Annotated in this window: 220 protein-coding genes, 2 tRNA genes, 1 other RNA gene, 13 pseudogenes and 1 other annotated feature (2 of these 237 running past the window's edge); of the genes and pseudogenes, 128 read left to right on the top strand and 108 right to left on the bottom strand. The window is 55.8% G+C overall.

All coding sequences use genetic code 11. The features are described from left to right. On the bottom strand, positions 1-590 hold the 5' end (the start) of the coding sequence (locus HWQ14_RS17145; RefSeq protein WP_176610432.1) for an efflux RND transporter periplasmic adaptor subunit. 598 nt of this gene lie to the left of the window's left edge; only the first 590 of its 1,188 coding nucleotides appear in the window; its start codon is at positions 588-590; the stop codon falls past the left edge of the window. Between the two features lie 391 nt (positions 591-981). On the opposite strand from HWQ14_RS17145, the gene HWQ14_RS17150 reads away from it, so the two are divergent. After that, complete coding sequence (locus HWQ14_RS17150; RefSeq protein ID WP_176610433.1) at positions 982-1,788, top strand: DUF1460 domain-containing protein; 807 nt, start codon at positions 982-984, stop codon at positions 1,786-1,788. A gap of 536 nt (positions 1,789-2,324) precedes the next feature. Here HWQ14_RS17150 and HWQ14_RS17155 read toward each other — a convergent pair. Continuing rightward, on the bottom strand, positions 2,325-3,209 hold the full coding sequence (locus tag HWQ14_RS17155; protein ID WP_148419416.1) for a LysR family transcriptional regulator: 885 nt from the start codon (positions 3,207-3,209) through the stop codon (positions 2,325-2,327). A 198-nt stretch (positions 3,210-3,407) separates the two neighbouring features. On the opposite strand from HWQ14_RS17155, the gene HWQ14_RS17160 reads away from it, so the two are divergent. Further along, a complete protein-coding gene (locus tag HWQ14_RS17160; protein WP_148419415.1) occupies positions 3,408-4,388 on the top strand; it encodes an NAD(P)H-dependent flavin oxidoreductase in 981 nt (326 codons plus the stop codon). Positions 4,389-4,496: 108 nt separating this feature from the next. On the opposite strand, the gene HWQ14_RS17165 is transcribed toward HWQ14_RS17160, so the two are convergent. After that, on the bottom strand, positions 4,497-5,765 hold the full coding sequence (locus HWQ14_RS17165) for a Y-family DNA polymerase (protein WP_176610434.1): 1,269 nt from the start codon (positions 5,763-5,765) through the stop codon (positions 4,497-4,499). A 1-nt stretch (position 5,766) separates the two neighbouring features. Next, complete coding sequence (locus HWQ14_RS17170) at positions 5,767-6,186, bottom strand: translesion error-prone DNA polymerase V autoproteolytic subunit (protein WP_148419413.1); 420 nt, start codon at positions 6,184-6,186, stop codon at positions 5,767-5,769. A gap of 324 nt (positions 6,187-6,510) precedes the next feature. Here HWQ14_RS17170 and HWQ14_RS17175 point away from each other — a divergent pair, with 324 nt between their 5' ends. Beyond that, positions 6,511-6,750 (top strand): DinI family protein, encoded by a 240-nt coding sequence (locus HWQ14_RS17175; protein WP_148419412.1) that lies wholly within the window; start codon positions 6,511-6,513, stop codon positions 6,748-6,750. 963 nt (positions 6,751-7,713) lie between these two features. Here HWQ14_RS17175 and HWQ14_RS17180 read toward each other — a convergent pair. The 5 genes and pseudogenes from HWQ14_RS17180 to HWQ14_RS17200 form a co-directional block, all read right to left on the bottom strand. Then, positions 7,714-7,914, bottom strand: a complete 201-nt coding sequence (locus tag HWQ14_RS17180; RefSeq protein ID WP_071957454.1) for a hypothetical protein — start codon at positions 7,912-7,914, stop codon at positions 7,714-7,716. A gap of 5 nt (positions 7,915-7,919) precedes the next feature. Further along, positions 7,920-8,523, bottom strand: a pseudogene (locus tag HWQ14_RS17185) (DUF1367 family protein). Between the two features lie 388 nt (positions 8,524-8,911). Then, on the bottom strand, positions 8,912-9,136 hold the full coding sequence (locus HWQ14_RS17190; protein WP_176610435.1) for a DinI-like family protein: 225 nt from the start codon (positions 9,134-9,136) through the stop codon (positions 8,912-8,914). A gap of 254 nt (positions 9,137-9,390) precedes the next feature. Beyond that, entirely contained in the window at positions 9,391-9,882 is a 492-nt protein-coding gene (locus HWQ14_RS17195) for a hypothetical protein (RefSeq protein WP_176610436.1), read from the bottom strand. After that, positions 9,866-10,675 (bottom strand): winged helix-turn-helix domain-containing protein, encoded by an 810-nt coding sequence (locus tag HWQ14_RS17200; RefSeq protein ID WP_176610437.1) that lies wholly within the window; start codon positions 10,673-10,675, stop codon positions 9,866-9,868. Before HWQ14_RS17200 ends, HWQ14_RS17195 begins: the two co-directional genes overlap by 17 nt. Positions 10,676-11,017: 342 nt before the next feature. Between HWQ14_RS17200 and HWQ14_RS17205 the strand changes: the two genes are divergently transcribed. The 7 genes from HWQ14_RS17205 (at position 11,018) to HWQ14_RS17235 (ending at position 17,930) form a co-directional block, all read left to right on the top strand. Then, entirely contained in the window at positions 11,018-11,827 is an 810-nt protein-coding gene (locus HWQ14_RS17205; protein WP_176610438.1) for an EAL domain-containing protein, read from the top strand. Positions 11,828-11,888: 61 nt separating this feature from the next. Then, the gene (locus HWQ14_RS17210; protein ID WP_176610439.1) at positions 11,889-12,416 is read left to right on the top strand and encodes a hypothetical protein; all 528 of its coding nucleotides are present in this window, start codon (positions 11,889-11,891) and stop codon (positions 12,414-12,416) included. 135 nt (positions 12,417-12,551) lie between these two features. After that, positions 12,552-13,085 (top strand): fimbrial protein, encoded by a 534-nt coding sequence (locus tag HWQ14_RS17215; protein WP_148421111.1) that lies wholly within the window; start codon positions 12,552-12,554, stop codon positions 13,083-13,085. A gap of 68 nt (positions 13,086-13,153) precedes the next feature. Continuing rightward, positions 13,154-13,849: a fimbria/pilus periplasmic chaperone gene (locus tag HWQ14_RS17220; protein ID WP_176610440.1), complete on the top strand. Its 696-nt coding sequence runs from the start codon at positions 13,154-13,156 to the stop codon at positions 13,847-13,849. Between the two features lie 49 nt (positions 13,850-13,898). Then, positions 13,899-16,499 carry a fimbrial biogenesis usher protein gene (locus HWQ14_RS17225; protein ID WP_148421107.1) on the top strand — a complete coding sequence of 867 codons (2,601 nt, stop codon included), beginning with the start codon at positions 13,899-13,901 and terminating at the stop codon, positions 16,497-16,499. A 29-nt stretch (positions 16,500-16,528) separates the two neighbouring features. Next, entirely contained in the window at positions 16,529-17,062 is a 534-nt protein-coding gene (locus HWQ14_RS17230) for a fimbrial protein (protein WP_148421105.1), read from the top strand. A gap of 25 nt (positions 17,063-17,087) precedes the next feature. After that, positions 17,088-17,930: a hypothetical protein gene (locus tag HWQ14_RS17235; RefSeq protein WP_176610441.1), complete on the top strand. Its 843-nt coding sequence runs from the start codon at positions 17,088-17,090 to the stop codon at positions 17,928-17,930. 27 nt (positions 17,931-17,957) lie between these two features. Here the strand turns inward: HWQ14_RS17235 and HWQ14_RS23465 are convergent. Then, positions 17,958-18,236, bottom strand: a pseudogene (locus HWQ14_RS23465) (replication protein P); the annotation flags it as partial. A 160-nt stretch (positions 18,237-18,396) separates the two neighbouring features. Between HWQ14_RS23465 and HWQ14_RS17245 the strand changes: the two are divergent. Then, positions 18,397-18,867 carry a tyrosine-type recombinase/integrase gene (locus tag HWQ14_RS17245; RefSeq protein ID WP_245166416.1) on the top strand — a complete coding sequence of 157 codons (471 nt, stop codon included), beginning with the start codon at positions 18,397-18,399 and terminating at the stop codon, positions 18,865-18,867. A 176-nt stretch (positions 18,868-19,043) separates the two neighbouring features. Here the strand turns inward: HWQ14_RS17245 and dcp are convergent, their stop codons facing one another. Next, a complete protein-coding gene (gene dcp / locus HWQ14_RS17250) occupies positions 19,044-21,077 on the bottom strand; it encodes a peptidyl-dipeptidase Dcp (RefSeq protein WP_176610442.1) in 2,034 nt (677 codons plus the stop codon). Positions 21,078-21,220: 143 nt separating this feature from the next. Between dcp and ydfG the strand changes: the two genes are divergently transcribed. Both ydfG and HWQ14_RS17260 read left to right on the top strand, forming a co-directional pair. Further along, positions 21,221-21,967, top strand: coding sequence for a bifunctional NADP-dependent 3-hydroxy acid dehydrogenase/3-hydroxypropionate dehydrogenase YdfG (gene ydfG, locus HWQ14_RS17255; protein ID WP_148421099.1), 747 nt, complete (start codon positions 21,221-21,223; stop codon positions 21,965-21,967). Positions 21,968-22,057: 90 nt separating this feature from the next. After that, positions 22,058-22,744: a GntR family transcriptional regulator gene (locus HWQ14_RS17260; RefSeq protein WP_176610443.1), complete on the top strand. Its 687-nt coding sequence runs from the start codon at positions 22,058-22,060 to the stop codon at positions 22,742-22,744. 35 nt (positions 22,745-22,779) lie between these two features. On the opposite strand, the gene HWQ14_RS17265 is transcribed toward HWQ14_RS17260, so the two are convergent. Continuing rightward, entirely contained in the window at positions 22,780-23,211 is a 432-nt protein-coding gene (locus HWQ14_RS17265; protein WP_148421095.1) for a universal stress protein, read from the bottom strand. Positions 23,212-23,498: 287 nt separating this feature from the next. Between HWQ14_RS17265 and ydfZ the strand changes: the two genes are divergently transcribed. Then, a complete protein-coding gene (ydfZ, locus tag HWQ14_RS17270; RefSeq protein ID WP_148421092.1) occupies positions 23,499-23,702 on the top strand; it encodes a putative selenium delivery protein YdfZ in 204 nt (67 codons plus the stop codon). 44 nt (positions 23,703-23,746) lie between these two features. On the opposite strand, the gene HWQ14_RS17275 is transcribed toward ydfZ, so the two are convergent. The 7 genes from HWQ14_RS17275 to HWQ14_RS17305 all read right to left on the bottom strand — a co-directional run bounded on the left by HWQ14_RS17275 (position 23,747) and on the right by HWQ14_RS17305 (position 32,550). Further along, a complete protein-coding gene (locus HWQ14_RS17275; RefSeq protein ID WP_176610444.1) occupies positions 23,747-25,210 on the bottom strand; it encodes a mannitol dehydrogenase family protein in 1,464 nt (487 codons plus the stop codon). Between the two features lie 224 nt (positions 25,211-25,434). Then, positions 25,435-26,973, bottom strand: coding sequence for an MFS transporter (locus HWQ14_RS17280; RefSeq protein WP_176610445.1), 1,539 nt, complete (start codon positions 26,971-26,973; stop codon positions 25,435-25,437). Positions 26,974-27,000: 27 nt separating this feature from the next. Continuing rightward, positions 27,001-28,407, bottom strand: coding sequence for a glucuronate isomerase (uxaC, locus tag HWQ14_RS17285; RefSeq protein WP_176610446.1), 1,407 nt, complete (start codon positions 28,405-28,407; stop codon positions 27,001-27,003). Continuing rightward, positions 28,404-29,789, bottom strand: a complete 1,386-nt coding sequence (locus HWQ14_RS17290) for an MFS transporter (protein ID WP_148421084.1) — start codon at positions 29,787-29,789, stop codon at positions 28,404-28,406. Before HWQ14_RS17290 ends, uxaC begins: the two co-directional genes overlap by 4 nt. 73 nt (positions 29,790-29,862) lie before the next feature. Then, a complete protein-coding gene (locus HWQ14_RS17295; protein WP_176610447.1) occupies positions 29,863-30,882 on the bottom strand; it encodes a Zn-dependent oxidoreductase in 1,020 nt (339 codons plus the stop codon). A gap of 14 nt (positions 30,883-30,896) precedes the next feature. After that, complete coding sequence (gene rspA, locus HWQ14_RS17300) at positions 30,897-32,111, bottom strand: starvation-sensing protein RspA (protein WP_148421080.1); 1,215 nt, start codon at positions 32,109-32,111, stop codon at positions 30,897-30,899. 112 nt (positions 32,112-32,223) lie between these two features. Continuing rightward, positions 32,224-32,550, bottom strand: coding sequence for a YnfA family protein (locus tag HWQ14_RS17305; protein ID WP_148421078.1), 327 nt, complete (start codon positions 32,548-32,550; stop codon positions 32,224-32,226). Between the two features lie 149 nt (positions 32,551-32,699). On the opposite strand from HWQ14_RS17305, the gene HWQ14_RS17310 reads away from it, so the two are divergent. Further along, positions 32,700-33,038, top strand: coding sequence for a DUF1283 family protein (locus HWQ14_RS17310; RefSeq protein WP_176610448.1), 339 nt, complete (start codon positions 32,700-32,702; stop codon positions 33,036-33,038). Continuing rightward, positions 33,038-33,598 (top strand): spermidine N1-acetyltransferase, encoded by a 561-nt coding sequence (gene speG, locus HWQ14_RS17315; protein ID WP_148421074.1) that lies wholly within the window; start codon positions 33,038-33,040, stop codon positions 33,596-33,598. The genes HWQ14_RS17310 and speG overlap by 1 nt, the downstream gene beginning before the upstream one ends. Positions 33,599-33,615: 17 nt before the next feature. Here the strand turns inward: speG and HWQ14_RS17320 are convergent, their stop codons facing one another. Beyond that, positions 33,616-34,326, bottom strand: coding sequence for a YnfC family lipoprotein (locus tag HWQ14_RS17320; protein ID WP_148421072.1), 711 nt, complete (start codon positions 34,324-34,326; stop codon positions 33,616-33,618). Between the two features lie 105 nt (positions 34,327-34,431). Here HWQ14_RS17320 and HWQ14_RS17325 point away from each other — a divergent pair, with 105 nt between their 5' ends. From HWQ14_RS17325 to HWQ14_RS17350, 6 genes are all read left to right on the top strand, one after another. Then, a complete protein-coding gene (locus tag HWQ14_RS17325) occupies positions 34,432-34,737 on the top strand; it encodes a DUF1161 domain-containing protein (protein ID WP_176610449.1) in 306 nt (101 codons plus the stop codon). A 132-nt stretch (positions 34,738-34,869) separates the two neighbouring features. Continuing rightward, on the top strand, positions 34,870-37,308 hold the full coding sequence (gene ynfE, locus HWQ14_RS17330) for a selenate/tellurate reductase subunit YnfE (protein ID WP_176610450.1): 2,439 nt from the start codon (positions 34,870-34,872) through the stop codon (positions 37,306-37,308). 10 nt (positions 37,309-37,318) lie between these two features. Next, on the top strand, positions 37,319-37,936 hold the full coding sequence (locus tag HWQ14_RS17335; RefSeq protein ID WP_148421066.1) for a DMSO/selenate family reductase complex B subunit: 618 nt from the start codon (positions 37,319-37,321) through the stop codon (positions 37,934-37,936). Position 37,937: 1 nt separating this feature from the next. Beyond that, a complete protein-coding gene (locus tag HWQ14_RS17340) occupies positions 37,938-38,798 on the top strand; it encodes a dimethyl sulfoxide reductase anchor subunit family protein (RefSeq protein ID WP_176610451.1) in 861 nt (286 codons plus the stop codon). A gap of 44 nt (positions 38,799-38,842) precedes the next feature. After that, positions 38,843-39,457 carry a Tat proofreading chaperone DmsD gene (gene dmsD, locus HWQ14_RS17345; RefSeq protein ID WP_176610452.1) on the top strand — a complete coding sequence of 205 codons (615 nt, stop codon included), beginning with the start codon at positions 38,843-38,845 and terminating at the stop codon, positions 39,455-39,457. Positions 39,458-39,565: 108 nt separating this feature from the next. Beyond that, a complete protein-coding gene (locus tag HWQ14_RS17350; RefSeq protein WP_176610453.1) occupies positions 39,566-39,883 on the top strand; it encodes a YebG family protein in 318 nt (105 codons plus the stop codon). Between the two features lie 177 nt (positions 39,884-40,060). On the opposite strand, the gene catA is transcribed toward HWQ14_RS17350, so the two are convergent. After that, on the bottom strand, positions 40,061-40,738 hold the full coding sequence (gene catA / locus HWQ14_RS17355; RefSeq protein ID WP_176610454.1) for a type A chloramphenicol O-acetyltransferase: 678 nt from the start codon (positions 40,736-40,738) through the stop codon (positions 40,061-40,063). Positions 40,739-40,823: 85 nt separating this feature from the next. Then, complete coding sequence (locus tag HWQ14_RS17360; RefSeq protein WP_176610455.1) at positions 40,824-41,708, bottom strand: LysR family transcriptional regulator; 885 nt, start codon at positions 41,706-41,708, stop codon at positions 40,824-40,826. A 112-nt stretch (positions 41,709-41,820) separates the two neighbouring features. Here HWQ14_RS17360 and HWQ14_RS17365 point away from each other — a divergent pair, with 112 nt between their 5' ends. From HWQ14_RS17365 to clcB, 8 genes are all read left to right on the top strand, one after another. Then, positions 41,821-42,948, top strand: a complete 1,128-nt coding sequence (locus tag HWQ14_RS17365; protein WP_176610456.1) for an alpha/beta hydrolase — start codon at positions 41,821-41,823, stop codon at positions 42,946-42,948. A 58-nt stretch (positions 42,949-43,006) separates the two neighbouring features. After that, positions 43,007-44,191 carry an MFS transporter gene (locus tag HWQ14_RS17370; protein ID WP_176610457.1) on the top strand — a complete coding sequence of 395 codons (1,185 nt, stop codon included), beginning with the start codon at positions 43,007-43,009 and terminating at the stop codon, positions 44,189-44,191. A 146-nt stretch (positions 44,192-44,337) separates the two neighbouring features. Next, on the top strand, positions 44,338-45,081 hold the full coding sequence (locus HWQ14_RS17375) for a YoaK family protein (protein ID WP_176610458.1): 744 nt from the start codon (positions 44,338-44,340) through the stop codon (positions 45,079-45,081). 254 nt (positions 45,082-45,335) lie between these two features. Then, positions 45,336-46,046 carry an osmoprotectant ABC transporter permease OsmY gene (gene osmY / locus HWQ14_RS17380; protein WP_176610459.1) on the top strand — a complete coding sequence of 237 codons (711 nt, stop codon included), beginning with the start codon at positions 45,336-45,338 and terminating at the stop codon, positions 46,044-46,046. Positions 46,047-46,064: 18 nt separating this feature from the next. After that, entirely contained in the window at positions 46,065-46,964 is a 900-nt protein-coding gene (gene osmX, locus HWQ14_RS17385) for an osmoprotectant ABC transporter substrate-binding protein OsmX (RefSeq protein WP_176610460.1), read from the top strand. Between the two features lie 8 nt (positions 46,965-46,972). Next, the gene (osmW, locus tag HWQ14_RS17390) at positions 46,973-47,620 is read left to right on the top strand and encodes an osmoprotectant ABC transporter permease OsmW (RefSeq protein WP_045332238.1); all 648 of its coding nucleotides are present in this window, start codon (positions 46,973-46,975) and stop codon (positions 47,618-47,620) included. Then, the gene (gene osmV, locus HWQ14_RS17395; protein ID WP_176610461.1) at positions 47,620-48,768 is read left to right on the top strand and encodes an osmoprotectant ABC transporter ATP-binding protein OsmV; all 1,149 of its coding nucleotides are present in this window, start codon (positions 47,620-47,622) and stop codon (positions 48,766-48,768) included. The genes osmW and osmV overlap by 1 nt, the downstream gene beginning before the upstream one ends. Before the next feature lie 104 nt (positions 48,769-48,872). Further along, positions 48,873-50,183 (top strand): voltage-gated ClC-type chloride channel ClcB, encoded by a 1,311-nt coding sequence (gene clcB / locus HWQ14_RS17400; RefSeq protein WP_176610462.1) that lies wholly within the window; start codon positions 48,873-48,875, stop codon positions 50,181-50,183. Here the strand turns inward: clcB and bioD are convergent. The 3 genes from bioD to HWQ14_RS17415 all read right to left on the bottom strand — a co-directional run bounded on the left by bioD (position 50,118) and on the right by HWQ14_RS17415 (position 53,192). Then, positions 50,118-50,813, bottom strand: a complete 696-nt coding sequence (gene bioD, locus HWQ14_RS17405; protein ID WP_148418784.1) for a dethiobiotin synthase — start codon at positions 50,811-50,813, stop codon at positions 50,118-50,120. The two genes, clcB and bioD, sit on opposite strands and share 66 nt — an antisense overlap. 131 nt (positions 50,814-50,944) lie before the next feature. Continuing rightward, positions 50,945-52,165 carry a sugar metabolism global transcriptional regulator Mlc gene (gene mlc / locus HWQ14_RS17410; protein WP_176610463.1) on the bottom strand — a complete coding sequence of 407 codons (1,221 nt, stop codon included), beginning with the start codon at positions 52,163-52,165 and terminating at the stop codon, positions 50,945-50,947. Positions 52,166-52,286: 121 nt separating this feature from the next. Beyond that, a complete protein-coding gene (locus HWQ14_RS17415; protein ID WP_176610464.1) occupies positions 52,287-53,192 on the bottom strand; it encodes a LysR family transcriptional regulator in 906 nt (301 codons plus the stop codon). A 121-nt stretch (positions 53,193-53,313) separates the two neighbouring features. On the opposite strand from HWQ14_RS17415, the gene HWQ14_RS17420 reads away from it, so the two are divergent. From HWQ14_RS17420 to HWQ14_RS17440, 5 genes are all read left to right on the top strand, one after another. Further along, positions 53,314-54,567, top strand: coding sequence for an MFS transporter (locus HWQ14_RS17420; RefSeq protein WP_176610465.1), 1,254 nt, complete (start codon positions 53,314-53,316; stop codon positions 54,565-54,567). Between the two features lie 74 nt (positions 54,568-54,641). Then, positions 54,642-56,126, top strand: a complete 1,485-nt coding sequence (locus tag HWQ14_RS17425) for a carboxypeptidase M32 (RefSeq protein WP_176610466.1) — start codon at positions 54,642-54,644, stop codon at positions 56,124-56,126. 147 nt (positions 56,127-56,273) lie between these two features. Beyond that, positions 56,274-56,579: an acid resistance repetitive basic protein Asr gene (gene asr / locus HWQ14_RS17430; protein WP_176610467.1), complete on the top strand. Its 306-nt coding sequence runs from the start codon at positions 56,274-56,276 to the stop codon at positions 56,577-56,579. A 91-nt stretch (positions 56,580-56,670) separates the two neighbouring features. Then, positions 56,671-56,754 (top strand): hypothetical protein, encoded by an 84-nt coding sequence (locus tag HWQ14_RS23520; RefSeq protein WP_148419184.1) that lies wholly within the window; start codon positions 56,671-56,673, stop codon positions 56,752-56,754. Between the two features lie 101 nt (positions 56,755-56,855). Then, on the top strand, positions 56,856-57,671 hold the full coding sequence (locus HWQ14_RS17440; RefSeq protein WP_176610468.1) for a trypsin-like serine peptidase: 816 nt from the start codon (positions 56,856-56,858) through the stop codon (positions 57,669-57,671). Between the two features lie 5 nt (positions 57,672-57,676). Here HWQ14_RS17440 and mdtI read toward each other — a convergent pair whose 3' ends face one another. From mdtI to HWQ14_RS23525, 3 genes and pseudogenes are all read right to left on the bottom strand, one after another. Next, positions 57,677-58,006 (bottom strand): multidrug/spermidine efflux SMR transporter subunit MdtI, encoded by a 330-nt coding sequence (mdtI, locus tag HWQ14_RS17445; RefSeq protein ID WP_176610469.1) that lies wholly within the window; start codon positions 58,004-58,006, stop codon positions 57,677-57,679. Then, complete coding sequence (gene mdtJ / locus HWQ14_RS17450; protein ID WP_176610470.1) at positions 57,993-58,355, bottom strand: multidrug/spermidine efflux SMR transporter subunit MdtJ; 363 nt, start codon at positions 58,353-58,355, stop codon at positions 57,993-57,995. Before mdtJ ends, mdtI begins: the two co-directional genes overlap by 14 nt. 119 nt (positions 58,356-58,474) lie before the next feature. Continuing rightward, a pseudogene (locus HWQ14_RS23525) lies at positions 58,475-58,645 on the bottom strand (hypothetical protein). Positions 58,646-58,776: 131 nt separating this feature from the next. Here HWQ14_RS23525 and HWQ14_RS17455 point away from each other — a divergent pair. Further along, positions 58,777-59,817, top strand: coding sequence for an AI-2E family transporter (locus tag HWQ14_RS17455; protein WP_148418793.1), 1,041 nt, complete (start codon positions 58,777-58,779; stop codon positions 59,815-59,817). Here HWQ14_RS17455 and HWQ14_RS17460 read toward each other — a convergent pair. Both HWQ14_RS17460 and HWQ14_RS17465 read right to left on the bottom strand, forming a co-directional pair. Beyond that, positions 59,814-60,761, bottom strand: a complete 948-nt coding sequence (locus tag HWQ14_RS17460; RefSeq protein ID WP_176610471.1) for a zinc-dependent alcohol dehydrogenase family protein — start codon at positions 60,759-60,761, stop codon at positions 59,814-59,816. The genes HWQ14_RS17455 and HWQ14_RS17460 overlap by 4 nt on opposite strands. Then, positions 60,754-61,788, bottom strand: a complete 1,035-nt coding sequence (locus HWQ14_RS17465) for an LLM class flavin-dependent oxidoreductase (RefSeq protein ID WP_176610472.1) — start codon at positions 61,786-61,788, stop codon at positions 60,754-60,756. Before HWQ14_RS17465 ends, HWQ14_RS17460 begins: the two co-directional genes overlap by 8 nt. Before the next feature lie 206 nt (positions 61,789-61,994). On the opposite strand from HWQ14_RS17465, the gene yajD reads away from it, so the two are divergent. Beyond that, positions 61,995-62,342, top strand: coding sequence for an HNH nuclease YajD (yajD, locus tag HWQ14_RS17470; RefSeq protein ID WP_006808895.1), 348 nt, complete (start codon positions 61,995-61,997; stop codon positions 62,340-62,342). A 67-nt stretch (positions 62,343-62,409) separates the two neighbouring features. Here yajD and HWQ14_RS17475 read toward each other — a convergent pair whose 3' ends face one another. After that, positions 62,410-62,856, bottom strand: coding sequence for a hypothetical protein (locus tag HWQ14_RS17475; protein ID WP_176610473.1), 447 nt, complete (start codon positions 62,854-62,856; stop codon positions 62,410-62,412). Positions 62,857-63,109: 253 nt separating this feature from the next. Between HWQ14_RS17475 and HWQ14_RS17480 the strand changes: the two genes are divergently transcribed. The 7 genes and pseudogenes from HWQ14_RS17480 (at position 63,110) to pqqF (ending at position 69,760) form a co-directional block, all read left to right on the top strand. Further along, a complete protein-coding gene (locus tag HWQ14_RS17480) occupies positions 63,110-64,129 on the top strand; it encodes a dipeptidase (RefSeq protein WP_176610474.1) in 1,020 nt (339 codons plus the stop codon). A 138-nt stretch (positions 64,130-64,267) separates the two neighbouring features. After that, positions 64,268-64,339: a pyrroloquinoline quinone precursor peptide PqqA gene (gene pqqA, locus HWQ14_RS17485; protein WP_002905689.1), complete on the top strand. Its 72-nt coding sequence runs from the start codon at positions 64,268-64,270 to the stop codon at positions 64,337-64,339. A gap of 55 nt (positions 64,340-64,394) precedes the next feature. Further along, positions 64,395-65,313, top strand: a pseudogene (pqqB, locus tag HWQ14_RS17490) (pyrroloquinoline quinone biosynthesis protein PqqB). A gap of 2 nt (positions 65,314-65,315) precedes the next feature. Continuing rightward, entirely contained in the window at positions 65,316-66,071 is a 756-nt protein-coding gene (gene pqqC, locus HWQ14_RS17495; protein ID WP_176610475.1) for a pyrroloquinoline-quinone synthase PqqC, read from the top strand. A 2-nt stretch (positions 66,072-66,073) separates the two neighbouring features. Beyond that, positions 66,074-66,352, top strand: coding sequence for a pyrroloquinoline quinone biosynthesis peptide chaperone PqqD (pqqD, locus tag HWQ14_RS17500; protein ID WP_148418805.1), 279 nt, complete (start codon positions 66,074-66,076; stop codon positions 66,350-66,352). Next, complete coding sequence (gene pqqE / locus HWQ14_RS17505; protein WP_176610476.1) at positions 66,339-67,481, top strand: pyrroloquinoline quinone biosynthesis protein PqqE; 1,143 nt, start codon at positions 66,339-66,341, stop codon at positions 67,479-67,481. The genes pqqD and pqqE overlap by 14 nt, the downstream gene beginning before the upstream one ends. Before the next feature lie 5 nt (positions 67,482-67,486). Beyond that, positions 67,487-69,760 carry a pyrroloquinoline quinone biosynthesis protein PqqF gene (gene pqqF / locus HWQ14_RS17510; RefSeq protein WP_176610477.1) on the top strand — a complete coding sequence of 758 codons (2,274 nt, stop codon included), beginning with the start codon at positions 67,487-67,489 and terminating at the stop codon, positions 69,758-69,760. An 84-nt stretch (positions 69,761-69,844) separates the two neighbouring features. Here the strand turns inward: pqqF and HWQ14_RS17515 are convergent, their stop codons facing one another. Then, positions 69,845-72,274 (bottom strand): membrane-bound PQQ-dependent dehydrogenase, glucose/quinate/shikimate family, encoded by a 2,430-nt coding sequence (locus tag HWQ14_RS17515; RefSeq protein WP_176610478.1) that lies wholly within the window; start codon positions 72,272-72,274, stop codon positions 69,845-69,847. Positions 72,275-72,909: 635 nt separating this feature from the next. On the opposite strand from HWQ14_RS17515, the gene HWQ14_RS17520 reads away from it, so the two are divergent. Continuing rightward, positions 72,910-73,110 carry a hypothetical protein gene (locus tag HWQ14_RS17520; protein WP_148418813.1) on the top strand — a complete coding sequence of 67 codons (201 nt, stop codon included), beginning with the start codon at positions 72,910-72,912 and terminating at the stop codon, positions 73,108-73,110. A gap of 40 nt (positions 73,111-73,150) precedes the next feature. Here HWQ14_RS17520 and HWQ14_RS17525 read toward each other — a convergent pair whose 3' ends face one another. Continuing rightward, on the bottom strand, positions 73,151-74,017 hold the full coding sequence (locus tag HWQ14_RS17525) for an aldo/keto reductase family oxidoreductase (RefSeq protein ID WP_176610479.1): 867 nt from the start codon (positions 74,015-74,017) through the stop codon (positions 73,151-73,153). Between the two features lie 144 nt (positions 74,018-74,161). Between HWQ14_RS17525 and tcp the strand changes: the two genes are divergently transcribed. Continuing rightward, on the top strand, positions 74,162-75,823 hold the full coding sequence (gene tcp / locus HWQ14_RS17530; protein ID WP_148418817.1) for a methyl-accepting chemotaxis citrate transducer: 1,662 nt from the start codon (positions 74,162-74,164) through the stop codon (positions 75,821-75,823). A gap of 36 nt (positions 75,824-75,859) precedes the next feature. On the opposite strand, the gene smrA is transcribed toward tcp, so the two are convergent. Next, entirely contained in the window at positions 75,860-76,423 is a 564-nt protein-coding gene (gene smrA, locus HWQ14_RS17535; RefSeq protein WP_176610480.1) for a DNA endonuclease SmrA, read from the bottom strand. Between the two features lie 348 nt (positions 76,424-76,771). Continuing rightward, positions 76,772-77,680, bottom strand: coding sequence for a LysR family transcriptional regulator (locus HWQ14_RS17540; protein WP_148418821.1), 909 nt, complete (start codon positions 77,678-77,680; stop codon positions 76,772-76,774). A 175-nt stretch (positions 77,681-77,855) separates the two neighbouring features. Between HWQ14_RS17540 and HWQ14_RS17545 the strand changes: the two genes are divergently transcribed. The 6 genes from HWQ14_RS17545 to uspE all read left to right on the top strand — a co-directional run bounded on the left by HWQ14_RS17545 (position 77,856) and on the right by uspE (position 84,732). Continuing rightward, complete coding sequence (locus tag HWQ14_RS17545) at positions 77,856-79,166, top strand: M20 family metallo-hydrolase (RefSeq protein WP_176610481.1); 1,311 nt, start codon at positions 77,856-77,858, stop codon at positions 79,164-79,166. Further along, entirely contained in the window at positions 79,166-80,611 is a 1,446-nt protein-coding gene (locus HWQ14_RS17550) for a M20 family metallopeptidase (protein ID WP_176610482.1), read from the top strand. The genes HWQ14_RS17545 and HWQ14_RS17550 overlap by 1 nt, the downstream gene beginning before the upstream one ends. A 44-nt stretch (positions 80,612-80,655) precedes the next feature. Then, complete coding sequence (gene abgT, locus HWQ14_RS17555; protein ID WP_148418827.1) at positions 80,656-82,182, top strand: p-aminobenzoyl-glutamate transporter; 1,527 nt, start codon at positions 80,656-80,658, stop codon at positions 82,180-82,182. 10 nt (positions 82,183-82,192) lie between these two features. Continuing rightward, positions 82,193-82,708, top strand: a complete 516-nt coding sequence (gene ogt / locus HWQ14_RS17560; protein WP_176610483.1) for a methylated-DNA--[protein]-cysteine S-methyltransferase — start codon at positions 82,193-82,195, stop codon at positions 82,706-82,708. A gap of 183 nt (positions 82,709-82,891) precedes the next feature. Further along, positions 82,892-83,644: a fumarate/nitrate reduction transcriptional regulator Fnr gene (fnr, locus tag HWQ14_RS17565; RefSeq protein WP_176610484.1), complete on the top strand. Its 753-nt coding sequence runs from the start codon at positions 82,892-82,894 to the stop codon at positions 83,642-83,644. Positions 83,645-83,781: 137 nt separating this feature from the next. Continuing rightward, the gene (gene uspE / locus HWQ14_RS17570; protein WP_148418830.1) at positions 83,782-84,732 is read left to right on the top strand and encodes a universal stress protein UspE; all 951 of its coding nucleotides are present in this window, start codon (positions 83,782-83,784) and stop codon (positions 84,730-84,732) included. A gap of 38 nt (positions 84,733-84,770) precedes the next feature. On the opposite strand, the gene HWQ14_RS17575 is transcribed toward uspE, so the two are convergent. The 3 genes from HWQ14_RS17575 to pntA all read right to left on the bottom strand — a co-directional run bounded on the left by HWQ14_RS17575 (position 84,771) and on the right by pntA (position 88,919). Continuing rightward, the gene (locus HWQ14_RS17575) at positions 84,771-85,883 is read right to left on the bottom strand and encodes a mechanosensitive ion channel family protein (RefSeq protein WP_176610485.1); all 1,113 of its coding nucleotides are present in this window, start codon (positions 85,881-85,883) and stop codon (positions 84,771-84,773) included. Positions 85,884-85,990: 107 nt separating this feature from the next. Beyond that, on the bottom strand, positions 85,991-87,379 hold the full coding sequence (pntB, locus tag HWQ14_RS17580) for a Re/Si-specific NAD(P)(+) transhydrogenase subunit beta (RefSeq protein WP_148418834.1): 1,389 nt from the start codon (positions 87,377-87,379) through the stop codon (positions 85,991-85,993). A gap of 10 nt (positions 87,380-87,389) precedes the next feature. Next, positions 87,390-88,919 carry a Re/Si-specific NAD(P)(+) transhydrogenase subunit alpha gene (pntA, locus tag HWQ14_RS17585; protein ID WP_176610486.1) on the bottom strand — a complete coding sequence of 510 codons (1,530 nt, stop codon included), beginning with the start codon at positions 88,917-88,919 and terminating at the stop codon, positions 87,390-87,392. A gap of 535 nt (positions 88,920-89,454) precedes the next feature. On the opposite strand from pntA, the gene ydgH reads away from it, so the two are divergent. The 3 genes from ydgH to folM all read left to right on the top strand — a co-directional run bounded on the left by ydgH (position 89,455) and on the right by folM (position 92,729). Then, complete coding sequence (gene ydgH / locus HWQ14_RS17590; RefSeq protein ID WP_176610487.1) at positions 89,455-90,399, top strand: DUF1471 family protein YdgH; 945 nt, start codon at positions 89,455-89,457, stop codon at positions 90,397-90,399. A 185-nt stretch (positions 90,400-90,584) separates the two neighbouring features. Continuing rightward, entirely contained in the window at positions 90,585-91,967 is a 1,383-nt protein-coding gene (locus HWQ14_RS17595) for an amino acid permease (RefSeq protein ID WP_176610488.1), read from the top strand. A 39-nt stretch (positions 91,968-92,006) separates the two neighbouring features. Next, a complete protein-coding gene (gene folM, locus HWQ14_RS17600) occupies positions 92,007-92,729 on the top strand; it encodes a dihydromonapterin reductase (protein WP_176610489.1) in 723 nt (240 codons plus the stop codon). Here folM and HWQ14_RS17605 read toward each other — a convergent pair. Further along, positions 92,726-93,061, bottom strand: coding sequence for a GlpM family protein (locus HWQ14_RS17605; protein ID WP_176610490.1), 336 nt, complete (start codon positions 93,059-93,061; stop codon positions 92,726-92,728). The genes folM and HWQ14_RS17605 overlap by 4 nt on opposite strands. A 129-nt stretch (positions 93,062-93,190) precedes the next feature. On the opposite strand from HWQ14_RS17605, the gene rstA reads away from it, so the two are divergent. The 5 genes from rstA (at position 93,191) to tus (ending at position 97,690) form a co-directional block, all read left to right on the top strand. Further along, the gene (rstA, locus tag HWQ14_RS17610) at positions 93,191-93,907 is read left to right on the top strand and encodes a two-component system response regulator RstA (RefSeq protein WP_176610491.1); all 717 of its coding nucleotides are present in this window, start codon (positions 93,191-93,193) and stop codon (positions 93,905-93,907) included. Between the two features lie 335 nt (positions 93,908-94,242). Then, positions 94,243-94,503, top strand: a complete 261-nt coding sequence (locus HWQ14_RS17615; protein ID WP_176610492.1) for a hypothetical protein — start codon at positions 94,243-94,245, stop codon at positions 94,501-94,503. A gap of 308 nt (positions 94,504-94,811) precedes the next feature. Continuing rightward, positions 94,812-95,180, top strand: a complete 369-nt coding sequence (gene iraM / locus HWQ14_RS17620; RefSeq protein WP_176610493.1) for an anti-adapter protein IraM — start codon at positions 94,812-94,814, stop codon at positions 95,178-95,180. Positions 95,181-95,387: 207 nt separating this feature from the next. Next, positions 95,388-96,686 (top strand): two-component system sensor histidine kinase RstB, encoded by a 1,299-nt coding sequence (gene rstB, locus HWQ14_RS17625; protein ID WP_176610494.1) that lies wholly within the window; start codon positions 95,388-95,390, stop codon positions 96,684-96,686. Between the two features lie 74 nt (positions 96,687-96,760). After that, positions 96,761-97,690 (top strand): DNA replication terminus site-binding protein, encoded by a 930-nt coding sequence (tus, locus tag HWQ14_RS17630; protein WP_176610495.1) that lies wholly within the window; start codon positions 96,761-96,763, stop codon positions 97,688-97,690. On the opposite strand, the gene fumC is transcribed toward tus, so the two are convergent. Together fumC and fumA are read right to left on the bottom strand one after the other, a co-directional pair. Next, a complete protein-coding gene (gene fumC, locus HWQ14_RS17635; protein WP_176610496.1) occupies positions 97,691-99,085 on the bottom strand; it encodes a class II fumarate hydratase in 1,395 nt (464 codons plus the stop codon). Positions 99,086-99,230: 145 nt separating this feature from the next. Further along, the gene (gene fumA / locus HWQ14_RS17640; RefSeq protein ID WP_176610497.1) at positions 99,231-100,877 is read right to left on the bottom strand and encodes a class I fumarate hydratase FumA; all 1,647 of its coding nucleotides are present in this window, start codon (positions 100,875-100,877) and stop codon (positions 99,231-99,233) included. A gap of 199 nt (positions 100,878-101,076) precedes the next feature. Here fumA and manA point away from each other — a divergent pair, with 199 nt between their 5' ends. Together manA and HWQ14_RS17650 are read left to right on the top strand one after the other, a co-directional pair. Next, on the top strand, positions 101,077-102,252 hold the full coding sequence (manA, locus tag HWQ14_RS17645) for a mannose-6-phosphate isomerase (RefSeq protein WP_176610498.1): 1,176 nt from the start codon (positions 101,077-101,079) through the stop codon (positions 102,250-102,252). 99 nt (positions 102,253-102,351) lie between these two features. Then, on the top strand, positions 102,352-103,878 hold the full coding sequence (locus HWQ14_RS17650) for a YdgA family protein (RefSeq protein WP_176610499.1): 1,527 nt from the start codon (positions 102,352-102,354) through the stop codon (positions 103,876-103,878). 39 nt (positions 103,879-103,917) lie between these two features. On the opposite strand, the gene HWQ14_RS17655 is transcribed toward HWQ14_RS17650, so the two are convergent. Further along, complete coding sequence (locus HWQ14_RS17655; RefSeq protein WP_176610500.1) at positions 103,918-104,772, bottom strand: alpha/beta fold hydrolase; 855 nt, start codon at positions 104,770-104,772, stop codon at positions 103,918-103,920. Between the two features lie 12 nt (positions 104,773-104,784). After that, complete coding sequence (locus HWQ14_RS17660; RefSeq protein WP_176610501.1) at positions 104,785-105,765, bottom strand: MBL fold metallo-hydrolase; 981 nt, start codon at positions 105,763-105,765, stop codon at positions 104,785-104,787. 108 nt (positions 105,766-105,873) lie between these two features. Between HWQ14_RS17660 and HWQ14_RS17665 the strand changes: the two genes are divergently transcribed. Beyond that, complete coding sequence (locus HWQ14_RS17665; protein WP_176610502.1) at positions 105,874-106,761, top strand: LysR family transcriptional regulator; 888 nt, start codon at positions 105,874-105,876, stop codon at positions 106,759-106,761. A gap of 10 nt (positions 106,762-106,771) precedes the next feature. Here HWQ14_RS17665 and HWQ14_RS17670 read toward each other — a convergent pair whose 3' ends face one another. Next, positions 106,772-107,800: a Mal regulon transcriptional regulator MalI gene (locus tag HWQ14_RS17670; RefSeq protein WP_148418865.1), complete on the bottom strand. Its 1,029-nt coding sequence runs from the start codon at positions 107,798-107,800 to the stop codon at positions 106,772-106,774. Between the two features lie 179 nt (positions 107,801-107,979). On the opposite strand from HWQ14_RS17670, the gene malX reads away from it, so the two are divergent. From malX to add, 3 genes are all read left to right on the top strand, one after another. Beyond that, positions 107,980-109,572 (top strand): maltose/glucose-specific PTS transporter subunit IIBC, encoded by a 1,593-nt coding sequence (malX, locus tag HWQ14_RS17675; protein WP_148418867.1) that lies wholly within the window; start codon positions 107,980-107,982, stop codon positions 109,570-109,572. 48 nt (positions 109,573-109,620) lie between these two features. Continuing rightward, positions 109,621-110,793 carry a MalY/PatB family protein gene (locus HWQ14_RS17680; protein WP_176610503.1) on the top strand — a complete coding sequence of 391 codons (1,173 nt, stop codon included), beginning with the start codon at positions 109,621-109,623 and terminating at the stop codon, positions 110,791-110,793. Between the two features lie 96 nt (positions 110,794-110,889). Beyond that, positions 110,890-111,891 (top strand): adenosine deaminase, encoded by a 1,002-nt coding sequence (add, locus tag HWQ14_RS17685; RefSeq protein ID WP_176610504.1) that lies wholly within the window; start codon positions 110,890-110,892, stop codon positions 111,889-111,891. 39 nt (positions 111,892-111,930) lie between these two features. Here add and HWQ14_RS17690 read toward each other — a convergent pair whose 3' ends face one another. Next, the gene (locus HWQ14_RS17690; protein WP_176610505.1) at positions 111,931-112,971 is read right to left on the bottom strand and encodes an oxidoreductase; all 1,041 of its coding nucleotides are present in this window, start codon (positions 112,969-112,971) and stop codon (positions 111,931-111,933) included. Between the two features lie 239 nt (positions 112,972-113,210). Here HWQ14_RS17690 and blr point away from each other — a divergent pair, with 239 nt between their 5' ends. From blr to gstA, 12 genes and pseudogenes are all read left to right on the top strand, one after another. Further along, positions 113,211-113,336: a division septum protein Blr gene (blr, locus tag HWQ14_RS17695; protein ID WP_176611222.1), complete on the top strand. Its 126-nt coding sequence runs from the start codon at positions 113,211-113,213 to the stop codon at positions 113,334-113,336. A 231-nt stretch (positions 113,337-113,567) separates the two neighbouring features. Continuing rightward, positions 113,568-113,783, top strand: coding sequence for a transcription modulator YdgT (gene ydgT / locus HWQ14_RS17700; protein WP_000217941.1), 216 nt, complete (start codon positions 113,568-113,570; stop codon positions 113,781-113,783). Between the two features lie 85 nt (positions 113,784-113,868). Further along, the gene (locus HWQ14_RS17705) at positions 113,869-114,309 is read left to right on the top strand and encodes a DUF2569 domain-containing protein (protein WP_148418877.1); all 441 of its coding nucleotides are present in this window, start codon (positions 113,869-113,871) and stop codon (positions 114,307-114,309) included. A gap of 76 nt (positions 114,310-114,385) precedes the next feature. Continuing rightward, positions 114,386-114,967: an electron transport complex subunit RsxA gene (rsxA, locus tag HWQ14_RS17710; RefSeq protein ID WP_022647920.1), complete on the top strand. Its 582-nt coding sequence runs from the start codon at positions 114,386-114,388 to the stop codon at positions 114,965-114,967. Continuing rightward, the gene (gene rsxB / locus HWQ14_RS17715; protein ID WP_148418879.1) at positions 114,967-115,545 is read left to right on the top strand and encodes an electron transport complex subunit RsxB; all 579 of its coding nucleotides are present in this window, start codon (positions 114,967-114,969) and stop codon (positions 115,543-115,545) included. The genes rsxA and rsxB overlap by 1 nt, the downstream gene beginning before the upstream one ends. Then, positions 115,538-117,653 (top strand): annotated as a pseudogene (gene rsxC / locus HWQ14_RS17720) (electron transport complex subunit RsxC). Before rsxB ends, rsxC begins: the two are co-directional and overlap by 8 nt. After that, on the top strand, positions 117,654-118,706 hold the full coding sequence (gene rsxD, locus HWQ14_RS17725) for an electron transport complex subunit RsxD (RefSeq protein WP_176610506.1): 1,053 nt from the start codon (positions 117,654-117,656) through the stop codon (positions 118,704-118,706). 10 nt (positions 118,707-118,716) lie between these two features. Continuing rightward, positions 118,717-119,337, top strand: coding sequence for an electron transport complex subunit RsxG (gene rsxG, locus HWQ14_RS17730; protein WP_176610507.1), 621 nt, complete (start codon positions 118,717-118,719; stop codon positions 119,335-119,337). Between the two features lie 2 nt (positions 119,338-119,339). Then, positions 119,340-120,026 (top strand): electron transport complex subunit E, encoded by a 687-nt coding sequence (locus HWQ14_RS17735; RefSeq protein ID WP_176610508.1) that lies wholly within the window; start codon positions 119,340-119,342, stop codon positions 120,024-120,026. Beyond that, on the top strand, positions 120,023-120,658 hold the full coding sequence (gene nth, locus HWQ14_RS17740) for an endonuclease III (protein ID WP_148418888.1): 636 nt from the start codon (positions 120,023-120,025) through the stop codon (positions 120,656-120,658). Before HWQ14_RS17735 ends, nth begins: the two co-directional genes overlap by 4 nt. A 608-nt stretch (positions 120,659-121,266) precedes the next feature. Continuing rightward, on the top strand, positions 121,267-122,775 hold the full coding sequence (dtpA, locus tag HWQ14_RS17745; protein ID WP_176610509.1) for a dipeptide/tripeptide permease DtpA: 1,509 nt from the start codon (positions 121,267-121,269) through the stop codon (positions 122,773-122,775). 105 nt (positions 122,776-122,880) lie between these two features. Further along, a complete protein-coding gene (gene gstA / locus HWQ14_RS17750) occupies positions 122,881-123,486 on the top strand; it encodes a glutathione transferase GstA (RefSeq protein WP_176610510.1) in 606 nt (201 codons plus the stop codon). 61 nt (positions 123,487-123,547) lie between these two features. Here gstA and pdxY read toward each other — a convergent pair. The 5 genes and pseudogenes from pdxY to anmK all read right to left on the bottom strand — a co-directional run bounded on the left by pdxY (position 123,548) and on the right by anmK (position 128,132). After that, a pseudogene (pdxY, locus tag HWQ14_RS17755) lies at positions 123,548-124,409 on the bottom strand (pyridoxal kinase PdxY). Between the two features lie 66 nt (positions 124,410-124,475). Further along, positions 124,476-125,750, bottom strand: a complete 1,275-nt coding sequence (gene tyrS / locus HWQ14_RS17760) for a tyrosine--tRNA ligase (protein ID WP_148418896.1) — start codon at positions 125,748-125,750, stop codon at positions 124,476-124,478. A gap of 125 nt (positions 125,751-125,875) precedes the next feature. Next, complete coding sequence (pdxH, locus tag HWQ14_RS17765; protein WP_176611223.1) at positions 125,876-126,532, bottom strand: pyridoxamine 5'-phosphate oxidase; 657 nt, start codon at positions 126,530-126,532, stop codon at positions 125,876-125,878. 57 nt (positions 126,533-126,589) lie between these two features. Next, positions 126,590-126,919 carry a C-type lysozyme inhibitor gene (gene mliC / locus HWQ14_RS17770; RefSeq protein WP_176610511.1) on the bottom strand — a complete coding sequence of 110 codons (330 nt, stop codon included), beginning with the start codon at positions 126,917-126,919 and terminating at the stop codon, positions 126,590-126,592. An 87-nt stretch (positions 126,920-127,006) separates the two neighbouring features. Beyond that, positions 127,007-128,132, bottom strand: a pseudogene (gene anmK / locus HWQ14_RS17775) (anhydro-N-acetylmuramic acid kinase). A gap of 255 nt (positions 128,133-128,387) precedes the next feature. On the opposite strand from anmK, the gene slyB reads away from it, so the two are divergent. Both slyB and HWQ14_RS17785 read left to right on the top strand, forming a co-directional pair. Beyond that, positions 128,388-128,855, top strand: a complete 468-nt coding sequence (slyB, locus tag HWQ14_RS17780) for an outer membrane lipoprotein SlyB (protein WP_063448917.1) — start codon at positions 128,388-128,390, stop codon at positions 128,853-128,855. A gap of 191 nt (positions 128,856-129,046) precedes the next feature. Further along, a complete protein-coding gene (locus HWQ14_RS17785) occupies positions 129,047-130,408 on the top strand; it encodes a GGDEF domain-containing protein (RefSeq protein WP_176610512.1) in 1,362 nt (453 codons plus the stop codon). A 38-nt stretch (positions 130,409-130,446) separates the two neighbouring features. Here the strand turns inward: HWQ14_RS17785 and slyA are convergent, their stop codons facing one another. Continuing rightward, positions 130,447-130,887 (bottom strand): transcriptional regulator SlyA, encoded by a 441-nt coding sequence (gene slyA, locus HWQ14_RS17790; protein ID WP_176610513.1) that lies wholly within the window; start codon positions 130,885-130,887, stop codon positions 130,447-130,449. 187 nt (positions 130,888-131,074) lie between these two features. On the opposite strand from slyA, the gene HWQ14_RS17795 reads away from it, so the two are divergent. The 3 genes from HWQ14_RS17795 to HWQ14_RS17805 are packed head-to-tail and all read left to right on the top strand — an operon-like array spanning position 131,075 to position 134,207. Then, positions 131,075-131,311 (top strand): DUF1656 domain-containing protein, encoded by a 237-nt coding sequence (locus HWQ14_RS17795; RefSeq protein ID WP_148418908.1) that lies wholly within the window; start codon positions 131,075-131,077, stop codon positions 131,309-131,311. 2 nt (positions 131,312-131,313) lie between these two features. Further along, positions 131,314-132,174, top strand: a complete 861-nt coding sequence (locus tag HWQ14_RS17800) for an efflux RND transporter periplasmic adaptor subunit (protein WP_176610514.1) — start codon at positions 131,314-131,316, stop codon at positions 132,172-132,174. Beyond that, positions 132,174-134,207 carry an FUSC family protein gene (locus tag HWQ14_RS17805; RefSeq protein WP_176611224.1) on the top strand — a complete coding sequence of 678 codons (2,034 nt, stop codon included), beginning with the start codon at positions 132,174-132,176 and terminating at the stop codon, positions 134,205-134,207. The genes HWQ14_RS17800 and HWQ14_RS17805 overlap by 1 nt, the downstream gene beginning before the upstream one ends. Here the strand turns inward: HWQ14_RS17805 and sodC are convergent. The 3 genes and pseudogenes from sodC to HWQ14_RS17820 form a co-directional block, all read right to left on the bottom strand. Beyond that, positions 134,186-134,705: pseudogene (gene sodC, locus HWQ14_RS17810) on the bottom strand (superoxide dismutase [Cu-Zn] SodC). The gene HWQ14_RS17805 and the pseudogene sodC sit on opposite strands and share 22 nt — an antisense overlap. An 81-nt stretch (positions 134,706-134,786) precedes the next feature. Continuing rightward, positions 134,787-135,683, bottom strand: a complete 897-nt coding sequence (locus HWQ14_RS17815) for an aldo/keto reductase (protein WP_176610515.1) — start codon at positions 135,681-135,683, stop codon at positions 134,787-134,789. A 48-nt stretch (positions 135,684-135,731) separates the two neighbouring features. Next, positions 135,732-135,971: a DUF1289 domain-containing protein gene (locus tag HWQ14_RS17820; RefSeq protein ID WP_148418916.1), complete on the bottom strand. Its 240-nt coding sequence runs from the start codon at positions 135,969-135,971 to the stop codon at positions 135,732-135,734. Positions 135,972-136,119: 148 nt separating this feature from the next. Here HWQ14_RS17820 and eptA point away from each other — a divergent pair, with 148 nt between their 5' ends. From eptA to rnt, 5 genes are all read left to right on the top strand, one after another. Continuing rightward, a complete protein-coding gene (gene eptA / locus HWQ14_RS17825; protein WP_176610516.1) occupies positions 136,120-137,760 on the top strand; it encodes a phosphoethanolamine transferase EptA in 1,641 nt (546 codons plus the stop codon). Positions 137,761-137,786: 26 nt separating this feature from the next. Next, positions 137,787-138,386, top strand: a complete 600-nt coding sequence (locus tag HWQ14_RS17830; protein ID WP_176610517.1) for a TetR/AcrR family transcriptional regulator — start codon at positions 137,787-137,789, stop codon at positions 138,384-138,386. A 53-nt stretch (positions 138,387-138,439) separates the two neighbouring features. Further along, positions 138,440-139,537, top strand: coding sequence for an alkene reductase (locus HWQ14_RS17835; RefSeq protein ID WP_148418922.1), 1,098 nt, complete (start codon positions 138,440-138,442; stop codon positions 139,535-139,537). Between the two features lie 89 nt (positions 139,538-139,626). Next, positions 139,627-140,034 (top strand): lactoylglutathione lyase, encoded by a 408-nt coding sequence (gene gloA, locus HWQ14_RS17840; RefSeq protein ID WP_148418923.1) that lies wholly within the window; start codon positions 139,627-139,629, stop codon positions 140,032-140,034. 96 nt (positions 140,035-140,130) lie between these two features. Continuing rightward, entirely contained in the window at positions 140,131-140,787 is a 657-nt protein-coding gene (gene rnt, locus HWQ14_RS17845; RefSeq protein ID WP_176610518.1) for a ribonuclease T, read from the top strand. 44 nt (positions 140,788-140,831) lie between these two features. On the opposite strand, the gene grxD is transcribed toward rnt, so the two are convergent. Further along, positions 140,832-141,179, bottom strand: coding sequence for a monothiol glutaredoxin 4 (gene grxD / locus HWQ14_RS17850; RefSeq protein WP_003832760.1), 348 nt, complete (start codon positions 141,177-141,179; stop codon positions 140,832-140,834). A 338-nt stretch (positions 141,180-141,517) separates the two neighbouring features. Between grxD and HWQ14_RS17855 the strand changes: the two genes are divergently transcribed. Next, the gene (locus tag HWQ14_RS17855; protein ID WP_176610519.1) at positions 141,518-142,276 is read left to right on the top strand and encodes a C40 family peptidase; all 759 of its coding nucleotides are present in this window, start codon (positions 141,518-141,520) and stop codon (positions 142,274-142,276) included. A gap of 122 nt (positions 142,277-142,398) precedes the next feature. Further along, positions 142,399-142,980, top strand: coding sequence for a superoxide dismutase [Fe] (sodB, locus tag HWQ14_RS17860; protein WP_148418929.1), 582 nt, complete (start codon positions 142,399-142,401; stop codon positions 142,978-142,980). A 37-nt stretch (positions 142,981-143,017) separates the two neighbouring features. Here sodB and HWQ14_RS17865 read toward each other — a convergent pair. Both HWQ14_RS17865 and HWQ14_RS17870 read right to left on the bottom strand, forming a co-directional pair. Continuing rightward, positions 143,018-144,186 (bottom strand): annotated as a pseudogene (locus tag HWQ14_RS17865) (MFS transporter). Between the two features lie 160 nt (positions 144,187-144,346). Continuing rightward, a complete protein-coding gene (locus HWQ14_RS17870) occupies positions 144,347-144,436 on the bottom strand; it encodes a YnhF family membrane protein (RefSeq protein ID WP_003857632.1) in 90 nt (29 codons plus the stop codon). A 297-nt stretch (positions 144,437-144,733) separates the two neighbouring features. Between HWQ14_RS17870 and purR the strand changes: the two genes are divergently transcribed. Next, positions 144,734-145,759 (top strand): HTH-type transcriptional repressor PurR, encoded by a 1,026-nt coding sequence (gene purR, locus HWQ14_RS17875; protein WP_148418933.1) that lies wholly within the window; start codon positions 144,734-144,736, stop codon positions 145,757-145,759. A gap of 17 nt (positions 145,760-145,776) precedes the next feature. Here the strand turns inward: purR and punR are convergent, their stop codons facing one another. Beyond that, on the bottom strand, positions 145,777-146,688 hold the full coding sequence (gene punR / locus HWQ14_RS17880) for a DNA-binding transcriptional activator PunR (RefSeq protein ID WP_176610520.1): 912 nt from the start codon (positions 146,686-146,688) through the stop codon (positions 145,777-145,779). A gap of 113 nt (positions 146,689-146,801) precedes the next feature. On the opposite strand from punR, the gene punC reads away from it, so the two are divergent. Beyond that, complete coding sequence (punC, locus tag HWQ14_RS17885; protein ID WP_176610521.1) at positions 146,802-148,001, top strand: purine nucleoside transporter PunC; 1,200 nt, start codon at positions 146,802-146,804, stop codon at positions 147,999-148,001. A gap of 299 nt (positions 148,002-148,300) precedes the next feature. Next, positions 148,301-149,449, top strand: coding sequence for a cyclopropane fatty acyl phospholipid synthase (gene cfa, locus HWQ14_RS17890; RefSeq protein ID WP_176610522.1), 1,149 nt, complete (start codon positions 148,301-148,303; stop codon positions 149,447-149,449). Positions 149,450-149,480: 31 nt separating this feature from the next. On the opposite strand, the gene HWQ14_RS17895 is transcribed toward cfa, so the two are convergent. Continuing rightward, the gene (locus tag HWQ14_RS17895) at positions 149,481-150,122 is read right to left on the bottom strand and encodes a riboflavin synthase subunit alpha (protein WP_148418941.1); all 642 of its coding nucleotides are present in this window, start codon (positions 150,120-150,122) and stop codon (positions 149,481-149,483) included. A gap of 225 nt (positions 150,123-150,347) precedes the next feature. On the opposite strand from HWQ14_RS17895, the gene mdtK reads away from it, so the two are divergent. The 4 genes from mdtK (at position 150,348) to HWQ14_RS17915 (ending at position 153,750) form a co-directional block, all read left to right on the top strand. Then, the gene (mdtK, locus tag HWQ14_RS17900) at positions 150,348-151,721 is read left to right on the top strand and encodes an MdtK family multidrug efflux MATE transporter (RefSeq protein ID WP_176610523.1); all 1,374 of its coding nucleotides are present in this window, start codon (positions 150,348-150,350) and stop codon (positions 151,719-151,721) included. A gap of 153 nt (positions 151,722-151,874) precedes the next feature. Next, positions 151,875-151,951, top strand: a tRNA-Val gene (locus HWQ14_RS17905). Between the two features lie 4 nt (positions 151,952-151,955). Beyond that, a tRNA-Val gene (locus HWQ14_RS17910) sits at positions 151,956-152,032 on the top strand. A 122-nt stretch (positions 152,033-152,154) separates the two neighbouring features. Further along, on the top strand, positions 152,155-153,750 hold the full coding sequence (locus tag HWQ14_RS17915; protein ID WP_176610524.1) for an FAD-NAD(P)-binding protein: 1,596 nt from the start codon (positions 152,155-152,157) through the stop codon (positions 153,748-153,750). A gap of 27 nt (positions 153,751-153,777) precedes the next feature. Here HWQ14_RS17915 and HWQ14_RS17920 read toward each other — a convergent pair whose 3' ends face one another. Continuing rightward, positions 153,778-154,413, bottom strand: a complete 636-nt coding sequence (locus HWQ14_RS17920; protein ID WP_148418947.1) for a carbonic anhydrase — start codon at positions 154,411-154,413, stop codon at positions 153,778-153,780. A 72-nt stretch (positions 154,414-154,485) separates the two neighbouring features. After that, the gene (locus HWQ14_RS17925) at positions 154,486-155,268 is read right to left on the bottom strand and encodes an MBL fold metallo-hydrolase (protein WP_176610525.1); all 783 of its coding nucleotides are present in this window, start codon (positions 155,266-155,268) and stop codon (positions 154,486-154,488) included. 124 nt (positions 155,269-155,392) lie between these two features. Between HWQ14_RS17925 and HWQ14_RS17930 the strand changes: the two genes are divergently transcribed. Then, positions 155,393-155,533, top strand: a complete 141-nt coding sequence (locus HWQ14_RS17930; RefSeq protein WP_003857665.1) for a hypothetical protein — start codon at positions 155,393-155,395, stop codon at positions 155,531-155,533. Positions 155,534-155,571: 38 nt separating this feature from the next. On the opposite strand, the gene HWQ14_RS17935 is transcribed toward HWQ14_RS17930, so the two are convergent. The 9 genes and pseudogenes from HWQ14_RS17935 to HWQ14_RS17975 all read right to left on the bottom strand — a co-directional run bounded on the left by HWQ14_RS17935 (position 155,572) and on the right by HWQ14_RS17975 (position 162,825). After that, positions 155,572-156,051 (bottom strand): GlcG/HbpS family heme-binding protein, encoded by a 480-nt coding sequence (locus HWQ14_RS17935; protein ID WP_176610526.1) that lies wholly within the window; start codon positions 156,049-156,051, stop codon positions 155,572-155,574. An 89-nt stretch (positions 156,052-156,140) separates the two neighbouring features. Next, entirely contained in the window at positions 156,141-156,752 is a 612-nt protein-coding gene (locus HWQ14_RS17940; protein WP_176610527.1) for a response regulator transcription factor, read from the bottom strand. Further along, positions 156,745-158,093, bottom strand: a pseudogene (locus HWQ14_RS23530) (sensor histidine kinase). The gene HWQ14_RS17940 and the pseudogene HWQ14_RS23530 overlap by 8 nt, the downstream one beginning before the upstream one ends. Before the next feature lie 56 nt (positions 158,094-158,149). Next, positions 158,150-159,556 carry a DUF1996 domain-containing protein gene (locus tag HWQ14_RS17950; RefSeq protein WP_176610528.1) on the bottom strand — a complete coding sequence of 469 codons (1,407 nt, stop codon included), beginning with the start codon at positions 159,554-159,556 and terminating at the stop codon, positions 158,150-158,152. 144 nt (positions 159,557-159,700) lie between these two features. Next, positions 159,701-159,868 (bottom strand): hypothetical protein, encoded by a 168-nt coding sequence (locus HWQ14_RS17955; protein ID WP_176610529.1) that lies wholly within the window; start codon positions 159,866-159,868, stop codon positions 159,701-159,703. Positions 159,869-159,968: 100 nt separating this feature from the next. Beyond that, positions 159,969-160,196, bottom strand: a complete 228-nt coding sequence (gene fumD, locus HWQ14_RS17960) for a fumarate hydratase FumD (protein WP_176611225.1) — start codon at positions 160,194-160,196, stop codon at positions 159,969-159,971. Between the two features lie 108 nt (positions 160,197-160,304). Then, on the bottom strand, positions 160,305-161,117 hold the full coding sequence (locus HWQ14_RS17965; RefSeq protein ID WP_176610530.1) for a MetQ/NlpA family ABC transporter substrate-binding protein: 813 nt from the start codon (positions 161,115-161,117) through the stop codon (positions 160,305-160,307). A 24-nt stretch (positions 161,118-161,141) separates the two neighbouring features. After that, on the bottom strand, positions 161,142-161,810 hold the full coding sequence (locus tag HWQ14_RS17970; protein ID WP_176610531.1) for a methionine ABC transporter permease: 669 nt from the start codon (positions 161,808-161,810) through the stop codon (positions 161,142-161,144). Beyond that, on the bottom strand, positions 161,803-162,825 hold the full coding sequence (locus HWQ14_RS17975; RefSeq protein ID WP_176610532.1) for a methionine ABC transporter ATP-binding protein: 1,023 nt from the start codon (positions 162,823-162,825) through the stop codon (positions 161,803-161,805). Before HWQ14_RS17975 ends, HWQ14_RS17970 begins: the two co-directional genes overlap by 8 nt. Before the next feature lie 399 nt (positions 162,826-163,224). Between HWQ14_RS17975 and HWQ14_RS17980 the strand changes: the two genes are divergently transcribed. From HWQ14_RS17980 to lpp, 5 genes are all read left to right on the top strand, one after another. Then, positions 163,225-164,595 (top strand): pyridoxal-phosphate dependent enzyme, encoded by a 1,371-nt coding sequence (locus HWQ14_RS17980; protein WP_176610533.1) that lies wholly within the window; start codon positions 163,225-163,227, stop codon positions 164,593-164,595. 11 nt (positions 164,596-164,606) lie between these two features. After that, on the top strand, positions 164,607-165,752 hold the full coding sequence (locus HWQ14_RS17985; protein ID WP_176610534.1) for a trans-sulfuration enzyme family protein: 1,146 nt from the start codon (positions 164,607-164,609) through the stop codon (positions 165,750-165,752). A 73-nt stretch (positions 165,753-165,825) separates the two neighbouring features. Continuing rightward, positions 165,826-166,122 (top strand): hypothetical protein, encoded by a 297-nt coding sequence (locus HWQ14_RS23535; RefSeq protein ID WP_420712926.1) that lies wholly within the window; start codon positions 165,826-165,828, stop codon positions 166,120-166,122. Between the two features lie 7 nt (positions 166,123-166,129). Further along, positions 166,130-167,551 (top strand): pyruvate kinase PykF, encoded by a 1,422-nt coding sequence (pykF, locus tag HWQ14_RS17990; RefSeq protein ID WP_176610535.1) that lies wholly within the window; start codon positions 166,130-166,132, stop codon positions 167,549-167,551. 312 nt (positions 167,552-167,863) lie between these two features. Next, positions 167,864-168,100, top strand: coding sequence for a murein lipoprotein Lpp (lpp, locus tag HWQ14_RS17995; RefSeq protein WP_001082307.1), 237 nt, complete (start codon positions 167,864-167,866; stop codon positions 168,098-168,100). A gap of 62 nt (positions 168,101-168,162) precedes the next feature. Here lpp and ldtE read toward each other — a convergent pair whose 3' ends face one another. From ldtE to HWQ14_RS18040, 9 genes and pseudogenes are all read right to left on the bottom strand, one after another. Beyond that, the gene (ldtE, locus tag HWQ14_RS18000; RefSeq protein WP_176610536.1) at positions 168,163-169,176 is read right to left on the bottom strand and encodes a L,D-transpeptidase LdtE; all 1,014 of its coding nucleotides are present in this window, start codon (positions 169,174-169,176) and stop codon (positions 168,163-168,165) included. Between the two features lie 97 nt (positions 169,177-169,273). After that, positions 169,274-169,690, bottom strand: a complete 417-nt coding sequence (sufE, locus tag HWQ14_RS18005; protein ID WP_176610537.1) for a cysteine desulfuration protein SufE — start codon at positions 169,688-169,690, stop codon at positions 169,274-169,276. A gap of 14 nt (positions 169,691-169,704) precedes the next feature. Beyond that, on the bottom strand, positions 169,705-170,925 hold the full coding sequence (sufS, locus tag HWQ14_RS18010) for a cysteine desulfurase SufS (RefSeq protein ID WP_176610538.1): 1,221 nt from the start codon (positions 170,923-170,925) through the stop codon (positions 169,705-169,707). Then, positions 170,922-172,193 (bottom strand): Fe-S cluster assembly protein SufD, encoded by a 1,272-nt coding sequence (sufD, locus tag HWQ14_RS18015; protein WP_176610539.1) that lies wholly within the window; start codon positions 172,191-172,193, stop codon positions 170,922-170,924. Before sufD ends, sufS begins: the two co-directional genes overlap by 4 nt. After that, positions 172,168-172,914 (bottom strand): Fe-S cluster assembly ATPase SufC, encoded by a 747-nt coding sequence (sufC, locus tag HWQ14_RS18020; RefSeq protein ID WP_176610540.1) that lies wholly within the window; start codon positions 172,912-172,914, stop codon positions 172,168-172,170. The genes sufD and sufC overlap by 26 nt, the downstream gene beginning before the upstream one ends. A gap of 9 nt (positions 172,915-172,923) precedes the next feature. After that, positions 172,924-174,414: a Fe-S cluster assembly protein SufB gene (sufB, locus tag HWQ14_RS18025; protein WP_148418981.1), complete on the bottom strand. Its 1,491-nt coding sequence runs from the start codon at positions 174,412-174,414 to the stop codon at positions 172,924-172,926. A gap of 8 nt (positions 174,415-174,422) precedes the next feature. Beyond that, positions 174,423-174,791 carry a Fe-S cluster assembly scaffold SufA gene (sufA, locus tag HWQ14_RS18030; protein ID WP_148418983.1) on the bottom strand — a complete coding sequence of 123 codons (369 nt, stop codon included), beginning with the start codon at positions 174,789-174,791 and terminating at the stop codon, positions 174,423-174,425. Positions 174,792-175,114: 323 nt separating this feature from the next. Next, entirely contained in the window at positions 175,115-175,843 is a 729-nt protein-coding gene (locus HWQ14_RS18035) for a MerR family transcriptional regulator (RefSeq protein ID WP_148418987.1), read from the bottom strand. Between the two features lie 187 nt (positions 175,844-176,030). Then, positions 176,031-177,252: pseudogene (locus tag HWQ14_RS18040) on the bottom strand (diguanylate phosphodiesterase). Positions 177,253-177,590: 338 nt separating this feature from the next. On the opposite strand from HWQ14_RS18040, the gene ycgZ reads away from it, so the two are divergent. The 3 genes from ycgZ to HWQ14_RS18055 are packed head-to-tail and all read left to right on the top strand — an operon-like array spanning position 177,591 to position 178,463. Next, positions 177,591-177,830: a regulatory protein YcgZ gene (gene ycgZ / locus HWQ14_RS18045; protein WP_148418990.1), complete on the top strand. Its 240-nt coding sequence runs from the start codon at positions 177,591-177,593 to the stop codon at positions 177,828-177,830. Between the two features lie 4 nt (positions 177,831-177,834). Beyond that, a complete protein-coding gene (locus HWQ14_RS18050) occupies positions 177,835-178,155 on the top strand; it encodes a hypothetical protein (protein ID WP_176610541.1) in 321 nt (106 codons plus the stop codon). 29 nt (positions 178,156-178,184) lie between these two features. After that, on the top strand, positions 178,185-178,463 hold the full coding sequence (locus HWQ14_RS18055) for a biofilm/acid-resistance regulator YmgB/AriR (RefSeq protein ID WP_022647868.1): 279 nt from the start codon (positions 178,185-178,187) through the stop codon (positions 178,461-178,463). 116 nt (positions 178,464-178,579) lie between these two features. Here the strand turns inward: HWQ14_RS18055 and HWQ14_RS18060 are convergent, their stop codons facing one another. The 6 genes and pseudogenes from HWQ14_RS18060 to HWQ14_RS18085 all read right to left on the bottom strand — a co-directional run bounded on the left by HWQ14_RS18060 (position 178,580) and on the right by HWQ14_RS18085 (position 184,592). Next, on the bottom strand, positions 178,580-179,221 hold the full coding sequence (locus HWQ14_RS18060) for a helix-turn-helix transcriptional regulator (RefSeq protein WP_176610542.1): 642 nt from the start codon (positions 179,219-179,221) through the stop codon (positions 178,580-178,582). 40 nt (positions 179,222-179,261) lie between these two features. Next, positions 179,262-179,774 (bottom strand): fimbrial protein, encoded by a 513-nt coding sequence (locus HWQ14_RS18065; RefSeq protein WP_176610543.1) that lies wholly within the window; start codon positions 179,772-179,774, stop codon positions 179,262-179,264. A gap of 11 nt (positions 179,775-179,785) precedes the next feature. Further along, the gene (locus HWQ14_RS18070) at positions 179,786-180,745 is read right to left on the bottom strand and encodes a fimbrial protein (RefSeq protein WP_176610544.1); all 960 of its coding nucleotides are present in this window, start codon (positions 180,743-180,745) and stop codon (positions 179,786-179,788) included. 9 nt (positions 180,746-180,754) lie between these two features. Then, a pseudogene (locus tag HWQ14_RS18075) lies at positions 180,755-183,273 on the bottom strand (fimbria/pilus outer membrane usher protein). A 48-nt stretch (positions 183,274-183,321) separates the two neighbouring features. Then, a complete protein-coding gene (locus tag HWQ14_RS18080; protein WP_176610545.1) occupies positions 183,322-183,999 on the bottom strand; it encodes a fimbrial biogenesis chaperone in 678 nt (225 codons plus the stop codon). 62 nt (positions 184,000-184,061) lie between these two features. Next, positions 184,062-184,592 (bottom strand): fimbrial protein, encoded by a 531-nt coding sequence (locus HWQ14_RS18085; protein ID WP_176610546.1) that lies wholly within the window; start codon positions 184,590-184,592, stop codon positions 184,062-184,064. Between the two features lie 355 nt (positions 184,593-184,947). Between HWQ14_RS18085 and HWQ14_RS18090 the strand changes: the two genes are divergently transcribed. Together HWQ14_RS18090 and HWQ14_RS18095 are read left to right on the top strand one after the other, a co-directional pair. Next, complete coding sequence (locus tag HWQ14_RS18090; RefSeq protein ID WP_176610547.1) at positions 184,948-185,607, top strand: winged helix-turn-helix transcriptional regulator; 660 nt, start codon at positions 184,948-184,950, stop codon at positions 185,605-185,607. A gap of 77 nt (positions 185,608-185,684) precedes the next feature. After that, positions 185,685-186,314 (top strand): helix-turn-helix domain-containing protein, encoded by a 630-nt coding sequence (locus HWQ14_RS18095; RefSeq protein ID WP_176610548.1) that lies wholly within the window; start codon positions 185,685-185,687, stop codon positions 186,312-186,314. 45 nt (positions 186,315-186,359) lie between these two features. On the opposite strand, the gene HWQ14_RS18100 is transcribed toward HWQ14_RS18095, so the two are convergent. The 3 genes from HWQ14_RS18100 to ydiJ all read right to left on the bottom strand — a co-directional run bounded on the left by HWQ14_RS18100 (position 186,360) and on the right by ydiJ (position 190,103). Then, positions 186,360-186,554: a YdiH family protein gene (locus tag HWQ14_RS18100; protein ID WP_148419009.1), complete on the bottom strand. Its 195-nt coding sequence runs from the start codon at positions 186,552-186,554 to the stop codon at positions 186,360-186,362. A gap of 85 nt (positions 186,555-186,639) precedes the next feature. After that, on the bottom strand, positions 186,640-187,050 hold the full coding sequence (gene menI, locus HWQ14_RS18105; RefSeq protein WP_176610549.1) for a 1,4-dihydroxy-2-naphthoyl-CoA hydrolase: 411 nt from the start codon (positions 187,048-187,050) through the stop codon (positions 186,640-186,642). After that, positions 187,047-190,103 carry a D-2-hydroxyglutarate dehydrogenase YdiJ gene (gene ydiJ, locus HWQ14_RS18110; RefSeq protein ID WP_176610550.1) on the bottom strand — a complete coding sequence of 1,019 codons (3,057 nt, stop codon included), beginning with the start codon at positions 190,101-190,103 and terminating at the stop codon, positions 187,047-187,049. Before ydiJ ends, menI begins: the two co-directional genes overlap by 4 nt. 197 nt (positions 190,104-190,300) lie before the next feature. Between ydiJ and ydiK the strand changes: the two are divergent. Both ydiK and rprA read left to right on the top strand, forming a co-directional pair. Next, positions 190,301-191,415, top strand: a pseudogene (ydiK, locus tag HWQ14_RS18115) (AI-2E family transporter YdiK). A gap of 206 nt (positions 191,416-191,621) precedes the next feature. Continuing rightward, an RNA gene (gene rprA / locus HWQ14_RS18120) (antisense sRNA RprA) lies at positions 191,622-191,729 on the top strand. A gap of 11 nt (positions 191,730-191,740) precedes the next feature. Here rprA and HWQ14_RS18125 read toward each other — a convergent pair. The 3 genes from HWQ14_RS18125 to ppsA form a co-directional block, all read right to left on the bottom strand. Continuing rightward, positions 191,741-194,116 carry a glycoside hydrolase family 3 N-terminal domain-containing protein gene (locus tag HWQ14_RS18125; protein WP_176610551.1) on the bottom strand — a complete coding sequence of 792 codons (2,376 nt, stop codon included), beginning with the start codon at positions 194,114-194,116 and terminating at the stop codon, positions 191,741-191,743. Between the two features lie 3 nt (positions 194,117-194,119). Further along, positions 194,120-195,520, bottom strand: a complete 1,401-nt coding sequence (locus HWQ14_RS18130; protein WP_176610552.1) for an MFS transporter — start codon at positions 195,518-195,520, stop codon at positions 194,120-194,122. A 234-nt stretch (positions 195,521-195,754) separates the two neighbouring features. Next, the gene (gene ppsA, locus HWQ14_RS18135) at positions 195,755-198,133 is read right to left on the bottom strand and encodes a phosphoenolpyruvate synthase (RefSeq protein ID WP_176610553.1); all 2,379 of its coding nucleotides are present in this window, start codon (positions 198,131-198,133) and stop codon (positions 195,755-195,757) included. 335 nt (positions 198,134-198,468) lie between these two features. Between ppsA and ppsR the strand changes: the two genes are divergently transcribed. The 8 genes from ppsR (at position 198,469) to HWQ14_RS18175 (ending at position 206,586) form a co-directional block, all read left to right on the top strand. Then, positions 198,469-199,302 carry a posphoenolpyruvate synthetase regulatory kinase/phosphorylase PpsR gene (gene ppsR / locus HWQ14_RS18140; protein ID WP_023620693.1) on the top strand — a complete coding sequence of 278 codons (834 nt, stop codon included), beginning with the start codon at positions 198,469-198,471 and terminating at the stop codon, positions 199,300-199,302. 151 nt (positions 199,303-199,453) lie between these two features. Next, positions 199,454-200,500 (top strand): 3-deoxy-7-phosphoheptulonate synthase AroH, encoded by a 1,047-nt coding sequence (aroH, locus tag HWQ14_RS18145; RefSeq protein ID WP_176610554.1) that lies wholly within the window; start codon positions 199,454-199,456, stop codon positions 200,498-200,500. A 196-nt stretch (positions 200,501-200,696) separates the two neighbouring features. Beyond that, entirely contained in the window at positions 200,697-200,885 is a 189-nt protein-coding gene (gene hemP, locus HWQ14_RS18150) for a hemin uptake protein HemP (RefSeq protein ID WP_148419024.1), read from the top strand. Between the two features lie 75 nt (positions 200,886-200,960). Then, entirely contained in the window at positions 200,961-202,943 is a 1,983-nt protein-coding gene (locus HWQ14_RS18155; protein ID WP_176610555.1) for a TonB-dependent hemoglobin/transferrin/lactoferrin family receptor, read from the top strand. Between the two features lie 35 nt (positions 202,944-202,978). Then, positions 202,979-204,007, top strand: a complete 1,029-nt coding sequence (gene chuS, locus HWQ14_RS18160; RefSeq protein WP_176610556.1) for a hematinate-forming heme oxygenase ChuS — start codon at positions 202,979-202,981, stop codon at positions 204,005-204,007. Then, positions 204,004-204,822, top strand: coding sequence for a heme/hemin ABC transporter substrate-binding protein (locus HWQ14_RS18165; protein WP_148419030.1), 819 nt, complete (start codon positions 204,004-204,006; stop codon positions 204,820-204,822). The genes chuS and HWQ14_RS18165 overlap by 4 nt, the downstream gene beginning before the upstream one ends. Further along, entirely contained in the window at positions 204,822-205,814 is a 993-nt protein-coding gene (locus HWQ14_RS18170) for a FecCD family ABC transporter permease (RefSeq protein ID WP_176610557.1), read from the top strand. The genes HWQ14_RS18165 and HWQ14_RS18170 overlap by 1 nt, the downstream gene beginning before the upstream one ends. After that, positions 205,807-206,586: a heme ABC transporter ATP-binding protein gene (locus HWQ14_RS18175; RefSeq protein ID WP_176610558.1), complete on the top strand. Its 780-nt coding sequence runs from the start codon at positions 205,807-205,809 to the stop codon at positions 206,584-206,586. The genes HWQ14_RS18170 and HWQ14_RS18175 overlap by 8 nt, the downstream gene beginning before the upstream one ends. On the opposite strand, the gene selO is transcribed toward HWQ14_RS18175, so the two are convergent. The 5 genes from selO to HWQ14_RS18200 all read right to left on the bottom strand — a co-directional run bounded on the left by selO (position 206,583) and on the right by HWQ14_RS18200 (position 210,936). Next, a complete protein-coding gene (gene selO, locus HWQ14_RS18180; protein ID WP_176610559.1) occupies positions 206,583-208,025 on the bottom strand; it encodes a protein adenylyltransferase SelO in 1,443 nt (480 codons plus the stop codon). The two genes, HWQ14_RS18175 and selO, sit on opposite strands and share 4 nt — an antisense overlap. 61 nt (positions 208,026-208,086) lie before the next feature. Further along, a complete protein-coding gene (locus tag HWQ14_RS18185; protein ID WP_176610560.1) occupies positions 208,087-208,800 on the bottom strand; it encodes an EAL domain-containing protein in 714 nt (237 codons plus the stop codon). Positions 208,801-209,092: 292 nt separating this feature from the next. Then, the gene (locus HWQ14_RS18190) at positions 209,093-209,557 is read right to left on the bottom strand and encodes a C40 family peptidase (protein WP_148419040.1); all 465 of its coding nucleotides are present in this window, start codon (positions 209,555-209,557) and stop codon (positions 209,093-209,095) included. A gap of 72 nt (positions 209,558-209,629) precedes the next feature. Then, on the bottom strand, positions 209,630-210,385 hold the full coding sequence (gene btuD / locus HWQ14_RS18195) for a vitamin B12 ABC transporter ATP-binding protein BtuD (protein ID WP_176610561.1): 756 nt from the start codon (positions 210,383-210,385) through the stop codon (positions 209,630-209,632). Beyond that, positions 210,385-210,936 (bottom strand): glutathione peroxidase, encoded by a 552-nt coding sequence (locus HWQ14_RS18200; protein WP_176610562.1) that lies wholly within the window; start codon positions 210,934-210,936, stop codon positions 210,385-210,387. Before HWQ14_RS18200 ends, btuD begins: the two co-directional genes overlap by 1 nt. 226 nt (positions 210,937-211,162) lie before the next feature. Here HWQ14_RS18200 and HWQ14_RS18205 point away from each other — a divergent pair, with 226 nt between their 5' ends. Next, a complete protein-coding gene (locus tag HWQ14_RS18205) occupies positions 211,163-211,489 on the top strand; it encodes a nitroreductase (protein ID WP_176610563.1) in 327 nt (108 codons plus the stop codon). A 21-nt stretch (positions 211,490-211,510) separates the two neighbouring features. On the opposite strand, the gene btuC is transcribed toward HWQ14_RS18205, so the two are convergent. From btuC to thrS, 9 genes are all read right to left on the bottom strand, one after another. Beyond that, complete coding sequence (gene btuC, locus HWQ14_RS18210) at positions 211,511-212,491, bottom strand: vitamin B12 ABC transporter permease BtuC (RefSeq protein ID WP_176611226.1); 981 nt, start codon at positions 212,489-212,491, stop codon at positions 211,511-211,513. Between the two features lie 103 nt (positions 212,492-212,594). Next, entirely contained in the window at positions 212,595-212,894 is a 300-nt protein-coding gene (ihfA, locus tag HWQ14_RS18215; protein WP_003857805.1) for an integration host factor subunit alpha, read from the bottom strand. A 4-nt stretch (positions 212,895-212,898) separates the two neighbouring features. After that, a complete protein-coding gene (pheT, locus tag HWQ14_RS18220; protein WP_176610564.1) occupies positions 212,899-215,286 on the bottom strand; it encodes a phenylalanine--tRNA ligase subunit beta in 2,388 nt (795 codons plus the stop codon). 15 nt (positions 215,287-215,301) lie between these two features. Further along, a complete protein-coding gene (pheS, locus tag HWQ14_RS18225) occupies positions 215,302-216,285 on the bottom strand; it encodes a phenylalanine--tRNA ligase subunit alpha (protein WP_033145275.1) in 984 nt (327 codons plus the stop codon). A gap of 62 nt (positions 216,286-216,347) precedes the next feature. Beyond that, positions 216,348-216,472, bottom strand: a sequence feature (Phe leader region). Further along, positions 216,423-216,467 carry a pheST operon leader peptide PheM gene (gene pheM, locus HWQ14_RS18230; protein WP_001386830.1) on the bottom strand — a complete coding sequence of 15 codons (45 nt, stop codon included), beginning with the start codon at positions 216,465-216,467 and terminating at the stop codon, positions 216,423-216,425. Its footprint overlaps the feature before it by 45 nt. Positions 216,473-216,588: 116 nt before the next feature. Beyond that, positions 216,589-216,945, bottom strand: a complete 357-nt coding sequence (gene rplT / locus HWQ14_RS18235) for a 50S ribosomal protein L20 (RefSeq protein ID WP_000124850.1) — start codon at positions 216,943-216,945, stop codon at positions 216,589-216,591. 50 nt (positions 216,946-216,995) lie between these two features. Beyond that, the gene (gene rpmI, locus HWQ14_RS18240; RefSeq protein WP_001124225.1) at positions 216,996-217,193 is read right to left on the bottom strand and encodes a 50S ribosomal protein L35; all 198 of its coding nucleotides are present in this window, start codon (positions 217,191-217,193) and stop codon (positions 216,996-216,998) included. Positions 217,194-217,290: 97 nt separating this feature from the next. After that, entirely contained in the window at positions 217,291-217,833 is a 543-nt protein-coding gene (infC, locus tag HWQ14_RS18245) for a translation initiation factor IF-3 (RefSeq protein ID WP_023616141.1), read from the bottom strand. A 3-nt stretch (positions 217,834-217,836) separates the two neighbouring features. Then, a complete protein-coding gene (thrS, locus tag HWQ14_RS18250; RefSeq protein WP_148419051.1) occupies positions 217,837-219,765 on the bottom strand; it encodes a threonine--tRNA ligase in 1,929 nt (642 codons plus the stop codon). Between the two features lie 323 nt (positions 219,766-220,088). On the opposite strand from thrS, the gene yncL reads away from it, so the two are divergent. Both yncL and yniD read left to right on the top strand, forming a co-directional pair. Continuing rightward, the gene (yncL, locus tag HWQ14_RS18255; protein ID WP_071785204.1) at positions 220,089-220,181 is read left to right on the top strand and encodes a stress response membrane protein YncL; all 93 of its coding nucleotides are present in this window, start codon (positions 220,089-220,091) and stop codon (positions 220,179-220,181) included. Between the two features lie 98 nt (positions 220,182-220,279). Continuing rightward, positions 220,280-220,387: a small membrane protein YniD gene (gene yniD / locus HWQ14_RS18260; protein WP_003857815.1), complete on the top strand. Its 108-nt coding sequence runs from the start codon at positions 220,280-220,282 to the stop codon at positions 220,385-220,387. 188 nt (positions 220,388-220,575) lie between these two features. On the opposite strand, the gene HWQ14_RS18265 is transcribed toward yniD, so the two are convergent. Next, entirely contained in the window at positions 220,576-220,800 is a 225-nt protein-coding gene (locus HWQ14_RS18265) for a hypothetical protein (protein WP_176610565.1), read from the bottom strand. A gap of 259 nt (positions 220,801-221,059) precedes the next feature. Continuing rightward, positions 221,060-221,818, bottom strand: coding sequence for a DUF481 domain-containing protein (locus HWQ14_RS18270; RefSeq protein ID WP_148419055.1), 759 nt, complete (start codon positions 221,816-221,818; stop codon positions 221,060-221,062). Between the two features lie 296 nt (positions 221,819-222,114). Here HWQ14_RS18270 and pfkB point away from each other — a divergent pair, with 296 nt between their 5' ends. From pfkB to HWQ14_RS18285, 3 genes are all read left to right on the top strand, one after another. Then, positions 222,115-223,047, top strand: a complete 933-nt coding sequence (gene pfkB, locus HWQ14_RS18275) for a 6-phosphofructokinase II (protein ID WP_148419188.1) — start codon at positions 222,115-222,117, stop codon at positions 223,045-223,047. Positions 223,048-223,139: 92 nt separating this feature from the next. Next, a complete protein-coding gene (ghoS, locus tag HWQ14_RS18280; RefSeq protein WP_176610566.1) occupies positions 223,140-223,430 on the top strand; it encodes a type V toxin-antitoxin system endoribonuclease antitoxin GhoS in 291 nt (96 codons plus the stop codon). Positions 223,431-223,535: 105 nt separating this feature from the next. Beyond that, on the top strand, positions 223,536-224,396 hold the full coding sequence (locus HWQ14_RS18285; RefSeq protein ID WP_148419059.1) for a fructosamine kinase family protein: 861 nt from the start codon (positions 223,536-223,538) through the stop codon (positions 224,394-224,396). A 36-nt stretch (positions 224,397-224,432) separates the two neighbouring features. On the opposite strand, the gene HWQ14_RS18290 is transcribed toward HWQ14_RS18285, so the two are convergent. Continuing rightward, a complete protein-coding gene (locus HWQ14_RS18290) occupies positions 224,433-224,969 on the bottom strand; it encodes a YniB family protein (RefSeq protein ID WP_148419061.1) in 537 nt (178 codons plus the stop codon). Positions 224,970-225,111: 142 nt separating this feature from the next. Here HWQ14_RS18290 and hxpB point away from each other — a divergent pair, with 142 nt between their 5' ends. The 4 genes from hxpB to HWQ14_RS18310 form a co-directional block, all read left to right on the top strand. Beyond that, positions 225,112-225,783: a hexitol phosphatase HxpB gene (gene hxpB, locus HWQ14_RS18295; RefSeq protein ID WP_148419063.1), complete on the top strand. Its 672-nt coding sequence runs from the start codon at positions 225,112-225,114 to the stop codon at positions 225,781-225,783. Between the two features lie 129 nt (positions 225,784-225,912). Continuing rightward, complete coding sequence (gene kduD, locus HWQ14_RS18300) at positions 225,913-226,674, top strand: 2-dehydro-3-deoxy-D-gluconate 5-dehydrogenase KduD (protein ID WP_176610567.1); 762 nt, start codon at positions 225,913-225,915, stop codon at positions 226,672-226,674. 95 nt (positions 226,675-226,769) lie between these two features. Further along, positions 226,770-227,360: a metal-dependent hydrolase gene (locus HWQ14_RS18305; RefSeq protein WP_148419067.1), complete on the top strand. Its 591-nt coding sequence runs from the start codon at positions 226,770-226,772 to the stop codon at positions 227,358-227,360. A 127-nt stretch (positions 227,361-227,487) separates the two neighbouring features. Continuing rightward, a protein-coding gene (locus HWQ14_RS18310) for an L-cystine transporter (protein ID WP_176610568.1) crosses the window boundary here: on the top strand, positions 227,488-227,739 show its start. It continues 1,140 nt past the right edge of the window; the window shows 252 of its 1,392 coding nt (coding positions 1-252); the start codon lies at positions 227,488-227,490; its stop codon lies off the right edge, out of view.

The raw sequence follows: 227,739 nt of genomic DNA on the forward strand, positions 1-227,739 counted from the left end.
GCAATAACAATGCCGTCCATTGGAGCAACAACTTTTGTATAACCCAGATCGACCTTTTTCTTATCGACATCAATTTGCGACTGGACGAGTTTGGCGTTCAATGCCGATAGCTCAGCGCGAGTAGTCGCCAGCGTGGTTTCAGCCGTTTCGAAATCTTCCCTCGAGCTGGCATCCTCGTTTAGCATCTGGCGCTGGCGCTTAAAACGCAAAGAGGCTTGCTTCAACTGCGCCTGCTTAGCCTGAAGCTCTGCTTTGACCACGTTGAGAGCGGCCTCGGCGTTGCGTAAATCATTACGCTGCGGTACGTCATCAATTTCAGCGATTAGCTGCCCTTTCGTGACGCGATCGCCTAACTTCACTTTCAGCGACTTAACCTGGCCAGAAACCTGTGCCCCAACGTTGACCCGCTCAATCGCATCAATCCGACCGGTAGCAAGTACGGCGTTTTCAATATCGCCGAGGCGTACTGGAGCGGTAACATAATCAGGAACCTGTGGGCTTTTCAGGAAGAAGAACAAGGCGATGCTAAAAACAATTAGCAGAGCCGCAGCACAGGCCAATACGCGACGGGGTGGGGATTTTATTAACATGGCGCAGGTTTTCCATAACGATAAAACATTGAATCAGGCATCATCGTAACATCGCCAGTATTTACCGGAGGTAAACGCTACGCTATTTGTCGAAATAGCGTAATCGGGCTCCTCCACCCCGCAATCAATTACGTAGCCGCCAGTAAACCGCCGCCAGATTGGAGTTCTGCGCCGGAATCGACAAAATTTCCGACAACCATTTGCATTCAGACATCACCGAGCGATCGGCCCCCACACGATAATCCTGCTGAGTCAGGTCGTATGATGGCCTTCACATTTTTCACTTTCCAGTTCCTGATTTTTCAATCGGGAATCAACCAGTAGCGGTTTTTTATATCAATTACGTTCGTCTTTCTTAAAGGTAAAAATCTCACCTGCACCTTTAAGGAATATGATTGTGAACGTAAAAGCATGGACAGTTTTACTGATGTCGGTATGTCTGACTTCCTGTGCCACACCCCGTACAGAGAAATATCAGACCATCATGGACAGCGTGACGGCGGAAAAAGTCAGCCGGATAATCCGGTCGGACGTCATCCCTTCTTCAGGTCAAAAACACGGGGAAATTATCAGCCGCGTGTCGGCTGCTTTTCTCGGTACGCCTTACCAGGCTGACACGCTCATCGGAGGGCCCGACACTCCCGAAGCGCTTGTCGCGAATTTCAACGGCGTGGACTGCTTTACGTTGGCAGATTACGTCGAGGCGCTGACGCGCAGCCATGACAAGACAACATTTCTGCATAATCTGGCGGAGGTTCGTTACACCCAGGGGAATGTAGACTATCTCAGCCGCCGGCACTTCTTCTCTGACTGGTTCGCCACGCAACCACGCAATGCCCGGGACGTTACGCCGGAGATAAGCCCTGACTATGCTGTCGTCGACAAGCAGCTTAACCGCAAACCGGATGGGGGTGAGTACATCTCCGGCCTGGGCATACATCCCCGTAAAATTAATTATATTCCTGGAAACGCCATCACTCAGCAGGTACTGGACCGCTTGAAAACCGGAGATTATGTCGGCGTCTATTCTCCGCTTGAGGGGCTGGACGTTTCGCATGTGGGGATAGTAGTCCGCCACGACGGTCGGGTATGGTTCAGAAATGCCTCCTCGCTGGCCGCAAACAGAAAAGTGGTGGATTCGGCGTTTCTGGAATATATGCGCGCGAAACCGGGCATCGTCGTTCTGCGCGCTGAGTGACCAGCCCATCATCGTAAGTGTGGTATTAAACGAGTTTTCGTTTGCTGTATAGACGCTTTAAGGAGTAGCAGTACACAGCAATCCTTTTTGATGATCGCCCTCTCGCGCGTCTGATCATTTTTGGCCTGCTGGAGTAATGATTCCAGTTTACGGATAGAGTTTTATGTTCGGATAATGCCCAGTGATTTTGTCATAGAGTTTCACCGAAACTGAGAACTACAACGACTTTCTGCCTGGCTTTGCCAGAGGGTACCCCTGATTCAAGTTATGCTATTCACTTCGTTGCGCGTAACGCTTGCTTATAACACGCAGTTTTCCCTCCTGGCGTGATGCATACAGTTACCATCCGCCCGTTACCCATACCACCATATGAAAGGCCGATAGCAGGCTCATTGTGCATGTTTTGGAAGTCTGATGTGAGCGAGAAGCGGACATGGATCACTGAGAAGACTCACCTTTAATTTGGAACGTTTCCTCGCTTTTCAAATTATTCAGTTTACCGGCAGTTTATGTGGCGTCTGGCCGCAAAAAATTTTTTACAATAAGCTTTCTAACCATTCAGTAAATATACGTACCCTGCGTGAAAGGTGGCGGTGTGGATAAAGAAGTGACAAGTTGCGGTCAGGAGAGGGATAGTCGGGCAATACCTCAACAAGCTGCCCGCTATCAAGATAGGGCTTTAAAAAGACGTTCATTCCCTGAAGTAACCCCAGACCAGCAAGGCCCGCAGACACGTATGCCTCGGAGTTATCTACGACAAGTTTACCTGGCAGGGTTATTTCCTCGATCCCCTTTGGCGTCGCAAAGGTCCACGGCATAATTTGCCTACTGCTGCTGTTAACCCAGTTGATGGCCTTGTGATTTTTCAAATCCTCCAGCGTTTCCGGCTTGCCATATAGCGCAATATAGCCACGACTGGCACAGGTCGTCATTTTGATATCGCCCATCCTGTGAGCAATGTAATCACCATCTTCCAGTTCTCCCACCCGGAGTATGCAATCCAGACCATCCCGCAACATATCCCGACGGCGGTCTGAACTACTCAGAATGATTTCAATTCCCGGATACGTTTTATAAAAGTCGGGCAACCGGGGGATGACCAGCAGCGCTGCAAGCGCGATAGGCATATCTACACGTAGCTGGCCGTGCAACACTTTGTCGCTGCTGAAGGACTCCAGCAATTCATCTGCCTGTGCCAGCAGGGGTTTACTACGACGATAAAACTCTTCCCCGTCGGGCGTAAGATTGATACGGCGCGTAGTTCGCTGCATCAGACGCGTGCCGCTGTGCCGTTCAAGCAACTGTAGCGCTTTGGTAACGGCGGGACGATGAATGCCCAAATTCTCTGCCGCCTGAGTAAAGCTTCCAGACTCAACTATTTCTATAAAAATTCTAATAGATTCAAATAGATTTATTTGCATAAGGTTATCGTTCTTCTGCCACCCGTCAGGGCATGCGGGTTAGATTGTTACTGATTTTATAACAGTGATGAATAATTTTAGCTATTTTTCTAAATAATATTCCTGCTTACACTTCCCTTCATTCGTTACGCCGTTTCGAAAAAGTAAATATCAGGCCGCCCGATCGGAGCGGCAAGCTAATATGAAGGAAATTTCATCATGAAAGATAACCGTGTCTGCCAAATCCTTGGCATAGAAAAACCTGTCATCCAGGGACCTTTATCATGGCTGACCGATGCTCGTTTAGTTGCGGCCGTAAGCAACGCTGGCGGGCTGGGCGTGCTGGGTCCGAATGCTGGCTTAACCGCGGAAACCGCCGTTTCCACCCCTGAAGAAACGGCAGAAAAAATGCGTGCAGAAATTCGCAAAACCAAAAAGCTCACCGAAAAGCCATTCGGCGTAAACCTGATACCCACGCCTGAAAATGACATCTGGACTCAACCTATTTTGCAGGTGATAAAAGAAGAAGGCATCAGGGCTGTGGTATACACCGGGTATGGTGAAGGGGCGGTGATACCCGAATTATTCGACGAATTAAAAGCGGCGGGTATTGCCGTAATTTACAGGGATATCAACCCAACGCCTGAAAATACCCGGCTTGCTGAAGAAGCCGGAGCCGATATCATCGTTGCTACAGGTTTTGACGAAGGTGGGACTCTTCCGGGTACTGCACTGGGTACCTTTTCAATCGTGCCACTGATTGCCGATTCCGTGGTGAATATTCCCGTAATGGCTGCTGGCGGTATTACCGACAGCCGCACCGCAAAAGCGGCGCATGCGCTCGGCGCCGAAGGGGTCTTTGCCGGTTCGGTCTTTATCGGCACCGAAGAAAGCCGCGTACCAAAATCTGTCAAGGATAAAATCATTGATTCAAACGGGCTGGACCTGTTGCTGTTCCGTACTCTGCCTCACTATTACCGCTCGCTACCGGGCAGGCTGTCAACAACGCTGGTATCAATGGATAAAGCCGGAGCAAGTAATGAGGAGTTAGGAAAAACGATGGGAGGGCTGCGCGGCCTGCGTATAGGTATGCTGGAAGGTAACACCGATGAAGGTTATATCTCACTCGGGACGGGCATCGGCAATATTCGCAGCGTTAAAAGCGTAGCGGAGGTAGTGGACGAGTTAACCGTAGGGTGAATGCGGTAACACCTATAAAATAAAAGAAACAGGCAGTTCGTCGTCTACCCGAACTGCCTGTCTCTTTGTATGTAATGTCCGCTTCTGGCACAAAACAGCCATTAACATTCATCGAATCCTCAGTAAATCTGAATAGCGGGTCGTGTATCGCGGCGAAAGCATTTCACGCTTCATCTGCCATTGCTGCTGTATGCCCTGCCCGGCAAAATAAAGCGTACCCTTTCCATCCTTCGCGTTCAGACGATCCAGCACTTCCATCAGCTTTTCGCTTCCGGCACGCGGCGCGCTGTTGTCAAACAAATTGAGCTGGGCAACGCCCTGGCTGAAGAAGTCCCCGAGCATAATGCCGGTTTTCTGGTAGCGGTGGCCCTCCTTCCAGATTTTATCGAGGCACTTTACCGCAGCGTTGATAATGTCGCGGGAATCCTGAGTGGGCGTGAGAAGCGTCATTGAGGCACTCTTGCCGTAATAGGGCTCGTTCAGCGCGAATGGGGAGGTCTTAACGAACGCCGAGATAAAGCGGCAATACTGGTGCTCGCCGCGTAACTTCTCAGCGCCGCGGGCCGCATAGCTGCATATAGCCTGACGCACCTGCTCATATTCTGTAGCGCGTTCACCGAATGACCGGCTACAGACGATCTCCTGCTTTGTCGGTGCAAACTCTTCCAGATCGAGGCATGGCTCGCCGCGAAGCTCCCGGACCGTTCGCTCCAGCACCACATTGAAGTGCTTGCGGATAATCCACGTGCTCTGCTCTGAGAGATCCAGCGCCGTTTTGATGCCCATCGCGTTGAGCCTCTTGCTGATGCGCCTGCCCACGCCCCACACGTCCTCTACCGGCACGATAGCCAACAGCCGGCGCTGGCGGTCGATATTGGATAAATCCACCACCCCACCCGTCTGGTGCTGCCATTTCTTCGCCGCGTGATTTGCCAGCTTCGCCAGCGTCTTCGTCTGGGCGATGCCAACGCCGACCCTCAGGTGCGTACGCTTCAAAACCGTGTCGCGGATCTCCTTGCCAAAGTCAGTCAGATCCCGGCAGTTTCGAACCCCGGTGAGGTCACAAAAGGCCTCGTCAATGGAATATATTTCGACGCGAGGGCTTATTTCTTCCAGCGTGGTCATTACCCGGTTGGACATGTCAGCGTAAAGTTCGTAGTTGCTGCTGAAGCAAACCACGCCGGCGCGCCGGAACAGCTCCTTCTGCTTAAAGTATGGCGCCCCCATCGTCACGCCAGCGGCTTTGGCCTCTGCGCTGCGCGCTATCACACAACCGTCGTTATTTGAGAGGACAACCACCGGTCGGCCTCTCAAATCTGGCCTGAATACCGTCTCGCATGATGAGTAGAATGAGTTCACATCACAGAGCGCAAACATATCAGCTGGCCGATTTAACAATAAATGTAACCACGCCGAAGACGTCCAGCGTGTCTTCGCTGCCAACGATAATCGGCGAATAAGCGCTGTTCATCGGATTGAGCTGAACGGTAGGCCGCAGCTGCAGGCGCTTAACGGTAAATTCCCCTTCCACCGCGGCGATGACGATATCTCCATGCTCGGCCGTTCGGGAGCTATCCACTACCAGCAAATCGCCGTCGCTTATTCCCCCCTCAATCATCGAATCACCAGCGGCTTTCACGAAATACGTCGAGCTGGGATGAGCAACGAGAAGCTCATTCAGATCGATGCGCTGTTCCACATAGTCGGCAGCCGGGCTTGGGAATCCGCACTGAACTAAATCGCTGAAAAGTGGAAGCGCGATAATCTCACGCAGTTCTGCAGGTCTGATAAATTCCATTACGCATACCTCTACTACTGTTTTTATATACAGTAGTTTTGTTTTGAAGCACGCGCAAGGCAGCTGAACCGCAGCGACTGTTTAAACCTTCACCGTTTCGCTTGTAAGTTTCTCTCTGGCTTCGAATTATGGTTTTTGTAAATTTTACGCTTAAACGCTTCGACTGCTCGTTTTAAAGACTAAATGAATAGATTGTCATCAACGCGACAAGCTGAAGGACGGCATGGCACTTCTTTAGCCGGAATGTCGTTTGACTGTACTAATATACAGTAGTATTTTTACGTTCAGACTGACTCGCATAATTAATATTCATAAGGAAAAAAGATGTTTGTTGAACTGGTTTATGACAAGCGCAACGTACAGGGGCTGGAGGGAGCCAGGGAGATAATTCTGGCTGAACTGACAAAACGCGTGCACCGAATTTTTCCTGATGCCAGCGTTAAGGTTAAACCGATGCAGGCGAACGGCCTGAATAGCGATGCCAGCAAAAGCGACCGGGAAAAGCTGAACCGTATGCTTGAGGAAATGTTTGAAGAGTCAGACATGTGGCTGACGCATGAGTAACAGGCGTTTAGTGACAGGGAAACCCGCCATGGCGTATGCCGGAGTTTCCCTGTCATCGACGTAAAATAAAGGTGGGACAGGTATTTATTAATATCGCTTCATTGTGTTGACTGGTGCCCTTTCTGACCAGTCGGGCCTTTCACCAGCCATAATGGCACGCTGTTGTGATGGCGTCACAGACTGGGTTATTTCAGGCATTGATTTATATTCAGGTTGTTCAGGAGGGCTGAGAACCAGATCGGCACTACAGCCTGACAGAAGAAATAAAACGAATACAGATGAATTAAGCTTAAGCACTTCAACCCCTTCCAGTGGGACAAACTTTGCAGACAGAATGTGGTGTCTCCCGGTGACGTTGCCCCTGTCAGCAAAGACATGCGCATACCCGCAGAGGGCAGTTAACCGGAATGCCCTTGTCACAAAAACATTCACCACAAGAATAAATTATGCCGAATTCACCTCCCCAGTCAATGCATCTTTACAGCGCGCTAACTTAGCGCGAGGGGGTAAAAAAAGACGGCCAGATGGCAGTCTTGTAAATTCAGATCATCCCCAATACACCGAGTCATATCGATAGGGGGCAAAATCAATATGTAAAAACCCTCTGACAAATTCGTAGTCATTTGCAAAGATATTTAGCTGAACGGCTGCCATAGCAATAACGAACACCATATAAGCAATAAATAGCGGGTATTTATGGAGCCTGTTAACTTTTAACTTTCCCAGGTAAAGCAGTAAAAAAATCGCAACAGACACAACAAAAATAGACCCCGGCAGGCCAGACAGGTTGGACAATCTCCATGATTTATCTCCAAAGCCGGACGTTTCTATCCTTATTGTGTTCTTGGGTAAAACAAATTCAGGCAAAAAACCGGGCTTTACGCCCGGTTCTGTCTTCAGCCCGTAATGCCTTTACGCACTCAATCCACGATTCTCCAGAAGTGATTTGATATGTCTTCACGTTCACCCCCACATCCGGTTTCGCCAGCGGCTGTCCGGGCGCGCTGGAGTGTTAGATGTCGGAAGGAATGCACTTACAGTCCAGGTCACGTAATCCGGGTTAAGGCTACGCTCAACACGGACGCCGCGCGCTTTGTAACGCTTAACCAGCTCGTCGGCCTGTTCGGTGCTGCAATCGGTGTGGTGGAACCAAGAATATTTCATACCCGTCACCCCACGAAGCCAAGCAGCTGCGCGGCGACATTTTCGGCCTCATCGCGACTGCGGAATGAACGGGACAGGACCCAGCGCCAAAGAACATCGAGCGCGGCCTTATAGAGTTGCTGAAACTCGAGCTCGTCCATGTTGGCGAATGAAATGCTGCGAGGATGCTTTTTGAGTGTTCCGTCGGGTAACTGAATGGCATCAAAGTGCCCAGCCTCGACTATCACCCGTGAGCGGTAAGCATCGAAGGATTTGCAAAGGCTAATGCCATTCGTGACGCGCCGGTGTGCAACCTGCTCAAGATACTGCCCAGCAGCATCGATCAGCGCCCCCCTCATTTCCGCCATAAGAAGCCAGGAACTTGGCGTAGCCGGTGATGAGCTTCCGCTCGTTGCTAGAGATAGCCCCGCCGGTTGGTTCCCAATATTCAAAACCGAGATTGAGAAGCGCGAAAAAGCGCCGATGAAATGCCGGGTTTCGTACCCGTCTGAACTCGGCAACAAGAACATCGCCGAGCCGGGTTTTGGATTGCAGGATATCGCTGGTCTCGGGCGTAGCCGGGATCAGTATTCCTGAGTGGTGTTTAATAAGTTGTAATTCTAGCGCCATGGTTCTCTCCGTGGCGCATCAGGTATAGGGTGTTCAGGTCTATGAAAGAATAATATCAGACGGTGGTGTAACTCAGCACCCAAGCCGTTTTGCAAATTGCATGAACCCGTTGAGAGTGAAGATTTCTTCCTCTTCGAGTAACGGTCGTAATGAAACTATTCCATTTACTCGATAAACCAGATATTTCTCTTCCGCCAGGAAGCTATAGATAACTGCTTTATCGGCCCTTCTGACCACGTCGTACCATTTATCATCTGCATTAAAGGCATCTGCACTACACACTATTTCCCCCAGAGCGACTTATAGACGCGGTAAACAGTAATCGGGAACAGCCAGGGGAACGCAAACAGCGATACTCTTTGAAACTGCTCCAGTGAAATTCACGCGATTAATAAAACCACTCGTCCGCGCTTTCCCAGGTCTCCTGCACGATATGTTCGACCTCATTCTTGTCGCCCCCGAAAACAGTCAAACCGTCATTACTGGTACGCTTGATTGTTAGCAGGCAATCATCAAACTGCTTGCTGAGTCTTTTGAGCAGTTCTGACTCGAGCGCAGGTATAGCTCCATCAGGAAGTTTCTTCATGCGATCAATGGTTAGCTCGATTTTCATTTATCCCTCCGCAATGAATTACTGTATGTGCATACAGTATATTTATAAACATATCTCACTGATTTTGCAACGCTTTAAGGGCACCTAACCCAAAACACCATGATGATGAAATCGCCTGACAAACTACAGACAGCTTCTTACCGTGGACATAATGGAGGCTTAAGGTTCTTGAGGATTGGAAATCAGGGTGAAATCAGAATGGTTTGTGGCACTGCTGCGGGCGGGGAATCTACCCACAGCAGAAATGAATTGTTTTATCCTTCTCTGTTCACGCACAGAGCAAACGGCGACTGTAAGTTTCCTATCAACCAACCATTATTGGAAGGCTCAACTCTCAGCTGGCGAACCGTTCCATCCGGGACATAAAAGAAACTGCTTTTGAAGCTCTCTTCATCAGCCGTGTCGCGGTGAGTTTTCACGTAACGTGTATCCATTATGGAGATCTCGCCAGGCCTATTCATTTCATAACTGAACAATACTGTTCTTGAGATAATATTAGACCCTTTGTCAGAGTGTATATTTCCAGACAAGACAGCTTGGCCGTCATGGTTTTCATCTAAACGAAAGACCAGGTCCAACGTCGCAACGAAATCAGGATCCTGATGGTTATAGCGTAGAATCGTTGAGCAGTTAACTTTTAGAAAATTTTGATTCTGCCGTTTGTGTACATAGAACCAAACAGATAACACCAGCACAACGAGTAGAAGTATAGCAATCAACCCTGTTTTTTTATTGAGTGCGTTCATAACCATTCCAATAGTTATTCAGACATGAAATGTATTTATCGTTTCTTGACGTACATCGACTGATGAAAGCTCGTCCTTTGTTGCCATAGAGATATGACTCAGAAACCTGATACAAGAATGAGGTTCCATCCAGACAGTCAATTCCATTGGCCTTTGCCAACTCGATGAACAAATCTTTTTTTTGTTCAGAAAGCGATGCGGAATTTCTTTGTACAGTGTATACAGGGCACGATCCATAGTTAAAGAGAAAATAAGTCTTCAGTTCTCTTACCTGAGCCAAATCTTTTGATGGAACCCTAAGCCCTAACGCAATCAAGGTCGCGCTTATTAAAAAGACTATCAATGCCAGAGCGATCGGTAATTTTCTATATTTAACTCGCATGGTCGAGCATTCTTTTACTACTTGCGCATCATTTTTTTCATCTTCTAACCGAGACTCATCCTCAATAGTGGATTGAGTCAGAACCCTTACCTCGACATCACTATTAAACATAAAACCAACGCGAGGCACCGTAGTAATACACTCCTCGACAATCCCAAACTGTACGAAATGTTTTCTAAGTTCGGAGATGTATTTGTTTAGCGTGTGACTAGAAGAACGGAGACCATGAGCATCCCATACGCTATCCAGAAGTTCATTTCGCGTCAGAACCTGACCATGCTTTTTCAGAAGACATGCAAGAAGTCTGTTCATTGTCAGGGTAAGAATGACAGTAGAGCCTTCATCTCCGGATGGCCATATTGCACCATCTTCCGAGCGATAGAAAACCCTATTATCAATCACGAAAACCATCTCTGACTCCTTATCCATGATGGTAATTGAATGGTTTCTCTCGTTTCTCCAACTTACGGAAACCCATCAGCTTCTTTGTTTCATCCTAGCACAGCTAGGCGCGACAAAAGCTTTCCCAGTCTCATTGCTTGTAAACTCACACACTATCAGCATATTGATTTGTATTTTAACAAATCCACAATACATCTATCTACATGGCGTTTTTGGTTGATAGGATTATTCGCAGAAGTGAATGAGCAGGTTCTTAATCTTCAGGAGCAGTCTTCCGTTCTACCGCCATTCACAGTCCGGGGAAAGAAGTGATATCCCGGGTAGCGAATCCAGTAGATAAGGAGCGACAAAATGATAAGCACCAAAGTGCTCATGAAGGCCATGAAGGCAGAACGTTTCTTCATCAAAGCACGCACATTGATTAGAGAAACGATCTTATCAGCGGAACTTAGTGGCGCTGAATTTGTGCCTTATGTTCAGCCGGTGTACAAGGATGATGTGATTGTTGGTGGAGAGGTGTTACTGAGAGTTCTAAAAGATGGTGTTCTTCACACCCCAGAAAAATACCTTTCTGCCATGGAATCCTGTGAGGTCATTAATGATGTCACATGTTCTCTGCTTTCGGGGGTTAAAAGCTTTTTTGAAGGATATGTCGGAGCTTTACCAAACGACTTCTATCTTTCTTTCAATATTTGTGCAAAGCAACTGAACGCGCCAAAAGTAATTGAAGCGGTCACAGAGTTTAATGAAACATTTGAAGGCCGTATAGCTGTAGTGTTGGAAATTGTTGAACGCGGAACCATGAACTTCGATGATTTTGCTCTTGAATCTATGCAACAATTGACCGCGTCAGGTGTGCGTTTTGCTATTGATGACTTTGGAAGTGGAAGCTCATGTCTCAAGTACATTGAGCATGCTGGGTTTTCCACAATAAAAATCGACAGATGTCTTACAGTCATCAGCAATGGCTCTCTGGTTTACTCAAACGTACTCGATGCAATCTTATTGCTATCTAAGAGTCTCGGTATACAACTTATTGCTGAAGGAGTAGAGACCAAAGAACAATACCAACTGCTTAAAGAGAAAGGTGTTCTCACTTTTCAGGGATATTTATTCTCTCGCCCAGTATGTATTGAACACTTTGCCATTAAGTATCTTTAACAAAAAATTGAGAATATGCATTATTCGCATTAGATTCTCATCAATAGGTTTAAGTCTTTAAATGCGACACAGAATTTTTACAAAGAACAACTATATCAAAATTGCATTCATTCATTTGCTCAGGGAAATCATTCCTAAAACACATGCTTGCATTGTTGACATTGACTCCTATACATCTCTTTCAGAAATACTGGATGAAATAGATGGTATCGAACTCAAAGCCAACCAGTATATATATATATTAAAAGGAATTAATGTTCATTCAAAAGTGTTAGGTCCATTAGCTACATTCGGACGTGATGACAACTTGATTGACATTATACACTTGCTGAAAACTGGAGAGCCTATTGACTGGTCAGATTTAAAGCAACACTTAATTATGATGTCGGAACTATCAGTACTATCCAGACAAGATAAAGAAGTCGCTTGGTCAGTAGCTCAACACTCAGATGTATCGAGCGTTGCGAAACTAGCCAATGTCAATAACAAAACAATTTACACTCGCATAGCAATCATAGCTAGAAAATTAAACTTGAGGCATTTGAATGAAGTAAGAACGTTTGTTGCCAGCGAGATTAATTATTCATAGTGATTTTTGTGATCACGCATTCACTATGCAAATAATAGTCATTGCGAGCAGTATGTATCATTCACTACCCGCAGTGCATTCCACCCTATTAATTCTGAAAGCAGAATTAATATTTTTGAAACTAAGGATATCTCAATGAAAAATATTTTCTCTATAGCATCTATTGCTTCCATTGTTATGGTTTCTGCGTCCGCGTATGCAGCATCAGAAGGGCAACGTAGCACAGTAGAATTTACCGGTTCAATAAAAGAAAACACCTGCGTACTCAATAGTTCATCCGTCGGACAAGTGGTACCTCTAGGAGAGGTTGAGTCCAGCGTGTTGTCAACGCAGGGCTCTGTATCGCAACACAAAACATTCAGAATCATACTAGATCAATGCAATCTAGCTAGCGCCTCCATCACCTTCCAGGGAATTGCTGAGGCTGCTGACGTACTTCGGGTCACTGGTACCGGCACAGTGGCTGATGGAGTAGGTATTCAGATTTTAGATATGGATAACAATGCCACTCCGTTAAAAATTGACGGTTCATCTCCAACAGCACTTAAAACCGTCGGAACAGGTGGTTCTGATGAATTCTTTTTTGCTGCTCGATACATCGCGTTTAAAAATAACATAACAGCTGGCGAAGCAAACGGCACTGTTAATTTTAGAGTGAATTACGAGTAATCAAATCGCCCCCGGGCACATGAAGCTCGGGGTAATTAACTATTAGTTCTATCCAAAAGGAGTATCTAATGTTTTATAATTTATTCGGCAAAGCACTGCCGGGCTTATTCTTAAGCGTTACGATTCTTTTTTCGCAACTCGCTTTAGCAGAAGGAATAGTTCTGGGCGGAACACGACTTGTTTATCCCTTAGAAGCCAAACAATCAACGTTGTCTGTTCGTAATTCGTCAAAAGAAACCAGCTATCTTGTTCAGTCCTGGGCGGAGAATGCACAGGGTAACAAATCCACTGACTTTATTATTACTCCTCCGCTATATGTAAGTAACCCTGGCGACCAAAATATGTTACGTGTAATTTTCAGTGGTCCTTCCCTACCACAAGACAGAGAAACGTTGTACTACTTCAACGCGAAGGCAATTCCGTCAGTTGACAAATCAAAGATGGAAGGGAAAAACACACTTATGCTCGCAGCTGTTACGCGCATCAAAATGTTTGTACGCCCCTCTGGTCTCGATGTTCCTGTCGAAAAGGCACCATCGATGCTGACCTTTAAACGGAGCGGGAACCAAGTGCAAATCAGCAATCCTTCCCCCTATCACATAACTATGGTTCAGGTCGCACTCGATGGTCGCAAGGTTGCTGACATAATGGTGGCGCCATTTAGTACTGAATCCCTGTCAGTATCAGGAAATCCTCGAATGCTGACCTACAGCACAATAAACGACTACGGTGCGGTTTCTGCTCAGCAAAAGCAAAGTCTGTAAAACACATAACGCATTTGTTCCTCTAATAGTTCTGCCTCTGGTTAAGATTATGAAGAAGTCTACTTTATCGATAGCCCTGACAGGTTTATTTATTCAAGCCGGTTTCGCCGCTAATGCCTCAGGGCTCTATTTCCCGCCAGAATTTTTGGGGGTGGATGCTGATGCTGCTGCCGATCTGAGTATTTTCCAGGCTTCTGGCTCGCAGCGGCCTGGAGAATATCTGGTTGAGGTGTTTTTGAATGACAGAAGCCTGGGTCAACAAACGCTAACGTTTAAAAAACGAGAAGAAGAAACTGAACAGCAGCGCAGTAGAGATAATACAGGGCTCTCAGCATGCCTAACACGGGAAATGCTGGCTTCATTCGGCGTGAAAGTCGCTCTTTTTCCGAAGCTCAATTCTCTTGAAGAGGCAGAATGTGTAACGCCGGAGAAAGTCATACCGGATGCATTTACTCGCTTTGATTTCACTAAAATGCAGCTTTTTATCAGCATCCCGCAGGCTTCACTACATAATCAGGCACGCGGATATATTGACCCTTCTCTCTGGGATGAAGGTATTAATGCCGTTTTACTAAATTATAACTTCAGCGGTGGCAACACCTTTGCCGGCAAATCGGACAGTGATAATTACTTCCTTAACCTGAATAGCGGCATCAATCTTGGAGCCTGGCGGTTGCGTGATTTTCGAACCTGGAGTTACTACAGCAACAAATACCAAACCCAGCATTCATGGCAACGCTTAAAGACTTATATCGAACGTTCTGTCATCCCCCTGCGCAGCAATCTGGTGATTGGTGAGAGTTCGACATCAAATCAGATTTTTGACTCACTGGGTTTCAAAGGCATCAGCCTGTCGACAAATGACAACATGTATCCGGACACCATGAGGGGATTCGCCCCGGTGATCCGCGGCGTAGCTGAAAGCAACGCGCAGGTACTGGTTCGCCAGAATGGTTATAGCATTTACCAGACTAACGTATCTCCTGGCGCATTCGAGATAACAGATCTCTACCCCATGTATAGCAGTGGCGATCTGGAAGTGAGCGTAAAAGAAGCCAGCGGTAATACACACGTGTTTACTATGCCCTATTCCTCTGTTCCGTTACTACAGCGTGAAGGCAGGATGACATACAGCATGACTGCAGGACGCTTTACGGGTAATAGCGACCGTTACGACGATCCTGCTTTTGGTGAGGCAACTCTCTTATGGGGACTTCCACACAATGTAACCCTATATGGTGGCGCACAATATTCAGATAAATACCTGGCGGAGCAACTGGGGCTGGGCATCAACATGGGTGCAATCGGAGCATTATCTGCAGACGTAACGCATGCGGACAGTACTCTGGCGGATGGTTCGAGCCACAAAGGGCAATCGGTCAGATTCCTCTATGCGCATTCATTTAATCCTACTGGTACGAATCTCCGTTTAACAGGATATCGATATTCGACGAAGGGATTCCATACCCTTGACGAAACAGCGCTGAAAACCATGAGTGGGCGCTTATACGATCACGAAGAGTATGATGAATATGGTAACCGTGTTCAGGACACATATTCCGACTATTACAATCTGTACAACACCAAACGCGCCAGGTTGGAAGCGAATATCTCGCAGAGTCTTGGTACTGCGGGCTCTATCTACATAACTGGTGTTAAGCAGACCTATTGGAATTCCGGTAGCTCTAACACATCGCTACAAAGTGGCTATAGCAGTACCCTGGGGCCTGTTAACTACTCGCTTTCTTATAGCTTTAATAAGCAGAAGAATGAAGGAAATCCGTCCTGGACGGATAAGATTTTCAACTTTTCGCTGTCGGTCCCGTTAGACCAGCTATTTTCATGGAAAAAAGAATCACGATCTGTCCACGCTACGTTTTATGGCAGCAGGGATAATCATGGCAACCTGAGTCAGCAAGCTGGATTGAGCGGTACGGCTCTGGAAGGCAATACCCTTAACTGGAATGTTTCACAAGGATATAGTCACAGCGGAAATGGTGGCAGCCGCGGCGGTACCGGAAACGCTGGATTAAATCATCGCGGCGGTTATGGCAACTCGTCACTAGGATACAGTTACAGCGATGATTACCAGCGTGTGAACTACGGCTTAAGTGGTGCCCTTATAGCGCACCGAAATGGTCTGACTCAGGGACAGCAAGTGATGGAAAGTGCAGTGCTAGTTGCTGCACCGGGAGCCAGCGGTGCAGACGTTAAAGGTGCAACTGGTGTCACAACTGATTGGCGCGGATATGCCATCAAGCCTTATGCCACTGCCTATCGTGAAAATAACATTTCTTTGGATACCAGTACGCTCGATGACAAAACTGAAATTGACAGCGGTGTAGCTCGAGTTGTGCCGACTAAAGGCGCAATCGTTCGAGCAAGTTTTGATGTTCAGCGTGGTCACCGCGCCATCATGAACATTACTCGCAACGGTAAACCACTTCCATTTGGTGCCATGGTAAGCAGCGATAAGATCAGTGGAATTGTAGGAGACGGTGGACAAGTTTATTTGTCTGGTCTTCAGAATAAAGGTTCCTTAACAGCAAAATGGGGTGAACAACAACATCAGCGATGTACGATTCAGTACCGTATAAATGATAAAGAGCAAGAGGCTGCTATCGCGCGAATAAGTTCAGTCTGCCGTTGATTCGCCCTCCAACAAAAGGACATATATACATGCAAAGTTATGAGACTCTCCGAAGAATTATTTACGGAATGGTTATGGGATACACTTTTTTAAGTTCCCCTTTAAATGCAGCTAACATTACATCGACGCAATTTACTATAACTGGAGTTCTGGAGGCGAAGACATGTGCATTTAATGAAACATCTTCTTCGGTTACCCTTCCTGAAGTGGATACGCTCAGTTTGAATAGCAGTAATTCCATTCAAGGAAGTACATTTTTCCCATTATCATTTAATTGCAACGGCGGTGTAACATCGATAAGCATCAAACCATATGGCTCTGCTGTTTCAAACGGTGACAAAACATTATTCTTAAACACCAACTCAGCGAAAAACGTTGGACTTAGACTATTAGATAAATATGGGAACATTCTCACACCAGATGGACAGACAGAGGTGACATTTAATTACCAAGGGTCCAGCGATAAATATACATTCACCGCGGGATATGCGGCTACAGGCAGTGGTCGCGTCAGTGGCGGAACTTTTCAATCCATGGTGATCTTCACCATGACTTATAGTTAATGCCTAATAAAAATAGGTTATGAAAATGAAAAAATTTTTTTTATTAATTTATATTGTAACTCAATATGCCAATGCAGCGACGCTTCAATGTGAAAACTATAAAGCTTCCCGCATGAATAGCCCTTTTGTTTCAAGCTCCGTCAATGCCCTCACAAATGTTGAGGTCAAGACTATCGCGGTGGGAACCCCCAAGGTCAAAAATTTCCACATAACTATTACTTACCCGGATGCCAATGTTGGTTTGGCCCTCGCTGGAAACTACGTACATATATATCCTAATATAGATGATAAACAGTCTGCACCGCTAATTATCGGAGAAAGGCTTACAGGTTTAACTGGCCAGACAATAAGCATTCCATGTACATCACCCGATTCAAACGGTTGCGCTATATTAAAACACAACTGGGCCCCAATAGTTTCTGCTAGCCCTTCCTCTGCCACCCTTGCTTCAATTGATCGTAACGTAACTGTACCCGAGAGATTAAATAGAATGTCAACGGAATTAACAATCACCTCAAACAATGTTCAGGTACCAAGCACGACCGTTACAGGAAACCAATCTGTTTTGTTTGGTGAATTGACCGTAGAAGATTCATTAACCATTCCAGATAAAATAGATATTGGCTCGCTGACTGCAGGTGAAAACAAAAATGCAGGCATATTTATAGACTATACAACTAACACAAACAATTTAGATGTACGTCTAAGCCCGTCGTATGACATATCAGCCCCACTTACAGTAAACGAGAAGCAGGTCTACGGTCCAACATCTTTCAAGCCACCGTTTTCCATAGGTTTATATGTTATGACATCAGCCCAGCCCGGTACCAAATCTGCCAATGTAATCGCGTCCTGGACATGTCCATGAAAGACATATAAATGCTATAGTGCACCATTATACCCTCCCACCAGCTTTCATCCGCTCATATTTGGCTTTCAAAAGCTCTGCCGGTGTCGGCCCATTCGGCGATACCGGTGCGGCCAACGCTCTACAAACAGGCGGGATCGGTTTCTCGGCCAGCACACGCTTTTCCCACATATCCAGAATATCGCTAGCTTCACGCTCAAGCTCTTTGTGGCTCAGTTGGCCATCGGTTCCGCGGCGACGCAGCTCGAGGCAGATGTGGTAATAAACCGGCTTCGGCCACGGGTACTGCTCACTGCTCGGATACCGACGCCATTCGCAAGGTGTTCAGCCAGGAGAGGCGCAACACGCTGGCGAAGTTGAGCCCGGATATAACCCGGCTCTGGCCACACGAAAAGTCGTTGTTCGGGTGAGTCGTTCCCGACTGAACCTTGAGATGTGGAAGGCGATATTTGAAGCAGCGGGCAAAATGGCACCCTACGTCCAGAACTCCATGCTTCTGGCAGTTGTTACCGGGCAACGGCGCGGCGATATCGCCAAAATGAAGTTCTCTGATGTCTGGGACGGTCATCTCCACGTTGAGCAGCAAAAGACCGGGGCGAAACTGGCTATACCGCTCTCGCTACGCTGTGAGATGTTGGATATTACACTGGCGCAGTTGATCAAGCGATGCAGGGATCGGGTCGTAAGCCCCTGGCTTCTCCATCACGTGATCTCTAGCGGTAATGTGAAAGCAGGCGATCAGGTTGGCGAGAACAGCCTTAGCGTCTCCTTCAAACTCGCGTTCGATAGTACTGGCATTTCCGTAGAGGATGGGAAAACAATGCCGACTTTTCACGAGCAGCGTTCTCTATCGGAGCGTCTGTATGAAGGGGCAAGGCATCAATACCCAGCAGCTACCAGGTCACTCATCAGACAGGATGACAGCGCAGTATCATAACGATCGCGGTCTCGAATGGGTGAAAGTGAAGGTGTAGCTACGTGAATAATTGGACCGTATCCCCCTGCAAATTTCGCAGAATTTTAGAATTCATTTTGGGGAGGAGTTTTGGGGAAGAAAAAATCGAGCAAAAACCGGGCACCGCGCCCGGTTCTGCTTCCAGCCTGAAAAAGCCCTTACGAACTCAACCCGCGGTTATCCAGCATCGGTTCGATCTTCGGATCGTGCCCGCGCCACTGGCGATAAAGTTCAGCTAAATCAGTACTATTGCCGCGCGACAAAATCGCCTCGCGGAATTTCTGCCCGTTTTCACGCGTCAGGCCGCCCTGCTCGACAAACCACTGGTAGCCATCGTCCGCCAGCATCTGCGTCCACAGGTAAGCGTAATACCCCGCCGCATAGCCGCCGCCGAAGATATGGGCGAAGTAGCTGCTGCGATAGCGCGGCGGTACGGCAGGTAGATCCAGCCCCTCTTTTTTCAACGCGGCGGCTTCGAAGGCCTCTACGTCCTCAACCGGCTCCTGAATGCCGTGCCAGTTCATATCCAGCAGCGCGGCGCTCAGCAGCTCCGTCATGTCATAACCCTTGTTAAACTGGGTCGCGTTGAGCATTTTTTCCCGCAGCGCATCCGGCATTGGCTCACCGGTTTGATAGTGACGGGCAAAGTGCGCAAACACCTGCGGATGGCTGGCCCAGTGTTCATTGATCTGCGACGGAAATTCAACGAAATCACGCGGCGTATTGGTACCAGAAAGCGTGGCATACCGCTGGCTGGCAAACAGGCCATGCAGCGTGTGGCCAAACTCGTGGAACAGGGTAATCACATCATCCCAGGAGAGCAGCGCGGTCTGCCCGCTCGCTGGTTTTTGATAGTTGCAGACGTTGTAGATAACCGGGCGCGCGGCAAATTCGTAAGACTGCTCAACGAAATCCCCCATCCACGCGCCGCCCGCTTTGGAATCACGCGCGAAGAAGTCGCCGTAAAACAGCGCCATGCCTTCACCGGTGCAATCGAAAATCTCCCATACGCGAACGTCCGGGTGGTAAACCGGTATATCAAAACGCTCGACAAAACGGATGCCGAACAGCTGCGTGGCGGTCCAGAACACGCCCTCTTCCAGCACCGTATTGAGCGCGAAATAGGGTTTGATTTGCGACTCGTCCAGCGCATATTTTGCCGAGCGCACGCGTTCGGCATAATATGCCCAGTCCCAGGCCTGCACCGCAAAGCCGCCCTGCTCGTCGTCAATCACCTTCTGAATATCCGCCTGCTCCAGCGCGGCCCTGCTGCGCGCCGCGGGGACAATCCCGCGCATAAACCCGAGCGCGGCGTCCGGCGTTTTCGCCATCTGATCGGCAATGCTCCAGCTGGCATAGTTTTCAAAACCGAGCAGCTGCGCCTGCCTTGCCCGTAAGGCGGTCAGCCGACTGATCAGGCCGCGCGTATCGTTTTCGTCGCCTTGCTGAGTGCGTTCCCAGCCCGCATAAAATAACTTTTTGCGCGTCTCGCGCTGCGCCAGCGCCGCCAGCGCGGGCTGTTGCGTGGTATTCAAAAGCGGGATCAGCCAGCGATCCTTCAGCCCTTTTTCCGCGGCAGCGTGGGCCGCGGTGGCAATCTCCTCCGCGCTGAGTCCATCAAGCTGGCGAACATCGTCCACCACCAGCCCTCCCGCCCTGTTCGCGGCCAGCAGGCGCTGGTTGAACTGGCTGGTCAGGGTGGCAGATTCGGTATTCAGGGCTTTCAGCTCTGCTTTTTCATCGGCATTCAGGCGCGCGCCCGCGAGAACAAAGTGCTGATACGTCTCCTCTACCAGGCGGCGGGATTCGGCGTCCAGCGCGTCGCGATCCTGCCAGACGGCTTCCACGCGGGCGAAAAGCGTATCGTTAAGCCAGATATCGTTCGCCAGATTGGCCAGTTCGGCCGAGAACTGCTCGTCCAGCGCCTGGAGGTCATCGTTGGTGTGTGCGGACGTCATGGCGAAAAACACGCTGCTGACGCGCGACAGCATGGCCCCGCTTTTTTCCAGCGCGAGCACGGTGTTATCGAAGTCCGGCGCGGCGCTCTGCGCGATAATCGCATCAATTTTCGCGCGCTTAAGGCGCATTGCCTCATCAAAGGCCGGACGATAGTGGCTGTCGTTGATCGCATCAAAACGTGGTGCCTGATAGGGCAACAGGCTACTTTCAAAAAACGGATTGTTGACCGACATCGTTTACTCCTGAGCACGGTATTTCTCCCCAGAGTAGGCCAGCCTGCGCCGGCCTGCAACGGTGTCATACAAATGTTGCCTTAACGACGTGCCGGAGAGCGTGCTATGTTAGTACCACACAAAAAGCGTTGAGGAACAGTGAGATGATTATTTTAGTTACCGGGGCGACAGCGGGTTTTGGTGAAAGCATCACGCGTCGCTTCGTCGCCAACGGACACAAAGTGATTGCAACGGGCCGTCGTCAGGAGCGCCTTCAGGAGCTGAAGGACGAACTGGGCGACAGCATCCTGACCGCACAGCTGGACGTGCGCAACCGCGCCGCCATTGAAGAGATGATTGCTCACCTGCCTGCCGAATGGCGCGAAATTGATGTTCTGGTCAATAACGCCGGCCTGGCGCTGGGCATGGAGCCTGCTCATAAAGCCAGCGTGGAAGACTGGGAAAACATGATCGACACCAACAACAAAGGGCTGGTGTACATGACCCGCGCCGTGCTGCCGGGCATGGTTGAGCGCAACCGTGGGCACATCATTAACATCGGTTCCACCGCCGGCAGCTGGCCTTACGCGGGCGGCAACGTGTATGGCGCAACCAAAGCCTTCGTCCGCCAGTTCAGCCTGAACCTGCGCACCGACCTGCACGGCACCGCCATCCGCGTGACCGACGTTGAGCCAGGCCTGGTCGGCGGAACCGAGTTCTCCAACGTGCGCTTCAAGGGCGATGATGCGAAGGCGGATAAAACCTATGAAAATGCCAACGCGCTTACGCCGGAAGACATCACCGAAACCGTGTGGTGGGTTGCCACCCTGCCGAAGCACGTCAACATCAATACCGTTGAAATGATGCCGGTTAGCCAAAGCTATGCCGGGCTGAACGTGCATCGCGGCTAAACTGCCCTTCCCGGCCTGCGGGCCGGGTATGTGACGGCGTGCAAAAGAATGGTAGTATGTTCAGGTTAACTCTCTGAGAAATCACAATCCATGGCCGCTGAATCGCAACTTAATCCTACCCAGCCCGTTAATCAGCAAATTTATCGCATATTACGACGCGATATTGTTCGCTGCCTGATCCCGCCGGGTACGCCGCTCTCAGAAAAAGAGGTTTCGGTACGTTTTGACGTTTCCCGTCAGCCCGTGCGCGAGGCGTTTATTAAGCTTGCGGAAAACGGCCTGATTCAGATCCGCCCCCAGCGCGGCAGCTACGTCAATAAAATTTCGCTTTCGCAGGTGCGTAACGGCTGTTTCGTACGCCAGGCCATTGAGTGCGCCGTTGTGCGCCGCGCCGCGACGCTCATCAACGACAACCAGTGCTACCTGCTGGAGCAAAACCTGCATCAGCAACGTATTGCCATCGATCGCAAACAGCTAAATGACTTTTTCCAGCTGGACGATGAATTTCATCAGAAGCTGGCGCAGATTGCCGAGTGCCAGTTAGCCTGGGATACCGTCGAGAATATTAAAGCCACCATTGACCGCGTGCGCTATATGAGCCTCGACCACGTGTCTCCGCCAGAAATGCTGCTGCGCCAGCATCACGATATTTTCAGCGCGCTGGAAAAACGCGACGCGGAGGCCGTAGAAAAAGCGATGACGCTGCACCTCCAGGAAATTAGCGAGTCGGTACAGTTAATTCGTCAGGAAAACAGCGAGTGGTTTAGCGAAGAATAAAGCCTCGCCGCCCCCTTTCGGTTGCGGCGACGCGTTTAACGGACCACTAATACCGGAATAGTGGCGTAGCGCAGGATAGTTTCGGCATTTGAACCAAGCAAATGCGTCGTGATGCTCGGATTTTTTGACCCGATGACGATGACGTCATATTCCCCCTCTTTGCTGAGCTTGATTATTTCGTCGCGTACGTTGCCGAAGCGTACCTCGCAATCAATATTCTCCGGGGCCATATCAAACAGGCGTTTCAACGCCTTCATTTTCTTGTCGGACTCGGCGGTCATATACTCTTCGAACTTCTTAATATCCGCGTTGAAGCCCCGAAGTAGCGAACGGCTGCTGTTGGGCAGAATGTTGACCAGCGTAATTGTCGCACCTTCCGCCTTCGCGAGGTTGACCGCGTGGCGTACCGCTTTGTCGCTTAAATCCATTTCAAACACGTCAACAGGCATCAAAATTTTCTTGTACATAAGCCTGACTCCTTTTCCGGTGAAGGGTTATTTCCTGCTTCAAGAATGGCATTACGGATATAAACGAACCCTAAACGCTTACGCGTCGAAACTATCAGTTTAGTAAAAGAACTGTCCGCTTTGTAAAGGGATGTGCTGAACCGTCAACGCCGCTCTCAAATAAGAAAAAAGTGTGAGCTTGATCAAAAACAAATAATTTTGGCGAAGAGAGGCGTATTAATAGTGCCCCGTGAACGGCAGCCGCTGGAATAGCGCCGTAACGGATAAGTGAGAGAGGAGAAAATACCATGATGACATACGACCGTAACCGAAATGCAATCACCACCGGCAGCCGCGTCATGATTAGCGGTACAGGCCAGTTCGGCGTGATTAAAGCGATCCACAGCGACGGCCTTAACGCCGAGCAGGTGCGTCGTAGCAAAACGGTTGAAGTGGAAGGATGCGAAGGTAAGTTCGAGCCGATTGAGCTGATTCGCCTGGGGATGCACTAAGCTATGCCCCGACATGCCGCCGCGAACGGCGGCATGTCATAGCATTAAAGCCGGGCGGCGTATTCAGCAACCGTGGCTTTCGCCCCTTTTTGCAGTAACGTTTGATAGGCCTGCATAACAGCCCCCACAAAAACCGCGTCCTGCGGCAGTTCGTTACCAAAAACAGACTCAATGCCCAACAGCGCGTTAACGCGGCTTTCGCCCTCGGTGCTACCGTTTACCGCCGCCTGAATCGCCGCCAGCTGCGGGTCGCTCACCTCGATGGCGTTGCCCTGCTCATCCACCCCGCCGACATAACGCATCCAGCCCGCCACGCCCAGCGCCAGCAGCGGGAAAGGCGTCTGGTGAGCCAGGTGCCAGCGCACGGGATCCAGCATGCGCTGCGGCAGTTTCTGGCTGCCGTCCATGGCGATTTGCCAGGTGCGGTGACGCAGCGCCGGATTGCTGTAGCGCGCGATAAGCAGGTCGGCATAGTGAGCTAAATCAACGCCCTTCACCTTCAGCGTCGGGGCCTGCTCGTTTAGCATCAGCGCGCGGGCGGCGGCGCGGTAGTTTTCGTCTTCCATGCAGTCGTTAATGTGCTGATAGCCCGCCAGATACCCGAGATACGCCAGGAACGAGTGGCTGCCGTTTAGCATACGCAGCTTCATCTCTTCAAACGGAATAACGTCAGAAACCAGCTCCGCCCCCGCCTCTTCCCACTGCGGACGTCCGGCAACGAAATTATCTTCAATGACCCACTGGCGGAACGGCTCGCAGGCCACGCCTGCCGGGTCGCGTACGCCGGTCAGCTGCTCGATTTTATCCAGCGTATCGGCCGTGACGGCGGGCACGATGCGATCCACCATGGTGGACGGGAAGGTGACGTTAGCTTCAATCCAGTCTGCCAGCTCGCCATCAACAGCGCGCGCGTAGGCGCAGGTAACATTGCGCATCACGTGGCCGTTCTCCGGCATGTTATCGCACGACATCACGCTGAATGCCGGTAATCCCGCCGCCTTACGACGCGCCAGCGCTTCAACCACGACGCCAGGTGCAGATTTGGGCTGCTGCGGGTTTTGCAGGTCTGCAACGATTAACGGATGATCGAGCATCAGTTTTCCGGTTGCCGGGGAGTGGCAATACCCTTTCTCGGTGATGGTCAGTGAAACGATGGCAACCTGCGGCTCGCACAGCGCCGCCAGCACGGCTTCCAGCCCGTCGACCTGCGCATGCAGCGCGCTTTTGACGACGCCAACCACGCGCGCCGTCCACGCATCGGCAGACATTTCTGCCACGGTATAGAGGTTATCCTGCGCCTTAAGATCGGCTATCTGCTGTTCGCCGCCAATCAGGTTAATTTCACAATAACCCCAGTCGCTGCCGCGATCGGCGGCAAGAATATCGGCATACACCGCCTGATGCGCGCGATGAAACGCGCCGAATCCAAGGTGAACAATGCGGGCCTTAAGCGCGTCGCGATTGTACTGAGGAAGCGTGGCTTTAGCCTGTAATAACCGGTTTTCCATGATTGTGACTCGTTTGATAAAGGAAGCTGAGAACCGCTGCCGCTCTCCGTTAGAGCGACAGCGCCTGTTGACTACACCAACTAGAATGGCAGCGTCATTATTGTGTCTTGCCGATCACCATACTGGTTACGCTGCCGTGAACATTGATTTACATTAACTTTCGGCTAACTGGTGTGATATAAGAATCAAGTTGTGTGACATCCGGCAAAAGATATAAACCAAAATCATACCGAGGTGCGCACCGGCTCCTCGCCAGGCCGCACCGTCGGCTCGCGCCACAACCTGTCGTAGGGATAGCCGGTTAAATCTTCCACGACCCGGCGAGCCTCGGCGGACACGCGCTGAGGAGACCCGTTTGCCTTCAGACGATCGAGCTCATCTACAAAGATTTTGTGCGTACGCTTGTTCAGGTTGAACGTCAGGGCCTGCCACAGGGCCAGAATAAGCAGGCCAGCGGTACCGATGAACATAAGCATTGCGATGGTGTGGATGGCTTCCGCTGGCTGCGTCTGGCTCCCTTTAACAAAGCCGCCGCTTTGTAGCAGAAGGCCCACGATAAAGGTGGCGATGGCGACCGTGGTTTTCCGGGAGAAGGTCATTACCGCGGCAAACAGCCCCTCACGACGCTGACGGCTCACCATCTCATCGATATCCGGAATGAACGGAAACACGTTCCACGGCGTAAATTCAAGCACGCAGCGCCCCACCTGATACACTCCGGCCAGAATGACCAGCGTCGCGACGGTATTCAGCGCGGGGATCTGGTACACGGCAAAGAAGCCACCCAGACAAAGCAACATCAGTGAATAGGCAAATACGTACAGCTTCGATGGCCCATATTTGATGATCCCTACGCCTGCGATTAGCGTGACGGGCAGCCCCACGATGCTCATCGACAGCAGCGTGCCGGCCAGCGAGGATGAGACATGCAGACAGTAGACGCAGAAAAAGACAAACACGGTGTTGTAAACGTCTTTGCCGGTAAACGACAGCAGATAGATGGCGAGATGTTTTCTGAAGGCCCGGATTTTCAGGGTTGAGCCATACTCCTTAAAAAGTCGGCCAAAGGCGACCAGCTTCTCCAGTGCCGTTTGCGGGTGCCTGCTTTTTTCAAGCCCGGCGAGCATTTCCGGCGTCAGCTCGCGCTCCCAGGTCACTTTCCACGAGATAAATACGCACACCATAAACAGGACGGCAAAAATAACGCCGTTAATGAGATAGGCATGGGCGCTGTTTTCACCGAAATAGCCAATCAGCAATCCGGGAATGAATGTCGCCAGAAACGTCCCCGATGCCGAAAGAAACATGCGGCAGGTAGAAAGCTTGGTCCGCTGGTTAAAGTCTTTCGTCATTTCTGATGGTAACGTTTCCCAGGGGATCAGCACCATTGCAGCAATAATTTCAAACGCCAGATAGACCGCGAGATAAAAGCCGTATGTCATGCCGTCAAGCCACAGCAGCGCGTAGACCAGCATTAGCGGTGCGCCGATGAGCAAAAAGAAGCGCCGACGGCCAAATTTTTTACCAAAATAGTTTTTGTAAAAATGGTCCGTGAAGCTCCCCATAAACAAACTTACAACAGCATCGACAATACGCGCGATGGCGACAATAGACGCCGCTTCAACCGGAGATAGCCCGACAAATGTTGTATAGAAAAATAATAGCCAGGCGCCGATAACGGTAAATGCACCGCCGCCCATAATATCCGTTAGCCCGTAGCCGATACTAACCGGAATGGTAATTTTTTTTACAGTCCGAGACATGTTTCATCCCCACTCAGCGAGTAGAATTTAAAATCTGAAATAGTTTTCAGCATTATCGTGGCAAATATTTTTAACCATCTTCGTGAGGATGGCGTTATTATCCGGAACCTCCCCGCGCTCCACCCAGCCACCGATGAGATTGCACAAAATGCGGCGGAAATAATCGTGTCGGGTATACGAAACCAGGCTGCGCGAATCGGTCAGCATACCGACAAAATTCATTAGCAGCCCCTGATCCGCAAGGCTGTTCAGCTGGTTTTCCATTCCGCGTCGGGTGTCGTTAAACCACCACCCGGAGCCAAACTGTATCGGGGATTTAACGCCCAACTCCGCAGACTGAAAGTTGGCGATAGTCGTCGCGACGATATCGTTATAGCTGGCGTTGAGGTTATACAGGATGGTTTTGGGCAAGGCCTCAGCCTGCGCCATGGCATCCAGAAGCTGGTTGAGGTTGGCCGCAAGATTCGACTGGTCGGTCAGCGAGTCAAAACCGGTATTACTGCCAAGAGAATGGTACATGCGGGAATTATTGTTGCGAATCGCACCGAAGTGTATCTGCATTGCCCAGCCGTGCTGCCTGTAATAACGCGCCAGCATAATAAAAATGGCGCTGTCGAGAATCGCGTTATCACGTGCGTCCAGATTTTCGCCCCGGCGTTTTCGGGCAAATACGGATTCAACCTGGCCTTCATCCGCTGCCTGAAAAGGGATCTCCACGGGGCCATGATCGGAAATTCGGCACCCCATGTCGTGGAACCAGGCAATACGCTGGCTCATCCCTCTGGCAAAATCGTCGAAGGTCTGAATTGCCGCCCCGGTCTTCTCTCCTAACCGATCGACAAAGGCAGCAAACTGACGTGCGTCTGGTGAAAAAGCATCGTCCGGGCGGAAGGTCGGTAATACCTTCACGCTGAACGTCGCGTCATCACGCAACAGCTGATGGTAACGTAAATCATCAAGCGGCGCGTCCGTGGTGCAAATAACCTCTACCCTTGAGCGCTTAATAAGTTCCCGCGGCGTAAAATCAGGCTGTTGTAATAGCCGATTACAGTGTTCCATTATTTCACGCCAGTTATGGCTGCCCAGCGGTTCGTCACAGGAAAAATAGTGGTGAAGCTCTAAATGCGTCCAGTGATAAAGCGGATTGCCATAGCTCGCTTCGACCGTTTCGGCCCACGCCGCAAACTTCTCCTCCGCCGGGGCATTGCCCGTAATGTATTTTTCGTCAATACCGTTGGCGCGCATGGCGCGCCATTTATAGTGATCGCCTGCCAGCCAGAGTTCGGTAATATTCTCGAGGTTTTTATTTTCGAAGATATCTTTCGCGTCCAGGTGGCAGTGATAGTCAATAATGGGCAGCGCTTTTGCGACGTCACGATAGAGCTCGACGCCTCTGGCATTGCCAATCATAAAGTTATCGTTAATGAAGCTCATGACAGGGCTCCATATTTCTGCTGCTCCGCGGCGGCAGCGTTCTGACGCAGGGGGTCAGCCGCGTCTTCCGCCAGGCTTAAATCGCGGTCGCGAACTTCAGGCATCATCAACGCAGAAATTAACCCAATCAGCGAGTACGCCACCAGCATGACAACGATCGGCCACCAGGACCCGGTCATGTTGCAGAAGATCCCCGCCAGCACCGGACCAAAGCCTACGGCTACCAGGCCGCCCGCCTCTTTCGAAATCGCCATGCGGGTAAAGCGGTTTCGCGAACCAAACATCTCCGCCATGGTGATGTTTTCCAGCGCAAACAGCCCGAGCACCGCAAAGTTATGGATAACGATGATAGAGAGCATAATCACGCCCGGCGCGTAGCTCTTGTCGACGATAATCGACAGCATCGGGTAAGCCAGAATGATGGCTGAAATGTTAAGGATGATATAAGGCAGGCGACGCCCCACCTTATCGGACAGCCAGCCCAGCAGCGGGATGGAGAGGAAGCCGAGAATCGAGCTGATCATCAGCGCATCGGTTGGGATCGCCTTATCAAATAACAGCGTCTGCACCAGATACCCGGCCAGGAAGGTCTGGATCAGACCTGAGTTCCCCGCCTGACCAAAGCGCAGCCCCGTCGCCAGCCAGAAGGATTTGCTCTTAAACATCGCGCCTAATGAGGTATCCTGCACGGCGACCGGCGCAACGGTTTCGGCGTCGTTAACCTTCTCAAACACCGGGCTCTCTTTCAGATTCATGCGCAGCCAGATGGCGAAAATCATCACCACCACGCTGGCGAGGAACGGCACGCGCCAGCCCCAGGCGACGAGCGCTTCGCGGTCGAGGGCAAAGAACATCACGGCCCAGATAGCCGTGGCGCTCAGCGTCCCGCAGTTGGTGCCCATTGCCACCAGCGAGGAGATGATGCCGCGTTTACCCTTCGGCGCGTACTCCGCCAGCATGGTACCCGCGCCGGAGATTTCCGCCCCCGCGCCCAGCCCCTGAATAATACGCAGCGTCACCAGCAGCACCGGCGCAAAAATCCCGATCTGCGCGTAGGTCGGCAATACGCCAATCAGGGTGGTGCAGATCCCCATCATGGTGATGGTGATAAACAGCACCTTTTTACGGCCAATCCTGTCCCCCATTCTGCCGAAGATAAACGCTCCGACGATGCGCGCGATATAGCCAGCGCCATAGGTGCCCATCGCCAGGATCAGCGCCATGGCGGCGGACTGTTCAGGGAAGAAAATTTCATGGAATACCAGCGCGGCGCCAAGGGAGTAGAGCTGAAAATCCATAAACTCCAGGGCGGTGCCCAGCCAGCCGGATACGGCGGCTTTCACCAGATCCGACGTCGTTCTTTGAGGTTGTACATGAGTCATAATGGCTATCTCTGAAAGGTAAGATGCGTACCACTTAGAGCCTGTCTTCGCAGGCTCTTAACCGCATGAATTGTTATTGGTCGAACGTGAGCAAGACCTTGCAGCACCGCCGCTGGTCTTTTTCAAACAGCTCGATTGCGTCCGTAACGTGGTGATAGTCAAAGGTATGGGTGACCAGTTTTTCAGGGTCGATCAGCCCCTTTTCCAGCCAGTCAATGACGACCGGGAACTTGTTGGCGTTCAGGCGCGAAGAGAAAATCGACAGCTCTTTGCCGGTGATCCCCTGCTGCACGATCTGGCTCGGGTCGCTGGAGAAGCCCATCAGCACGATACGCGCGGCCGGAGAAGCCAGCGCGATCGCCTCCTGCAAAATCGTCGGATGACAGGCGGCATCAATGATTAACGTCGGCTTGATACCTTTTTCGTCCAGCGCGGCCGGTAACGGCTGCTCGCCGTTGTTGATTACCCAGTCCGCACCGCTGCGCTGCGCCATCGCCAGCCGCTCGTCGATACGATCGACCACGATGACCTGCTTCACCTTATAAACGCCCTTCAGCGCCTGCACGGTGACGAGCCCCATCGGACCTGCGCCATAGATCAGAGCCACGTCCTGTTCGGTTGGTTTTGCCTGCCCCGTCACGTTGGCGGCAATGGTGAACGGCTCCACCATAACGGCATGTTTGTCAGATATCGCATCCGGAATGCGCCACGCATTTTTAGCCGGTACGACGGCGTATTCGCTGAAGCCTCCGTCGCGATGCACGCCCAGCACCACCAGCGAGGTGCAAACGTTCGGTTTACCCACAGAACAGGGGTAGCAGTGCCCGCAGCTGATCACCGGATCAACGGAAACGCGCTGGCCCAGACGGCTGTTCTCCACGCCCTCGCCTACGGCGTCTATCACGCCAAAGAACTCGTGACCGATCACGCGCGGGTATTTCGCAAACGGGTTATGCCCCCGATAGATATGGCTGTCTGAACCACAGATCCCGGCGAGCTTAATTTTGACGCGGACTTCATCAGCGCCCGGCAGCGGGAGGGAACGTTCTTCAATCACCAGCGCATTTGGCTGTTGGATTACTACGCTTTTCATTATTCGCTCCTCGTTTACCAGTTCCAGAGGGTGCCATCTTCCAGACGGGCCACCGGCAGATAGGCCGGATCGTACGGATATTTCGCCGCCAGCTTTTCGTCAAACTCAATGCCCAGCCCTGGCTTATCGCCCGGATGCATATAGCCGTTATCAAAACGCCAGCTGTGCGGGAAGACTTCCAGCATCTGCTCCGAGTAGCCCATGTACTCCTGCACGCCAAAGTTAGGCACCCACAGGTCGAAATGCAGCGCCGCCGCATGGCAGACTGGCGACAGATCCGAAGGACCGTGTGAGCCGGTGCGCACCTGGTAGAGTGAGGCAAAGTCCGCAATTCGACGCATCCCGGTGATGCCGCCCGCATGGGTAATAGTGGTGCGGATGTAGTCAATGAGCTGCTCTTCAATCAGCTGCTTGCAGTCCCAGATGCTGTTAAACACCTCGCCTACGGCAATCGGGGTGACGGTGTGCTGGCGGATCAGGCGGAAGCACGCCTGGTTTTCTGCGGGGGTAGGATCTTCCATCCAGAACATGCGGTACTCTTCGATGCTCTTGCCGAAGCGCGCGGCTTCAATTGGCGTCAGGCGGTGGTGCATGTCGTGCAGCAGATGTTCGTTAAATCCAAATTTACTGCGTACCGCGTCGAACAGTTTTGGTGTGAAGTCGAGGTATTTTTCAGTAGACCACAGCTGTTCTTCCGGCCAGTCCCCTTTGGTCGCTGGCTCATATGCCAGCCCTTTCCCCTTGGACATGCCGTAGGTGGTTTTCATCCCCGGCACGCCGCACTGAACGCGGATCGCCCTGAAGCCCATCTCCTTATGGCGGGCATAGTCTTCCAGCACGTCGTCGATGGTATGGCCGGTGGTATGACAGTAGACCATCACCCCTTCACGGGATGCCCCGCCTAACAGCTGATACAGCGGCATGTTAGCGGCTTTCGCTTTGATGTCCCAAAGGGCCATATCCACGGCGGAGATTGCCGACATGGTGACCGGGCCACGGCGCCAGTAAGCCCCTTTGTAGAAGAACTGCCAGATATCTTCGATGCGATGCGCATCGCGGCCTATCAGCTGAGGGCACAGGTGGTCTTTCAGGTAGGAGGCAACGGAGAGTTCACGTCCGTTCAGCGTGGCATCCCCCAGGCCGACAATACCGTCGTCGGTGGTGATTTTAAGGGTGACAAAGTTACGCCCCGGGCAGGTTACAAATACTTCAGCCCCGACAATCTTCATAATCCATTTCCTTACATCGCTCGTTGTGATGCAGGAAATTTACGCAACTACACTACTACCATACAAGTATAATGATCGTAAAATTGGCGGGCGATCACATTATGGGGGGCGCCTAGGCGCGCCCCCAGCCAGCGACGATGATCAGCATGCCGCACAGGGCAACTGCTGCTCCGGCCCAGTCATATACGCTGAGCCTGACGCCATCGACAACGCGCAGCCACAGCAGCGCGGTACAGACGTAAACCCCGCCGTAGGCGGCATAAACCCGCCCGCTGGCGGCCGGATGCAGGGTGAGAAGCCAGACAAAAAGGGCCAGCGCCACCCCAGCCGGAATCAGCAGCAGCGCGGGCGCGCCCCGCTTTAGCCAAAGCCACGGCAAAAAGCATCCGATGATTTCGCACAGCGCGGTCGCGAAAAAAAGCAGCGTCGTTTTCAACATTTTTTTCATTTCGTGAGGATTGATTTAGGCATGATACGCGATAATGGTCTCAACGTTCCCATACCTGCGGCGCGGGTATGACACCCTTCTGGATTGGTGTAGAATCCAGCGGGGAATCCGATTATCTGCACCCGTTTAAAGGAAACGCTATGACTACATTAAGCAAACGCCTTTGTCTGACAGCCGTACTGGCGCTGCCATCGTTCACCTTTGCCGCAACGGCGACTGCCGAAACCAGCAAGCTCATCATTGAGTCTGGTGACAGCGCGCAAAGCCGTCAGAACGCCGCCATGGACAAAGAACAATGGAATGACACCCGCAGCCTGCGTCAGAAAGTGAACAAGCGCGCGGAAAAAGAGTGGGATAAAGAAGACGTCGCGTTTGATGCGCGCGATAAGTGTCAGCAAAGTGCCAACGTCAACGCTTACTGGGAACCTAACACCCTGCGCTGTCTGGATCGTCGCACTGGACGCACGGTTGCACCGTAATGACGAACCTGTGTGACGTTAAGCTCCGCCCGCTGGAGCGCGAAGATTTACGCTTTGTCCATCAGCTCGACAACAACGCCAGCGTGATGCGCTACTGGTTTGAAGAGCCTTACGAGGCGTTTGTTGAGCTGTCGGATCTTTACGATAAGCACATCCACGACCAGAGCGAGCGCCGGTTTGTGGTGGAGTGCGAAGGCGAGAAGGCCGGGCTGGTTGAACTGGTTGAGATCAACCACGTTCACCGCCGGGCCGAGTTTCAGATCATTATCTCACCGGAACATCAGGGGAAAGGCCTTGCGTCGCGGGCGGCAAAGCTGGCGATGGATTACGGCTTTAACGTTCTGAATCTCTATAAGCTTTATCTCATCGTCGATAAAGAGAACGAAAAAGCGATCCATATCTACCGTAAGCTGGGCTTTATGGTGGAGGGCGAGCTGATCCATGAGTTCTTTATCAACGGCGAGTACCGTAACACCATCCGCATGTGTATTTTCCAGCATCAGCATCTGGCCGGGCACAAATCTTCCGCCGCCAGCCTGCTTAAACCTACCGCGCAGTAACCTGCGCGGTTTTCATTTCAGTAATATTCAATACTGTTTTTGATGGTGTACTTGCGCTCAACGGCAGGTTTGACGCTGTCATCGACGATCGCCAGCTCGCAGCTCACCGGGTTATCGTGGCGATCGTAGTCGCAGGTCTGCTTCACGCTGCCCATTGGCTTATCGTTCAACAGGCTTACCGCCGTGTAATCCAGGCGCTTGCGCAGATCGTTTGACGGCGTCGACTGAACTGCCAGCTTTTGGTCGCCGGACACGGTGGTTTTACCCAGCGGATAGCCGTCGGCGTCATACCGGTACTTCACCTCCATCTCTTTGCTGTGCGCGGCAACCACGAACCCGTTATCGTCGGTGTCCCACTTCACGCCGGCAGAGGGCAGCTCCGCCAGCTGGCATTTACCCTGTAACTTTACCTTCTGCTGCTGGGTCTCTGCGTCGAGGTAGAAGTTAGCGTCCAGCACCAGCGCAACGCCCGTATTGGCCTCCAGGTCGTGCAGCTCAAGCGTATCGAAACACCCTTCTGTCGACATCGTACCGGTCACGCGTTTAGAGACCTCACCCTTTTCGTTGAAGAGCGTCTGGGTGAAATCTTTCACCGGGCCGCGCAGAGGATCGAAATCAAACTCGTTCGAAAAGCTCGCCATCTCCGGCGTAAAGGACAGCGGCGCGCTGTTGTTGTCGCATCCCACCAGTACCGTTGCCAGTAGCGTTATCGCTGCGTAATTCTTCACATCATTTACCCGTCAAAAGACAATATTCTCAATCATATTAGCAAATACAGTTATTTACACGGTTCCTGCTAAAATTAACTCATACACACTGAAAAGGAGCAACAGATGAAACAGTTACCCTGGATTACCGCCCTGCTGTTAATGAGTGCTTCACCTGCGATCCTCGCCGCCCCGGATTCCTGCGAGCGCGTGAAAAGCGACATTCAGCAGAAGATTATCAACAACGGCGTGCCGGAGTCTGGATTTACGCTTAATATCGTCCCCAACGATCAGGCCGACCAGCCGGATGCGCAGGTCGTTGGGCATTGTGCCAACGATACCTTCAAAATTTTGTACACCCGCACCAGCAGCGGTAACTACCCGGTAAGCGGCGCGGGTACGCAGGATAATGCGCCCGCTGAGCCGCAATGATTTTTATGCACTCAATCCCCCTGATTTGACGAGGATTAATATTTAATACCTCCAAATAAGTAACACTCCCCCCATCATTAGCCCGGTTGTAATCACGGGTGAAAATAAATACTAACAATGATGGGGTGAGTCATGTCCGAAGTTGAACATCACGGCGGGATTAGCCGCCGAGCTCTGGTTAAATCTACCGCCATAGGATCCCTGGCGCTTGCCGCCGGTGGGATCGCGTTACCTTTTGGTCTGAAAAGCGCCGCCGCTGCGGTGCAGGCCGCCATCCAGCCCGCGCAAGATAGAGTTGTATGGGGTGCCTGCTCGGTGAACTGCGGCAGCCGCTGCGCGCTGCGTCTGCACGTCCGCGACGACGAAGTTTACTGGGTCGAAACGGATAACACCGGTGAGGATATCTACGGCAACCACCAGGTTCGCGCCTGTCTGCGAGGCCGCTCCATTCGCCGCCGCATTAACCATCCTGACCGTCTGAACTACCCGATGAAACGCGTGGGAAAACGCGGTGAAGGCAAGTTCGAGCGAATCACCTGGGAAGAGGCGCTGGACACCATCGCCGCGAACCTGAAAAGCGTGGTCGAAAAATACGGTAATGAAGCGGTCTATATTAACTACTCCTCCGGGATCGTTGGCGGCAATATTACCCGCTCCTCCCCTTACGCCTCGCTGGTCGCACGCCTGATGAACTGCTACGGCGGCTTCCTCAGCCACTACGGCACCTACAGCACCGCACAAATCTCCTGCGCAATGCCCTACACCTACGGCAGCAACGACGGCAACAGCACTTCGGATATCGAAAACAGCAAGCTGGTGGTGATGTTCGGCAATAACCCGGCGGAAACGCGCATGAGCGGCGGCGGGATCACCTACTACCTCGAGCAGGCTCGCGAACGCTCCAACGCGCGCATGATCGTTATCGATCCGCGCTACACCGACACCGCCGCAGGGCGCGAGGACGAGTGGATCCCAATCCGTCCGGGCACCGATGCGGCGCTGGTGGCGGGTATTGCGTGGGTATTGATTGATGAAAATCTCGTCGACCAGCCCTTCCTCGATAACTACTGCGTTGGCTATGACGAAAAAACGCTGCCGGAAGGCGCGCCCGCCAACGGCCATTACAAGGCCTATATCCTCGGCCAGGGTGACGATCGGACGGCGAAAACCCCGGAGTGGGCGTCGCGGATTACCGGCATTCCTGCCGATCGGATTATCAAGCTTGCCCGCGAAATCGGCTCTGCAAAGCCGGCCTATATTTGTCAGGGCTGGGGGCCGCAGCGCCAGGCGAACGGCGAGCAAACCTCCCGCGCCATCGCCATGCTGCCGATCCTCACCGGCAACGTCGGCATTAACGGCGGCAACAGCGGCGCGCGCGAATCGACCTACACCATCACCATTGAGCGTATGCCGCTGCCGGAAAACCCGGTGAAAACGCAAATCTCCTGCTTCTGCTGGACGGACGCCATCGCCCGTGGCCCGGAGATGACCGCCCTGCGCGACGGGGTACGCGGTAAAGACAAGCTAGATGTGCCGATCAAGTTCATCTGGAACTACGCCGGTAACACCATCATCAACCAGCACTCTGACATCAACAAAACCCACGACATTTTGCAGGATGAGAGCAAGTGCGAAACGATCGTCGCTATCGATAACTTCATGACCTCATCGGCGAAGTATGCCGATATCATCCTGCCGGACCTGATGACCGTCGAACAGGAAGATATCATTCCTAACGATTACGCCGGGAACATGGGCTACCTGATTTTCCTCCAGCCGGTTACCGCGCCGAAGTTTGAGCGCAGGCCAATCTACTGGATCATGAGCGAGGTGGCGAAGCGCCTTGGGCCGGATATTTATCAGAAATTCACCGAGGGTCGTACGCAGGAACAGTGGCTGCAATATCTGTACGCCAAAATGGTCGCTAAAGATCCTCAGCTGCCCTCCTACGATGAGCTCAAAAAAATGGGCATCTATAAGCGCAAAGATCCGAATGGACACTTTGTGGCCTATAAAAAATTCCGCGACGATCCGCACGCCAACCCGCTGAAAACGCCGTCGGGAAAAATCGAGATCTACTCCAGCAGGCTGGCGGATATCGCTGCAACCTGGGAGCTGCAAAAAGACGAAACCATCACCCCGCTGCCGGTTTATACCCCCACCTTCGAAGGCTGGGATGCGCCCGAGCGCAGCAAATTCCCGCTGCAGCTGTTCGGTTTTCACTTCAAAGCCCGTACCCACTCCAGCTACGGCAACGTGGATGTGCTTCAGGCCGCCTGTCGCCAGGAGGTATGGCTAAACCCCGTGGATGCCGATAAACGCGGCATTAAAAACGGGGATATGGTGCGCGTGTTTAACGACCGCGGTGAAGTGCGCATTGCCGCGAAAGTCACGCCGCGCATCATGCCCGGCGTGAGCGCAATGGGCCAGGGCGCCTGGCACGACGCCAGCATGAACGGCGATCGGGTCGATCACGGTTCCTGTATCAATACGCTGACCACGCACCGCCCGTCACCGCTGGCGAAAGGAAACCCGCAGCACACTAACCTGGTGCAGATCGAGAAGGCCTAAGGAGTAACCGATGACAACCCAGTACGGATTTTTTATTGATTCCAGCCGGTGCACCGGGTGCAAAACCTGCGAGCTGGCCTGTAAGGACTACAAAGACTTAACCCCGGACGTCAGCTTCCGCCGGATTTACGAATACGCGGGCGGCGACTGGCAGGAGGATAACGGCGTCTGGCATCAGAACGTCTTTGCCTACTATCTGTCGATTGCCTGCAACCACTGCGAGGATCCGGCCTGCACCAAGGTCTGCCCGAGCGGGGCGATGCACAAGCGCGACGACGGTTTTGTGGTGGTGGACGAGGATGTCTGCATCGGCTGCCGCTACTGCCACATGGCCTGCCCGTACGGCGCGCCGCAGTACAATGCCGCCAAAGGCCACATGACCAAGTGCGACGGCTGCCACAGCCGCGTGGCGGACGGCAAAAAGCCGATCTGCGTCGAGTCCTGCCCGCTGCGCGCGCTGGACTTCGGCCCGATTGAGGAGCTGCGCAAAAAGCACGGCCAGCTTGCCGCGGTCGCGCCGCTGCCGTCTGCACACTTCACGAAGCCGAGCATTGCGATCAAACCTAACGCCAACAGCCGTCCGACGGGTGACACCACCGGCTACCTGGCAAATCCGAAGGAGGTGTGAGATGGGAAGTGGATGGCATGAATGGCCGCTGGTAATCTTCACGGTCTTTGGGCAGTGCGTGGCCGGGGCGTTAATCGTGATGGGTTTCGCCTGGCTCAGGGCAGAAGACGATGCGGCTAAAAAACGTATCGTGCGCAGCATGTTTTTTCTCTGGGTCGTGATGGGTGTTGGGTTTATGGCCTCGGTACTGCACCTTGGCTCACCGCTGCGCGCCTTTAACTCGCTTAACCGGGTTGGCTCTTCTGCCCTGAGTAATGAAATCGCGGCTGGTTCGCTTTTCTTTGCCGTGGGCGGTTTCTGGTGGCTGGTGTCGGTTATCGGTAAAATGCCCCCTGCTTTAGGTAAAGTGTGGCTGGCCGTCAGTCAGATACTGGGGCTCGTCTTTGTCTGGGCGATGACCCGGGTCTATCAGATTGATACCGTTCCGACCTGGTACACGGGCTATACCACGCTGGCCTTCTTCCTGACGCTGGCTCTTGCTGGTCCACTGCTGGCCGTGCTGCTGCTTCGCGCCGCAAACGTCGCGTTCAGAGGGACTTTTGCCGCCTCCGTCAGCGCGCTGGCGCTGGCGCTGCTGGTCAGCGTGGGTGCGATCGTGCTGCAAAGCAACGCGCTGGCGACTATCCACAGCGCCATCCAGCAGGCCAGCGCTCTGCTGCCTGATTATGGCTCGCTTCAGGTGTGGCGCATCGCGCTGCTGGCGGCGGGTTTAGGCTGCTGGATCTGCCCTCTTATTCGTCGGCAGGAACCAAAAACGCTCGGCCTGTTCGCCGGCTTCGTGCTGGTGGTGCTGGGTGAACTTATTGGCCGTGGGCTATTCTATGGTCTGCATATGACCGCTGGACTGGCGATTGCCGGTTAACACAGGCGCGCGGGGCAGCCCGCGCGCAAGTAAGGAATGTTGTAATGAATGACCTCTTACATCGCGAATCGTTCGCGTTCAGCGCCCGGGTACTGGGTGCGCTATTTTATTTTGCCCCGGACAGCGAACAGACCGCGCCGCTGGTGAGCGCCCTTACCGCAGGTGACTGGGTTCAGGACTGGCCGCTGGCGCAGGAAAGCCTGCTGCCCGTCGCCGATATGTTTAAGGCTCAAACAGATGAAGCGTTGAAGGACGCCTGGCAGCGTCTGTTTATTGGCCCGTATGCCTTACCCGCTCCACCGTGGGGCTCCGTCTGGCTGGATCGCGAGTCCGTGCTGTTTGGCGATTCGACCCTTGCGCTGCGCCAGTGGATGCGTGAAAACAATATCGCTTTTGAGATGCAGCAGAATGAGCCGGAAGATCACGTCGGCACGCTGCTGATGCTGGCGGCATGGCTCGCCGAAAACGGACGCGTAGCAGAGCGCGACCAGCTTCTGGCCTGGCATCTGCTGCCGTGGAGCACGCGTTTTCTCTCCGTATTTGTTGAAAACGCGGCGCATCCTTTCTACGTCGCGCTGGGTAAACTGGCTCAGCTGACGCTGGCAGACTGGCAATCCACCCTGCTCATCCCCGTTGCCGAAAAAACGCTGTACCGGTAGACGCTTCTGGCTTGCGCATCCTTTGGGCAAGCCATCTATGTACATTTTTGCTGCAACGCGGATCCGGACCTGCTATACTGTATATAATTACAGTACCGGAGGCGCAAAATGGCTGTTGAAACAAAATTCGTTGTCGTAAGAAAAGGTGAAGAGAAAATGACTTTTGCCAGTAAGAAAGAGGCTGACGCTCACGACAAACTGCTCGACATGGCAGAAGCGTTCACCGACTGGCTGCTGCAAAGCGGAATGCAGATGGATGAAACGCAGGCGGAAAACCTTGGGCTCTATCTCGCCGAGCAGAAAGAGGCCGTGCAGCATATTCTGCGTACTAGCAGGCTTCCCGATCTTAATGCCGCTCCTGTTGCCGATAAGACAGACGCAGAGGCGGATGGCGGTAAGAAAATCAGAGCCGTTAAGGCTGCCTGATCGCCAGAACGCTTCATCACCGATCCTTACGCCGCAGGCTGGAAACAGCTCGCGGCGTTTTTATATGTATGGATTTATAACGGATTATTGTTACGTCAATGCATGATGAAGTGAATAGCACCGCGGGCAATCCAGAACACGATCCCTCAATTCATCCGCCTCAACATTTACGCTAACTTAAACCTTCAGCTCTTCTGAATAGCACGCTACGTCATCACACATTTCCTGCAGCTCATTGATCAGTCTTGCCACATGGAAACCATCGCATACCGAGTGATGAACCTGAACGGCGAAAGGCAGCAAGACTTTCCCGTCCTGCGCGTAATATTTCCCGAAGGTGAACATGGGTGCAAAAAAGTTCCGCATGTTAGCGACGTTGACATTAAAAGTGGTGAAACTCACCCAGGGAATATTCGATATGAAAAAAACATTTTCCCGGGACTCTTCCTTAGGCCAGTAGGCAAGGTTATCACCATAGCGAGAAACGTCTTCTGCATAAACATTCTGAAAGTGACTAATATTCCCGTCAAAGTGGCTCCATAATGATGAAAACGTCTCCGTCTCTTTATGGAAAAGGGTGTACCCTGGATGCACCTCGTTCCATATTATAAGCTCATCATCCTTCATGGCCATGCGGAATTCCGGATGCCGGTTAACGGCTTTAGAAATAAGGGCAATAATCGCAGGATAAAATTTCCAGCCTGCCTGTTTAATATGTTTTAGCAGCGCGGTAATGTCCAGCTGAACCGTTTGGTTAAACGTGGATTGAGCAAAGCCCTGAAATACCGAAAAGTGCTCCTTTCTTGCCCAACGGGATAGATCAACAGTCGTATATTCTGCCGTTATTTTTGTCATTTCTTAGCCTTAGTTGAGCAGCGCAATATAAAATAGTAGCGTATCACAACCATACTGGCTGTATAGGCCGTAGCGTAGATGGCCCTTAAATTTTCAGCGTATCAATCACGGCTCTCAGCGCCGGCGACACGTTACGGTGCGGATAATAGAGATATAGCCCGTCCATCCGCAGGCTGTAGCGCTGCAAAACGCGTATCAGCGTGCCGCGCTCCAGATCGTCAGCCACCAGCTCAACCGGAACGTAGGCCAGCCCAAGCCCCAGGCGCGCCGCTTCGGCCTCCATATAGCTGTCCGAAAAGGCCCACTGGCCCTCGGGGCGATGCGTAAAACGCTTTTCGTCCTGCACCAGTTCCCACTGATAGTGGCTACCGTCGGCAAACTGATAGGCAATGCACGGATGGGCAACTAAATCTGCGGGCGTCTGCGGAAAACCGTAGCGACGAAAATGTTCCGGGGCGGCCACCACGACCATTTCCATATCGGGCGTGATGCGTACGGCAATCATTCCCTGCCCCACCTCCGGCCCCAGCCGGACGCCCGCATCAAACCGTTCGGCGATAATGTCCACGAAGCGGCTTTCATTCATCAGCTCCAGCCGAATATCCGGGTAGCGCTGTTTGAATACGGCAAGCTTTGGCAGCAGGCATTTTTCGATGGCGTGCTGGCTGGCATTGATGCGCACGGTTCCGGCAGGCGTCTGGCGGTAATGCGCCAGCCGGGTAAGGCCGGAATCGAGCGAGTCAAAGGCCGCGCCCGCGGTCTGATAAAGCTGTTCCCCGGCGTGGGTCAGCGACAGTTTACGCGTGGTCCGCACCAGAAGCTGAACGCCCAGCCGCTCTTCCAGCTCCCGGACCGAGCGGCTGATCCCGGATTGTGCAAGCCCGAGCCGCTGTGCGGCTGCCGTAAAGCTTCCCTCGCGCACCACCTGAATAAAAAGGTACAGCTCGTTGTAGTTTTCCCGCTTCGCCATCGCCCCTCCATTTATAACAATATGATATTAATTTTAGCATCTTTCGGCCTCTAATCATCACTATTACTGCTAACTATAATGACCCCCATCACAACAACACGCGGTACCTCTTATGAAAATATTCACCCAAAAATTGTCCGTAGCGATGCTGCTTTGCGCATCATTAAGTGGAGTGACGACAATGAGTTATGCAGAAACAACGAATCCAAACGCGCCCGTTTCGATGGTGACCACCTGGGATAAAACGTTCGCCGAGAGCGATAAAGTCGACCATCGCAAGGTGACGTTCCAGAACCGGTACGGGATCGCCCTGGTTGGGGATCTCTACATTCCTAAAAACCGCGGCGACCACAAGCTGGCAGCGATTGCCGTCAGCGGGCCTTTTGGCGCGGTCAAAGAACAATCCAGCGGACTGTACGCCCAGACTCTGGCTGAACAGGGTTTCGTTACCCTGGCGTTCGACCCGTCTTATACCGGTGAAAGTGGCGGCCAGCCGCGCAACGTCGCCTCTCCTGATATCAACACCGAAGACTTTAGCGCCGCGGTAGATTTCCTGGGATTACAGAAAGAAGTTGACCGTAACCGTATTGGCATTCTCGGCATCTGCGGCTGGGGCGGCATGGCGCTGAACGCGGCATCCATGGATACCCGCGCGAAGGCGGTTGCCACCAGCGTCATGTATGACATGAGCCGCGCGATGGGTCAGGGCGTGGGCGACGGGAAAGATCGTTACACGACGGCCGATCGCCGGGCCGTATTGCAGTATCTGAACGCACAGCGCTGGAAAGATGCCGAAAGCGGCACCTTCGCCCACGGCGGCCATGACATTTATGTTGATGAAAACGGTAAGGTGACGGCGGCCGAACGGATCCTGCCGGAAGCGTTACCCGCCGATCCGCATCCGGTACTGAAAGAATTTTATGACTACTACCGAATGCCGCGCGGCTTCCACGCCCGTTCCGTTAACTCCACCGGCGCGTGGACCGCGACCATGCCGTTATCCTTTATGAATATGCCGCTGCTGAGCTATGCCGGGGAGATCGCCATTCCTACGCTGATTGTGACCGGTGAAAACGCGCACTCTCGCTATTTTGCGGAAGACGCGTTTAAGGCCGTCGGCAGTAAACAGAAAGAGCTGGTGATTGTCCCGGGCGCAAACCACGTCGATCTCTACGACAACGTCGCGGGGAAAATCCCGTTCGCGCAGTTTGCGCAGTTCTTCAAAACCAGCCTGAAATAATACGCACAGCCCCCGAGTCTCAAGGGGGCTTCTCTTCTCTCCGCTGTGAATTACGACTATGTCTACGCTGAACCCCATCACATCACGTAATACTGAACCTGCGCGCTGGGGAGGTATTTTTGCCATGACCCTGTGCGTATTCGTTCTGATTGCCTCGGAATTTATGCCCGTCAGCCTGCTCACGCCCCTTGCCCGGGATTTAGGCGTGACGGAGGGGCTGGCAGGCCAGGGCATCGCCATTTCCGGTGCGCTGGCGGTCCTGACCAGCCTTTTTCTTTCCCAACTTGCCGGGAATATGAACCGTAAATATCTTCTGCTGGGCATGACCATGCTGATGGCGCTATCGGGGATCGTCATCGCTTTCGCCCCGAACTATCTGATCTATATGACGGGCCGGGCGCTGATCGGCATTGCCATCGGCGGGTTCTGGTCGATGTCTGCCGCAACGGCCATCCGTCTGGTGCCGCAGCATCAGGTCTCCCGAGCGCTGGCGATTTTCAACGGCGGCAACGCGCTGGCGACGGTTGTCGCCGCGCCGCTGGGCAGCTATCTTGGATCGACCATCGGCTGGCGAGGCGCGTTTCTCTGCCTGGTTCCCGTAGCGATAGCGGCGTTCGTCTGGCAATGGTTTAGCCTGCCCGCTATGAACGCAAACCAGGGCCAGGGGTCACGCAAAAGCGTATTTCGCCTGATTCGCCAGCCCGCGGTTTCCGTTGGTCTGATGGCGTGTGGTCTGTTCTTTATGGGCCAGTTTGCGTTATTTACCTATGTTCGTCCCTTCCTCGAAACCGTCACGCAGGTGAGCGCCTCCGGCCTGTCGCTGATCCTGCTGGCTATCGGAATAGCGGGTTTTGTCGGCACGACGATCGTGGCCCTGGTACTGAATGCCGCCTTTTACCGGACATTAATGGCCATACCTTTGCTGATGGCGATAATTGCCGGCGTGCTGATCCTGGCCGGGCATAGCCTGTGGATCGTTGCCCTGCTGTTTGGGTTCTGGGGCATGCTGGCAACGGCGGCGCCCACGGGCTGGTGGACGTGGCTCGCCCGGACGCTCCCGGAAGATGCCGAGGCGGGCGGCGGGCTGATGGTCGCGGTGATCCAGCTCTCCATCGCGCTCGGCTCGACGGCAGGTGGCCTGATGTTTGACTCCCTTGGATGGCAGAGCACCTTCGGGCTGAGCGGCATATTACTGCTGAGCGCGGTGGGGCTGACCTTTAAGGCGTCGCGCTACGCAAGATAAGGCATTATATTAACAGGGTTATTTTATTTAATTACAAAACCACGAACACCTCCCGATGAAATAATAATTAAGCAATATCCTGGTCAGCCAGCGATATCGCTTTGTTAGCTTGAAGAATCAGGCAAAGCTCAAACGGGAGGTATTCTTTGCTGATTAAATTAAAGAAAGAACGAACGCATCAGGAGGATCGCCGTCTTGCTCTGTGGCTGGCGACCTCCGCGGGTCTGCTGAATGCCATTGCGCTGGGCGCGTTTGGCTTTTTTCCCTCCCACATGACGGGTAACACCTCGCAGCTATCCAGCGAAGTTTCCTCCACCGATCTTAACGATATCCTTTTCTTCGGCGCTATTATTCTGTCGTTTGTGACGGGCGCCATTGTCGCCAGAATAATTGTTATCTGGGGCATTATCCATAACGTCAGGCTGGTATTTAGCCAGGTTCTGCTGGTGGAAGGTTTTTTGCTGGCCGGGGTCTCTCTCTACGAACTCTATTTCCACTCCTTCGCTACAAACAAGGAAATTATTCTTTTCCTGTGTGGACTGATGGGGATCCATAATTCCACCTCCACGCAGCTTTCTGGCGGTCGGGTGAGATCAACCCATATTACCGGCACGCTAACCGATGCGGGCATTTCGCTGGCCTCCGTCATGGTCGCCATGCTGCGCCGGGATTACTCAAAAGACACGGCGGCGCAAAAAAGCCAGCTAAAAACCCATTTAACCACCCTGTTCTCGTTTATCACCGGCGGTATTGCGGGGCTGATCCTCTTTCGCTGGTTTGGATTTAACGCGATGCTGGCGCTGGGGCTGATCCTGGTACTCATGGCTGGCTTCTCGATTGTTCGCATCTCATGGCGTGTTCGAAAGGTTCGTTCCGCGCTGAGCCGATAGCCCGTCGCTATGCCTTAGGTGACGTTGTCACTTAAGGCGCTCTTCTTTAAGACTATTCTGCCTTCCCGCTGACAGCCCTTATCGCATAAGGCTTAGTCCAGGTTGTCACTAATTTCATAGGGTTACTGTTTTACCCCCTTCGCTGGAACCCGTCCCATTCGCTTGCTATAGGTGAAGTACCCCTGCCGAAACATGGCATAACAACAGGCAACCGGTGGTTGCTATAACGCATGCGCACAGGGAGACACACCGCAATGCACCCATTACTCAAACGATCGCTGCTTTTTATCGGCGCCATTATCGTGGTTCTCGCCCTCCTCGTCTGGGGAATTGGGCCTGAGACGATTAAGGCGCGCCAGGTTGACCTGCTCTATCTCGGACGGCAGCACCTGATTCTGGTCTTTTCATCGATGTTCTTTGCCCTGCTGGTCGGTATTCCAAGCGGCATTCTGCTGAGCCGGCCGGCCGCGCGAGGTATCGCTGAATACGTGATGCAAATCTTCAGCGTGGGCAATACCCTACCTCCGCTGGCGGTGCTGGCGCTGGCGATGGTGGTGATTGGCATTGGCGATAAGCCGGCCATTATCGCCCTGTTCCTCGCCTCGCTGCTGCCGATTGTGCGTAATACCTATGCCGGGCTGTGCTCCGTTCCCTCATCGTTGCTGGAAGCGGCGAACGGTATTGGCATGACCAAATGGCAGCGCCTGCGCCAGGTGGAGATCCCCAACGCCTGGCCGGTGATGCTCTCCGGGATCCGCATAGCCACCGCGATTAACGTCGGCACCGCACCGCTGGCGTTCCTGATTGGTGCCAGCAGCTACGGCGAGCTGATATTCCCCGGCATTTATCTGAATGACTTCCCGACGCTGATCCTGGGCGCGGCGGCTACCGCCCTGTTCGCCCTGATCCTGGATACCCTGCTGGCCGCGCTGGGCCGCGTGATGAGCCCACATCTCGCTCGATAACAATAACAAGGAGCTTCTATGAGACCGTTTTCCCGCCTGGCGGCGCTGTGTGCCGCCGCGCTCTTCTCCAGCCACGCTCTGGCGGCCCCGCTGATCCTGGCGACCAAGAGCTTTACCGAGCAGCACATCCTGTCGGCCATGACCGTACAGTACCTGCAAAAGAAAGGCTTTCAGGTGCAGCCGCAAACCAATATTGCAACGGTAATTTCCCGTAACGCGATGATCAACAAGCAGATCGATATGACGTGGGAGTATACCGGTACGTCGCTAATCATCTTTAACCACATCAACAAGCGCATGTCGCCGCAGGAGTCTTACGAGACGGTGAAACGCCTGGACGCAAAGCACGGCCTGGTGTGGCTTAAACCTGCCGATATGAACAACACCTACGCCTTCGCCATGCAGCGCAAGCGCGCCGAGGCGGAACATATCAACACCATGTCTGAGATGGTGGCAAAGATTGAGCACGTCCGTAAAACCGACCCGGATAACAACTGGATGCTGGGTCTTGACCTGGAGTTTGCCGGACGCAGCGACGGGATGAAACCGCTGCAGGCGGCCTACGGCATGGAGCTCGACCGCCCGCAGATCCGCCAGATGGATCCCGGTCTGGTCTATAACGCGGTGCGCGACGGCTTTGTCGATGCGGGGCTGATTTACACCACCGACGGGCGGGTAAAAGGTTTCGATCTCAAAGTACTGGAAGATGATAAAGGCTTCTTCCCGAGCTACGCGGTGACGCCGGTCGTGCGTAAAGACACGCTGGAGGCCAACCCGGGGCTGGAAGAGGCGCTTAACACCCTCTCAGCCCAGCTTAACAACGACGTTATCACCGAGCTGAACAAGAAGGTGGATATCGACCATCAGTCACCGCAGCAGGTCGCCCGTGATTTCCTGCGTAGCAAACGGCTGCTGTAGGAGGCGCTATGGAGACCATTCACTACATTTTCGACAACTGGGACTATCTGCTCACCCTGACGCTTCAGCATCTGTGGCTGGTGGCCCTGGCCGTGGGGCTGGCGATTATTATTGGCGTTCCGCTGGGCATTCTGATCGTTCGCCACAAATGGCTGGCTACGCCGGTGCTGGGGATTGCCACCATCGTGCTCACCATCCCGTCTATCGCGCTTTTCGGCCTGATGATCCCGCTCTTTTCGCTGATTGGTCAGGGCATTGGCGCCCTGCCCGCCATTACGGCGGTGTTCCTCTACTCGCTGCTGCCGATAGTGCGTAATACCCATACCGCGCTCGACAGCCTGCCTCCCGGGCTGCGCGAAGCGGGACGCGGTATCGGCATGACCTTCTGGCAGCGCCTGCGCTGGGTGGAAATCCCGATGGCGCTGCCGGTGATCTTTGGCGGGATCCGCACCGCCGTGGTGATGAACATCGGCGTTATGGCGATTGCCGCCGTGATCGGCGCGGGCGGGCTCGGCCTGCTGCTGCTTAACGGCATTGGCGGAAGCGATATTCGCATGTTGATTGCGGGCGCGCTGATGATCTGTCTTTTAGCGATTGTGCTCGACTGGCTGCTGCACCGTTTGCAGGTAGTACTGACTCCGAAGGGGATTCGATAATGATAAAACTGGAAAACCTCACCAAACAATTTTCACAGAAGCACGGCCAGACCGTTAAGGCCGTCGACAACGTTAACCTGAACGTGCCCGAAGGGGAAATGTGCGTGCTGCTCGGCCCGTCCGGCTGCGGGAAAACCACTACCCTGAAGATGATTAACCGGCTTATCGCCCCCAGCAGCGGTAAGATCCTGATTAACGGCGAAGACACCAGCGGAATGGACACCGTTACCCTGCGCCGCAACATTGGCTACGTGATCCAGCAGATTGGCCTGTTCCCGAACATGACCATCGAAGAGAACATCACCGTTGTGCCGCGCATGCTGGGCTGGGACAAAGCCCGCTGTAAATCCCGTGCCGAAGAGCTGATGGATATGGTGGCGATGGATCCGCACAAGTTCCTGAACCGCTATCCGCGCGAGATGTCCGGCGGCCAGCAGCAGCGTATCGGCGTGATCCGCGCGCTGGCGGCGGATCCGCCGGTACTGCTGATGGATGAGCCATTTGGCGCGGTGGACCCGATCAACCGTGAGGTGATCCAGAACCAGTTTCTGGAAATGCAGCGCAAGCTGAAAAAGACCGTCATGCTGGTGAGCCACGATATTGACGAAGCGCTCAAGCTGGGCGATCGCATCGCCGTTTTCCGCCAGGGGCGTATCGTCCAGTGCGCCAGCCCGGACGAGCTGCTGGCGAAGCCGGCCAACGAGTTTGTCGGCTCTTTCGTGGGCCAGGATCGCACGCTGAAACGCCTGCTGCTGGTTTCCGCGGGTGACGTGACCGATCGGCAGCCTACCCTCACGGTGCGCGAATCCACGCCGCTGCCGGAGGCCTTTGCCATCATGGACGATAACGATATTCGCGCCATTACCGTGGTTGACGAACAGGGCAAACCGCTGGGCTTTGTGAAGCGCCGCGAAGCGCGTAATGCCGACGGCGCCTGCGTCGACATCCTCCATCCGTTCCGCATGACCGGTAAGGCCGAGGACAACCTGCGCGTGGTGCTTTCTCGCCTGTATGAGAGCAACACCAGCTGGATGCCGATCGTGGACGAAGACGGACGCTACAATGGCGAAATTTCTCAGGATTATATTGCGGAGTATTTGAGTTCGGGGCGCACGCGCCGGGCGCTGAATATTCATAGCGACAGTTAAACACCCACGCCGGGCTATGCCCGGCCTCTTTTCGCACGCATACCTTTTGCTAACCCCTCGTTTTCCTATCACAATATCCTATCGTCTCCGTTTAATTCTGCCCCATGCAACGACTTCACGCTTACCCCGACATTCGCGCCATGTTCCGCCGGCTCCTGATCGCCACCGTGACCGGCGTGCTGGCGGCGCTGGCCGTAGCGGCATTTCGCCACAGCATGTATCTGCTGGAGTGGCTGTTTCTCAGCAACGTAAGCGGTAGCCTGGTGAACGCCGCCGCCGCGTTATCTCCCTGGCGTCGGGCGCTGACGCCCGCGTTGGGCGGCCTGGCCGCAGGCATCCTGCTGTGGGGATGGCAGCGCATGACGGCACAGCGCCCCCACGCGCCAACGGATTATATGGAAGCGCTGGAAACGGGTGACGGCCAGTTTGATTACGGCGCCAGCCTGGTGAAATCCCTCGCGTCGCTGCTGGTGGTCTCCAGCGGGAGCGCCATCGGCCGTGAGGGCGCCATGATCCTGCTCGCGGCCCTCGCAGCCTCCTTTTTTGCACAGCGTTTTACGCCGAAATCTGAATGGAAACTGTGGATAGCCTGCGGTGCCGCCGCCGGGATGGCCAGCGCCTATCACGCGCCGCTGGCCGGGAGCCTGTTTATCGCTGAGATCCTGTTCGGCACCCTCATGCTGGCCTCGCTCGGCCCGGTAGTGATTGCCGCCGTGGTGGCGCTGCTCACCACGCGCCTGTTAAGCCCCGGCGCAAACACGCTCTATGCGGTGCACCTGAGCGAAGCCTTAACGGCCGCAGATTATGCGCTGATGGTTGGCGTCGGCTTGCTGGCAGGGGTTTGCGGCCCGCTGCTGATGTGGCTGATGGGGTTTAGCCATACGCTGTTTCTGCGTCTGAAGCTTTCGCCGCCGTGGCAGCTGGCGCTGGGTGGGCTGATCGTCGGGCTGCTGTCGCTGCTAACGCCTAAGGTTTGGGGTAATGGCTACAGCGTGGTTCAGGCATTTTTGCAGTCGCCACCGCTGTTGTCGATAATTGCGGGCGTCTTTATCTGCAAGCTGCTGGCGGTGCTCGCGAGCAGCGGCTCCGGTGCGCCCGGTGGGGTATTCACGCCAACGCTGTTTGTCGGTATGGCGACGGGCATGCTGTTTGCGCAGCTATTTGCCCTGTGGTTTCCCGGCGCTGAGACGGCGATTTTGCTCGGGCTGGCGGGGATGGCGACGTTGCTCGCCGCCACTACGCACGCGCCGATCATGTCGGCCCTGATGGTATGTGAAATGACCGGGCAGTATGTCTTACTCCCCGGCTTGCTGGTTGCCTGCGTGGTGGCGTCCGTACTGTCGAGGACGTTACGCCACGACTCGATCTACGGGCAGCATACCGCCGAAAGCAGAGAGATCGACGTAGTGCGCTAGGTCGCGTTGTTCGGCGCGGGGCAGATAAGGCAGTTCACCCACCAGCGGACCAGGCAGTTTTTTGCTCAGCACGTCGATGATTTCAGCGTAGTGCGCAAGGCCCGGGTTAATCCGGTTCGCCACCCATCCAATCAGCGGCAGGCCGTCATTCGCAATAGCCTGCGCCGTCAGCAAGGCGTGATTGATGCACCCTTCCTGAATACCCACCACCATCACCACCGGCAGTTGCTCCTGCACCACCCACTCGGATAGCGGACGCAAATCGTTCATCAGGCTGCGCCAGCCGCCGGTACCTTCAACGACAACGTGGTCAACCTGCTCACTCAGGTTTGCCAGGCCATCAGAAAGCAGGCTGTAGTTAATCAGCCCGCTGTGGGCGACGCTGCTCTCCTCCTCGCTCAGGGCGATGGGATTAACGGCGTCATAGGGCAGCTCCAGAGACGAGACGCTTTGCAGAACCAGGGCGTCTTTATTACGCAGCCCTTCTGGCGTCTCTTTACTGCCTTTTGCAACCGGCTTGTATCCTGCAACGCGTTCACCCCTTGCCGCCAGGGCCTGCAACAACGCGCGGGATACCACTGTCTTCCCGACAGAAGTATCAGTACCAGTAATAAAGAAACGCTTAAGCATGACTCATTCCACCTCTTGGGTATGCTTCAAAAATATAAACCAGGTAAATAATTCAGTGGGGGAAAGTCTACGGGATGCGTGCGCTACCCGGCTTGAGATAGCGCAATTTTTCGTACATCAGTGGAAAAGAGTTAGCCCTGCAGTAAACGAATCAGCAGCGAGCCGTTGTACATCGCATCTTTAACCAGCGCGGCGCCCGCCATCGTTCCCTGGTTGGAGAACTGGGTGCTTTCGACCACGATATTTTTGCTGTAAGCGGGAAGCGCCTGCTGGCTGATACAGGCGGAGATCGCCGGAAAGAGGATTTCTGCCGCCTGGCTGAGCGGCGAGCCAATCAGGATTTTTTGCGGATTGAACAGGTTCACCATTATGGCCAGAATGCGCCCGACGTTATTGCCCACGCCAGTAATGATGTCCTTCGCCAGCAGATCGCCCTGCCTTGCCGCCGCGCACAGCGCGTCTACGCTCAGCGGCTGCCCATGCAGCGTGGAGCTCATCGACTGGCTGAGCCGCACCTGCGCCAGCTCCAGCACGCTTTCGACGCTGGCGATCGTCTCCAGGCAGCCGTGGTTGCCGCAGTAGCAGCGTTTGCCGTAGGGATCGACCTGCGTATGGCCGATCTCCACCAGACTGCTGCTGCCGGCGTGTAAAAGACGCCCGTCGGTGATCACCCCCGCCCCGACGTTGTGGTCAATCACAACCTGAATCACGTCTCGTGCGCCGCGGGAAGCACCAAACAGCGCCTCGGCCATCGTCCAGGCGCTGATATCATGCTGAATGTAGACCGGCACGCCGGTATGGCTTTCCAGCACTTCTCCCAGCGGCATCTCTTTGACGTTTTCATAAAACGGCATGCGGTGCACAATGCCATTTTCGGTATCAATAATTCCCGGCAGGGTAATTGCAATTGCCGTCAGGCGTTCGAGGCGCTGCTGATGGCGAATAAAGAACTGGTCGATATGGATCAGAATGGCGTCAAGAAGAGGTTGTTCTGCGTCGAGCGGGAGTTCCAGCCGGTCTTCCACCACCAGCTTGCTGCTCAAATCTCGCAGGGCGAGAAAGATTTCCCCGCGGCTAATGCGCAGCGACAGGTAGTGCCATGCCTCGGTTTCGACCACCAGCCCTACCGCCGGACGGCCGCGGCTGCCCGGCTCCTGAATTTCCGTCTCCTGAACCAGATGGGCTTCCAGCATTTCGCGGACGATCTTGGTGATACTGGCGGGTGCCAGCTGTGCCAGGCGCGAAAGATCGATACGCGAAACCGGACCGAGCTGATCAATCAGGCGATAAACGGCGCCCGCGTTGGTCTGCTTTATCTGATCGATATGCCCTGGCTGACTATCAGCAACCACCTCGTACTCCCTTATTTTCGAGCTTCGAAATAAACTGAGGGCTATGGTGAAGCACTTCAATGGCCGACGTCAAATTTTTACTTAGCCATGTGATTAACTGCACATTTTTGCCCACTTTTCCCTATAAATAGCGCCCGTGAGAGGCGGTAATTAGCGCTGCTTTGAAACGCTGTGCCGCGTGGCTTTGTTCATGATGTTTAGACCACACCAGCCACATCTCCGACACCGCATCCGGCTCGGTAATAGTTACCCAGCGCATTTCCGGCAGCTGCACCCGCTTGAACGAGGCCGGAAGAATCGAAACGCCAAGCCCTGCGGCAACGAGACCAATGATCGTCATTGCTTCTCCTACCTCCTGGGCGATGGTCGGAACAAGCCCATAGCGCCGCATCAGGCCGAGAATATCGTCGTACAGCCCGGTCCCCACCTGCGGGTCAAAAAAGACAAACGGCTCTTTCGCCAGCTCAGCCAGCGTGACGCTGTGCTTAGCGGCAAGAGGATGGTCGCGGGGGATCATCGCCATCAGCGGTTCCCGCAGGATCACCTGCCACGCCAGGGTATCAGGCAACCGCGTGTTGCGCATCAGCCCCAGGTCGAGCGAGCCTTCATTGAGCGGCGATATTTGTTCCCGGGTATTTATTTCGCGAGTCTGAATATGCACGTCGGGAAAGTTGCGGCGAAACGATGACAGCGTTTGTGAAACGGCGCTGATAAAGGGAGCCGACGAGGTAAACCCGATGCGCAACTCCCCCGTTTCGCCAAGATAGAGCCGCTCCGCTCTGGCCGCGGCGTCATCCACCATGCTCAGGATTTGTCGGCTGTCGGCGAGAAACTGCTTCCCTGCCGCCGTCAGGCTCACGCTGCGGTTGGTTCGCGCCAGCAGGCGCGCCCCCACCTGCTGCTCAAGGATCTGGATCTGCTGGCTTAGCGGCGGCTGGGAGATGTTCAGCCTTGCCGCGGCGCGGCCAAAATGCAGTTCTTCGGCGACGGCAACAAAATAACGCAAATGGCGCAGTTCGATATTCATATTTATAAAGTATCATTTGAGATTATTAATATATTAGACAGAATATTTACATTTTCCTACCCTGATCCTGTGGTCATACCCGTCACCAGAAATCACGGGGATGTTTAAGCAAGGATTACGTGTGAGTCGTACAACAGCTGTTGATGTCGCGCCGGCAAGCGACATTGATGCCTTACCCGCAGCACCGCAGCCGGTTCAGTTTATTAAGCGTGGAACACCGCAGTTTATGCGCGTCACCCTGGCGCTCTTTTCCGCAGGTCTCGCCACCTTTGCCCTGCTCTACTGCGTACAGCCTATTCTGCCGGTCCTGTCGCATGAGTTTGGCGTGTCGCCGGCCAGCAGCAGTATTTCTCTCTCCATCTCAACCGGGATGCTGGCGATTGGCCTGCTGTTTACCGGGCCACTGTCGGACGCTATCGGCCGCAAGCAGGTCATGGTAACGGCGTTAATGCTGGCCTCCGTCTGTACCCTGCTGTCCACTATGATGACCAGCTGGCACGGCATTCTGATCGCGCGCGCGCTGATTGGCCTCTCCCTCAGCGGCGTGGCGGCGGTGGGGATGACCTACCTCAGCGAAGAGATCCACCCGAGTTTTGTGGCCTTTTCCATGGGGCTGTACATCAGCGGGAACTCTATCGGCGGGATGAGCGGACGCCTGCTGAGCGGCGTGTTTACGGATTTCTTTAACTGGCGCATTGCCCTGGCGGTTATCGGCTGCTTCGCGCTCGCCTCGGCGCTGATGTTCTGGAAAATACTGCCGGAATCGCGCCATTTCCGCCCTACCTCCCTGCGCCCGAAAACGCTGTTTATCAACTTCCGCCTGCACTGGCGCGATAAGGGATTGCCGCGTTTGTTCCTGACCGGTTTCCTGCTGATGGGCTCTTTCGTGACGCTGTTCAACTATATTGGCTATCGTCTGATGCTCTCTCCGTGGCATCTCAGCCAGGCGCTGGTGGGTTTGCTCTCCGTTGCGTATCTCACCGGAACCTGGAGTTCGCCAAAAGCCGGGGCCATGACGGCTCGCTACGGCCGCGGCCCGGTGATGCTGGCTTCTACTGCCGTGATGCTGTTCGGGCTGCTGATGACGCTTTTCTCCTCCCTTTGGCTGATTTTTGCCGGCATGCTGCTCTTCTCCGCCGGATTCTTTGCCGCGCACTCCGTTGCCAGCAGCTGGATTGGCCCGCGCGCGCGCCGCGCCAAAGGCCAGGCGTCGTCGCTGTATCTGTTTAGCTATTACCTCGGTTCCAGCATTGCCGGTACGCTCGGCGGCGTGTTCTGGCATCACTACGGCTGGAACGGCGTAGGCGGGTTTATTGCCCTGATGCTGTGCGCTGCGCTGCTGGTGGGCGCCAGCCTGCATAAACGTCTGCATTAACATTCCTCCCTCTTCGTGTTTAAATCGAGCCGATGCTAATTTTTGTCATCGGCTGATTCAGACACGAGGACTTCATGAAAAACAATAACTATCAACAGCTCACCCGCACCTTCCAGCGCCTCTCACGCTTCTCTCACCTCACCTCTATCGCCAGCTGGGACATGTTCACCATGATGCCGCCAGGCGGCAGCGCCGCGCGGGGTGAAGCGCTGGCGGAGATGAGCGTCCTGCAACATCAGATCCTGACCGATAAAAAAGTGGGCGAATGGCTGGCCGCGGCGGCAGAAGAAGATCTGAACGACGTTGAGCAGGCCAACCTGCGTGAAATGACGCGTCACTACCAGCAGGCGACGCTGCTGCCGGAATCGCTGGTGGAGGCCAAATCGCTGGCAGGCAGCAGGTGCGAGCACGCCTGGCGCACCCAGCGTCCGGCCAACGACTGGCAGGGCTTTTCTGCCAACCTGAAGGAGGTGGTGAAACTCAGTCGTGAAGAAGCCCGCCTGCGTGCCGATGCCAAAGGCTGCACGCCTTACGACGCGCTGCTGGATATTTTTGAGCCGGACATGACCAGCGCCCGCCTGGACGTGCTGTTTGGCGACATGAAGTCGTGGCTGCCGGATCTGCTGGCAAAGGTGGTGGAAAAGCAGGCCCAGCATTCGTTCGTTCCGCCACAGGGCCCCTTCCCGACCGCAACCCAGCGCGAGCTGGGTCTGGAAGCGATGAAAATGCTTGGCTTCGATTTTAACGGCGGTCGTCTGGACGTCAGCGCCCATCCGTTCTGCGGCGGCGTGCCGGAGGACGTGCGAATCACCACGCGTTACGATGAAGATGAGCTGCTCAGCGCGCTTTTCGGGGTGATCCACGAAACGGGACATGCCCGCTACGAGCAAAACCTTCCCCGGGCATGGGCCGGTCAGCCCGTTGCGCTGGCGCGCTCTACGGCGATACACGAATCCCAGAGCCTGTTTTTCGAGATGCAGCTTGGCCGCAGCGACGCGTTCCTGAAGCATCTGCTTCCGGCGGTACATGCCCGCTTCGGCAGCCAGGCGGCATTCAGCGAAGAGAACTTCATTGCCTGGAACCAGCGCGTGAAGCCGGGATACATTCGCGTTGACGCGGATGAAGTAAGCTACCCGGCGCATGTGGTGCTGCGCTACGAGATTGAGCGCGCGCTGATCAACGGCGAAATTGAGGTCGATGATATTCCCGCCCTGTGGGATGAAAAAATGCAGGCCTGGCTTGGGCTGTCCACCAAAGACAACTACCGCAACGGCTGCATGCAGGATATCCACTGGACCGACGGCGGTTTCGGCTACTTCCCGTCCTATACGCTGGGGGCAATGTATGCGGCACAGCTGTTCCATGCCGCGAAAACCGCGCTGCCAGGGTTGCAGGACTCCATTGCCGGCGGCGATTTCGCGGCGCTCTTTGAGTGGCTGCGTCAGAACATCTGGCAGCACGGCAGCCGCTTCAGCACCTCGCAGTTAATTACCCAGGCGACGGGCGAAGATCTGAACAGTCGATACTTCCGCGAACATCTGACGTCCCGCTACCTGTAACCGCCCGCGCCGGGGGCAACCCCGGCGTGTACATACGGTTACACGCCGATACCAATCACTCACGGAAACCCCGGGTTTACAGGGATATAGTTATTTCAACGGCCCCGCAGTGGGGTTAAATGAAAAACCAAATTCGAGGGTATGAAAATGAAAAAAGTATTAGCTCTGGTTGTTGCCGCTGCTATGGGTCTGTCTTCTGCTGCATTCGCGGCGGAAACTACCGCCACCGCAGCACCTGCGGCAGCCACCGCCGCTCCGGCCAAAGCGGTTCACCATAAAAAACACCACAAAGCAGCAAAACCTGCGGCAGAACAGAAGGCTCAGGCGGCGAAAAAGCACCACAAAAAGGCAACTAAACCTGCGGCAGAGCAGAAAGCCCAGGCCGCTAAAAAGCATCACAAGAAAGCGGCAAAACACGAAGCGGCTAAACCTGCTGCACAGCCGGCAGCGTAAGGTACAGGCTTAACCGTGCCCTTCTGGGCACGCTGGTAAACCGGCGCTGAACGGGAAACAGGTCAGCGCCGTTTTTTTATCCGGAGGGCGTATGCTGCGGCGCTATCGGTTTGAGTTCATTCTTATCCTGCTAATTTTATGCGCACTCGTTGCCAGCCGTTTTTATCTTTCCTGAATGTAGCACGCTGATTTTACTCCCACTTTCCCGCTGTCCCGTCTATAGTATTTTCATAGGGTTCACTTTTAATAATCATAATTACCCCACCAGAGTGTGATATGCGTAAATCTGTTGTGCTGTTACTGGGAACGTTTAGCCTATTTGCGGGCTTTTCACATGCGGATGATGGCGACGCCATTAGCGCTAAAGAGGTTAAGACGCTGTTTTTTGGTCATGACGACCGCACGCGTGTCACCGATCCTACCGACTCCCCCTGGGATGCCATCGGGCAGCTGGAAACCGCCAGCGGCAATTTATGTACAGCAACGCTCATTACGCCACACCTGGCGCTGACGGCGGGACACTGCCTGTTAATGCCGCCCGAGGGCAAGCCGGACAAGGCGATCGCCCTGCGCTTTGTGTCGCAAAAAGGGATATGGCGTTATGAAATTCACGGTATCGAGGGCCGGGTGGATGCGTCGCTCGGTAAACGGTTAAAAGCGGACGGTGACGGCTGGATTGTGCCGCCGGGCGCGGCATCCTGGGATCTCGGCCTCATTGCCTTACGCTATCCGCCGTCCGGGATCGCCCCGCTGCCGCTTTTTGATGGCGACAAAGCCGCACTTACTGAAGCCCTGAAGGCCGCCGATCGAAAAGTGACGCAGGCAGGCTATCCTGTCGATCACCTCGATTCGCTGTACACCCATACGGACTGCGTGGTAACGGGCTGGGCGCAAAGCAGCGTGCTGTCGCATCAGTGCGATACGCTGCCGGGTGACAGCGGATCGCCGCTGATGCTAAAAACCGATAAGGGCTGGCAGCTGATTGGCGTTCAAAGCTCGGCGCCGGCAGCGAAAGATCGCTGGCGGGCCGATAACCGGGCGCTGTCAGTGACCGGATTCCGCGACAGGCTGGAGGCGCTGGCGCAGCAGTAGATTGCTCAGGCGAGCTTAATCATGATCATGCCTGCGAGCAGCAGTACCAGCCCAATCCAGCCTTTATTGTTTAAACGCTGGCCAAACATAATCCAGCCTGCTGCCAGGGTGGCGGCAATACCAAAACCACCCCACAGCGCATAGGCGACGGAAAGATCGATGCCTTTTACCGCCTGTGACAGGGCGCTGAATGCCCCCAGCACCGCGGCAATCGATAACAGGCCGTAGGCTTTACGACGGAAACCGTCAGAAAACTTCAGAAAGACGTTAGCCATTATTTCCAGAACGATCGCGAACCCCAGCCAGGCCGCGTGGATCCATTCAAACTGCTGCATGGGTCTGCTCCTTCTGCTGTTTAGCCGGCTTGCGGGTACCCGATTTAATCAGCACGATACCTGCTACCAGGGTCGTCAGACCGGCAATTTTCATCGTCGTCAGGGTTTCGTCAAATAACAGCACGCTGAACAGCGTAATCAGCAAAATACCGGTACCTTCCCACAATGCGTAGGCCACGCCGAGCGCGATTTTTTTAACCGCGAAAGAGAGGAAAATATAGGAAAGCGTAATCATCACCAGCATCAAAATAAAACCGGTGCTACCGTCACTGACGCTCGCCCATTTCATCGACAAGGTGCCGGTAATTTCAGCGACGATAGCCAGAGCTAATAAAATCCAGTAAAACATGTTTTTCTCCTGCTTGAGAATATAATCCATCGAGGCTCGCTGCGGGCAGCAAACCAAAAAAAATAGCGAATTAAATCAGATAGCTAAGCGCATAGCACCAGCTCAGGCAGAAGACGTGACTATAGCGCGGAACGCCAGTGTTGCTCACCGGAGAGAAGGCAGAGGGAGGTAGAAAACAGAGCAGAGTTGTTTGAAAAATACGTCCTGAACAAATTGTCCATAAAATTACAATTATCCGCGGTCTTGCTTCTCGTCTTTGCGGATGAAAATTGTCCTCAGTAGTTGAACACGCCTGATTTGTATCATAAGCCAGGAAATTACTCAAAGTCTTTTCACTTCTTTACCCACTCCGTTTGATTTTGGTTAGTTTATTGCAACCGCTTTACCCTCTATTATTAATAAAAACTTTTTGGGAACGTTCATGGCTAAACCCATTATTACCCTCAACGGGCTTAAGATCGTCATCATGCTGGGCATGCTGACGATCGTTTTAACCGGGGTCCGCTTCGCGGCCGATATCATCGTGCCCTTTATCCTGGCGCTGTTTATCGCGGTGATCCTCAACCCGCTGGTGCAGCGGATGGTGCGGCTGCGCATTCCTCGCGTGCTGGCGATAAGCCTGCTTATCAGCATAATTATCGTCGCGATGGTGCTGCTGGTGGCCTATCTGGGAACGTCCCTGAACGAGCTGGCGCGAACGTTGCCGAAGTATCGCTCCTCGCTGGCGATCCCGCTGCTGCAAATTGAGCCCTGGCTGCAGCGGGCAGGCATCGAAGTTTCTGTTGAGGAGCTGCTTAAGTACATCGATCCGAATGCCGCCATGACGATTGTGACCAGCCTGCTGGCGCAGCTGTCTAACGCGATGACCTCCATTTTCCTGCTGTTCCTGACGGTAGTATTTATGCTGCTGGAAGTCCCGCAACTGCCCGCAAAGCTTCAGCACCTTATGGTTCGTCCGGTTGAAGGAATGGGCGCCATTCAGCGCGCGCTCGACAGCGTCTCACGCTATCTGGTGCTGAAAACGGCCATCAGCCTGGTGACGGGGATCGTGGTCTGGGGGATGCTCGTCGCGCTGGACGTGCGTTTTGCCTTCGTCTGGGGGCTGCTGGCCTTTGCGCTTAACTACATCCCCAACATCGGCTCCGTGCTGGCGGCGATTCCCCCTATCCTTCAGACTCTGGTTTTTAGCGGATTATACGACGCGCTGATCCTGCTGGCGGGCTATCTGGTGATTAACCTCGTCTTCGGGAACATTCTTGAGCCACGAATGATGGGACGCGGGCTGGGGCTTTCCACCCTCGTTGTTTTCCTGTCCCTGATATTCTGGGGCTGGCTGCTCGGGCCTGTCGGCATGCTGCTCTCCGTTCCGTTGACCATTATCGTCAAAATTGGCCTTGAGCAGACGGCTGGTGGGCAAAGTATCGCGGTTCTGCTGAGCGATATGAGCCACAGGGCCGATTAATCCTCCATCGACAGCACGGGCTTGCCCGCTCTTCCCGCTTCGCGATAGTAACCCAGTGCCCTCTGCCATTCTGGCAGAGGGTAAAGGGCGACATCGCTGCACCGGCTGGCGCGCAGTTCAGGCCAGATACGCTGAAACTCCGCCTGCCACGCCTCTGCGCTGAGGCTGTCCAGATAGTTGCGGATATGAAACCAGGCCACGCGCGGCAACGCCCGCTGCTGCCGGAAGGTCTGCCCGGAGAGCAGCCCGTAGCAGACAAACGTCCCCCTTTCAGGCATCACGCTCAGAATCGTCTCCGCCAGGCTACCGCCCGTGGCGTCGTACACCACGTCCGCCTTGGAGGCGGCGGCGTTGACCGCCTCCCCGTCGTGCTGTGCAATCGGGACGATCCCCATCTCAGCCAGGCGCCCGGCGTGCACCGCTGAACGATGGATGCCGTAGACGGCTTCTGCACCCGCCCGGCGCGCCCACTGGCCAAGGAGGATGGCGCAGTCCGATCCGGCGGCGGTGAGCAGCACCGTTTTCCCGCTCGCAGGATAGCGGTCCAGCATCATCTGCGCGGCAAGCGGGTTGATATAGGCGCGCGCGGCAAGCAGCGAGTCGACGTCGTCCGGAACGGGAACGGCATATTCTGCCGGGCAGTCGACGTAGCGCTGCCAGGTTCCCTGCCCGCGCAGCGGCAGCACCCGCTTACCGAGCAGCGCCGCGTAAGCCGCGGGCGCTTCAGCTACCACGCCGACGCCTTCATAGCCGGCGACCGCAGGCAGCGGCGTGCGGTGGCGATACGCTCCGGTAACGGGGATGAGGTCGGAGGCGTTGACCGGAGCAAAAAGCATGCGCACCCGGAGATCTCCCGGCTTTAGCGCACAAAGCGCGGCGGATTCTGCCTGGAGTACCGATTCAGGCTCGCCAAAACGGCGATACCAGAGAGACAGGTTATGCATTGCCGTCCCGCCAGCCCATTTCAGGAGCGACGTGCTTCAGGATGGACTCAATAACGTGCGCGTTGTACTCCACGCCGAGCTGATTGGGCACCGTGAGCAACAGCGTATCCGCTTCCGCGATCGCTTCATCCTGCTTCAGCTGTTCAATCAGCCTGTCTGGCTCCGCGGCGTAGCTGCGGCCAAAGATTGCCCGCGTTTTTTCATCCAGATAGCCTACGCTGTCGCTCTCATTGCGGCCTGAACCGAAATACATCCGGTCGCGATCGTCCATCAGAGCAAAAATGCTGCGGCTGACCGAAACGCGTGGCTGTCGCGCGTGCCCCGCATCAGCCCAGGCCTGCCGGTAGGCGCGGATCTGTTTTGCCTGCTGGATGTGGAACGGCTCGCCGGTTTCATCGTCTTTCAGCGTTGAGCTTTGCAGATTCATCTCCAGCTTTGCCGCCCATACTGCTGTTGCATTTGAGCCCGCGCCCCACCAGATACGTTCACGCAGGCCGTCCGAGTGCGGCTCGAGTCGCAGCAGCCCCGGCGGATTCGGAAACATCGGCTGTGGATTCGGTTTTGCAAACCCCTCACCGCGCAGGACGTCAAGCAGTACCTCCGTGTGGCGGCGCGCCATATCGGATTCGTTTTCACCTTCCTGCGGCACATAGCCAAAATGCCGCCAGCCGTCAATGACCTGCTCCGGAGAGCCGCGGCTGATGCCAAGCTGTAGCCGTCCGCCAGAGATCAGATCGGCCGCACCGGCATCCTCCGCCATATACAGCGGATTTTCATAGCGCATGTCGATCACGCCCGTACCGATTTCGATACGCCTGGTTTTTGCGCCTATCGCAGCCAGCAGCGGGAACGGCGAGCCGAGCTGGCGGGCAAAGTGATGCACCCTGAAATACGCCCCGTCCGCCCCCAGCTCCTCGGCTGCAACCGCCAGGTCGATAGACTGCAACAGCGCGTCTGCCGCGCTTCGCGTGGCGGACTGGGAGGACGGCGTCCAGTGGCCAAACGACAAAAATCCGATCTTTTTCATAATGACGTATCCTGATGAAGCATTGCGTAATCCCTACTCTACGCATTCACGGATGAGAATAAATGGTGATTATTTAACGGAATGGTTCAAATAAACTGACTAAAAACGCCGTTTGTATCCATCCCTCCATGCGAGGATGGCATTCTCCCGTCATAACATAATGCGATATAGTGTGACGTATTCTCATGTTAACAGGTACTTCAGCAATGGCTCTTATCCCCAAAAACTACGCACGGCTGGAAAGCGGCTACCGTGAAAAAGCGCTAAAAATCTACCCATGGGTTTGCGGACGCTGCTCGCGCGAGTTTGTTTATTCGAATCTTCGTGAACTTACGGTTCACCATATCGACCACGATCACACCAACAACCCAGAAGACGGCAGTAACTGGGAACTGCTGTGTCTGTTTTGCCACGATCACGAGCACTCGAAGTACACCGAGGCGGACCAGTATGGCACCACCGTTGTCGCGGGTGAGGATGCGCAAAAAGACGTGGGCGTCGCCACGTTTAACCCCTTCGCCGATTTAAAAGCGATGATGAACAAGAAGAAATAATATCGACGGCTTCACTGCCCATACCTGCCGTATGGGCAGTCAGAAAAAGAAAGTTGATGTATTCCAGTCACAGGTTGAACAAGGAGACGGCCTTAATATCGGCTTCAGGATTCACGCGTTTTACAGTCTCTAAAAAAGCAGCGAAGTTTTGATTAAACACCGTCAGATTATTATAAAACTGTACCTGTTTTTCACCGGCTCCCTCAAGATAGCTCACAGACCAGAGCCGCCTGTTATTTACCACTATCGAGCCCGGCTTAATTTTTACGATAGCCGCCAGCTCAATTTTACGGGCATCTCCCTTTATAACCTCGTATAAATACTGCTCATCATAAAAGTAGGTTTTACCTGACGATCCGCCAAACCAGAAAGGATGGGTAGAGATTTTTTTCAATCCCCGACTGTCGGCAACGATACGCTTTGGATGCCGAATACGCCTGACGAAAAAGCGCATCAGCATAATCAGTGCCGCAAAAGACAGCACCACGAAAAGTAAGTTAATGCTCTCCCGCATATTTCGTTACCTGCCACGCATAATGCTAAGTGGCGGAGTATAGCGTAGGCCGGTAGCTCAGGGAACGTATGCGCTGCAATGGCGGATGGAATCGGAAATACTTTTGCCCCGACACGCAACGCGATGTGCCGATCTCCTTACTGTTAAGTGATATTAATAATTGCCGCCAGGTTGTAAATTTCTCCTTGCCGGACGGGACAAATCGGTTATCGTGCCGGGCAACTTTCTTAGCAACAACACAGTGGGATGCGCTATGGCGATTTTTGATGGTCACAACGACCTGTTGCTTAATCTTTGGCTTCACCATCGCCAGGATCCGGTCACGGCCTTCTTTTCGGGTATCGGGAACGGACATCTCGATTATCCGCGCATGCAGCAGGGCGGATTTTCCGGCGGGCTGTTTGCCCTCTTTGTGCCGCCGCAGGCGTATATCGCCCGCATGGCACCGCAGCACGCCAACGAGCCGTGGCAGCCGGTCGACATTCTCTGGCAGCAGCTGGCGATCCTTAAGCAGATCGTCGCGCAATCTGCTGGCCGCGCGCGACTGTGCCTGAGCGCGGCGGATATTGAACGCTGCCGTCAGGACAAGGTGCTGGCGATGGTGGCGCATATTGAGGGCGCGGGCGGTTTCGACAGTGACGGAGACGACCTGCAGGCTTTTTATGCCGCCGGCGTGCGCAGCATTGGTCCATTCTGGAATATTGCTAACCGCTTTGGCACCGGCGTAAACGGCGCCTTTCCCGGCAGCCCGGACAGCGGTCCTGGACTCACCCCGGAAGGTATCGCCTTCATCAGGCAGGCTAACGCCCTGAACATGCTGATTGACGTCTCGCATATGAATGAAAAGGCGTTCTGGGATACCGCCCGCCATTCATCGGCGCCGCTGGTCGCCACCCACTCCAACGCCCACACGCTGTGCCCGCAGCCGCGTAATTTAACCGATCGGCAGCTGCTGGCTATCCGCAACAGCGGCGGCGTGGTGGGCGTGAACTTCGGCAATGCCTTTCTGCGCGCCGACGGTAAACGCGATAGCGACACCCCGCTGAGCGCTATTGTCCGCCATATCGACTATCTTATTAACATCATGGGTGACGATTGCGTCGCGCTGGGATCGGACTTTGACGGCATTACGCTGCCTGATGAGTTAGGCGACGTGAGTGGTTTACCCCGGCTAATCAGCGCGTTGCGCGCTAGCGGCTATGATCAATTAATGCTGGATAAGCTGCTGTGGGGCAACTGGCAAAAGGTATTAAAAAATGTTTGGCAACAATAGGTTGTATTGTAAACATTAAGTTAATTCCTTACATTTTGCGGGTTGAGCTTTACCCCTCTGTAGCGCATTATTTGATGGCTATCACAAAACCGGCACAAACGATGGTGTTAGTGCCGTATTTTTATAGAGGAAAAAACGATGTGGAAGAAACCTGCTTTTATTGATTTACGTCTTGGCCTGGAAGTGACGCTGTACATTTCCAACCGCTAATCGCTCTGCCCGCCATCCGTGCGGGCATTTTCGTTTGACTACCTGGTCCATCTCCATGTTTATTAAAGTCCTCGGCTCCGCCGCCGGCGGCGGTTTCCCCCAGTGGAACTGTAACTGCGCCAACTGTCAGGGTTTACGCAACGGCACCATCCAGGCTACCCCCCCGCACCCAGTCGTCCATCATCGTCAGCGATAACGGCAAAGAGTGGGTGCTGTGTAACGCCTCCCCCGATATCGCCCAGCAGATCGCGCATACGCCGGAACTGAATAAGAAAGACGTTCTGCGCGGGACGCATATCGGCAGCATTATCCTTACCGATAGCCAGATTGACCACACCACCGGGCTGCTCAGCCTGCGCGAGGGATGCCCGCATCACGTATGGTGTACGCCGGAGGTGCATGAGGATCTTTCCAGCGGTTTTCCGATTTTTACCATGCTAAAGCACTGGAACGGCGGCCTGATTCATCATCCCATCGCCCCGCTCAGCCCGTTTAGCGTGGAAGCCTGCCCGGACCTGGAGTTTACCGCTGTCCCCATTGCCAGTAACGCGCCGCCCTATTCCCCGTGGCGCGACCGCCCGCTGCCGGGCCATAACGTGGCGCTGTTTATCAAAAACCGCCGTAACGGCCAGACGCTGTTCTACGCCCCGGGACTCGGCGAACCCGACGATGCCATCCTGCCGTGGCTAAACAAGGCGGACTGTCTGCTGATTGACGGTACCGTCTGGCAGGACGATGAGCTTCAGGCCGCCGGCGTCGGGCGCAATACCGGTCGCGACATGGGCCACCTGGCGCTCGGGGATGAACACGGCATGATGGCGCTGCTGGCCTCCCTGCCGGCCAGGCGCAAAATTCTGATTCACATTAATAACACCAACCCGATCCTTAACGAGCAATCGCCGCAGCGTCACGCCCTTGCAGAGCAGGGAATAGAGGTGAGCTGGGACGGGATGAACATTACGCTTCAGGACTAACTATGCACATTCGCGAAACGCTGTCGCCGCAAGAGTTTGAACACGCCCTGCGGGCGAAAGGCGCCTACTATCATATTCACCATCCTTACCATATCGCGATGCACAACGGCGAGGCCAGCCGCGAGCAGATCCAGGGTTGGGTGGCGAACCGCTTTTACTACCAGACTACCATTCCGCTGAAAGACGCGGCAATCATGGCAAACTGCCCCGATCCGCACACGCGTGGCAAGTGGGTGCAGCGGATCCTCGACCATGACGGCAGCAACGGCCATGACGGCGGTATCGAAGCCTGGCTTCAGCTGGGCGAAGCCGTAGGGCTCAGCCGCGACGACTTAATCAGCGAACGCCACGTGCTGCCCGGCGTCCGTTTCGCCGTTGACGCTTACGTTAACTTCGCCCGCCGCGCCTGCTGGCAGGAGGCGGCCTGCAGCTCGCTGACCGAGCTGTTTGCCCCGCAAATTCACCAGTCGCGTCTCGACAGCTGGCCGCAACACTATCCGTGGATCAAAGAGGAAGGCTATTTTTATTTCCGCAGCCGCCTCAGCCAGGCCCGCCGCGACGTTGAGCATGGTCTGGAACTGGCGAAGACCTACTGCGATAGCGCAGAGAAGCAGAATCGGATGCTGGAGATCCTGCAGTTCAAGCTCGATATCCTGTGGACGATGCTCGACGCGATGACCATGGCCTACGCGCTGAAGCGCCCTCCCTATCACACGGTCACCGACAAAGCGGCCTGGCACACAACCCGATTGGTATAAGCATGAAAAAGAACGCAATCGTCGCCTTTCGTCGTGGCTATCGCCTGCAGTGGGAAGCCGCTCAGGACAGCCATGTGATCCTCTATCCGGAAGGGATGGCTAAACTTAATGAAACCGCGGCCGCGATCCTCGAGCTGGTTGACGGCCAGCGCGATGCGGCAGCGATTATTGCCGAACTCAACGAGCGGTTCCCGGAAGCCGGCGGCGTCGATGACGACGTCGTTGAATTCCTGCAAATTGCTTACCAACAGAAGTGGATAATTTTCCGTGAGCCAGAATAAAACCGCCGTCAATCCACCGCTCTGGCTGCTGGCGGAGCTGACCTACCGCTGCCCGCTACAGTGCCCCTACTGCTCTAACCCGCTGGATTTTGCCCGGCAGGATCGGGAGCTCACCACCGAACAGTGGATCGAGGTTTTCCGCCAGGCGCGGGCAATGGGCAGCGTGCAGATGGGCTTCTCCGGCGGCGAACCGCTCACGCGTAAAGACCTGCCTGAGCTGATTCGCGCCGCCCGCGATCTGGGTTTTTATACCAACCTGATTACCTCGGGAATTGGCCTGACGGAAAGCAAGCTTGACGCGTTCAGCGAGGCCGGTCTCGATCATATCCAGATAAGCTTCCAGGCCAGCGATGAGGTGCTCAACGCCGCGCTGGCGGGGAATAAAAAAGCCTTTCAGCAGAAGCTGGCGATGGCCAAAGCGGTTAAGGCGCGCGATTACCCGATGGTGCTCAACTTCGTCCTCCACCGGCATAACATCGATCAGATCGATAAAATCATCGAGCTGTGCATCGAACTGGACGCCGACGACGTTGAGCTTGCCACCTGCCAGTTCTACGGCTGGGCGTTCCTTAATCGCCAGGGTCTCCTGCCGACGCGGGAACAGATTGCCCGCGCTGAACGTGTGGTTGCCGAATACCGACAGAAAATGGCTGCCGCGGGCAATCTGACCAACCTGCTGTTCGTCACGCCCGATTATTATGAGGAACGGCCGAAAGGCTGCATGGGCGGCTGGGGCTCGGTTTTCCTCAGCGTCACCCCGGAAGGGACGGCGCTGCCCTGCCACAGCGCGCGCCAGCTGCCGGTGGAGTTCCCCTCGGTGCTTGAGCAGAGCCTGGAATCCATCTGGTATGACTCCTTCGGCTTTAACCGCTATCGCGGCTTTGACTGGATGCCGGAGCCGTGTCGTTCCTGCGATGAAAAGGAGAAGGACTTCGGCGGCTGCCGCTGCCAGGCCTTTATGCTTACCGGCAGCGCGGACAACGCCGATCCGGTGTGCAGCAAATCGCCGCATCACCATAAAATCCTCGAGGCGCGGCGCGAAGCGGCCTGTAGCGACATGAAAATCGGCCAGCTACAGTTCCGCAACCGTACCCGCTCCCAGCTCATCTACAAAACCCGGGAACTCTGAGGTCCATGGATACCCGCATCGTCGAGCTGGCAGGCGGCATCCGGGCGACGCTGGTTCATCAACCGCAGGCGACGCGCGCGGCGGCGCTGGCGCGAGTGAGCGCCGGAAGCCATCACGAGCCACAGCGCTTCGCCGGGCTGGCGCATTTACTTGAGCACCTGCTGTTCCGCGGCGGTCAGGGCTATCAGGACGACGAGCGGCTAATGGCCTGGGTCCAGCGCCAGGGCGGCAGCGTTAATGCCACCACGCTGGCACGCCACTGCGCCTTTTTCTTCGACGTTGCCGCCGATAGCCTGTCCGACGGCGTCGCGCGGCTGCGCGATATGCTGCAGTCGCCGCTGCTTTCTCTCCATGACGTTCAGCGTGAAGTCGCGGTCATTGATGCGGAAAACCGGCTCATCCAGCAACACGATGGCGCAAGGCGTGAAGCCGCGGCGCGCCACGCGATGGATGCACCGGCGGCGTTTCGCCGCTTTCAGGTGGGCAGCCAGGACTCCCTGGGCCATGATGCGAAAGCGCTTCAGGCCGCCCTGCGCGACTTTCACCGCCGCTACTATGGGGCCGGGCGGCTGCAGCTGTGGCTACAGGGGCCGCAGGCGCTGGATGATTTAGCCGGGCTTGCCCATACCTTTGCGGCAGGTTTTGCTTCAGGTGAAGCGCCTGAAGCCGCGCCGCCGCTGCGCCTTAGCGCCCCAGCGGAGTATGAGCTGGCGGTGGCGGAGCGCCCCGCCCTGTGGCGCTGCCCGGCGATCCGGTTAAATGACAACGTCGCTCTGTTTCGGGAATTTTTACTCGACGACGCCCCCGGCAGCCTGATAGCCGGACTACGGGCGCGCGGGCTGGCCGAGGACGTAGGGTTAGACTGGCTTTATCAGGATGACGAGTGCGTCTGGCTGGCGATTACGCTTGGCGGCGAGCAGCATGAAGCCATAAACGAGCAGGTTACGCACTGGCTGCGGGCGCTACAGCAAACGACGGCGGAGCAGCAGCGGCACTACTACCGGCTGGCGCAGCAGCGTTTTAGCGCCCTGTCGGCGCTGGAGCAGCTGCGCCAGCGGGCGTTTGGCTTTGCGCCCGGCGCGTCGCCCGCCGGTTTTTCCGCCTTCTGTGCCGATCTGCTGGCGGCGCCAGCCTCTTATCTGGCCTGCAAAAAAATGGACGTCGATGAAGCTATCGTCAGCCAGGGTTTTGCCCTGCCGCTTCGCCGCTGGCGGCGTCAGCGGGCTTCGGATAAGCCCATCGCGTTTACGTTTTACCCGCAGAAAGCGTCAGGCTCGGCGCCACCGCTGCCCGCCGAAGCCGTTCCGCTGCTGCATGTGTCCCCGCAGACGCAGCCGCCAGCGCTTGTCCTGCGCAGGCCTTTTTATTCTCGCGTTGGCTGGTCTGAAGGGGTGGCGATCGGCAGTCAGTTACGCCCTCACCTTTCCGGGCTACGCCATGTCGGCGGCAGCGGCGAGTGGCAAACGGTCGACGGCAGCTGGCAGCTTACCCTGCGGCTGCCTGACTCCCTCGCTGTGGCGGAACGCATCATCAGAAAAATAGCAGAGTGCCTCTCGCGTCCCGCACCGGCTATTACGCCAGCGGCGGAAGGCATTGCGATCCGTCAGCTCCTTCAGCAGCTACCTGAACGCCTGGCCCCGGCTTCGCCACCGGAAGGCTGGCTGGCGGCGTTAGCCGGCGGCAGCGCCGGGGACGCACGCCGGGCAGGCCGGCTGCTTGCCCTGCTTGACGCGCCGGTTAACGCTGACGGCACGCCGCCTGGCGGTTTTCCGCGCGGGATCGAACGAATCCCGCATGCCAGCGCGGATTCGGCGCTGCTGGTGTTTATCCCCCTGCCGCCGGGCGCGTCGCTCGCCGCGCTGCGGCTGCTGGCGCTGTGGTGCGAGCCGCAGTTTTTCCAGCGCCTGCGCGTGGAGGAGCAGATTGGCTACGTGGTCAGCTGTCGCTATCAGCGCGTTGCCGACCGGGACGGCCTGCTGCTGGCGTTACAGTCGCCTGACCGCTCGCCCCTGAATCTGCTGGGCTGCTGTAAACGCTTTTTGCGTGAGCTGACGCAGTGTGATGAGGCGACGTTCGGCGCATTGCGCCAGAAGCTGGCGGCGGAGACCCGGTCGGCGGGGGATGCCAGCGCCAAGGCACTGGCTGCCCTGCGCCAGCGCTATGGTTTACCGGTACTGACCCCGCAGGCCATTGACGCTCTGCAACACGACGAGGCGATCGCGCTGGGCCGCGAGATGGCCCGCCGTCGCCGCAGCTGGCGGGTGCTTTTCACTGGCTGACCTGAACCGTTCCCTTCTTCATCTTCATGGTGCTTACGCCAAAAAAAAGCCCCGTACTGAGACGGGGCCTGGCTGCTTTCGCGGTTAGTTATCCAGCGCGTAGGCAATCACGTAGTCTCCACGATCCGGCGACTGGCGCGCGCCGCCGGCGGAAATCAGGATGTACTGCTTGCCGGTTTTCGGTGAAACATAGCTGATAGGGCCGCCCTGGCTACCCACAGGCAGTCGCGCTTTCCACACTTCTTCACCCGTAGACGAATCGAACGCGCGCAGGTAGTAATCCTGGGTTCCGGCAATGAACACCAGACCGCCCTGCGTGGCCAGCGTACCGCCCAGCGTCGGCATACCGACGGGCATCGGCATACGCATTTTAATCCCAAACGGCCCGGTATCCTGGACGGTACCGACCGGCACCTGCCAGACGATTTTCTGCGTTTTCAGATCGATGGCGGACAGGGAGCCAAACGGTGGTTTCTGGCACGGAATGCCCAGCGGTGACATGAAACGGTTTTTGTTAACCGAGTACGGCGTCCCCTTCATAGGAACGGCGCCCATCCCGGCGTTCACGGCTTCACCGCCTGTGTTGGCCACCGCGCTTTGCGGATCCTGCTTAATCAGCTGAACCCACAGGCCCAGGCGCATGTCGTTGACGAAGATATACTGGTTGTTCGGATCCGTGGACAGACTGCCCCAGTTCATCCCACCCAGAGAGCCCGGGAAGCTAAGGGAAACATCGGTTCCCGGCATCGTGTACAGGCCGTCATAACGCATTGATTTGAAGCTGATACGACAGGCCAGCTGGTCGAACGGCGTTGCCCCCCACATATCAGATTCCTTCAGGGTCTCCGCGCCAATCTGCGGCATACCCACGGAGCGTGGCTGCGTTGCCGGATACTGTTCGCGCGGAATATCGGCCGGTTTTACCGGAACCTCTTTCACTTCCGTAAGCGGTTTACCCGTCAGGCGATCGAGGACGTAAATTTGCCCCGCTTTGGTACCCACCACCACCGCCGGCTTGTTGCCCTCTTTGGTCGGGAAATCAACCAGGCTCGGCTGCATCGGAATATCGAAATCCCAGAGGTCGTTATGCACGGTCTGGTATACCCACTTCTCTTTCCCGGTAGTCGCATCCAGCGCCAGGATTGAGGTGGCGTATTTGTGATCTTCCGGAATACGGTCAGCGCCCCACAGGTCGACGGAGGAACTTCCCATCGGAATAAACACGGTATTCATCGACGCATCCCAGGACATAGGGGCCCAGGAGTTGGCGGAGCTACGTTTGTAGTGTTCGCCCGGCTTCAGAACGTAGTTCGGATCCGGGTTACGCGGATCGAACGCCCAGCGCAGCTGGCCCGTGATCACGTCATAACCGCGCACCACCCCGCCCGGCATATCGGTGCTAACGTTATCCGCAACGCGTCCGCCAACCACAATAGTGGTCCCGGCCAGGGTTGGGGCCGACGTTAATACATAGGTTGGATCTGACGCGTCGCCCATCCCTTCATGCAGGTTGACGCTGCCGTTAGTGCCGAAATCAGGGCAGAACTTCCCATTGTCGGCGTCTAAGGCCATCAGCTTACCGTCAATGGTATTCATCAGGATGCGACGCTGGCACGCTGCGCCCGGCGCGACCTGCGCCGGAAGAACCGGCGTGGAGCCAGCCACGGTCGGCTGCGCCAGCGGTTTAGTGGCATCAAAGTACGCCAAGCCACGGCAGCGCATCCAGATTGCAGACTTAGCGTTGATTTCCGCTTTCCAGATCTCTTTGCCGCTATCGGCATCCACGGCAATCACGTTGTTATGCGGCGTACACAGGAAAACGCGGTCGCCTACCTGCAGCGGCGTCTGCTGATCTTCTGCGCCATTGCCGTCCGGGCTTTCCGGAACGTCGCCGGTGTGGTACGTCCAGACCGGCTTCAGGTTTTTCACGTTGTCGCGGGTTATCTGGTCCAGCGCGACAAAGCGGCTGCCGCCGGCAGTGTAGCCGTAGTGATCCCAGTTTTGCTGTTTCGCATCTTCTTTGACCGGCACCAGCGGGCGTTTTTCGCCGCTAAAGGCCACGGTCGGATGGGGTTGAAACATCTGAACAAAAGTGACGCCCATGGCGATGATAATAACCGCGCAGACTCCCCACGCCCCTTTTGCACAGGAAGATTTACCTTCACGTTTACGCAAGGCAGGCCAGGTTGCTGCAGCCAGCAGCATCAGCCCGGCGGGCAACATTAAGCGGGAAACCAGCGGCCAGAAGTCTGTGCCAGCATCGGAAAATGCCCAGATCAGGGTGCCAAGAAACACCAGGGCGAACAGCAGCACGGCGGAGGACTTCCGGCGGAAAAACTGAATTGCCGAGAGCAGGATGAAAATACCGGCAATGAGAAAGTACCAGCTGCCCCCAAGGGTAACGAGCTTAAAGCCGCCGACGGCAAAAAACAGCCCCGTCACAAGAAGTATCACACCGACCAGCAGGCACCACAGCCCCAGCCAGCCGGATGTGCGGGGATTATTGTCTGACATAAAAATGAATCTCCTGATTTCTTTATAAAACAAGGCTAAATTGACAGCTACGATGCTTTAGCCCTGCACAACACAAATTGTTCGTATGCGAAGCATAAATTAAAAATAGCGCGCAGACAAAATGTATTACGTCGAAAGAAAAGAAAACCAGCGAAATAGCAGGGGCTTATCGGGGTGAAATAATTGAATATTGCTAAATAACTCCCCTGCTCTGGAATATTTGACCGGCCAACAGTTGCTTATTCGAAGAATATCAGGGATCCACGGCGGAGCGGGCATCATCACATCAGATTTTTACACCCTGGCGCTCAGCCAGCAGATTTAATTCGATAATACCCTTACCCCGGCACGGGAATAGAGATGAAATAAGTTTCAGTAAGAAATTATTAATCATTTTATAGAATGCAGCGCGCTGCAAATTCGCTCATTATCAAAACGGAAAATATTATTTTATGCATAAAAGCGAATTCACGGCGTCGACAACAGAAACACTATCTGAACACTTACTTAAGACTTAATACGTAAAAACCATAAAAACAACATCACTGCACGCTCACTATGCGTTGACTTTCAAACAAGACTAGCGCATATTTTACAGCACAAATTAACAAGACAATTTCTGGAGAACGTTTTCTATGCCAGCCCGTGATTATCCCGATAAGCGCGTAGCTCGCGGTTTAGCAAAGGAGGCAGAGCTGAGGATGTTAAGCGCCCGTATCGATCCGGCGCTGATGGAGTACATCCGCATTACGGCGTATGAAACACGTAAAAGTAAGCAGGAGATCGTGGCGGAAGCGTTAGCGCTTCACCGTCAGAAAAGCCAGATGGGCTCATAAAAAAGCCCGGAAGGATGCCGGGCTTTAGTTGATGCCGGGACTAATCCACCAGCGTATTTAACGTCTCCAGCGCCTCAGGCGGAAGCACCAGTTCCGCTGCCGCCAGGTTTTGCCGCAGATGCGCCAGCGACGAGGTACCTGGGATCAGCAGGATATTTGGCGAACGTTGCAGCAGCCACGCCAGCGCCACCTGCATCGGCGTTGCATCGAGTGAATCCGCCACCGCCTGTAGCCCGGAAGACTGCAGCGGGGTAAAGCCTCCCAATGGGAAGAACGGCACCCATGCAATCCCCTGCTGCGCCAGCGAATCGACTAACGCGTCGTCGCCGCGATGCACAACGTTGTACATGTTTTGTACGCACACCACGGAAACCATCTTTTGCGCTTCGGCAACCTGCGAAGCGGTGACGTTACTTAACCCGATATGACGAACCAGCCCCTGCTGCTGCAGCTCCGCGAGGGTGCTCAGCGGCGCGGCGATTGATCCCTCCGCCGGCCCGTGGGCGCTGAACATGATCCGCAGGTTAACCACGTCCAGCACGTCCAGCTTCAGGTTTCGCAGGTTGTCATGCACCGCCTGCGTCAGCTCCTTGGCGGAAAACGCCGGTAGCCAGGAGGCGTCATCCCCGCGCCGGGCTCCAATCTTGGTCACGATAGTGAGGTCATCCCGATACGGGTGAAGCGCCTCGCAGATGAGCTGGTTGGTCACATGTGGACCGTAAAAGTCGCTGGTATCAATGTGATTTACCCCCGACTCCACCGCCTCACGCAGCACCGCCAGCGCCGCCTGTTTGTCTTTTGGCGGACCAAATACGCCAGGCCCGGCAAGCTGCATTGCGCCATAGCCAAATCGTTTAACCGTACGCGTTCCGAGCGTGAACGTTCCGCTTTTATCAATGCTGCTCATGCTGACCTTCCTCGTGAAAATGATCCGGATTTACAACAGGTTCCGCAACGAAACCATTAGTTAAGCAATAGTATAATTAAAGTTTAAATTCGCTACGACGATAGTATTGATGTAACCCTGCACCTTCTCTTACGGACGACCGCTATGCTGAAAAATCTGCACGTGATTACCGGTATTATCTTTGCACTCACCATATTCTGTCTGATGCAAGTTGTCACGGGAGGGTTGTTCTACTCTGCCGTGAATAACGATCGACATAACTTCCAGAACTCCGGGGTGCTCAATGCCCAACAGGAGAGCCTGAGCGACAGCGTAAACACGCTGGTTAAAACGCGCGTCACCGTTACCCGGGTGGCGATCCGCTACCTGAAAAACCAGCGCGATCCCGCGTCCCTTGCGGCAATTAATACCTTGCTCGGCACCGCGAACGCCTCGCTGACCAGGGCCGAAACCTATTATAAAAACTGGCAGGACATACCGCAGGTTAACGGCCAGAATGCCGCGCTCACCGCAGAGATGCAGAAAGCGTGGAATCACATGCACGAGGTGATGCGCCTGTCGATTGAGTATCTGCGCGCCGATAACTATCAGGCCTATGGCGACCTGGATGCCCAGCAGGCGCAGGACGATATGGAAGCGGTGTACGCCCGCTGGCGCGCCGAAAACAACGTCCTGCTGAAAGCCGCCGCTGAAGAGAACCAGAGCAGCTTCACCCAGATGCAGTGGACGCTGGCGACGATCTTCCTGACCGTCATCGCCGTGCTGGTGGTGATCTGGCAGGGTTTGCAGCACCTGCTGGTAAAACCGCTTAAGACCATCATGAACCATATTCGCACCATCGCGAGCGGCGATCTGACGCAAAACGTCGATATTTCCGGACGCAACGAAATGGGCCAGCTGGCCGCCGGTCTGCACGAGATGCAGCGGTCGCTGGCGCGCACCGTCAGCGCCGTGCGCGGCAGCACGGACTCCATCTACACGGGCGCAGGCGAAATAGCCGCCGGGAGTAACGACCTGTCTGCACGAACCGAACAGCAGGCCGCCTCGCTGGAAGAGACCGCCGCCAGCATGGAAGAGCTGACAGCCACGGTCAGGCAGAACTCCGACAACGCCCGTCAGGCCACGCTGCTGGCGAAGAACGCCTCCGAAACGGCCGCGCGCGGCGGCCAGGTGGTGGATAACGTGGTGCGCACCATGAACGATATTGCCGACAGTTCGCGGCAAATCGCGCATATTACCGGCGTGATCGACAGCATTGCCTTCCAGACCAACATTCTGGCGCTCAACGCGGCGGTTGAGGCCGCTCGTGCGGGAGAACAGGGCCGCGGCTTTGCGGTCGTGGCAGGCGAAGTGCGCACGCTGGCCAGCCGCAGCGCGCAGGCGGCAAAAGAGATCAAGGGGCTTATCGAGAACTCCGTCAGCCGGGTAAATACGGGCTCTGAACAGGTGAGCGAGGCGGGTGCGACCATGCAGGAGATCGTCGCCGCCGTAACCCGCGTCACCGATATTATGGGTGAAATCTCGTCGGCGTCTGACGAGCAGAGCCGGGGTATTGAGCAGGTCAGCCTGGCGGTCTCGCAGATGGACAGCGTAACGCAGCAAAACGCCGCGCTGGTACAGGAGTCGGCAACCGCGGCAGCGGCGCTGGAGGATCAGTCTGAACAGCTGCGCCAGGCGGTGGCGGCATTCAGGCTGAACGCCCAGGAAGCCACTGCATCTCGCCCTAAAAACGTTAAAACGCCCGTTCTGCTGCGCCCGTCAACGGCAGGGGCGAACGCGTCAGACGCTAACTGGGAAACCTTCTGAGTCACGGGCGGGCGGGCATATCGCTCGCCTGCCCGATCAGCGGCTGCGCTTGGCGTGGCGCTCCCAGTTCTCCCGCTTCGCGTCATCTGACTTACGCAGCGAGACGTAGCATGCTCCACTGCCGCCGTGGTGCGGCTGCGCTTCGCAAAATGCCTGCACCTCGTCAAACTCGGTCAGCCAGCGCGCAAGATAGCTGCGCACCACGTTCGGGTGAGACTTCTGCTCTCGCCCTTTACCATGCACGACGATCAGATTGCGTAAACCGTCGCGTCCGGCCTGGCGAATAAAGGAATACACCATCTGGCGGCACTGCTCCACAGGCTGGCGCAGCAGCGTTAAGCTGGCCTGGCGGGAATATTTGCCGGAACGCAATTTTTCAAAGACTCCCTGCTGCACCCCTTCACGCTGGAACATCAGCGGTTCTTCAAGCGGCAGCAGTTCCAGAAATCCCAGCGTCAGAAAATTGTCGAGCTGCTCAGTATCGATCTCCTGACGCGCCCGCGCGTTGCGGCTCTGCTGCCAGTGAATATCCGCGCAGCGTTTGAGCGGCTGGACATCCTCCATGGCGTCAAGAAAAAGTGATTTGTCGTCAGGGTTCATGGAAATCCTCCGGCTGCATCTGAGCCTGTACTATACCTGCGCCCGATACGGGTCTCAACAACCCCGGGTAAGGGCAAATATTTACCCGATGAATATATATAAATATAACCCGAAAAATATTTAATCGAAACTTAACGTAAATTTTAGCCTTAATGAATAAAATAATTTACGTTAAAAATTCGTGAAACCAGTCACCCAATGCCCTTCTCTTTTAAACAAAACCTGTTATAACTAATTAAACCTGCCAAAGGAATAATACATGTAGGATCCCCGAAAGGATGCACGGCCGTATGTACTGTAGGGTCTGTCTGATGTCGGGCAGACTCTATTTTTTTATTGTCGATATTATCAGCAAATAATATTTCTGGCTTCCCTTCTGAATAGCGTTATTAACGATTCGGCAAGCGGGGTCTGGCGCGAATCTCGTCGCTGAATTAAATAATATGCCGCTTTGGGAAGGGATTCGGCAACCGGCAGCATCACCAGACGGTGCGCCAGCAGCGGGTCACAGCCCAGCTCCTGCGGCAAAATGCTGATAAAGTCACTTTGCGCCACCAGGCTAATACAGGAAGAAAAGGTCTCACAGACTACGCCAATTCGCGGTATTTGCGCGCGGTGGGTAAAGGTATCCTGCAGCTGCTTATAATAACTTCCGCGAGGGGTTGGCATTGTCCAGCTATATTGCAGAAGTTCATTAATGGAGGTTGCTCCCGTCGCCGGATGCCCTTCCCGACAAAAAACGGCAAACGGTTTTTCAAACAGCTTTTCAAACGTAAATTCGTGATCGTACGGCCCCTGATAATAGGTGTTGATGGTAAAATCCAGTTCACCCTGGCGTAACTCATTTATCATCGATACCAGCTGGCCTTCCATAATTCGCACGTTGACCTGAGGATGCCGCGCGTGAAAGCGCGTAATCACTCTCGGCATCAGGCTGCGTGAAATGCTTGCCCCCATGCCTATGCTGATCTGCCCCGCAAGCTCGCCCTGACGCTGACGTATGTCATCCTGCGCGGCGCGCAGCTCTTCAAGAATCAAACTGGCGCGGTGGTAAAACCCTTCCCCGCACTCGGTCAGGGCGACGCCTTTGCTCCGGCGCACAAACAGCTGCGCCGCCATCCCCTCCTCCAGCTCTTTGATGGATTTGGTCAGCGCGGGCTGCGAGAGGTTAAGCGTCCTGCTGGCGCCGCGAATGCTGCCCTGGCGCGCCACTTCAACAAACGCCCTGATTTGATGAAATTTAATCTGAAATGACATATCGCGACCGATAACCGTTGTTTATCAGAGTAAAGAAACTGTCATCTACTTTAATGGAAAGGGATGTGCGAGGGTAATTCCTGAACGGTTAAAACTGTGAAAAATCGGTTAGTGATAAGTAAAAACTATCACAGCGTGAAGCAGTTCACATATTTTAATGATGACAGGAACAGATATGGACACACTGGCGCAGTACATCCAGACGTTAACCCCGCAGTTGAGCGCGTGGCGTCGCGATTTTCACCATTTTGCGGAATCCGGCTGGGTAGAGTTTCGTACCGCGGCGAAAGTTGCGGAAATCCTCAACTCGCTGGGTTACGAACTGGCGATGGGCCGCGACGTGGTGGACGCCGAAAGCCGAATGGGGTTGCCCGACGATGCCACCCTTTCGCGAGAGTTTGACCGGGCCCGCGCGCAGGGCGCGCCCGAGAAATGGCTCGCCCCGTTCGAGGGGGGATTCACCGGCATCGTCGCTACCCTGAATACCGGCCGTCCCGGCCCGACCCTGGCCTTTCGCGTGGACATGGACGCGCTTGATCTGAGCGAGGCGCTTGACGATAGTCATCGCCCGTTCCGCGAGGGTTTTGCCTCCTGCAACCCCGGCATGATGCACGCCTGCGGCCACGACGGGCACACCACCATCGGCCTGGGTCTGGCGCGGGTGCTTAAGCAGAATGAAGCGCGGCTCAACGGCACCGTCAGGCTGATCTTCCAGCCCGCCGAAGAGGGCACGCGCGGCGCGCGCGCCATGGTAGCCGCAGGCGCGCTGGACGGCGTGGACTATTTTACCGCCATCCACATAGGGACCGGCGTGCCTGCCGGAACGGCGATCTGCGGCAGCGATAACTTTATGGCGACCACCAAATTTGACGCGCGCTTTACCGGCGTCGCCGCACACGCGGGCGGTAAGCCGGAGGATGGCCGTAACGCCCTGCTCGCGGCGGCCCAGGCCGCTATCGCGCTGCACGGCATTGCGCCCCACAGCGAAGGCGCGTCCCGCGTCAACGTGGGGGTGATGCAGGCGGGCAGCGGACGCAACGTGGTGCCCGCCAGCGCGCTGCTTAAGGTTGAAACCCGCGGCGAAAGCGACGCAATTAACCAGTACGTCTTTGACCGCGCGCAGGCGGTAATTCACGGCGCAGCGGCGCTTTACGGCGTATCGGCTGAGATAAGCCTGATGGGGGCGGCGACCTCCAGCGCCCCCTCTCCGGCCTGGGTCGACTACCTTCGCGAACAGGCAGGCCAGGTTTCCGGCATTGCTCGCGCCATTGACAGGGTCAACGCGCCTGCCGGATCCGAAGATGCGACGCTGATGATGGCCCGCGTGCAGCAGAACGGCGGAATGGCCTCCTACATGGTGTTCGGCACCGGGCTGAGCGCCGGACATCACAACGAAAAATTCGATTTCGATGAGCAGGTGATGAACGTTGCCATCGAAACGCTGGCGCGAGCTGCGCTTAATTTCCCGTGGACGCGAGGTGTGTAATGCAGGAGAACTACGCTTTTATCGCTGATGCCATCGACACGCGATGTCGGACGTTTACCGATATTGCCGACGACATCTGGGATCATCCCGAAACGCGTTTTGAAGAGTTCTGGTCAGCCGAACGGCTTGCCGGCGCGCTGGAGGCCGAGGGCTTTACCCTGACGCGGGAAGCCGGCGGCATTCCCAACGCCTTTATTGCCAGCTACGGCAGCGGCAGGCCCGTTGTTGCCCTGCTGGGCGAGTACGACGCGCTGGCAGGATTAAGCCAGCAGGCACATTGCGCGACGGCGCAATCCGCCACGCCGGGGGCGAACGGCCACGGCTGCGGGCATAACCTGTTAGGTACCGCTGCCGTCGCCGCCGCGGTGGCGGTGAAAAGCTGGCTGGAGCAGCACGGCGGCGGCGGAACGGTGCGTTTTTACGGCTGCCCGGGCGAGGAAGGCGGCTCAGGTAAAACCTTCATGGTGCGTGAAGGGTTATTTGACGATGTGGACGCCGCCGTCACCTGGCACCCGGAAGCCTTCGCCGGGATGTTTAACGTCAGCACGCTGGCCAATATTCAGGCCGCCTGGCGGTTTAAGGGGATCGCGGCCCATGCGGCAAACTCTCCGCATCTGGGACGCAGCGCGCTGGACGCCGTGACGCTGATGACCACCGGCACCAACTTCCTCAACGAACACATCATTGAGAAAGCGCGCGTCCATTACGCCATTACCGATACCGGCGGGATTTCGCCCAACGTGGTGCAGGCGCAGGCGGAGGTGCTGTACCTCATCCGCGCCCCGGAGATGGCCGATGCGCAGCAGATTTACGAACGCATCGAGAAAATCGCCCAGGGGGCGGCGGCGATGACCGAAACCACCGTCGAATGTCGTTTCGATAAAGCCTGCTCAAGCTATCTGCCAAACCGCACGCTCGAGGCGGCGATGTACCGCGCGTTGCAGCATTACGGCACGCCGGCATGGACGGAAGAGGAGCGGGACTTCGCCCGTGAAATTCGGGCTACGCTGACCTCGAACGACCTGCAAAACAGCCTGAAAAATATTGCCGCCACCGGTGGGGAGTTGGGTAAAGCCTTTGCACGCCGTCACCAGGAGACGCTGCTGGTGGATGAAGTCGCCCCCTACGCCATCACCGACAACGTGCTGGCAGGGTCAACCGACGTGGGCGACGTCAGCTGGAAAATGCCTGTCGCCCAGTGCTTCAGCCCCTGCTTTACCGTTGGCACGCCGCTGCATACCTGGCAACTCGTGGCGCAGGGGCGTACCTCCATTGCCCATAAAGGCATGCTGCTGGCCGGAAAAGTGATGGGGGCCACGGCGCTCAACCTGCTACAGGATGCCGACCTGCTGAATAAATGCCGTGAAGAGTTCGAACAACAAACACAAGAAAAACCGTACGCGTGTCCGATCCCACCGGGCGTGACGCCGTCACCTTTAAAATAAAAAAACACAACACAACAACACAACAACAGTCCCGAGGAACGCCCATGAGTATGTCATCCATACCTTCGCATTCCCCATCCGGTAAGCTCTATGGCTGGGTTGAAAGGATCGGCAATAAAGTGCCGCACCCTTTCCTGCTTTTTATCTATCTGATTGTAATTTTGATGGTCGCGACTGCCGTGCTGTCGGCCTTTGATGTCAGCGTGCGCAGCCCGGCCGACGGCAGCATGGTGGCGGTAAAAAACCTGCTCAGCGTTGAAGGGCTGCACTGGTTTTTACCGAACGTAATTAAAAACTTCAGCGGATTTGCCCCCCTGGGCGCCATTCTGGCGCTGGTGCTGGGAGCGGGACTGGCCGAACGCGTGGGCCTGCTGCCCGCGCTGATGGTGAAGATGGCCTCTCACGTCAGCGCGCGCTACGCCAGCTACATGGTGCTGTTTATCGCCTTTTTCAGCCATATCTCGTCCGACGCCGCGCTGGTGATCATGCCGCCGATGGGGGCGCTGATTTTCCTCGCCGTTGGCCGCCACCCTGTTGCAGGGCTGCTGTCGGCGATAGCGGGCGTGGGCTGCGGGTTTACCGCTAACCTGCTGATCGTTACCACCGACGTGCTGCTTTCCGGCATCAGCACCGAGGCCGCCAAAACCATCGACGCCGCCGTGCACGTCAGCGTGATCGACAACTGGTACTTTATGGCCAGCTCGGTGATTGTCCTGACGATCGTCGGCGGGCTGATTACCGATAAAATCATCGAGCCGCGCCTGGGTAAATGGGAAGGCCGTAGCGATGAAAAGCTGGAGACGCTGAGCAAAGAGCAGCAGTTTGGCCTGCGCGTCGCGGGGATCGTCTCGCTGGCGTTTATCGCGGCGGTGGCGCTGATGGTGGTACCGGAAAACGGCGTGCTTCGCGACCCGGTTAAGCACACCGTTCTGCCCTCGCCCTTCATTCAGGGCATTGTGCCGCTGATTATCCTCTTCTTCTTTGTCGTTTCGCTCGCGTACGGCATCGCCACCGGCAAAATACGCCGACAGGGGGATCTGCCGCATCTGATGATCGAGCCGATGAAAGAGATGGCCGGGTTCATTGTGATGGTGTTTCCGCTGGCGCAGTTCGTGGCCATGTTTAACTGGAGCAACATGGGCAAGTTTATGGCCGTTAGCCTGACGGACGCGCTGGAGGCGGCGGGGTTAAGCGGCGTTCCGGCGTTTGTTGGCCTGGCGCTGCTGTCATCCCTGCTGTGCATGTTTATTGCCAGCGGTTCGGCCATCTGGTCAATTCTGGCCCCCATCTTTGTACCGATGTTTATGATGCTGGGCTTCCATCCGGCGTTCGCCCAGATCCTGTTCCGCGTTGCCGACTCGTCGGTGATCCCGCTGGCGCCCGTCTCCCCCTTCGTGCCGCTGTTTTTGGGCTTCCTGCAACGCTACAGGCCGGAGGCCAGACTGGGTACCTACTATTCGCTGGTCTTGCCCTATCCGCTTATCTTTTTAGGGGTATGGCTGGTGATGCTGGTGGCGTGGTATCTTGTCGGCCTGCCGATTGGGCCGGGTATTTACCCGAGGCTGAACTGAAGGAATATTGATGCTGAGATTACTCGAAGACAAGATTGCGACGCCGCTGGGTCCGCTGTGGGTTATCGCGGATGAAGCGTTCAATCTGCGCGCCGTTGAATGGGAAGAACACAGCGACCGGATGGTTGAGCTGCTCAACATCCATTATCGCGCCCAGGGTTACGAGCGCATCGCCGCCAGCAATCCGGGCGGGCTAAGCGATAAGCTGACGGCCTACTTCGAAGGCGATCTCGGCATCATTACTACCCTGCCAACCGCTACGGCGGGAACCCCTTTTCAGCGCGAGGTGTGGCAGGCGCTGCGTAATATCCCCTGTGGCCAGGTGATGCACTATGGTCAGCTGGCAGAGCAGCTTGGCCGTGCCGGCGCGGCGCGCGCGGTGGGCGCGGCAAATGGCTCTAACCCGGTCAGCATTGTCGTGCCTTGCCACCGCGTCATTGGACGCAACGGCACCATGACCGGCTATGCCGGGGGCGTGCAGCGCAAGGAGTGGCTGCTGCGTCATGAAGGGTATCTGCTGCTGTAGATCCCAGGCTTTTAGTGCTTAATTTTCTTCCGGTTAGGCCAGTAATCCTTAATCATTCTGTGGAATTTCAATGAGATGGCAACACGTTGCCGTCTCTTGTCGCTATTGGGGGTTTGCCAGGCTTACGTACTTACCAAAAAGATGTTAAAATTGACCAATATCAATTAAGGCTTGAGCAAACCTATGATCCCGGAAAAGCGAATTATACGACGCATTCAGTCTGGCGGTTGTGCTATCCATTGCCAGGATTGCAGCATCAGCCAGCTCTGTATCCCGTTTACCCTGAATGAGCACGAACTCGATCAGCTTGACAACATTATCGAGCGCAAAAAGCCTATTCAGAAAGGGCAGACGCTGTTTAAGGCGGGAGACGAACTGAAATCGCTCTATGCTATCCGTTCTGGCACCATCAAAAGCTACACCATCACCGAACAGGGCGACGAGCAGATCACCGACTTCCACCTAGCGGGCGACCTGGTAGGCTTTGACGCCATCGGCACAGGCCATCACCCGAGCTTTGCTCAGGCGCTGGAAACCTCTATGGTCTGCGAAATCCCGTTTGAGACGCTGGACGATCTCTCCGGTAAGATGCCGAACCTGCGTCAGCAGATGATGCGTCTGATGAGCGGTGAGATCAAGGGCGATCAGGATATGATCCTGCTGCTTTCCAAGAAGAATGCAGAAGAGCGTCTGGCCGCCTTTATCTATAACCTCTCCCGCCGTTTCGCGGAACGTGGCTTCTCGCCGCGCGAATTCCGTCTGACCATGACGCGTGGCGATATCGGTAACTATCTGGGCCTGACCGTGGAAACTATCAGCCGTCTGCTGGGTCGTTTCCAGAAGAGCGGCATGCTGGCGGTGAAAGGCAAGTACATCACCATCGAAAACGGCGAAGCGCTGGCGGTTCTGGCCGGTCACTCCCGCAACGTGGCATAACCCTCCCGGATAACGAATGCCAGGTCGATAAATTTTCGTAATTATTGATCTGGCAAAAACTTCCCCCCTGTTTCATTCAAGATATATAGGTTACTCTTTTACTTACAGACTGTGGTGACAGTAGTAAGGAGACCTGTATGGCAAAGTATCAAAACATGCTGGTGGCTATCGATCCTAATCAGGACGATCAGCCGGCATTACGACGTGCTGTGTATTTACATCAACGGATTGGTGGCAAAATTAAAGCGTTTTTGCCGATTTATGACTTCTCATACGAGATGACCACCCTTCTGTCTCCTGACGAGCGTACCGCTATGCGTCAGGGAGTGATCGGCCAGCGTACCGCGTGGATCCGCGAGCAGGCGAAATATTACCTGGAAGCGGGCGTACCTATCGATATCAAAGTGGTCTGGCACAACAGGCCTTTCGAAGCCATTATCCAGGAAGTGGTGGCCGGCGGGCATGACCTGCTGCTGAAAATGGCGCACCAGCACGACAAGCTGGAATCCGTTATCTTCACCCCAACCGACTGGCACCTGCTGCGCAAATGCCCTTGCCCGGTATGGATGGTGAAAGATCAGCCGTGGCCCGAGGGCGGCAAAGCCGTCGTGGCGGTAAATCTGGCCAGCGAAGAGGATTATCACAATTCGCTGAACGAGAAGCTGGTGAAGGAGACCCTTCAGCTTGCCGACCAGGTAAACCACACCGAAGTACATCTGGTGGGGGCGTATCCGGTTACGCCAATCAATATCGCCATCGAACTGCCTGAATTTGATCCGAGCGTGTATAACGACGCGATTCGCGGCCAGCATCTGCTGGCTATGAAGGCGCTGCGCCAGAAATTCAGCATTGACGAGAACATGACCCACGTAGAAAAAGGGTTACCGGAAGAGGTTATTCCGGACCTGGCGGAACATTTGCAGGCCGGGATTGTGGTGCTGGGCACCATCGGTCGTACCGGTATTTCTGCCGCGTTCCTGGGGAATACCGCCGAGCAGGTCATCGACCATCTGCGCTGCGACCTGTTGGTCATTAAACCGGACCAGTACCAGACGCCGGTTGAACTGGACGATGAGGAAGACGACTAATCCAGAAATAGAAAGCCCGCCGGTAAGGCGGGCTTTTTTTATTGCGCTTCGCTCACGCGTTGCAATGGCGCCTCGTCGCCAGCATTCATCCACGGCGCGTGCAGAACCATGCTCGGCAGCGCCAGCCTGATCTCCTGCTGGTTTAGCCCTTCCAGAATACGGATATTGATCTCCTGCTGAATATCCATGTACTTGTTGTAATCCGCCGTATTGACGATATGGACAACCTCGAAGGTCAGGCGATCGCGATCGAAGCCCAGGAAATGGGCGCGGTCAAACTTCGTTTCACCGACGTCCGTGATGATCTGCTTCACCATTTCGCCCACGGAGCGCAGCTTGTCCGGCGCCGTGTCGCTGGCCACGCCAAAGGTAAAGACGATCCGCCGCGTCTGCATTCGCTTATAGTTATGCAGCGTCTGTTGCAGCAGAATGGCGTTCCCGCAGACAATCTGCTCCCCGCTCAGGCTGCGGATGCGGGTGGTTTTCAGGCCAATATGCTCTACCGTCCCCGCCACGTCGTTGAACACCACAAAATCGCCAATCTCGAACGGCTTGTCAAAGCCGATGGAAAGGGATGCAAAAACATCGCTCAGGATCGTTTGCACCGCGAGGGCGATAGCGATTCCCCCTACCCCAAGGCTGGCAACCAGAGCAGTGATGTTGACGCCCGCGTTAGCAAGAATAGACAGCAGCATCACTGACCAGACGATGGCACGGAGGATAAGCCCCGTGATCACCAGCGTAACCGGGTTTTTATGGCTTCCCGGCGCCAGCATGACGTGACGAAGCCACGACACAACCCCCTGATCCATCCACAGCGCCACCTGGATCGCGAAGACCAGGAACCAGGCGTGGCTCACGGTGCCAAAAAGACGATCGGGTAAGTCAACGAAACGCAGGCTGAAGAGCAGCGCCACCACAAAAAGCAGGAAGCGGCTGGTGCGGTTAAGCATATCCGTCAGGATAAAGCGCATCCGGTTAGTGGTTGGGTGCTTGTCGCCCCAGGTGGTGATGCCTTTCTTAACGAACGCGATCAGGCGCGTCAGCAGCCAGTACACCAGCAGCGTCACAAAGACAACCGTGGCGACACCAATCCAGAACGCTGGCGTCATCATCAGCTCTATGATGTCGAAGCGGGACAAAAATTGCATTACACCTCCTCGTATTACACAAAGGGTAAAGTATAGACAGAGGAGAAACGCTGACCGCAGAAATAAGAAAACCGCCCCGAAGAGCGGTTTGTCAGGATGACGCTGAATTACAGCGCTTTCAGAATCGCATCCACGCTGGCCTTGGCGTCGCCAAACAGCATGTGGGTGTTTTCCTTGAAGAAAAGCGGGTTCTGAACGCCAGCATAGCCGGTGTTCATCGAGCGCTTGAAGACAATCACGTTCTGCGCTTTCCACACTTCCAGAACGGGCATGCCCGCAATCGGGCTACGCGGATCGTCCTGTGCCGCCGGGTTAACGGTGTCGTTGGCGCCAATGACCAGCACGGTGTCGGTATCGGCGAAATCATCGTTGATCTCGTCCATCTCCAGCACGATGTCGTAAGGCACTTTCGCCTCCGCCAGCAGCACGTTCATGTGGCCCGGCAGACGCCCCGCCACCGGGTGAATACCAAAGCGAACCTTGATCCCGCGCGCGCGCAGCTTCTCGGTGATTTCCGCCACCGGATACTGCGCCTGCGCCACCGCCATGCCGTAGCCCGGGGTGATGATGACGGAATGCGAGTTTTTCAGCATCTCGGCGGTCTCTTCCGCGCCGATCTCACGGTGCTCGCCCACTTCCTCATCAGAGCCGGTAGAGGAGCCGTCCGTGCCGAAGCCACCGGCGATGACGCTGATAAACGAACGGTTCATCGCCTTACACATGATGTAAGACAGGATCGCACCGGAAGAGCCCACCAGCGCACCGGTGACAATCAGCAGGTCGTTGCTCAGCATGAAGCCAGCCGCCGCCGCTGCCCAACCGGAGTAGGAGTTCAGCATGGAAACCACCACCGGCATGTCGGCCCCGCCGATAGAGGCCACCAGATGCCAGCCGAACGCCAGCGCGATGATGGTCATCACCAGGAGCGCCAGCACCTGCAGGCCTACGCTTTCGGTACGAACGAAGACTACCAGCAGCACAAAGGACACCACCAGCGCCGCGAGGTTCAGCTTGTGGCGGTTAGGCAGCATCAGCGGCTTAGACGAAATCTTCCCGCGCAGTTTGCCAAACGCCACGATCGACCCGGTGAAGGTGACCGCACCGATGAAGATGCCAAGGAACACTTCGGTGAGGTGAATGTTCACCAGAATCGGCTCCAGGCCCGGTTCGTGGTACAGGTAGCTGTTAAAGCCCACCAGCACCGCCGCCAGCCCCACGAAGCTGTGCAGGATCGCAACCAGCTCCGGCATCTCGGTCATTTCTACGCGTTTCGCCAGGCGAATACCAATCGCGCCGCCGATGATCATCGCCACCAGGATCCACGCCACGTTGCCGGTGTCCGGCCCGAAGATGGTGGCAATCAGCGCAATCGCCATCCCGGCGATACCAAAGTTATTTCCCTGCTGAGACGTTTCGTGCTTGGAAAGTCCCGCCAGACTGAAAATAAACAGGATTGCAGCAACAATGTATGCGGCTGTAACTAATCCTCCAGACATATGCTACCCCTTAGCCTTTACGAAACATTTTCAGCATGCGCTGAGTCACGGTGAAGCCACCGAAAATATTGATACTGGCGATCAGCACCGCAATAAAGCTCAGGAAGCTGATCCAGCCGCCGTGACCAATTTGCAGCAATGCCCCCACCACGATAATCCCGGAGATGGCGTTGGTAACCGACATCAGCGGCGTATGCAGCGCATGAGAGACGTTCCACACGACGTAGTAGCCCACCACGCAGGAGAGCGCGAAGACGGTGAAGTGGCCGAGGAACTCTTTTGGCGCAACGTCCGCCAGCCAGCCGAAGAGGATGATGACCAGCGCCATGATGGCGTATTTACGCCACGGTGAAGCCGGCTTCGCTGGCTCAACTGGCTCGGGCGCCGCTTTCGGGGCCGCCTGCGGCTGTGCGGAAACCTGGATCGGCGGTGCAGGCCAGGTGATTTCCCCTTCACGCACTACGGTCACGCCGCGCACCACCACATCGTCAAAATCAACGGTGATGTTGCCGTCTTTCTCTTTGCAAAGCAGCTTCAGCAGGTTAACGAGGTTAGTGCCGTACAGCTGAGAGGACTGGGTTGGCAGACGCCTCGGCAGGTCGGTATAACCGATCACCTTCACGCCGTTAGCGGTTGTAGTAACCTGGTTTGGCACGGTGTATTCACAGTTACCGCCGTTTTGCGCCGCCAGATCGACGATGACGCTGCCCGGCTGCATGGAATCGACCATTTCGCGGGTGATCAGCTTCGGTGCCGGTTTACCCGGAATCAGCGCGGTGGTGACAATAATGCCCACCTCTTTCGCCTGCGCGGCGAAAAGCGCCATTTCCGCTTTGATAAACGCTTCAGACATGACCTTCGCGTAACCATCACCGCTGCCTGCTTCTTCCTTGAAGTCCAGCTCGAGGAACTCGGCGCCCATACTCTGCACCTGCTCCTTCACTTCCGGGCGGGTGTCAAACGCGCGGACGATAGCGCCCAGGCTGTTTGCCGCACCGATAGCCGCCAGACCGGCCACGCCGGCACCAATCACCATCACTTTTGCAGGCGGCACTTTACCTGCCGCGGTAATCTGACCGGTAAAGAAGCGACCAAACTCATGGGCAGCTTCGACAATCGCGCGATAGCCGGCGATGTTCGCCATAGAGCTCAGCGCATCCAGAGACTGCGCGCGCGAAATACGCGGCACGGAGTCCATCGCCATCACGGTGACGCCGCGTGCCGCAAGCTTCTCCATCAGCTCCGGGTTTTGCGCTGGCCAGACAAAGCTCACCAGCGTGGTGCCGGCGTTCAGCAGTTCAATTTCACTCTCTTCCGGTGCGTTTACCTTCAGAATAATGGGTGATTGCCAGACCTCAGCACCGTCCACAACGTCCGCGCCAGCCTGAATAAAGGCCTCGTCGTCGAAACTTGCCAGTTTGCCTGCGCCGCTTTCAATCGCGACGGTGAACCCCAGCTTAAGCAGTTGCTCCACCGTTTTCGGTGTTGCCGCTACGCGGGTTTCATTGGCTAACCGTTCTTTTGGTACCCCAATACGCATAGTTTTCCCTTCCATCGGTTTTTGATGATGGTTTGTCGATAATTGCCCGCGGCTAGCTTCATTTTTCGCCAGTACCATAACGGCGAAGCATGATTAACCCCGGAAAATAAAACAGTAACAAACTTTCTATAACCTACTGAAAATAGCGCCCGCGATCTACCGCCAGAAAACACTATTTCTTACTTTATCTGTGAAAAATAAGCGATCGGGGTCACTGACAGAGATATTTACCTTTAATTCACCTTCATGACCGATAATTCGCGCAAGCGGAGCGGTAAAAACATGATATAGCGCCATAAGAGAACAACTTATTAACATTAAATTAACTTGTAAAAGTCATATGCTTTATCAGTTTTGCTTGTCAAACGCCTGTTTTTTCCACATATCACTAAATGTTATCGAATCAGGCGCTTCGGTGAGCACAGGCTGTGAAAAATGGCGCAGACAGCGACGGGTGTTCAATGCCATAATCGGGACCGTCTCAAATTAACAACAATACCAGTACATGGTTTGCGCAAGGCGAAGGATTATTTTTATGAAGCTTAAGAACACACTCCTGGCGTCCGCACTTCTTTCCGCGACCGCCCTGTCCGCGAATGCCGCGACGGAGTTAACGCCGGAGCAAGCGGCAGCGTTAAAACCTTTTGACCAGACGGTCATTGTGGGCCGCTTTAACTCCATCGGCGACGGCGTTGCCGCCGCTTCTAAAGCCGCCGAAAAAAAAGGCGCGGCTGCGTTTTACGTGCTCGATCAATCCGATCAGGGCAACAGCGGCAACCAGCGCGTGACCGTTGCGCTGTACAAAGATAACGCCCCTAAAGCAGATGAGCAGAAAAACCGCGTGATTAACGGCATCGTTGAGCTGCCGAAAGATCAGGCCGTTCAGCTGGAACCGTACGACACCGTCACCGTTCAGGGCTTCTACCGCAGCCAGCCAGAAGTTAACGATGTCATCACTAAAGCCGCGCGTGAAAAAGGCGCTTACGCTTTCTATATCGTGCGCCAGGTTGATGCCAACCAGGGCGGCAACCAGCGCATTACCGCGTTCATCTATAAGCAGGATGCGAAAAAGCGCGTAGTACAAAGCCCGGATGCCATTCCTGCGAATTCTGAAGCCGGACGCGCGGCGTTAGCGAAGGGCGGTGAAGAAGCGAAGAAAGTTGAAATTCCGGGCGTAGCAACCTCTGCTGCACCAAGCGCTGAGGTGGGTCGTTTCTTTGAGACACAATCCACGAAGGGTGGCCGTTACACCGTCACGTTACCGGACGGCACTAAAATTGAAGAGCTGAACAAAGCCACTGCCGCGCAGATGGTTCCGTTCGACAGCATCAAGTTTACCGGCAACTACGGCAACATGACCGAGATCTCCTATCAGGTGGCGAAGCGCGCTGCGAAGAAAGGCGCGAAGTACTATCACATTACCCGCCAGTGGCAGGAACGTGGTAACAACATGACCATCAGCGCCGATCTGTATAAGTAACAAAACGGTTTCACAAAGGCGGCACCGTGCCGCCTTTTTTGTTACTTTTTTTCTGATTTCTGCCACACGTCATTGCATGCGTCCGTGACACTCCGTAAAATCCCGCGCCTTAGTGTGATCCACCATTTTTATGCGCCTTAGCGAAATAATTATTCTGGGTTTGGACGTTTCATAACAGGAAGCCAATGGAAAAGAAACTTGGCCTGAGTGCTTTAACTGCACTCGTATTGAGCTCAATGCTGGGCGCGGGCGTATTCAGTTTGCCGCAGAATATGGCGGCCGTAGCCAGCCCTGCCGCGCTGCTGATCGGCTGGGGCATAACCGGTGCCGGAATTTTGCTGCTGGCGTTCGCCATGCTGCTGCTGACCCGCATCCGACCGGATCTGGACGGCGGCATATTCACCTACGCGCGCGAAGGCTTCGGCGAGCTGATTGGCTTCTGCTCCGCCTGGGGTTACTGGCTGTGCGCGGTGATCGCCAACGTCTCCTATCTGGTTATCGTCTTCTCGGCGCTCAGTTTCTTTACCGATACGCCCGAGCTGCGCCTGTTTGGCGACGGCAATACGTGGCAGTCCATCGTCGGCGCCTCGGTACTGCTGTGGATCGTTCACTGGCTGATTTTACGCGGCGTCCAGACCGCTGCCAGCATCAACCTGGTGGCGACGCTGGCCAAGCTGGTGCCGCTTGGCCTGTTCGTCGTGCTGGCCTTTCTCGCCTTCCGCCTGGACGTGTTTAACCTCGACTTCAGCGGGATTGCGCTGGGGGTTCCCGTCTGGGAGCAGGTAAAAAATACCATGCTGATCACCCTGTGGGTGTTCATCGGCGTAGAAGGTGCCGTCGTGGTCTCCGCACGAGCGCGTAACAAGCGCGACGTGGGACGCGCCACGCTGCTGGCCGTGCTGGCGGCGCTGGGCGTTTATCTGCTGGTGACGCTGCTGTCGCTCGGCGTGGTGGCGCGCCCTGAGCTGGCTGAAATGCGCAACCCGTCGATGGCCGGGCTGATGGTGAAAATGATGGGCCCGTGGGGCGACGTAATTATCGCGGCGGGCCTGATTGTCTCCGTCTGCGGAGCGTACCTGAGCTGGACCATTATGGCCGCGGAAGTCCCGTTCCTGGCCGCCACCCACAAGGCGTTCCCGCGCCTCTTTGCGCGTCAGAACAAAAACAGCGCGCCTTCCGCCTCGCTGTGGCTCACCAACATCAGCGTACAGGTCTGTCTGGTGCTGATCTGGCTCACAGGTTCAGACTATAACACGCTGCTGACCATCGCCTCCGAGATGATTCTGGTACCCTATTTCTTAGTGGGCGCATATCTGTTAAAAATTGCGACCCGTCCGGCACACTATGCGGTGGGCGTCGGCGCCTGTATTTACGGGCTATGGTTGTTGTATGCTTCCGGGCCGATGCATCTGCTGCTGTCCGTCGTGCTGTACGCGCCAGGCCTGCTGGTGTTCATCTATGCTCGCCGCACGCATCAGCTGGAGAATGCCCTTCAGCGTCGCGAAATGGTGTTGATAGGTATGCTGTTAGTCGCTGCCGTACCGGCAACGTGGATGTTAATGGGATAGCGCCGCCTGTCCCATTGTTGAACTGAAAAGGAGAATACGATGGGACATACGCAGCAACGCCCAATACTGATCACTGGCGCAGGCCGCCGCATCGGCCTCGCCCTCGCCCATCACTTCCTCAATCTTCGCCATCCGGTCATTGTCAGTTACCGCACGGAATATCCCTCCATTGAAGGGCTTAGAAACGCCGGAGCCGTATGCATTCAGGCGGATTTTTCGACGGATGAGGGCATCCTCGACTTTGCGGAAGCAGTGAAATCGACCACCAGCGGGCTGAGGGCGGTTATTCACAACGCCAGCACGTGGCTTCCTGAAAAAGCAGGCCACTCGCTCAGCGAAACGCTCGCCTGCATGATGCAGATCCACGTTAATGCCCCCTACTTGCTCAACCATGCCTTGCAGGATCTGCTGCGCGGGCACGGCCATGCCGCTGGCGACATCATCCACTTCACCGATTACGTGGTGGAGCGAGGAAGCGACAAGCACATCGCCTACGCGGCCAGCAAAGCTGCCCTGGATAACATGACGCGATCGTTTGCACGCAGGCTGGCGCCCGAGGTTAAGGTCAACGCAATTGCGCCGGCAATGATTTTGTTCAACGAGGGCGACGACGCGGAGTATCGTCAGCAGGCGCTCAACAAGTCGTTAATGAAAATTGCGCCCGGCGAGAAAGAGATTATCGACCTGATCGACTATCTGCTGACCAGCTGTTACGTCACCGGCCGAACCTTTGCCGTGGACGGAGGCCGTCCGCTGCGCTAGTGAAAGCGGCCCCAGAAGAAGATCAGCACCCAGGCGCTGAGGCTCCAGCAGACCACCGCTCCGCCCAGCGCCAGGGGCAGACGCAGAAAGCCGGTGAAGTACCACAACGACAGTAGATAGATAAAATACGGAATGATTGACCACATCCCGAAGACGATGGTGGCGCGCAGCGCCTCAATACCCCGCTCGGAGGCCACAATATAGTGGGCAATCAGCGCAAAGGTCGGGAAAAGCGGAATCAGCCCGGCAATGTAGTAGTTTTTGGTTTTAGCCAGCACACCAATCAGCAGCACCACCAGCGCGCCAAGCGCGGCTTTTATCACCAGCCCCATGCTTTTTCCCTTTAACAATCAAATAACAATGTTACCCAGAATAACGGAACTCTGGCTAATTGAGAAAGATTAATGGAAGGTTAATGTTGTGCGGTGTATGTTGGCATTTTTCGCGATAACAGACGCAGTATGAATAAGATTGTTTATGTAGAAGATGAACCAGAAGTGGGGCAATTAATCGCCGCTTACCTGGGTAAACATAATATGGACGTGATTGTTGAGCCTCGCGGCGACCGCGCAGAGGACGTCGTCACCCGCGAAAACCCGGATCTGGTGCTGCTGGACATCATGCTGCCCGGTAAAGATGGCATGACGCTCTGCCGCGATCTGCGGGCGAAATGGGACGGGCCAATCGTGCTGCTGACCTCACTCGACAGCGATATGAACCATATTCTGTCGCTTGAGATGGGCGCCAATGACTACATACTCAAAACCACGCCTCCGGCGGTTCTGCTGGCCCGCCTGCGCCTTCACCTTCGCCAGCGTGCCGGCGCCGAGCGTGACGCGCCCGCTGGCTCGTTAACGCCGCATAAAGCGATGCAGTTCGGCACGCTGTCTATCGATCCCGTCAACCGTCAGGTTATGCTCGCCGGGGAGCAGATTTCGCTCTCGACGGCAGATTTTGACCTGCTGTGGGAACTGGCAACCCACGCCGGGCAAATCATGGATCGTGATGCGCTGCTGAAAAACCTGCGCGGCGTAAGCTACGACGGCATGGATCGCAGCGTGGACGTGGCGATTTCTCGCCTGCGAAAAAAGCTGCAGGACAGCGCCACCGAGCCCTACCGCATTAAAACCGTGCGTAACAAGGGCTACCTGTTTGCTCCGCACGCGTGGGAAACCTGATCTACATCCGCTGATGAAAAAGCACGTTGTGCTGCCCCGGCTTCCCGTTTCGTTCGAAAGCCGGGTATCGCTCGGCCTTATTCCCGACTAAGCGAATTTTATGTAAGAGTTTTCTTGCTATCGCGGCAAGAAGGCTCATAATTGACCTACACGCCTCGCGCCATTCTTCACGGGTCATGCCAGCTGTAGCGTAATCGGCCAGGAGCCGCTACTGCAGATCGCCCTATCTCTACTCAATCATCAGTGCTTCTAATGTAGTGCAACGCTTCTAACAGTGACGTTGAAAGCCATTCTTCTCAAAAAAATCTTGAAATGAGGATTTAAGCCCATGAAATATGTATAGCTACGATGATGTAGATAGCATCAAAACCAATCTTGAATGGATTGCTCATCAGTCAGCGACTCACCATCCGCTACCCACCCCGCACGACCAAAAAGCCATCTTTAATCTTCTGAAACTGATCCAGACCTACGAAGCGCTCCTTGAATTAATCAACGAATTTGGTATTTCTGTTATAGATGCGAATATCGCAGAAGGCCTGTCCGTTACGGAAAACCTGATAGCCAAACTGAAACGTCCCGGAGACGCAATTTAAATATTTTGAGCCTTGCCATTACGGTATGTTCTCCGGCGTAATGGCAATGATGCATACGGATAGTTCTTCAACATTCTTCACTATTGTTAAACCCCAATCCAGATCAAAATTTAACCGATAAATCATCGTTCATAAAAAAAACTCAAAAAAAACCCTTAGGCTGATAAGGATTACCTCCTTGAAATAAAAGGAATTATCCAAACATAATAAAAATAACGATCAATATCAATAGGTTACAAGATTGATCAAATTGAAATCCCGTGCTAAACAAAATTACAGGCTTATAATCCTAATCTGAGGAACCCGTAATGGCATGGCGAGTGTTAAGTTCTGTGATCTGCCCAAACACAGGCATTGTTTACTCATGCATAGTTGGTATGAAATTAATAAGGCTGATTATATGGTACGAAAGTGATATTTATTTAGTGCCGGGCGACAGAATTCATCCAACAAAAAATGGCATTTTCATTAACGGGGAATTTAGTCCGATATCACTTTATAACGTTTCGCCGTACCGGGAGGCATTATGGAACGAGATAAAAAATAAAATGTCCTGCCCTTTTAATAAAGATAATGAAAATGAAGACTGTGCATATTCAATACACTGTAACGCACGCAAATGCCCTCACGGTTTTACCACTAATCCTCTAATAATAGGATTACGGCGTAATCATTAAATCCGTAACTTCTCACTGCGATTACAACGCTCTGATTCAATGAGAAATTCTAATGAGTCAGGGCTTTTCCTTTATGGCGTCATCCTGTAAATGAAGTCATCGATGAGCCGTTACGGTGTTGTCAGCACGGTTAAACCCTGCTTTCATAGCAATACTGTTGGGGTGTGAACGCTGAAATACTTTCCGCGTAGTGTGCTGGTGGTTTTAATGAAAAAGCTGTTTGTACAGTTTTATCTTCTGCTGTTTGTCTGCTTCCTGGTGATGACCATGCTGGTCGGGCTGGTTTATAAGTTCACTGCCGAGCGCGCGGGCAGGCAGTCCCTTGACGACCTGATGAAAAGCTCGCTCTACCTGATGCGCAGCGAGCTGCGTGAAATACCCCCGCACGACTGGGCGCGCACGATGAAAGAGCTGGACCTTAACCTGTCGTTTGATCTGCGCATTGAGCCCATCAAGGATTTTGATCTGGAGCCGCCAGCAATGCAGCGCCTGCGGGACGGAGACATCGTGGCGCTGGACGAGAAGTATACTTTTATACAGCGAATCCCGCGTAGCCATTACGTTCTGGCCGTCGGCCCCGTGCCCTATCTCTATTATCTGCACCAGATGCGCCTGCTGGATCTCGCCCTGCTCGCCTTTATTGCCATCTCGCTCGCGCTCCCGGTTTTCATCTGGATGCGGCCGCACTGGCAGGACATGCTGAAGCTGGAATCCGCCGCGCAGCGTTTCGGGGAGGGTCATCTTACCGAACGTATTCACTTTGACAGCGGATCCGGCTTTGAGCGTCTCGGCATCGCCTTTAACCAGATGGCCGATAATATCAACGCCCTGATAGCCAGCAAGAAGCAGCTGATCGACGGCATCGCTCACGAGCTACGTACGCCGCTGGTGCGTCTGCGCTATCGTCTGGAGATGAGCGAGAACTTGACCAGTGCTGAATCGCAGGCGCTCAACCGGGATATCGGCCAGCTTGAAGCGCTCATTGAAGAGCTGCTGACCTATGCCCGCCTCGACCGGCCGCAGAACGAGCTGCACCTCAGCACCCCGGATCTCCCTGCCTGGTTACAGGCTCATATCAACGATGTGCAGAACGTAAACCCACAGCGCAGGCTGCTGACGGTCATTAAACCCGGCGATTACGGCGCGCTGGACATGCGCCTGATGGAGCGCGTGCTGGATAATCTGATGAATAACGCTATGCGGTACAGCGAGACCACGCTGCGTATCCGCTTAGATTTACAGGGAAGCCAGGCGAACCTCTCCGTGGAAGACGACGGGCCCGGCATTGAGCCGTCAGAACGGGAAAAGGTTTTCGAGCCGTTTGTGCGCCTCGATCCCAGCCGCGACCGCGCCACCGGCGGCTGCGGTCTGGGGCTGGCCATTGTCCGTTCCATTGCCCAGGCGATGGGCGGCTCTGTCCGTTGTGAAGAGAGCGAACTGGGCGGCGCCCGCTTCGTCTTTAGCTGGCCGATCTACCACAACATTCCCCTTCCCGTTTCTGCCTGACCTTCACCGCACGCTGGCCTGACCCGGCGTGCTGTGCTATACCATCAGTATGTTGTAACTAATTAGGGGCTGCTATGGCAACTTACGACCTCATCGAAAGGCTGAACGCCACGTTTCGGGAAATAGAAGAGGAACTACTCACCCTGACGGCAGAATTACAGGGCTGTCGCCTGCTGGCCGCGCGCGTCTTCTCCCTGCCCGAGGTAGCGAAAGGGGCGGAACACGATCCTCTGGACACCATTGAGGTGACGCAGCATATCGGCAGCGCGGCGCTTGAGCTGACGTTGCAGCACTATCGCCGCCTGTTCATCCAGCAGCAGTCCGAAAACCGCAGCAGCAAGGCCGCCGTGCGCCTGCCCGGCGTTATCTGCCTGCAGACGGATACCGCGTCGCGTGAGGCGCTGGAGGCCAGAATTGCGCATATTAATGCGCTGAAGGCCGCCTTCGAGAAGATCGTGACCGTTGAATCCGGGCTGGCACCGGCTGCCCGTTTTGAGTGGGTGCATCGTCAGCTTCCCGGGCTGATAACCCTGAACGCCTACCGCACGCTGACGGTGCTGAACCACCCCGCCACGCTGCGCTTCGGCTGGGCGAATAAGCACATCATTAAAAATTTCACGCACGATGAGATCCTGGCGCAGCTGGAGAAAAGCCTGAAGGCGCCGCGTACGGTCGCCCCGTGGTCGCGGGAACAGTGGATTGAGCGGCTGGAGCAGGAGTACCACAGCATTGCCTCCCTGCCGGCGGATGCTCGTCTGAAGATAAAGCGTCCCGTAAAGGTACAGCCTATCGCCCGCGTCTGGTATGCGGGGCAGCAAAAGCAGGTGCAGTATGCCTGCCCGACGCCGCTGATAGCGCTTTACGACGCCGATCGTGGTGCGGTGGTGCCGGACATCGGGGAGCTGCTAAACTACGATGCCGAAAACGTACAGCATCGCTATAAGCCCCAGGCGCAGCCGCTTAAGCTGATTATTCCGCGGCTGCACCTGTACGTGGCGGGATGATTACGTCTGGCTGCCGACCATCGCCTCCGGACGGACCCAGACGTCAAACTCGGCGTCCGTCAGGTAGCCCAGCGCCAGCGCCGAGGCTTTTAGCGTCAGCCCCTCCTTGTGCGCTTTTTTGGCAATTTCGGCCGCTTTGTCGTAGCCGATGTGGGTGTTCAGCGCCGTTACCAGCATCAGGGACTCATTCAGCAGCTGGCCGATCCGCTCGCGATTTGGCTCAATGCCCACCGCACAGTGCTCGTTAAAGCTTTCCATGCCGTCTGCCAGCAGACGGATCGATTGCAGTACGTTGTGGATCACCATCGGACGATAGACGTTAAGCTCGAAGTTACCGGACGCGCCGCCCATGTTAACCGCCACGTCGTTGCCCATCACCTGACAGCAGAGCATGGTCATGGCTTCACACTGGGTCGGGTTAACCTTCCCCGGCATGATGGAGCTGCCCGGCTCGTTTTCCGGGATGCTGATTTCGCCGATGCCGCAGCGCGGGCCGGAGGCCAGCCAGCGCACGTCGTTGGCAATTTTCATCAGCGAGGCGGCCAGCCCTTTCAGCGCGCCGTGCGCGTGGACCAGCGCGTCACAGGTTGCCAGCGCTTCAAACTTGTTAGGCGCGGTTACGAACGGCTGCCCGGCGATCTTCGCCAGCTCGTCCGCCACGCGCGCCGCGTATTCGGGATGGGTGTTTAACCCGGCACCGACCGCCGTCCCGCCGATCGCCAGCTCCGCCAGATGCGGCAGGCTACTATCGATATGCTTAAGATTATGCTCCAGCATCGCCACCCAGCCGGAAATCTCCTGGCCGAGCGTCAGGGGGGTGGCGTCCTGCAGGTGCGTACGGCCGATTTTAACGATATCGCGGAAGGCCTGCGCTTTTTCATTAAGCGTGGATTTCAGGACGTTGAGCTGCGGGATGAGCTGTTCGCGGATGGCGATAACCGCCGCCACGTGCATCGCCGTCGGGAACACGTCGTTGGAGCTCTGACTTTTGTTGACGTCATCGTTCGGGTGTACCTTGCGCTCCATGCCGCGCACGCCGCCCAGCAGCTCGCTTGCCCGGTTCGCCAGCACCTCGTTCATGTTCATGTTGCTCTGGGTGCCGGAACCGGTCTGCCAGACGGCAAGCGGGAATTCGTCGGGGTGTTTACCCGCCAGCACTTGGTCGGCGGCGCGGATGATGGCCGTGGCTTTTTCGGCGTCCAGCAGGCCCAGATCCTGGTTCACTTTGGCAGCGGCGCGTTTGGTCAGCGCCAGCGCCTGAATTAGCGAGACGGGCATCTTCTCGGTTGAAATGCGGAAATGCTCCAGCGAACGCTGGGTTTGCGCGCCCCATAGCCTGTCGGCCGGAACCTCGATTGCGCCCATGGAGTCTTTCTCATGGCGTACCGTTGTCATTACTTTCTCCTTGATAACGCTGTCGGGATTGCTCACATGCTTAAGGGATAAGTATTGATGACTTCTGAGAAACGATATGGCGCTTTGTGCGCTCTTTAGTATGTCGGGTGGCGCTGACGCTTAGCCGCCACCCGGCTTTTTCAGGTTACTTCACACACGCCGAACACTGGGAGGACTGGATCTGTTTGAAGAAGTCGTTTCCTTTGTCATCCACCAGGATAAACGCCGGGAAATCTTCCACTTCAATTTTCCAGATAGCCTCCATGCCCAGTTCCGGGTATTCCACGCATTCCAGGCTCTTGATGCTGCCCTGCGCCAGCACCGCTGCCGGGCCGCCGATGCTGCCGAGGTAGAAACCACCGTGCTTGTGGCACGCGTCCGTTACCTGCTGGCTGCGGTTGCCCTTCGCCAGCATGATCATGCTGCCGCCGTTGGCCTGCAGCTGGTCAACGTACGAGTCCATACGGCCCGCCGTGGTTGGCCCCAACGAGCCGGAGGCATACCCTTCTGGCGTTTTCGCCGGGCCCGCGTAGTAGATTGGGTGATCTTTAATGTACTGCGGCAGCCCTTCACCGTTGTCCAGGCGCTCTTTCAGCTTCGCATGGGCGATGTCGCGGCCCACGATGATCGTCCCGTTCAGCGAAAGGCGCGTTGAAACAGGGTACTGCGACAGCTGCGCCAGGATCTCCTTCATCGGGCGGTTCAGGTCAACGCGTACCGCTTCACCCTCACCCGCTTTGCGCAGCGCTTCCGGAATATACTTGCCCGGGTTGTTTTCCAGCTTTTCGATCCAGATGCCGTCGCGGTTGATCTTGGCCTTGATGTTACGATCCGCAGAGCACGAGACGCCCATCCCGACCGGACAGGACGCGCCGTGGCGCGGCAGGCGGATCACGCGAATGTCGTGCGCGAAGTATTTGCCGCCAAACTGCGCGCCAAGCCCCAGATTCTGCGCTTCGGTCAGCAGTTCCTGCTCAAGCTGCACGTCGCGGAACGCCTGGCCGTGTTCATTACCTTCGGTTGGCAGGCCGTCGTAGTATTTGGTTGAGGCCAGCTTGACGGTTTTCAGGGTGCTTTCCGCGGACGTGCCGCCAATCACAAACGCGATATGGTACGGCGGGCAGGCGGCCGTGCCGAGAGTGCGCATCTTCTCAACCAGATAGTTCTTCAGCTTGCCCGGGGTGAGCAGCGCTTTGGTTTCCTGGTAAAGATAGGTTTTGTTGGCCGAACCGCCGCCTTTGGCGATGCAGAGGAATTTATACTCATCGCCGTCGACGCTGTAGAGGTCAATCTGCGCCGGCAGGTTGGTACCGGTGTTGACCTCTTTGTACATGTCCAGCGCCGCGTTTTGCGAATAGCGCAGGTTGTCCTCGGTGTAGGTGTTGTAGACGCCGTGCGCCAGCGCCGCTTCGTCACCGCCGCCGGTCCAGACGCGCTGGCCCTTCTTGCCGGTGATAATCGCCGTGCCGGTATCCTGGCAGGTTGGCAAAATGCCCTTCGCCGCGATATCCGAGTTACGCAGGAACTGCAGCGCGACGTATTTATCGTTCTCGCTGGCCTGCGGATCGCTCAGGATATCGGCAACCTGCTGCTGATGCGCCGGACGAAGCATAAAGGACGCATCGTGGAAGGCCTGCTGCGCCATCAGCGTCAGGGCCTGCGGGTCAACTTTGAGGATCTCCTGCCCTTCAAACTCAGAGACAGAAACGTAATCGCGGGTTAACAGATAATACTCGGTCCGATCCTCGCTGAGGGGGAAAGGATCCTGATAATGGAAGGGTTTATTCGACATTGTTCTCTCACTTACTGCTTCGGTCTGTTTATTCAGGGCAGATGTTCCGCTGCCCGGCTTAAAAGCGAGTCAGCTTATCCTACACAATTTTTTAACAAAAACTGAGACTAGTACGACTTTTTACATCCGCAGGTTACTTCCATTCGGTTTATTGCTTTAATACGCGCAGTTAATTCCACATTTGAATCAGGGCTTGATAATGCAAAAACTCATCAACTCGGTGCAAAACTATGCCTGGGGAAGTAAAACTGCGTTAACGGATCTCTACGGTATCGCGAACCCAAACAACCTGCCGATGGCAGAACTGTGGATGGGCGCGCACCCGAAGAGCAGCTCAAAAATTGAAGATGCCAGCGGACAGGCCCGCAGCCTGCGCGAGGTGATCGATGCCGACAAAACCGCGCTGCTCGGCAGTAAGGTGGCGAACCGCTTTGGCGAGCTGCCGTTCCTGTTTAAGGTGCTGTGCGCCGACCAGCCGCTCTCCATTCAGGTTCACCCGAACAAGAAAGCATCCGAAATCGGCTTTGCCAAAGAAAATGCCGCCGGTATTCCGCTGGACGCCGCAGAGCGTAACTACAAAGATCCCAACCACAAGCCGGAACTGGTGTTTGCCCTTACCCCTTTCCTGGCGATGAACGCGTTTCGTGAGTTTTCCGAGATCGTCTCCCTTCTGCAGCCGGTCGCCGGGGCCAGCAAGGCTATCGCCCACTTCCTGGAAAACCCGAACGCAGACGCGCTGAGCGAACTATTTGCCAGCCTGCTCAGCATGCAGGGAGAGGAAAAATCCCGCGCGCTGGCGGTGCTGAAAGCGGCACTCAGAGGCCAGCAGGGAGAACCGTGGGACACCATTCGCGTGATTTCCGAGTTTTACCCGGACGACAGCGGCCTGTTTTCTCCGCTGCTGCTGAACGTGGTGAAGCTCAATCCGGGCGAAGCGATGTTCCTGTTCGCCGAAACGCCGCACGCCTACCTGAACGGCGTGGCGCTGGAGGTGATGGCCAACTCCGATAACGTGCTGCGCGCGGGCCTGACGCCAAAATACATCGACATCCCTGAGCTGGTTGCCAACGTGAAGTTCGAGGCTAAACCTGCCGGTGAGCTGCTTACTCAGCCGGTAAAAAATGGCGCAGAGCTGGATTTCCCTATCCCGGTAGACGATTTTGCCTTCGCCCTGCATGACCTCAGCGCAGCCGAAGCTACCGTTGCGCAGGAGAGCGCGGCGATCCTGTTCTGCGTGGATGGCGAAGCAACGCTGCGCAAAGACGACCAGCGCCTGGTGCTCAGGCCGGGCGAATCCGCCTTTGTTCCGGCAAACGAGTCGCCTGTCCTGGTGAGCGGCACCGGCCGCCTGGCCCGCGTTTTTAATAAGCTTTAGGGACTTACTGAATTTTTTAACAACTCTTGCTAAGCTAGTAACAGGCGTTGTAACACCAGGCGGTTTTCACCGCCTGGTTTCATTTTAGGGATAATCGCAATGAAAAAATCGGTCGTAGCGGTAGGAGTGATTGTTGCTTTAGGCGCGATCTGGACGGGTGCTTCCTGGTATACCGGGAAACAGCTGGAAAGCCGTCTGGCAGAGATGATGGCGCAGGCAAACAGCGAGATTAAGCGCAGCGCGCCTGAAGCAGGCCTGGAGCTGAGCTACCAGAACTACCAGCGTGGCGTGTTTACCAGCCATATGCAGGTGGTGGTGAAGCCGGTGGCGGGGAATCAGAATGCCTGGCTGAAGCCGGGCCAGAGCGTCGTGCTGGATGAAGTGGTCAGCCACGGTCCGTTCCCGCTGGCGCAGTTGAAAAAGTTTAACCTGATCCCATCCATGGCGTCGGCCCGAACCGTGCTGGTGAATAACGACGTGACGAAGCCGCTTTTCGACATGGCGAAAAATGAATCTCCGTTTGAGATTAATACCCGCATCAGCTATGCCGGCGACACGCGCTCTGATATCGACCTGAAAGCGCTGAATTACGAACAAGGCACCGACAAGGTCGCCTTCAGCGGCGGTAATTTCCAGCTTGACGCCGATCGTGACGGCAAAAACGTCTCGCTGACCGGCGAGGCGGAAAGCGGCCTGGTTAACTCAGTCAATGAGTACAACCAGAAGGTCCAGCTCACCTTTAACAACCTTAAAGCGAGCGGCAACAGCCGTATGACCGATTTTGCCGAGCGTATTGGTGACCAGAAGCTGAGCCTCGACAAAATCGCCATTGCGATTGAAGGCAAAGAGATGGCCGTGCTGGAAGGCATGGAGCTGGACGGCAAGTCCGACGTCTCCAAAGACGGTAAAAGCATCAACACCCAGCTGGATTACGGCCTGAAAAGCCTGAAGGTGCAGAACCAGGATCTGGGTACCGGCAAACTGTCGCTCAAAATCGGCAATATTGACGGCAAGGCGTGGCACGAGTTTAGCCAGAAATACAGCAAAGAGAGCCAGGCCCTGCTGACCGATGCCGCGCTGCAGCAGAACCCGCAGGCTTACCAGCAGCAGGCCATGGCGGTGCTGTTTAATAACCTGCCTGTTCTGCTGAAAGGCGAACCGGTTATCACCGTAGCGCCGCTGAGCTGGAAAAACGCGAAGGGCGAAACCAACCTTAACCTGTCCCTGTTCCTGAAGGATCCGGCGGCCGCCACCGGTGAGCCGCAGACGCTGGCACAGGAAGTTGACCGCAGCGTGAAGTCGCTCGACAGCAAGCTCACCATCCCGATGGATATGGCGACCGAGTTCATGACGCAGATCGCGAAGCTTGAGGGTTACGGTGAGGATGATGCAGGCAAGCTGGCGAACCAGCAGGTGAAAGGCCTGGCGGCGATGGGCCAGATGTTCCGCATCACGAAGGTGGAAGACAACACTATCTCCACCAGCCTGCAATACGCCAACGGGCAGGTAACGCTTAACGGCGACAAAATGCCGCTGGAAGACTTTGTCGGCATGTTTGGTATGCCGACCCTGGGCATGCCGGAACCGGCTGCCCCGGCAGTGCCGCCGGCGGTACCGCAGCAGTAATCGACCCAAGCCCCTCATTGAGGGGCTTTTTCTTGCCGCTTATCCCTTCCAGCCCTCCAGGAAATCCATCAGCAGCGCGTTCACTTTCTCCGGCTGTTCCTCCTGCGGCAGATGCCCACACTCTTCTATGGCATGCGCTCTGAGGTCATCCGCCATTTCTGCCCAAACGCTTCGCATATCGAACAGTTTACCCACTGCGTGAAAATCATTACCCCACAAGGACATAACCGGGCAGGCAATTTTCACATCGGCATCGTCCAGATCCTGCGCCACGTCTTCGGCATTGGCGCGGTAATCCGCCATCGCACCCCGTACCGCTCCCGGTGCCTGATACGCGCGGACGTAGGTATCAAAGGCCTCACCGCTAATTGTCGACGGATCGAACGTCCAGTCTGAGAAAAAATGACGAAGCCAGATATGCTCGCGCCCTGCAATTAAGGCCTCCGGCAGATCGGGCACCAGATGGAACAGGAAGAACCAGTACGCCCGGGCAACCGAGGCATTAAGATCGCGTGCGACGATACGCGTTGGCACGTTGTCCATCACCACCAGACGATCGACCTTTTCAGGGTAATCTTTAGCGAACCGGGTGGCGACGCGGGCGCCCCGGTCGTGCCCCACCAGCACCACTTTTTCCAGACCCAGCGCGCGCATAAGCTCCCGGATATCCCGGGCCATATTGCGTTTGTCGTAGCCCGAAGCGGGTTTGTCCGTCTCCCCGTAACCGCGCAGATCGGGTGCAATTACGCGATAGTGCCTGGACAGCACCGGCATCTGGTAGCGCCAGGCGTAATGCGTTTCGGGAAAACCGTGCAGGAGGATCACCGGCGCGCCTTCGCCTTCCTCAACCACGAACTGGCGGATGCCGTTAGCTGTTACGGTGTAACTTTTCATGCGTTTAACCTCTTATTTCAGCAGCGGCACGTGCGCGGCGCGCTGATAGGGACCATAGGTGGCGGGGCTCCAGCTGAAGCCCTGACCGCTGTCAGTAATATGGCCCACGCCAGGAAAAGGCAGGTGCGCAGCAGCGACCCATTCGCCGCTTTTTGCCAGGGCGTTAAATTCCTGCGTGCGGGACGCGACGGCTTTCTTCGCGTCAACATCAAAGCGAATCGAGACGTCGGGGTGGGGAAACTGGATCGCCGGGGCGTGGATGAGATCGCCAATAACGTCGATCGCCTGCCCTTCAGACGTAAAACGATAAACGGTGCTGCCCGACGTATGGCCCGGCGCATAGGCGGTTTGCACCTCCGGGATCGGCGACGCGGGCGGAACGAAGGTTTTAAGGCGCCCCGAGGCGCTATAAGACGACAACGCTTTTTGCGCGATGGCGAAATATTCTTTTGCATTCGCAGGCGCGCTCGCCTCTTTAGCGGGATCGAGCCAGTAGTCAGCCTCACCCTGTGGGACGTAAACCGTAGCGTTAGGGAAAAGCGCCTTCCCTGCGGCATCGCTCAGACCGCAGACGTGATCGAGATGGAGGTGGGTGAGGAAAATGGCGTCTACCTGCCCGGGGCGATAGCCGGAAGCCTCCATATTCGGGATCAGCTGGCCTGCGGTCTGCGGCACGCAATGGCCCGCCCCGCTGTCAACCATGATCAGATGCTTACCGGTGTTGATCAGAAACGCGTTAAATGACGTCGGCATACGTTCGGCATCGATGCGGCGCTGCGCCAGCAGCGTGCGAATATTATTCTCGGATACTCCCTTCAGCAGTGATGGCGAAAGATCGTTGTAGCCATCGAACAGCGCCGTGACCTCATAGTGCCCCACTGCCAGACGGTAATAGCCCGGAACCTGCTGGCGAATCTGTGCAGGCGCATCCGCCCACGCTGAACCAACAAAAATCAAACCGCTGAGCGCCAGCGACGTTGTTATCTTTTTCATTTTCACTCCGAATGTAGCGTTTATCAGGACGTGAAATGACTATGGCGCTATAACGATTAATAGTGTAGATGTATGATTTGATACGCCAGTATAACGAGAATCGATATAATGAAGCTGGAAGACGTTGAAGTATTTGTTGAAGCTGTCAGGGCAGGCAGCCTGGCCGGTGCCGCCCGTCGGCTGTCAATGAGCGCCATGGCGGCTTCCCGCGCGCTGAATGCCCTTGAAGCGGAGCTGGGGGTGCGTCTGGTTCACTGCACCACGCGCTCCCTCTCGCCCACCGGCGATGGCGAGGTGTTTTTGCCCCACGCGCATGCCCTGCTGGAGGATAAAACCAACGCGCTGGCGGATCTGTTTCCCGATGGGTCTCACCTTGCCGGACGTCTTCGCATCACCGCCTCTGCGGCGTTTGGACGCAAAATCATCGCCCCGATGCTCCCCGGCTTTATGCGACAGCACCCCGCCCTCCAGGTCGATTTGCTGGCTACTGACGAACAAATCGATATTGTCAGCCATGGGCTGGACGTGGCCTTACGTATCGCGCCGCTGAGGGATAACCGCCTGGTGGCCCACCGGCTCTGCGATAACCCCCGCGACCTGTGCGCCAGCGCGGAGTACCTGGCGGCGAACGGCTATCCTGAAACGCTTGGCGATCTTGCTGAACACAGCTGCCTGACCGCTTCAGACACAATGCACTGGTCATTCGAGCAGGGCGATATCCGCCACCGGCAAAAAGTGTCGGGACGTTTTTCGGCTAACTCTATAGAGGCCATCTTTGAAGCGTGTCTGGGGGGAATGGGGATTGCGAATTTGTCCCGCTGGTATGTTGAACCCGCGTTTGCCGCGGGCCAGCTTGAGCGGATCGTTCTTAAGGACGCGCGGCCGGAAGCGCTGGCCGTGTGGGCAGTCTACCCGACGTCCCGGCTGATCCCCGCTAAGGTAAGAAAGTTTGTGGAAGCCCTGGAGGCGCGGCTGGCGCAGGATCCACTGACGTAAGCGGCAGGGATTACTTCACCGTCACTAACCGCGCCGCCACAATCTGGTGCCCGGCCTGCACGTCCGACTTTTCAATCCGCTGCATGATCCTGTCCGCCAGGGTGTAACCCATCTCCCGGGCCGGGGTCGTCGCCCAGACGATGGGAAGATCGTCCAGCGCATTTTCCCCGACGTCGGCAAACGCCCCCAGCGCCACCTGATGGCCAAAGAACGTTTCAACCCCGCCCTCGCCGCTCTGGCGGCCGGCACGAATTAAGCCAAACCATGCCCCCATGGCAATCACGTCGTTATAGCAAATGACGGCGCTGATGGTCGGGCTGCTGCGCAGCAACGTCGCGATCGCTTCCGCCGCCTTCTTCTGGCTGGACTCGCACTCCACCACCCATTCGCTGTGGAACGGAAGCCCGTATTTGATAAGCGTTGAGCAGTATCCGCCTACGCGTTCGGCGCGCGTCAGGGACGAACTTTTGCCGCCGAGCCAGGCGATGCGCTGATGTCCGCGATGAATAAGATGCTCGGTCAGCATTTGCGCGGCCTGCATATTATCCGGGCGAAGCGTATCGGCTTCGTCGAGATAGCTGGCTCTCGAGGCAAACACCAGCGGCACGCCTTTCTGCGCGGCGCGCTCGCACAGCTCGCTGCCCACCCCGGAGGCCCCGGCGACGATCACGCCGTCTACCCCCTGCGTCAGCAGCATGTCCAGCCGGGACAGTAGCTGCTCCGCTTCCCGACCACCGTGAAGGAGAAAGACCATTCGCCCCTGCGCTTCGAGCGCTTCGGTAAGCCCGGCGGTCAGCTCGGCGTAAAACGGCGACGTCAGGTCGCGAACGATCAGCCCTATCACCCCGCTCTGCCCGCCGCGCAGCGCCGACGCCTGGCGATTACGCACAAAGCCCAGTTGCTCAACGGCCTCGTTGACGCGCTGGCCGGTGGCGGGAGAGATGCGCCCCTTCCCGCTCAGCACCAGCGAAACGGTGCTGACGGAAACCCCCGCCGCCAGCGCAACATCGTTAATGGTGATCTTTTTCGCTACAGCCATGTGGTGGCGTGACTCCCTGATAGTGAGATCGCTAAAACGTTTTATCAATATGTTCTCTTTATACTACCAGTGAAAGCCCGGGAATGTGATTCAGCGCGCACTAAAGTTTGATAAAACGTTTTATCTTCTCGCTCCATTGAGGCAGGTAAATAACGTTCCACTATTTAAGGAGTCGTTTTATGACGGCGAAAGCAGCACAAAAAATATCGCTGTGGGAGTTTTTCCAGCAACTGGGTAAAACCTTTATGCTGCCCGTGGCGCTTCTCTCTTTTTGCGGGATCATGCTGGGGATCGGCAGTTCGTTAAGCAGCCACGACGTGATTACCCTGATCCCGTTCCTCGGTAATCCGGTGCTTCAGGCGATCTTCATCTGGATGAGCAAGGTTGGCTCCTTCGCCTTCAGCTTCCTGCCGGTGATGTTCTGTATTGCTATTCCTCTGGGGCTGGCGCGCGAGAACAAAGGCGTGGCGGCGTTCGCGGGCTTCGTTGGCTATGCGGTGATGAACCTCGCGGTCAACTTCTGGCTCACCGCTAAGGGGATCCTGCCGACGACCGACGCGGCGGTGCTGAAAGCCAATAACATTCAGAGCGTGATTGGCATTCAGTCCATCGATACCGGGATCCTCGGGGCGGTGATCGCCGGCGTGATTATCTGGATGCTGCACGAGCGCTTCCACAATATCCGCCTGCCCGACGCGCTGGCCTTCTTCGGCGGCACCCGCTTTGTGCCCATTATTACGCTGGTTGTTATGGGCCTGTTTGGCCTGATCATCCCGCTGATTTGGCCGGTGTTTGCTATGGGGATCGCCGGGATTGGCCGGGTCATTAACGGTGCGGGTGATTTCGGCCCGATGATTTTCGGTACGGGCGAGCGTCTGCTGCTGCCGTTTGGCTTACAGCATATTCTGGTGGCCCTGATTCGCTTTACCGAAGCCGGCGGCACCATGGACGTCTGCGGCCATTCGGTAAGCGGCGCGCTGACCATCTTCCAGGCACAGCTGAGCTGCCCGACCACCCACGGCTTCTCTGAAAGCGCGACCCGCTTCCTGTCGCAGGGTAAAATGCCCGCATTCCTCGGCGGCCTGCCGGGAGCCGCGCTGGCAATGTACCACTGCGCCCGTCCGGAGAATCGTCATAAAATTAAGGGCCTGCTGATCTCCGGCGTAATCGCCTGCGTGGTGGGCGGCACGACAGAGCCTATCGAGTTCCTGTTCCTGTTCGTAGCGCCGGTGCTGTACCTCATCCACGCCGTTCTGACGGGCCTGGGCTTTACCGTAATGGCCGTATTGGGTGTGACCATCGGCAACACCGACGGCAACGTGATCGACTTCGTGGTATTCGGTATCCTGCACGGCCTGTCCACCAAGTGGTATCTGGTGCCGGTTGTGGCTGCTATCTGGTTCGCGGTGTACTACGGGATCTTCCGCTTCGCCATCACCCGCTTTAACCTGAAAACGCCTGGACGCGATACCGATACCGCCACCAGCGTTGAGCAGGCGGTGGCCGGTACCGTCGGCAAATCCGGCTATAACACGCCGGCGATTCTGGCGGCGCTGGGCGGTGCGGATAACATCACCTCGCTGGATAACTGCATCACCCGCCTGCGCCTGTCGGTGGCGGATATGTCTAAAGTCGATGCTAACGCGCTGAAGGCTAACCGGGCAATCGGCGTGGTACAGTTAAATCAACACAATTTGCAGGTGGTCATAGGCCCGCAGGTTCAGTCAGTGAAGGATGAACTGGCAACCCTGATGCGAACCGTCGAAGCCTGATGCCTCGCCCCCTCGCTGTGAGGGGGTTTTATTTTACGGAGCACCGTGATGTTTGATTTTTCTACCGTCGTGGACCGACACGGCACCTGGTGTACCCAGTGGGATTATGTCGCCGACCGCTTCGGCGCTGCCGATCTGCTGCCCTTCACCATCTCTGATATGGATTTTGCCACCGCGCCCTGCATCCTCGATGCGCTGCACCAGCGCGTGAACCACGGCGTGTTAGGATACAGCCGCTGGAAGAATGATGAATTCCTGGCCGCCGTGGCGCACTGGTTCCGCCAGCGCTTTAACAGCGAGATTGACCCGGAAACGGTTGTGTACGGGCCGTCGGTCATCTATATGGTTTCGGAACTTATCCGCGTCTGGTCCTCGCCGGGGGACGGCGTAGTGGTTCATACCCCGGCTTACGATGCGTTTTATAAGGCCATCGAAGGCAACCAGCGTACCGTGGTTTCGGTGCCAATGCAGAAGACGCCGGGCGACTGGGACGGGAACATGGCCGCGCTCGAAGCCGCGCTGGCAAAACCTGAAAACACCATCCTGCTCCTGTGCAGCCCGCAAAACCCGACCGGCAAAGTCTGGACGCGGGATGAGCTGACCAGGATCGCGGCGCTGTGCGAACGCTATAACGTGGCGGCAGTCAGCGATGAAATTCATATGGACATGGTCTGGGGATCGCATCGCCATACGCCCTGGAACGCGGTTGCGCGCGGTAAATGGGCCCTGCTGACCTCCGGTTCAAAGAGCTTTAATATACCGGCGCTGACGGGAGCCTACGGACTGATTGCCGATAACGACAGCCGTAACGCCTACCTGAGTGCGCTAAAAGGCCGGGACGGACTCTCTTCCCCTTCCGTGCTCGCCCTCACCGCCCACATCGCCGCTTACCAGCAGGGCGAACCCTGGCTGGACGCGCTGCGGGCCTATCTTGAAGAAAACCTGCGCTACGTTGCCCACGAGCTAAACCGCGCTTTCCCGCAGCTCAACTGGCTGCCGCCCGAGGCAACCTATCTGGCCTGGATCGATCTTCGCCCGCTAGGTATCGATGATAAAGCACTGCAAAAGGTGCTGATCGAACAGCAAAAAGTGGCCATTATGCCGGGTTATACCTACGGGGATGAGGGCAAAGGCTTCGTCCGACTGAACGCCGGCTGTCCGCGCAGCAAGCTCGAACAGGGCGTTCAGCGGCTGATCGCCGGCATCAACACCCTGCTGTAAATTATTTGCGCAACGGAATATTCCCTTGCGCAAATAGCTTTTTACCTCGATTTGTTTTTATAATATGGCGCACTTTAACCAGCAAAGAGTGCGACCATGATTGATACCCGCCTGCCTTTAACAGATATTCACCGCCACCTTGACGGCAACATTCGTGCCCAAACCATTCTCGATCTTGGCCGCCAGTTCAATCTCACGCTTCCTGCCGAAACGCTTGATACCCTGATCCCGCACGTTCAGGTCACCTCGAACGAACCGGATCTGGTGAGTTTCCTGAGCAAACTCGACTGGGGCGTGAAGATGCTGGCCTCTCTGGACGCCTGCCGCCGCGTTGCCTTTGAAAACATCGAAGATGCGGCACGTAACGGCCTGCACTATGTCGAGCTGCGTTTTTCGCCGGGCTATATGGCGATGACCCACGGCCTGCCCGTGGCGGGCGTCGTTGAAGCGGTAATTGACGGCGTGCGTGAAGGCTGTAAAACCTTTGACGTTCAGGCGCGGCTGATCGGCATTATGAGCCGTACCTTCGGTGAATCGGCCTGCCTCCAGGAGCTGGAAGCGTTGCTGGCGCATCGCGACCAGATTACCGCCGTCGATCTTGCCGGTGACGAGCTGGGCTTCCCGGGCAGCCTGTTCCTGTCCCATTTCAACCGGGCGCGCGATGCAGGCTGGCACATCACCGTTCACGCGGGTGAAGCCGCCGGGCCGGAAAGCATCTGGCAGGCCATTCGTGAGCTGGGTGCGGAACGTATCGGCCACGGCGTCAAAGCGGTTGAAGATCGCGCCCTGATGGATTTTCTCGCCGAGCAGCGCATCGGGATCGAATCCTGCCTGACCTCCAACATTCAGACCAGCACAGTGGCATCGCTGGCGCACCATCCCCTGAAAACCTTCCTCGAGCACGGGGTGCTGGCTTCACTGAACACCGACGATCCGGCGGTCCAGGGCGTGGATATCATTCACGAATACACTATCGCCGCGCCGCAGGCCGGGCTGAGCCGGGAGCAGATCCGCCAGGCGCAGATCAACGGTCTGGAAATCGCCTTCCTTACGCCTGAAGAAAAGCAGGCGCTTAAGGATAAAGTGGCTCGCGGTTAACGCCAGTGCCGGGCGGCACGGGGCCTGCCCGGCACGGCCTTATGCCAGACAGAGCGTTGCGCGATGTCTGGCAGATTCAATTCCCAGCTCGATCAGCTCCATAATCTGTATTGCCTGACTCGCCGGAACCGGATTTTCCCCGGAACCGTTCAGCGCGTCGCGGATAGCGGCATAATAGGCCGGGTAGTTTCCCGGTAGCGTCAGCACCGTCTCCTCCACCAGCACCTCTCCCTCCGCACGCGTCACCACGCCGTCACGCATGTCGTAGCCCCAGTCCTCCTGCGGCAGGCGTTCGCCATTTTTTAGACGCCCCTCCTGCGGATCCAGGCCGAACTTCACGTAGCTGCCGCGCGCGCCGTGAACGATATAGCGGGCCGATTCCGCAGCCGCAAGCATCGTTCCGTGCAGCACAATACGGCGCTGCGGATAACTTAACATGGCGTGGAAATAGTCGGTGGTTTGCGCCCCCGGCCTGAGCTGAGCCAAATCGACCGTCATGCTCACGGGAAGCCCAAACAGATGAACGGCCTGATCGAGAAGGTGCGGCGCCAGGTCATACCAGATGCCGCTGCCCGGTCCGGCCTGCTCGCGCCAGCGGTCCCGCACCTGCGGGCGAAAACGATCGAAGTGCGACTCAAAATAAGCAATTTCTCCAAGCGTGCCTTCGTTCAGCAGCGCCTTAACCGTCAGAAAATCACTGCCCCAGCGCCGGTTATGAAATACTGACAGTAGCCGCCCCAGGCTGCGCGCCAGCGCGTCCAGCTCGCGCGCCTGTGACAGCGTCACGGTAAAAGGCTTATCGACGACAACGTGTTTACCCGCTTCCAGCGCCGCCTTCGCCAGCGGGAAGTGGGTGTCGTTAGGGGTGGGGATGACAATAAGGTCAATATTCGGATCGTTAAAGAGATGCTTTGGCTCCGTCACCACCGGCACGGCCGGCCAGTCGGCGTGGACTTTGGTTTCATCGCTGCTTGAGATAGCCGCCAGCTCCATTCCCGGAGTACCGGCAACCAGCGGTGCATGAAAGGTCTTGCTCGCGTATCCGTAGCCAATAAGACCGACGCGGATGTTTTCACTCATGATATGCCCCCTCGCCGTGCGCTTATTTACCACCGCATTTGCGCTTGCCGCACGGATTAATAATGTGCCCTTAGACTTAAAATAGCATCCTGCGGCAAAGGTATTTGTTACGGCCCGTAAAAGTGTGCCTTTTATCCCGGGGAATCGTTCCCAAAGCGCTTGCCCTGAGGAAAATGGCGCTGTAACATTTGCAATCTGTATTTATGGATAAATTACAAACACAAATTATGGCGTCAATAATTAATCGAATCATTGAATTAGCGGGATGGATTGTCCTTGGGGTGTCGGTCGTGTTGCTTGGCGTTGCCAGCCATATCGATAACTACCAGCCGCCGGAGCCTGTGACCGTCGCACAACATAAGTAATCCGGTTTCGTCATAAAGCGTGACAATTTACGTTATGGCACGTATTGCCTGACGTTATGAACGGGGTTACCCTTCACTTCCAGGCATCGACGGGTGCCTGATTCTTCGCAAAGAAAACTCCTAATTTCGTCACGCTACCCGAGTGGACAGTTTACGTCTTTATTAATCCGTTTATTATTCGAACGCGTTACCTTTACGGGTATTACCCCTTTTATATGGAAACTCATTAATATGACAGTTCAGGACTATTTATTAAAATTTCGCAAAATCAATTCCCTTGAGAGCCTGGAAAAACTGTTTGACCATCTGAACTATACCCTGTCGGATAATCAGGACATCATCAATATGTACCGTGCCGCAGATCACCGTCGCGCCGAACTGGTCTCTGGCGGTCGTCTGTTCAACGTAGGTGAAGTCCCTAAATCCGTATGGCGTTATGTAGTATAAGAAAGTAGCCATCCGCGTGAAATGTTATATACTCTGCGCCCTGCAAATTTCTGTATAACATTTCGCGCAGACTATGGGAGAGCCTATGACCGCATTGCCTGGAGAAAGAATTGGTGGCTGGTTAATCGCCCCGCTGGCATGGCTGCTGGTTGCATTATTAAGCGCGTCTCTGGCGCTGCTGCTTTATACCACTGCACTGATTACGCCTCATGCTATCCAGACGCTGATGTCTCAGAGCGCGCTCAATATTGCGACCTGGTTTGTGTCGTTCGTTTTCGCGATCGCGATGTGGTACTACACGCTGTGGCTGACCATCGCATTCTTCAGGCGCCGCAAAAGCGTGCCGAAGCACTACATTATCTGGCTGCTGGTCTCCGTGCTGCTGGCCGTAAAAGCCTTCGCCTTTTCGCCCGTGTCTGACGCGCTGGCGGTGCGCCAGCTGCTGTTTCCGCTGCTGGCAACGGCGCTTCTGGTGCCCTATTTCAAGCGCTCAACGCGCGTGAAAAAGACCTTCGTTAACCCGTAATAACCTTACAGTTAACCTGTTGTGGCCTGTTGTCGTTTATCCGATAATAGGCGGCTATTTTATTTCAGGCTAAATAATGACCGATTACTTACTGCTCTTTGTCGGAACTGTGCTGGTTAATAACTTCGTGCTGGTGAAGTTCCTTGGCCTGTGCCCGTTCATGGGCGTCTCCAAAAAGCTGGAGACGGCAATGGGCATGGGGCTGGCAACCACCTTCGTGATGACGATGGCCTCTATCTGCGCATGGCTGATTGATACCTGGATCCTCATCCCGTTGGACATGCTTTATTTGCGCACCCTGTCCTTTATCCTGGTCATTGCGGTGGTTGTGCAGTTCACCGAAATGGTGGTGCGTAAAACCAGTCCGGCCCTGTATCGCCTGCTGGGTATTTTTCTGCCTCTCATCACCACCAACTGTGCGGTGCTGGGCGTGGCGCTGCTCAACATCAACCTTGGGCATAATTTCATGCAGTCGGCGCTGTACGGTTTTTCCGCGGCGGTCGGTTTTTCCTTTGTTATGGTTCTGTTCGCGTCCATTCGCGAGCGTCTGGCGGCGGCGGATATTCCCGCGCCGTTTCGCGGCAACGCCATCGCGCTGGTGACCGCTGGTTTAATGTCTCTGGCCTTTATGGGCTTTAGTGGTCTGGTGAAGTTGTAATGAGTGCTATCTGGATTGCCATCGCGTCCATCAGCGTGCTGGGACTGGTGTTTGGCGTCATTCTGGGCTATGCCTCCCGCCGTTTTGCGGTCGAGGACGATCCGGTTGTTGAAAAAATCGATGAGCTTTTACCGCAGAGCCAGTGCGGGCAGTGCGGCTACCCCGGCTGCCGCCCTTATGCTGAGGCGGTGGGCGTGCAGGGTGAGAAAATTAACCGCTGCGCGCCGGGTGGCGAAGCCGTCATGCTCAAAATTGCCGCGCTGCTTAACGTCGACCCGCAGCCCGTCGACGGCGATGAACAGGCGCAGGAGCCCGTGCGCGCCCTTGCCGTTATTGACGAAGCCAACTGCATTGGCTGTACCAAATGTATTCAGGCGTGTCCTGTAGACGCCATTGTGGGCGCAACGCGCGCTATGCACACCGTTGTGGCGGATCTGTGCACCGGCTGTAATCTCTGCGTGGCGCCCTGCCCGACGCAGTGTATAGAGCTACGCCCGGTTGAAACGACTACCGAAAACTGGAAGTGGGATCTTCAAGCCATTCCGGTTCGCAATATTCCTGTGGAACAACATGTTTAAGTTATTTTCTGCTTTCAGAAAAGAGAAGATCTGGGATTTCGACGGCGGCATCCATCCGCCGGAGATGAAATCGCAGTCTAACGGCACGCCGCTGCGTCAGATCCCGCTGGCGACCCGCTACGTTATGCCTCTGAAACAGCATATCGGCGCGGAAGGTGAACTGTGCGTGAAGGAAGGCGACAGCGTCCTTCGCGGCCAGCCGCTGACCTTTGGCCGCGGCCGCATGCTGCCGGTTCACGCCCCGACCTCCGGTAAAGTGGTGTCTATTGCCCCACATACCGTTGCCCATCCGTCGGCGCTGTCCGAGCTGAGCGTCATCATTGAAGCTGATGGCGAGGACCGCTGGATCGATCGCGACGGCTGGAGCGACTACCGCTCCCGCAGCCGGGAAGAGCTGATAGCGCGTATTCATCAGTTCGGCGTTGCGGGTCTGGGCGGCGCAGGCTTCCCGACCGGCGCCAAGCTTCAAGGCGGCGGCGATAAAATCGAAACGCTGATCGTCAACGCCGCCGAGTGCGAGCCGTACATCACCGCGGATGACCGCCTGATGCAGGACTGCGCGGCGCAGGTGGTGGAAGGGATTCGCATCCTTGCGCATATCCTGCAGCCCCGCGAAGTGCTCATCGGTATTGAGGACAATAAGCCGCAGGCCATTTCCATGCTGCGCGCGGTGCTGGCGGATAGCCATGATATCGGCCTGCGCGTGATCCCAACGAAATACCCGTCCGGTGGCGCAAAGCAGCTGACGCAGATCCTGACCGGCAAGCAGGTTCCCCACGGGGGTCGTTCGTCCGATATCGAGGTGCTGATGCAGAACGTCGGTACCGCCTACGCGGTGAAGCGTGCGGTCATCGACGGGGAGCCGCTGACCGAACGCGTGGTCACCCTGACCGGCGAGTCCGTCTCGCGTCCCGGCAACGTCTGGGCTCGCCTGGGCACCCCGGTGCGTCATTTGCTGGAGCAGGCGGGGTTCTGTCCGGGCAGCGATCAGATGGTCATCATGGGCGGCCCGCTGATGGGCTTTACCCTGCCGTGGCTCGACGTCCCGGTGGTGAAAATCACTAACTGCCTGCTCGCCCCTTCCCCGACGGAAATGGGCGAAACGCAGGAAGAGAAAAGCTGCATTCGCTGTAGCGCCTGCGCAGACGCATGTCCGGCAGATTTGCTGCCGCAGCAGCTGTACTGGTACAGCAAAGGCCAGCTGCACGATAAGGCGCAGGCGCACAACCTGGCAGACTGTATTGAATGCGGTGCCTGTGCCTGGGTCTGCCCGAGCAATATTCCGCTGGTGCAGTACTTCCGTCAGGAGAAAGCCGAAATCTATGCGATCTCGATGGAGGAAAAACGCGCCGCTGAAGCTAAAGCCCGCTTTGAAGCGCGCCAGGCAAGACTGGAGCGCGAGAAGCTCGCCCGTCAGGAACGCCATAAGCAGGCCGCCGTGCAGCCTGATGCAAAAGATCAGGATGCGATTAACGCCGCACTGGCCCGCGTGCGTGAGAAAAAAGCCACCGCCGCCCAGGCGGTGGAAATAGCGGCCGGACAAAAACCGGACAACAGCGAAGCGATTGCCGCCCGCGAGGCGCGTAAAGCCGAAGCGCGCGCGTCAGGCGCAGAAGGCGCAAAACGCCAAACCGGAAGCCGATGCCGATCCGCGTAAAGCCGCGGTGGAAGCGGCTATCGCCCGTGCCAAAGCGCGCAAGGCCGGACAGCAGGCAGTGGTGGTGGAGCAGGACGCGCCGGATCCGCGCAAGGCTGCCGTGGAAGCGGCCATCGCCCGCGCTAAAGCGCGCAAGGCGGCACAGATTCAGCCTGCCGAAGAGAGCGAAGCCCCCGTCGACCCGCGTAAAGCCGCCGTGGAAGCGGCTATCGCCCGCGCCAAAGCGCGCAAGGCGGCACAGACTCAGCCTGCCGAAGAGAGCGAAGCCCCCGTCGATCCGCGTAAAGCCGCCGTGGAAGCGGCCATCGCCCGCGCTAAGGCGCGCAAGGCGGCACAGCAGGAAACGCTGCCTGCGGCCGCTAACGACGATCCACGCAAAGCCGCAGTCGCCGCCGCGATTGCGCGTGTTCAGGCAAAGAAAGCCGCGCAGCAAGCCGTTAACGAGGATTAAATGGTTTTCAGAATTGCAAGTTCCCCTTATACCCATAACCAGCGCCAGACATCGCGTATCATGATGCTGGTGTGCCTGGCCGCGCTGCCGGGCATTGCCGTTCAGTGTTGGTTTTTCGGCTGGGGCACGCTTTTCCAGCTGGCTCTTGGTTGCGCCAGCGCCGTTGCAGCGGAAGCCCTGATCCTGAAGCTGCGCAAAATGGACGTTACCCGCATCCTGAGCGATAACTCCGCCCTGCTGACCGGCCTGCTGCTGGCCATCAGCATTCCCCCGTTTGCGCCCTGGTGGATGGTGGTTTCAGGAACCGTATTTGCGGTAGTCATCGCTAAACAGCTGTACGGCGGGCTGGGCCATAACCCGTTTAACCCGGCGATGATCGGCTACGTTGTTCTGCTCATCTCCTTCCCGGTCCAGATGACCAGCTGGCTGCCGCCGCATGAGCTTGCCGCCACGGTGCCCGGGTTTATGGACGCTCTGCATGTAATCTTTAGCGGCCACACCGCGCAGGGCGCGGATATGAACGCGCTCCGCATGGGCGTGGATGGTATCAGCCAGGCGACGCCGCTCGACACCTTCAAAACCTCCCTGCGCGCCGGACACAGCGTTGAGCAGGTGATGCAGTCCTCCATTTACAGCGGCGTTCTGGCAGGTGCTGGCTGGCAGTGGGTCAATGTGGCCTACCTGCTGGGCGGTGCGTTCCTGCTGCAACAGAAGGCCATCCGCTGGCATATTCCGGTCAGCTTCCTGGCGACGCTGGCCGTCTGCTCGACGCTCGGCTGGGTTATTTCCCCGGACTCACTGGCAACCCCGCAGCTTCATTTGCTCTCCGGCGCGACCATGCTCGGTGCATTCTTTATCCTGACCGATCCGGTAACCGCCTCCACCACTAACCGCGGCCGCCTCATCTTTGGCGCGCTGGCGGGACTGCTGGTCTGGCTTATTCGCAGCTTTGGCGGCTATCCCGACGGCGTGGCGTTTGCCGTGCTACTGGCCAATATCACCGTTCCGCTCATCGACTACTACACTCGTCCGCGCGTGTACGGTCATCGCTAAGGGTTACGCCATGCTTAAGACAATGCAAAAACACGGCGTTACGCTGGCAATCTTCGCCGCCGCCCTCACCGGGCTGACGGCGCTGGTGAATGAGCTGACGAAAACCACCATTGAAGAACAGGCTGTAAAACAGCAAAAAGCGCTTTTCGATCAGGTGATCCCGTCAGATTTCTACGATAACGACCTGCAGAAGAGCTGCTTTGTCGTGCAGGCTCCGCAGCTCGGCAGCGGACCGCACCGCGTGTATATTGCCCGTAAGGGCGAGAACTCGGTGGGTGCCATCATGGAAGCCACCGCGCAGGACGGCTACTCGGGTGCTATTCAGCTGCTTGTGGGCAGTGATTTTTCCGGAACCGTGCTGGGCACGCGCGTCACGGAGCATCACGAAACGCCGGGCCTCGGCGATAAAATCGAAACGCGCTTAAGCGACTGGATCTTACACTTTGCCGGGAAGGTGATTCATGGCGAGGACGATCCCGCTTTCGCGGTGAAAAAAGATGGCGGCGAGTTTGACCAGTTCACGGGCGCCACCATAACGCCGCGCGCGGTGGTCAACGCCGTCAAGCGCGCCGGGCTGTATGCCGAAACGCTGCCCGGGCAGCTTAACAATCTTTCCCCGTGTGAGGAGTGACCATGAGCCAGGTTAAAGAAGTCATCGTTCAGGGACTCTGGAAGAACAACTCGGCGCTGGTGCAGCTGCTGGGGTTGTGCCCGCTGCTGGCGGTGACGTCCACCGCCACCAACGCGCTCGGTCTGGGCCTGGCAACCACGCTGGTGCTCACGTTGACCAACTTCTCTATTTCCGTGCTTCGCCGCTGGACGCCGTCGGAAATCCGCATTCCGATTTACGTGATGATCATTGCCTCGGTGGTTAGCGTGGTGCAAATGCTGATTAATGCCTACGCCTTTGGCCTGTACCAGTCGCTGGGGATCTTCATTCCGCTGATTGTGACCAACTGTATCGTCGTTGGCCGCGCCGAAGCCTTCGCGGTGAAAAACAACCCGGCCATCTCCGCGCTGGACGGATTTTCCATCGGCATGGGCGCTACCGCCGCGATGTTCGTCCTCGGATCTATGCGTGAAATTCTGGGCAACGGCACGCTTTTTGACGGCGCTGATGCGCTGCTCGGCGGCTGGGCTAAGGCGCTGCGCATCGAGGTGTTCCACACGGACACCCCGTTCCTGCTGGCGATGCTGCCTCCGGGAGCATTTATTGGCCTTGGCATGATGCTGGCGGTAAAATACCTGATTGATGAAAAACGTAAGCGCCGCGCGGCCGAGCGCAGCGTGCAGGAAGGGATCCCCGAAAAAGCCTCATGAATAAAGAGAAACGCATTGCGATACTGACGCGCCTGCGCGATCAGAATCCTCATCCAACGACGGAGCTGAACTTTAACTCTCCGTTTGAGCTGCTGATCGCGGTGCTGCTCTCCGCGCAGGCCACTGACGTAAGCGTCAACAAAGCGACTGCCCTGCTCTACCCCGTCGCGAATACGCCGCAGGCCATGCTGGAGCTGGGCGTGGAGGGGGTAAAATCCTATATCAAAACCATCGGCCTGTTTAACAGCAAGGCTGAAAACGTTATTAAGACCTGCCGGATCCTGCTTGAGCAGCACGGCGGTGAAGTTCCGGAAGATCGTGCTGCGCTGGAGGCGCTGCCGGGCGTCGGGCGCAAGACGGCAAACGTTGTGCTGAACACGGCTTTTGGCTGGCCGACAATTGCCGTGGATACCCATATCTTCCGCGTCTCTAACCGCACCCATTTTGCGCCAGGAAAGAACGTGGAGCAGGTTGAAGAGAAGCTGCTAAAGGTGGTTCCCGCCGAGTTTAAGGTGGACTGCCACCACTGGCTGATCCTGCACGGTCGCTATACCTGCATAGCCCGCAAGCCGCGCTGCGGCTCCTGCATTATCGAAGATCTTTGCGAGTACAGCGAAAAGGTCTATCCCTGACAGCGCTTTTTCCGCTCGCCTCTCAAGCCCTTAGTTTCAATAAGGGCTCTGCTATCCCTTAGATTGACCATAAAATGCCCTCCGCTTTGGCTTTAAGCCACACTGATTCGTCGGCCATTTAACACTCAAACAGGTTAATAGTTTTTTCATCACCAAAAATTTCTATACATCTGTGATCCCGATCACTCTGATAACGTCATGTTGGATTTTTGTTTATAAAACCGTCCCATTCCATTTGCCACGCAAGATGTAATCGGCCCCACGCCGCAGATAAGACCAGTCATTTTTCAGATTATGGGCTATATCACTGCCAACAACCTTAAATAGCAGAACATATCGCCAAGCAGCCATTCGACCGGGCCTTTTGCAGTGAAAAAAACCAGCAATTTTCAACCAATGAAATTTAACGCTGAATAACATTTGTATGAACCGAGGATTATGCCGCGTCAGTTATATGTAACAGAGTATTACAAACGTATTGCCAGACGGGGCTGGATAGTGAACATTACCCGCCGTTTCCCCTCCCAATATAACTATAAAGCGGATGGACTACGGTCATCACGCTATGAACACCCCCGTTAATATGGGATGTAAAAAAAGAGGTATATGTGTCAACTGCAAACAATAAACCAACAGATGAGAGCGTAAGTCTTAACGCTTTCAAACAGCCTAAAGCGTTCTATCTCATTTTCTCTATCGAATTATGGGAGCGTTTTGGCTACTACGGCCTGCAAGGGATTATGGCCGTTTACCTGGTTAAGCAACTGGGTATGTCCGAAGCGGATTCCATCACGCTGTTCTCATCCTTCAGCGCTCTGGTGTATGGCCTTGTCGCAATTGGCGGCTGGTTAGGCGATAAAGTCCTCGGGACTAAACGCGTCATTATGCTGGGCGCCGTGGTTCTGGCGATTGGTTATGGACTGGTTGCGTGGTCCGGGCACGATGCAGGCGTGGTATACATGGGCATGGCCACCATCGCGGTCGGTAACGGCCTCTTCAAGGCTAACCCGTCTTCCCTGCTTTCTACCTGCTACAGCAAAGATGATCCCCGTCTGGACGGTGCATTCACCATGTACTACATGTCCATCAACATCGGTTCATTCTTCTCCATGCTGGCAACCCCATGGCTGGCCGCGAAATTTGGCTGGAGCGTGGCGTTTGCGCTGAGCTTCGTGGGCATGCTGATCACGGTAGTGAACTTCCTGTTCTGCCGCAGCTGGGTTAAAGATTATGGTTCAAAACCAGACTTCGAACCGGTGCACATGGGCAAACTGCTGGCAACCATCGTTGGTGTTGTGATCCTGGCCGCCGTTGCCACCTGGCTGCTGCACAACCAGGGCGTTGCACGTGCGGTACTGGGCGTGGTTGCGCTGGGTATCGTTATCATCTTCGCCAAAGAAGCCTTCGCCATGCAGGGTTCCGCCCGCCGCAAGATGATTGTGGCCTTCATCCTGATGCTGGAAGCGATTATCTTCTTCGTGCTGTACAGCCAGATGCCTACGTCTCTGAACTTCTTCGCTATCCGTAACGTTGAGCACTCAATCCTGGGTATCGCGTTCGAGCCGGAGCAGTATCAGGCGCTCAACCCGTTCTGGATCATGATTGGTAGCCCGATTCTGGCCGCTATCTATAACAAAATGGGCGACCGTCTGCCTATGCCGCACAAGTTCGCCATCGGTATGGTGCTGTGTTCTGGCGCGTTCCTGGTCCTGCCGCTGGGTACCAAATTCGCGACTGACGCGGGTATCGTCTCCGTTAACTGGCTGATCCTGAGCTATGCGCTGCAGTCTATCGGTGAGCTGATGATCTCCGGCCTGGGCCTGGCAATGGTTGCACAGCTGGTACCACAGCGTCTGATGGGCTTCATCATGGGTAGCTGGTTCCTGACCACCGCTGGCGCGGCGATCATCGCCGGTAAGATTGCGAACCTGATGGCGGTACCAGAAAACGTTACCGACCCGCTGGTGTCCCTGAACGTTTACGGCACCGTGTTCATGCAGATTGGTATCGCGACCGCCGTGATTGCCGTACTGATGCTGCTGACTGCCCCTAAACTGAATCGTATGACTCAGGACGACGACAAATCCGCTAAGGCGAGCTCAACCGCCACCGCGTAACGTCATCGGGAAACGACTGACCAGAAGCCGCTAACGTATTAGCGGCTTTTTTTTTATCCGAACGCGCACTAACATAGCTGGAACCTCAGCAAAAAGGAGTTACCGATGAAACTGTTCTATAAACCGGGCGCCTGCTCTCTTGCTTCCCATATCACCCTACGCGAGAGCGGCAAGGATTTTACGCTGGACGGCGTTGACCTGATGAAAAAGCGCCTGGAAAACGGGGATGACTTTTTTGCGATTAACCCAAAAGGGCAGGTTCCGGCCCTGCTGCTGGATGATGGCACCCTGCTGACCGAAGGGGTGGCGATTATGCAGTATCTCGCGGATAACGTACCGGATCGTCAGCTCCTTGCCCCTACCGGCAGCATTGCACGGTATAAAACGCTGGAGTGGCTGAACTACATCGCCACCGAGCTGCACAAGGGCTTTACGCCCCTGTTCCGCCCGGATACCCCTGAAGAGTACAAACCGACCGTGCGCACGCTGCTGGAGAAAAAGCTTCAGTACATTAACGACAGCCTGAAGGACGACCAGTGGATCTGTGGTTCACGCTTCACTATTGCCGATGCATATCTGTTTACCGTTCTGCGCTGGGCGCGCGCGGTTAAGCTGAACATGGACGGATTAGATCATATCGCGTCGTACATGGCACGCGTGGCGGAGCGTCCTGCGGTTGCCGCGGCGCTGAAAGCGGAAGGTTTAAACTAACCTGCGAGCGCGTGTTGCCGGGTAGCGATGACGCATACCCGGCAAACGTCAATATGGGGCTTTATAGCCTTGTGGCGCTGAAATAGTGCTCCGGCTTCGCGATGCGATCCTGCGCCGCAACCACCTGCAGCTCATATTCCTGCATCGTTTTCGTCGCAATCATGATTTCATATACGGCCGCGGTCACGTGCTCCAGCGCATCGCGCAGGCCTGCCCCCTGCAACAGCTTCACCAGCAGCAAACCGCTGGTGACATCACCGACGCCAACGGGCTGACGCATGCCGAAATCCACCAGCGGCCGGCTGATATGCCAGGCGTCGTCCTTCGTCACCAGCAGCATCTCAAAACGGTCCTGGCTCATCCCTGCGCGTGCCAGGTGTTTTACCAGTACAATCTCCGGCCCCCTGGGCTATCAGCTCGCGAGACGCGCTTACAGCCTCTTCTACGCTGTTTACCGGATGCTCGCACAGGATCTCCAGCTCAATCAGGTTGGGGGCAATAATATCGCTGGCCGGCAAGGCATGCCGGACATGAAACTCCGCCACGCCCGGCGCCACGATGCAGCCTTTTTCCGGATGGCCCATCACCGGGTCGCAGAAATATTTCGCTGCGGGGTTTGCCGCTTTCACCTGGCGCACGATGCCAAGGATATGCTCCCCCTGCTCCGCCGAACCGAGATAGCCGCTCAGCACAGCGTCGCAGCGCCGGAGCTGGTCAATCTCCGCAATACCCTGAACGATCTCCGTCAGATGCGACGGCGGCATCACGCAGCCGGTCCATTTACCGTACTGGGTGTGATTCGAAAACTGGACGGTGTTGAGAGGCCAGACGTTGGCGCCGAGGCGGCGCATCGGGAACTCCGCAGCGCTGTTGCCGGCATGCCCAAAAACAACGTGGGACTGAATGGCGAGGATGTTCTTCATGTTGTACTTACCAAACCCTGTCAAAACAAAAGGGGCGTGGTTTCCCACGCCCCTGCATACTTTTAATTACTTCCAGCAGACCAGACAGTAATTTTTCTTACCACGACGCAGCAGCGTGTAGCGGCCATACAGACGATCGCTCTCGGTGAAGGTGTATTCCGGATCGGCCTGTTTCTCGCCGTTGATGGTGATAGCGTTTGAGGCGATGGTTTTACGCGCCTGGCCGCGGGACGGCTGTAGCTCGGAGTCCACCAGCGCCTGCATCAGGTCTGCGCCTTTCTCCATCTCGACCATCGGCACGCCATCCTGCGCCAGCTGCTCAAAGTCCGCTTCGCTCAGGTCGCTCAGGGTACCGTTGAACAGGCTCGCCGTAATGCGTTTCGCCGCCGCCAGGCCTTCCTCGCCGTGCACCAGTTTTGTAACTTCGTCCGCCAGCACGTACTGGGCGCGCGGAGCTTTACCGCTGTTCTTGTCTTCCTCTTCCAGGGCATTGATGTCCTCAATATCCATAAAGGTAAAGAATTTCAGGAAGCGATAAACGTCGGCATCCGCCGTGTTGATCCAGAACTGGTAGAATTTGTACGGGCTGGTTTTCTTCGGATCCAGCCATACCGCGCCGCCTTCGGTTTTGCCGAACTTGGTACCGTCTGCTTTGGTGATCAGCGGAACGGTCAGACCAAAGACCTGATTCTGGTGCAGACGACGGGTCAGATCGATACCGGAGGTGATGTTGCCCCACTGGTCGGAGCCGCCAATTTGCAGAGAAACGCCGTGGAGCTTGTTCAGGCAGGCGAAGTCATAACCCTGAAGCAGGTTATAGGAGAACTCGGTAAAGGAGATGCCCTGATCGTCACGGTTAAGACGCTGCTTCACCGCTTCTTTGTTAATCATCTGGTTAACAGAGAAATGCTTGCCGATGTCGCGCAGGAAGGTCAGCACGTTCATGCCGCCAAACCAGTCGTAGTTGTTCGCCGCAATTGCAGAGTTTTCACCGCAGTCGAAATCGAGGAAGGGTGCAACCTGTTTGCGGATCTTGTCTACCCACTCCTGAACGGTGTCTTCGGTATTCAGCTTACGCTCAGCGGCTTTAAAACTCGGGTCGCCAATCAGACCGGTCGCGCCGCCAACCAGCGCGACGGGCTTATGGCCGGCCATCTGGAAGCGTTTCAGGCATAACAACGGAACAAGATGCCCCAAATGCAAGCTGTCAGCGGTGGGATCGAAGCCGCAATAGAGCGCGATCGGGCCTTGCGCCAGTCGCTCTGCTAACGCTTCTTCGTCCGTCACCTGGGCCACGAGGCCCCGCTCTTGCAATTGTTTAATCAAGTTACTGCTTGCCATCAAATTCTCCATGTATAAACGACTGCACCTTTGCCGGTACACGACTTTTCGCCTGGTGCGAAAGGTACATAGAATAAAGCGCAAGCGCGGCGTGCGCTAGCGCTTAACACAACAAATTTCAGGGTTTACGGGGCCAGCCTGTCTATTTTCCAGGCACCGTTGTCGCGCTGGTATAAAAAGCGGTCATGGAGACGGTGTTCACCGCCCTGCCAGAACTCCATCTGCTCGATGGGAATGCGGAATCCGCCCCAGAAGCTCGGCAGCGGCACTTCACCCTGCTGAAACTTCTGCTTGAGTTCGAGGAATTTGCTCTCCAGCACGCCGCGGGCAGAGATGCGGCTGGACTGCTTAGACACCCACGCGCCAATCTGGCTGTCGCGCGGGCGGCTGTGGAAATACTTCACGACCTCGAGCGTGGAGAGGCGCTCCGCTTTGCCGGTCACCATCACCTGACGCTCCAGCATATGCCACGGGAACAGCAGGCTGATGCGCGGGTTGTTTTCCAGGTGGTGGGCTTTCCGGCTGCCGAGGTTGGTGTAGAACACCAGCCCTTTGTCGTCGAAGTGCTTGAGCAGGACGATGCGCTGGTAGGGTTGACCGTTTTCATCAACCGTGGCGACAACCATGGCCGTCGGATCGGCCAGCTTCGCTTCACAGGCCTGCTTCAGCCAGCGTTCAAAAAGCACCAGCGGTTCGGCGGGAAGATCCTGGCGGCGCAGCCCGCCTTTGGTGTATTCACGGCGCAGATGCGCAATTTGCTGCAATTCGTCGTTATCTGACATGGCGTTAGCTGAAATTGACATTGGGTGGCGCTATTGTGCGCCCCCCTTGTAAAAATCTCAACGCTTCGGATTTTCGAGCTGACAGTTGTTCAGCACAATGCGGTCACGCTTGTAGACGGTAGCGCTGTCCCCTTTCGACCAGAACACGTAGATCCCGTCCGTGTAGCGCGCGCCGGAGGCCGACATGCCCTGCTTCAGGGTCAGCAATTTATTGTCGTAGACAAAGCTGGCTTCCTGACGAGGGTTGTTCAGCTTCACCGTCAGCGGTTTTTCATCACAGCGGTATTCAAGCGTGTCGGTTTGCATACGCTCAACAAGCTGGTTATAGGCGCTGCATCCGGTCAGAAGCAAAGGCAAAGCAATAAGAAGGTATTTTTTCATGAGCATATCCCGAAGACTATCCTGGTCCCGGAGGGCATGGCCGCCCTCCTGTTGTTCCTCATTTTAAGGGTTACACCCGCCGCTGAATTTCAGTTAACTCTGATTATGACGCGGGTTCGCGGGGAAAATAGCGCCGAGAACGCTCGCTTCCCGCGCGCCGGTCACGGAAGGTAAATTCCCCGGCAGCCCGGCAACCGTACGCCAGGCAAGCCAGGCGAAGGCCAGCGCCTCCATATCGTCTCCGCTGATGCCGGCTTCATCTGTGGTAGTCACTTCCGTGCCCGGCAGCAGTGCGGCCAGGCGCGCCATAATCAGCGGATTGCGGCTTCCCCCCCCCGCATACCAGCAGGCGCTCGCAGCCGCCGCTCAGCAATACCTGCTCAGAAATTGACATGGCGGTTAGCTCAGTAAGCGTAGCCTGCACGTCCTGCGGCGCGAGCGCGGGGAACTGCGCCAGCTGGCGTTCAAGCCAGCCGTAGTTAAAATATTCTCGCCCCGTGCTTTTTGGCGCAGGCAGCGCAAAGAACGGATCGCTTAACAGAGACTGCAGCAGAGGGAGGATCACCTTCCCCTGGCTGGCCCACCGGGCATCTTTGTCGTAAGGTTTACCGATCTGACGCCATATCCAGGCATCCATTAGCATGTTGCCGGGCCCGGTATCGTATCCGCGCACCGGCTGACCCGGGATGAGCAACGACAGGTTGGCGATCCCGCCTATGTTCAGCACCATCCTGCGCTCAACCGGATGGGCCAGCAGCGCCTGGTGGAATGCCGGCACCAGCGGCGCGCCCTGACCGCCAAGCGCCATATCCCGACGGCGGAAGTCGCCCACTACCGTCACGCCGGTTTTGGCCACAATCTGGTTGTTATCGCCAATTTGCATCGTGTGCGGCGCCTCGCCGACGGGCTCATGCCAGACGGTCTGCCCGTGGCACCCGATCGCCACGACATCCTGCGGATGAAGGCGCTCTTGCTGCATCAGGGCCAGTACCGCTTGTGCAAACAGCGCCCCCAGACGCACGTCCAGCTGACCAAGCTGAGAAAGCGTCAGCTGCTGTCCCTGGCAGATGCTCAGAATCTCTTCTTTTAGCGAGACCGGAATAGGCCAGCTCAGGCTTGCCTGCTGCGCCACCATGTTTTCATCAATAGCGGCCAGGACGACATCCACACCGTCAAGACTGGTCCCGGACATCACACCGATATAGCGACCCGATTTCATGCGCTTTCCTTACGTTACGTGGGCTAAGTGCAAACACTCCATCATAAATGACGCCGCTTTGCTATGCGGTGATTATAATTTTTAACAATCTCAGACCTGCCGCACAGGCGGCTTTTGTTTATGTCCCGTTAAGCCAGATTCAAGTAAAATTTTTTTATTCGGCATGCAAAGATATGAACTGTGGTCGTTAATGCCATATAATTTAGCCATAACGGATGCCCCAACCGGGCGTTTTTTGGTGAACAGGAGAGTCAAATGATTTTACGTGTAATGGGCGTTTCGCTGATTGGTTTAACACTGGCGGGTTGTGTGAACGACAATTCACTCTCCGGCGACGTATATAGTGCTTCTGAAGCTAAACAGGTACAGAACGTGACATACGGTACTATCGTTAATGCCCGTCCTGTTCAGATTCAGGGTGGCGATGACACGAACGTTGTGGGCGCAATCGGTGGTGCGGTACTGGGTGGATTCCTGGGTAACACCATTGGCGGCGGTACCGGACGTTCTCTGGCCACCGCGGCGGGCGCAGTTGCCGGCGGCGTAGCTGGTCAGGGCGTTCAGGGCGCGATGAACAAAACCCAGGGCGTTGAGCTGGAAATTCGCAAGGACGATGGCAGCACTATTATGGTCGTGCAGAAACAGGGTAATACCCGCTTCTCCGCTGGCCAGCGTGTTGTACTGGCAAGCAACGGCAGCCAGGTTACCGTCTCCCCGCGTTAAAATAATAATGGAAGCGGTCATAAGACCGCTTCCATTTACAAAACATATCAATTTAATAAATATATTTACAAAAATAATTCACTTGGTGAATTATTCATCTCCTCTGTTCTTGTTCCTGCGCAAAGTATTTTTTACTTCTCTTCGTTAGACTCTTCGCATTCATTTTTTCTTTTTTATTTATTTGAACTTATATGCTTGCGATCTCTCGATTTGTAAAAAACCGCTATATGGCGTTCGTCATTGGATGCATTATCGTCATAAGCGTATTACAGGGATTATTTATAAAACTTGTTGAATGGGTTCCTTCATTCTCTCCGCTATTTTTCCCTACGCTCACTATTTTTCTTCTGGTATTCCATCTGTTTATTGCCTGCTTTATGGCAATGAAATACTGGTGCGATAAAAAACGTTTATATCTCGTTCCGATTGCCGCGGCCTTTGCCGGTTCGGCACTGCTGATGGTGGGTACGCTGTCCAGCTTTCCGGCCTGGCTGGATCTCTATCAGTTCAACGAGGCGAACTATAATGACGCGATGATCTTTTATATGTTCCGCCACCTTTTAATGGCGGTGCTGATGATGGCCTCGGTATTACTGTATACGCTTCGCGCTTCCCCCCTCACGCGAAGCACCCACATCGGCACCGTTGCCGGGTCGGCTCTTTTCACGTGCGGTATGCTTGGGCTGGCGTGGTTCTATTCCAGCCATTCCACGATGCTAACACTGGATCTCGTGGATAATGAAACCCGGAAGTTTATGGTTCTCTGGAGCCAGACGATCAATATCATTTTGATCGTTCTCTGGGGCGTTACGTTAATCACCCTGATAGCCGTGACCCGGATAAGAAATTTGTTCTGGGTGGGCGGAAATTTTTTGTGCGTCTGTTATGTCGTCACGCTGTTAATGCTGCTTTTAGGCGGACACGCGGAAGATGTTTCGTGGTATCGCGCCCGGTTATTCGAAACCGTCGCGACGTTAATGATAATATTCATTCTGCTTTCCGACGTCTTTAATTTGTATCGCGACTCGCACGTCAAATACCAGCAGTCTTATCAAAACTCGATCCGCGACCCGCTCACCCGTCTTTATAACCGCAGCTATTTTTATGATTCATTAAACTACGCCCTCGGCTCGGCAACGGAGGCTCACCCGGTATCGGTGGTGGTAAGCGATCTTGACCGTTTCAAGCGCATCAACGACTGCTACGGGCATTTGCAGGGAGATAAGGTGCTGCAGTTTGTCTCTAATCTTCTGACGGATTCCGTGCGCCCCCAGGATATCGCGGCCCGAATCGGCGGTGAAGAGTTTGTTCTGATGCTGACCAATACCCCATCAGACGCCGCGCGGCAGGTCGCCGAGCGCATCCGTCTCAAGCTGAGCGGGTTTGATAAAACCAGCAGCGGCGGCCATCTGCCGGAGCCAATTACCATCAGCATGGGCGTATTCACCGCAACCTCGCCGGAAACCAGCGCGGAAACCTGCGTGGAAAGCGCGGATAAAGCCATGTACGAGGCAAAGGAGACGGGGCGCAACCGGGTCGTGGTGTTCAGGTAATGAGAAAGGCCCTGCATAAGCAGGGCCTTTACGTTCGGTCAGTCGCGGGTTTGCAGCTCGTGGATGTTCTGCTCAAGACGGGCGATAAGTCCAATAAGCATCTCCAGCTCCGCAGGTGAAATACCGGACAGGATCTCCCCCCGCGTTTTACTGATGACGGCTTCCATCTCCGTAATGATTGGCGCCGCTTTTTCCGTCAGTTTTATACGCTTGGCGCGACGATCGCTGGCGCAGGTTTGACGGGAGATGAGTCCCTTCTCTTCCAGCTGGTCAAGCGTACGCACCAGGGACGGTTGCTCGATACCGATCGCTTTTGCCAGCTGAATTTGCGACTGTTCTGGCGGGAGCTGATGAATGTTATGCAGCGTAACCCAGTGGGTCTGCGTCAGTTCCAGAGGTTTCAGGCGATGGTCAATCAGAGCACGCCAGACGCGTACCAACCTTGCCAGATCAGAACCTAATGGCGATTCCAATTTCATCTCCTTATAATTAGCTTGCTAAGTGATTATAGTGATTTTAGAATAGTTTGCAGTATTTGTATTGCCAAAACAAATGCAATCACGGTATTCATCATTCCAGAAAGAATGATTTACACTGAATATTCATGCGCCATCGCACTGATACATGCCATTGCGGCACTCACTCCACTGCAAAGGATCGCTGCTCGTGACGTTTTTCTCTTTCTCTGCCGGGTTGCCCCTTCAGGATCTGATTATCGGCGCATCGGTCTACTTTCCGCCTCTTTTTAAAGCCGTTATGGTTGGATTTGTGATCTGGCTCGTGGCGCACCGACTGCTGCGGGACTGGATGTATTCTGGTGAAATCTGGCACCCGATGTTGATGGATCTCTCGCTGTTTACCCTTTCCGTCTGTCTTGGCCTTGCCGTGTTAACCGTCTGGTGAGAATGCCCTTGAAAACGCTTAAATATTTTTCCACTCTTTTCGTTTTGGCGCTGGCGCTGATTGCCGGCTGGTGGCTCTGGAACTATTACATGCAGTCCCCCTGGACCCGCGACGGCAAAATACGCGCAGAACAGGTCAGCATCACGCCACAGGTGTCGGGCAGCATCACCGCGCTCATGGTAAAGGACAACCAGTTCGTCCACGCGGGCGATGTGCTGTTCCGCATTGACGAGACCCCTTTTCAGATTGCCGTGCTTAACGCCCAGGCACAGCTGGCTAAGGCTCAGTCCGATCTCGCAAAGGCCAACAACGAAGCCGACCGACGCCGTCATCTGTCGAAAAACTATATCTCTGCGGAAGATCTGGATACCGCCAACATCAACGTGAAAACCATGCAGGCCGGTCTGAAGGTGGCGGAGGCCACGCTGAAGGAAGCCGAGTGGCAGCTGACCCAGACGGTGGTTAAAGCGCCGGTAGACGGGTGGATTACCAACCTGTCCACGCGCGTGGGAGACTACGCCACGACCGGAGAGCCGGTTTTTGCCCTGGTGGATAGCCGCTCGTTTTACGTGGTTGGCTATTTTGAGGAGACGAAGCTGCGCCATATTCGCGAGGGCGCGCCAGCCCGAATCAACCTCTACAGCGGCGCGCAAACGTTACAGGGTCACGTATCCAGTATCGGTCGGGCAATCTACGACCAGAGCGTCGAAACCGATTCTGGCCTGGTGCCTGATATTAAACCCAACGTACCCTGGGTGCGTCTGGCCCAGCGGGTGCCGGTTCGCGTGGAGTTCGACAGCCTGCCGAAAGAGATTACTCTCGTTTCAGGGACCACCTGTACCGTCTCCATCGGGACACGATGATGAACCTGCGGGCTGTCTCGTGGCGCAATGCGCCCTGGATAAAAGCGACGCGCCCGCAGTGGCGTTACGCGCTGCGCAACGGCATCGCCATGTGCCTTGCGCTTACGGTTGCCTATTACCTGAACCTGGATGAACCCTACTGGGCGATGACGTCAGCGGCGGTGGTCAGCTTCCCCACCGTCGGCGGCGTTATCAGTAAAAGCCTCGGACGCGTGGCGGGTAGCCTGCTCGGCGCCACCGCCGCCCTGATTCTGGCTGGCCATACCCTGAACGATCCGTGGCTGTTTCTGCTCAGCATGTCCGCCTGGCTGGGGCTGTGCACCTGGGCCTGCGCCCATTTTACCAATAACGTTGCCTACGCGTTTCAGCTGGCGGGCTATACCGCGGCCATTATCGCCTTCCCGGTGGTTAACGTGCTGGATACCACCGAACTGTGGGATATCGCGCAGGCACGCGTGTGCGAGGTGATGGTCGGTATCCTCTGCGGCGGCATGATGATGATGATCCTGCCCAGCACCTCTGACGGCACCACGCTCATCACCGCCCTGAAAACGATGCACGCGCGCCTGCTGGAACATGCCAGCCTGCTCTGGCAACCCGACACAAACGATGAGATCCGTCTCGCGCATGAAAAAGTCATCGGCCAGATCCTGACCATGAATCTGCTGCGCATACAGGCCTTCTGGAGCCACTATCGCTTTCGTCGCCAGAACACGCTGCTGAACTACCTGCTGCACCAGCAGCTACGCATGACCAGCGCAATATCGAGCCTTCGCCGGATGTTGCTGAACTGGCCTGCACCGCCCGCGCATACCCGGGAGGTGATTGACACCCTGCTCGCCGCCCTTGCGCGCCCGGACGCGGATATCTACAGCGTGGCCCGGATAATTGCTCCGCTCGCCCCAGCGGATGAGTATGACTACCGCCATCGCGCCTTCTGGCAGCGTCTGAACTATTTCTGCCGGCTGTATCTGCGCAGCAGCCGCTGGCTGAAAGCCGTCGAAAATGCCACGCCCGTTACCGTGTTTTCCGTACCCGGCAGCCCCGCTCTGGCGCGGCATACCGACGCCATGGAGGCGCTGTGGAGCGGTTTTCGTACCTTTTGTGCACTGATGCTGGTCGGCGCATGGGCCATTACCACGCAGTGGGACGCGGGCAGCGCGGCGCTGACGCTTGCGGCCATCAGCTGCGTGCTCTATTCGGTGGCGGCGTCCCCCTTCAACTCGCTTACGCTCCTCATGCGCACGCTGGTGCTACTGTCGCTCTTCAGCTTTGTGGTGAAGTTTGGCCTGATGGTGCAGATAACCGATCTGTGGCAATTCCTGCTGTTTCTGTTTCCGCTGTTAACCACCATGCAGCTGCTCAAGCTGCAAATGCCTAAGCTGGCCGGCCTGTGGGGGCAGCTGATTGTTTTTATGGGATCGTTCATCTCGGTGACGAATCCGCCGGTTTACGATTACGCCGATTTCCTGAATGACAACCTGGCGAAAATTCTCGGCGTGGGGCTGGCATGGCTGGCGTTCGCCGTGCTGCGCCCTGGTTCGGACGCGCGTAAAAGCCGCAGGCATATCCGGGAGTTACGCAGAGGATTTGTCGACCAGCTGAGCCGCAGGCCGCACCTTCGCGAAAGTGAATATGAATCGCTGGTTTATCATCACGTCAGCCAGCTTAATAACAGCCAGGATTCACTCTCCCGGCGCTGGCTATTGCGCTGGGGCGTGGTGCTGCTGAACTGTTCGCACGTGGTGTGGCAGCTGCGCGCCTGGGAGACGCGGTCCGATCCGCTGTCGCGGGTCCGCGACACCTGCATCGCCCTGCTGCGCGACGTCATGAGCGAGCGCGGCGTTCAGCAGCGCCCGCTCAGCGTCACCCTCGCCGAGCTTCAGCGCATTTGCGACGCTCTGGCGCGCCATCATCTGCCTGCGGCGCGCGATCTGGCGTCCATCATCTGGCGGCTGCACTGTTCCCTGTCACAGCTTGAACAGGCGCCGCCGCCCGGCACGATAGGCGATCAGATCACCCCACAGGCATAGCGCGCCCCGCCGCCGCCAAGCGGTTTAGGCTTATCTGACATGTTATCGCCGCCCACGTGGATCATCAGCGCCTTGCCCTTGACCTCATCAAGCTTTTTCAGTCGGGGCGCGACGACGGGATCGGTAGCCTTACCGTCGTTATTGACCACCAGCACCGGCAGATCGCCGAGGTGCCCCATCCCGTCCGGGCCTTCGTGTTTACCAGAGTTGTGCGGGTCGAGATGGCCCCCCGGCGGCTTCCGCGGCGGAAGGTTTACCCTCTTTCATTGCGGGCTGGCAGCTGCCTTTAGCATGAACGTGGAAACCGTGTTCGCCGGGGGGAAGCGCCTTAAGATTGGGGGCAAACTCCAGCCCTTTATCCGTTTCGGTGATTTTCACCGTCCCGATGGACTGACCTACCCCCTGAGAAGTGACGAGATTCATTTCAACGTCGTCGCTGGCTGCCTGCGCCCCTGCGCATACGGCCAGCGTGACAATAGCCAGAGCAAAACGCTTCATAAGACCTCCACGGGTTATTTTTTGCACCTTAAGTCTATACCAGAGGCGCAGATTTCACCGGAAAGTCAGTCAATTACTTGCTCAGGGAACGTCGTAGCCCAGCGCGGCCTTGCGGATGCGGAACCACTGCTGACGCGTCATCTCCAGTTCTTCGGCGGCAAGCGCCGCGCGTACGCGCTCAATTTTGCCGGAGCCGATAATCGGCAGCGGCTTAGACGGAAGGCGCAGGATCCAGGCGTAAACCACCTGTTCGATACTTTCTGCATTGAGCTCGCGGGCCACGGTTTCGAGCTCGTTACGCAGCGGCTGGAATGCCTCGTCGTTAAACAGGCGGCCGCCGCCCAGGCAAGACCATGCCATCGGACGGATGCGCAGCTGCTGCAGCTGATCGAGCGTACCGTCGAGCAGCAGCGGCTGATGAACCGGGGAGATTTCCACCTGATTAGTCGCCAGCGTAAACGGCAGACGAGACTGCAATAGCGCAAACTGCGCCGGGGTAAAGTTAGACACGCCGAAGTGGCGCACCTTGCCGCTCTGGTGCAGGGTCAGGAAGGCTTCAGCGACCTCGTCCGCATCCATCAGCGGATCGGGACGGTGGATCAGCAGCAGGTCGATACGATCGGTAGCCAGATTAATGAGCGACTGCTCGGCGCTTTTCACAATGTGCACGCTGTCGGTAATGTAGTGTCCCAGGGCATTCTCCGGTTTTGCCGTTGTGGCAATACCGCATTTGGTCACAATTTCCATACGATCGCGCAGCGCCGGCGCCAGCTTCAGCGCCTCGCCAAAGGCGGCCTCGCACAGATAACCGCCATAAATATCGGCGTGATCGACGGTAGTGACCCCTAAATCAAGATGCTCTTCAATAAAGTTCGCCAGCTGGAGAGGGGACATATTCCAGTCCATCAGGCGCCAGTAGCCCATTACAAAGCGGGAGAATTCCGGGCCCTGCGGGGCAAGGGTAATACGCTGAACCATAACATTTTCCTCAAGGAGATTATGTCACCAGTATACGCAATTACCTTGCTAAAACAGTGAAGGTTGCTGAGGTTCTTCGGTTTCAACCGCTTTGTTTGCGCGAATTTTGCGCAGCAGTCGCTGCCGACAGAGGCGTATCACCTCCTGCTTTTGCGCGTCGCTGAATTTTTGCCAGTTAAAACGCTCATCCCGCGTGCGCATGCACCCGCGGCAGTAACCTCGTTCATCAACCTGGCAAATCCCCCGGCACGGGCTCTGGACGGGGAAAAATTCCAGTTGCTCTGCCACTTCTACCTCCACAGCGTCACTATTTCCTACAGTGAAGACCCTAAACGACCCGCACGCAAGGGGCGGCAGCCACAAATATGACGTTAAGGTTTCGCTAATCTTCCCCTCTTATACTCGCCGCACTGATATAACGAATGGTCTGTTCATCATGTGGTTCACTAAGAAGTTACGCTGTAACGAAACGGTTTTCACCCTGGGCTGCGCGCTGTTCTTCACCGCGTTTAACGCGCTGTTTATACAGCGCAGCTGGGCAATAATTGCGCCAGCGCGCCTGCACGACCTGCTGTTTGCCGCCAGCGTACCGCTGGTGCTGTTCTGCGGCTGGGTAATCGTCTTTAGCGTGCTGAATATACCCTTTATTCGCAAGCCGCTGATGATTGTCCTGACCATGGGATGCGCCGCCGCGACCTATTTTATGTATACCTATGGCGCGGTTATCGATCGGAACATGATGGTGAACGTCTTCGAAACTAACTCTCAGGAGGCCACCGCCCTGGTGACGCCGCAGATGATCGTGTGGCTTGTGCTGGCGGGCCTGGTTCCGTCCATCATCTTAGCCCTGACGCGCATTCGAAGCGGAAAATGGTGGTACGCCCTGCTGATGCGGCTTGCCACCCTGCTCGGCGCGCTGCTGGCCATTATCCTGGTCGCGGCGGTATTTTATAAAGATTACGCTTCGCTGTTCCGCAATAATAAAAGCATCGTCAAAATGGTTACCCCGGCGAACTACGTAAGCGCCGTGGTCAAGTACGGTAAAATGCGCTGGTTCGCAGGCGATCGGACGCTGGTCCGCATTGGCCAGGATGCCCGTAAGGGCGCGCTGATTTCAGGCCAGCAAAAGAAAACCGTGCTGGTTCTCGTGGTGGGCGAAGCCTCCCGCGCCGAAAACTACTCGCTGAATGGTTACCACCGTGAAACCAACCCGGAGCTTAAAAAGCAGGACGTCATCAACTTCCCGCAAGCCTCCTCCTGCGGCACGGAAACCGCCGTTTCCGTTCCCTGCATGTTCTCCGGTATGACGCGGAAAAAATACGATGCGGACCTGGCGCAACATCAGGAAGGCCTGCTTGACGTGCTTAACCACGCCGGGTTCAACCTGCTGTGGCGCGACAACGACGGCGGATGTAAAGGTGCCTGCGACCGCGTGCCGCATACGGACATGACCCAGTGGAATCTGGACTCGTACTGCAAGGACAAAGTCTGTATCGACGACGTAAACCTCTACCGCCTGGACAAGGTGCTGGATGGTCTGAAGCAGGACACGGTACTGGTGATCCACCTGATGGGAAGCCACGGCCCGGCCTATTACAACCGTTATCCGGACAGTTTCCGCAGGTTTACCCCGACCTGCGACACCAATGAAATTCAGAACTGCGAACATCAGGCGTTGATTAACACCTACGACAACTCAATTCTGTATACCGACAGCGTGGTCAGCAGGACTATCGACGCGCTGAAAGCCCGACAGGCCACCATGAACACGGCGCTGATTTACCTTTCCGATCACGGTGAGTCGCTGGGCGAACGCGGAATTTATCTGCACGGCACGCCGTATATGCTGGCGCCGGAGCAGCAAACGCATATTCCGTTTATGTTCTGGCTCTCTGCGGATTACGTGAAAAACTTCGGTGTCAACACGGACTGCCTGCGTGACCATGCTGCAAAAGATGCGGTTTCACAGGACAATTTGTTCGCCACCGTTCTGGGGATGATGAATGTTAAATCAACGGTTTATCAACCGCAGCTGGATATTTTGTCGCAGTGCCGTCGCGATGCTGCCTTGCATTAGACCGAACGGTCTATTAGAGTGAAGTCATGAGCAGACATACAGAACACGATACCCGCGAACATTTACTGGCTACCGGCGAGCGCCTTTGCATGCATCGCGGATTTACCGGTATGGGGCTGAGCGAGTTGTTAAAAACCGCGGAAGTCCCTAAGGGATCGTTTTATCACTACTTCCGATCCAAAGAGGCGTTCGGCGTGGCCATGCTGGAGCGGCACTATGCCAGCTACCATCAGCGCCTGGCAACGCACTTCGCCAGCGGTGAAGGTAACTACCGGGATCGGGTTCTGAACTACTATCAGGAGACGCTGACGCAGTTCTGTCAGCAGGGCATCATCAGCGGCTGCCTGACGGTAAAACTGTCTGCCGAAGTGTGCGATCTTTCCGAAGATATGCGCACGGCCATGGATAAAGGGGCCAGCGGCGTTATCGCCCTGCTGGCGCAGGCGCTGGAGAAGGGGCGCGATGAACAAACCCTCGCCTTCCTCGGCGATCCGTTAACGCAGGCGCAGGTGCTCTACTCACTCTGGTTAGGCGCTAACCTGCAGGCCAAGATTTCTCGCAGCGCCGTGCCGCTCGAAAGCGCGCTGGCACATGTGAAAAGCTGTATTACCGCGTCCGGCGCGTAGCCGGCATTTTTATTTATCCTTTTACTAGTCGACTGGTCTACTCAGGAGCCGTTATGTCCGCTGAAAAGTTATTTACCCCACTGAAAGTCGGTGCCGTTACCGCCCCAAACCGCGTGTTTATGGCCCCGCTCACCCGCCTGCGCAGCATCGAGCCGGGCGATATCCCAACACCGTTGATGGGTGAATATTATCGTCAGCGCGCCAGCTCAGGCCTGATCATCTCTGAAGCCACGCAGATTTCTGCCCAGGCAAAAGGCTATGCCGGCGCGCCGGGCCTGCACAGCCCGGAACAAATTGCCGCGTGGAAAAAGATCACCGCGGGCGTACATGCTGAAGAGGGCCGTATTGCGGTACAGCTGTGGCACACTGGCCGTATCTCGCACAGCAGCATCCAGCCCGGCGGCCAGGCTCCGGTTTCTGCCTCTGCCCTGAACGCGAATACCCGTACCTCCCTGCGCGATGAAAACGGGAATGCGATCCGCGTCGATACCACCACCCCGCGCGCGCTGGAGCTGGACGAGATCCCGGGCATCGTGAACGATTTCCGTCAGGCCGTGGCCAATGCCCGTGAAGCCGGTTTCGATCTGGTTGAGCTGCACTCCGCGCACGGTTACCTGCTGCACCAGTTCCTCTCACCATCGTCTAACCAGCGTACCGACCAGTACGGCGGCAGCGTAGAAAACCGCGCGCGCCTGGTGCTTGAAGTGGTGGATGCTGTCTGCAACGAGTGGAGCGCAGACCGCATTGGTATTCGCGTCTCGCCGATCGGCACGTTCCAGAACGTCGACAACGGCCCGAATGAAGAAGCGGACGCGCTTTACCTGATTGAAGAGCTGGCAAAACGCGGCATTGCTTACCTGCACATGTCCGAGCCGGACTGGGCTGGCGGCAAGCCCTACAGCGAAGCCTTCCGCCAGAAGGTGCGCGAGCGCTTCCACGGCGTGATTATCGGCGCGGGTGCCTACACGGCGGAGAAAGCTGAAGATCTGATCGGCAAGGGTCTGATCGATGCCGTAGCCTTTGGCCGCGATTACATTGCTAACCCGGATCTGGTTGCCCGTTTGCAGAAGAAAGCGGAGCTGAACCCGCAGCGCCCTGAAAGTTTCTACGGCGGCGGCGCGGAAGGCTACACCGACTACCCTTCTCTCTAATCCCGCATTGCACATTGATAGCGGCGACATTTCGCCGCTATACTAAAACATCGTTTCTGTTCAAAAAGATAATCCAAACTGAGGAAATTATGCGCCTACTTCACACCATGCTGCGCGTTGGCGACCTGCAACGTTCCATCGATTTTTACACTAACGTTCTGGGCATGAAGCTGCTGCGCACCAGCGAAAACCCGGAATATAAATACTCCCTGGCGTTCGTGGGTTACGGTCCGGAGTCTGATGAAGCCGTCATTGAGCTGACGTACAACTGGGGCGTAGACAGCTACGAGCTGGGTACGGCTTACGGCCATATTGCGCTGGAAGTGGATAACGCGGCCGAAGCCTGCGAACGCATCCGCAGCAGCGGCGGTAACGTCACCCGTGAAGCGGGCCCGGTTAAAGGCGGCACCACCGTGATTGCCTTTGTTGAAGATCCGGACGGTTACAAAATCGAACTGATCGAAGCCAAAGACGCTGGTCGTGGTCTGGGCAACTGATCCCGCAGGGCGCACTATGCGCCCGTTGTTTTGCTGCATCGCCTCTCAAAATTTGCCATAATACGCACTGCTTTTTTCCCCTTGTAAGAGACCCTGATGTCCGATAATGCTCAATTTACCGGTCTGTGCGACCGTTTTCGTGGTTTTTATCCCGTTGTCATTGATGTTGAAACAGCCGGATTTAACGCTAAAACCGATGCGCTGCTTGAGATTGCCGCCATCACGCTGAAGATGGATGAACAGGGCTGGCTTGTACCGGACGCCACGCTGCACTTCCACGTTGAACCCTTTGAAGGGGCAAACCTACAGCCGGAGGCGCTGGCCTTTAACGGTATCGATCCGACAAACCCGCTGCGCGGGGCGGTAAGTGAATACGAGGCGCTTCACGCCATTTTCAAAATGGTGCGCAAGGGCATGAAAGAGAGTGACTGTAGCCGCGCCATTATGGTCGCCCACAACGCCACGTTCGATCACAGCTTCACGATGGCGGCTGCGGAACGCGCCTCGCTGAAGCGTAACCCATTCCATCCGTTCGTCACGTTCGACACCGCCGCGCTGAGCGGCCTGGCGCTGGGCCAAACCGTGCTGTCCAAAGCCTGCATCACGGCGGGTATTGCGTTTGACGGCACCCAGGCGCATTCCGCGTTATACGACACCGAGCGTACGGCGGAGCTGTTCTGCGAGATCGTCAACCGCTGGAAGCGTCTGGGCGGCTGGCCCCTGCCGATGGGCGACAGCGAAGAGCAGGCATAAAAAAAGCGACCTACTGAGGTCGCTTTTTTGTCCGCGCAGAAAACTTATTCTGCGTCCGGCTCTTCGGTTTTATACTTCGCCGCGGTCTCTTTGATCAGCTGCTGCAGTTCGCCGCGCTGATACATTTCAATCAGGATGTCGCATCCGCCAACCAGTTCACCGTCAACCCACAGCTGTGGGAAGGTCGGCCAGTTTGCGTATTTTGGCAGCTCAGCGCGAATGTCCGGGTTTTGCAGGATATCAACGTAAGCAAAACGCTCACCACAGGCAGACAGCGCCTGAACCGCTTGTGCGGAGAAGCCGCAGCTTGGCAGCTTCGGAGAACCTTTCATGTACAGGAGAATTGGGTTTTCAGCGATCTGGCGCTGAATTTTTTCAATAGTGGTGCTCATGTCTTGCTTCCTTTAACTTCTGTTACGGCATCAGTCTGACATTGTAGCGGGTCAGGCCGACATCGGAAAATAACATTTTTGTCACGTCTCATTATTTTATCTGCTATCGCGTAAAGATGCATTGCTAATGTCGTTTATCGCTGCCCGCAGCGCGGATTTGCTCAGGGAGCGAACAATTCTGCTACAGAACGATGAATTTTTTTGCACTTGCTAACGAAACAGCTTTTGAGAATGAAAAATGCTATTAACTTATTCTGATTTTTTGGATTAGAATCGACACGTTTTGTAAATCATACGCGGGTATTATTGATAGCCTGCATTCATCAGGGGACTGCCCAGTGGCGCGGATAACGAAAATCTCGATGACGCTCTGTGCTTTACTGTTTACCACACTCTCATTTGCGCCAGCGGCGAACGCCTCTGAACAGGCGCGACACTCTGCCGTACAAAAAACGCATCTGGCAAAAAACGCAGAAAAAAAGAAAAAAACCACCGGCAAAACCGTTAAAAAGAAATCCACCGCGAAAACGAAGAAGACCGCCTCCACCACATCAAAAACGCTCCGCTCCAGCACGCGCAACACCACCCGCACTGCCGCCAGATCCGCTGCCGAAAAATGCATCGTGCGCAAAGGCCATAAAACTAAATGCACAAAAGTGACGAAGCTGGCCGACGCGCATAAGGTTCGCATGCAGAAGGCGCAAAAAACGGCGATGAATAAGCTGATGGGGCAAATTGGTAAACCGCACCGCTGGGGCGGCAGCTCCCCGCGCACCGGTTTTGACTGTAGCGGGCTGGTTTATTATGCCTATAAGGATCTGGTGAAATTCCGCATTCCGCGCACCGCAAACGAAATGTACCATCTGCGCGACGCCGCCCCGGTTAACCGTGGCGAACTGCAAAACGGCGACCTGGTGTTCTTCCGCACCCAGGGACGCGGCACGGCTGACCACGTTGGCGTGTACGTGGGTAACGGTAAGTTCATTCAGTCACCGCGCAGCGGCCGGGACATTCAGATCACCTCTCTCAGCGAAGATTACTGGGTGCGCCACTACGTGGGCGCGCGACGCGTCATGACGCCGAAAACCATCCGCTAAACCCTGCCCTGCCGCATCCGTGGCAGGGTAAGTTCCTCTTTTGCATACCCTTTCAATTTGCTATTCTGTCCATGTTGTCTGTAGGGTTATTGGCAACGTATAAAACTATAAGGAGAGAAGCAATGTCGTTCGAATTACCTGCACTACCGTATGCAAAAGACGCCCTGGCCCCGCACATTTCTGCGGAAACCCTGGAATATCATTACGGCAAACATCACCAGACCTATGTCACCAACCTGAATAACCTGATCAAGGGCACCGATTTTGAAGGCAAAACGCTGGAAGAGATCGTGCGCAGCTCAGACGGTGGCGTATTCAACAACGCCGCTCAGGTGTGGAACCATACGTTCTACTGGCACTGCCTGGCACCCAATGCTGGCGGAGAGCCTGCCGGCGAGCTGGCCGAAGCCATTAACGCCGCATTCGGCAGCTTCGCCGAGTTCAAGGCGAAGTTTACCGACGCCGCGGTTAAAAACTTCGGCTCCGGCTGGACCTGGCTGGTGAAGGAGGCCGATGGAAAACTGGCTATCGTTTCCACCTCAAATGCAGGCACCCCGCTGACCACCAGCGCAACGCCGCTGATGACCGTGGACGTGTGGGAACACGCTTACTACATCGATTACCGTAACGCGCGTCCTAACTACCTGGAGCACTTCTGGGCACTGGTTAACTGGGAGTTTGTTGCGAAGAACTTCGCCGCGTAAGAGACACGCAGAAGGGGCGACCCTTCTGCGTTTTTGTTTATTCAGCGGTGCACGCCGCTTCAGGCTGTTTGCGACCGGACATCAGCACCAGCAGCAGGCCGAGTGCGGCAATGATTGCGCCCATCACCGGAACGAAGCTGTAGCCCAGCCCCCCCCCGAAATGACCGCCCCGCCGGCGGCCGCGCCCAGCGCATTGCCGAGGTTAAACGCACCGATATTGACCGAAGAAGAGAGCCCTGGCGCTTCGTGCGCAACGCGCATCACGCGCATCTGCAGCGGCGGTACCACGGCAAAAGTCGCTGCGCCCCACACCACCATGGCAATCGCTGCCCCCACTTCGTTACGCGCCAGCCACGGGATCGCAATCATGATCGCAATCAGCAGGGTTAAGAAACCCTTCAGCGTCCCGCTGACGGAGCGGTCCGCCAGCTTCCCGCCAAGATAGTTACCGATGGAGAAGCCCACGCCAATCAGCACCAGCATCGCGGTAATAAATACCGGCGTCGCGTGGGTGATATCGTGCAGCACCGGGGAGATATAGGTGTAGAGCGTAAACATCGCCCCTGCTCCCAGCACCGTGGTGAGCAGCGCGGAAAGCACCTGGGGACGCATCAGCACCGCCAGCTCTTTACGCACTTCCGGACGCTCACCGGCGCTCCCTTTCGGCAGAGAGAAGAACAGCGCCACCATCGCAATTACGCCGAGCGCCGCGGTTGCGAGGAAAGACATACGCCAGCCGATCGTCTCACCCAGCCAGGTGGCTGCGGGCACGCCGCCGATATTGGCGATGGTCAGCCCCATAAACATAGTGGCCACCGCGCTGGCCTGCTTATGTTTTGGCACCACGCTGGCGGCCACAACCGAGCCCAGCCCGAAGAACGCGCCGTGGTTAAGGCTGGTCAAAATGCGTGAGAGCATCAGGGTGGTGTAATCCGGTGAAATCGCGGAAAGCACGTTCCCCAGGGTGAAAATCGCCATCAGGAAAATCAGCGCATTGCGGCGCGCGCGGTGCGAAAGCAGCAGCGTCATCAGCGGCGCCCCTACCATCACGCCAACCGCGTAGGCGCTGATTAACATACCGGCCGCAGGGATTGAGACGTCCACGCCCCGGGCTATAACAGGCAATAACCCCATTGGGGAAAACTCAGTGGTGCCAATCCCAAAAGCGCCAATCGCCAGGGCCAGCAGTGGAAAATTGATTTTCATGAATGAACTCCGGAAACCGTGCCATAACGCGACACAGAATTAAGAAGTCAAAAGCATGACATCAATCACAAAAAATGAGAAGTTAACATTTTGGCAAAAGATTTTTGCCGGAGGGGTAACAATTGCAGCAAGCGAGGGAGAAAGCTCTCCCCCGTCTGAATCAGTGCAGCGCAGCGGTTAAACCACCCGCAACGATAAGAGCAAGAACAACAATGGTGGTAAACAGCGAAAACTTAAGATCGGTACTCATCAATTTTTCTCCTTTTATTCACCCTACGAAAAGTGAGCCTGCTCATTTTTACACAGTTCAGGTCAAAAATCTTCCAGGATTTAAGCGGATATCCACTTTACCTCTTCCCCTTTTCATCAAGATAGGACAAAATTCCACGCTAAATTTATTAGCGTACCGGCCATTGACCCCCTCCTGACGTCCTGTGTCGTTTTCCCGGCGTGTCGCAACTCAAGATTGCGTAATAAGGGTGAGAGAAGGCAAACGTTTACCTTCAAGTTTTTCAGGAGCTTAGGATATGGTCTGGAGTGACATTTAATGGCAACAATTAAAGACGTAGCAAAACGCGCAAACGTTTCCACTACAACCGTATCACATGTTATTAACAAAACGCGTTTCGTCGCAGAAGAGACGCGTAATGCCGTGTGGGCAGCGATCAAAGAACTGCACTACTCGCCGAGTGCCGTTGCGCGCAGCCTGAAGGTTAATCACACCAAATCGATTGGCCTGCTGGCGACCAGCAGTGAAGCGGCCTACTTTGCTGAAATCATCGAAGCCGTTGAGAAAAACTGCTTCCAGAAAGGCTACACCCTGATTTTGGGCAACGCGTGGAACAACATTGAGAAACAGCGCGCTTACCTGTCGATGATGGCGCAAAAGCGCGTGGACGGCCTGCTGGTAATGTGTTCTGAATACCCTGAGTCGGTCCTTTCCATGCTGGAAGAGTATCGCCACATTCCGATGGTGGTGATGGACTGGGGCGAAGCGCGCGCCGATTTCACCGATTCGGTGATTGATAACGCCTTCGAAGGCGGTTACATGGCGGGTCGTTACCTGGTGGAACGCGGTCACCGCGAAATTGGCGTGATCCCGGGCCCGCTGGAGCGCAACACCGGCGCTGGCCGCCTGGCCGGTTTTATGAAGGCGATGGAAGAAGCGATGATCGTCGTGCCGGAAAACTGGATCGTGCAGGGCGACTTCGAGCCGGAGTCCGGCTACCGCGCCATGCAGCAGATCGTTTCCCAGCAGCATCGCCCTACCGCGGTGTTCTGCGGCGGCGACATCATGGCGATGGGCGCGCTCTGTGCGGCGGACGAGCTGGGCCTGCGCGTGCCGCAGGACATTTCGGTGATCGGCTATGATAACGTGCGCAACGCCCGCTTCTTCACCCCGGCGCTGACCACCATTCACCAGCCTAAAGACTCGCTGGGTGAAACGGCCTTCAATATGCTGATGGACAGGATCGTCAACAAGCGTGAACAGTCCCAGTCCATTGAAGTCCACCCGCGCCTGATTGAACGCCGCTCCGTTGCGGACGGCCCGTTCCGCGACTACCGTCGTTAATCATTTCACGGGGCCAGCTACGCTGGTCCCCGTAACCACTCCCGGTTCAGCGTTTCGCTGTCTCCCAGATAGTCCAGCAGCCAGGCCATCGCGGGCGATACGTCGCTTTGCTGCCAGGTCAGACAGCAGGCTGCGTCCGGGAAGGGATTTTCCAGCGTCAGGGCCACCCACTCCCCCGTGTCGATGCGCGGACGCGCAACGTGTACCGGCACCATCCCAACGCACAGCCCCGCGCTCAGGCAGGTGGCTGACGACTCCCAGTCCGGCGCGACTACCCGGCGCTGATTGTCCAGCAGCCAGGTAATGCGCTTGGGCAGCGAACGGGAGGTATCCTCCAGCACCAGCGACGGCCAGTTGCGTAACGTGTCGTCACTCAGCGGCCCCTCCATCGCCGCCAGCGGGTGATCCCGCGCCACGACGCAGGTCCAGCTCAGCATGCCCATGTCGCGAAACGCGTAGCGTCCGCCAACCGGGATGGCCTGCGTGGCGCCAATCGCCATCTCTGCCCGGCCGTCCGCCAGCGCATCCCAGACCCCGTTGAACACTTCCTGCGAAACGCGCAGCTCAACGTCGGAAAAATGGCGATAAAAATCGACGATCATCTGCCGGGTACGCTCCGGCTTAACGATGTTATCCACCGCAATGGAAAGGTGTCCGCGCCAGCCGTTAGCGATCTGCTGGCACTGCTCGCGGGTGATCTGCATTTTTTTGATAACAGACCGCCCTTCTTTCAAAAACCACGCCCCGGCGGGCGTCAGTTCCACGTCGCGATGGCGCCGCTCGAACAGCGGGACCGCGAGCCACTCTTCCAGCTGACGCACCGTATAGCTGATTGCCGAGGGAACGCGGTGCAACTCCTGCGCGGCACCGGTAAAACTGCCGTTACGGGCCACGGCATCGACCACTTCAAGGGAATAATCTGACCACATTTTCTGCCTGCAAAATTTTTGAATGCACTCGCCAAATATTAGCGTTTCACAAGCCGCTTTGCACTCCCTACACTCTGCGGCAACGTACACCTGCCTCCTCAGGAGAATAAATAGTGCAACCCAGGAAAGGATTTTTAGTCTGGCTCGGCGGCTTAAGCGTGCTGGGCTTTCTGGCAACCGACATGTATCTGCCCGCGTTCGCCGCGATGCAGGAAGATTTGCAAACCCCTGCCGCCGCCATCAGCGCCAGCCTGAGCCTGTTCCTCGCAGGCTTTGCTTTTGCGCAGCTGCTCTGGGGACCGCTGTCGGATCGTTTTGGCCGCAAGCCCGTTCTGTTGCTGGGGCTGGCGATTTTTGCCGTTGGCTGTCTGGGCATGCTGTGGGTTCGCGATGCCGCCTGGCTACTGGCGCTGCGCTTCATTCAGGCAGTCGGGGTCTGCGCCGCAGCGGTCACGTGGCAGGCGCTGGTTACCGACTATTATCCGGCCTCGCGCACTAACCGTATTTTCGCCACCATTATGCCGCTGGTTGGCCTGTCGCCGGCGCTCGCCCCGCTGCTGGGCAGCTGGATCCTGGCACACTTCGACTGGCAGGCCATTTTCGCCACGCTGTTCGCCATCACGCTGGTGCTGATGCTGCCCGCGTTTGCGCTTAAGCCTGCGCATAAAAAAGAGGCGCATCCGGACGCGAAGCCGGTCACCTTCACCTCCTTACTGCGGGCTAAGGCCTATCGCGGCAACGTGCTGATTTACGCCGCCTGCTCCGCCAGCTTCTTCGCATGGCTGACCGGTTCGCCGTTTATTCTGCATGACATGGGCTACAGCCCGGCGGCTATCGGCCTGAGCTACGTTCCGCAGACCATCGCCTTCCTGGTGGGCGGCTACGGCTGTCGCGCCGCGCTGCAAAAATGGGAAGGCCAGCAGATGCTGCCCTGGCTGCTGGTGCTCTACGCGTTAAGCGTGATCGCGACCTGGGCCGTTGGCTTTATTCCGGGTGCCGGGCTTGCTGAAATTTTGATTCCGTTCTGCGTCATGGCGATCGCAAACGGTGCCATCTACCCTATCGTTGTGGCTCAGGCACTGCGCCCGTTCCCGCAGGCGACGGGCCGCGCTGCCGCGCTGCAAAACACCCTGCAGCTGGGTCTGTGCTTCCTGGCAAGCCTGGTGGTCTCCGCGCTGATTGCAACACCGCTGCTCACGACCACCAGCGTCATGCTGGCCACCGTTGCGCTGGCAGGTTTGGGCTATCGCATGCAGTCATCAGCGCATCGTGAGCAGAATGAAGACGCGCGTAGAGAAACGTCGCACGCCTGATTGCGCAGGAAATTATGTTAAAAACCAGTGATTAGGTTGCTAACAATTTTCTGTTGAATCACCAAATTTAGAGGCCTATACTAAATTTGGTTCGATTAAATACGATAAATATTAAGTGTTAACGGGAGCCGGAGCGCTCCCGTTTTACCATGGACGGCTTTTCGGCAAGGGAAATCTCCCTTCCTCTGTTCTACGTCGGATATTAGCCTCGCGGGCATTTACCGTGAGATTTCTCACAAACCAAAAAAAGCGTCTACGCTGTTTTAAGGTTCTGATCACAGCAAGGTGATGGAGAAGCTATGAGTTCATCGTGTATAGAAGAAGTCAGCGTTCCGGACGATAACTGGTCCCGGATCGTCAGTGAACTGTTGGGACGTGCGGGCATTACGATTAATGGCTCATCCCCCTCCGATCCCCAGGTTAAACATCCCGATTTTTTTAAACGCGTTTTACAGGAGGGATCGTTAGGGCTGGGCGAAAGCTATATGGACGGCTGGTGGGAGTGTGAACGGCTGGATATGTTCTTCTCCAGCGTATTACGCGCCGGTCTTGAAAATCAGCTCCCTCGTCACTTCAAAGATACGCTGCGTATCGCCTCCGCTCGCCTGTTCAATCTGCAAAGTAAAAAGCGGGCGTGGATCGTCGGCAAAGAGCATTACGACCTGGGTAACGATCTGTTCAGCCGGATGCTCGACCCGTTAATGCAGTACTCCTGCGGATACTGGAAAAAAGCAACGTCGCTGGAACAGGCGCAGCAGGATAAACTACAGCTGATCTGCGACAAACTGCAGCTGCAGCCCGGCATGCGGGTGCTGGACATTGGCTGCGGCTGGGGCGGCCTCGCCTGGTTTATGGCGACGCATTACGGCGTCAGCGTGGTGGGCGTCACGATTTCGGCCGAACAGCAGAAAATGGCGCAGGAGCGCTGCCTGGGCCTGGATGTTGATATTCGGCTTCAGGATTACCGTGACCTGAACGAGCAGTTTGACCGCATCGTTTCCGTTGGCATGTTTGAGCACGTGGGTCCGAAAAACTACAAAACCTATTTTGACGTGGCCGACCGTAACCTGAAGCCTGACGGTATTTTCCTGTTACATACCATCGGCTCTAAGCGAACCGACAACAATGTGGATCCCTGGATCAATAAATACATCTTCCCGAACGGCTGTTTACCCTCCGTACGCCAGATAGCGAACGCCAGCGAACCGCATTTCATCGTGGAAGACTGGCATAACTTTGGCGCAGATTACGATACAACCCTGATGGCGTGGCACGAGCGTTTCCAGGCCGCGTGGCCTGAAATTGCCGACAACTATTCGGAACGATTCAAACGAATGTTTAGCTATTACCTGAATGCCTGCGCTGGCGCGTTCCGCGCGCGGGATATACAGCTATGGCAGGTGGTGTTTAGCCGGGGCATTGAGCACGGCCTGCGGGTGGCCCGCTAAAAAAATAACCCCGGTTACCCGGGGTTATTTTTTATTCTTCTTCCACGGCCTTTATTATCGCCGCCTCTTTCGCCGCCAGCACGCGCTCAACGGTATCCACGACCGCCTGGGTCTGGGGATCAATTTCGATATTCACGCGCTGCCCCAGCTTTTTTGCTCCGAGCGTTGTGCGCTGCAGCGTTTCAGGAATTAAATGCACGCAAAAACGCGTTGGCGTCACTTCACCTACGGTCAGGCTAATCCCATCGATGCCAATAAATCCTTTATAGAGGATGTATTTCATTAATGACGGATCCTGCACCTTAAACCAGATTTGACGGTTATTTTCCGAGGTGACAATTTTCGCCACCTCTGCGGTGGTCATAATATGGCCCGACATCAGATGCCCGCCAATCTCATCGCTAAACTTAGCCGCACGCTCGACGTTTACGATATCGCCCGGCGCAAGCTCGCCGAGGTTGGTAATGCGCAGCGTCTCTTTCATTAAATCAAAGCTGATCCGGTTACCGTTAATTTCGGTTACCGTCAGGCAGCAGCCGTTATGCGCAATCGACGCACCGGTTTCGATGCCGTCGAGCATATATTCAGGCAGCTCAACCACGTGAGTACGGAAATTTGGTTTTTCATCAATGGACACCACTTTGGCAGTGCCCTGCACAATACCAGTAAACATGCTTACAGCTCCTGTTCATTCCGGACGGCGATTACGCCGTTTAATCCCACCACAATAACAGTTGAAAAAACAGGTTGCCAGCGATGCGCAATTTCTGACGTTTTTTTCACTAGATAATTAGTTAAACCCCGCTACAATAGCTGGCATCCCTCTGTTTTTTCTTCTTGCTGCCAGTTACGGCGGCCTTTTTAGTCTCTCAAATAACTACAATACAAAGGTGTTCACGTGCAGAAGTATATGATCGAAGCGCGTCAGTTATTGGCACTGGCAATACCGGTGATCGTCGCGCAGGTAGCCCAAACCGCAATGGGATTTGTGGATACGGTGATGGCCGGTGGGTACAGCGCCACCGATATGGCCGCCGTGGCGATCGGAACCTCAATCTGGCTTCCGGCCATTCTGTTTGGCCACGGCCTGCTGCTGGCGCTGACGCCAGTTATTGCGCAGCTCAACGGCTCTGGCCGACGCGAGCGCGTGGCCCATCAGGTTCGCCAGGGCTTCTGGCTGGCCGGGATTGCCTCCATTCTGATTATGATTGTCCTGTGGAACGCCGGGTATATCATCCGCGCTATGCATAATATCGACCCGGCGCTGGCGGATAAGGCGGTAGGTTATCTGCGCGCCCTGCTCTGGGGCGCGCCCGGCTATCTGTTCTTCCAGGTGGCGCGCAACCAGTGTGAAGGGCTGGCAAAAACCAAACCGGGCATGGTGATGGGCTTTATCGGCCTGCTGGTCAACATTCCTGTGAACTACATCTTCATCTACGGCCATTTTGGCATGCCGGAACTCGGCGGCGTAGGCTGTGGCGTGGCGACGGCAGCGGTGTACTGGGTGATGTTTGGCTGCATGCTCACCTACATCAAACATGCACGCTCCATGCGCGACATTCGTAACGACACCGCCTTCAGCACGCCTGACTGGTCGATGATGACCCGCCTTACCCAGCTGGGTCTGCCTATTGCGCTGGCGCTGTTCTTTGAAGTGACGCTGTTTGCCGTCGTCGCCCTGCTGGTTTCGCCACTGGGCATTATTGACGTGGCAGGTCACCAGATCGCCCTGAACTTCAGCTCGCTGATGTTCGTTCTGCCGATGTCGCTGGCCGCTTCGGTGACGATCCGCGTGGGCTTCCGTCTGGGACAAGGCTCAACGCTGGATGCACAAACGGCGGCCCGCACCGGGCTGGGCGTCGGCGTCTGCATGGCGGTCTGTACCGCGCTCTTCACCGTGCTGCTGAGAGAGCAAATCGCCCTGCTCTACAACGATAATCCGGAGGTGGTGACGCTCGCATCGCACCTGATGCTGCTGGCTGCCCTGTACCAGATCTCTGACTCCATCCAGGTCATCGGCAGCGGCGTGCTGCGCGGTTATAAAGATACGCGCTCCATCTTCTTTATCACCTTTATTGCGTACTGGGTGCTCGGTTTACCCTGCGGGTACATTCTGGCGCTGACGGATCTGGTCGTAGACCGCATGGGGCCAGCTGGGTTCTGGATGGGCTTTATCATCGGCTTAACCTCGGCGGCCATTATGATGATGCTGCGCATGCGCTTCCTGCAACGTCAGCCGTCCGCGGTGATTTTGCAGCGCGCTGCACGTTAAACACGCGGTAGCCGCCGGATGGCGGCTACTTTCTCTTCACTTTGCGCGGTAATGAAGCAATCGCGTGAAATCAGAGAGAAAAATGCGTTTTCCCTCTTGCCACCATGGTGCTGTGCCGCTAATATTCGTCCCCGTTGTCACCGACAACACGTTGCGTTCATAGCTCAGTTGGTTAGAGCACCACCTTGACATGGTGGGGGTCGTTGGTTCGAGTCCAATTGAACGCACCATTCTGCGTCCGTAGCTCAGTTGGTTAGAGCACCACCTTGACATGGTGGGGGTCGGTGGTTCGAGTCCACTCGGACGCACCATTTCAGTTCTGAAATGGTGCAAATTTCCTCTTCTGAATATCTTAATTTCTCCCTTCATTGAATGACTTAGCCTTTCTCCTGCTACGCTTGTTATATGGTTCAGAAACGCAGGAACGCTTTCGATGAAAAAAATTGCCATTATCGGCTCAGGCCCAACAGGGATTTACACCTTCTACTCTCTTCTTGGCAACGCAGCGCCACTGTCCGTCACCGTGTTTGAGAAAGCAGACCAGCCCGGCGTCGGTATGCCCTACAGCGATGAGGATAACTCCCGGCTGATGCTGGCGAATATCGCCAGTATTGAAATCCCGCCCATTTTTATCAGCTACCTCGACTGGCTAAAGCAGCAAAATGCAGCTCACCTTGCCCGCTATGGCGTCGACAAAGAGACGCTGCACGACCGGCAGTTCCTGCCGCGCGTTTTGCTGGGTGAATATTTTCACGATCGGTTTCTTGCCGTTGTCGCAGAGGCAAAAAAGGCGGGATTTCACGTCGAGGTTCATCCCAACGCTGAAGTCACGGATATCAAGGCTGACGCAGACGGCGTGGCTCTTTCAGTGAACGATGCTCCGTTCTCCAGGAGGTTTGATCTTGCCGTGGTCGCCACCGGTCACGTCTGGCCGGATGAAGAGGAAGCCACCCGCACCTTTTTCCCAAGCCCATGGTCAGGACTGATGGACGCGGAGATCCGCCCCTGCGAAGTGGGGATCATGGGCACGTCCCTCAGCGGGCTGGACGCGGCCATGGCGGTCGTGATGCAGCATGGTCAGTTTACCGGGGAGCAGTTCATTCTGAATAAGGGCAGCGAGGCGTTAAAAATCGTGCTGATGTCCCGCACCGGCGTGCTGCCGGAGGCCGACTTTTACTGCCCCATCCCTTACGAGCCGCTGTCCGTATTAACCGAGGCCGTGGCTGAGAGCGAAATAGCAAAAGGGCCGGACGGACTGCTTGACCGCATTTTTGCGCTGATGGTGAAAGAGCTTGAGCGTGCCGATCCGCAGTGGTGCCGGGCAATCTCCCTAAGCACGCTGAATGCCGACACGCTTCGCGATGTCTGGTTTGAGGATCGCAAAAAGCACGGGCCGTTCACATGGGCCGAAGCGAACCTTAAAGAAGTGGAGCGAAATAAGCGCGAAAAACGTACCGTCGCCTGGCGCTACACCGTGCTACGCCTGCATGAGGTGGTTCAGGCGATTGTCCCTTTACTGAACGAACGGGACAGAGCGCGGTTTAAGTCCGGGCTGGAACGCGTGTTTATTGATAACTATGCCGCTATACCCCCGCAGTCTATCCGCCGGCTGCTGGCGCTGCGTGAAGCGGGGATTGTTAGCGTGGTTACGCTCGGGGATGATTACGATCTGGATATCGGCAGCGATCAAACCGTCATCACCACGAAAGAAAAGAGTTATCGCTTTGACGTGTTTATCGACGCGCGCGGGCAAAAGCCGCTCAAAAATAAGCATATTCCCTTCCCGACGCTGCGCAAACAGCTTGAGGAAACCGGCGATGAGATACCGGACGTTGGGGAAGACTACACGCTGCTGGCACCAGCGTCTCTGCGCGGGCGTATAGCCTTCGGGGCGATTCCGTGGCTGATGCACGATCGTCCGTTTGTACAGGGGTTGTCAGAGTGTGCTGAAATTGGTCAGGCGATGGCGAAGGCGGCGGTAAATCCCGCGTCGGGAGTGCGCCGCAGGTTACCTTTTGCGGAGTATTAACAAGGCATCCCTGCCCTGAGCGTCGGATTACTCGAAGTACACTTCCGGGTTTTCCGACAGCGATACGAACGTTTTGGTGTTCTTGTCCAGGGCAAGAATTTTGCCGCTTTCAATATCATACACCCAGCCGTGCAGGCGAATAGCGTTGTTGCGCAGGCCTACCGCCACGGACGGATGGGTCTTGATGTTGCTCAGCTGCGCAAAAACGTTCTCCTGCACCATCGCATTCACTTTGTCGATCGGCTTATCCCAGGCTTTCTTCTCTACCACCGCTTTTGCCGCATCGGAATAGCGCAGCCAGTGGGAAACGGCCGGCATTGGCTCCAGATCGGCGTTATCAGCAATCGCCTTCATCGCACCGCAGTTTGAGTGGCCGCAGATAACGATGTCGGTTACGCCCAGCGCCACCACCGCGTACTCGATTGTCGCAGAGACACCGCCTGGCTCCGGCCCGAACGGAGGCACGATATTGCCGGCGTTTCGAATGACAAAGAGCTGTCCTGGCTCTTGCTGGGTAACCAGTTCCGGGACCAGACGGCTGTCGGAGCAGGAGATGAACAGCGCTTTGGGATTCTGACTGGACGCTAAACTACGAAAGAGCTCTTTACGTTGCGGGAAAATCTCTTTTTGAAAGCTGAGAAAACCTTCAATGATATGTTGCATAGCCATTTCTCTTTTATCTGTTTTAGTTTAGGTATGATCGCGATCACACTCGTAAAATTTAACCACCGTGCCTTAGCGGAGACAAGCAATATATTTCTGGCCCGACCGCTGGACTATCTCATCCGCGTTCGCCGCTATGTTTTGCCCCTCAAACGCCCCGTACAGGCGCGCAAACTTTTTCCCCGTAAGCCTGCGGGTCACGGACTCGACGGTGCTGGCAGGCAGCGGCAGCATATTCGGATAGCTCCACATGAACGACACGGCGTCTTTACCCGGCGTAACCTGCAAAATGTCCCCCGCCAGCAACACGCCCTCCCCCGACTGCCAGTGCAGCACCGTGCCGCCGGCAAAATGGCCGCCAAGCCGCAGCAGGGTCACTGACGGCATAATTTCAAGAGCGTCGTCTTCCCAGAAGCGTATCGCCGGGCTGTCGCGCATTACCCACTGCCGATCGCTGGCGTGAAGGTAGATCGGTGCGTTAAACGCCCCGGCCCACTCCTGCATGGTGGTGTAGTAATGCGGATGCGAAATCGCGATCGCGCTAATTCCGCCGAGCGCTTCAACCAGCGTTCTGGTGGCCGGATCGAGGTTGGCGATGCAGTCCCACAAGATATTGCCGTGCGGCGTGCGCAGCAGGATTGCCCGCTGGTTGATGGCAAAGGACGGTACGGTTTTGATGCTGAACAGATGGGGCTCCAGCTGCTGCCATTTGTTTACGTGCGTGGTAATAAGGCTGTTGTAATCTATCCATGCCTGCCCCGTTACCGGGACATACTGACGCTCATCGTCGCAAACTGGACAGTTAATGGGCTGTTCATCGTAAGCGGTACCGCAGGTTTTACAGAGCGTAATCATCAGCTTTCCTCAGCAATAAAGCTCTGAGTATGGCAGGGATTATCCTTATGTGCTGCGAGGTGCACTGCCCGGTTTTTTTGGCTTATACTCTGCCGGTATCAAAAACTGAAAACGCAGGTGCCACATGGAAATTGATCTCGATAACTTAGTCTTTAACGGGCTGGATGAAGCAGAAGAGCGTAACGCGGAACGTCTTGACGACGCGGATAAAAAAGCCCAGGCGATCGTCGCCGATGACGACTGCGGCGATGCCTGCAAGATCTGAATACAGAGCACCGGCCATGCCGGTGCTTTTTTTATGAATTACTGTCCGGCCCCGTCAATGGCCGCCTGGGCACAGGCTTCATCAAGATGACCGCCCGGCGCGCCGCCGATGCCAATCGCCCCAATCACCTCATCGCCCTCTTTTATCGGTAAACCACCCGCCAGCAGCAGGAAGCCGGGAACATCACGCATATTCTGCGCGCCCGCGTTAGTCTGTGCAGCTTCCATTACCTTACCTGACGCGTTTTTCGTACTCAGCGCGGTATAGGCCTTCATTTCGCTGGCTTTTACCGTATGTGGGCCAGCGTTATCCGTGCGCTGCACTGCCTTAACAACCCCTGCGCGGTCAACCACGGTCACCGTAACCTGATAGTGCTTTGCCATACAGGCCTGAACGGCAGACGTTGCCAGCGCGTTAGCCTGTGCCAGAGAGAGGCTTTTCTGATTCAGCGCATCCGCCCGTGCAGCCAGGCTTACGCTACCCGCGACCAGTGCCGCCACCATCAATACTTTTTTCATTGCACTTCCTCGAGTGTTGGGAGACAACCCGAGATTACTGAAGCGCGCGTCTACGCGTAATTCGGTTGATTACGCACTCCACCTGGTAGTTATACGGATTGCAATTTGTCATATTCCCGGCTCGCCTGAACCAGGCTGCTGACGCCAAGCTTGGCAAACGCCGCCGCGCGGTGCGCTTCCACGGTCCTCGGGGAGAGGTTAAGACGCGCAGCCGCCTCTTTGTTGCTGCATCCTTCCATCAGCACGCTCAGCACCTCGTGCTCCCGCGCGGTTAGCTGTTCAAATCGCGCTTTAATCCGCGAGATATCCTGCCAGGCGGCAGATCGCCGCAGGCTCTCTTCGAAAGCCATGCCAACCGTTTCGATAAGCCTGTCGGCGTCCAGGGGTTTGGTGAAGAACTCAAACACGCCGTTGCGAAACGCGCGACGGCAGGCGTCGACCGTTCCGTGCCCGGTCATGATAACGACCGGCAGCAGCGGCCAGGGCCATTCCCCCTCTTCCAGCCAGGCAAGCCCGCCCTTGCCCGGCATGCGCATATCCAGCAGCAGACAGCCGACAAGCGCCGTTTCGCCGCCGTGCGCCAGCGTAAAGGCATCTACGCTCTCGAATGCATTAACCTGCCAGCCCATTCCTGAGAGTAAAAACGTCAATGATTCCCTGATGGACTCATCGTCATCGATGAGCCAGACCACCTTATTCATGCTTTGTCTCCTTACCTTTTGCCAGCTGCAGCCGGATCTGCGCCCCGCCCTGCGGGGCGTTGCCCAGCGCGATCGAGCCGTTCATGCGGGTTATTAGCGTTTCCGTTAACGTCATCCCCAGCCCCGTTCCGCCGGGGCGTCCGCTAAAGAAGGGCATAAAGGCGTTTTGCAGGGCCTCCGGGCTAAATCCCGGCCCGCCGTCGGTAAGCGTGACCAGAATGCCCTTCTCGTTTTTCTGGCTGTCGATCCGCACCCAGCCGTGCGTGCTCTCCTGCTGAGCCTGAATCGCATTGCTGAGCAGGTTATGCAGTACCTGCTCCAGCCAGAGCCTGTCTGCCAGCACGGTCGTGGCGTCCGCTGCAAACGCGTGGATGACCGCGATACGGTTCGATTTGCGCTCGTGCTCCAGCAGGCTCTCAACCTGCTGCCAGCACTGCACCAGATCGGTTTCGCGCAGGGACACCTTCTCCTGTACCACATGCTCGCGAAAACGCGTCAGCAGGGCGCTGATGCGCTGCGTTTGCAGCAGCGCGGCCGCAAGCGCCTGCGGCACAGCCTGCGGATTAGCCTCGAGCTGTCGCTGCGCCCCCTGGATCCAGGTTTGCACGGCGGTAAGCGGCTGGTTAATTTCATGGACAATGCCCGCGGTGATCTCCCCCAGCGTGTTAAGCCTGGCATGCTGATAATAGCGGGCGCGCTGCTCGGCCTGCTGCCGCTGTTTGCGCTGCCAGAGCACGCTTCCCACGCCCGCAATCGCTACCCCCCCCACGTCAGAAAGAGCAGCAGGTAAGGCAGCAGGGAAACGCTGAACCAGTCAGGCTCTGCCTCGGCTGTAAGAACGAAGGGCTGGGTATGCTGCGGGAAAGCGCGCTGCCAGCGCCAGAATGCGCCGGAGGATGGCGGACCATCGCCGTTCGTGACGTTAAGATGCAGCTGCGCAAAGCTATGGCGCGCGGGAACCAGCGCGCTTAGGTCGACCAGCACGCGTATCTGCCGCCAGGGATTGTATAACCAGTACCGCACCCCGCTAAACGGCTCCACGCGCGGGGCGTCCAGCGCACGCCCCGCGGTTTTTTCCAGGGCCAGGACAGAAGGAAACTTTTTGCGTAACGCGGTGATATCTTCATCGCCGCTCAAAAGCGGAAGCACCGATTCGTTTTGCGTCAGCACCGCGCCGATCGCCGAATAGCGTGCCGTAAACTCGCGATCGCGCTCCCAGTACTGGCGACGTATCTGTTCCGCATACAGCAGCACACCGCTTATCAGGCAGACCGCCACCCATGCAGCGATGCTGCGCTTTATCATCTTTTTTAAGCTCATAGCGTTAACGGGCGCAGTCATTCAGGCTGTCGACATTACCAGTTAACGCTGATGAGAACAAAAAAACGCGGACGTTATCAGATCTCCGGCGTTCTGCTAAAACCGGTCAGCATGAGGATCGGGCCCCGTGGGGAGGATGCCGCGTCAAACTGATAGTGGTTTCCCTGACGATCGCCGCCGATGTACCATGAGATCTCGGTTTTGCCTTCTGCCAGCGCCTTGCGCACCGCTTTATCGACATCCACCATCCGGTATTCCCGGGAGTGGTTCAGGTAAAGTATCGCATCCGAACGGTAGTTACAGGACGGTCGCGAATGCCAGCTCACGCTGGCCGGATCCCAGTCGTTGCTCGCCGGATAGAAGAAGATTTGGTCCGCGCCGTTAGTTTCTACTTTCCCGCCATAGATACGCACGCGGTATTTAAACTGCGAGGGGTCCTGCCCGGCAGGCAGCGGCGGAATGCGGAACTTCACCAGCGACAGCGTTTCGCTGTTGCGCGTGCGACCGCCGTTCTTCCAGTTATCCTGTACCAGCAGAACCTGCGGATCCGGCTGGGAAAGCGCTGGCTCCAGGCTGCTGAGCCAGACGTTGGCCTTCGGTTTCGAATAACCATACGGAACGGTGGTGCCGCAATCCATTCCGCGGTTCATGCACAGGTCGGTCATAAAGCGCGCGGCATCTTCCGTCCAGCCGTTCATAAAGTCAGCATGAGCCGTATACAGGCTTCCCCACCGTTCTTCGCGCTCGTCTCCGTGCATGATTGGATCGAGGGAAAGCTGCACTTTGCTGGTATCCAGAGAGTCGATCGTCGGTAGCACGTACGCAACATTCATGTTAACGGTCGGGATTTTTACCGGGAAGGCGGACGGGCACTGCCCTCTGGTATCGTAGGTGGCGTTGGCCAGGCCGTGGGCGGGCTTCAGGTTTACCCCGTCCCAGCAGTTCGGGAACTGAATGCCGATATTAAACTGCACGGCATCGTTCGCCTTGCGCAGGCCGCAAACCTCACCCGTTTTGGTGGTGTAGCCCCTGCCGTTGGCGCACAGAAAGGTGATATGTGGGTTCGGCGCGGTACCATGATGATCGCCTGCCAGCAGCGACAGCCCCGCCGGGAAAGGGTGCAGCGGCCAGGCGTCAACGTTCGATGCCTGATAATAGGTTTTTTGATAGGCGGGTTTAACCACCGTTCCGTCAGGCAGCTTGAGCGATGGGGCCCAGTAGGCCGAACCGTCTGCTTTGTTATCGCAGGTGGTCTTTTCATGCGCGCGCAGCGATTCACGGCTGGCGTAAGCATCCGCCTGCTCGTTGCCAAAGAAGTCGTGCAGCATGGCCTCGTTGGGCATGCCGTACATCATAATGGCATCGTCGCCGAGGGTGTGGGAGTAAGCGCAGACAACGTGCGCCTGTGGCCCGGCGTGTGCCGCCTGCATGGCAATAAGTAAAGCGGTGGCAGAATGTGCCGGGGTTAATACTGTCCGTTTCATTATTATCTCCATCGTTGAGAGGAGATAGTGGTAGCAAAACGGCTGCGGTTTACCGAGGATTTACCCGCGTATTTTTCCGCTCATCCCTGCTTTACACGCATCACGCACAGCTCATTCCAGTACGTTTCGCGCGTCCGGCGCAGTTCAGCGTGACGTTTTATCATTGAACCACTCCGGGTCAATGTTGGCTACGTCCACGCCGTACAGGCTGGCGACGGGCAATACTGACTCAAGAACACGTTGCGCGCTGTTCTCCGCACTCGCTGGTCGGGCCGCAAAAAACCGCCGTAACGTGCTTATCCACTTTTTCATCGTCATTACCCTTCTCGCTTAACCGGAACTCAGTTAAGCACGCGTTAGCCATGAAGGGGAAATAACAATAATGGCTGTTGATATGCGGGATCTGAGTAACTCACGACGCGCTGGCGTCGTGGCCGGACAGCGCTTTTACCACCGTTTCCATCGCTTTGGTTGTCAGCTCGCTGCGCTTAACGCGCTGGTTCGCCAGCGCGGTACGCAATACGCCCGCAATGACAATATGCTTCGGCTCCTGGCCTAAATCACGCATTTCGAGAACGACCTTGCCTACCACCCGGCACATCTCCTGATACAGCGCTTCGTCTTTGGTCACATTGCCCATTGTCATCACTCCGTTGCCCTAAAGCGTCAGCTTAAATGATTCGTCGGCTGGATACAAAAAAGAAGCCCGGCGTATTTCCCGCCGGGCTTCATCTTAAAAATCAGGTGATTAGTTATTTACCGGGATCACTGCGCCTTTGTATTTGGTGCGGATCCAGTCCTGGATCTCTTTGGAGTGCAGCACGTTCACCAGCGCGACGATATCTTTCTTCTTCTCGTCTCCGCGATGGACGGTAATGATGTTAGCGTACGGGTTGTTTTCACCGCTCTCAACCGCAATCGGGTCGTGTACCGGATCCAGGCCTGCATCGATGGCGTAGTTGGCGTTGATCACCACCGCCGCACCTTCGTCGTTGTTGTACATCTGCGGCAGCAGGGAGGCTTCAACGTTAGGGGTAAACTGCAGCTTTTTCGGGTTTTCAACGATATCGCTGATCCGCGCGGTCACTTTATCAATGCCTGGCTTGAGCTTGATCACGCCCTCTTTTTCGAAGATAGACAGAATTCGGCCTTCCTCGGAAACCGCGTCACGCATGATGATTTTGCCGCCCTCCGGCAGATCCTTCAGCGATTTGTATTTTTTGGAATAAATGCCGATTGGCTCGATGTGGATCGCGCCCGCACTCACGAAATCATACTCCTTATCGCCCGCGTGATCTTTCAGCACGCTGTTCAGATAAGGAACGTGCTGGAAGTAGTTAGCGTCGATGTCGCGTCCGGCCAGCGCGGTGTTGGGCAGAATGTAGTCCTGAAACGGTTTAATCTCCAGATCGATACCCTGCTTCGCCAGAATCGGCTTTGCCTGCTCCAGAATTTCGGCGTGCGGCGTGTTGGACGCGCCCACGGTCAGGGTGTCAGCCCAGGAGGCGAAGCTCAGGGCGCTCAGGGTGGCTGCGGCGATCAGCGTCAGCGTTTTTTTCATGATGATGGTTCCTGTGTGTATTTATTAGCGTTTATCTAACAGTGATGTGATGACATCGCCGCAGAACTGGATAATGAAAACGATGATTAAAATGGTCACCGTTGCCACCAGCGTGACGTCACCATGGTTGCGCTGGAATCCTTCCAGGTAAGCCAGGTTTCCCAAGCCGCCGGCACCTATGACTCCTGCCATTGCGCTGTAGCTCACCAGCGCAATCAGCGTCACCGTCATCCCTGACACCAGGGCGGGTGAAGATTCCGGAAGTAAAACCCGAAACACGAGCGTGCTCAGCCGCGCGCCCATCGAGCGCGTGGCTTCAATAACCCCTTTATCCACCTCACGCAGGGCAATCTCGACCAGGCGGGCGTAAAACGGCGCGGCGCCAACAATCAGGGCGGGCAGCGCAGCGTTGGCGCCAAGAATGGTGCCCACGATGGTCTTGGTGAACGGGATCAGCAGGACGATGAGTATGATGAACGGGATAGAACGAAACACGTTCACCACTATCGAAATCACGCTGTAGACCGTGCGGTTGTGGAACAACCCGCCGCGGGCGGTTAAAAACAGCGCCAGACCAAGCGCGATCCCCAGAATAAACGTCGCCACGCCCGAAAGCGCGGTCATGTAGAGCGTCTCCTGCGTTGCAGCCCACAGCTGATCCCACTTCAGGTGCGGAAAAAGATGTTCAGCCATGCTTAATTACCTCGCCTTCAATATCGCTTTGCTTCAGGTCGGCGAGGATATTGTTCAGTTGTTCATCGGAGGCCACCACGTGCACCCAGAGCTGCCCGAAAACGCCGTGGGCGGTTTGCGTCATTTTTCCATGCAGGATGTTAAACGGCAGGCCGTAGCGCAGGGTCAGTTCACCCACGATCGGCCTGTGCGTGCTGTGTCCCGTAAAGGTCAGCCTGATGACCGTGCCTTCCAGCCCGGTTGCCAGTTCCGTATTAAAGGTTTCGTCTTCGGCGTACTGGCTTACCTGACGGACGAACTGACGGGTGATCGGCTGCTGCGGATGCGTAAATACGCTCAGCACGTCTCCCTCTTCCACCACCCTGCCGTTCTCCATCACCGCCACGCGATCGCAGATTTTGCGCACCACGTGCATCTCGTGGGTGATCAGCACGATGGTCAGGTTAAAACGGCGGTTAATGTCCAGAAGCAGATCGAGGATCTGATCGGTGGTCTGCGGATCCAGCGCGGAAGTCGCTTCGTCACACAGCAGCACGTCCGGATGGTTGGCCAGCGCGCGGGCAATCCCTACGCGCTGTTTTTGCCCGCCGCTCAGCTGCGACGGGTAGGCATTCTCGCGCCCCTTCAGGCCGACCAGCTCCACCAGCTCGGCGACGCGGGCCTGAATTTGCGCTTTTGGCACACCGGCAATTTGCATTGAAAAGGCGATGTTTTCCCGCACCGTGCGCGACCAGAGCAGGTTAAAGTGCTGGAACACCATGCTGATTTTCAGGCGTGCCTGACGCAGCGCTTCCCCTTTTGCGGCGGAGATATCCTGTCCGTTGATGGTGACGCTTCCGGCGCTCGGCTTTTCCAGCCCGTTCAGCAGGCGGATCAGCGTGCTTTTTCCGGCCCCGCTGTAGCCGATAATTCCATAAATCTGTCCCTGCTCTATCGTCAGATTGACGTTATCAACGGCGGTGAGCGACGCCTTTCCGTTTTCAAAAACCTTCGAAATATTGCTGAGTACGATCATTCTTATGGGTTATCCGATTCGCATATAGCGGTTTAGCAGTATGGATGTCCAAAAGATAGTAAACAGCCGTTATCAGCTTTTAAATGACCAAAAAGGAATTTCATATAACGTCAGGAAATAAGCAGCAGAGCGGCTGGCGGGAAACGCTTAGATGAATATCAGAAATGGTTATCTGCCAGACGCATAGCAGCCCGGCGGCATCCGATAAAATCGTCTATTTTTACAGCATTTTTAGCGCGTATAGCCATCCCCACATCCAGACAACTTTACGTCTCGCTGTCCTTGCGTCTGAAAACATAATGAATATTCCTTTCCGTTCTAAAACCTGGTGAAACGTTCTTTATTGAGCAATTTTCATGGTCCTATCATCCGGTCATGACCTCCTGACAGGAAATAACCATGACGATCTACCACTCCGTCACCGAAATGATTGGCCGCACGCCGGTTATGCAGCTGCACAAGCTTGATACCGGCCCCTGCTCGCTGTTCCTCAAGCTGGAAAACCAGAACCCCGGCGGCTCGATCAAAGACCGCGTCGCGCTGTCGATGATTAATGAAGCCGAGCGTACGGGGCGGCTTCAGCCCGGTGGCACCATTATTGAAGCCACGGCGGGGAATACCGGGCTGGGACTGGCGCTGATTGCCGCGCAGAAAGGCTACGCGCTGATGCTGGTCGTGCCGGACAAAATGAGCCGCGAGAAGATTTTCCACCTGCGGGCGCTGGGCGCGCAGGTTGTGCTGACCCGCTCAGATGTGAACAAGGGCCATCCGGCCTATTACCAGGATTACGCCCGGCGCCTGGCGAACGAGGTGCCTGGCGCGTTTTATATTGACCAGTTCAATAACGAGGCCAACCCGCTGGCGCACCGCACCACTACCGCTCCTGAACTCTTTGCACAGCTTGACGGGCAAATCGACGCCATCGTCGTCGGCGTCGGATCCGGCGGTACGCTGGGCGGCCTGCAGGCGTGGTTCGCTGAACGCTCGCCGCAGACGGAATTTGTGCTTGCCGATCCGGCCGGGTCGGTGCTGGCGGACCAGGTCGAGACCGGGCGCTATCACGATGCCGGGTCGTGGCTGGTTGAAGGGATTGGCGAGGACTTTATCCCCCCGCTGGCGCATATCGAAGGGGTGGAGCGCGCCTGGCGCATTACCGATCGCGAAGCGTTCGCCACCGCGCGTGAGCTACTGAAAACGGAGGGGATCCTGGCGGGCTCCTCCAGCGGCACGCTGCTGGCGGCGGCGCTGAAATACTGTCAGGCACAAACTACGCCGAAACGCGTGGTCACCTTCGCGTGCGACAGCGGCAATAAATATCTCTCAAAGATGTTCAACGACGACTGGATGCGCCAGCAGGGACTTATCTCGCGCCCCCGGGCAGGCGATCTCTCCGACTATATCGCCCTGCGGCATGATGAAGGCGCGACGGTCACCGCCGTGCCGGATGACACCCTTTCCACCGTGCTGGCCCGCATGCGCCTGTACGACATCTCGCAGCTGCCGGTGCTCGATAACGATAAGGTCATCGGCATCGTTGACGAATGGGACCTGCTCCGGCACATCGGCGGAGACGGGGAACGCTTCTCCCTCCCCGTGACGGCGGCCATGACCCGGCAGGTCGAGTCTCTGGATAAGCAGGCGCCGGAGAGCGCGCTGCACGCCATTTTTGACCGTGGCCTGGTCGCCATTATCTATGACCAGGACCGCTTTCTGGGTCTGATTACGCGCAGCGACGTTCTCACCGCGTGGCGCAACCGTCTGCAAAAATAAAGGAACAAACGATGAAAAATCTGGCAACCCTCAGCGTACACAGCGGCGAGTATCGCGATCGGCACGGCGCCGTCATGCCGCCGATTTACGCCACCTCGACGTTTGCGCAACCGTCGCCGGGTGAGCACACCGGCTATGAATACTCGCGCAGCGGCAACCCGACCCGCCACGCGCTGGAAACCGCCATCGCCGAACTGGAAGGCGGCACGCGCGGATACGCGTTTGCCTCCGGCCTGGCGGCCATCTCCACCGTGCTGGAGCTGCTGGACAAAGACAGCCATATTGTCGCCATTGATGACGTTTATGGCGGTACGTATCGCCTGATTGAAAACGTCCGCAAGCGTAGCGCCGGGCTACAGGTGAGCTGGGTTAAGCCGGACGATCTGGCCGGTCTTGAGGCCGCCATTCGCCCGGACACCCGGATGATCTGGGTAGAAACGCCGACCAACCCGCTGCTGAAGCTGGCCGATCTGTCGGCCATTGCGGACGTCGCCCGGCGCCATAACGTCATCAGCGTGGCGGATAATACCTTCGCCTCCCCGGTCATTCATCGCCCCCTGGCATCGGGTTTTGACATCGTGGTGCACTCCGCCACCAAATATCTCAACGGCCATTCCGACGTGGTCGCCGGGCTGGCGGTGGTCGGGGCCGATAAGGAGCTGGCGGAGCGCCTCGGCTATCTGCAAAACGCGGTTGGCGGTGTTCTGGATCCGTTCAGCAGCTTCCTGACCCTGCGGGGGATCCGCACCCTTTCCCTGCGTATGGAAAAGCACAGCGCCAACGCGCTGGCGATTGCGCAATGGCTGGAGCAGCATCCGCAGGTTGAAAGCGTGTTCTATCCCGGGCTGGCGTCACACCCGCAGCACGCGCTTGCCCGCCGCCAGATGGCGCTACCGGGCGGCATGATTTCCGTAGTAATAAAGGGAGATGCGCAACGCGCAACAGACGCGATCCGCAGCCTGAGGCTTTTTACCCTGGCAGAAAGCCTGGGAGGCGTGGAGAGCCTGGTGAGCCAGCCCTACAGCATGACCCACGCCTCCATTCCCCTCGCGCAACGGCTTGCGAACGGCATTGTGCCGCAGCTCATCCGCCTGTCGGTGGGAATTGAAGATGCAAACGATCTGATCGCGGACCTTCAGCAGGCGCTGGAAAAGTGAGCAAAAGACGGCGGGCGTACCGCCTGCCGTCATAAGATGACATTATGCCTTAACGCCTTGATAACAAACTTATGTGAATCTGCACAGATTGTTTTTGAAACACCGTTTCCATTTTCCTTTTTGCTGTGAATCAGCGTATAATGCGCGCCAAATCCCTGGTGAATGGTTTCAGCGCTTGGAATACAAAAAACAACGTACAACTTCTCCTCTCCTTCGTTGGGCTGGCACTCAGGCACACTTTCTTCTGCACGCTCATGTGATGTCACCTATTCTTAGTGCGTGTCATAGACTCTTTCGCAACACAGGTTTGACTCCGCGGCGGTGCGCCCCCGGAGCGAGATTTCCATATCCTTCCCAACTTAAAGACTAAGACTGTCATGAAAAAGACGAAAATTGTTTGTACTATCGGCCCGAAAACCGAATCCGAAGAGATGCTGAGCAAAATGCTGGATGCCGGCATGAACGTGATGCGTCTGAACTTCTCCCACGGTGACTATGCTGAACACGGTCAGTGTATCCAGAACTTGCGCAACGTCATGAGCAAAACCGGTAAAAAAGCCGCGATCCTGCTCGACACCAAAGGTCCTGAAATCCGTACCATTAAGCTGGAAGGCGGTAACGACGTTTCGCTGAAAGCGGGCCAGACCTTCACCTTCACCACCGACAAGTCCGTGGTAGGTAATAACGAAATCGTTGCAGTAACCTATGAAGGCTTTACCAGCGATCTGTCTGTCGGCAACACCGTTCTGGTGGATGACGGCCTGATCGGCATGGAAGTTACCGCCATCGAAGGTAACAAGGTTATCTGTAAAGTGCTGAACAACGGCGACCTGGGCGAAAACAAAGGCGTTAACCTGCCGGGCGTTTCTATTGCGCTGCCGGCGCTGGCTGAAAAAGACAAGCAAGACCTGATCTTCGGTTGCGAACAGGGCGTTGACTTCGTTGCGGCGTCCTTTATCCGTAAGCGTTCTGACGTAGTTGAAATCCGCGAGCACCTGAAAGCGCACGGCGGCGAGAAGATCCAGATCATCTCCAAAATCGAAAACCAGGAAGGCCTGAACAACTTCGACGAAATCCTCGAAGCTTCTGACGGTATCATGGTTGCGCGTGGCGACCTGGGCGTTGAAATCCCGGTTGAAGAAGTGATATTCGCGCAGAAGATGATGATCGAGAAGTGTGTTCGCGCGCGTAAGGTGGTTATCACCGCCACGCAGATGCTGGACTCCATGATCAAAAACCCACGCCCTACCCGCGCAGAAGCCGGCGACGTGGCTAACGCCATCCTCGACGGTACCGATGCGGTAATGCTTTCTGGCGAGTCTGCTAAAGGTAAATATCCTCTGGAAGCGGTCAGCATCATGGCGACCATCTGTGAGCGTACCGACCGCGTGATGAAGAGCCGCCTGGATTACAACAACGACAGCCGTAAACTGCGCATCACCGAAGCCGTGTGCCGTGGCGCGGTAGAAACCGCTGAGAAACTGGAAGCGCCACTGATTGTGGTTGCGACGCAGGGTGGTAAATCTGCTCGCGCGGTGCGTAAATACTTCCCGGACGCGACCATTCTGGCGCTGACCACCAACGAAACCACCGCGCGTCAGCTGGTGCTGAGCAAAGGCGTGATCCCACACCTGGTGAAAGAAATTGCCTCTACCGATGATTTCTATCGTCTGGGTAAAGAAGTGGCTCTGGAGCTGGTTGACCGCGGCCTGGCACAGAAAGGCGACGTTGTGGTAATGGTTTCTGGTGCTCTGGTTCCGTCCGGCACAACTAACACCGCATCTGTTCACGTGCTGTAATATTTCCCGAACAAATTATATTTTTGTTAAAAAGCGTCCTGCGGGACGCTTTTTTTATTCCCACCTTTAACCAGAACTATTCAAAAAGCAAATCGGGTTTCTCTATTTAATCGCGAATTATCTAAGATGAATCCGATGAAAAATGCCTTTTTTAACATAGCTTTTTCGTCAAAACTGCCGATTTCGTTGCTTCTTTGAGCGAACGATCAAAAATAGGCGTAATCCCATCAAAAAAATATTCTCAACCCAAAAAAGTTTGTGTAATACTTGTAACGCTACATGGAGATTAACTCAATCTAGAGGGTATTAATAATGAATCGTACTAAACTGGTACTGGGCGCGGTAATCCTGGGTTCTACTCTGCTGGCAGGTTGCTCCAGCAACGCTAAAATCGATCAGCTGTCTTCTGACGTTCAGACTCTGAACGCTAAAGTTGACCAGCTGAGCAACGACGTGAACGCAATGCGTTCCGACGTTCAGGCTGCTAAAGACGACGCAGCTCGCGCTAACCAGCGTCTGGACAACCAGGCTACTAAATACCGTAAGTAATAGTACCTGTTAATAAAATGGCGCACATTGTGCGCCATTTTTTTTTGTCTGCGTCAAACCGCCTACTGCGTTACCTTCTCACCTTCGCCTTCCACGACCGCCGCTGATACCCGACTGTTCTGCACCGACAGGACCGCACTGCCTGAAGATGGCGCATTGCCCGCTGATACGGCTACCGGGATACCTGCCCTGCGAGACAGCGCCTTATCAATAAGCGTTTTATCGCTGCCCGCCTCCCCTGCAAACGCGGTGAACGCCGCAGAGTGCGTGAACGATGCCGTCTGAGGGTTTTCCCCTTCGACCTGCGCCAGCGGCCTGTGGACTTCGATATAGCGTTTACCGTCCGGCTCTACGGAGAATTTAACCGGCTCATTGATAATCTGTACCCGCGTTCCGACGCGCACGTTTTCAAACAGCGCTTTAATATCCGGCGCGTTCATTCGCATACAGCCAGAGCTAACGCGCAGCCCTACGCTGTCCGGCGCGCTGGTACCGTGAATGAGATATTCCCCCTTCCCGATGCCTAAACGCAGCGCATAGCGCCCCAGCGGGTTATTTGGCCCTGCGGGTACCACAGGCGGCAGTTTAATACCCTGCGCCAGAGAGCGTGCTCTGATGCCCGCTGTGGGCGTCCACGTTGGGTTAGGGATTTTCTGACTCACGCGAGTGGTGCTGACCGGCGTTTCCAGCCCAAGCTGACCAATGCCCAGCGGATAGACCTGCACGATATTTTCACCCGGCGGGTAGAAGTAAAGACGCAGCTCCGCCAGGTTCACCACGATGCCTTCTCGCTCGGTGTCCGGGAGCAGCATCTGGGACGGGATGGTGATCGCCGTACCTGGCGCAGGGTTTACCGGCGCAATGGTATTATTCGCTTCAAGAATAAGCTGCGCCGCGGTATTAAACCGGCGGGCGATCGCCTGGAGTTTATTGTCCCCTTCCTGAATGGTGTACGTCTGATTTTGCCCAATCAGGCGGCTGCCCGCAGGCGGCAAAGGATAATCAACCGCCCGGGCTGAATTAAGCGCACCGAGCGAACCGAGGAGTAATAGAGTTATTAGAGACGCGCGCTTCATGCTGAGATTCCTTATTCACTGGCAGAACGCCAGAAAGCTGAAAAACCAGCGAGGTGGAAACCACCCCGCGAAACAGAATGAATGCTGTTCTGTAAGTTTAGCTAAGGATTGCGGCTTTGGCGCGGATAGCGCGGATCATCGCTTCCAGCCCCTGGGAGCGGGACGGAGTGAGGTGCTGGGTTAAGGCCATTTTTTCAAACCACGGGCGGACGTCAAAGGCGACAATATCCTGCGCCGACATCTGGTGATAAAGAATAAACACGACGGCAATCAGCCCCTTTACGATGGCAGCGTCGCTGTCGCCCTGAAATTCTATCGCCCCGTCGTCATTCTGCCGCATCAGGATCCACACCTGGCTCTGGCAGCCCTGAATGATGTTGTCCGGGTTATGCGCCTCTTCGCCGAGCGGCGGCAGGCGCTGACCCAGTTCGATGATATAAAGGTATTTCTCTTCCCAGTTTGCGCAACGCCCAAAGTTGCGCAGCAATTTATCTCTGTCCGGCAATTCTGCCATCTCTCGCCTCTCCGTTAGCCAAGCAGCTGGTGAATACGTTTTAGTCCCGCCACCAGCCTGTCGACCTCTTCCATTGTGTTGTACATCACCAGCGACGCGCGGCACATCGCGGGCACCTGATAAAAGGCCATCAGTGGCATTGCGCAGTGGTGCCCTGTGCGCACGGCGACGCCGTAATTATCGAGGAAACTGCCCACATCGTAGGCGTGATGCTTCCCGAGGTTAAACGCTATTACGCCAAGACGGTCTGCCGGGCCGTATAAGGTTAAATCCGGGACGCCGGCAAGCTCGTGCAGGGCGTACTGCATCAGCTGCCGCTCGTACTCCTGAATAGCCTCCAGCCCCGCTTCAGAGACGTAGCTAAGGGCCGCTCCCAGCCCGACAATCCCGCCCGTGTTTGGCGTACCTGCCTCAAAGCGCCACGGCGCGCGGGCGTAGGTTGTGCCTTCCGTCAGGCTGACGGTGGCGATCATCGACCCTCCCCCTTCCCACGGCGGCATGGCCTGGAGAATGTCCTCTTTTACGTACAGCACCCCGATGCCCGTCGGGCCATAGAGCTTGTGGCCCGAGAAGACGTAGAAATCGCAGTCCAGCGCCTGAACGTCTACCGCATGGTGCATAACCGCCTGCGCCCCGTCAATCAGCACCTTCGCGCCAGCCTGGTGGGCCTTATCGACGATCTGCGCCACCGGGTTTTCCGTCCCCAGCACGTTTGAAACGTGGGTTACGGCCACCAGCCGCGTCCTGTCGTCCAGCAGTGCATCCAGCTGCTCCAGCTGCAGCGTGCCGTCTTCGTTCAGCGGGATCGTCCGCAGCTGTGCCCCCACGCGCTCACAGAGCATCTGCCACGGCACGATGTTGGCGTGGTGCTCCATCTGGGTGATGATGATGTTGTCACCCGCACGCACCTGCGCAGTGCCCCAGCTGTTGGCCACCAGGTTGATCCCTTCGGTGGTCCCGCGTACGAACACCAGCTCTTCCGCCGAACGCGCGTTGAGGAAGGCCGCCGCCTGCGTACGCACGTTTTCCATGCGCTGCGTCGCTTCGGCGCTCAGGGTGTGAATACCGCGGTGCACCGCCGCATAACCGTGGCGGTAAAATTCCGCTTCCGCATCCACCACCTGGTTCGGTTTTTGCGCGCTGGCCGCACTGTCGAGATAGGCCAGCGGCAGGCCGTTTACCTCACGGGTGAGCACCGGAAAATCTGCCCGGATCTTCTCTACGGGGAACGTCATGCTTCGCCTCCAGGCAGACGCTGGCCGATGCGGGCCAGCACCTGCTGTTTAAGTGCGCCATCGGGCAGCGCTTCCGTCAGCTCGGCCGCAAAGGCGTAAATAATCATCTTTTGCGCCGCCTGCTGGTCTATTCCGCGCGAGCGCAGGTAGAACATCTGCTCATCGTCAATGCGCCCGACCGTCGCGCCATGGCTGCACTTCACGTCGTCGGCGTAGATCTCCAGCTGCGGCTTAGTGTCGACTTCCGCCAGACGCCCCAGCAGAAGGTTATTGTTGGTCATCTGCCCGTCGGTTTTGATGGCGTGCTGCGCCACGTTGATCAAACCGTTAAACACCGCACGTCCTTTGTCGCTGACGATGGTTTTGTGCAGCTGGCGGCTGTTGCAGAAACCTTTGTTGTGCTCAAGCCAGGTACGCGTGTCGCACACTTCCGATTTGACCGGCATCGCCAGGCTGTTAATGCGCAGCGTGGTGTTTTCTCCGTTCAGCCGGGTGCTGGTATTGTGGCGCAACACCGCCCCGCCGAGCAGGAAGCTGTGGCTGTACGCCGCGGCATCCTGGCCAAGCAGCACATCGTTGTGGGCAAAGTGGTGGCTGAGCGGATTCTCAAACGCCAGCTTGATATGGTGAAGCTGAGCATTGGCGGCCACGTTCATCGTCAGGCGCGAGCCGGTGAAGTGACGGGTATCGTTAAGGCTGACGTAATGCTCGATTACCGTCGCCTCCGCCCCTTCTGCCAGCTCAAGATGATGGCGATAGTGGGCGGTGTTGATCTCGTCACCCTCAACGCCCTGCGTGATGTGCATCAGCAGCAGCGGCTTCGCCGGGCGCTGGTTACGCTTCACCCGAATATGCGTCACGCTCCTGGACAGGCTCTCGGTCAGATGCAGAAAGACCTCAGGCTGAACCGGGGCGCTCAGGCTCTGGCGCTCGTCGTTAATCTCGATATCGAACCCGCTGTCCTGCACGCTATCGCTCAGCTCGGCCCGGAACTGGCCGTCGACAAACACCAGACGCACGGCATCCACGCTTACCGCCAGCGCGTCGCGCCTGTCAGGGCTAACCTGCGCCAGACGCGTAACAAACTCGCCGTTCAGCAGGCCGTCCAGCGGAGTATATTTCCAGTTTTCATGCTTGCGCGTAGGCAGGCCGAGACGCAGCATCTGCTGAAGATGGTGCTGAGCCTGTTCAGAACGCGATTCGCCCTGCGCTTCAAACAGCCGGTGCCACTGCTGGAGTGCATTACTGCTGTTCGGTAAGCCAGCCATAACCCTGCTCCTCCAGTTGTTTAACCAGCGTAAAGTCGCCGGATTTCACAATGCGCCCCTGGTAAAGCACGTGGACGTAGTCGGGCTTGATGTAATCCAGAATGCGCTGATAGTGGGTGACGATAATGAATGACCGTTTGCCGTCGCGCAGGGAGTTCACCCCGTCAGCGACGATCTTCAGGGCATCGATATCCAGACCGGAGTCGGTCTCGTCGAGAATGCACAGCTCCGGCTCAAGCACCGCCATCTGGAGTATATCGTTGCGCTTTTTCTCACCGCCGGAGAAACCCACGTTCACCGAGCGGGTCAGCAGATCTTCCGGCATTTTCAGCAGCCCGATCTTCTCTTCCATCAGGTCCTGGAAATCAAAGCGATCCAGCGCCTCCAGGCCGCGATACTTGCGCACCGCGTTCAGCGCGGTTTGCAGGAAGAACTGGTTACTGACGCCCGGAATTTCTACCGGATACTGGAAGGCCATGAAGATCCCCTCACCGGCTCGCTCCTCCGGCGACATCTCCAGCAGATCTTTACCGTTAAACTCAACGGAGCCGTGGGTGACTTCATAATCTTCGCGTCCCGCCAGCGTCGCTGAAAGCGTGCTTTTCCCGGAGCCGTTTGGCCCCATAATGGCGTGAACTTCACCCGGCTTAACGTCAAAATTAAGGCCACGCAGGATGGCTTTTTCTTCCACGCTAACCTGTAAATCTTTAATGCTTAACATGTGCTTTCCTTAACCGACGCTGTGTTCAAGACTAATGGCGAGGAGTTTCTGGGCTTCAACGGCAAATTCCAGCGGCAGTTCAGAGAACACGTCCTTACAGAAGCCGTTAACAATCATTGAAATCGCATCTTCTTCACTTATCCCGCGCTGCAGGCAGTAGAAAAGCTGGTCTTCACCTATGCGCGACGTGGTGGCCTCGTGCTCAAGCTGGGCGCTGTTGTTGCGGCACTCGACGTACGGGAAGGTATGCGCCCCGCAGTCGGCACCAATCAGCATCGAGTCGCACTGGGTGAAGTTACGCGCGTTGGTGGCCGTCGGCATAATTTTCACCAGCCCGCGATAGCTGTTCTGGCTGTGCCCGGCGGAGATACCTTTGGAGATGATGGTCGATTTGGTGTTTTTACCAATGTGGATCATCTTGGTGCCGGTATCGGCCTGCTGATGTCCGCTGGTCAGGGCCACGGAGTAAAACTCACCGATGGAGTTATCCCCGCGCAGAATGCAGCTCGGGTATTTCCAGGTAATGGCGGAGCCGGTTTCTGACTGCGTCCAGGACATCTTGCTGTTTTCGCCTTCGCACAGCGCGCGCTTGGTGACGAAGTTCAGGATCCCGCCGGTATTGCCGTCGCCCGGGAACCAGTTCTGCACCGTGGAGTATTTCACTTCCGCGTCTTTATGGATGATGACTTCCACCACCGCCGCGTGCAGCTGGTAGCTGTCGCGTACCGGCGCGGAACAGCCTTCAATGTAGCTGACGTAGCTGCCTTCGTCCGCCACCAGAATGGTGCGTTCAAACTGGCCGGTTTTTTCCGCGTTGATGCGGAAATAGGTCGATAGCTCCATCGGGCAGCGCACCCCTTTCGGCACGTAGATAAAGGTGCCGTCTGAGGCTACCGCCGCGTTGAGCGCCGCAAAGAAGTTGTCGTTACTCGGTACCACGGTGCCGATATACTTTTTCACCAGCTCCGGGTGGTCGTGAATGGCTTCGCCGAAGGAGCAGAAAATGATCCCCTGCTCCGCCAGCTTTTCACGGTAGGTCGTTGCCACCGATACGGAGTCAAAGATGGCATCCACCGCCACCTCTTTACCCTCACGCACGGGCACGCCGAGCTGGTTAAACGCCTCTTCCACCTCTTTGCTCAGGAAGCTGTTATCCGCGCCCGTTTGCTGTACCGCACCGGGCTGCGACGCGCAGGTGTCATCACAGCTGCCGCAGGATGGCGCGGAGTAATAGCTGTAATCCTGATAGTTCAGCTTGTCATAGTGCGCCTTAAGCCAGTGTGGTTCGTCCATCTCCAGCCAGGCGCGGAAGGCGCTGAGGCGAAATTCCAGCATCCACTCCGGCTCGTTACGCTTGGCCGAAATGGCGCGCACGACGTCTTCATTGATGCCTTTCGCCAGCTCGTCGGTTTGCAGCTGCGTGAAGAAACCCTCTTTATAGTTGAGGTGTCCGCCGCTCCAGGTGTTTACATCACTCGTTGCTTCAGTATTACGAGACATAGTACCGCCTATACCCCAAAGCTTTCGCCGCAGCCGCATTCGTTCTGGGCTTTCGGGTTATGAAATTTGAATAACTGGTTTAAACCTTCCCGAACGTAATCGACTTCAGTTCCGTCGATAAACGGCATGGCCTGAAGCGCGACGTAGAGTTTTGCTCCGTCGGTTTCAAAGACCAGGTCATCTTTTTCGGGCTCGGTAACGGTGTCCAGCACGTAGCCAAAGCCCGCGCAGCCGGTCTGCTTAACGCCCAGGCGCACGCCGAGGATATCGGGGTTTTTCCCCACCAGCTCGTGTATGTGGGCCGCTGCCGCAGGCGTGAGCGTTAAGCCACGCCAGGCGAAATCGGCCGGATTGAAGGTTTCTGAATGCAGTTCCATAGGTCCACCTCATCTGATAAGCCACCAGGGCATAACACCATGTTAGTGATAACGATTATCACTTCAACCCCCTGCGAGCAGGGGCTTTGGGCTAAACCGCCCTTTTTGGCTACTTTCATTAAGCATAGACCCTGTGACGGGATGCGGATGGGATGGTTATATTTGTTCAATGCATTGATAAATAATGCATTTCATCAGAAAGATCGTGGCGTGGCAGGCAAAAAGAAAAAATGCATTGAAAATACCTATTTTTGAGATAGATATTGTTCAGGACTGAAGAAGGAAATGCTTAAACAAAAAAGGCCCTGACGGACCCCCTTAATTTAGTGGTGGAACGATACCGCAAAGCCCTGTTCACGCCAGTGGTCGAGCTGTTCCTGCTGGCGAGGCGTCGGCGCTTTACCTGTCCAGACGAAGATTTTTTGCCCCGGGAAGAGTTCCGGGCGCGGAGAATCAATCGGTTCAGCCAGTACGTCAATGTGCCAGCCTTTACCCGCAAGACGCGCCGCTTCCAGCCACAGGTGCGTACGGTCGTCGCATTCCCACCCTACCAGCAGCGCGTCTTTACCCGCTTTTTTTCGCGCGTCCAGCAGGCTTGTGACGGCAAATTCGATCAGGACGCCGTCGAGCAGGCTCGCCATATGGCGCACCGTATTCTGATCCTGGTTCATTCGCTGTCGTACCGGGGTAATGATGTTATCGATCAGGGCGTCCATCGCATGGTCGCGGCGGAACTCGCCAATTTTGGCGCGCAGCTTTGCCGGGCTGGCATAGCGCAGAACGGTCAACATCTCTTCCTGGAAGGATGCCCAGTTCCCCTGCGTCATCACTTCTTTATTTTCAAGAAGGGCTTTTACTTTGCCGACCGAAATGCCCGTTTTCATCAGGCGTTTGATCTCTTCGATACGCAGGATATCCTCATCGTCAAACTGACGATGACCCCCTTCGCTGCGCTGCGGCTTCAACAATCCATAACGGCGCTGCCAGGCACGCAGCGTAACGGGGTTGATACCGCATCGTTCGGCCACTTCGCCGATACTGTAATAGGCCATTAACTCCCTCACGCTCAATACTTCCATACCTAACCTAACCAACCTTATCAGATTGTACAAACCATTTGTATAACTAACTCCTCGTTCTGAGCAAGTGAATGGCTCAATGAGCCATTCACTCGTTAATATATTGTTGTATAAATTTTGCCGTACGTACAGGTAACTCTTGCGGGTTCAGTACAAGTTTTTAAAAATCGAACTTTTTCTCAGGCCACGCAATCGCCGGAATACCGCCAATGCGCGGGCTGGCAAACAGGTGTCCCTGGAACTGAGAAATCCCGGCAGACTCCAGCCACATCCACTCTTCCGCCAGCTCGACGCCTACGGCACAGAACTGGATCTCCAGCGAGGCGCAGCACTTGATTATCGCCTGCACGATGGCCTGACGCGGGCCGCTCTTGTGTACGTTAGCGATTAAATCACGATTAATCTTAATTCTGTCCGGCTGGAACTCGGCAAGCAGCTGTAGCCCGGCAAATCCGGCCCCAAAGTGATCGATGGCCACGCTGATGCCGGCGCTTTTGAGCTGCCGGACCGCACTGGTAAACTCTTCGAAACGCGAGATCGCCTCACGCTCGGTAAATTCGACCACAATCTGCTCCGGCACAAATCCGTTCGCCTCGATTGCCGTAAGTAAAAAATCCACGGCACCGGGAACGTTCACCAGCGTCATCGGCAGCAGGTTGATGCACAGCGTTTGATCCTGCAAGCCCAGCGCGCTGGCCATCGACAGCGCCACCTGCTTGCTTTTCAGATCCGAGTCGTACAGCGCCTCGCTCGACTGGTTAGCAAAGTAAGCTTCAGGGGAATCACCGTCAGGCGTGCGGATCAGCGCTTCCCAGGACACCACCTGCTGCATAAAGGGATCGACGATAGGCTGGAACGCGAAGCTACACTCCGCCCCCCTTTGGCACGACCGCGGGCTGGGACGACAGCGCCGTCTCTTCGCTGACAAAATCCCAGGAGTCTGCCGGAGGCAGCTCAAAATAGTTCGCTTTTTCAGTCGCCTCAACGAACGTGCGGAAAAACTGCAGGGCACGGTCGTTGTAGGTCAGCTGATACTTTGTCGTGCCTTTATCAAGCACCTGTTGCAGCACTTCGTCCGTGTCGTACTGACGAAGGTCAAAAAGCTCCATACCGGCGTTGCCAAACCGTCGTAAGGGGCCGTGATCGCTCAGCAGCTCGACCACGTTGTGGTGTCGCGGATCCTGGCAGATGAGCTGATAGATTTCCCTGACGTTTTCAGCGGGCCCTTCCAGTAACTGGAAAAAGTGGGTGCCGTTAAACAGCAAAATCCCCGTCACATCGAACTGGCGATTTCTACAATTTGCAGCAGCTACCATGTCCTCCAGCGCTTTCACTGGAACGTCCTCGCAGATATGGCTGCGGTAAATGATGGTCGTTAGCATGCTAATCCTGAAGATAGAGGGGGTGACCACGAAGCTCGTGGATAGCGCTCTGTTATAGCATATTTATTGCCCAACAAATAATTTACATCTCAATGAGTTAAACAGCATCCAGGTAACATTTGGCAGTTTGTACAACTCCAGGTCTCCGCTTCGGATTGTACAATATATTCTCGGGTAGACGCTTAAAATTATCTAGAAGCAAGACATTGATAAATAAAGAGTTTATAAAATATATTATAAAATGTTTAAAAAATTGTACATTTTAAATGTACAGATTTGAAAATTATGTATACCTTAAATGTAACGTTACTGATTACAGATTTTTACAGGAGCGAAACATGCACCAGAATGGTTACGTCGCAGACTCAGCAGCAGCCATTGCGCAGTACTTCGAAAAAGCCGCGCTGCCAACCCAGCAGGAAACGCTGGGTCAGGTTGTTGTTGAAATTCTTAGCGACGGGCGGAATCTCAACCGCAAATCGCTCTGCACCAAACTTTTGAGCCGACTCGAAAAGGCCGATGGCCCGGAAGAGGAACAACATTATCACATGCTGCTCGGTCTGCTGTTCGAACGTTAATGTTATGAACAGCACAGACGCAGACAAACTTATCGACCTGCTTATTGGAGAAGCCGTTCTTTCACTTCTGAAGGAGCGAGGATCCGTGACGTCCGGTGGGTTGATTGAGCGGCTGCGCGACATGCAGACATATGAAACGGATCCCCGGCGGCGGGAGACGCTGGCGACGGTAATAGCTGAAATCAGCTCAGACACGGTCGCTTTTAAAGGTCGCAGAACCGCGCAAGGACGAACAGAGAGAGAGGGAACTCTCCAGTCTAAACAAGACAATGTAGTGCCCTTATTTGGTAATGGAAAACCGTCCGATTCCAAAAAGATACATTGACTTCTACTTCACAGCTACGGTGAGAACAAATGAGACAAAATATTCAGCTTCAACCCGAATACCATTCCGCCTTTTTAGATAGCGCGTTGTCGGAATATTTCCGCCACGCCGGCGATCGCTTTGCTGAAGAATCTGCCATTTTTTCAACTGCGGTACGTTGTGTTCTCGCCTCCGAAGGTCATCTGACCAACAAGGCGATCATCCTCTGGCTGATCCAGACGCTGGAAACTACCGATGATGTCGTTAAGGCGGACGTGATCCGTAAGACGCTGGAAATCGTTGTCGGCTATACCATGGACGATCTGTAATTATCCCGCCTGGTTACTGATACCACATTCTGAAGGCTCGCACAGCGAGCCTCTTGTTCTGACCACACATCATAGCCGCATAGCTCAGCAAAAGCGCAGGCGTTTCAGCCCCCCCATCAGGCCCGATTATTTTCCAGATAATCACGAAGCAGGTTCGGACGGCTCTTTTTCTCCATCATCCGTCTCAGCAATACCACCAGCCCGAAATCACTTCGCAGGTTAAACTTCTGCATCATCATATATTTGTGGGTAAAGACCGTTTTGTCGCTCATCTTTAGCGCGCTTGCGGTTTGCACAACCGAAAGCCCCCGGTAAAAATTCACCATAATACGAATCTGCTGCCGGGATAAATCCTTATGCCTGCACTCAAAGCAGGATTTTTTACTCCAGGCGTAGTCCGGTAACTGCGTCCTGAACCAGGCGATAAACAGAGCGCCGCAAATACGATCGAGCGATGCCCGGCGGGGAATGAAAATGATGTCCTGAAAGCAGGAGGGCAACGCGGTAAATCGCAGCTCATCGTCGACCATCCCAATCACAATCCCCTTTTGCCGGGACAGCAGCTCTGGAAAACAGGTCAGCGTCTCACCCTGGCATAATGAAAGGACGATGATATCGGCCTGGCTGACGTTGTCATGAGTCAGGTCGAGGCTAAAGCGGATACGATGATGAAAGTTATGCGCAAAAAAATCTTCGAAAAAATACCGTAGCCCCGCCTGGAAAAACAGATCGGTTTCCTGAATCAGAATCGTTAACATCGTTGATACCCACGTCTTTTATGAAGGCTATTTACCGGCCTCAGTTGTACTGCATCGTCATGACAACCACTGCACTGATGCTTCCCGGCGTGACGCCACCGACCACGGACACCACCGAGGCCTGCATGGGCAGGGTCGCGGTTCCGTCTGCGGCAACGGTTTGGCTCATAGCGGAGCCTGTTCCCTTCAGCGTACCGGTTTCGGCGTCACGCATGGCAATCGCCACGCCGGTGGCCGAACCGCTGTTCCTGAAGTAATCCGCGCCCGCCATGGGATCGGGGGTGCCGGTAAACGAGACCGTCACGCCGCGCGTTCCCGGCGGGCACCGGGTGAAGCGGAGGCTGAACGGCACCGGATCCGAGGCTGAGCCCGGCATCGCCAGGTTGGTTGCCTGGATATTGCCCAGATTAATATCCAGACTGTTATTTCCTTCATTAAAGATACACGGGGAGGCAACGATATTTCCGGTAACGCTGACGTTAACGCTCTCCCCTGCAAATACGCTACAGCTAATTAAGACGGCGGCGTGCGCAACCGTGCGCAGTATATTCATCGCTTTATCCATTACTGGTACGTTAAATCAAGGGTTGCTGATGCGTTAGCTTTACCGGTAGTAACAGTAGGCTGAGTCTGATAATAACGTGCGGTTACAGGAAAGGTTTCCTGACCACCAGCAGATCGTTTCAGAACAATTCGGCTGTTTAACTCTAGCGGGGCCCCATTGTATAATAATTGCACGCCGACACCTTTCGCCACATCCACATTCCCCTGTCCAGTCAAGGCTAATACGCTTCTGGCACCTGCGTCAGGGTTTTGCGCGCCCTGTAACATGACGTTGATATTAGCGTTGGTGTCGCAATCAAGGCCTAAATTCTGCGTATTTTGCGCGCCAGATGGAACTGTACCTACCGTACTTCCAAAATTCGCTGCTGAAATATCGCCTAAAGGAAAACTTAAATCAGGCGTTGTGATTGAACACGCTAGTTGAGTCACCTGATTACCTGTAAAGTTGACCGTTAACGATTGAATTCCATCATCTCCATATGCCTTTGCCAGTAATCCAGAACCGATCGCGCCTGAGGTGATTTCGCCCGTCTTTATTAAAGTGACTTCCAGCGGAGCAACAACCGTGATTGTCGGTGATAATACTGAATACTGTCTGATTTTTGAAAAATACCAACCTGCAGACGTAAACCTCAAGCTAATCCCAACGCCGGGGACATTCGTATTATAATAGTTAGGTATTGCCGAAGGATTACTAAACTTAATCATCTCATACGTTATCGTCCCCGTGCCTGTACAATAATCGATATCACCCGTCCCATTGGTAATAAAACTACTTATCACGGTTCCTGCTGGCGCGTCACGTTGAACGTATACCGCGGGCTGCTGTATGTTAAACGGTTGCGCTGGTTCAAATCCCTCTCCCTGATAGTTACAGTCTGCTTCAACAGGCACAGAACATAACCATAAGAATGAAGGAATAAATCGCCAACGCAGCCTATGTTTATTTTGATAACACATTATTCGTCCTCAGCTACAATTAAAAGCAACGACAGAAATAGCGGTAAATTTATCTTTTTCATTGATTCTGTAGTTGACCCGACATTGCTCTGACTCTTCATTACCCCATTTAACCAACAACGTTCCGTTTGGGCTCAATCCAGTCAAATAAACCTGCCCTTTATCCCCTACGATAAAACTGCTCTCGCTATTTGCGGCAGTCGCGATAGCGCCAAACGGTACAGGCTCTCCACCGCGGTGATGAAGCGTCATTAACACCCGCATACCCACTTTTGCTACATAATCCGCTCTTACCACCGCACCACGGGTCGGTATCACTGTCTTATTGGTCAGCTCCAGCTCCACGTCATCCGGGAGCGTATCGGTCCTCAGCGCCACGTCGTTCTTACGGTACGGCGTCAGGTTGCTCACTGCTGTGTACCCCCGCCAGTCGGTTTTTGCCCCGCTCTGATTCTGGATACTCACCCCTACCGCCCCGGGTGCTTTTACCAGCACACTGGTCTCACCCAGCGGTTGCGAGAAGGTAACCCCGTCGGCGTGGGCAATTATTCCACCCTGTAATCCATAGTTCAGACGATCGCTACCCTTGTCATAACCGTAGCCAGCATAGGCCTCACCATAGGTGCCTTTGAAATCAACGCTGGCGTTTCCGGTATAGCCCACGGCATCGGTTCCATGGCCTTGCTGCACGTTCCAGCTGAGAGCATTGTTCTCAAGCGCAGTGCCGTTCAGTCCAACGCTGTGCGTAGTGCCGTTGTTCTTGCTGGCGTTTATGCTGTAGTTAACCCACGTACGCGGCAGTAAAGCCTCTAATGGGATGCTTACGCTCAATGCAATCTGCCGATCTTTGCCGTAGCGGGTTGTACGACTGTAGCTGTCGGTACTGCCATTTTTACTAAAGGTATAGGTGATTCCGTAGTTCACGCTCTGCCAGGCGTTGTTATACCCGGCGCCGTAAGACGCAATGGTTTTATCTGAATTCCAGTAATCTTCACGTACGGCGCTAAGCGTAAGCGCCCCCCAGGCTCTGACCAATATTCTGGCTCATCGTCAGCTCAGCGCGGTTGCGACGGCGATTCTGTAATGCGCTATTGTCACTATAGTTATCCAGGACTTCCTGCATGCCGTAGTAGCCGCTGGTTGAATAGCGGTAGCCAGCAATGGCGAAATGGGTTCCCGTCCCGACAAAGTTCTTGCTGTAGCGAATACGCCAGGACTGCCCGCTGTTTCTCTGCATGTTCTGTAATGTTGACCACGCCTGGGTTACATCCGTTGAGAAGGCACCAAAGTCGCCCAGGTTTTTACCCATACCGGCAGCCAGAGAATGATATTTACTCGCCTCCTGGAAACCGCCGTACAGGGTCAGGCCATACGGCAAGCCGTAAATCCCCGTCAACTGGCTGAACAGGGTTTGATCTGCATCGTTGTTAGAGGAGCGGTACTGGCCTCCGGTTATAGCAAACTTGAAGCGCCCCTCTCGCTGTAGTACCGGCAATGAAGCAAAGGCCACGCTGAAGCGCTGCTCGCTGCCGTCACTCTCTTTCACGGTGACATCGAGATCGCCCGCACTTCCAGTTGGATAGATGTCAGTAATTTCGAAGGCCCCGGGAGCCACGTCGCTCTGGTAAATCTGATAGCCATTTTGGTGAATGATCACCTGTGCATTGGTACGCGCAATACCGCGCACCACTGGGGCATAGCCTTTCAATGAGTCCGGCATCATGTCGTCGTCAGAGGCAAGCTGCACGCCGCGAAAGGGAATACTGTCGTAAACGTCCGCCTGAGAGGCACCGTCCCCTGTTGTGAGCTGCGCTTTTAGTGGAACGATCGCCCGCTGAGCGTAGACGTAGACATTGTCCCATTTTCGGTTTCCGTTGCTATCGCGGATCCAGGTGGCATAATTGCGGATCCGCCATGGACCGACGTTAATTCCGGAACGCAGGTTGGCGTACAGGCTGTTAGCGTTGCTGCCATGTCCCCAGTTATTCGAGCCGCTTAGGCTGTAGTTAAGCAGCGCAGCGGCGATCCCTTCATCCCACATTTCTGGCGGCACGTATCCGCGTGCCTGCGCTGACAGCGCCGCCTGTGGAATGCCGATCGCCAGCTGCTGTGCACTGAAAACGAGCTCGGTGGAAGCCTGAGGGATCGCCGATAGCTTTGCACATTCCCCCCCCCGAAGCCAGATCGGGAAATAGTCCGGTTTTAATTCCCCAGCTGTTGAGCAGTGCCACGCTCAGGCAGGGCTGCAAAATCGTCTCGCCTTCTGCATTTTTTACCGCGTCGAATTTGATATCACGCGTATCGACAATCTGCCCGCCGATAAGAACATCAATCCGATACGTGCCGGGCAGCTGGGAGCCGGCCTCAAACGCAGAGAGGTCAGCACCCTTCATGCCTGGATTATCAAGCTCTATCAACTCTGGGTTAAAATATTCATTTGCATAAGTAGCTGAAGCAAGCGCAGTAGCGATTAAACAAGCAAGGGATGCCAGTTTAAATAAAACTGCCCGCTTATTAAGCTTATTCACCACGTTGCTCCATCTGGACGAAATATAGGTGTTCTGTCACAGTGCCTTTCAAAGGCTGGCGTTATGTACCTTTCCGACACCACCGTAATCGTTTATAATTTTGAAGGTTACCGTTTCACCGGTAATACCTTTCGGCAAATCAAATCGCGCGCTAGCCCCTGGAAGCACATAGGTTACGTCCTCAAGCTTTTTACCATTGATGCTGATTTCATTGAAATTCATGACTACCTTCGTCGGGTTAATTACCTGAATCTGACTCCCGCTACGCCGCCAGGTTAAATTATCTGCGAGCTCATCTGGAATGACCCCTTTCAGCGCAGCTGGACGGTAAATCAGCTTAATGCGTGTTTTCACCGCTATTTGCAGCGCGTTATTTTTTCGCGACGCAGCAGGAATAGATTTGATGTTTAGCCAGTAAAGTGACTCTTTATCCTGAGCAACTGAACCCGCTAATACGATACGCTCCACGTTTTGCTGCCCTTTATCAAGCCGATACAGCGGTGGCGTAATAATAAAAGGCGTTTTCTCAGCGCTCCCATTTTGCGATTCCACCCACGACTGAATTAAATAAGGCGATGAGTCCGGGTTAGTGACGCTAACAGAAGATTCCTTTTTATTGCCATCATAAACGACACGCGTCCCTCCAATTATCACGCCAGCATTTACCTCTGAAATACCGACAGAAAGAAATACGCAGGCAACGACAGTTTTACTCAGAAAATGCATTTTATTCCTCAATAACGAAGGGGCCGACCAGACCGGCCCCCCAAGGCTTCCGTCAGGAAAAATCAGTTATAGACGACGGAGAAATTAGCCACAGAATTTGCGGGGCCAGCCGTTACCGCTGACGCCGTTGAAACGTACTGCGCGTAAAAGTTCAGCGTATTGTCAGCCGTGCTGCTGAGCGCGTAGGTATAGCCGTTGCTGCCGTGTAACGGCAGGTCGGCTTTGTCTGCCGTCATCAGGTTAATCGCCACCCCTGTTGCCGCGCCCGCCAGGGAGGTATCCACCGCCAGCAGGCTGGAATTGGTTAGATCCGGCGTACCGTCAAAACGTACTTTTGCACTGTTGACCGTCACCGGGCAGTTTTTCAAAATAATATTGAACTGTGTCGCCGCCGTTCTGGCACCCGCTGCCGAGAATTCCGTTTTATTATAATCGCCCAATACCACTACCTGATTCTGCGATGCCACATCGACGTCGCAGGCGGAATCCAGAATATTACCGTTAAAATTAACGGTGCCGGCCGCGGCGAAAACGTTGGTCATGCTCAGTAAAGAACCTGCCGCAAACATTGCCATCATCAAATTTTTATTCATAGTGCTCTGTCCTGTGTCGCTTTTATTGACCACTTATATTCAGGCAAAAAAAAATAATGCCCGTCGATGAGTTAAAATTTATACAACTCTATTTCGGCGCACAATCAATTTTAAGGTCTAGCTGTAGACCTCCGTTTAACAAAAACAAAACACATTCATGCAGAAATAACGTAAGATTCTTTTCCCCGGTCTACTTTTAGACCTGAGTTAAAAGATTCTATAATTCAATAAATTAATTCCTGAATACGGCCGAGTCTATAATTAGACCCGCTGAAAACGTTCCCTGACTCACTGTTTTTTAAGATAATTCTCTATACCGATCAAAAAATGATCGCACCAGTGAGTGAGGTCTCTTATGAACACCCGAATCGCGCCTGAGTCGGTCAAGGAAATATCGACGGTGGCTGGCGCTAAACCTGTTAAGCACATTGAAAAAATCATCGACAGCGTATTTCCCCATGCGGAACGACGCATTATGGCGAAAGGGGACGTTATTCATTATTACTCCGGCGAGATCCGCCTGTGCTTTTTGCTGTTACACGGCAGCGTTGCGCTGCACCGTCGCGGTGACGGCATCGTGTTAAATTCTGAATCAGCGCCATTTATTCTCGGCGTGAGCAGCCAGTTTTCTTCAGAACACCTGTACGTCCGGGCGCTGGAAACGTCCGAAGTGGCCAGCGTTTCGCTGGAGCGCTTTAACAGCGTGGTGGCGCAGCAAAATTTGTGGGAGCCTTTCTCGAACCTGCTGATCTATACCGCATCGCGCGTCTATGAGCATTGCGCCCAGATATCGCAGATGTCGGCCTACGACATTATCCGCTTTCAGCTCGTCGAGCTGATGCAGGAGCCGGAGGCAATAAGACAGAGTATTACCGCTGCGGCCTATATCAAAAGCCGGACCTACCTGTCGCGCAGCGGCATTATGCGGATCCTGGCGGAGCTGCGGACGGGAAAATACATCACCATGGAGCGTGGCGTGCTGATAGCGATCCATCACTTACCCCGCAGGTACTGACGCGCTATTTAGATCTGGTGAAGGCGTAAAAGAAGAGCGACACTATAGAGAGTTCAGTTTTTTTCCAGGTTTACGCTATGTTGTCTGATAAGCCATCGCATCGCGGATCTCCCTATGCAGAGGAGCTCATTTCTCACTTACGGCCGCACTGCACCCTGCACAAATCCGGGCCCGGCGAGCAGTTCGATCTCCAGGTCAACGGCCAGAGCATGTGTTATTTGATCCTTGAGGGAACCGTCGCGGTATACAGAAGAAGCGACAATATGATGCTGTCGACGGCCCGCAGCCCCGCCCTTTTTGGCCTCGCAAACCTCAATGACGTCTATTTCAACGATTATCTTCGCACGGTGACGCCCTGCCTGATCGGCGTGCTCACAACAGAGCGGGTAGCTGAAATCATCAAAGAGAACGCGCTATGGGGGCTGCTCTCTAACCAGCTGATGTTCGTCTATAACCGCCTCTACCACAACGTTATGCCGAAAGGCGCGCCCACGGCCTACGAGATGATTCGCCAGCAGCTGATGAAGCTGATGGAGGAAGACGACAGCTACCGGCGCAGCGTGCCGGCAGAGAGGTATATCAGAGATAAAACCCAGCTGTCCCGAAGCGGCGTGATGCGCATTCTGGCCGACCTGAAAACGGGCGGATACATCGAAATGGAAGAAGGCAGGCTCATTAAAATCAACAAACTTCCCGCCAGATACTGAATTACAGAGACAAAAAAGGCCGCTTCGCGGCCTTTTCTTCAGTGCTTAATGGACGTGAACGCCCAACCGCCAGGCAAAGTAGATCTCTTCTTTCAGCTCGTTTGAAGAGAGCGCCAGCAGGTCCGTAAACTCCAGCTCAAGCTGTTTCAGCTTTTTCAGGTACTGTGCCGGAGACAGGTTGCTGTTATCGCGACGTAAATATTCAATTGCCAGTCGTGTTGGGGTTATTTCAGTATCCATGATGTCCTCGCTTGTGTATAAAACGCGACCAGTATATCACAACCGGGTGGCTAATTTTTGACCAAAAGCAAGACATCTGGAAACTTTACACAACTGCCGTCGTTAGCCTGGACGAACAGCACAGCCGCTCCTGCTCATCCAGAATATCAATCTGCCACACCTGATGACGGCTTCCGGCGTGCAGCGCGCGGCAGACGCCGCGCACGCGCCCACTGCGAACGGAGCGGATATGGTTGGCATTAACCTCCAGGCCCACCACCTTCTGCTCCCCTTCCGTACACAGATAGCCCGCGACCGACCCCAGCGTTTCGGCCAGCACGACGGACGCGCCGCCGTGCAACAGGCCAAACGGTTGATGGGTTCGGCCGTCTACCGGCATCGTCGCTTCCAGCTCGTCGTCACCAATGCGCGTGAAGCGGATGTCCAGCAAACCGACCATGTTCTCCGCGCCCATGGCGTTTAAGGCTTCCAGCGTGACCGCACGTTTCCAGATCATCCCATTATCTCCAGTAAAGCCTGCAACGGATGGCGTACGCCGTTACCCTCCACGCGTTTGACCTGACTGCGGCAGGAATACCCCGTGGCCAGACAGCGGTTGCGCGGCAGGCGCTGCATCGCCTGATGCCAGGACAGCTCATAAATACCGAGCGAGCTGGCGTGGTTTTTCACTTCATGCCCGTAGGTTCCGGCCATACCGCAGCAGCCCACGCTGACGCTTTCCAGCTTCGCGCCAAAGCGGGCAAAGATGGACGCCCACTGGGCAGGCGCCGTCGGCAGCGCGGTAACTTCGGTACAGTGCCCAAACAGATACCAGGGTTCACCGCTGGCTTCCTGAGGCGCCGTTTGTTCCAGCACCCCAGGCAGCCATTCGTGCACCAGCAGGACGTGAAAATCACCGCGCCTGTCGCCGAGCGTCTGCCTGTACTCATCCCGGTAGCAGAGCACCAGCGCCGGATCGACCCCAACCATCGGCATGCCGAGCTGCGCCACGCGGTTCAGGAAGTCAGAGGTCTTGCGCGCGGTCTTCGCAAAGCGGGTCAGGAAGCCCTTAATGTGCTGCGCCTTGCCGTTCGGTGAGAACGGCAGCACGACCGGCTGATAGCCGATTTTTTCGGCCAGGCGGACAAAATCGGCCACCACCTGCGCGTCGTAATAGCTGGTAAACGGATCCTGCACCACCAGCACTACCTTCGCCCTCTGCTCCGGGCTTAACGCTTCCAGCTGTTCCAGGGTCATGTTCGCCGAGCGGTGTCCCACCAGGCGGCGCTGCAACGATGGCGTTGACAGCAGCGGCAGATCCACCATGCCGATATGTTTTTCAGAGAGCCTGCGCACCAGCGGCTGATTGATAAAGAAGTTAAAGGTCTTCGGCGCGCGCGCCATTATCGGCGCGTAGCTCTCCACCGTCGCCACCAGATGATCGCGCATCGGGCGCAGATAGCGCGTGTGGTACAGCTGGAGGAAGCGCGAACGGAACTCCGGCACGTCAATTTTAATCGGACACTGGGTCGAGCACGCCTTGCATGCCAGGCAGCCGGACATCGCCTCTTTCACTTCGTGCGAGAAATCGTATTCGCCTTTATTCGCATGCCAGCTGTTGCGGGTGCGTTCGATAAGCCCGCGCAGGCTGGCGCGTTTTACCGGCAGCTCCTGCTCCAGCCTGAGCGGATCGATGCCGCGATCGGCCAGCAGGCGCAGCCATTCGCGCACCAGCGTCGCACGCCCTTTCGGGGAGTGGATACGGTTGCTGGTGATTTTCATTGACGGACACATCGGGCTTTTCACATCGAAGTTGAAGCACAGCCCGTTGCCGTTACACTCCATTGCGCCGCGCCAGGAGGAGCGGACCGCAATCGGGATCTGGCGGTCATAGGTGCCGCGCTTAACGGCGTCTACCTGCAGCATGGGCGCATCAAGGCCCTCCGGCGGGCAAATCTTACCCGGATTGAGGCGGTTATCCGGGTCGAACGCGGCTTTAACCTTGCGCAGCTCGGCGTAGAGCTGCTCGCCAAAGAACGCCGGGCTGTACTCGGCGCGGAATCCCTTGCCGTGCTCGCCCCACAACAAACCGCCGTATTTTGCGGTGAGGGCAACCACCTCGTCGGAGATCTCCTTCATCAGGATCTCCTGCTGCGGATCGCACATGTCCAGCGCCGGGCGTACGTGCAGCACGCCGGCGTCAACGTGTCCGAACATGCCGTAGCTCAGGCCATGGCCGTCGAGCAGGGCCCGGAACTCCACGATGTAATCCGCAAGGTGCTCCGGCGGCACGCAGGTATCTTCCGCAAACGGAATCGGCTTGGCCGCGCCTTTGGCGTTGCCGAGCAGCCCCACCGCCTTTTTACGCATCGCGTAGATACGCTCAATGCCGGAGAGATCGTTACACAGCTGCCAGCCAATGACGCCGCCTTCGCCCTGAGCAATCAGCTCGTCCAGACGCTGGCAGAGGGTATTTACCTGGCTCTCGATGAGCTCTGCGTCATCGCCGGCAAATTCGACGATGTTCAGGCCAAGCATCTCTTTATCCGGCACGTCGGTAATCAGTTCGCTCACCGAATGCCAGACGATATCTTCCCGCGCCAGATTCAGCACTTTTGAATCGACGGTTTCCACCGACAGCGCCCGCGCCTCCACCATAAACGGCGCGTTGCGCAGGGCCGAGTCAAAGGAGTTGTATTTGACGTTTACCAGGCGGCGCACCTTCGGCAACGGGGTGATGTCCAGCCGCGCTTCGGTGATAAAGGCCAGCGTGCCTTCTGAACCGGTCAGCACGCGGGTGAGATCGAACTGGCTGAGATCGTCATTAAAGACGTGACGCAGGTCGTAGCCCGTCAGGAAGCGGTTGAGCTTAGGGAATTTTTCGAGGATCAGCTCGCGATTATCGCGGCAGCGCTCCAGCACGGTGCGATAAATGCGCCCGCTGGTGGTGCTCTCGTTTGCCAGCGTTTCGGCCAGCTCGACCGGCATCGGCCGGGTGTCGAGAATATCGCCCCCCAGCAGCACCGCCCGCACGCCCATGACGTGATCGGAGGTTTTACCGTAGACCAGCGAGCCCTGCCCGGAGGCATCGGTATTGATCATCCCGCCAATCGTCGCGCGGTTACTGGTGGACAGCTCCGGGGCAAAAAAATAGCCATACGGTTTCAAGAACTGATTCAGCCGATCTTTGATTACCCCCGCCTCCACGCGCACCCACCCCTCTTCAGGGTTGATCTCAATGATGCGGTTCATATAGCGGGACATATCGATGATGATGCCCTGATTCAGCGCCTGCCCATTGGTGCCCGTACCGCCGCCGCGAGGGGTAAAGACCAGAGTCGCGAAGCGCTCCTGGGACGCCAGGCGGGCGATGAGCGCCACATCGGCGGTAGAGCGCGGGAAAACGACGGCATCGGGAAGAAGCTGGTAGATACTGTTATCGGTCGCCATCGTCAGCCTGTCGGCGTAGCTGGTGGCGGTATCACCTGTAAAACCCTGTTGCTCCAGTGCCTGCAAAAAATTAAGCACCAGCTGAACGACGCCAGGTGCCTGAGAAATCTGTGGGATCATTACTGTCGACCCTAATTAGAGTGGTGGGAATCGTTTGCGTTGTATCACAACTTTTTATCACATTTTTTTCTTATACGCTCAGCAGAATTACAGGCAGAATTCGCCTGTCAAAAATCGCTGAGATCATTAATGATTAAAGAGATGCGGTTTACGTTCCCGCCAGCCAGGCTGGCGTTCTTTTAAGGAAAGTTTTATTTATGGTCAACCTTCGCCAGCCCAGGGATGTTGCGCAAATTTTACTGTCGGTGCTGTTCCTGGCCCTCATGATTATTGCGTGTCTGTGGATTGTTCGGCCCTTCGTGCTCGGCTTTGCGTGGGCCGCTACCGTGGTCGTCGCCACCTGGCCTTTACTCTTACGCTTGCAGAAGCTGCTGTTTGGTCGTCGCGGCCTCGCCGTGCTGGTGATGACGCTGCTGCTGTTCCTGCTGTTTATCATTCCCGTTGCGCTGCTGGTGAACAGCCTGGTGGATACCAGCGGCCCGGTCATTCGCGCGGTCACCAGCGGGGACATGACCCTGCCCGATCTCGCGTGGCTGAACAGCATTCCTGTGGTGGGCGCAAAGCTGTACAGCGGCTGGCACGGCCTGCTGGAGATGGGCGGCAGCGCCCTGATGGCGAAAGTGCGTCCGTACATCGGCACGACCACCACCTGGTTTGTGGGTCAGGCCGCCCACGTTGGCCGCTTTATGATGCACTGTGCGCTGATGCTGGTCTTTAGCGCCCTGCTCTACTGGCGCGGCGAGCAGGTTGCGCTGGGCGTGCGTCATTTCGCCACCCGACTGGCGGGTAAACGCGGCGACGCGGCGGTGCTGCTGGCCGCGCAGGCCGTGCGCGCGGTTGCGCTGGGCGTGGTGGTGACGGCGCTGGTGCAGGCCGTGCTGGGCGGTATAGGTCTGGCGATTTCCGGCGTGCCGTACGCCACGCTTTTCACCGTCATCATGCTGATGACCTGCCTCGCGCAGCTTGGCCCGCTGCTGGTGCTGGTTCCCAGCATCATCTGGCTTTACTGGTCGGGTGACACCACGTGGGGCACGGTGCTGCTGGTCTGGAGCTGCGTGGTGGGCACCATGGACAACGTCATCCGTCCGCTCCTCATCCGCATGGGGGCCGACCTGCCGCTGATCCTGATCCTGTCCGGGGTTATCGGGGGTTAATTGCCTTCGGCATGATTGGCCTGTTCATCGGTCCGGTTCTGCTCGCGGTGACGTGGCGACTCTTCTCCGCCTGGGTGCATGAGGTGCCGCCGCCGGGAACCGATCCGGACGTCATCTTAAGCGAACTTGAAGAGCTGGAAGACAAGAACGCGCAGTAAGGGTTTTGCCGGGCGGTATTGTGCCACCCGGCCTACACATTCCCCCACAACACTTAAACAACGCTAAACTATTTAATCTCTGCTCACTGGTCAGAACCGCCTTTTCGCGCCTGATAGCACCGTTATCCTCAAGAAATCTTTACCTCTCTTTAACTATTGAGACGAATCCGATCGACTCAAAAAGTTGCCATGCCTACTATTAGGACACGGTTATAAATCAACACCTTGATTTATAAGCATGGAAATCCCCTGAGTGAAACAACGAATTGCTGTGTGTAGTCTTTGCCCATCTCCCACGATGGGCTTTTTTTTATCCTTTTTACGTTCAGGCGCGCGTGATATCGCAGCGGCTGAGCATCTGCCACTCTCCCGCCAGCTCCCGCGTCTCCCCGGTCACCTGCACCGTCACCACCTCGCGAATATCCGCTGAGGATGCGCCAACCTGTAGCTCAAACTCCCCGGGCTCGACGATTCGCTTCCCGTCACGGCGCGTGAAGTTGAACATCTCCACGGGCAGGGTAAACGTCAGCGTGGCGGTTTCTCCCGGGGAAAGGGTGACGCGCTGGAAGGCCTTTAGCTCCTGAAGCGGGCGAACCTGCGTGGCGACCTTATCGCGCACATACACCTGCACCACTTCGCTGCCGCTGCGCTCGCCGGTATTGGTGATATCCACGCTTAACGTCACCTCTGCGCTAACGGGGACGCGGCTTTCCGCCAGGCGCGCCGCTCCCCAGCGGAACCGCGTCCAGCCGAGGCCGAAGCCAAACGGGTAGCGCGCGCCGAAATGGAACGCAAACGGCGTGCCGCCGCTTTTGAGCTTGTGGTTGTAGTAATACGGCATCGCGCCGGCGCTTTTCGGTACGCTCACCACCAGCCTGCCCTGCGGTTCGGCGCGCCCGGTCAGCACATCGGCAATCGCCCAGCCCCCTTCCTGCCCCGGCGCCCATGCCATCATCAGCGCGGCTACCTTATCCTCCAGCCCCTGGAGGTTATAGGGACGTCCGCCGGTCATGGCGACGATCACCGGTTTGCCGGTTGCCACCAGCGCGTCAAGCAGCTGCTGCTGAACGCCCGGCAGGTTTAGCGAATCCGTATCCGAGCCTTCCCCCACGGTGCCGCTCTGGAATAGCCCGGCGAGATCGCCGACGCAGGCTATCACCACGTCACTCTCTTTTGCCGCGCTTACGGCCTCGGGGATCAGGTCCGTGCGTCGGGAAACCGGCGATTGCTGCATCGGTTTACCGCCGCTGTCGCCCGGAAATACCGGCGCCCCCGCCATCCGTTTTTCGATAATGTGACACCCTTTCGCGTAACGAACCTGCGATGCGCCAAGATACTGCTCCAGCGCCGCGCGCGGCGTCGTTACCTGTGAGGTCTCTTCAACCATATCGCTGATGATCAGGTGAACCGGAAAGCTGTAGCCGCTCAGCAGCGCCAGCGGATCGTCTGCCGTTGGCCCCACCACCGCTACCCGCGGTTTTCCGCTGAGCGGCAAAATGCCGTTATTTTCCAGCAGCGTTATTGATGCGGTGGCAACGTCACGCGCCACCCGTCGGGTCGCCTCGTTCTGCAAATCGATACCGTCTTCATCGGCGTACGGGTTTTCAAACAGCCCGAGGCGGAATTTTTCACCCAGCACCCGCGCCACAATCTCGTCCACCTTGTCCATTGAGATCAGCCCGCGCTCTAGCGCCTCCGCCAGATGGCGCGCGCAGTCATCCTTCGGCAGTTCCACATCCAGCCCGGCGTTGAAGGCCAGCGCCGCCGATTCCGCCGGATCGTGAGAAATGCCGTGGTGCTGGTGCAGCAGGCTCACGCCGCCGTAGTCCGCCACGATAATGCCGTCGAAGCCCCACCGTTCGCGCAGCACGGTAGTCAGCAGGAAATGGTCGCTGTGCCCGGGCTGATTATCAATATCGTGATAGGCAGGCATCACCGAACCGGCGTTTGCCAGCTTAACCGCCATTTCAAACGGCAGCAGGAAGGTATCATTGAGTTCGCTAAAGCCGAGATGGACCGGCGCGTGGTTGCGCGCCCCTTCGCTGAAGGAGTGGCCGACGTAGTGTTTCAGGGTCGCGAGCAGATCGCGCTTATCGCCCTGCAGGCCTTTTACGTACGCCGTGGCCATTACGCCGACCAGCCACGGATCTTCACCGAAGGTCTCCTCCGTGCGCCCCCAGCGCACGTCGCGGGAGACGTCCAGCACCGGGGCCAGCCCCTGCTGACAGCCGACGGAACGGGCCTCTTTGCCAATCTGCTCCGCCGCGCGCTGCACCAGCGCCGGAGCCCATGTTGAACCGTAGTTCAGCGAGGACGGAAACAGCGTCGCCCCTTTGCACAGCAGCCCCACCAGGCACTCCTCGTGAAACAGCGCCGGAATGCCGAGCCGCGTCTCTTCCATCATCATTCGCTGCAGGCGATTGGCGGCACGCACGCCGGTTTTCGCATCCACAATGTGCGTCCCGAGCGGACGGGTGATCTGACCCACGCCCAGCTTCAGCCTTTCGCCAAGCGACGCCTGTTCGCTTACGCCTGCAAACTCGTCGCTTAAGTCGCTGCGCTCGCGGTGGTTGCCGCTTTCGTCAAGGATCAGCCAGTGCGCGTGCATCTGGGCAAATTTCTCTTCCGGCGTCATGCGCGCCAGCAAATCGGCGACGCGCTCGTGTACGGGACGTCCCGCGTCCTTGTAGATCACAGTCATGGTTTACTCCTGTAGTGCGGATTGGGTTGCCGGGCTGGGCTGCCCCGCATCGTTTCGAATGTCGCGCCTGCTGGCCAGCTCACGGGCAATGGAATCCACCAGCCTGCTGTTGAGTTTGTAGACGGCAAGGAGCGCCACCATGCAGAGGAACAGCGCGCAGGGGATCAGGGTGAACAGCGCGTTGATGGTGGCGAGCACGTGGGGCGCCTGATTTGCCTGCCCCGGCGCGTAGTCCACCATGCCGAGCACCCAGCCGACCACGGCACCGCCCAGCGCCAGGCCAAACTTGATGGCAAACAGTGCGGTAGAAAAGACCAGCCCGTCCAGACGGCGGCCGCTACGATGCTCTTCGTAATCCACCACGTCTGAGAACATGGTCCATTGCAGCGGCGTGGTCAGGTTCTGAATAAAGCTAAAGACAATATTCAGTCCGAATATCAGCCACACCTGAGAAGGGGGAATGAAGAAAATCAGTGCGCCAAAAATAACGAAGGAAATAATGGTCCACTGGTAGGCGCGAACGCGGTCAAATTTCCCCAGCAGGCGTTCCGATAATAATGCCCCGCTCAGGGAGGCCACCATGCCTGAAACAATAAAGGCAAAGACCAGCTCCGGGCGCAGCAGAACATAGTTAACGTAATACATCGTGGCGGAGCCGCGCGTCACGACGGCGGTTAACAGTAAAATATTAAAGACAAAAACAATTCGCCACTGGCTGTTACCGGCCAGCAGTTTTAAATCCGTCAGCATCGAGCCGAAGGTATCATTACGCGGCGAGTAACGCTCCCGGGTCATAAAGAAGCAGCAGAAGAATAAAACAATGCCCAGCAGCCCCATCAGGCTCATGGCATAGAAATAGCCTTTCTGCACGTTGCCCTGACCTAATAAAGAGACCAGCGGCAGCGCGATAACCGTCACAATCAGCCCGCCGATAAACGACAGGCCAAAGCGCCAGGATTGCAGCGAATGGCGCTCGCGCGGGTCGAGCGTCAGCGCGCCGGGCATAGCGCAATAGGGCACGTTAATCGCGGAGTAGATCAGGCTCAGGATGGCGTACGTTACGCAGGCGTAGACAATTTTTGCCGTATCCCCGGCATCCGGCACATAGAAGGTAATAAGGCAGCTTACGCCAAACGGAATGGCAAACCACAGCAGCCAGGGGCGAAAACGGCCGTGGCGGGTCTGCGTCCGATCCACCAGCGCGCCAATACAGGGATCGACAAAGGCATCGACCACGCGCACCACTAAAAACATGGTGCCCATAATGGCCGCGGGTAAACCGAATACGTCCGTATAGAAATAAGCGAGAAATAACGTTGCCGTTTGCCAGACCAGCGCGCTGGCCATATCACCTAAGCCATAACCTATTTTATCTTTGGTACGCAGTACAGAGGAGATTGTCATTGTTATTTGCCTTTTTATCAGGTTAAAACGTATTTCAACCAGTTGCATATCGTCCCGAAGGCGGTACGCGGTAAGGCTCAAGTATTAGCAACGCATTGCTCGCTAACAATTGTCTAAATTAACAGATAAATTATGATATTTGGTTTTTTGTATTATTTGTGATGGTGAGCATATTCGCAGGAAAATAAAAAAGGCGAGGACATATATCCTCGCCTTATTCAGGTTAAGAAGGCCTTACTTGTTCAGCTCTGCCAGGCTCAGCCAGGTCTGCACCACGGTATCCGGGTTCAGGGAGAGGCTATCGATCCCCTCTTCCATCAGCCAGGCCGCAAAGTCCTCATGGTCGGATGGGCCCTGACCGCAGATGCCCACGTATTTACCCTGCTTCTTCGCCGCACGAATCGCCATGGAGAGCAGCGCCTTCACCGCCTCGTTACGCTCGTCGAACAGCTCAGAGACCACGCCGGAGTCGCGGTCCAGGCCGAGCGCCAGCTGCGTCATGTCGTTCGAGCCAATGGAGAAGCCGTCGAAGTGCTCCAGGAACTGCTCGGCCAGCAGGGCGTTAGACGGAATTTCACACATCATGATGATCTTCAGCCCGTTCTCGCCGCGCTTCAGCCCCTGACGCGCCAGCTCGTCCACCACCGCTTTCGCCTGTTCCACGGTACGCACGAACGGGATCATGATCTCCACGTTGGTCAGCCCCATGTCGTTGCGCACGCGCTTCACCGCCTCGCACTCCAGCGCGAAGCAGTCGCGGAAGCTTTCCGACACGTAACGGCCTGCCCCGCGGAAGCCGAGCATCGGGTTCTCTTCTTCCGGCTCGTAGCGCTCGCCGCCCACCAGGTTAGCGTATTCGTTGGACTTAAAGTCCGACAGACGCACGATCACGCGTTTCGGATAGAAGGCCGCGCCGAGGGTGGCAATCCCTTCCGTCAGGCGACCGACATAAAACTCTTTCGGCGAGTCGTAACCCTTCATCATCTCGCGGATTTCGTTTTGCAGCTTCGCGTCCTGGTCGTCGAATTCCAGCAGCGCGCGCGGGTGCACCCCGATCATGCGGTTGATGATAAATTCCAGACGCGCCAGGCCTACGCCTTCGTTCGGCAGGCAGGCAAAGTCAAACGCGCGGTCCGGGTTACCTACGTTCATCATGATCTTCAGCGGCAGATCCGGCATGGTGTCCACGCTGGAGCTTTTCACGCTAAAGTCGAGAATATCGGCGTACACGTAGCCGGTATCGCCTTCTGCGCAGGACACCGTAACCTTCTGGTCATCCTTCATGCGTTCGGTGGCATCGCCACAGCCGACCACCGCCGGGATCCCCAGCTCGCGTGCGATGATAGCCGCGTGGCAGGTACGGCCACCGCGGTTGGTGACGATAGCCGCCGCCTTCTTCATGATCGGTTCCCAGTCCGGGTCGGTCATGTCGGTGACCAGCACGTCGCCGGGCTGGATACGGTTCATTTCGCTGATGTCGTGGATCACCTTCACCGGACCGGCACCAATGCGATGTCCGATAGCGCGACCTTCGGCGACGATTTTACCCTGCAAATGAAGCGTGTAGCGCTCCATTACCTGACCGCGTGAACGGACGGTTTCCGGGCGCGCCTGCACGATAAACAGCTTGCCGGTGTTACCATCTTTCGCCCACTCGATGTCCATCGGACGGCCGTAGTGTTTTTCAATCTGCACCGCCTGCTTCGCCAGCTCTTCCACTTCGGCATCGGTCAGGGAGAAGCGATCGCGCTGCTCCTGCGGCACATCTTCAATTTTCACCTGCTTGCCATGCTCCTGGGTAGGGGCATAGATCATGCGGATTTTTTTCGAGCCCATGGTACGGCGCACCACCGCCGGACGATTGGCCGCCAGCGTTGGTTTATGCACGTAAAATTCGTCAGGGTTCACGGCCCCCTGCACCACCATTTCACCCAGGCCCCACGCGGAGGTGATGAACACCACCTGGTCGAAGCCGGATTCCGTATCGATGGAGAACATCACGCCGGAGGAGCCCACGTCGGAGCGCACCATGCGCTGCACGCCGGCAGAGAGCGCAACGCCGCGATGGTCATAGCCCTGATGCACGCGATAGGAGATGGCGCGGTCGTTAAACAGCGAGGCAAAGACGTGCTTCACCGCCACCAGCACCGCATCATAGCCCTGGACGTTGAGGAAGGTTTCCTGCTGCCCGGCGAATGAAGCATCCGGCATATCCTCCGCGGTGGCGGAAGAGCGCACGGCAAAGGTGGCCTGCGCATCGTCAGCGGAGAGCTGGTTGTACGCGTCGTGAATGGCTTTTTCCAGTTCCGGCTGGAAAGGTGTGTCGATAATCCACTGGCGGATTTGCGCACCGGCTTTGGCAAGCTCGGTTACGTCATCAATATCCGTTTTATCCAGCAGGTCGTAAATGCGCTGGTTTACACCGCTCTGGTCTAAAAACAGGTTAAACGCGTCGGCGGTTGTGGCAAACCCGTTAGGTACGGAGACACCCATACCGGACAGATTTGCAATCATTTCACCCAGGGAGGCATTTTTGCCCCCAACTCTGTCTACATCATTCATGCCGAGTTGGTTATACCAAAGCACCAGCGGTGACGAGCCATTGTTGGACATCGAAACAATCCTTTTGTGATATTTGATCGGAGTAAGAAACACCTGACTACGTATTTATACTGGCATAATTATTTCCGCTAAAAAAACGGTGAATCGTGTAAGCAATTTAAATTTTCAACTTTTCGGACACTTTCCCTGCACTCGCTAACCCGATGATTCCTATAGATTCCGCCAAAAACCATAGAAATAAAGCCGCTATTCATAAAATGAAATCCACTTTTCAGGAAAATCAAAAATACCATTTCATTTTAAATTCGGATAAGTTCTTTGCTGTGCAATTAACTTTTTTAATTTATGCTTTCAGGCAATTACGTACGCTATTCAGGGTGGATAAAATGGATAATGCTGTCGATCGCCACGTTTTTTATATTTCTGATGGGACGGCGATCACCGCCGAGGTGCTGGGACACGCGGTGATGTCGCAATTCCCGGTGTCGATAAACAGCATCACGCTGCCGTTTGTGGAAAACGAGAGCCGGGCCAGGGCGGTGAAGGACCAGATTGACGCCATTTACCAGCAGACCGGCGTTCGCCCGCTGGTGTTCTACTCCATCGTGATTCCCGAGATCCGCAACATCATTCTGCAAAGCGAAGGCTTCTGTCAGGATATCGTGCAGGCGCTGGTTGCGCCGCTGCAAAGCGAGCTGAAGCTCGACCCGACGCCGATTGCCCACCGTACCCACGGGCTGAACCCCGGAAACCTGACTAAATACGATGCCCGCATTGCCGCCATTGACTACACCCTGGCGCACGACGACGGGATCTCGCTGCGTAATCTGGATCAGGCGCAGGTCATTTTGCTCGGCGTATCGCGCTGCGGTAAAACGCCTACCAGCCTCTACCTGGCGATGCAGTTTGGCATTCGCGCCGCTAACTATCCCTTTATTGCCGATGACATGGACAACCTGGTGCTGCCCGCCGCGCTCAAGCCGCTCCAGCACAAGCTGTTTGGCCTGACCATCAACCCGGAACGGCTGGCGGCGATCCGCGAGGAGCGCCGGGAGAACAGCCGCTACGCGTCGATGCGCCAGTGTCGAATGGAGGTCTCCGAAGTGGAAGCGCTGTACCGGAAAAATCAGATCCCGTGGCTGAACAGCACCAACTATTCGGTAGAAGAAATTGCCACCAAGATCCTCGATATTATGGGTCTGAACCGCCGCATGTACTAATATGCTAGTACATTAATCCAGTTTCAGTTATTATGCTGCTTATTCCCGGGGCGGCGCGCCCCGAACTTGAAATCAGCAGGGATTGGTTTAAGGTGATGCCCATCACTTCCCGGTAGTCTGCCGATGAAGCAAAAAATTTCTGAGACATTCCATGAACAAAACCGACGAACTGCGCACTGCGCGCATTGATAGCCTGGTCACACCGGCTGAACTGGCCCGGCTGCACCCCGTCTCCGCAGAGGTTGCGGAACACGTGACGGCCTCCCGTCGCCGTATCGAAAAAATACTCAATGGTGAAGACAAGCGTCTCCTGGTCGTGATTGGCCCCTGCTCCATTCACGATCTGGATGCGGCAGTCGATTATGCCAAACGCCTTCAGGCGCTGCGTGAGAAGTATCAGGATCGCCTTGAGATCGTGATGCGCACCTACTTTGAAAAACCGCGAACCGTCGTGGGCTGGAAAGGGTTAATTTCCGATCCCGATCTTAACGGCAGCTATCGGGTGAACCACGGGATTGCCCTGGCGCGCAGGCTGCTGCTGCAGGTCAACGAGCTGGGCGTGCCGACCGCCACCGAATTTCTGGATATGGTGACCGGGCAGTTTATCGCCGACCTCATCAGCTGGGGGGCGATTGGCGCCCGCACGACCGAAAGCCAGATCCACCGTGAAATGGCATCGGCTCTCTCCTGCCCGGTGGGCTTCAAGAACGGTACCGACGGCAATACCCGTATCGCGGTGGATGCGATCCGCGCGGCGCGCGCCAGCCATATGTTCCTCTCGCCGGATAAAAACGGTCAGATGACCATCTACCAGACCAGCGGCAACCCGTACGGGCACATCATCATGCGCGGCGGTAAAAAACCGAATTACCACGCGCAGGATATCGCCGCCGCCTGCGAAACGCTGGCGGAATTTGACCTGCCGGAGCACCTGGTGGTGGACTTCAGCCACGGCAACTGCCAGAAACAGCACCGCCGCCAGCTGGACGTCTGCGATGAGATCTGCCAGCAGATCCGCAGCGGCTCGACCGCCATTGCGGGGATTATGGCGGAGAGCTTTATCAAGGAAGGCACCCAGAAGATCGTGGCCGGTCAGCAGATGGTGTACGGCCAGTCGATTACCGACCCGTGCCTGAGCTGGGAAGACAGCGAGCTGCTGCTGGAGAAGCTGGCTGCGGCGGTTGATTCTCGATTTTAAACCCTTGCCGGGTGGCGGCTATGCTTAACACCCTTCTCCCTCTCCCCGTGGGAGAGGGTTGGGGTGAGGGCATCAGGCCGCATCTCCTCCCCCAAATTTGATCCCGTCACACAATTTTCACAAAAATGCTTGCTGTGAAAATACAGTTTATTGATAATGATTATCATTGTTATATTGATTGTTATTTATAAACATTATGTCACCCACAGATAACAGCACGGCAACGCAACCTAAAGCACACACAGCGCCATCCCCTGCTCCCGGCGATCGCCGCATCGACAGTAAGAGCCTGCTCGGTGAAGCGGGCCGGGTGATTATCGAGCATGACGGGCAACACTACCTGTTGCGCCAGACCAATGCCGGAAAGCTGATCCTGACTAAATAAACCAGAACAACCTTCGCCAGCCACCCAGGTGATCCCCAGGCAGCCAGCGCTTTTCAATTCTTATGGAGAGTTGCTATGCCACACCTGCAATCCGCGTCTTTACGCCCGTCGCTTCTGGCGCTGGCGATTGTCAGCACCCTGCCGGGCGTTGCGTCTGCCGCCGCGGACGATATCACCGTAACCGCCACCGGCAATGCCCGCAGCGCCTTTGAAGCCCCGATGATGGTGAGCGTCATCGACGCCACCGCGCCGGAAAACCAGACCACCAGCTCTGCCGCCGACCTGCTGCGCAGGGTACCCGGCCTGACGCTGGACGGCACCGGACGCACCAACGGCCAGGACGTCAACCTCAGGGGCTACGACCGCCGCGGCGTGCTGGTGCTGGTGGACGGCGTGCGCCAGGGCACCGACACCGGACACCTGAACAGCACGTTCCTTGACCCGGCGCTGATCAAACGTATCGAGGTGGTGCGCGGCCCTTCCGCGCTGCTGTACGGCAGCGGCGCGCTGGGAGGCGTGATTTCCTATGACACCGCCGACGCCAGCGATCTGCTGGAGGCCGGCAAAAACAGCGGCTACCGCGTATTCGGGACCGGCGCGACGGGCGATCGCAGCATCGGGATGGGGGCCAGCGCCTATGGCCGCACCGACACGCTGGATGGGCTGGTCTCCTGGTCCAGCCGCGATCGCGGCGACATTCGCCAGAGCGACGGCGCAACCGCGCCAAACGACGAGTCCATTAACAATATGCTGGCGAAGGGAAGCTGGAAAATCGATCCGGCCCAGACGCTGAGCGGCTCGCTGCGCTACTACAACAACGACGCGCGGGAGCCGAAAAACCCGCAAACCACGGACGCCAGCAGCAGTAACCCGATGACCGATCGCTCTACCATCCAGCGCGATGCCCAGCTTGGCTACCGCATCGCCCCGGCCGGAAACGACTGGCTGAACGCCGATGCGAAAATTTACTGGTCCGAAGCGCGAATTAACGCCCAGAACATCGACAGCAGCGGCGAGTTCCGCAAGCAGACCACCAAAGGCGGCAAAGTGGAAAACCGCACCCGCCTGTTCAGCGACTCCTTCGCCTCGCACCTTCTGACCTACGGGGGCGAATACTACCGTCAGGAACAACGTCCCGGCGGCGCGACCACCGGCTTCCCGGACGCGAAGATCGACTTTAGCTCCGGCTGGCTGCAGGATGAGATCACCCTTCGCGACCTGCCGGTCACGCTTCTCGGCGGTACGCGTTACGACAACTACCGCGGCAGCAGCGACGGTTACGCCGACGTGAACGCGGATAAGTGGTCGTCGCGCGCCGGGATAACCGTGAGCCCTGCCGACTGGCTGATGCTGTTCGGCTCTTACGCGCAGGCCTTCCGCGCGCCGACCATGGGCGAAATGTATAACGACTCGAAGCACTTCTCTATTGGCAGCTTCTACACCAACTACTGGGTGCCAAACCCGAACCTGCGGCCTGAAACCAACGAAACCCAGGAGTTCGGTTTTGGGCTGCGCTTCGACGACCTGATGCTCGCCAACGACGCGCTGGAGTTCAAAGCCAGCTACTTCGACACCAAAGCGAAAGATTACATCTCCACCACCGTCAATTTTGCGGCGGCCACGACCATGTCCTATAACGTGCCTGACGCCAAAATATGGGGCTGGGACATGATGGCGACCTACTCGACCGACCTGTTCAACCTCGACGTGGCCTACAACCGCACGCGCGGCAAGGACACCGGCACGGGCGAGTATATCTCCAGCATTAACCCGGACACCGTTACCAGCAAGCTGGACGTTCCGGTGGCGCAAAGCGGCTTCTCCGTGGGCTGGATCGGCACCTTCGTCGAACGCTCCACGCACGTCAGCAGCAGCTACAGCGAGCAGCCGGGCTATGCGGTGAATGATTTCTACGTCAGCTATAAAGGCCAGCAGCAGTTCAAAGGTATCACCACTACCCTCGTGCTGGGGAACGCCTTTGACAAAGCCTACTGGTCACCGCAGGGCATCCCGCAGGATGGCCGCAACGGCAAGATCTTCGTCAGTTATCAATGGTAATTCCCTTCGGGGCAACGATTCAGAAGGATAAGACAATGAGTCACTACACACGCTGGCTTGAGCTAAAAGAAGCGCATCCGGGTAAGTACGCGCGCGACATCGCCGGTTTGATGAACATCCGCGAAGCGGAGCTGGCCCGGGCGCGCGTCGGCCACGACGCCTGGCGGCTGCGCGGTGAAGCGCGCGACATTCTGGCTGCGCTGGAGTCCGTGGGCGAAACAAAGTGCATCTGCCGTAACGAATACGCCGTTCACGAACAGGTCGGGGCGTTTACTAACCAGCATCTTGGCGGCCATGCCGGGCTGGTGCTGAACCCGCGCGCGCTGGATCTGCGTTTGTTCCTCAACCAGTGGGCGAGCGCGTTTCATCTCAGCGAAACGACCCCGCGCGGCGAACGTCAGAGCATTCAGTTCTTCGATCGTCAGGGCGACGCTTTGCTGAAGGTCTACACCACCGATAACACTGACCTGTCCGCCTGGGGCGACGTGCTGACCCGCTTTATCTTTGCCGATAACCCCACGCTGGAGCTGAAAGCGGCCGACGCCCCCGCTCACGCGGAACGGGCTGATGCGGGCACGGTGGAGAAAGAGTGGCGCGCCATGACCGACGTGCACCAGTTCTTCACCCTGCTCAGGCGCCACAACCTGAGTCGCCAGCAGGCGTTTCGCCTGGTGAGCGACGACCTGGCCTGTAAGGTAGAGAACGGCGCGCTGGCGCAGCTGCTGGAGGCGGCGCGGCGAGACGGTAACGAGATCATGATCTTTGTCGGCAACCGCGGCTGCGTGCAGATTTTCACCGGCGCGGTGGAGAAACTGGTCCCGATGAAGGGCTGGCTGAACATCTTCAACCCAACCTTTACCCTCCATCTGCTTGAAGAGACTATCGCGGAGACCTGGGTGACGCGCAAGCCCACGGCGGACGGTCACGTCACCAGCCTGGAGCTGTTTGCTGCGGATGGTACGCAAATCGCACAGCTGTACGGCCAGCGTACCGAAGGCGAGCCGGAGCAAAGCCAGTGGCGCAGCCAGATCGACGCCCTGGCGCCAGAAGGGCTGGCCGCATGAAAAAATGGTTTGCCCTGCTCTTCGCCCTGCCGCTGGCCGCCGTCGCCGCGCCGGAGCGAATCGTCGCCCTTGGCGGCGACGTGACGGAGATCGTCTATGCCCTCGGCGCGGCGTCTTCCCTGGTTGCGCGCGACAGCACCAGCCGGTGGCCGCAGGCGGCGGACGCGCTACCTGACGTGGGCTATCTGCGCCAGCTCAATGCGGAGGGCATTTTATCCGTGCGCCCGACGCTGGTGCTGGCGAGCGACCAGGCACAGCCGTCCCTGGCGCTGAAGCAGGTGGAACAGAGCCGCGTCAGGGTGGTCACCGTACCCGGCCGTCCCGACCTGAGCGTGATTGACGAGAAGGTGCGGGTCATTGCCCAGGCGACGCACCGGGAGCAGCAGGGTGAAGCCCTGCGCGGTTCGCTGCGTCAGGCGATGGCGGCGCTGCCGTCATCGCCGCTCAACAAGCGCGTGCTGTTTATCCTCAACCACGGCGGGATGACCGCGATGGCTGCCGGGCAACAGACCGGCGCGGATGCGGCAATACGTGCCGCCGGGTTGCAGAACGCCATGCAGGGCTTTAGCCGCTATCAGCCGCTTTCGCAGGAGGGCGTAATCGCCAGCCGGCCGGATCTGGTGGTGATTTCGCAGGACGGCGTCAACGCCCTGGGCGGTGAAGAGAATCTGTGGAAGTTACCCGGCCTGGCGCAAACCCCGGCAGGACGTCACCGGCAGGTGCTGGCGATCGATGACATGGCGCTGCTCGGCTTTAGCGTGCGCACGCCGCAGGCCATTCAGCAGCTGCGCGCCAGAGCGGAGCAACTGCCCTGATGTCGCGGCGCGTTACGCTATCCCTGTGGCTGCTGGCGGCGTTACTCACCGTCATGACCTTCACGGCCACGGGGTTTGGCGCGTTACGCCTGCCGGCGAACGTGCTGTGGAGCGGCAGCGACGAGACGCTGCGCCAGATCTGGCTGACCATTCGCCTGCCCCGCGTGCTGCTGGCGCTGGTGATTGGCGGGTCGCTGGCGCTGGCGGGGTGCGTGATGCAGGGGCTGTTTCGCAATCCGCTGGCCGACCCGGGCCTGCTCGGGATCAGCAGCGGCGCGGCGCTGGCCGTCGCCCTGTGGGTGGTTCTCCCGCTCTCGCTGCCCGCGCTGGTCATGCTTTACGCTCCCATGCTGGCGGCATTCATTGGGGCGCTGGCGGCCACAGGGGCGATCTTCCTGCTCAGCCAGCAGCGTCATAGCTCCCTGTCTCGCCTGCTGCTGGTGGGTATTGCCATCAATGCCCTGTGCGGTGCGGCCGTGGGCGTGCTTTCGTGGGTCAGTAATGACGCTCAGCTTCGCCAGCTTTCACTCTGGGGTATGGGCAGCCTCGGCCAGGCGCAGTGGTCAACGCTGCTGGCCGTGACCTCGCTGATGGTGCCTGCCGTTCTTGCGATCTGGCGCTGTGCCGGCGCGTTAAACCTCCTCCAGCTTGGCGAAGAGGAAGCACATTACCTCGGCGTGGACGTTGCGGTGGTGCAGCGGATCTTACTGCTGTGCAGCGCCCTGCTGGTGGCCGCTGCTGTCGCCGTCAGCGGGGTGATCGGCTTTGTCGGGCTCGTGGTGCCGCACCTGATGCGCATGTGGCTGGGTGCCGATCACCGCGCTACCGTTCCCGGCGCGGTGCTTGCCGGCGCTATTCTGCTGCTGGTGGCCGATACGGTCGCGCGCACCCTGGTGGCCCCGGCTGAAATGCCCGTCGGCCTGCTCACCAGCATTCTCGGTGCGCCCTGGTTTCTGTGGTTGATTTTCCGTCGTGGAGGGCAGCATGGCTGAACGTTATGCGGCTGAAAACCTGACGTTCTCCCTGTCCGGAAGCACGCTGGTTGAGAACGTCTCGCTGTCACTGTCGCAGGGAGAGCTGGTTACGCTGATTGGGCCTAACGGCGCGGGGAAATCCACGCTGCTGCGGCTGCTGACCGGCTACCTGAAGCCCACCAGCGGGGGCTGCTCGCTGGCGGGGAAAGCCCTCGGCCAATGGGATCCGCAAACGCTGTCCCGCTACCGGGCGGTGATGCGTCAGCAGACGCAGCTTGGCTTTGACTGGCATGTGGAGGCGGTAATCGGGATGGGCCGCGCGCCCTGGACGCGTTATCCTGAGCCAGAGATCGTGCGTGAGGTGATGCTCCTGACGGGCTGTATGCCGCTGGCCGGCAGACGCTATCATGCCCTCTCGGGCGGCGAGCAGCAGCGCGTCCAGCTGGCCCGCGCGCTGGCGCAGCTGTGGCGTGACGGCACGCCCCGCGGCTGGCTGTTTCTCGATGAACCCACCTCGGCGCTGGATCTCTACCATCAGCAGCACCTGCTGCGCCTGCTGAAATCGCTGACCGGACAGGGCAACCTCCACGCCTGCGTGGTGCTGCACGACCTTAATCTTGCCGCGCTATGGGCGGATCGGATCCTGCTGTTGCACGACGGACGGATCGTCTCCCGGGGAACGCCGGAGGCGGTTTTGCAGGCCGACGCGCTGGCCCGGTGGTACGGTGCGCAGGTGCACGTCAGCAAACATCCGACGCACGCCGCGCCGCAGGTTTTCCTCGCGCCCTAGCTTGAGCAGCTCACCTCCAGCCGCTTGCCCCAGTCCGGCGGGCGGCTGACGTAGTCATCGTCCCGGTCGGCAAACGGCGTGCGCAGCGCGATGTGCAGCCGGTGCAGCTCGGCATAATCCCCCCGCTCCGCCTGCTCGATTGCTCGCTGCGCCAGCCAGTTACGCAACACCATCGCCGGGTTCGCCGCCTTCATCTGCGCCTGGCGGACGTCGTCTTCAATCTGTTCCTGCTGCAAACGCGCGCGGTAGGCGGCAAACCAGTCGTCAAACGCCTGCCTGTCGATGAACTCGTCGCGCAGCGGCGAGGCGGCGCTCTGCTGCATGGTCTGGCTGAGCATGCGGAAGGTGCGGGTATAGTCGCTGCCCTCGCGCGCCATCAGCGCAAACAGCCCGTTCAGTAACTCGTTATCGCCTTTTTCCTGGGTCACGAGCCCCAGCTTGCTGCGCATCAGCGCGCCGTATTCCCGCAGTAAAACCTCCTGATAGCCGTCGAGGGCATCGTTCAGGGCATCGACGTCGATAAAAGGCGACAGGCTTTGCGCAAGACGCTGGAGGTTCCACAGCCCCACCGCGGGCTGATTGTCGAAACGGTAACGTCCCTGATAATCCGAGTGGTTACAGACGTAGCCCGGCTGATAGTCATCAAGGAAGCCGTACGGACCGTAGTCAAACGTCAGCCCCAACAGGGACATATTGTCCGTATTCATTACGCCGTGCGCAAAGCCGACGGCCTGCCAGCGGGCAATCATCCTGGCGGTGCGCGCGACGATATCGCGGAACCAGGCAACGTAGCGGTCCGGTTCGTTTTGCAGCTGCGGCCAGTGGCGGCGAATGGCGTAATCGGCAAGCTGGCGAACCTTGTCCGGCTCCCGGCGGTAGTAGAAGTGTTCAAAATGGCCGAAGCGCAGGTGGCTCCCGGCAACGCGGATCAGCATCGCCCCCTGCTCCATCGTCTCGCGGGCAACCGGGGTATCGCTGGTGACAATCGACAGCGCCCGTGAGGTGGGGATACCCAGCGCGTGCATCGCCTCGGAGGCCAGCCCTTCGCGGATGGTGGAACGCAGCACCGCGCGGCCGTCGCCCATGCGGGAATACGGGGTAAGACCTGCGCCCTTCAGGTGCCAGTCAAGCGTGTCGCCGTTCGGGAGTAGCTGTTCGCCCAGCAGGATCCCCCGGCCGTCGCCGAGTTGCCCTGCCCAGACGCCAAACTGATGTCCGCTATACACCTGGGCCAGCGGCTTCATGCCCGGAAGCAGCGTTTCGCCGCCCCAGACGCCGGCGCCCTTTTCCGGCTGAAAAAGCGCCGAAGGGATACCGAGCGAGTCCGCTAACGCATCGTTATGCCAGATCAGGCGCGCGTTCTGTAAGGGCGTTGGCTTAAGCGCGGTGTAGAAGCCGGGTAGTTCATCGTGCCAGTGAGCAGTAAAAGACAGGGTCATAAGTCCTCCTGCTTTAAGTGTAGAGGGTTTCCCTGAACGTAAACACGGGCGAAGAAAGGGGTTATTGCTGTACGAGGGTGGTAACCCGCTCTGCCGGGACGGCAGGCCACAGGGTTCCCTGCATGGCGTCAAAATTGAAGGGCAGCACGCGCTGTAATATGCCGTGCTCGTCAATCCCCGCGACCATTACCGACTGACAATGCGGCGCGATTTGCCAGAGAATGGCGCGCATAAACGGTTCAAAAGAGAGCGCCGACACGCGCTGCTGGATAAAATTCTTATCCAGAATGACCCGCCTGAACAAACCATCATAAACCGGCTTCAGGGATGCAGCTCCGGCACCAAAGTTAGCCAGCACTAAGGGGAAATGGATCGCCATTCTTGCCAGGTCGGGATCGTCTTTCCCGTTATTTAAACCTGGATAGTTCTCATTAATAGTAAACTCAAGAAATGGATAACGTTCAAGAATTGAAACAACGTTCCCATTAGTTAATAAAAATTCAACAGTTGCAGGTGTAATATTGATCCATGCAATTAACTGATGCTGAATAAAAAATAGCTTACAGGTATCGAGTAATTGTAGTTTTTCCTGAAACAGGGCTAATTCATCTTCCTTAGAAAGATGCGGGATAACCAGTTCAGTAGGGATCCGCACGTCCGTACCTACGCCAGTAAAGTTAACCACGATTTCTAAACCTTTAAGCAAACCTGCACTATCACGCGCCGGAAGCAGTAAAAGTTCAGACTGGTAAGCATTATCTAGCGTAATTATCATCGCGCTCGCCCTGCATTAAAGATGAGAGAGTACATCCTGAAGCAATTGCAGGCACAATTCCACTGTCTTGATTTTAATAAGATTAGTTTCATTCTTTCCGTATTAATTTTCAGATTTTTCCCTGAATCTAAAATAATTTTATCCTGGAAAGTGAATAATAGCCAGTTTTAGATAAAACAGGCACTTACCAGGGTAAATAATTTGGCACAAATTTTACTTTAATCTTACTGCGAGAAAAGCCTGGCGCTTTTATTCACCACCAGGCTCGCAGCAGCTGCATCGCTTTCACCGGTTAAATACGTCTGGCCTGCCAGAAGTTTTTTCGCCAGTAAACATTATCGAGAGAGGAGCGTATCACGCCGCGGCTGGTTGAGGCGTGAATGAACTGGTTGTCGGTATCATAAATGCCCACATGCAGGCCATTTTCACCGGAGCCTGTTTTAAAGAAGACCAGATCGCCGGGCAGGAGCTCGTCTTTATCAATTTCGGTGCCGATTTCCGCCTGCATCCGCGTTTCACGCGGCAGCTGTAAATCAAATTTGTCGCGGAAGGTCATCAGCACGAAGCCCGAGCAGTCCACCCCGCCCCGGCTCATGCCGCCGTAACGATAGGGTGTACCGCGCCAGTTGCTGAGCTGATCGTTCAGGCTGGCAATGACCGTTATGGAATCGGAAAGCCGCGGGTTAGGCGGAGGAGCACGATGGCTACTGCATCCCGCCAGAAATAGCGCGCCAACAAGGAGAAACCAGAATCGCATTTCAGACGAATCCTCTGCTTTTTTTATTCTTTCGGTAATTTAGCGTGCATCTATGCCGCTGTGCAAGGAGGGTCACTCCTGAGCCGTGGAAATGAGCATCCTGTGTCCCTCAATATCCAGCCTCCGGAACGACATGTGATAGGCGCTCGCCAGATTGGGCGGGGTCAGCACGCTGTCCCGCGCCCCGCTGGCAATCAGCCTGCCGCGCGCCAGCAGCCACACCCGATGCGCGTGGCGCAGGGTATGGTTTAAATCGTGGCTGCTCATCACAATGGTCATGCCCTTGCGGCAGAGCGCGCCGAGCAGGGTATCCAGCGCCGCCTGCTGGGCAACATCCAGCCCGCTCATCGGCTCGTCCAGCAGCAGCAAGCGCCCGTGAGGATTCCCCGCCGGATGGACCTGAAGGATGACGGCGGCCAGCCGCACGCGCTGCCACTCACCGCCGGAAAGCCGGCTGGCCTGACGGGTGAGCTTGTCGTCTAACCCGAGCGCCGCAGCAACCTCGTTGAGCAATTCCACCTGATGCTTATCGGGAAGATGCAGCGTCAGGTAGTGCCAGACGGGCATCGCAAAGGGCGCTACCTGCTGCTGTACCAGGTAGCTTCGGCGGGTAGCGAGTGAGGCGGGCTGCCAGTCAACGAGAGATTGCCCGAGAAAGGTAATCTCCCCCTGCCCGGAGGTTAACCCCGCCATACGCGCCAGCAGCGTGCTTTTCCCTGCGCCGTTTGGCCCAACCAGGTGAAGAATTTCACCTGCGTTGACCGTAGCGGTAACAGGCTCAAGACGTCCCTTGTCGGCAACGTCTGTGAGCTGCATCAGCAGCGTCATTATTTCGCCAGCGCCAGCTTGATAGATTCCATCACGATAGGATCTTCAGGGGGCATGTCAGGTGAAAAACGCTGAACCACCTGCCCGTCGCGACCAATCAGGAATTTTTCGAAGTTCCACAGAATATCGTCCGGATAGAGCGGCGCGCGGCCTTTACTCGCCATACGCTCATAGAAGCCACTCTCTTCCGGCGCGACGGCGGCTGGCGCAGCGGCCACCAGTTTGGCATACAGGGGATGACGATTGTCGCCATTCACGTCAATCTTGCTGAACATCGGGAACGTCACGCCATAGGTGGTGCTGCAAAAGGTCTTAATCTCCTCTTCGCTGCCGGGCTCCTGCCCCAGAAACTGGTTGCACGGGAAACCCAGCACGCTAAAGCCGTCTTTCTCCCAGGCTTTATGAATATTTTCCAGCTGTTCATACTGCGGCGTGAGGCCACATTTTGACGCCACGTTAACGATGAGCAACACCTTGCCTTTGTAGCCTTCCAGCGTGGTTTTCTCACCGTCAATGGTGGTCACTTCGGTATTCAGAATATCAGACTGCATAGCATGCCCTCAGGTTGACTTACGGGGTGTGTTTTAACGTCCAGCTTTTAATAGTAGTCAGATTAAAGCCTGACTCCATGATTCTTTTATCAATCATAATTTTACATGAAAACCAGTTGTTTAGCTGCATTTCTGTCGGAGAAGGCCCGCGAGACAGGGCAAAATTCGCGCCTGGTCAGGCTATGATATCATTCTGGATACTTATAACTTTAAAAGGTGAGCCCGAATGACAAAGACCTTTACGCCTGAGCAAATTGACATTATCAATCGTATTGTCTTCGACCATATCGATAAAATGAGTGAGGAAGTAACTAACATTATTGAAAAAACAGAGAAAGACGCACACCGGGAACTGTCGGATCGCGGCATTGAAATGGCTGATTTTTATCCTGCCAATCAGCCGTTTTTAATGATGACACTCGTACAAAAACTGATAGACCGGGTGCACGGTGGCAATAAGGATCTTGCTCAAAAAATAATAACGATGGAAGCGAAAAGGCTTAACGTCAGCGTAAGCGTCGATGCCGATAAATCAGGCGTATCGGGGAGCTAATTAGAGTAAATATCATTCCGTTCAGCGACCAGCCTTTAAAAGTAGCCAGATAAAGACCGGCGCACCCAGCGTTGCGGTCACCACGCCGATCGGCAGCTCAGCGGCCGTCAGGGCGAGCCGGGCGATGATGTCGGCAATCAGGAGCGTTGCCGCTCCGGCAATCGCCGAGGACGGGAGCAGGGTTCGGTGGTCCGTAATGCCACACAGGCGCAGCATATGCGGGATCACCAGCCCGATAAAGCCAATCGCGCCCGCCAGCGCCACGCTGACCCCAACCATCCAGCCGATGGCGACAACCAGCACGTTGCGCCAGAATCCAATCGGCATACCGAGCTGGCGGGCAGACGTTTCGCCCAGCGCCAGAATATTAAGCGGCTGCGCCTGAAGCGCCGTCCACAGGATCACCGGGATCAGAAGCGCCATCAGCCACCCCTGACGCCAGTCAACGCCACCAAAGCCGCCCATCATCCAGTACATCAGCTGGCGCAGGTCAAATGAGGTGGAAAAGTAGACGGCCCAGGTCATCAGCGCGCTACAGATGATCCCCAGCGCGACCCCGGCCAGCAGCAGCCGGCTGGTTGATAAGTGACGTCGGGCAAAGCGCAGGAGAATGACGGTGATCAGCAGCGCCCCGAGAATGGCGCTGAGGCTAATGCCCCAGGCGGATAGCTCGCCTCCCCCCAGCATTACGGCGGCGATAAGCCCGACGCCAGCCCCATTCGAGACGCCGAGTAGCCCGGGCTCCGCCAGCGGGTTTTCGAACAACGCCTGCATGATCGTGCCGCACAGCGCCAGCGCCGCGCCGACCAGAATGACGGCCAGCGTCCGCGGCAGGCGGATCTGCCAGACAAAGAGCTGCCCGTCTGGGGTAAACCAGCTTTCCGGCCCCAGCCACCGATCGCCCGCGCACAGGCTGACCGTGGTGGCGATAATCAACAGCATCCCGAGCAGAGACAGGCGGTAGAGATCGGAGCGGCGCTGGCGACGGGCAAGATCAAGCATAGGCGACAGGTTATCAGGTTGAGATATCATTGATTTTACGGCGGGTTTAGCAAATAGCGCAAAGAAAAAAGGCCGCGTGAGCGGCCTTTTTAGTTAGTTCATATTACTCTGCTTTGGGCGTTGCGTTTTCGACACGGCTTTTCAACTTCTGGCCGGGTCTGAAGGTCACCACGCGGCGGGCTGTAATGGGAATATCTTCCCCCGTCTTCGGGTTACGGCCCGGACGTTGGTTTTTGTCTCGCAAATCAAAATTGCCAAAACCGGAGAGTTTTACCTGCTCACCATTTTCCAGAGCACGACGGATCTCTTCGAAAAACAGCTCTACCAGCTCTTTGGCATCCCGTTTGCTAAGCCCAAGCTTATCAAACAGATATTCTGACATTTCAGCTTTTGTAAGCGCCATAGGTTCAATCCCTCAATGATGCCTGGAATCGCTCTTTTAATGCCTCTACACATTTGGCGACGGTAGCGGCAATCTCCTCTTCTTCGAGTGTACGGCTGGTATCCTGAAGGATAAGGCTAATAGCGAGGCTCTTGAAACCTTCTGCTACGCCCTTGCCGCGGTACACGTCAAATAAGTTTACGCCAACTACCTGATTTACGCCAACTTTCTTACATTCGGCCAAAATATCTGCTGCGGGCACGTTTTCAGCGACCACAACCGCGATATCACGGCGGTTTGCCGGGAAGCGCGAGACGTCCTGCGCCTGAGGAATAACGCGGTCTGCGACCGGGCTCCACTCCAGCTCGAACACGATGGTACGGCCGTTGAGGTCAAGCTTACGTTCCAGCTCAGGATGCACAACGCCAATGAAACCAACACGTTTGCCGTCTAAATAAATCGCCGCGCTCTGGCCCGGATGCAGGGCCGGAATCGCTTCTGCGCGGAATTCAATTTCAGATAATTTACCGGTCAGATCGAGGATTGATTCCAGATCGCCCTTCATATCGTAGAAATCGACCGTGCCTTTTGCCAGATCCCAGTGCTCTTCGTAGCGGTTACCGCTGATTGCGCCGGCCAGCATGAGATCCTGACGGATGCCCAAATTAGCCTGAGTATCCGGTACAAAGCGCAAGCCGCTTTCGAAAATGCGTACGCGGTTTTGCTGACGATTCTGGTTGTAAACGATGGTGCCCAGCAGGCCCGTCCACAGGGAGAGGCGCATCGCTGACATCTCGCTGGAGATTGGGCTTGGCAGGATCAGGGCTTCCTGACCCGGGTGGATCAGCTGCTGAAGCTTAGGATCCACGAAGCTGTAGGTGATCACTTCCTGGTAGCCTTTGTCGTTCAGCATGGTTTTCACACGCTTCAGGGACAGATCGGCTTCGCGATGGGTGCCCATCACCAGACCTGCCTGCACCGGCTCGTCGGGAATGTTGTTGTAGCCGTATACGCGGGCCACCTCTTCCACCAGGTCTTCTTCGATCTCCATGTCGAAACGCCAGGACGGCGCTACGGCCTTCCACTCGTCCTGACCTTCGGTCACGTCGCAGCCCAGACGCGTCAGGATGTCGGTCACCTGCGCATCGGCAACGTGATGGCCAATCAGGCGATCCAGCTTGCTGCGGCGCAGGGTGATGGTCGCACGCTTCGGCAGCGTCGCTTCGTTAGTGACGTCGATAACCGGACCGGCTTCACCGCCGCAGATGTCGATCAGCAGGCGAGTCGCTCGCTCCATCGCTTTATATTGCAGCGCCGGGTCAACGCCACGCTCGTAGCGGTGAGAGGCATCGGTGTGCAGGCCATGACGACGCGCGCGGCCGGTGATGGAGAGCGGGCTGAAGAACGCGCATTCCAGCAGGACGTTTTGCGTCTCGTCGTTGACGCCAGAGTGCTCGCCACCGAAGATACCGCCCATCGCCAGCGCTTTGTTGTGGTCCGCAATAACCAGCGTATCGGCGCTCAGTTTCGCTTCGCTGCCGTCCAGCAGCACCAGGGTTTCGCCCTCTTTCGCCATGCGAACAACAATACCGCCTTCGATACGATCCTTATCGAACGCGTGCATTGGCTGACCCAGCTCCAGCAGAACGTAGTTGGTCACGTCAACGACGGCGTCGATAGAGCGGATACCGCAGCGACGCAGCTTTTCTTTCATCCACAGCGGGGTTGGTGCCTTAACGTTAATGCCTTTCACCACGCGACCGAGATAGCGCGGGCAGGCATCAACGGCGTCAACCTGAATTGGCAGCGTGTCGCTGATGGTGGCCGCAACCGAAGCGATCTCCGGCACGTTCAGCTCGGTCTGGTTCAGCACGGCAACGTCGCGCGCCACGCCGATAATGCCTAAGCAGTCGGCACGGTTTGGCGTGACGCTGATTTCGATGGTGTTGTCATCAAGCTTCAGGTACTCACGAATATCGGTGCCGATCGGCGCATCCAGCGGCAGCTCAATGATGCCGTTGTGATCGTCGGAAATACCCAGCTCGGAGAAGGAGCACAGCATGCCCTCAGACGGCTCGCCGCGCAGCTTCGCCGCTTTGATTTTGAAATCGCCAGGCAGCACGGCGCCGACGGTCGCCACGGCCACCTTCAGGCCCTGACGGCAGTTTGGCGCGCCGCAGACGATATCCAGCAGGCGATCGCCACCCACATTTACTTTGGTGACGCGCAGCTTGTCGGCGTTAGGGTGCTGAGCGCACTCAACCACTTCACCCACGACTACGCCGGTGAAGGCGCCAGAAACCGGATCGACACCGTCAACTTCCAGACCCGCCATGGTGATCTGGTTGGAGAGCGCTTCGCTGTCCAGCGTGGTGTTAACCCATTCGCGTAACCACAGTTCACTGAATTTCATTGTTCTGTCCTGCCCTTATTTAAACTGTTTGAGGAAACGCAGATCGTTTTCGAAGAATGCACGTAAATCGGTCACGCCGTAGCGCAGCATGGTCAGACGCTCCATGCCCATACCGAACGCAAAGCCGGAGTAAACTTCCGGATCGATACCCACGTTGCGCAGCACGTTTGGATGCACCATGCCGCAGCCCAGCACTTCCAGCCACTTACCGTTTTTACCCATGACGTCAACTTCCGCAGAGGGCTCAGTGAACGGGAAGTAGGACGGACGGAAGCGAACCTGCAAATCTTCCTCAAAGAAGTTGTTCAGGAAATCGTGCAGCGTGCCCTTCAGGTTGGTGAAGCTGATGTTTTTATCAACAATCAGACCTTCCATCTGGTGGAACATTGGGGTGTGGGTCTGATCGTAGTCGTTACGGTACACGCGGCCCGGCGCGATGATGCGAATTGGCGGTTCCTGATCCTTCATGGTACGGATCTGAACGCCGGAGGTCTGGGTGCGCAGCAGACGGGTAGCGTCAAACCAGAAAGTGTCGTGGTCAGCACGTGCCGGATGATGGCCAGGGATGTTCAGGGCATCGAAGTTGTGGTAATCATCTTCAATTTCCGGGCCGGTCGCCACGGTAAAGCCGAGCTCACCGAAGAAACTTTCAATACGATCGATAGTACGCGTTACCGGATGCAGACCGCCGTTTTCAATACGACGCCCCGGCAGAGAAACGTCGATCGTTTCTGCCGCCAGGCGCGCATTGAGTACCGCGCTTTCCAGCTCGGCTTTACGGGCGTTCAGCGCCTGCTGTACCTGCTCTTTGGCTTCGTTAATCACTGCACCTGCTGCCGGGCGCTCCTCTGCCGGCAGCTCACGCAGGGTTGTCATCTGAAGGGTCAGATGCCCTTTCTTGCCCAGATATTCGACGCGGACATTGTCTAACGCGGCAACATCTGAGGCCTGGTTAATGGCGGCCGTTGCACTGGCAACCAGCTCTGCGAGATGTGACATGGTTTTCCTCATTATGTCGGTGCAGACACCGAATTGTTGGACGTATTCTCTCAAATTCAGGCACAAAAAAAGCCTCCATCGGGAGGCTTATCTGGCGCTGTTTTTCGTTTCATCTTTCACGCGCTAGCCTCCTGAAGTCAGGTGCTAAAGTAAAAGAAGAAGCGGAAAATAGCAGCATTCATGCTTGCGTTACCTTGTGTGGTAAAAACCGTAAAGACCTTATTGAAAAGCCTGGACGGGTAAATGTCAATCTTCTGATCGGGTATATGAAAAGAGGGAGCAAAGCCCCCTCTTTCAACTGGCTTATGCCAGTGCTGCTTTCGCTTTTTCGACCAGAGCGGTGAACGCTACTTTGTCGAATACTGCGATGTCAGCCAGGATCTTACGGTCGATTTCAACAGAGGCTTTTTTCAGGCCGTTGATGAATTTGCTGTAAGAAATACCGTTCTGACGTGCTGCTGCGTTGATACGCGCAATCCACAGTTGACGGAACTGACGCTTACGCTGACGACGGTCACGGTAAGCGTACTGACCTGCTTTGATAACAGCCTGGAAGGCAACGCGGTATACGCGTGAACGCGCACCGTAGTAGCCTTTAGCTTGTTTCAAAATTTTCTTGTGACGTGCACGTGCAATTACACCACGTTTTACGCGAGCCATGTGTGCTCTCCTGTATCTATTCTAAGTTAAAAAAGTTAAACGTTAACGACTTATGCGTACGGCAGGCACGCGATGACCAGGCCCAGATCGCCTTTAGAAACCATGGCTTTTGGACGCAGGTGACGTTTACGCTTGGTAGCTTTCTTAGTCAGAATGTGACGCAGGTTAGCGTGCTTGTGCTTAAAACCACCTTTACCGGTTTTTTTGAAGCGCTTAGCAGCACCGCGTACGGTCTTAATTTTTGGCATTTTAATAACTTCCACTTCGCATTGTTAAATAAACGAAACATAGGCGAACAAAACCTATGGGGCCCTAAGGCTCCACAGATTTTGCTGCTTGAAGGCCTTACTGTTTCTTCTTAGGAGCGAGCACCATGATCATCTGGCGGCCTTCGATCTTCGTAGGGAAGGATTCGACTACTGCCAGTTCACTCAGATCGTCACGGACGCGGTTAAGCACTTCCATACCAATCTGTTGGTGGGCCATCTCACGACCGCGGAAACGCAGCGTGATCTTGGCCTTATCGCCATCTTCCAGAAAGCGAATCAGGCTGCGGAGTTTTACCTGATAATCGCCATCGTCGGTACCAGGACGGAATTTGATTTCCTTAACCTGGATAACTTTTTGCTTCTTCTTCTGTTCCTTAGAAGACTTACTCTTTTCATAAAGGAACTTGCCGTAGTCCATGATACGACAAACTGGCGGTTCGGCGTTAGGGCTGATTTCAACTAAATCTACTCCAGCTTCTTCAGCCTTTTCGATCGCTTCTCTCAGACTCACAATCCCCAGCTGCTCGCCTTCCAGACCTGTTAAGCGAACTTCCTGGGCGCGAATCTCGCCATTGATACGATTCGGACGTGCCGTTTGAACTCGTTTTCCGCCTTTAATACCTTATTCCTCCAGTTGTTGAAGACTGCGGCTGCGAATCTCTTGTTGCAGCTTCTCAATCACTTCACTTACGTCCAGGCTCCCCAGGTCTTTACCACGGCGGGTGCGAACGGCAACTTTGCCTGCTTCCACCTCTTTATCACCACAGACCAACATATACGGGACACGACGTAAAGTGTGCTCGCGGATTTTAAAGCCAATCTTCTCATTTCTCAAGTCTGCTTTTACGCGAATGCCCGCATTTTGTAGTTTCTGCGTCAATTCTTTAACGTAATCCGCCTGAGAATCGGTAATGTTCATCACGACTACCTGCACTGGCGCAAGCCAGGTTGGGAAGAAGCCGGCGAACTCTTCGGTCAGGATGCCAATGAAGCGCTCCAGTGAACCGAGAATTGCACGGTGAATCATAACCGGCACCTGACGCTCGTTGTCTTCGCCCACATAAGAGGCGCTTAAACGCTGCGGCAGAGAGAAGTCCAGCTGTACCGTTCCGCACTGCCATGCGCGATCGAGGCAGTCATACAGGGTAAATTCAATTTTCGGACCGTAGAATGCGCCCTCGCCCAGCTGGTATTCAAACGGAATTCCGTTCTCTTCCAGCGCTACGGCGAGATCCGCCTCTGCGCGATCCCATGTCTCATCGCTACCGATACGTTTTTCCGGGCGCGTTGAGAGTTTGACGACGATTTTCTCGAAGCCAAAGGTGCTGTACATATCGTAGACCATACGAATACAGGCGTTAACTTCATCACGTACCTGATCTTCAGTACAGAAGATATGCGCATCATCCTGAGTAAAGCCACGAACGCGCATCAGACCGTGCAGCGCACCTGATGGCTCGTTACGGTGGCAGCTACCGAACTCCGCCATACGCAGCGGCAGGTCGCGGTAGGATTTCAGACCCTGGTTAAAGATCTGAACGTGGCCCGGGCAGTTCATTGGCTTGATGCAGTATTCACGGTTCTCAGACGAGGTGGTGAACATCGCATCTTTGTAGTTGTCCCAGTGGCCGGTTTTTTCCCACAGCACACGGTCCATCATGAACGGCCCTTTTACTTCCTGATACTGGTACTCTTTCAGCTTAGAGCGCACGAAGGTTTCCAGTTCACGGAAGATAGTCCAGCCGTCGTTATGCCAGAACACCATACCCGGCGCTTCTTCCTGCATGTGATACAGGTCAAGCTGCTTACCGATTTTACGGTGGTCACGCTTAGCCGCCTCTTCCAGGCGCTGCAGGTACGCGTTCAGGGCTTTCTTATCAGCCCACGCGGTACCATAGATACGCTGCAACATTTTGTTGTTACTGTCGCCACGCCAGTAAGCGCCTGCGATCTTCATCAGCTTAAAGTGATGGCAGAAGCGCATATTCGGCACGTGCGGTCCACGGCACATGTCGACGTATTCCTGATGATGGTACAAGCCAGGCTTGTCATCATGAGCGATGTTCTCATCGAGAATAGAGACTTTATAGCTCTCGCCACGCTTCACGAAGGTTTCACGCGCTTCGTGCCAGCTGACTTTCTTCTTGATGACGTCATAGTTCGTTTCGGCGAGCTCGTGCATACGTTTTTCGAGCGCGTCGATGTCTTCCTGGGTCAGGGTATGGTCAAGGTCAACGTCGTAGTAGAAACCGTTGTCGATAACCGGGCCGATCGCCATTTTGGTGTTTGGCCACAGCTGCTTGATAGCATGACCTAACAGGTGCGCGCAGGAGTGACGAATGATCTCCAGACCTTCTTCGTCTTTCGCAGTGATGATTGCGAGCGTCGCATCGCTTTCAATCAGATCGGACGCGTCAACCAGCTCACCATTCACGCGGCCAGCAATGGTCGCTTTCGCGAGACCGGGACCGATGTCCAGGGCAACATCCATTGGGCTTACAGCGCGATCGAAATGGCGTTGGCTGCCATCAGGAAGAGTAATTACAGGCATTTTATATCCTTATTTGCAGTGATGCCCCACACATAAGAGCATATACAAAGAAAATAATCGTGATTAAACAGTAGATTACGAAACCATCTGACCAACAATCGTCAAATTGGTTCGTCATCCTGCACCTGCCGATTTCAGAATAATGCGGATTTACGGCACGCAGCGTAATGGTAACACTATTGACAAGGCGAATGCACCTTCTGCGACCGTTTTGAACCTCTCAACCTTCTGTATGAGCGGGGGAACTTTCGCTGCCAGATGCTCGCATTCCGAAAGTGCTGAGCTATCCTTGAACATGTCCTTAAACATCCAGGGGTGATGACATGAATGTATCCAGCAGAACCGTTGTGATATTAAATCTTCTTTCCGCTGCCGGTCTGGTATTGATCCTGGCCGACAGATTCCACTGGTTCTGAATCAGACCGGTGTTCTGGCATAGCCTGCTGTCCAGGGTAAAGCGCATTCTGGCGCTTAATTTGGTAGACTAAGGGTCTCAACTGACAAGGATTAGGTTATGCCAACTAAACGATTTGCCGTTAAGCACTGGAAAATGGTCGTGGTATTAATTGCTATTTGCGGCGCGATGCTGCTGCTGCGCTGGGCCGCGATGATCTGGGGCTGATATAGCCAGCAGAGAAGAAGCGTATACGGTTATCGTAACGCGAAACGTAAACAGGTGGTAAATTTCCTGTATATATAGTAACTATCTTTACGCTATTACCACGTGTAAAAACCGGTACGTCTTCATCCGGTTTTCCACAGGCTGTAATATTGATGAATATTCAACAACAGTCTGGCAGTTAACAGGGATCAGGACCACTCACCCGCCACCAGCTTATGTACATCAAACGCATCGTTCATGGACTGGCCGGTAGACTGAGAGCCTGGAGCCATGTTTGAGCCTGCTTCAACATCCGAAGCTTTGACAATACCGGTTTGGCTGCTGGCAGGTTGCGTCATATTATCAGCAGCAAATACGCCAAATGAAAGTGCGGAAAGCACCATCGCTGCTGTAGCGGTTTTGATTTTTTTCATAATGATAATTCTCATACTAATTAATGCTGAAAGGCTTGAGGCGAGCTTTTGCCTGTGCTTTCAGTGTAGATCTGGATCACACTTTTTCCTAGTCAAATTATTTATCAATTCGTGTCAAATAAACTGAATAAGGCCTGAAGCGCACTATGGAGAAATAATAAAAATGAAAAAGGACCAGTTAATTTAAAACGCCGTTTATTATAAAACAGCACAGTTACTGAAAATAAAAAACGGGCCGGGATAGTCCGGCCCGTCGGAATTACATTTTATAGCCGAGAGAAAGCGTGGTTCTGCGATCGGTATGTTCCGGCGCAGAATCAGGCGGTGCAGAGTTCCAGGTCACGTTGTACGCGACCTTGAGGCCAAAGTGTTCGTTAATGGCCACGTTCAAAGCACTTTCAGAGTTTAGCGTAGTATCTTCAGCACCGAATACCGACACGCCCTGAGTGAATTTAGCGTTGTCGGTCATCTGCCACGCGTAGGTGCCCGATGCGTAACCCAGCGGCTGCGTTTCATCTTCGCCATTGGTGTACTCGTCGTAACGTACGCCCGGACCGAATTCAAAACGGAAGCTGTGCACTGGCCCGTTCAGGAACTGACGACCATAACCCGCGGTCGCGACATCACGCTGGCGATAGCCGTTGAAGCGGTCAGTCAGCCAGCTCGCCTGTCCGAACAGGTAGTCATAATCGGTCATGTTGTAACGGCTACGTCCGCCCACCGCATATTTTTCAGATGAGCGCTCGTCGTTGGAGGACGTGTTGCTGGCGTTCCCCCACAGCGACCAGGCGGTGGTATTGCCGTACCAGGTCAGGGTGCTGTCTGCGGTAAGGGAGGAGCTTTTCGTGTTACCGGATTGCGCCAGATAGCCCGCATTCAGGTTACCTTCAAAGGGTTTTTTGGCGGTGGAAGGATCGTCCATGACAGTAAAAACGGTATCATCGGCGGCTGCATTCAGTGACGCAAACACGCCACCCGCCAGCATCAGTGCTGCGGGTACTGTCTTCAAAAGCTTCATTTTATTTAAGGAGTCCGTACAACAAAAAAAGAGACCATCACGGTCTCGGAAACTTTCTTGAGGATCAATGACAAGGCGTCCAGAGAAAGGTAACAAATTATAAAAAGCCGCAAATAACATAGCAATGTTTTCTTATTTCATTTTTTGAATAAGAACGATCTCAAAACGCGTTTTATTTTATATGTCTGCCGCAGGGTTTTTGTCAGCATTCATATTTAAAATCATACTGTTATTTACGTTGCCTTCCTGGCGATCGGTGCCAGGCTTAAAAGAACCCATGCTAAAAGGAGGTAATGATGGCTTCAATTTATACGCTGACACTCTCCCCTTCCCTCGACTCCGCGACCATGACGCCGCAAATATACCCGGAAGGTAAGCTCCGCTGTAGCGCACCGGTGTTTGAACCGGGCGGCGGCGGCATTAACGTGGCGCGCGCCATTACGCATCTCGGCGGGAAAGCGACCGCCATCTTCCCCGCCGGCGGGGCGACGGGCGAGCATCTGGTGGCGCTGCTGGCGGATGAGCAGGTTGCGGTGGACACCGTAGACGCCCACGACTGGACCCGGCAAAACCTCCATGTTCACGTTGAATCCAGCGGCGAGCAGTATCGTTTCGTAATGCCGGGCGCAAAGCTGAGCGACGATGAGTTTCGTCAACTGGAAGAGAAAGTGCTGACTATTGAAAGCGGCTCGCTGCTGGTCATCAGCGGTAGCCTGCCGCCGGGCGTGAAAACTGAAAAGCTGACGGCGCTGATTAAGGCGGTACTCCAGCGCGGCATCCGCTGCATTGTCGATAGCTCAGGCGACGCCCTGCGGGCCGCGTTAGAACCCGGACAGCTGGAACTCGTTAAGCCCAACCAGAAAGAGCTGAGCGCGCTTGTTAATCGCGAACTGAACCAGCCTGATGACGTGCGTACCGCCGCAGAAGAGCTGGTACGCACCGGCAAAGCGCACCGCGTTGTGGTCTCTCTCGGTCCACAGGGGGCGCTGGCCGTCGATAAAACGGGTTTTGTGCAGGTCGTTCCGCCGCCAATGAAGAGCCAGAGCACCGTAGGCGCAGGTGACAGCATGGTCGGCGCGATGGCGCTGAAGCTGGCGCAGGGCGCGTCGCTGCTTGAAATGACGCGCTATGGCGTCGCGGCGGGGAGTGCAGCCACCATCAATCAGGGCACGCGGCTGTGTTCACTCGCGGATACCCAGAAAATCGTCGATTACCTGTCAAGAAGCTGAACGATCTTCCCCCTTCCGGCAGAGGGGGAAGTCGCTAAACAGGGCATATCGACTATGCTAAGAAAACTTTCAGAATAACAACGAGGTGAATTATGAGCAGTGGTGATATCACCCGCTACGTCGTAACCGTGAATATTCATGAGGCGTCGCTGACCGAACTGAATGAACTCAACAATGCGTTCACGCGCGCCAATTTTCAGCTTACGCTGACGGACGATGAAGGCAATATACACGACCTCGGCTCGCTGGCGTTTGGCCTGATAAGCCCGCTGAGCCAGGAAGAGGTGCAGGCGCTGGCCAGTAGCCTGGTGGAAAGCGTCACCGATAAAAGCACGGAAATTGACGTGGATACCTGGGACAACTGGCATAAAAAAGAGCAATAAGTGCCCTGTTTAAAATTAAACCGCTCAGTTGTGCGTTAGTTCCTGTTTTTTTACAGCGATTTTGCGCTAACTTTATGATCTGGCAGACAACATGGGAGAGACATCATGTGGCAGGCTATCAGTCATCTTTTAAGCGAGCAACTGGGTGAAGGTGAAATTGAACTGCGTAACGAACTGCCAGGCGGAGAGATCCACGCCGCGTGGCATTTACGATACGCCGGGCGCGATCTTTTCGTTAAATGTGACGAGCGCGAACTGCTCCCCATTTTTACGGCCGAGGCCGATCAGCTTGAGCTGCTGTCGCGCAGTAAAACGGTCACCGTTCCCCAGGTATTAGCCGTCGGCAGCGATCGCGACTACAGCTTTCTGGTGATGAACTATCTTCCCCCTCGCCCCCTGGATGCGCACAACGCCTTTATTCTCGGACAGCAGATTGCCCGGCTGCACCAGTGGAGCGATCAGCCGCAGTTCGGGCTGGATTTCGATAACGACCTCTCCACAACCCCGCAGCCAAACGCCTGGCAGCGCCGCTGGTCGACATTCTTTGCCGAACAGCGTATCGGCTGGCAGCTGGAGCTGGCCGCTGAAAAAGGATTAGCGTTCGGCAATATCGACGCCATCGTCGAACACGTCCAGCAGCGACTGGCCTCGCATCAGCCTCAGCCTTCCCTTTTGCACGGTGATTTGTGGTCGGATAACTGCGCGCTTGGGCCTGATGGTCCGTATATTTACGACCCGGCCTGCTACTGGGGCGACAGAGAGTGCGATCTTGCGATGCTGCCGCTGCATCCTGAACAGCCGCCGCAAATTTACGATGGCTATCAGTCGGTCTCACCGCTGCCGCCGGATTTCCTTGAGCGTCAGCCGGTCTATCAGCTTTACACCCTGCTGAACCGGGCCATTTTGTTTGGAGGGGGCCACCTTGTGAATGCCCAGCGCGCGCTGGATCGCATTCTGGCGGCATAGCGGCTGAACGGGTGGCAACGCGCCACCCGCTTTGCCCTACAGAAAGCCGAGCAGGGTAAAGAAGAAATACCCGGCCACAATGATAATGACCGGCAGTATATAGAGCGGGAAAAACTGCACAAAAATGGTGTGGCGCGGTACAACAATCCGCGATTCAATCTGCTCGCGGGTCATCCCTTCCGGCCCTTTCGCCTTCTCAAGGATCAGCCGATCTTCCACCCCTTCACGTAAAAAGCGGGTCTGGCGACTCATTCGTGCGCCGGAAGCCTGAAGCGCCATCGCGATAAAAATCAGCGCAAAGATAATCCAGAACCCCACGTTGAGCTGCTCGTGAAAATTCGGCGTGGGCGAGTTATACCAGAAGAAATTCAGGAACGGCGTGTTGAACCGCATCATCTCAATCATTACGTGGGCAAAATCAAGCATGACGGCATTGATGCCCGGCTGTTTTTCGCTGCGTTCGTACATAAATTTGAGTACGGAAATCAGCGTTGAAATCAGGGCGGGAATGAAAATAACCCAACCAGCGATACGTTTTAAGACCGCGATGCGTCCAGCCTGTTGATACGTCATTAGTTCCTCTTCATAAAGACGCGTTATTTGTACCTAAGTCTACCTGCTGTCGGTCATTTTCGCCCGATCTTTGAATGCAATATGCTAAATTGCCTGTGCTTAGCACCGTTCGTCTTACCCCCTATGATAAGGAGATGTTGTAATGTCGACACCGCGCCAGATACTTGCCGCTATTTTTGACATGGATGGATTACTGATTGATTCCGAACCGCTGTGGGATCGGGCTGAACTGGACGTGATGGCCAGCCTCGGCGTCGATATCAGTCGTCGTAGCGAGCTTCCCGACACCCTGGGGCTGCGCATCGATATGGTGGTTGACCTTTGGTATGCCCACCAGCCGTGGGTTGGCCCCGACCGCGAAGAGGTCACGGCGCGCATCATCAACCGCGCCATCTCGCTGGTTGAAGAGCATAAGCCTTTATTGCCGGGAGTCCGCGAGGCTATCGCGCTGTGCAAGGCGCAAGGGCTGAAGGTGGGCCTGGCTTCCGCCTCGCCGCTGCACATGCTGGAAAAAGTGCTCATCATGTTCGGGCTGCGCGACAGCTTCGACGCGCTGGCGTCGGCCGAAAAGCTTCCCTACAGCAAGCCGCATCCGCAGGTCTATCTGGACTGCGCCGCTAAGCTGGGGCTTGACCCGCTCACCTGCGTGGCGCTGGAAGATTCCGTTAATGGAATGGTGGCCTCAAAAGCCGCACGGATGCGCTCCATCGTCGTGCCGGCTGAAGAAGGTCGACACGATCCCCGCTTTGCCCTCGCGGACGTCAGGCTGACGTCTCTTGAAGAACTGACTGCCCGCCATCTGCGCGGGGAGTGATCCGCTTTTCAGGCAGCTTCGGCTGCCTGCATCACAGAATTAAAACAACGTTTTAGTTTATTTGCTTTTCTCGTTCCAGGCTCCTATTCTTACGTGCAGAATGACAATAACCTGACTTCTGAGGCGCGTATGATAATGGATGCTTTTACTCTGGCGGGAAAAGTGGCGATGGTTACCGGGTGCGATACGGGTCTGGGGCAAGGCATGGCCGTTGCACTCGCCGGGGCGGGATGCGACATCGTGGGCGTAAACCGCAAGGCGCCTGATGAAACGGCAGCGCGTGTCACCGCGCTCGGGCGACGCTTCATCGCGATCCGTGCCGATCTCGGCAGGCAGGAAAATATTCAGAGCGTGGTGGACAGCGCGGTCGCCGGGATGGGACGTATCGATATTCTGGTTAACAATGCCGGAACCATTCGCCGCGCCGACGCCCTGGAATTCAGCGAGAAGGACTGGGACGAGGTGATCGACCTCAATCTTAAATCGGTCTTTTTCCTTTCCCAGGCGGTAGCGAAACGGTTTATTGCTCAGGGTCAGGGCGGAAAAATCATAAATATCGCCTCCATGCTCTCCTTCCAGGGCGGCATCCGCGTGCCCTCTTATACGGCATCCAAAAGCGGCGTGCTGGGGCTGACCCGCCTGCTGGCAAACGAATGGGCGCCGCTCGGCATCAACGTGAACGCCATCGCGCCGGGCTATATGGCAACAAATAACACCCAACAGCTTCGCGATGACGAGCAGCGAAGCCAGGCGATCCTCGACCGTATCCCTGCGGGCCGCTGGGGGCTACCGGAAGATTTGCAGGGCCCGGTGGTCTTTCTCGCCTCGAAGGCGTCTGATTACGTTAACGGCCATACCCTCGCCGTCGACGGGGGCTGGCTGGCGCGCTAGCCGGGCGTTTGTGACAAAGAGTTACACCGTCACCTCTTTCGCCCACTGTATAAAAACCCTATACTGTATGAATCGACAGTTTACCGGGTTTTATCATGACGGCGGAAGGCCACCTGCTTTTTTCTCTTGCCTGTGCAGTGTTTGCCAAAAACGCTGAGCTAACCCCTGTGCTGGCACAGGGGGACTGGTGGCATATTGTCCCTTCTGCCGTGCTGACCTGCCTGCTGCCAGACATCGATCATCCCAAATCATTCCTCGGCCAGCGGCTGAAGTGGATCTCAAAGCCCATCGCCAGAGCCTTTGGCCACCGCGGGTTCACCCACAGCCTGCTGGCCGTGTTTGGCCTGCTGACGCTCTTCTACTTAAAAGTGCCCGACAGCTGGATAGTTCCGGCGGATGCCATTCAGGGCATGGTGCTCGGCTACCTGAGCCATATTCTTGCCGACATGCTGACGCCAGCCGGCGTTCCGCTGCTCTGGCCGTGCCGCTGGCGCTTTCGTCTGCCGATCCTCGTTCCGCAAAAAGGCAACCAGCTGGAGCGCGTCCTGTGCATGGCGCTGTTTGCGTATGCCGTCTGGATGCCGCAGACGTTGCCCGAAAATGGTGCAGTGCGCTGGTCGTCGCAGATGATTAATTCGCTGCAATATCAGTTCAATCGTTTCATTAATCACCAGATTGAACATTAAACCGACAAAACAATCACATTTGTCATAAACCATTCCATATGGATATAAGCGCCACATCACACTTCTGCTAACCTTGCGCCAACAGGTTCGGTAAAAATCGACCGTATAATAAATCAGGAGAACGGGGATGAATTTTCCACTCATAGCGAACATCGTTGTGTTCGTCGTATTGCTATTGCTTCTTGCCCAGGCGCGCCATAAACAGTGGAGCCTGGCGAAAAAGGTGCTGGTCGGTCTGGTGATGGGTGTCGTGTTTGGGCTGGCCCTGCACGCCGTCTACGGCTCCGATAGCCCGGTACTGAAAGAGTCCATCCAGTGGTTCAATATTGTCGGCAACGGCTATGTGCAGCTGCTGCAAATGATCGTCATGCCGCTGGTG

It is taken from the genome of Enterobacter cloacae (assembly GCF_013375935.1).
Taxonomy (GTDB): Bacteria; Pseudomonadota; Gammaproteobacteria; order Enterobacterales; family Enterobacteriaceae; genus Enterobacter; species Enterobacter pasteurii.

Coding starts and splice junctions, on each gene's coding strand:
- hemP (WP_148419024.1), top strand. CDS start 200,697: ATGTCACCCACAGATAACAGCACGGCAACGCAACCTAAAGCACACACA.
- pqqD (WP_148418805.1), top strand. CDS start 66,074: ATGAAAAAGAACGCAATCGTCGCCTTTCGTCGTGGCTATCGCCTGCAG.
- uspE (WP_148418830.1), top strand. CDS start 83,782: ATGGCAAAGTATCAAAACATGCTGGTGGCTATCGATCCTAATCAGGAC.
- HWQ14_RS17520 (WP_148418813.1), top strand. CDS start 72,910: ATGCCAGCCCGTGATTATCCCGATAAGCGCGTAGCTCGCGGTTTAGCA.
- HWQ14_RS17335 (WP_148421066.1), top strand. CDS start 37,319: ATGACAACCCAGTACGGATTTTTTATTGATTCCAGCCGGTGCACCGGG.
- bioD (WP_148418784.1), bottom strand. CDS start 50,813: ATGCTTAAGCGTTTCTTTATTACTGGTACTGATACTTCTGTCGGGAAG.
- fumC (WP_176610496.1), bottom strand. CDS start 99,085: ATGACAACGGTACGCCATGAGAAAGACTCCATGGGCGCAATCGAGGTT.
- HWQ14_RS17235 (WP_176610441.1), top strand. CDS start 17,088: ATGAAAAAATTTTTTTTATTAATTTATATTGTAACTCAATATGCCAAT.
- HWQ14_RS17920 (WP_148418947.1), bottom strand. CDS start 154,413: ATGCAACATATCATTGAAGGTTTTCTCAGCTTTCAAAAAGAGATTTTC.
- HWQ14_RS17980 (WP_176610533.1), top strand. CDS start 163,225: ATGACGATCTACCACTCCGTCACCGAAATGATTGGCCGCACGCCGGTT.
- btuD (WP_176610561.1), bottom strand. CDS start 210,385: ATGACGCTGCTGATGCAGCTCACAGACGTTGCCGACAAGGGACGTCTT.
- rsxB (WP_148418879.1), top strand. CDS start 114,967: ATGAGTGCTATCTGGATTGCCATCGCGTCCATCAGCGTGCTGGGACTG.
- tus (WP_176610495.1), top strand. CDS start 96,761: ATGGCAACTTACGACCTCATCGAAAGGCTGAACGCCACGTTTCGGGAA.
- HWQ14_RS18265 (WP_176610565.1), bottom strand. CDS start 220,800: ATGAAAAAAATCAAAACCGCTACAGCAGCGATGGTGCTTTCCGCACTT.
- pheT (WP_176610564.1), bottom strand. CDS start 215,286: ATGAAATTCAGTGAACTGTGGTTACGCGAATGGGTTAACACCACGCTG.
- HWQ14_RS17705 (WP_148418877.1), top strand. CDS start 113,869: ATGACCGCATTGCCTGGAGAAAGAATTGGTGGCTGGTTAATCGCCCCG.
- pqqC (WP_176610475.1), top strand. CDS start 65,316: ATGCACATTCGCGAAACGCTGTCGCCGCAAGAGTTTGAACACGCCCTG.
- nth (WP_148418888.1), top strand. CDS start 120,023: ATGAATAAAGAGAAACGCATTGCGATACTGACGCGCCTGCGCGATCAG.
- HWQ14_RS17965 (WP_176610530.1), bottom strand. CDS start 161,117: ATGAAAAAAACGCTGACGCTGATCGCCGCAGCCACCCTGAGCGCCCTG.
- pheS (WP_033145275.1), bottom strand. CDS start 216,285: ATGTCACATCTCGCAGAGCTGGTTGCCAGTGCAACGGCCGCCATTAAC.
- malX (WP_148418867.1), top strand. CDS start 107,980: ATGACGGCGAAAGCAGCACAAAAAATATCGCTGTGGGAGTTTTTCCAG.
- osmX (WP_176610460.1), top strand. CDS start 46,065: ATGAGACCGTTTTCCCGCCTGGCGGCGCTGTGTGCCGCCGCGCTCTTC.
- HWQ14_RS17660 (WP_176610501.1), bottom strand. CDS start 105,765: ATGAAAAAGATAACAACGTCGCTGGCGCTCAGCGGTTTGATTTTTGTT.
- HWQ14_RS17835 (WP_148418922.1), top strand. CDS start 138,440: ATGTCCGCTGAAAAGTTATTTACCCCACTGAAAGTCGGTGCCGTTACC.
- hxpB (WP_148419063.1), top strand. CDS start 225,112: ATGTCGACACCGCGCCAGATACTTGCCGCTATTTTTGACATGGATGGA.
- HWQ14_RS17830 (WP_176610517.1), top strand. CDS start 137,787: ATGAGCAGACATACAGAACACGATACCCGCGAACATTTACTGGCTACC.
- HWQ14_RS18155 (WP_176610555.1), top strand. CDS start 200,961: ATGCCACACCTGCAATCCGCGTCTTTACGCCCGTCGCTTCTGGCGCTG.
- HWQ14_RS17480 (WP_176610474.1), top strand. CDS start 63,110: ATGGCGATTTTTGATGGTCACAACGACCTGTTGCTTAATCTTTGGCTT.
- ycgZ (WP_148418990.1), top strand. CDS start 177,591: ATGCACCAGAATGGTTACGTCGCAGACTCAGCAGCAGCCATTGCGCAG.
- HWQ14_RS17365 (WP_176610456.1), top strand. CDS start 41,821: ATGAAAATATTCACCCAAAAATTGTCCGTAGCGATGCTGCTTTGCGCA.
- HWQ14_RS17465 (WP_176610472.1), bottom strand. CDS start 61,788: ATGAAAAAGATCGGATTTTTGTCGTTTGGCCACTGGACGCCGTCCTCC.
- HWQ14_RS17170 (WP_148419413.1), bottom strand. CDS start 6,186: ATGGAATTTATCAGACCTGCAGAACTGCGTGAGATTATCGCGCTTCCA.
- ghoS (WP_176610566.1), top strand. CDS start 223,140: ATGAGCAGTGGTGATATCACCCGCTACGTCGTAACCGTGAATATTCAT.
- pqqF (WP_176610477.1), top strand. CDS start 67,487: ATGGATACCCGCATCGTCGAGCTGGCAGGCGGCATCCGGGCGACGCTG.
- yncL (WP_071785204.1), top strand. CDS start 220,089: ATGAATGTATCCAGCAGAACCGTTGTGATATTAAATCTTCTTTCCGCT.
- fumD (WP_176611225.1), bottom strand. CDS start 160,196: ATGGGCAATGTGACCAAAGACGAAGCGCTGTATCAGGAGATGTGCCGG.
- gstA (WP_176610510.1), top strand. CDS start 122,881: ATGAAACTGTTCTATAAACCGGGCGCCTGCTCTCTTGCTTCCCATATC.
- HWQ14_RS17955 (WP_176610529.1), bottom strand. CDS start 159,868: ATGAAAAAGTGGATAAGCACGTTACGGCGGTTTTTTGCGGCCCGACCA.
- HWQ14_RS17680 (WP_176610503.1), top strand. CDS start 109,621: ATGTTTGATTTTTCTACCGTCGTGGACCGACACGGCACCTGGTGTACC.
- HWQ14_RS17525 (WP_176610479.1), bottom strand. CDS start 74,017: ATGAGCAGCATTGATAAAAGCGGAACGTTCACGCTCGGAACGCGTACG.
- osmY (WP_176610459.1), top strand. CDS start 45,336: ATGCACCCATTACTCAAACGATCGCTGCTTTTTATCGGCGCCATTATC.
- HWQ14_RS17870 (WP_003857632.1), bottom strand. CDS start 144,436: ATGAGTACCGATCTTAAGTTTTCGCTGTTTACCACCATTGTTGTTCTT.
- HWQ14_RS17245 (WP_245166416.1), top strand. CDS start 18,397: ATGGCACCCTACGTCCAGAACTCCATGCTTCTGGCAGTTGTTACCGGG.
- sufC (WP_176610540.1), bottom strand. CDS start 172,914: ATGTTAAGCATTAAAGATTTACAGGTTAGCGTGGAAGAAAAAGCCATC.
- HWQ14_RS17370 (WP_176610457.1), top strand. CDS start 43,007: ATGTCTACGCTGAACCCCATCACATCACGTAATACTGAACCTGCGCGC.
- HWQ14_RS17690 (WP_176610505.1), bottom strand. CDS start 112,971: ATGAGTGAAAACATCCGCGTCGGTCTTATTGGCTACGGATACGCGAGC.
- osmV (WP_176610461.1), top strand. CDS start 47,620: ATGATAAAACTGGAAAACCTCACCAAACAATTTTCACAGAAGCACGGC.
- ydfG (WP_148421099.1), top strand. CDS start 21,221: ATGATTATTTTAGTTACCGGGGCGACAGCGGGTTTTGGTGAAAGCATC.
- grxD (WP_003832760.1), bottom strand. CDS start 141,179: ATGAGCACCACTATTGAAAAAATTCAGCGCCAGATCGCTGAAAACCCA.
- dcp (WP_176610442.1), bottom strand. CDS start 21,077: ATGTCGGTCAACAATCCGTTTTTTGAAAGTAGCCTGTTGCCCTATCAG.
- dmsD (WP_176610452.1), top strand. CDS start 38,843: ATGAATGACCTCTTACATCGCGAATCGTTCGCGTTCAGCGCCCGGGTA.
- HWQ14_RS17805 (WP_176611224.1), top strand. CDS start 132,174: ATGAACCTGCGGGCTGTCTCGTGGCGCAATGCGCCCTGGATAAAAGCG.
- HWQ14_RS18125 (WP_176610551.1), bottom strand. CDS start 194,116: ATGACTGTGATCTACAAGGACGCGGGACGTCCCGTACACGAGCGCGTC.
- ydgT (WP_000217941.1), top strand. CDS start 113,568: ATGACAGTTCAGGACTATTTATTAAAATTTCGCAAAATCAATTCCCTT.
- menI (WP_176610549.1), bottom strand. CDS start 187,050: ATGATCTGGAAACGTGCGGTCACGCTGGAAGCCTTAAACGCCATGGGC.
- HWQ14_RS18070 (WP_176610544.1), bottom strand. CDS start 180,745: ATGTGTTATCAAAATAAACATAGGCTGCGTTGGCGATTTATTCCTTCA.
- ldtE (WP_176610536.1), bottom strand. CDS start 169,176: ATGAAGCGCGCGTCTCTAATAACTCTATTACTCCTCGGTTCGCTCGGT.
- HWQ14_RS18305 (WP_148419067.1), top strand. CDS start 226,770: ATGACGGCGGAAGGCCACCTGCTTTTTTCTCTTGCCTGTGCAGTGTTT.
- tcp (WP_148418817.1), top strand. CDS start 74,162: ATGCTGAAAAATCTGCACGTGATTACCGGTATTATCTTTGCACTCACC.
- HWQ14_RS17225 (WP_148421107.1), top strand. CDS start 13,899: ATGAAGAAGTCTACTTTATCGATAGCCCTGACAGGTTTATTTATTCAA.
- thrS (WP_148419051.1), bottom strand. CDS start 219,765: ATGCCTGTAATTACTCTTCCTGATGGCAGCCAACGCCATTTCGATCGC.
- osmW (WP_045332238.1), top strand. CDS start 46,973: ATGGAGACCATTCACTACATTTTCGACAACTGGGACTATCTGCTCACC.
- rspA (WP_148421080.1), bottom strand. CDS start 32,111: ATGAAGATTGTCGGGGCTGAAGTATTTGTAACCTGCCCGGGGCGTAAC.
- abgT (WP_148418827.1), top strand. CDS start 80,656: ATGAGTATGTCATCCATACCTTCGCATTCCCCATCCGGTAAGCTCTAT.
- HWQ14_RS17340 (WP_176610451.1), top strand. CDS start 37,938: ATGGGAAGTGGATGGCATGAATGGCCGCTGGTAATCTTCACGGTCTTT.
- HWQ14_RS17475 (WP_176610473.1), bottom strand. CDS start 62,856: ATGCGGGAGAGCATTAACTTACTTTTCGTGGTGCTGTCTTTTGCGGCA.
- sufB (WP_148418981.1), bottom strand. CDS start 174,414: ATGTCTCGTAATACTGAAGCAACGAGTGATGTAAACACCTGGAGCGGC.
- HWQ14_RS17350 (WP_176610453.1), top strand. CDS start 39,566: ATGGCTGTTGAAACAAAATTCGTTGTCGTAAGAAAAGGTGAAGAGAAA.
- pykF (WP_176610535.1), top strand. CDS start 166,130: ATGAAAAAGACGAAAATTGTTTGTACTATCGGCCCGAAAACCGAATCC.
- HWQ14_RS17165 (WP_176610434.1), bottom strand. CDS start 5,765: ATGTTTGCGCTCTGTGATGTGAACTCATTCTACTCATCATGCGAGACG.
- iraM (WP_176610493.1), top strand. CDS start 94,812: ATGGCATGGCGAGTGTTAAGTTCTGTGATCTGCCCAAACACAGGCATT.
- sodB (WP_148418929.1), top strand. CDS start 142,399: ATGTCGTTCGAATTACCTGCACTACCGTATGCAAAAGACGCCCTGGCC.
- chuS (WP_176610556.1), top strand. CDS start 202,979: ATGAGTCACTACACACGCTGGCTTGAGCTAAAAGAAGCGCATCCGGGT.
- HWQ14_RS17670 (WP_148418865.1), bottom strand. CDS start 107,800: ATGGCTGTAGCGAAAAAGATCACCATTAACGATGTTGCGCTGGCGGCG.
- sufS (WP_176610538.1), bottom strand. CDS start 170,925: ATGACGTTCCCCGTAGAGAAGATCCGGGCAGATTTTCCGGTGCTCACC.
- HWQ14_RS17205 (WP_176610438.1), top strand. CDS start 11,018: ATGATAAGCACCAAAGTGCTCATGAAGGCCATGAAGGCAGAACGTTTC.
- HWQ14_RS17800 (WP_176610514.1), top strand. CDS start 131,314: ATGCCCTTGAAAACGCTTAAATATTTTTCCACTCTTTTCGTTTTGGCG.
- ydiJ (WP_176610550.1), bottom strand. CDS start 190,103: ATGATCCCACAGATTTCTCAGGCACCTGGCGTCGTTCAGCTGGTGCTT.
- HWQ14_RS17305 (WP_148421078.1), bottom strand. CDS start 32,550: ATGTTGAAAACGACGCTGCTTTTTTTCGCGACCGCGCTGTGCGAAATC.
- HWQ14_RS17930 (WP_003857665.1), top strand. CDS start 155,393: ATGGAAATTGATCTCGATAACTTAGTCTTTAACGGGCTGGATGAAGCA.
- HWQ14_RS18190 (WP_148419040.1), bottom strand. CDS start 209,557: ATGCGATTCTGGTTTCTCCTTGTTGGCGCGCTATTTCTGGCGGGATGC.
- HWQ14_RS17785 (WP_176610512.1), top strand. CDS start 129,047: ATGCTTGCGATCTCTCGATTTGTAAAAAACCGCTATATGGCGTTCGTC.
- HWQ14_RS17925 (WP_176610525.1), bottom strand. CDS start 155,268: ATGATTACGCTCTGTAAAACCTGCGGTACCGCTTACGATGAACAGCCC.
- clcB (WP_176610462.1), top strand. CDS start 48,873: ATGCAACGACTTCACGCTTACCCCGACATTCGCGCCATGTTCCGCCGG.
- rplT (WP_000124850.1), bottom strand. CDS start 216,945: ATGGCTCGCGTAAAACGTGGTGTAATTGCACGTGCACGTCACAAGAAA.
- lpp (WP_001082307.1), top strand. CDS start 167,864: ATGAATCGTACTAAACTGGTACTGGGCGCGGTAATCCTGGGTTCTACT.
- HWQ14_RS17415 (WP_176610464.1), bottom strand. CDS start 53,192: ATGAATATCGAACTGCGCCATTTGCGTTATTTTGTTGCCGTCGCCGAA.
- HWQ14_RS17545 (WP_176610481.1), top strand. CDS start 77,856: ATGGACACACTGGCGCAGTACATCCAGACGTTAACCCCGCAGTTGAGC.
- HWQ14_RS18085 (WP_176610546.1), bottom strand. CDS start 184,592: ATGAATAAAAATTTGATGATGGCAATGTTTGCGGCAGGTTCTTTACTG.
- HWQ14_RS17615 (WP_176610492.1), top strand. CDS start 94,243: ATGTATAGCTACGATGATGTAGATAGCATCAAAACCAATCTTGAATGG.
- HWQ14_RS17975 (WP_176610532.1), bottom strand. CDS start 162,825: ATGATCGTACTCAGCAATATTTCGAAGGTTTTTGAAAACGGAAAGGCG.
- HWQ14_RS17895 (WP_148418941.1), bottom strand. CDS start 150,122: ATGTTTACTGGTATTGTGCAGGGCACTGCCAAAGTGGTGTCCATTGAT.
- tyrS (WP_148418896.1), bottom strand. CDS start 125,750: ATGGCAAGCAGTAACTTGATTAAACAATTGCAAGAGCGGGGCCTCGTG.
- HWQ14_RS17220 (WP_176610440.1), top strand. CDS start 13,154: ATGTTTTATAATTTATTCGGCAAAGCACTGCCGGGCTTATTCTTAAGC.
- ppsR (WP_023620693.1), top strand. CDS start 198,469: ATGGATAATGCTGTCGATCGCCACGTTTTTTATATTTCTGATGGGACG.
- ynfE (WP_176610450.1), top strand. CDS start 34,870: ATGTCCGAAGTTGAACATCACGGCGGGATTAGCCGCCGAGCTCTGGTT.
- HWQ14_RS17425 (WP_176610466.1), top strand. CDS start 54,642: ATGAAAAACAATAACTATCAACAGCTCACCCGCACCTTCCAGCGCCTC.
- rsxA (WP_022647920.1), top strand. CDS start 114,386: ATGACCGATTACTTACTGCTCTTTGTCGGAACTGTGCTGGTTAATAAC.
- HWQ14_RS17655 (WP_176610500.1), bottom strand. CDS start 104,772: ATGAAAAGTTACACCGTAACAGCTAACGGCATCCGCCAGTTCGTGGTT.
- ihfA (WP_003857805.1), bottom strand. CDS start 212,894: ATGGCGCTTACAAAAGCTGAAATGTCAGAATATCTGTTTGATAAGCTT.
- purR (WP_148418933.1), top strand. CDS start 144,734: ATGGCAACAATTAAAGACGTAGCAAAACGCGCAAACGTTTCCACTACA.
- HWQ14_RS18095 (WP_176610548.1), top strand. CDS start 185,685: ATGTTGTCTGATAAGCCATCGCATCGCGGATCTCCCTATGCAGAGGAG.
- HWQ14_RS17265 (WP_148421095.1), bottom strand. CDS start 23,211: ATGTACAAGAAAATTTTGATGCCTGTTGACGTGTTTGAAATGGATTTA.
- HWQ14_RS18090 (WP_176610547.1), top strand. CDS start 184,948: ATGAACACCCGAATCGCGCCTGAGTCGGTCAAGGAAATATCGACGGTG.
- HWQ14_RS18100 (WP_148419009.1), bottom strand. CDS start 186,554: ATGGATACTGAAATAACCCCAACACGACTGGCAATTGAATATTTACGT.
- HWQ14_RS23520 (WP_148419184.1), top strand. CDS start 56,671: ATGCTGCGGCGCTATCGGTTTGAGTTCATTCTTATCCTGCTAATTTTA.
- HWQ14_RS17915 (WP_176610524.1), top strand. CDS start 152,155: ATGAAAAAAATTGCCATTATCGGCTCAGGCCCAACAGGGATTTACACC.
- eptA (WP_176610516.1), top strand. CDS start 136,120: ATGTGGTTCACTAAGAAGTTACGCTGTAACGAAACGGTTTTCACCCTG.
- pfkB (WP_148419188.1), top strand. CDS start 222,115: ATGGCTTCAATTTATACGCTGACACTCTCCCCTTCCCTCGACTCCGCG.
- HWQ14_RS18165 (WP_148419030.1), top strand. CDS start 204,004: ATGAAAAAATGGTTTGCCCTGCTCTTCGCCCTGCCGCTGGCCGCCGTC.
- HWQ14_RS17275 (WP_176610444.1), bottom strand. CDS start 25,210: ATGGAAAACCGGTTATTACAGGCTAAAGCCACGCTTCCTCAGTACAAT.
- HWQ14_RS17295 (WP_176610447.1), bottom strand. CDS start 30,882: ATGAAAAGCGTAGTAATCCAACAGCCAAATGCGCTGGTGATTGAAGAA.
- rsxG (WP_176610507.1), top strand. CDS start 118,717: ATGCTTAAGACAATGCAAAAACACGGCGTTACGCTGGCAATCTTCGCC.
- mdtI (WP_176610469.1), bottom strand. CDS start 58,006: ATGCAGCAGTTTGAATGGATCCACGCGGCCTGGCTGGGGTTCGCGATC.
- pdxH (WP_176611223.1), bottom strand. CDS start 126,532: ATGTCAGATAACGACGAATTGCAGCAAATTGCGCATCTGCGCCGTGAA.
- HWQ14_RS18270 (WP_148419055.1), bottom strand. CDS start 221,818: ATGAAGCTTTTGAAGACAGTACCCGCAGCACTGATGCTGGCGGGTGGC.
- rsxD (WP_176610506.1), top strand. CDS start 117,654: ATGGTTTTCAGAATTGCAAGTTCCCCTTATACCCATAACCAGCGCCAG.
- selO (WP_176610559.1), bottom strand. CDS start 208,025: ATGACCCTGTCTTTTACTGCTCACTGGCACGATGAACTACCCGGCTTC.
- gloA (WP_148418923.1), top strand. CDS start 139,627: ATGCGCCTACTTCACACCATGCTGCGCGTTGGCGACCTGCAACGTTCC.
- HWQ14_RS18060 (WP_176610542.1), bottom strand. CDS start 179,221: ATGTTAACGATTCTGATTCAGGAAACCGATCTGTTTTTCCAGGCGGGG.
- HWQ14_RS17940 (WP_176610527.1), bottom strand. CDS start 156,752: ATGAATAAGGTGGTCTGGCTCATCGATGACGATGAGTCCATCAGGGAA.
- HWQ14_RS18200 (WP_176610562.1), bottom strand. CDS start 210,936: ATGCAGTCTGATATTCTGAATACCGAAGTGACCACCATTGACGGTGAG.
- HWQ14_RS17180 (WP_071957454.1), bottom strand. CDS start 7,914: ATGAAATATTCTTGGTTCCACCACACCGATTGCAGCACCGAACAGGCC.
- btuC (WP_176611226.1), bottom strand. CDS start 212,491: ATGCTTGATCTTGCCCGTCGCCAGCGCCGCTCCGATCTCTACCGCCTG.
- HWQ14_RS17735 (WP_176610508.1), top strand. CDS start 119,340: ATGAGCCAGGTTAAAGAAGTCATCGTTCAGGGACTCTGGAAGAACAAC.
- HWQ14_RS17665 (WP_176610502.1), top strand. CDS start 105,874: ATGAAGCTGGAAGACGTTGAAGTATTTGTTGAAGCTGTCAGGGCAGGC.
- HWQ14_RS17290 (WP_148421084.1), bottom strand. CDS start 29,789: ATGACTCATGTACAACCTCAAAGAACGACGTCGGATCTGGTGAAAGCC.
- fumA (WP_176610497.1), bottom strand. CDS start 100,877: ATGTCGAATAAACCCTTCCATTATCAGGATCCTTTCCCCCTCAGCGAG.
- HWQ14_RS17160 (WP_148419415.1), top strand. CDS start 3,408: ATGAAAGATAACCGTGTCTGCCAAATCCTTGGCATAGAAAAACCTGTC.
- HWQ14_RS17215 (WP_148421111.1), top strand. CDS start 12,552: ATGAAAAATATTTTCTCTATAGCATCTATTGCTTCCATTGTTATGGTT.
- HWQ14_RS17935 (WP_176610526.1), bottom strand. CDS start 156,051: ATGAAAAAAGTATTGATGGTGGCGGCACTGGTCGCGGGTAGCGTAAGC.
- punR (WP_176610520.1), bottom strand. CDS start 146,688: ATGTGGTCAGATTATTCCCTTGAAGTGGTCGATGCCGTGGCCCGTAAC.
- HWQ14_RS17175 (WP_148419412.1), top strand. CDS start 6,511: ATGTTTGTTGAACTGGTTTATGACAAGCGCAACGTACAGGGGCTGGAG.
- HWQ14_RS18170 (WP_176610557.1), top strand. CDS start 204,822: ATGTCGCGGCGCGTTACGCTATCCCTGTGGCTGCTGGCGGCGTTACTC.
- HWQ14_RS18175 (WP_176610558.1), top strand. CDS start 205,807: ATGGCTGAACGTTATGCGGCTGAAAACCTGACGTTCTCCCTGTCCGGA.
- HWQ14_RS17310 (WP_176610448.1), top strand. CDS start 32,700: ATGACTACATTAAGCAAACGCCTTTGTCTGACAGCCGTACTGGCGCTG.
- HWQ14_RS17540 (WP_148418821.1), bottom strand. CDS start 77,680: ATGTCATTTCAGATTAAATTTCATCAAATCAGGGCGTTTGTTGAAGTG.
- mdtJ (WP_176610470.1), bottom strand. CDS start 58,355: ATGTTTTACTGGATTTTATTAGCTCTGGCTATCGTCGCTGAAATTACC.
- yniD (WP_003857815.1), top strand. CDS start 220,280: ATGCCAACTAAACGATTTGCCGTTAAGCACTGGAAAATGGTCGTGGTA.
- HWQ14_RS17260 (WP_176610443.1), top strand. CDS start 22,058: ATGGCCGCTGAATCGCAACTTAATCCTACCCAGCCCGTTAATCAGCAA.
- HWQ14_RS18065 (WP_176610543.1), bottom strand. CDS start 179,774: ATGAATATACTGCGCACGGTTGCGCACGCCGCCGTCTTAATTAGCTGT.
- HWQ14_RS18205 (WP_176610563.1), top strand. CDS start 211,163: ATGACAAAGACCTTTACGCCTGAGCAAATTGACATTATCAATCGTATT.
- pntA (WP_176610486.1), bottom strand. CDS start 88,919: ATGCGTATTGGGGTACCAAAAGAACGGTTAGCCAATGAAACCCGCGTA.
- HWQ14_RS17550 (WP_176610482.1), top strand. CDS start 79,166: ATGCAGGAGAACTACGCTTTTATCGCTGATGCCATCGACACGCGATGT.
- HWQ14_RS17190 (WP_176610435.1), bottom strand. CDS start 9,136: ATGAAAATCGAGCTAACCATTGATCGCATGAAGAAACTTCCTGATGGA.
- HWQ14_RS18185 (WP_176610560.1), bottom strand. CDS start 208,800: ATGATAATTACGCTAGATAATGCTTACCAGTCTGAACTTTTACTGCTT.
- HWQ14_RS17280 (WP_176610445.1), bottom strand. CDS start 26,973: ATGTCTCGGACTGTAAAAAAAATTACCATTCCGGTTAGTATCGGCTAC.
- ydgH (WP_176610487.1), top strand. CDS start 89,455: ATGAAGCTTAAGAACACACTCCTGGCGTCCGCACTTCTTTCCGCGACC.
- sufD (WP_176610539.1), bottom strand. CDS start 172,193: ATGGCTGGCTTACCGAACAGCAGTAATGCACTCCAGCAGTGGCACCGG.
- HWQ14_RS17150 (WP_176610433.1), top strand. CDS start 982: ATGATTGTGAACGTAAAAGCATGGACAGTTTTACTGATGTCGGTATGT.
- rnt (WP_176610518.1), top strand. CDS start 140,131: ATGTCCGATAATGCTCAATTTACCGGTCTGTGCGACCGTTTTCGTGGT.
- HWQ14_RS18130 (WP_176610552.1), bottom strand. CDS start 195,520: ATGACAATCTCCTCTGTACTGCGTACCAAAGATAAAATAGGTTATGGC.
- HWQ14_RS17210 (WP_176610439.1), top strand. CDS start 11,889: ATGCGACACAGAATTTTTACAAAGAACAACTATATCAAAATTGCATTC.
- HWQ14_RS17325 (WP_176610449.1), top strand. CDS start 34,432: ATGAAACAGTTACCCTGGATTACCGCCCTGCTGTTAATGAGTGCTTCA.
- slyA (WP_176610513.1), bottom strand. CDS start 130,887: ATGAAATTGGAATCGCCATTAGGTTCTGATCTGGCAAGGTTGGTACGC.
- cfa (WP_176610522.1), top strand. CDS start 148,301: ATGAGTTCATCGTGTATAGAAGAAGTCAGCGTTCCGGACGATAACTGG.
- HWQ14_RS17605 (WP_176610490.1), bottom strand. CDS start 93,061: ATGGGGCTGGTGATAAAAGCCGCGCTTGGCGCGCTGGTGGTGCTGCTG.
- yajD (WP_006808895.1), top strand. CDS start 61,995: ATGGCTCTTATCCCCAAAAACTACGCACGGCTGGAAAGCGGCTACCGT.
- sufA (WP_148418983.1), bottom strand. CDS start 174,791: ATGGAACTGCATTCAGAAACCTTCAATCCGGCCGATTTCGCCTGGCGT.
- HWQ14_RS18055 (WP_022647868.1), top strand. CDS start 178,185: ATGAGACAAAATATTCAGCTTCAACCCGAATACCATTCCGCCTTTTTA.
- HWQ14_RS17455 (WP_148418793.1), top strand. CDS start 58,777: ATGGCTAAACCCATTATTACCCTCAACGGGCTTAAGATCGTCATCATG.
- HWQ14_RS18080 (WP_176610545.1), bottom strand. CDS start 183,999: ATGCATTTTCTGAGTAAAACTGTCGTTGCCTGCGTATTTCTTTCTGTC.
- HWQ14_RS17815 (WP_176610515.1), bottom strand. CDS start 135,683: ATGGTTCAGCGTATTACCCTTGCCCCGCAGGGCCCGGAATTCTCCCGC.
- HWQ14_RS17230 (WP_148421105.1), top strand. CDS start 16,529: ATGCAAAGTTATGAGACTCTCCGAAGAATTATTTACGGAATGGTTATG.
- mliC (WP_176610511.1), bottom strand. CDS start 126,919: ATGCTCATGAAAAAATACCTTCTTATTGCTTTGCCTTTGCTTCTGACC.
- HWQ14_RS17155 (WP_148419416.1), bottom strand. CDS start 3,209: ATGCAAATAAATCTATTTGAATCTATTAGAATTTTTATAGAAATAGTT.
- sufE (WP_176610537.1), bottom strand. CDS start 169,690: ATGGCAGAATTGCCGGACAGAGATAAATTGCTGCGCAACTTTGGGCGT.
- HWQ14_RS17515 (WP_176610478.1), bottom strand. CDS start 72,274: ATGTCAGACAATAATCCCCGCACATCCGGCTGGCTGGGGCTGTGGTGC.
- HWQ14_RS17195 (WP_176610436.1), bottom strand. CDS start 9,882: ATGAACGCACTCAATAAAAAAACAGGGTTGATTGCTATACTTCTACTC.
- ogt (WP_176610483.1), top strand. CDS start 82,193: ATGCTGAGATTACTCGAAGACAAGATTGCGACGCCGCTGGGTCCGCTG.
- HWQ14_RS18290 (WP_148419061.1), bottom strand. CDS start 224,969: ATGACGTATCAACAGGCTGGACGCATCGCGGTCTTAAAACGTATCGCT.
- ydfZ (WP_148421092.1), top strand. CDS start 23,499: ATGATGACATACGACCGTAACCGAAATGCAATCACCACCGGCAGCCGC.
- manA (WP_176610498.1), top strand. CDS start 101,077: ATGCAAAAACTCATCAACTCGGTGCAAAACTATGCCTGGGGAAGTAAA.
- HWQ14_RS17575 (WP_176610485.1), bottom strand. CDS start 85,883: ATGCAATTTTTGTCCCGCTTCGACATCATAGAGCTGATGATGACGCCA.
- rstB (WP_176610494.1), top strand. CDS start 95,388: ATGAAAAAGCTGTTTGTACAGTTTTATCTTCTGCTGTTTGTCTGCTTC.
- catA (WP_176610454.1), bottom strand. CDS start 40,738: ATGACAAAAATAACGGCAGAATATACGACTGTTGATCTATCCCGTTGG.
- folM (WP_176610489.1), top strand. CDS start 92,007: ATGGGACATACGCAGCAACGCCCAATACTGATCACTGGCGCAGGCCGC.
- fnr (WP_176610484.1), top strand. CDS start 82,892: ATGATCCCGGAAAAGCGAATTATACGACGCATTCAGTCTGGCGGTTGT.
- smrA (WP_176610480.1), bottom strand. CDS start 76,423: ATGAACCCTGACGACAAATCACTTTTTCTTGACGCCATGGAGGATGTC.
- rpmI (WP_001124225.1), bottom strand. CDS start 217,193: ATGCCAAAAATTAAGACCGTACGCGGTGCTGCTAAGCGCTTCAAAAAA.
- HWQ14_RS17460 (WP_176610471.1), bottom strand. CDS start 60,761: ATGCATAACCTGTCTCTCTGGTATCGCCGTTTTGGCGAGCCTGAATCG.
- HWQ14_RS17200 (WP_176610437.1), bottom strand. CDS start 10,675: ATGGTTTTCGTGATTGATAATAGGGTTTTCTATCGCTCGGAAGATGGT.
- slyB (WP_063448917.1), top strand. CDS start 128,388: ATGATTTTACGTGTAATGGGCGTTTCGCTGATTGGTTTAACACTGGCG.
- HWQ14_RS18050 (WP_176610541.1), top strand. CDS start 177,835: ATGAACAGCACAGACGCAGACAAACTTATCGACCTGCTTATTGGAGAA.
- rstA (WP_176610491.1), top strand. CDS start 93,191: ATGAATAAGATTGTTTATGTAGAAGATGAACCAGAAGTGGGGCAATTA.
- pntB (WP_148418834.1), bottom strand. CDS start 87,379: ATGTCTGGAGGATTAGTTACAGCCGCATACATTGTTGCTGCAATCCTG.
- HWQ14_RS17360 (WP_176610455.1), bottom strand. CDS start 41,708: ATGGCGAAGCGGGAAAACTACAACGAGCTGTACCTTTTTATTCAGGTG.
- HWQ14_RS18285 (WP_148419059.1), top strand. CDS start 223,536: ATGTGGCAGGCTATCAGTCATCTTTTAAGCGAGCAACTGGGTGAAGGT.
- aroH (WP_176610554.1), top strand. CDS start 199,454: ATGAACAAAACCGACGAACTGCGCACTGCGCGCATTGATAGCCTGGTC.
- HWQ14_RS17985 (WP_176610534.1), top strand. CDS start 164,607: ATGAAAAATCTGGCAACCCTCAGCGTACACAGCGGCGAGTATCGCGAT.
- HWQ14_RS18035 (WP_148418987.1), bottom strand. CDS start 175,843: ATGGCCTATTACAGTATCGGCGAAGTGGCCGAACGATGCGGTATCAAC.
- HWQ14_RS17440 (WP_176610468.1), top strand. CDS start 56,856: ATGCGTAAATCTGTTGTGCTGTTACTGGGAACGTTTAGCCTATTTGCG.
- ppsA (WP_176610553.1), bottom strand. CDS start 198,133: ATGTCCAACAATGGCTCGTCACCGCTGGTGCTTTGGTATAACCAACTC.
- HWQ14_RS17950 (WP_176610528.1), bottom strand. CDS start 159,556: ATGAAACGGACAGTATTAACCCCGGCACATTCTGCCACCGCTTTACTT.
- asr (WP_176610467.1), top strand. CDS start 56,274: ATGAAAAAAGTATTAGCTCTGGTTGTTGCCGCTGCTATGGGTCTGTCT.
- uxaC (WP_176610446.1), bottom strand. CDS start 28,407: ATGAGCTTCATTAACGATAACTTTATGATTGGCAATGCCAGAGGCGTC.
- add (WP_176610504.1), top strand. CDS start 110,890: ATGATTGATACCCGCCTGCCTTTAACAGATATTCACCGCCACCTTGAC.
- speG (WP_148421074.1), top strand. CDS start 33,038: ATGACGAACCTGTGTGACGTTAAGCTCCGCCCGCTGGAGCGCGAAGAT.
- kduD (WP_176610567.1), top strand. CDS start 225,913: ATGATAATGGATGCTTTTACTCTGGCGGGAAAAGTGGCGATGGTTACC.
- HWQ14_RS17595 (WP_176610488.1), top strand. CDS start 90,585: ATGGAAAAGAAACTTGGCCTGAGTGCTTTAACTGCACTCGTATTGAGC.
- HWQ14_RS17970 (WP_176610531.1), bottom strand. CDS start 161,810: ATGGCTGAACATCTTTTTCCGCACCTGAAGTGGGATCAGCTGTGGGCT.
- HWQ14_RS17650 (WP_176610499.1), top strand. CDS start 102,352: ATGAAAAAATCGGTCGTAGCGGTAGGAGTGATTGTTGCTTTAGGCGCG.